The sequence below is a fragment of the Rhizobium lusitanum genome (assembly GCF_014189535.1).
GTDB lineage: Bacteria > Pseudomonadota > Alphaproteobacteria > Rhizobiales > Rhizobiaceae > Rhizobium > Rhizobium lusitanum_C.
Window position 1 is genome coordinate 172,048 of record NZ_CP050307.1, and the last position, 230,686, is coordinate 402,733.

The following is a 230,686-nucleotide window of genomic DNA, read 5'->3' on the forward strand; positions in this document are numbered from 1 at the left end:
GGGTGGCGTCGGCTGGCTCTTTGCGCTCGCGGACCGGCAGATGGCGGCGGCGATCACCGCGATGCATGAGGATCCGGCGCATCGCTGGACACTGGCGTCACTGGCCGAGCGCGCCGGCATGTCGCGAACGACCTTCACCCTGAAATTCAAGCAGACGGTCGGGACCTCGCCGATGGACTATCTAACGCGCTGGCGCATGATGGTGGCCGGCGAAAAGCTGACGCATTCCAGCGATTCCATCTCCGTCATCGCGCTCTCGCTCGGCTACGAATCCGAGAGTGCCTTTAGCACGGCTTTCAAGCGGATGATGGGCTGTTCGCCGCGCCAATATGGCATCTTGTGGCCTCCTTGCGTGATCGGAGCGAGACCGTCCGTGCCGATCGCCGTGAAGTCATGGCGAGCTAGAGGAACTACAGCGTAAGCTTGTAGCCGATATGGCTGCCGACAAATCCTAATTTCTCATAGAAGCGATGGGCATCCGGCCGTTCCTTGTCCGTCGTCAATTGGACAAGAGTGCAGCCTCTGGCCCTGCATTGACCGATGGCCCACTCGAACATCTGCTGCCCCACGCCAGATCCCCGGTGCGCTGCCGAAACTCTCACTCCCTCGATTTGTCCGCGCCGGGCACCTTTACGCGCCAATCCGGGGATGAAGGTGAGCTGGAGAGTGCCGATCACCTCTTCGCGCAGGATAGCAACGGCCTGAAGCTGGTTGGGGTCGGCAAGAATGGCCTGGAAGGCGTCGACATAGTGCGAGTTCGGTGGCGAACTGGGATCTTCCCGCTGCTGCCCCAGGACGTCGTCGGAAAGGAGAGCAATGATCGCCGGAAGATCGGCAATTTGCGCAGGGCGAAAAGTAGCGTCTGTCATCGAGATCATCTCCACATGGGGATGGTCGCAGATATCATATCTTGAGCGCATCGCGCCAATGGTGGAAGCCGGATAGCTCGATTCGCAGGTTGGCCGGCGACGAGATCGGGTAGGCTGCCATCTGGCACCTTTAGACGATCATGATCGCGCGGATATCGTTGACATTGGTGAGCGTCGGGCCGGTTTTGACGAGATCGCCGAGTTCCGCGAAATAGCGGTAGGTGTCATGAGCGGCAAGGTAAGCGCGCGCATCCAGGCCAAGCAGCCGGGCACGGGTGAGCGTATCGGGCGTGACGATCGCGCCGGCGGCGTCCTCGGTGCCGTCAATGCCGTCGCTGTCGCCGGCAATTGCGAAGATGCCGTCCGCACCGGCAAGCCCGACCGCAAGCCCGAGCAGGAATTCCGTATTGCGCCCGCCGGCCCCGGCCGGCCCTTTGCCAATCGACACCGTCGTCTCTCCACCCGAAAGCAGCACCGCCGGAGTACGGATCGGGAGTCCCTTTGTTTTCGCGGAGCGGGCGATGCCGGCCATGACAATGCCGGCCTCCCTGGCTTCACCTTCTATGGCGTCGCCAAGGATGAGTGGGATAAGCCCGTTTCGCCTGGCCTCTTCGGCGGCGGCGGCAAGAGCGAGGGAAGGGGCTGCAATGATCGTAACCTCGCCCGACAAGGCCTCGGGTTTCGGTGTCTCTTTACCCTCGTCGAGCACCGCGCGCGCCGCTGGCGGCAGATCGAGACCATAGCGGCGGATGATATCGCGCGCATCGGCCATGGTGCTGGCATCGCCGATCGTCGGGCCTGAGGCGATGGCGGCGGGGTCGTCGCCCGGCACATCGGAGATCACCAGCGTCACGACGCGGGCGGGCTGCGCGGCTTGGGCCAATCGTCCGCCCTTGATCGCGGATAGATGCTTTCGCACGATGTTCATTTCGCTGATAGTCGCGCCACTCGCCAGCAGGGCGCGATTGACGGTCTGCTTGTCGGCAAGCGTCATGTCGCCCGCTGGAGCGACCATAAGCGCCGAGCCGCCGCCGGAGATCAGCGCGACCACGAGGTCATCCGGCGTCAGGCCTTTGACCGCCGCGAGAATGTCACGGGCGGCTGTCTCGCTCATCGCGTCCGGCACCGGATGCGACGCTTCCAGGATGCGGATGCGCCCGGTCGGAACGGCATGGCCGTAACGGGTGACGACGACGCCCGAAACATCGACATCAGGCCAAGCCGCGTCAAGCGCCGCCGCCATGGCGGCGGACGCTTTTCCCGCTCCGACGACCACGCAGCGCCCCCTCGGCTTCTCCGGCAGGTGCCGTAGTACCGCGGCGGCGGGATCGGCACTTGCCACGGCGGCATCGAAGAGGCGGCGCAGGACCGCGCGGCTCTGTGCATCTGTCCAGCGCATGTTTCCGCCCGCTAGACGTTCGAGGAATGGATCGCGTCCACCACCGCGTCGGTGACGTCCTTGGTGGTCGCGGTCCCGCCGACATCAGGGGTGAGGATGCCCGCGCCGGTGACACGCTCGACGGCGCGCATCAGGCGGGCAGAGGCCTCCTGTTCGCCGAGATGATCGAGCATCTGTGCGGCGGTCCAGAAGGTTGCGACCGGATTGGCAATGCCCTTGCCGGTGATGTCGAAGGCGGAGCCGTGGATCGGTTCGAACATGGAAGGGAAGCGGCGCTCCGGATCGATATTGGCAGTCGGCGCGACGCCGAGCGATCCGGCAAGCGCACCGGCGAGATCCGAGAGGATATCGGCATGGAGGTTGGTGGCGACGATGGTGTCGAGGCTCTGCGGCTTCAGCGACATGCGAACGGTCATGGCGTCGACCAGCATCTTGTCCCAGGTGACGTCGGGGAATTCCTCGGCCACTTCGGCGGCAATCTCGTCCCACATGACCATGCCGTGTCGTTGGGCATTGGATTTGGTGACGACGGTCAAGAACTTGCGCGGGCGTGATTGGGCGAGCTTGAAGGCATAGCGCATGATGCGCGTGACGCCGACGCGAGTGAAGATGGCGACTTCCGTGCCGACCTCTTCGGGCAGGCCCCTGTGAGCGCGGCCGCCATGGCCGGAATATTCGCCTTCCGAATTCTCCCGCACGATGACCCAATCAAGATCGCCGGGGCCGCAATTGCGCAGCGGCGGCGTTATGCCGGGCAGGATCTTCGTCGGACGGACATTGGCATACTGATCGAAGCCCTGGCAGATCGGCAGGCGCAGGCCCCAGAGCGTGATGTGATCGGGGACATCAGGCGCCCCGACCGCACCGAAGTAGATGGCGTCGAACTTTTTCAGCTGGGAAAGGCCGTCCGCGGGCATCATCACGCCATGCTTCTTGTAGTAGTCCGATCCCCAATCGAAATTCTCGACGTTGAACCTGATGCCACCGTCACGCTTTTCGAGCGCAGCAAGAACGGTGGTGCCGGCGGCGATGACTTCCGGGCCGATACCGTCGGCGGGGATGGCTGCAATTGCATATTCGCGCATTTTTCTCTCCGTAAAATGTAAGGGTTAGGACCGCTGGCCGGATGCGTCGATTGCCGACGCCTTGGCGCCGCCGTGGGACAGGATGAGCGTCAGAGCCGCCGACAGAACCAGGAGACCCGCGACGAAGCAGAGCCCGCCCGCAAAGCTGCCGGTCAGATCCTTGATCCATCCGATCATCGAGGGGCCGACGAAGCCGCCGAGATTGCCGATGGAGTTGATTGTAGCGATGCCTGCTGCCGCCGCCGGTCCGGACAGGAACAGCGTCGGCATGCTCCATAGCGGCGGTTTCGAGCAGCTGATGCCGATATTGACGAGGGTGAGCGCGATGAGGACCGCAAGCACGCCCGTCGCCCCGGCGGCAAAGACAAGTCCTGCTGCCGCCAGCAGGCAGGCGAGCACCACATGCCATGTGCGCTCGCCAGTCCTGTCGGAATGCCGTGCCCAGAGGACCATGGCGACGACCGCAAAGGTCGCGGGGATGGCATTCAGGAAACCAACCTCGAGCGAGGAAAGGCCGAACTCCTTGATGATCTGCGGCGCCCAGATGCCGAGCGTGTAGAGACCGGCCGACGTGCCGAAATAGACCATGGCAAGCGCGAGGACGCGCACGTCGACGAGGCCTGCCCAAATGCTGTGGCTTGCTTTGGCGCCTCTGGTCTTCTGCTCGTCTTCCATCGTCTTCATCAGCCAGTTGCGCTCCTCGTCGGACAGCCATTTTGCCTTGGCTGGGCGGTCGGTCAGGTAGAACAGTACGACGATGCCGAAAATGAGGGCCGGAACCGCCTCGATCAGGAACATCCACTGCCAGCCGGCAAGGCCCATCAACCCGTGCATCTGCATCAGCGCGCCGGAGATCGGTGAGCCCAGCACCGTCGAAAGCGGAGCCGCGGCCATGAACAGTGCCGTGACCGCAGCGCGGCGGCGAGCTGGGAACCAGAAGCTGAGATAGAGGATGATGCCCGGAAAGAAACCGGCTTCGGCGACGCCGAGCAGGAAGCGCAGGACATAGAAGCTGGTTGCTCCCTGAACGAAGGCCATCAGGCCCGAAACGATACCCCAGGTGATCATCACTCGGGCTATCCAGATGCGGGCGCCGACCTTGTTGAGAATGAGATTGGAGGGCACTTCGAACAGGAAATAGCCGAGGAAGAAGATGCCGGCGCCGAAGCCGAAGACGGTCGACGAGAAGCCGAGATCCTTGTTCATCTCCAGCGCCGCAAAACCGATGTTCACGCGGTCGAGGAACGCGATGAGATAGAGCAGCATGATGAAGGGAACGATGCGAATTGTTATCTTGCGCAGAACGCGCGTCTCCAGCTCATGGGCCACGGCTATTTCCTCCCAGAATGATGATGTTGGCGCACCTCCTGCGCCGTCACCCAAACGATGGGGGAGAAACCGCTCATGGACAACGAAACCAAAATTATATAAATTTTCGATATAATAAGAGGGCAAATCTTTGGAATTGCAGCAGTTACGTTGTTTCGTTGCGGTAGCTCAGGAACTGCATTTCGGTCGGGCAGCGCGCACGCTGGGCATCCTGCCGGCATCGCTTGGGCGGCAGATCCGGCTGCTAGAGGATTTTCTCGGCACGCGTCTCATGGAGCGAACGACCCGCAACGTCATGCTCACGCGGGACGGAACGGAGCTCTTGAAGGAGGCGAAGCAGGTTCTTGCACAGACCGATGCGATGACCGAGCGTTTCCGTCATCGCCGTCATCTTCCGCGCACGGGGATCAGGATCGGCGCGATCGACAGTGCGGCGGCCGGGCTCGTCCCGCAGCTGCTTCATGATCTGAAGCTGGAACGCCCGGAAATCTCCGTGCAGATTTCGGAGGAAAAGACCGTTCGCCTGCTCCCGAAACTGATATCGGGCCGGCTCGACCTCGTATTCATCAGACCCCCCGAAATCGCGGACCGGAAGATAAAGCTGCTTCGGCTTTTCAACGAAACGGCCGTTGTCGCGATCTCCGAGCATCATAGGCTTGCCGATCGCACGAGCATCGCTGTCGAGGAACTGGAGGATGAACCGCTCATCGTTCCCGATCGCCGTTCGAGACCGCATAGCCATGACATGACGATCAAGCTCTTCACCGAGGCTGGATTGACGGTCAGGATCGCACAGATGGCCGACGAGAAGCAGACGATCGTCAATCTGGTGGCCGCCGAGATCGGTCTGGCGATCGTCCCCCAATGGACATCGCGGCTTGCGGTCTCCGGTGTCCGGTACATTCCGCTTCGTCCTGGGCGGGAACGGACGACGGGACAACTTCCCCTCTATGCGGCCTGGCTGAAGGGCGTGCGCGATCCTCTCCGCGATACCCTGATCGGTATTCTCATGAAGCATCTGGCGGTCTATTCGGAAAACGCCTGATAGGCGCTGCATCGTCCCGTGCCCTTCGTAACGCTCGTCTGAACCGCTTCGCCGCCGATGGGCTGCTGCCGCGCGAGCAGCATCTTGTCGTTGCCTTCTGGCGGCGGGGTTTTGCGGAGGCGAAGCAAGCCTGATCGGGGAGCATCGCTGTGATCAGAGCTCTATCTCAGGAGTCCAGATGACGGCGCCTTACGCTACGCACGAAAAACCAGACGCTGACGACGATGATCGGCACGGAGATGCCCAGCGCGATCGAAAGCGTCGGTTCCACGATATCGTGGCCTAGTCCTTTTGCTGCGTAGTTGACGAGCCCAACGATGTAATAGGAGATCGCAGCCACCGACAGACTTTCGACTGTTTGCTGCAGCCGGAGCTGAAGTTTCACTCTTCGATCCATCGATGTCAGCAGTGCGGTATTCTGCCGAGCGAGTCCCACATCCACCCAGGTCCTTAAGAGCTCCGTGGTTCTCGAAAGCTTGATCGACAAGCTTTCCTGGCGCTCCTCAACAGATTTGCAAGTCCGCATCGCCGGCGCCAGCCGACGCTCCAGGAAGGAGCCGAGGGTCTCGCCCGCAATCGGTTCCTCCCCTAAAGTGGTGATCCGTTCGCTCACAATGGAATCATATGCTGTGCTCGCTCCGAAACGATAAAGCGATTGAGCGGCATTTGCCTGCAGTTCGGATGCGAGACGGGTGATCTCGGCGAGCATCTCATCCGCACTCTCCCATACCTGGCCTTTCATTCGCTGGGTGACGGCCCCGAGAGCTTCCTCGATCGCGCGTATTTCGGGCGACAATGATTGCGCAAGCGGCAATGCCAGCATTGCCAGGGTGCGGTAGGTCTCGATGTCGAGAAGACACTGGACCGTTGCGCCGCGACCAAGATCGGTTAAGCCCCGATCTATGAGCAGCATGCGGGTGAGGCCATCGCCGTCTTGGCGGAAGTCGGTGGCGACTTCGGCCAATCCATCGCGAATCCGGCTGCGGCAGAGGCTGGCGCTGTCGAATGAGGTGAGCGCCGCTTCCGCCTGCGCGCCCTCCGGCCATATCTCCAGCCGGATACCGGAAATGAAGCTTCCAGGAGCGCGGAAGCTGCCGCCGAAGGGGTGCAGCGCGATCACGGTCCAAGGATCCGCCATGGCTGGCCCGTCCCAAAACCAAGTCGAAAATTCCGTGTGCCGCTCCCAGCGCAAGGTCCCTTGGCCCCATTGCACGGTGCAATGCCTTGATGTTCGATCCGGCACGGACACACCTTGAGAGCGGGCCATGGTCTCAATGGCCTCATGATGACTTGTCTGGCCGGTTTCCATCAGGAACGCCAATTGGAGGATCACGCGCGGAGATGTTACGGCAACAAAAGGGCGCGCATGTATTTCACCAAGCGCCTGGGCGCGATTTTCCGCCGGTGGGAACGATAGAGAGGTGGGGGACTGCTTCTTGCTCGCGGCCTTCTGCTCTTTCGCCATCTATCTGCGACCTCCGAGCTCATCGATACGATACAGCAAGTCAGCGGGGACTTTCGTAATCCCAGGTGGCATCGGCGTCCCCTCCCGCTCAAAGAGGGATACATGTTCGATGAGCATATATTCACCTTCCTTTTCGACGTTGGAGACTGGTCGAGATTTAACAAGGGGAACTTTACATAAGAGGGGCAGGGCGAGCCACAGGCAATCGGCAATGTTTTTCGGGGTGAACCAGCGTGTCTCGTTGCGCAAATAATCTACTATTTTTATAGACTACTCATGCATTCGATGTTTAAGTAGCGGTCGCCGGTCGTTCCGATCCGGCGCCTGTTTCCCCATTCCGAGATGCTCCCATGACCCAATCGAACACTACCGCCAACGACGCTCCCGCTCCGAAGGTCATCGACCGCATCGCGTCCTATGTCCCTGAACTCGTTGCGATTCGTCGTGACCTTCATGCGCATCCGGAGATTGGATTCGAGGAGATCAGGACCTCCGGCATCGTCGCCGACAAGCTGGCGTCCTGGGGCATCGAGGTTCATCGCGGTATCGGCAAGACCGGCGTTGTCGGGCGGCTGGTCGGGCGGCATCCGGGCAATCGGTCGGTCGGGCTTAGAGCCGACATGGATGCGCTGCCGATGCCGGAAGAAACCGGTCTGCCCTATGCTTCCATCTATCCGAACCGCTTCCACGGCTGCGGTCACGACGCGCATACCGCCATTCTTCTGGGCACAGCACGCTACCTTGCCGAGACCCGCGATTTCGCCGGCACCGTCACCTTCATCTTTCAGCCGGCGGAGGAGGGCTTGGGTGGTGCCCGTGCGATGATCGCCGACGGGCTGTTCGATCGCTTTCCCGTCGATGAGATCTATGGGCTCCACAACGCGACCTTTCTGGCGCCGGATCATCTGCATGTGACGGCTGGAACGGTGCTTGCCGGTGCCGACTTCTTCGACGTGACGTTCAAGGGCAAGGGTGCGCATGGGGCTCATCCGGATGCCGGGCGCGATCCGATCCCGGCAATCACCGAACTTGTCCAGGCGCTTCAGACCATCGTCAGCCGAAACGTCCCGCCGACCGAGCCTGCCGTTCTCTCGGTCACCAAGATAGGGGCTGGTTCGGCCTACAACGTGATCCCGGAGACGGCGAGCATCGGCGGGACGATCCGCGCGTTTTCCGATGAGGTCAGGGAGCTGATCCGCACCCGGCTCACCACCATCGCCCGGAATGTCGCGGCCGCCCATGATCTGACCGCCGAGATCGATATCCGCGACATCTTTTCGGTCCTGACCAATGATGCGGAACATGTCGATATCGTTGCTGATATCGGGCGCGAGGTCCTGGGACAGACACGGGTTTCCACGGCACCGAAGCGGGCGATGGGCAGCGAGGATTTTGCGGACTTTCTGTTGCATGCGCCCGGAGCTTTCTTCACGCTCGGCCATGCAGGCACCGTTCCGGCGCACAATCCCGGCTTCATCGTCGATGACGCCATCCTGCCGGTCGGCGCGACATTGTTCGCCCGCCTAGTGGAGAGCAGGCTCAAGGCTGCGTGAAACGTCCGAGCGCACCAACGATGAGGGCTGCGAAAAACCATCTCCCGTTGCCGTGGACGGGAATTGCCTGAGGCCGGTGCAGGTTGAAGGTTCATTCTCCGTAGTAATCCAAATATAGCATAGTAATTCTATAAACAATATTGAATGAACTGGCGGGTACGATACCCTCTGGATGCATTCCAGTTCGAGGCATCAGATGACAATCGCACGCAATTTGAAGACATTGACGCTCTTGGGGTTTATCTCTTTAGCGCTTCCCCAGGCAGCTTTCTCGGCCGAGGACAATAAGCCGGTGCAGGGTGGGACGCTGATCTATCTGGAGCAGCAAGCCCACACCAACCTTTATCCGCCGGCTGGAGGCTTCTATCCGAACGGTGGGATTCTGAACCAGATCACCGACAAATTGACCTATCAGAACCCGAAGACGTTGCAGGTCGAACCGTGGATCGCCGAGTCCTGGACCGTCAATGACAGCGCGACGGAATATACCTTCAAGATCCGCAAGGGTGTCACCTTTTCCGATGGCACGCCGCTTGACGCCAGCGCTGTCGCCAAGAACTACGATACCTTTGGCCTCGGCAACAAGGAGTTGAAGCAACCGGCCTCGGAGGTCATCAATAACTATGATCACAGCGAAGTCGTCGATCCCTACACGGTGAAATTCTATTTCAAGAAGTCGTCGCCCGGCTTCCTGCAGGGCACGTCGGTGATCGGTTCCGGCATTGTTTCTCTGAAGACGCTGGCATTGCCGTTCGATCAGTTCGGCGACGCGACGAAGATCATCGGCTCAGGCCCCTTCGTCGTCGAAAGCGAGACGCTCGGCAAGCAGCTCGCGCTGAAGGCTCGCACGGATTACAATTGGGGTCCGGCCAAGCTCGAACATCAGGGCAGGGCCTATCTCGACGGTATCAAATACATCATCACCGGCGAGGACAGCGTCCGCATCGGCGCGCTGCTGTCCGGCCAGGCCGATTTCATCCGTCAGCTCCAAGCCTATGACGAAAAGCAGGTAAGCGACCAGAGTTTCGCGATCTATGCTGCGCCGACGCGCGGCGTGAACGACAGTGTCGCCTTCCGGCCGGACAATCCGCTCGTCGCCGATATCAAGGTTCGTCAGGCACTGCTGCATGCCACGGATAACAAGGAGATCGTCGATACCCTGTTTTCGGCGAATTATCCGCAGGCAAAGTCGATCATTTCGTCGGCCGCCGCCGGCTATGAGGACCTGTCCACGAAACTCACCTATGACCCCGCGCTCGCCGAAAAACTTCTCGACGAAGCTGGCTGGGCCAAGGGGTCGGGCGGCGTGCGGCAGAAGGACGGTAAGCCACTGGCACTCGCCGTCTACGAATCCTTGCCGCAGCCGCAGAACAAGGCTGTGCTGCAACTCGTCGCCCAGCAATGGGCCAAGATCGGCGTCAAGCTACAGGTGCTTGCCGGCACCTCCGGCAATGTGGTGACGGACATTGTCGATCCGGCAAAGACGCCGCTTGTCGTCGCCGAAGTCGGCCGCGCCGATCCGGATGTCATCAAGAGCCAGTTCTATCCGAAGAACCGCGATGCGCTGTTGCAGAAGGGCGGGCTCAATCCAAAGGCCATCTTCTTCGACGAAAAGCTGAACGGCATCCTCGAGACCGTCGCCTCCGAGACAGACCGCGGCAAGCGACTGGCGGCAGCGAAGGCAGCACAGGAGTATCTGCTGGATCAGGCCTATGTCATTCCTTTCTTCGAGGAGCCACAGGTGTTTGCCGGTGCGCCCTATGTGAAGGGGATCGCTTTCGAGGCCGTCGGCCGGCCGGCGTTCTACAGCACATGGCTCGCCGAACATTGATGATGGCGCTCGGTCCGGCATTTCGCCGGACCGATGCTTCTTGAAGACATGGTAATCGGCATGACGAAATACATATTATCGCGGATCGGACAGTCGCTGCTCGTTCTCTGGGCGGCGTTCACCATATCCTTCGTGTTGCTGCAATCGATGCCGGGCGATGCGATACTCATCAAATTCCAGAGTCCGGACTATGGGCTGAGCCCCGAACAGCTTGCCGATATCAGGGCCGCCTATGGCGCCGATGGATCGATCCTGCAGCAATATGTCCATACGATCTGGAATTTCCTCACCGGTCATTTCGGCTATTCATTGCAGGCAGGCGTTGCCGTGAGCACTCTGATCGCCACCAATCTGCCGTCGACGCTGTTGCTTGCAGGCTTCGGCTTTCTGGTTGCCGCCATTCTCGCAGTCCTTATCGCCGTATTGTCCAATCTCCCAGGGCTTGTCTGGCTGCGCGGCGTCATCCAGTCGTTGCCTTCGCTTTTCATTTCCGTGCCGACCTTCTGGCTCGGTATTATGCTCATCCAGATATTTTCGTTTCGGCTCCGCCTCGTCCCGGTGATCAATCCCGGTCCCTGGGAAGGACTGATCCTGCCGATCCTCACGGTGGCCGTACCGATTTCCGCGCCGCTTGCGCAAATCTTGCTGAAGAATATCGACGAGGTCCTGACGCGCCCCTTCGTGCCGGTGGCACGCGCCAAGGGTCTTTCGCATGTGCAGGTCCTCTGGCGGCATGTCGCCAAGAACACGCTCCTGCCGGTTCTGACCGTTGCGGGATTGTTGCTAGGGCAGTTGATCGCAAGCGCGGTCGTCACCGAGACGGTCTTCGGCCTGAACGGCATCGGCGGGCTCACCAAGCAGGCGGTGGATAGCCAGGACGTTGCCGTGCTGCAAGCGATCGTCGTCATCGCGGCGACGGCCTTCGTCACCATCAATCTCGTCGTCGATCTGCTCTATCCGATCCTCGATCCGCGCCTCAAGGCGAAGCTGGGAGCGACGCGATGACGATCCTCGAAACCGCTGACCGTCATCGCGATACAGATGCCCCCGATCCGGTCGGCGGAGCGCCCGTAGTGCCGCTTGACGGCGGTGAAGGGCAGGCCGAGACACGCCGCATCTCGCTGCGCATTCAGCCGGGCCTCGTTCTTGCTTGCCTGGTGCTGGCGCTGGCCGTGTTATGGGCGCTCCTACCCGGTATTTTCACGACCTATGATCCGGTGCAGGGGCTACCCGGGCAGCATCTGCGGCCGCCGAGTGCTGCACATCTCCTTGGCACGGATTCGCTGGGCCGTGACCTCTATGCCCGTATCGTTTATGGTTCTGTACATTCACTGTCAGGGGCGCTTGCCGCCGTCGGCATTGCTCTTGTCGTCGGAACGACGCTGGGTGTTCTCGCCGGCTCGCTTGGCGGAAGGCTGGAGACGGCCATCATGCGGCTGGTGGACGTCATGCTGTCGATTCCGGACCTGCTGTTGTCGCTCAGCATCATCGTCCTGCTCGGCTTCGGCACGGTCAATGCGGCAATCGCCGTCGGCATCACCCTGATTGCGAAGTTCGCGCGGCTTGTGCGCTCGGAGGTCGTGACCGTGCGGCGAAGCGACTATGTCGAAGCTGCGTTCGGCAGCGGCGGCACGTTCTTCAAGGTGCTGTGGCGCCATATCCTGCCGAACTCGCTGACTTCGGTCATCGCTTTTGCCGCGCTTCAGGCAGGCTGGGCCATTCTTCAGCTCTCGACACTCGGTTTCCTCGGCTATGGCGCACCGCCGCCGACACCGGAATGGAGTCTGTTGATTGCGGAGGGGCGCAATTACATCGCGACCGCCTGGTGGCTGACGGCTGCCCCTGGCGTCATTGTCGTCCTAGTCGTCGTCTCTATCAACCGCATCAGCCGGGCAATCGGGAGTGTCAATCGATGACGATTTCCCCAGCGAGTATATCAAGTGAAACGGTCGCATCCGTCCTGGAGGTCTCCGGCCTGACGATCGCCTATCGTGACCGGAGCGGGTTACGCCCGGCCGTTCATGGCATTAATTTCACGGTGAATGCCGGGGAGGTTGTGGCGCTGGTGGGCGAATCCGGTTCCGGTAAGAGCTCGACGGCTCAGGCACTGATCGGATTGCTTCCCGAGGGCGGGCTTCTGCAGCAGGGCATAATCCGATTGAACGGCCAGGATATTGCCGGCTGGCCGCAGAAGCGGCTGGACGGCATCCGTGGGTCGGTCATCAGCCTCGTTCCGCAGGATCCGGGCAGTTCCCTCAATCCGGTGAGGACGATCGGCGATCAGGTTGCCGAGATCCTCGTCATTCATGGCAGGGCATCGGGAGCTGCCGCCTATCTGCAGGCAATCGAGCTTTTGGAGCGCGTCGGCCTCAGCCAGCCGCAGCTTCGCGCGAAACAATATCCGCACGAGTTGTCCGGCGGCATGCGGCAGCGGGTGCTGATCGCCATCGCCATCGCGCTGAAGCCCTCCCTCATCATTGCCGACGAGCCGACGAGCGCGCTTGATGTCACCGTGCAGAAGCACATCCTCGATCTCATCGATGACCTGCGCCGGGAATATGGCACGGCCATCCTGCTGGTGACGCACGATCTCGGCGTTGCCGCCGACCGATCGGACAGGCTTATCGTGTTGCAACATGGCCGCATTCAGGAGCAAGGTCGCACCGCCGATATCGTTCGAAACCCGCAGAGCGCCTATACGCGCCGGCTGCTTGCCGATGCGCCGTCCCTGAACGCGCGGGTGCCGCGCGCCGCGCGTCCGGACAGCGCGGCATCCAAGCCGGCTGACGACATTATCGTTGTCGACGGGCTAGTGCAGGATTTCGGCCCCGGCGGCAAGAAGGATAGCTTCAGGGCCGTGGACGATCTGTCCTTTCGAGTCAGACGCGGCACCACGCACGCGATCGTCGGCGAGTCCGGGTCCGGCAAGACGACGGCCATACGGATCGTCTCCGCCTTTCAGCGGCCAACAGCCGGCAAGGTCTTCATCGACGGGCTAGAGTTGTCATCGCTGCGCGGCGAGACGCTGCGGCTTTTCCGCAAGAAGATCCAGCTGGTTTACCAGAACCCCTTCAGCTCGCTTGATCCGCGCCAGACGATCGCGAGGATCGTCGAGGAGCCGTTGTTGAATTTCGAGCGGCTGCCACGGGCCGATCGGTTGGCAAGGGTGACAGCGACGATCGAAAAGGTTGGCCTTCCCGCCGACGTCCTGCAACGGCGGCCGCATGCGCTTTCGGGCGGACAGCGCCAACGCGTCGCGATCGCCCGCGCGCTGGTGCTCGACCCGGAAATTCTCGTTCTGGACGAAGCCGTCTCCGCGCTCGATGTGACCGTTCAGGCGCAGATCCTGGCGCTTCTGGATGAGCTTCAGCGCGAGCTGGGCCTGACCTACCTGTTTGTCTCGCATGATCTCGCCGTGGTCAGGCAGATCTCCGACACTGTCTCTGTCCTCAATGACGGCAAGCTGGTCGAGGGTGGCTCGATTGACGATGTCTTCGACAATCCGCAGAGCGCTTATACGCGCGAGCTGATCGATGCCGTTCCGGGCAAAAGATTTCCGCGGATTCTCGAGCCCACCCCCGGCAACGCAGGATGATCCTATGAACACGCCAGCATCAACGAAAAGATTGGGTTTTTTCAGCCGGGTCCTCGACCACGTGGATGTGGCGACCCGCTACAGGCTTGTCAGCGAGCAGATCATTCATGCCGAGGCGCAGGGCTTCGACAGCGCCTGGGTGGCGCAACACCATTTCAATGGCGAGGAGGGCGGCTTGCCGTCGCCGCTGGTTTTTCTGGCGGGCCTTGCCTCGCGAACCTCGCGTATCCGTCTCGGAACCGGCGTCATCACTTTGCCGATGGAAGACGCAGTGCGTGTCGCCGAGGATACCGCCGTGCTCGATATTCTGCTTGATGGACGGCTGGAAGTCGGTGTCGGCACTGGCGGCACGCCGCAAGCCTTCCTGCCATTCGGTCTTGAGAGCGCCGATCGCGGGCTGGTCTACGGCAAGCATCTGGCATTGCTTCGCGAAGCATGGGCCGGTCACGAACTTGCCGGTGGCAATCGCCTTTATCCCACGGCACCACATCTGCGCGACCGGGTCTGGCAGGCGACATTCTCCGTCGGTGGGGGCGAGCGCGCCGGCCTTGCGGGTGACGGGCTGATGCTGTCGCGCACGCAACCGCGACCACCGGAGGCGCCGGGTGCCGAACTCTGGGATCTGCAAAACCCGATCATCGACGCCTACCTCGCCGTCCTGCCGGACGGGCGTGCCCCGCGCATTCTCGGCTCCCGCAGCCTCTTCGTGGCCGACAGCCGGAAGGAGGCCCTGCATTTCGCCGAAATCGGCTTGAGGCGCAGTGTCGAGCGCTTTACCGCGAGCGGCTTCACGATCCGGGGAGAGACCACGGCTGACCTGATCAAGGCCTTCGATGTCCATGTCGGCACGCCGGAGGATGTCATCGCATCGCTTCAGGCCGACACCGCGCTCGCGCGGGTCACGGACCTCGTCTTCCAGGTGCATTCCGTCGATCCGCCGCACGAGCATATTCTCCGATCCCTGGAGCTTACCGCCGCGCATGTGGCGCCTGCCCTTGGCTGGACCCCGCAGACGCCGGCCTTAAGCGAACGCCGTTTCGCGACCAAAGCCTGAAAACCGACACTTGAAGAGAAGGCCTCGACCATGACTTCACCGACCACAGACGTCATCGATCTTCTGGTGGGAATTGCCGCCGGATCCCCGCTGGATCGCCTCCGTGCCGAAAGGCCGGAAACGCGCCTCAACGCGCAGAAGAGCTATCAGGCACTGTTTGAACCGGCCCATCAAGGCGATGTTACGCAAGATGAGCGGCTTGCGGTTGCCGTCTTCGTCGCGGGCCTGCACGCGACGGCTGATATCAGCGAATTCTATGCCTCCGGGCTGGCGGATAAGACGCTGGCCACAGCCGTTGGAGCTGAAGTGGAAAAAGGCCGCACGCATGGGCCATACGGTCGCTACCCGGCCGGCCCGCTTTCCGGCGAGGATCGCTCCGGCCTCGTCTACGAGGTGTCCGGCGATAGCCGCAATGCTCTCGGATCGAAACTCGCCGCCGCGCTGGAGCACAGCCATCTTCTCGTTTTCCGCCCGCGCGAGTCCAATGTCGGAGCTCTGCAGAAACTGTTGGATGAAGGCTGGACAACGACGGGCGTCGTTACCCTCTCGCAGATCGTCGCCTTTCTGGCGTTCCAAATCAGGGTTGTCACGGGATTGAAGGCTTTGGCAGCCGATACCGCGCAGTCCGCGTCAGCTTAGCCGAATAAAAGGTATTTCCGATATGACCGAAACCGTCATTCATCCCGAGATCGAAAACCGTCCGAATGTGTTTACCCAGGCCGAAATCGGCTGGACGCCTTGGCTGGAGCCGCTCACTGAAGCGGAGCTGACAGAGCGCCATTGGGCGGGGCTGGTCGACGCATCCCGTTCAAAATCGCCCTATTTCATGCTGCTCGCACGCGATCCCGAGATCCTGCAGGCACGCACGAAAACGGACAAGGATATTTTCTACAATGTCACGGCTGGCTTGCCGCGCGCCGATCGCGAGCTTGCCGCAACGGCGGCCTCGCGCACCAATGGCTGCATCTTCTGCGCCTCCGTGCATTCCCGCTTTGCTTCCCATCATTCGAAGCGAACGGAGGACGTCCAGCGCCTGCTGGATGAGGGAACGCAAGCCGATCTCGGCAGTCGCTGGAATGCGCTTGTCTCCGTTTCGTCGGCCCTGACCGAAACCCCCGTGGAATTCGGTACACCAGACATCGGCAAACTGCGGGAGGAAGGCTTGAGCGATCTCGAAATCGCCGATCTCATTCACGCGGCCGCCTTCTTTAATTGGGCAAATCGGCTGATGCTGTCGCTTGGTGAACCGACGCCTGCGAAGTGATCGTCCGCCAGGTTTTTCCGCCTGCAACGAGGGTTGGTGCAAGTCTGGCATTCCGGATATAGGCGAGGCGGCTGGGGAGCCGCCGATCCGGGGCGGTACGCTTAATTGGGCATACTATCCTGACCCGACATCGCTGATTGCCATCAATACGTCGTCCGGCACTGGGCAGGCGATCGGGCCAAAGATCAGCGAGGGCCTGTTCGATTTCGACTATGATCTCAATCCGATACCTCTGCTGGCGACCGAATGGTCGGTGAGCGGGGCTGGCCTGCGCTCCTGCCAGATAAGCCGAAAGACATTCTTCGCCACCCGCTCATATTGGAATTTCGTTCCTCGGCAATTTAGACCATTAAACATATAGATTAAATAGATAATCGAAAATGTTTGATGGCGGATTAGATGGGTTACGCGTTGAGTTTGCTCGACAAAAGTCCGATTGATGGAGCGGAGGAGGCGAGTGCGGCATTGGCCAGGACGCTTGTCCTGGCGCAACGGGCCGAACGTTGGGGTTTCCACCGCTTCTGGGTCGCCGAACATCACAACAACGCGCGCCTCGCAAGCTCTTCCCCGGAAGTGCTGATCGCCTTCCTGCTCGCCCATACATCCCGCATCAGGATAGGCTCCGGCGGTGTGATGTTGCAGCACTACAGTGCCTACAAGGTTGCCGAGAACTTCAATCTCCTGGCGACGCTGGCGCCTGGCCGTGTCGACCTTGGCGTCGGGAAGGCGCCCGGCGGGCTTCCGCTGTCGACGCGGGCACTGCAGGGCGCCTACGATCCGGCCCGCAAGCCGACATTCGCCAAGCAATTGGCCGAGCTCGGTTCCTACCTTGGTGACAAGGCGGCCGACAGCGATCCGGAGGCCGACCTTCGGGCCTATCCGGTGCCGGCCACTCCCGTGAAGCGGTTCCTGCTGGGCGCGAGCATCGAGAGCGCGGAACTGTCTGCCACCCACGGCTGGGGTTTCGTTTATGCGGGCCATCTCAACGGCGACGAAGCCTTGCTCGACGAAGTGCTTGCGACCTATCGCAACTTGAGCAGCGGGAAGGTTCCCTTGCTAGCCATCGGTGTGATCGCTGCGGAGACGGATGCGGCGGCAGAGCGTCTCGCCGGCGACCTCAGGCGTTTCAAGGTGGAGGTGAAGGACGGCCAGAGCGTCACCGTTGGCAGCCTTGTCCAGGCGGAAGAATATGTCCGTCAGGCCGGCGTCACCGACTACCGGATCGAGGAGAAGATGCCCGGTGTCATCCGCGGCACGGCCGCGCGTATCCATGGCGAACTCGATCGGCTTCACCAGCGCTACGGAGTCGGTGAATTTATCCTCGATTGTCCTGTCGCCGAGGCGCAAGCGCGTCTCGCCTCCATCGATCTTCTGGCGACGGCGCATTTAGCCGTCGCGGCATGACGTATCTCTTTCAGCAGCAAGTCAAGTTTTGGGGTGGCTATACCAGCTCCACTGGTCGTTTGACCAAGGATGGTAACGGCGCAATTCACACGGCACAGGAGGCCGTTTAACGATGAGTGACAGCATCCGCATCGCCACGGTCGACGACGCACCGGTCTTGCATCGCCTGTTGCAGCTGGCCTATCAGCCATTGCGCGAGATGAACATCCAGTTCACCGCCACCACGGCCGACGTCGATCTGGTTCGTGAGAAGATCCGCCGGCATACGACATTCGTTGTTGAGCGCGATGCGGCGATCATCGCCACGGTCTCCGTCCGCTTTCCCTGGCCGATGGGCGAAACGCATCTGACGAGCTACCCGTTCATCCACTGGTTTGCCGTCTCTCCGGACTTCAAGCAGCAATCGATCGGCAGCGCTTTGCTCGATCATGTGGAGCTGACCTTCCTACGCGACCAGATCAAGGCGCCTGCCGTCTATCTTGCGACCGCCACCCGGCATCCATGGCTCGCCGGCATCTATGAGCGCCGGGGCTATGAGGGTTTCTACAAGCACACCAAGAACGACGAAGAGATCGTCCTTCTGCGCAAGATCCTCAATCCGGATATCTACGAGACGCTGGAGGTTGCCGAATACAAGCGCTTCGAGCCGCAACTGTTGGCGCAGGCGCAATAGCGGCCGAGCGATAGTCAAGGGCATTGAGGGGACTGGGGCATGACAGTAACGAGAAGAGGCTTCATGGGGACGGTGGGCGGTGTCGCTTTGACGGCTGCCATCGGTCAGCGGGCGGCGTGGGCGGGGAGCAACGTGGTGCCGGTCAAAGGTGGTTCGCTCGTCTACGGCGTCGAAACCGAGCCGAATACGCTGAACCCGCATCTCAACGGCCAGGCCAAGGCCAAGCTCGTGCTGCGCAATGCCTATGAATCCCTGCTGGCACGCACCGCCGACGGCGGATATGTCCCCTGGCTTGCGTCCGGCTACGAGATTTCCGCCGACGGCAAGACCTATACGTTCAAACTGCGCGACGACGTCACCTTCAGCGACGGCGAGACGTTCGATGCCGCCGCCGTGGTGCTGAATTTCGCCAAGCTGAAGGAGCCGCTCTATTCGGGCAGCATCAGCGCAGGCTACTTGTCCTATGTCGTTGAGGCCAAGGCGGCGGGTCAGCACACTGTCGTCTTGAAGCTCGATCGGGTCTACGCGCCGTTTCTCGATGGCGTCGCCAGCATCGATATCCTGTCGCCGCGCGCCTTTGCCTCCGCGCAGATCAAGTCTGGCGGTCCGGAGATCGCCGGCACCGGACCTTTCATCCTCGACCGTTATGTCAGGGGCCAGGAGATCCATTTCGTTCGAAATCCGGATTACAAATGGGCGCCGGCAAGTGCTGGGCATCAGGGGCCGGCCTATCTCGACGAGGTGACCTATCGTTTCCTGTCGGAATCCTCGGTTCGCACCGGCGCGCTCATCTCCGGACAGGTCGATGTCATCGAGGGGATTTCCGGCAATGACGCTGCTCTCTTCAAGGACAATTCCGATTTCACCTACCAGAGCGCGCTCAATCCCGGCACGCCCTACACGCTCTATCTCAACACCACCTTTGGCCCAACCAAGGATGTGAGGGTGCGCAAGGCGGTGATCGCCGCCGTCGATGTCGGCCAGATTGTCGACTCCGTCTATCGCCGCGAGCGCACACGCGCCTGGGGCGTCCTGACGCCGGCGGACAAGGATTTCTACGACGCGAGCATCGAGGGCAGCTATGGCTTCGATCCGAAGCGTGCCAATCAATTGCTGGACAAGGCGGGCTGGACTACGCGCGATGCCGACGGCTTCCGCATCAAGGACGGTGCGCGTCTGTCGATCGAGATCGTACAGGCGCAGGTGACGCTGCGCGATCAGCGCGATGTACTGTTGCAGGCATTCCAGGCTCAGGTGCGGCAAAGCGCGGGCATCGAACTCATCCTGAACAATGTCGATTCCGGCATCTATAGCGAGCGGCAGAAGAGCGGAAAATACGGCGCCATCCCCAATTCGACGACCAACCAGGGGAATGCCGTCACCATCTATTTCCACTACCTGCCGCCGGACCAGGGCGGCTCGATCAACTATAGCCGGACCGAGGCGCCGGAAGTTCTGGGCTGGCTGAACAAGGCTGCCTCGACGCTGGATGCCAAGGAGCGCTTCACCATTTACGCCGACCTCCAGCGCTTCGCTATCGTCGAGCAGGCCTATGGCCTGCCACTCTACGTCCCCGAAGACCAGATCGCCGCATCGACAAGGGTGCGTGGGGTCGGGTTCCGCCCCTTCAAGCAACTGCCCGAAAATGCCTACGACATCTGGCTGGAAGGCTAACGGGAGACGTGAGCCGCATCCGGCTTTCTTTTTTATCATGGAGATAATGTTCAATATGTTTTCCCGACGATCTTTCCTGAACGTTACAGCGGCCACGCTTGCATCAGTTCTGCTGCCCATCACCGCGCATGCGCAGGACGGCAACCCTGTCAGCGGCGGCAAGCTCGTCTGGGGCGTGGAGACGGATCCAGCAACGCTCAATCCGCAGCTCAACGGGCAGGACAAGACCAAGCTCCTACTGCGCAACGTCTATGAGTCCTTGCTGGCCCGCACGGCGGACGGCGGGTACGTCTCCTGGCTTGCCACCGGGTACAAGATCTCCGACGACGGGAAGACCTATACGTTCACGCTGCGCGACGGTGTCACCTTCAGCGATGGCGAGAAGCTGGATGCCGCCGCCGTCGTCACCAACTTCACTAAGCTCAAGGATCTCTCTTATTCCGCCGGCACCTCCAGCGCCGCACAGGCCGCCAGGGTGGTCGATGTCAGGGCCGTGGATGCCCATACCGTGGTGCTGACGCTGGGCGAGGTCTATGCACCGTTCCTCGATTTTGCTGCCAGCCTCGAGATCCTGTCGCCCAAGGCCTTCGCATCCTCGCAGCTGAAGTCCGGCGGAACGGAGATTGCCGGCACCGGCCCGTTCATCCTTGAGCGCTACGTCAAGGGCCAGGATATCCACTTCGTCAAGAACAAGGCCTATAACCGGCCGCCTAAGACCGCGTCCCATCAGGGGCCGGCCTATCTTGACGAGATCACCTACCGCTTCCTACCGGAATCCTCCGTGCGGACAGGTGCGCTGACCTCCGGCCAGGTTGACGTCATCGAGGGCATTTCCGGCAATGATGCCGGGCTGTTCAAGGACAATCCGGATTTCAGCTATCAGACTGCCTTGAATACCGGCACGCCCTATTCGCTGTTCCTGAACGTCACCCATGGGCCGACGCAGGATATCAAGGTGCGCAAGGCGCTGGCTGCTGCCATCGATGTCGATGCCGTGCTCAAATCCGTCTATCGCGGCGAGCGCACCCGGGCCTGGGGCATTACCTCGCCGACCGACACGCAATTCTATGACAAGACCATCGAAGGCGCCTATGGCAGCGATCCGAAACTTGCCAACAGCCTCCTCGATGAGGCGGGATGGACGGCCCGCGACGCTGACGGCTTCCGCACCAAGGATGGCAAGCGTCTAACGATCGAAGTGGTGCAGGCACAGGCGACGGTGCGCGACCAGCGCGATGTGCTGCTGCAGGCTCTTCAGGCCCAGGCGCGGCAGAATGCCGGGATCGACCTTCTGATCAACTATGTCGACGCCGGCACTTATACCGATAGGCGCAAGACCGGCATCTTCGGCTCGATCGCCAATTCCAACACGCCGACGAACGCAATCGATATCGAGTATCACTATCTGCCGCTCGATAAAGGCGGCTCGATCAACTACAGCCGCGCATCGGCGCCGGAGCTTCTTTCCTGGCTGCAAGCCGCCGCCTCGACGCTCGACGATAAGGAGCGCTTCGCTCTCTATGCCAAGCTGCAGCGCTTCGCGATCGTCGATCAGGCCTATGCGCTTCCGCTTTACGAACCGGAAGACCAGGTCGCCGCCGCTTCCTACGTGAAGGGCATCAACTTCCGTCCGTTCAAGCAACTGCCCGAGAGCGCTTACGACATCTGGCGTAGCGAATGAAGGTCTGAACCCGAGCCGCCTTCCGCATTGTTGCGGAAGGCCAAGGAGCAAGAGATATGGACGTTGATAATGTGACAGCCATTCGCCAGGCGCCGGTTTCCCGGGTGTCCCGACGGCTTTTCCCGGTACGCGGTACGCTGCTATCGCAGATCCTTGGGCGCGTTGGCTCCGGCATTGTTGTGCTTTGGGCGGCTGTGACGCTCAGCTTCGTCAGCCTGCATATCGCGCCCGGCGATATCGTCGACCTCCTGATCGGCGAGCAGCTTCGCACACCGGCAGTGGAGGCGGCGATCCGTACCGAATGGGGCCTCGATCAACCACTCTATTCGCAATATCTGTCCTATCTCGGGCGTATCCTGCATGGCGATTTCGGGCGCTCTTATATTCTCCAGACCGATGTTTCGGCCCTGGTCCTTTCACAGCTGTTGCCGACATTGAAATTAACGGCCGCCGCCCTCGTTGTTGCCGTCGTTTTCGCCGTGGTGAGCGCGGTCGCCACAGCCGGGAGGCGCTGGCCCCGGCGCATCGCCGGCGGTACGGAACTCGTGCTGATTTCGACGCCATCCTTCTGGCTCGGCATTATCCTGCTCTTCGTCTTCTCCTTCACGCTCAAGCTCTTTCCAGTCGCCGGAGACCGGACATTCTCGGCGCTCGTCCTGCCGGCTCTCGCCTTGGGCCTGTCGCTCGGTGCGGTGATCGGCCAGGTGTTGCGCGAAGGGCTTGAGCGGGCGCTCGGGGAGCCCTTTGCACTCACGGTGCGCAGTTGGGGAGCAAGTAGTCTGACCCTGCGGTTGCGTCACGGGTTGCGCCATGCTGCCCTGCCGGCAGTGACGCTGACGGGCTGGCTCGTTGGCGGCCTTTTGTCCGGCGCCGTCATCACTGAGCAGGTTTTTGGACGCCCCGGTCTCGGTAAGGTCACCGTCGACGCCGTGCTTGGCAAGGATCTGCCGGTGGTGCTGGCGGTCGCGATCCTGTCCGCCTTCATCTACGTCGTGCTCAGCACGCTGGTCGATGTACTTTACCTGTTTCTCGACCCGCGTCTGCGGTCGCGTGCGTGAGGAATCCGACATGAGCCTCTCGACAACAATCTCGCCCGCCGCTGGTCCCAATCTCCGGCGCATCCTTGTGGCCGCTGTTGCCCGACCCGGCCTGCTGGCCGCGGTAGCTTTCCTCCTGCTGGTGGCTGTGGGAGCGACCTGGCCGTATCTCCTGAGCTCCTATAATCCGATTGCGGCCGATCCGCTGCAGGCGCAATTGCCGCCGGACGGCGCCCACTGGTTCGGCACGGATCAGCTTGGCCGCGATGTTTTTTCCCGCGTCGTTCATGGTGCGCGCTACTCAATCCTGATCGGCGTTAGCGCCGTGGTCATCGCGGCGACCGTGGGATCGATTCTTGGGCTGGCCGCCGGGCTGACGAGAGGGCTTGTAGACGAGGTGATTACGCGCTTTCTCGACGTCGTCTCCGCCTTTCCCGATCTGCTGCTGGCGCTGGTCCTGATTTCCTTTACCGGACCCGGTACCTACAACCTCATCTTCGCCCTCGGCGTCGCCTCTATCCCACGCTTTGCCAGAGTGGTACGCGCCCAAACCTTCGTCATTGCTGAATCCGGCTATGTCGAGCAGGCGCGGACATTCGGCCTTGCCCCGGCTGTGCTCGTCCTGCGGCATGTCCTGCCGCATGCGATCGCTCAGGTGCCTATCCTCGCAACGATTGGCCTCGGCACCGCGATCATCAGCGCCGCCGGCCTGAGTTTCCTCGGCATGGGCCCGCAACCGCCGACGCCTGAATGGGGCGCCATGCTGGCGGAGGGGCGCAATTATCTACGCGTCGCCTGGTGGATCGGTGTTTGGCCGGGCGTCGTCATCACCCTCACGGTGATCTCCGTCAGCGTCCTCGGACGTCAATGGCAGGCGGCCTTCGAAGGCAGGAGGCGCGCATGACCCCGCTCGTTCATGTCCGCAACCTGAGCATCGCCTTCCCGGGGGCAGGGGAGGAGAACGTCGTCGTCCAAGGTCTCGACTTGACCATCCATCGCGGGGAATCTGTGGCCCTGGTGGGTGAATCCGGTTCCGGTAAGTCCGTGACCGCCCGCTCGCTGGTCGGATTGAGCGGTCCCGGGGCGACGGTGAGCGCCGATGTCTTCGATGTAGATGGCGAGAGCGTGCTTGAGTTTCGCGAACGAGACTGGCGGCGGCTGAGAGGTCACAGGGTCGGCTTCGTGCTGCAGGATGCACTGGTGTCGCTCGATCCGCTGCGCCGTATCTCGCAGCAATTGTCGGACGCCATCGGGAACCGTAGCTTACTGCGCCGCCGCGAACTGCGGGACGACAGCCTGGCGCTGTTGCGCTCCGTCGGTATTGGCGACCCAGAACGGCGCCTGCCGCAATATCCACATCAGCTTTCCGGCGGGCTGCGTCAGCGCGCCTTGATCGCGACCGCGATTGCCCGGCAGCCGGCCCTCGTCATCGCCGATGAGCCGACAACGGCGCTTGACGCGACCGTGCAGAAGCAGATCCTCGACCTCCTGGCGGAGCGCCGGCGTGTCGGCAACACACTGCTGCTGATCAGCCATGACCTGGCCGTGGTCTCCCGGCTGGCGGACCGGGTGCTGGTCATGCGCAATGGCGAAGTCGTGGAGGAAGGACGCACTCAGGAGATCCTCTCTGCACCGCGCCACCCCTATACGCGCCAGTTGCTCGATGCGATCCCTTCGGCGCACTCTCGTGGCTACCGGCTGGCGCCAGTGAGCGACGATACCAGCAAGCCGCAAGCAGAGGGGCAGCCAAAAGTGCCAGCACAGGCAAAGAGTGCCGAGCGGCTGAGAATCCCTCTGCCGGTGAAACAGATCGATGCCCGGCGAAGCATGCTGGTCGCCGAACACCTGTCGAAACGCTATGGCAGCGGTGCTTCGGCATCCCACGTCGTCAACGATGTTTCCTTCCGACTAGCGGCTGGCGAAGCCCTCGGCATCGTCGGCGAATCCGGCTCGGGAAAGACGACCGTCGCGCGGATCATCCTCGGCCTCGTTGCCGCCGATGCCGGAAGGGTGCTGATCGACGGGCGCCCCTGGAGCGGACTGACCGAGGCACAGCGCCGGGCTCAGCGCGCTGGTATTCAACTGATCGCGCAGGACGCCCTAAGTTCTTTTGATCCGCGATATACGGTCGAGAAGATCGTCGGCGAAAGCCTGGATTCCGTCGGCGTTTTCGGTGTCGCGCGCAAGGAGAGGGTCATCGAGATTCTCGACGCGGTACGGCTGGGAACCAGCTTTCTTAGTCGCTACCCGCGCGAGCTTTCTGGCGGGCAACGGCAGAGGGTAGCGATTGCCCGCGCCTTCGCTCCGCGCCCGAAATTGCTGGTCGCTGATGAGCCGGTCAGCGCGCTTGATGTTTCCATCCAGGCGCAGATCCTCGATCTGCTCGCCGAGCTTCAGGCCGCCTCCGGCACCTCGTTGTTGTTCATCTCGCACGATCTCGGCGTCGTCCATCATCTCACCGACCGTGTGGTCGTGATGAAGGAAGGGCGGATTGTCGAGACAGGCGATGTTGGCACGGTCTTTTCCGCGCCGCGGCATAGCTACACCCAGGCCCTCTTGGAGGCCATTCCCACCCTGGCGTGAACTGCCCGGCCGCAACAGTGCGGCGTGCAGCTTGCGACATTGACGACGATCAAGGAACGTGACGATGAGTGACAAGACGAACAAGCGGCAGATCAGGCTCGGGGCCATCATCCAGGGCGCGTCCGGCAATATGTCCGCCTGGCGCCACAAGGATGCGATCGCCGATGCCAGCATTAATTTCGACTATTGCAAGGCGCTCGCCAAAAAGGCGGAAGAGGGCAAGATCGATTTCCTGTTCATCGCCGACGGGCTCTACATCAATCACAAGTCCATTCCGCATTTCCTCAACCGTTTCGAGCCGATCACCCTGTTGTCGAGCCTCGCCTCGACTACATCGCGCATCGGTCTCGTCGGCACGCTTTCGACCTCCTATAGCGATCCCTTCACGGTCGCGCGTCAATTCTCCAGTCTGGATCATCTGAGCGCCGGCCGTGCCGGATGGAATGTAGTCACATCACCGCTCGAAGGCTCGGCCAAGAATTTCTCCCGTGCCGAGCATCCGGAGCACGGCAAGCGCTATCATATAGCGACGGAATTCCTGCAGGTGACCAAGGGTCTGTGGGATTCGTGGGAGGACGATGCCTTCGTGCGCGACAAGGAAACCGGCGTCTTTTTCGATCCCGACAAGCTCCATACCCTTCATCACAAGGGCGAATATTTCTCGGTCGAAGGCCCTTTGAACGTAGGTCGATCGCGGCAGGGCCGTCCGATCCTGTTCCAGGCCGGCGCTTCGGAGGACGGCAAGAAGCTGGCCGCCGGCGAGGCCGATGCGATCTATACGCGGCAGGAGACGATCGAGCTGGCCCGCGAGTTCTATCTGGACGTCAAGCGCCAGCTTGTCGAAAACGGTCGCGGCGAGGACGAGTTGGTGCTCTTCCAGGGCATCAGCATCATCGTCGGCGACAGCGCCGAGGATGCCGAGCGCAAATATTGGGAAACGGCCGAACTGGTGACGATTGAAAGTGCCCTCGATTATCTCGGGCGCTATTTCGAGCATCACGATTTCTCGCAATATCCGCTGGACGCGCCGTTCCCGGATATCGGCGATCTCGGTCAGAACAGTTTCCGCAGCACGACCGACACGATTAAGAGCAATGCGCGCGAACGCGGTCTCACCTTGCGCCAGGTTGCACTACAGGCAGCAACGCCGCTTCCGAGCTTCATTGGTACCGCTGAGACCGTCGCCGACGGATTACAGCAATGGTTCGAGGCGGGCGCTACCGATGGCTTCATTGTCAGGGGCGGAACGCCGACCGCCTTCGACGATTTCGTCGATCAGGTGATCCCGATCCTGCAGGCTCGCGGCTTGTTCCGTCATGATTACGAAGGGGAAACCCTGCGCGACCATCTCGGCTTGCCATTCCCGGTCAATCGTTATGCCGCGACCTCGAAAGAAGAGCTCGCGCGCGCCAGCTAGGCGCCGGCGAGACCCGCACTGTTATTGAGAATCCAGGAGTGCCCACATGACTATCGCCCGTCCCCGCCGCCTGAAGACATTGGTTGGCGCCGGCAATTTCGCCTTCGCGTCCAATGATGAGAGCCCGGTGGCCGGTCCGCGCCGGTCTGTTGAGCTTGCGCGCAAGGCCGAAGCGGGGAAGATAACCGGACTGTTTACGGCCGATCTTCTCCATGCCGATCCGGATGGTCTTTCCGGTACCACGGGAACACAGGAGCCGATCGTCGCGTTGGCCGCACTCAGCCAGGTGACATCGCATATCGGCCTGATCGCAACGGTGTCGACCACCTATCATCACCCCTACAATCTCGCCCGCCTGATCGGAACGCTGGATCACGCAAGCGGCGGCCGCGCGGCATGGAACGCGGTGACATCTTCCGTCGGCGAGGAGAACTTCGGAGGCGATACTTTGCCGGATCCGGCAAAGCGCTACGCGCGCGCCACCGAATTCATCGAAGTCGTCAATGCGCTTTTCGATGCCAACGATCCCGGCGCAACGCGGCGCGACGTCAGCGGTTCCATTAACGTCGACCCTGGCAAGCTGCATCGCATCGACTATCGCGGCGAGCATTTTCAGGTGCAGGGTCCGCTGAACGTTCCGCCTCCGCCGCAAGGCCGGCCCGTACTGTTTCAAGCGGGCCAGTCCGCCGAAGGCGTGACGCTGGGCGCCCGCTATGCCGAGGTGGTCTATACCTCGCAGCCGACGCTTGAGGTCGCCACCGCTTTCGTCGCGGAACTAAGACGACAGGCGCGGGGCTTTGGTCGCGGCGGCGATCTGCCGTTGGTCATGAACTCGTTCCACTCCGTCATCGGCGACAGCGAGGCCGACGTCGCGCGCCGGCTTCGGGAGAAGCACGAAAAGATCGACTATCAAAAAGGTCGCCTGAAGCTGGCCGACATGCTGGGGGAGAGATCGACCTGTCGGACCTGCCGCTCGATCAGCCGTTGCCCCAAAACCTGCTGCCGGAGATCGACAGCGTCAACCGCAGGCGCGGCCGGGTCGAGATTTTCCTGCGTTATGTGCAACAGGGGCTCAGCCTTCGCGAGCTGATTATCCAGGCCCAGGAAACGGGTCATTGGTCGGTTGCCGGCACGCCGGAGCAGCTTGCCGACGCCCTCGAAGAGCGTTTTCGGGCAGGCGTGCTCGACGTCATTTCGCTGCACGGGCTCGGCAACCCGGATCAGGAGGATCTGCTGCTGAACGGTCTCCTTCCGGAACTGCGCAAGCGCTCGCTGCTGGACACCGATTATCTTGGCGGCGATTTCCGCGCCAATCTTGAGTTGCCGAAACCGTGGGCCACTCATCGCGGGGAGGCGATCGCTCGCCAGGTAAGCGGGCGATAAGCCGTTTCGACGCTGCGAAATCGACTTCGATCAATAGGTCAGTGTCACGACCACCGTGTCTGTATAGGTTCCAGGCGTTGGAGTGGTCTGCGGAGGCACGCGACCGTAGACAGTCAAGACCTGGCCGGTGCCGGTTCCTGTGCCGGCCACCGTGCTGCCTGCCGTGGTCGCGTCGCCCCAGGGCTGCGATCGGTTCGTATCCTTATAGAGCCCATAGGTCACGGTTTCCGCTCCCTTCGCCATCTTGCGCGCCGTCGGTGCGGCGTTCGCGACGCCGCCGCTCAAGGAAATCGCATAGGTCGTTCCGGCCGTGCAGGTCGCTGTTACCGAGCCTGTGGCGTCGACATTGGCGCTCAGAACGCCCCTGGTGCCGAAGTCGACATTCGCCACGCTGACCAGACAATTGGCGGCAACGTTGGCGTTAACGGCGAAGGACACGCCGGCCAACGTTCCCGAGGGCGTGGCGCAACTGGTATCGCTGCTGTAGCGATAAATGAAATAGGTGTCGGCAGTGGTGAAATTCGAGACAAAAGATCCGGGCGCTGCCGCACCTTGACCGCCGAACACCGAGCCGTAGAGGGTGGTGGAGGTATTGACGAACCCAAGTATGTTCAGGTTTGTGGCGAAAACCGGCGGCAGTGCAGGGTAGGGCCAGTTATTCGAACCCCAGATCAAGCTGTGACCGGAATCGGCATAGAGTTGGTAGTTCAGGGAGTTGGTTCCATTCTTCATCTGACGCGCCGCCGCCGAAGACGCGCCGCCGCTGCCAGCGCCAATGCCTGGGCAAATCAGGATGCGTGGCGACGTGAGAAGAGCTCCGGTGCAGTTGATGCTTATTGTTGCCGTGGAACTAACCGGACTGCCGCCCAGAGTATCGACCGCACCAAAACTCATATTCGTGGCGGTGAAGCTGCAGCTTTGCGCTAGGCAGAGTGAAGGCAGCAGCGAGAAAAGCAGGAAACCGATTGCGCGTAGCATTCCTTGATCCTTGGCTCACAAACATTTCACGTCACTGATGACGACTTGTTTGCCCGGTTGAGGCTTGTAGGGAAATTCGGCGTGACATGTGCTGCCGTCCTGGAGCGAGATGTCGATTGCATTTTGTGCGCCCAGGCCGAGGAGATAGACTTGGCCGTCATAGCCGATGACGAACTCTTCGCTCGTCCCTTGCAATTTGCCGTTGAGACCGGCTTGAAGCGGTGTTCCGTTTTTGTCGGTGATGGTGATCAGCGCAGCTTTCGGAGTTTCCGAGACGCCGAATTTCACGACGACGCCGCTGCGGTCGGCGGGGACAACGACCTCCTTTGTCGCCGGCACATCGGCATCGACGGGAAGGTTTTTCGGATCGATGGACACGGTATTCGGTTCATAGGAATTGAGGTTCGGCACGAGGATGCGGCCGTTGCTGTTGGTTTTGCCGACCGGCCGATTTTGTTGCTGGACCTCGACCCCGGGTGTGCCGACATCGACAACGGCAAAAGCGTCATCGATACGGTTCGAGGCAAAGATGTCACCGCCGGCGACAGCAATGGCGCCGTCCATCTGGCCTGTGGCGCGGACATTCTTGTCATACTGCTGAACGCCGGCCTCGAAGCGCGCGAAAGGCGCGCGGTAACTGATCGCCGCTTGTCGGTTCGCGTCGTTTCCTTCGGAGGTCCGCGCGCGCCAGCCAATACTACCGTCTTGCGGCTGCTCCGACTTGGAAACGTCGGCAACGACATTGAAACCGTTCGGGCCACTTTCGATGCCTGTGCTGGCGGAGATATTGTTTCCGAACGGTATCGAAAGGCCGGCGAAAATCCCGAAACTCTTGTGGTCGTCGAGATCGGCAAAGGCAGTGGCGTAAAAACTCGCCCGTTTGAAGGTCTGGCTATAGGAGAGGCCGGCGATCTGGCTCTTCCGGCCATCGGCATTTTCAAATCTTGTGTAAGAAAGGTTGAGGCTGGATAGATCCAGCGGCGCGGGAACACTTAAAGTGACTTGGTCGATAGCCCGGGGCACGCCGGCGCTGAACACGGTAAACTGCCCGGAGCCGTTGTACGTCGGCTCGGCCGTAACGGATGCTATATCGTCGTAATTGCCGAAGGTGCGCTGCATTCGGGTGTAGATCGACCAGTCGTTGTAGCTCATTTCCAGCGTGCCGTTGAATAATGCGCCTGAGCGGCTGCCGCTCGAACTCCCGGCCGTGGCGACGGATGCGACACCCCAGGCACCGATGGGAAAGGCGGCGCCGATGCCGCCATTGAGCAGGTTGGCACCGCCCTCGAAGTGGCTTTCCAGGGTCAGCCAATCGGTCAATCCGTAGCGCGCCGTGGCGACACCCATGATGCGGCCATCGTAGTCGCTGGATTCAATCCCGAAATTGCGGCGCGGAGAGCCGATCTCGGCCGAGAAATCGTACAAGCCTTGGCGCAAGAGCCGGTTTGACGAATAGAACGGCAGCGTCGCGGTCGTCTCGCGCCCGAGACTGTCGCGCAGGACGACGCGAGCCTCTCCGGCGCCGGAAAATACCGGCAGATTGGTGACCTGGTATGGGCCGGCCGGAACGTCGCCGGAATAGGACCTGACGTTCTGGGTGTAAATCTCGAGCGTGGAGGGAACGGCCGCCGTTCCCTCGAATGCGGGCAGGGGTTCGGTGACCAGGTCGGACCGCAGCGCGAAGTTGCGTTGCGCCTGGATGCCGCCGAAATAGACCGGGCGGGTCCAAGAAAGACCGCCGGTGGTGAAGTCGCCCGCCCGATAGGTTATTAGGTTCTTGGGGTCGGAGTAGCTCCAGGTGGTGTTGAGCCGGGTTATGCCGTCGAGGCTGCCATCGGAATAGCCGGCTATGAACGACTGGCTCAGTGTGCCATGGGGGCTGAAGATCCGGGCATCGAATGAGCCGGAAATGCCCTGAAACATGCCGACATCCCTGTCGGTCAAGCTGTTGGAGCTGGCAAAAAGGGAATAGTTGAGCACACCGCCATAGCCGGACTGCACGTCCGGGATATCAGCTTTTTGTTTTCTCCCGACATTGATGACGCGCGCCGCGCGGCCGTTATTCGTCGTTGTCACGTAGATCTGCTGGCTTTGCGTATCGATGCGGTAGGACAGGCCAGGCAGATCGCCGAGCTCAATCAATTCGTCGTCGGCAGCCCCCGCTGGCGGCTTTATGCCGACTTCGCGAAGCTCTCCGGCGCTTGCCTTGAGCGAGCCGTCAGGTTGCTGCTTGAAATTGCCAATCATCTTCATCGAAGCATCGTTGATGAACACTTCAAGAAAAAGCTCCTGCGTATCGGCAGGCATGTCACCGGTATTGGCCGTCGCCGGCTCGTTAGGCACTTCTTGCGCGTGCAGCGCGGAAACGCAGAAAATGGAGCATGCAATGGCGATCCAGAGGCTAGCGCTTCGTGATTGCGATATTGGCATTGAACGGCCCAAGATCACTCTGGCCTTGCAAGGTTACCGAGCCGCCGGAAAGGGATTTTGCGCTCCCGATCGGCCATTGCATTGTTGTGCCGCCAAGGACGTACCCGACGAGGCCGTTGCGACCGCCGATTTTCGTGGCTCCTTGCTTGAGGACGACGTTCGACAGACGAAAACGACTGCCGCCGTTGTTCTTGCCGGTCAGGAAAAGGCTGTCGCCCTGCCGGCTCAGATTCCAGGAGACATCGGCCGCCTTGGCGTCGGCATTCCTGAAAAAGACGGGGATGGAGTGGCGCACGATCAGGGTCACGGTGCCGGCTTTCGCGCGGGAAGGATCCGGTAGCTCATCGACGATGACGCGATAGGTCTCCTCGGTCCGCACCGGTGCCTTGGTCGTTCTGATCACCCTGACCGTATAGCCCGCGTTCGGCGCCATCTTGGTCGCCGGCGGGCTGGCCACGACGTTTGTCGTCGGTTCCAGCTTTTCGACGCCGCCTGTCTGGCTCCACTTGAAGACACGCACCTGCACATTGATGGGATGGTCGCCGTCATTGGTCAGGTTGAGCACACCGGTGCTGTCAGGCGCGATGAGTTCGAGATTAGTGGGCGCCGCGCGCAAGGAGGCGGCGTTCGCAAGGCAAGCATTCAAGAGAACAAGCGCCGTCGTGGCAAGGCATGTAAACATGCGTTGCATAGCAGCCTCCTAGCAATAAATTCAGTAGGTGACGGTGATCGCCACTGTGTCGGTGTAGGTGCCGGCAGCCGGTGTCGTTTGCGCCGGAACTCGGCCATAGACCGGGATGTTCTGCACGTTGCCATTACCCGTGCCTGCTACCGTATCCGTCGGGACCGTCACGCCCCAAAGCAGCGTGCGCCCGCTGTCACGGTAGATGGAGTAATTGACCGTCGCCGCCCCGGGGCCGGTCATTTGGCGAACGGAGGTTGTCGCGGCTGCGCCCGCACCGGCACTCAAGCCGACATTGTAGGTCTGTCCCGTCGTGCATTGAACACCGATGGAACTGGCTTGATCGGTCACGGCATCGAGAACGCCCTTGGTGCCGAAATCGAGATCGCTGGCACTTTGGACCTTGCATTCTGCCTGGATGACAATGCGGACCGTCATATTACCGGTCGCCGTGGCAGCCATGACGGGTGCCTCTGTGATGAAGATTGCAGCACCGACGAGTAAGGCACCGCGTAGCGCTTTCAACATGTTGTATTCCCCTCCGCAGCTTCCTCACGAACCTGCTAATATCCTAAATTAATCATATATGGATCATGATGGCAACAAGGCAAAAAGATATTGAGTTCTTTTCTTTGAATATCGGCGCTTCTCTGTAGTAAAATAATACTTACCGTAGAATTACCGGAATATATGGGCGCCGTTCGAGCCAAAAAATTAACAGAATATAAACTATATTAGCGACGGCAGGTCAGAGCGGTTCTTCCTTGGCCAATCGCGGATCTGCTTCTTCGTTTGGCACCCTGATTCGTATCGGTCGAAATTGATTCCCGTGTTTGGATCGTTTGCCACAGCTCGATGCATATTTCTGAGCTTGAAAATCTTTTGCCGCCATATACCCGTGGGCTGGTCGTGATGCATTTTGATAATGTCGCAGAAAAGCACCGATGACGTCGCCGCTCGCGCTAAGGTCTCGGCAAATCCAAAGTTCGGAGTCGCAAGCAATGGCAGAGTTTCCCCAGAAGGCTAAGGTCGTCATCATTGGCCTGGGCGGTATCGTTGGCGCGTCGATCGCGCATCATCTGATCGAGCGCGGTTGGGAAGATATTGTCGGTATCGACAAATCCGGTATCCCGACCGATATCGGCTCGACGGCGCATGCTTCCGATTTCTGTTACACCACCAGCCACGATTATCTCTCGGTCTGGACCACGCAATATTCGATCGATTTTTTCGAGAAGATGGGACACTACGCCCGCATTGGCGGCCTTGAGGTTGCCCGCACGGGTGACGACACCTGGATGGAAGAGATCCGGCGCAAGGCTTCCTCAGGCAAGGCCTTCGGTACCAATGTTCGTCTCGTCACCCCCTCCGAGATCAAGGAAATGTTCCCGCTGATCGAGGAAGATCAGGTGCAGGGTGGTATGTTCGATCCGGATGCCGGTCTCGTCGTCCCACGCTCGCAGACGGTTGCCGGCAAGCTGGTGGATGCGGCTGAGAAATCTGGCAAGCTGAAGGTATTCGGCAATACGCCCGCACAGTCGTTGATCGTCGAGGGTGGCCGCATCAAGGGTGTGGTCACGCATCGCGGCACGATCATGGCTGACCATGTCATCGTCTGCGCCGGCATTTGGGGTCGCCTGATTGCCGAGATGGTCGGCGAGGACCTGCCAGTCATGCCGGTCGATCATCCGCTCACCTTCTTCGGGCCCTATAATGAGTTCGAAGGTACGGGCAAGGATATCGGCTTTCCGCTGCTCAGAGACCAGGGCAATTCCGCCTATATGCGCGACACCGGCGATCCGAAGACGACGGAAGGCGGCCAGATCGAGTGGGGCTATTACGAGACCACCAATCCTCGCCTCTGCCACCCGCGCGACATCCTTGAAAAGCACGAGGCCCGCCTGTCGCCTTCGCAACGCGACCTCGAAATGGAACAGATCATCGAGCCGCTCGAGCGCGCCATGGAACTGACGCCAATCCTCGGCGAGCTCGGCTACAATGAGAGCCACTCCTTCAACGGCCTGCTGCAGGTTTCCGCTGCCGGTGGTCCGTCCTGCGGCGAAAGCCAAAAGGTGCGCGGCCTCTGGTACTGCGTCGCCATCTGGGTGAAGGACGGTCCGGGCTACGGCAAGCTCATCGCCGATTGGATGACCGACGGTCGTACCGAGATCGACCACAACAGCATCGACTATGCGCGCTTCTATCCGCACCAGCTGACGGAAGAGTTCATCGAGAGCCGCAGCTATGAAGCCGCGCAGAAGATCTACTTCCCGGCCGTGCATACGCGCGAACCCTACGCCTCGAGTCGTAACGTCAAGCGTTCGCCTTTCTACGAGCGTGAAAAGGAGCTGGGCGCTCACTTCATGGAGCTCGGGGGCTGGGAGCGTGCGCATGGTTATGCCGCAAACGAGCATCTGCTGGAGAAGTATGGCGATCGCGTGCCGGTGCGTCAGAATGAGTGGGACAGCCGCCACTTCTGGCGCGTCTCCAATGCCGAGCATCTCGCGATGAGCGAGGATTGTGGTATCGTCAATCTCTCGCATTTCCACATGGTCGACATCGAGGGGCCTGACCATGTCGAGCTACTCGAGTGGCTGTGCGCCGCAAAGATCGGCGGCGACGGAAATATCGGCAAGGGTATCTACACGCACTTCCTCGACGACGAGGGCATGGTGCGCGCCGACTTTACCGTCATCCGCATGACCGACCGTTGCCGGCTGATCAACGGTGCCGATGCCGGCCCGCGCGACTTCCACTATATGCGCCGCGTCGCCGAGGATCGGGGCCTCGACGTCACGATCACCGACGTGACCGAGAAGTTTATCACCATCGGCATCTGGGGCCCGAACGCCCGTGAGACGCTGAAGAAGGTTGTTGCCGATCCGGCCGGGCTTGATGCGGAAAACTTCCCCTTCGCCGCGATCAAGCAGATCCAGATTGGCGGCAAGCCTGTTACCGCCTTCCGCATCTCCTACGTCGGTGAGCAGGGCTGGGAACTGCACATGAAATACGAGGACGGCCTTGCCGTCTGGGATGCACTGCGCTCCACCGGCGTGATGGCCTTCGGCGTCGAGACCTATGCGAACTCACGTCGTATGGAAAAGAGCCTGCGCCTGCAGAATGCGGACCTTCTGACCCAGTACAATCTGATCGAGGCAGATCTTGCCCGTCCGAAAGTCAAGGAAGCCGACTTCCGTGGCAAGGCAAAGCATCTGGAGTACAAAGCCCGCGAACATCAGCCGGCCATGCTTTGCACGCTGATCATGACGGATAACACCGACAGACAAGGTATCAAGCGCTACCCGCTCGGCAATCTGCCGGTCATGGACCCGGAAACCGGCAAGGTGCTGATTGATGAGCTCGGCCGCCGTTCCTACACGACCTCCATCGCCTTCGGTCCGACAATCGGCAAGAACATCGCGCTTGCCTATCTGCCCTGGGCCTATTGCCAGGAAGGCCGCAAGCTGAATGTCGAATATTTCGCCGAGACCTATCCGGTCGAGGTTGTCAGCATCGGCTACAAGCCGCTGTATGACCCTGAAAATCTGAAGCCGAGAAGCTAAGCTGAGCTCAAGGCCGATGCATAAATCAACGCCGCCTGGATGAGGTGATCTCCAGGCGGCGTTGATTTTTCCAGTCGTGGCGGCATCGATGTCAGTCGGACTCCGACACTTCGCTCGGATTTGCAAGCGGCAGCATGCCGCGATAGATGCCGGGGACGGAACCTTCGATCGGGATCGCACCGACGCTCCGGCGATAGAACTCCATCGGCCCGGCTCCGCCGATCACGCCGTAAGCGTAACCCTGGGCATACATGTCCAGAAGCGTCGTCAGCAGCAGGGCCTGTCCGACACCCTTGCCGCGCATCGACGGATCGACGCCGGTCGGCCCGAAGAAGCCCTTCGCGGTTGCCTCATGGCAGGCAAAGCCAACCAGCACGTCATCCTTGACCGCGATAAAGCAGGTCGGCGGCTGGCGCATGGTGGCGGCCGTCGCCTCCGCCGCCCAGCCCGCGCCGAACAGCGGCTGGATCCAGGAGGTCAGCGCGCTGAGTTCGGGCGCCAGCACTCGGCGAATGACGATCCCCTCGCTGTCCATGCGCTTCTCCAACGCCGGGTCCGGCTTCAATTCGTAGAGCTTAACAAGCATGTCCATCGGTCTATCCTTTGCCGCTCAGCCTTTCACCGCGCCTGCCGTCAAGCCGGCGACGATCCGCCTCTGGAAGAGAAGGACCACGATGATGAGGGGTAGCGTCACGGTGACGGAGGCTGCCATGATCTGCCCGAAAGGATATTCGAAGCGGCTGGTGCCGGCAATCAGGCCGATGGCGACCGGCACGGTGCGGTTCTCGTCGGTGAGGGTGAAAGTGAGCGCGAAGAGGAACTCGTTCCAGGCGAGGATGAAGGCAAGAATGCCCGTGCTTGCAAGCGACGGCCCCATCAGGGGCAGGAGGATCTTCATGAGAATCCGGAAATGCGAACAGCCGTCGATGATCGCCGCCTCTTCGAGTTCGCGCGGGAACTCGCGGATGAAGGTCGTCAGGATCCAGGTGGTGAACGGCACCGTCGAGAGCAGATAGGTCAGCACCAGCGCGCTTGGGCGGTTGAAGAGCCCCAGCCAGTTGATCAGCTCGAACATGCCCGACAGCACCACCACCTGTGGGAAGATCGAGACCATCAGCACGATCATCAGCATCGCGCGACGCTGCGGAAAGTCGATGCGGCCGAGCGCATAGGCGGCGCTTAGCCCGATGATAAGCGACAGAAAGGTCGTTGTCGTCGCGACATAGACGGAGTTCAAAAGGGACCGCATGAACACCGGATTGTCGATCAGCTGCCGATAGTAGGTAAAATCGAAGGCCGGCAGAAGCGCCGAATGGTAAAGCGCCCCACCCTGCTTGGTCGAGGAGACGAAAGCCCAGTAGTAGGGAAAGAGCGTGTAGAAGAGCACGAACAGGAGTGCCACGATCTGCAGGCCCCTGACGCACCGCCGCCTCATGCGATAATAGGAGGAAGACTTGCGCTGGGGTCTCTGGATGCCGGATCCTTGCATGGTTGCGTCTGTCATCTGCGTCAGTGCCCCGCTGCCCGGTCGAGGCGAAGCACCCCGATGATGATGATTGCGACAAGTGCGACGAGCAGAAAAACCCAGGTCGATGCGGCCGAGCCGACGCCGAGTTCCTGAAAGCTGATCAGCCTGTCGCGGGCGTAGATCGACACAGTCATGACATTCTCGTTGCTGGCGGCCATGACATAGGCAAGGTCGAACATTCTGAGCGCGTCCAGCACGCGGAATAGTACCGCCACGCCGATGGCCGGCCGCAGCATGGGCAGGGTGATCGACCAGAAGCGTTTCCAGGCGGGGATACCATCCACTTCCGCTGCCTCGAAGATCTCCGGCGAGATCAGCTGCAGGCCGGCGAGGATGAGCAGCACCATGAAGGGCGTGGTCATCCACACGTCGACGAAGATGACGGTGCCCATGATGAGCGAGCTGTTGGCCGTCCAGGCAATGCCATGGTCGACGAGGCCGAGTTCGATGAGGAGTTTGTTGATCACGCCGAACTGGTCGTTGAGCATCCATTCCCATATCTTGGTAGAAACAACGACGGGTATCGCCCAAGGAACGAGAATGGCCGCGCGAGCAAGCCCGCGGCCGGGGATCGCCTCATTGACGAGAAGTGCTATGGCGATCCCGAGAACTGTTTCGATGGCGACGGAGATCACGGTGAAGACGAGGGTATTCTTAACGGCGACCCACCAGTTATGATCCTGAATGACCTCGATGAAATTATCGAAGCCGATCATGGAATAGGCTGAGGGATTGTCGAGATAGGCGTCGGTGAAGGCGAAGAAGAAGGTGCGAGCTAACGGCCAAAGGGCGACGAGCAGCATCACCAAGATGATGGGAACGAGAAACAGCCATGCGGCCCGGTGATCCCGGCGGGCGAGTCGAGCGCTCATCGATCGGTTGCCTCCCCCGCGTCCTGGGTGGGGTCATCAAGTATCAGGCGCTTGCCGCCGGCATCGAAGACAAACATCGCCCCGTCGGCAAAATCCAACCCGACTGGCTTGCCGATGAGATGCTGTCCGGGCGCTGTCGCAAGGCGGATCACCCAGATGGTGTCATCTGCGATGCGGCAATAGCCGAAATGCTCGTGCCCCAGATCCTCGACGCGCTCCAGCGTACCGACGATGCGGCCCTCGAGCGCGTCGACGAGGCGCAGCGCCTCCGGCCTGATGCCGATTGCGGCGGCGGGTTCGGCTGATGCTTGCACCGCCGCGCCGATGGAAAGGCCACCAGCGCCTTCGATCCGGCTGGCGCCGGCCGCTTGTCGCATCGCAACGGGCAGGAAATTCATGCGCGGACTGCCGATAAAACCCGCCACGAAGCGATTGTCGGGCGCATGATAGAGCTCTTGCGGCGTTCCGATCTGCTCGATGCGGCCATGGTTGAGAACGACGATCCTGTCGGCGAGCGTCATGGCTTCCGATTGATCGTGCGTAACATAGATCATCGTCGTCTTGAGATCGTCATGAAGCTTGGCGATCTCCATGCGCATTTCCATCCGCAAGTCGGAATCGAGGTTGGAAAGCGGTTCGTCGAAAAGGAATATTTCTGGCTGGCGCACCAGTGCCCGGCCGATCGCCACGCGCTGGCGCTGCCCGCCGGACAATTCCCGCGGCCGGCGCTCGAGCAGATGATCGACCTTGAGCATGCGGGCAACCGAGGAGACCTTCTGCCGGACTGCCTCGCGACCCATGCCCAGCGTTTCCAGGGCAAACCCGATGTTGCGCGCGACGCTCATATGCGGATAGAGCGCGTAGGACTGAAAGACGAAGGCTACGCCGCGCTTGGATGCGGGCACGTCGCTGACATCGTCGCCCCCGATACTGACCACGCCTTTCGATGCGGAAATGAGCCCGGCGACGATGCGCAGAAGCGTTGACTTGCCGCAGCCAGAAGGGCCGACGAAGACGACGAACTCACCGTCGTTGATCTGGAGGTTGACGTCTTGAATGACGCTATGCGTACCAAAGTTCTTTGAAACGGATTCAAGCGAAACCGATGCCATTTTACACCCGGGCCTTGAGATCATGAAGGCTCGCCACCACTAGGCGGCGGCGAGACAGCGGCGCGTTTGGCGGGCGGGAAGACAGGTTCTCCCCGCCGATGCCCAAGTTGGCGTCAGCGGCTTTCCTTGAGTTTCTCAAGCCGGCCTGCAAGCGACGTCAGGCCCGATTTGACGTCGGTGCCCCCGGACAGCATGTCGTGGACCGTACGATAGAAGGCCTGCGACACCCGGTTGTAGCTGGTGCCGGTATAGCCGGATGGGCGAACGGCGCTGTCGGCAAAGGCCTGCTGGTTGTCCTTGAGGAAGGGGATCTTGGCCAGGATTTCGGGATCGCTATAGAGCGCCGGGATGGACGGATTGACCGCGTCCTTGAGCGCACGCACTTTCTGCATGTCAGGGCCGGTGATGAAGTTGACGAAGTCGGCTGCGATGTTCGGCTTGGCCGAGTATTTCGACACGCCGTAATACATCGGCCCAAGGCAACCGCTGGACTTTTGCCCCTCTTTACCGACCGGAAGCGGCATCACGCCGACCTTGTCGATGATGGAGCTTCCTGCCTGGTGCGACGTCCCCCAAACATAGGGCCAGTTGCGGTGGAAGACCGCGTTGCCGGATTCGAAGATTGCGCGCGATGCTTCCTCGTCATAGTTCAGCACGCCCTCGGGGCTGATCGAGCCGATCCAGCCTTTGGCCTTGCCGATTGCCTCTGCGGCTTGCGGGTTGTCGATCGTCACCTTGCCGTCGTCGGATATGATCGTGCCGCCGCCGTTCGACGCGATGAGTTCGATGGCATCGCAGGTCAGCCCTTCATAGCTCTTTGCCTGCCAGGCATATCCCCACATGTCGGGGTGGCCGGCGGCACGTTCCTTGTCCTGGATTTCCTTGGCGGTCGTCGCCAGTTCATCCCAGGTCTTGGGTGGTTGCTTGCCGTATTTCTCCAGAAGATCCTTGCGGTAGAACATCAGCCCGACATCCATGTAGGCGGGCATGGCGACAAGATTGCCACTCAGTTTTGCGGCATTGAGCGTCGAGGCAAAATGCTTGTCCTGATCGGCCTGCGGGATCAGCGTCTTCAGGTCGAGCAGGTTGCTCTTGAACATGCCGAGCCAGATGACGTCGAGAAACAGGACATCGACATCGGTTGATTTTGCCGCAAGCAGCTGCTGATAGAGCGGGATCGCATCATCCAGCAGCGCGGGCATCTTGTTGATCTTTGCCTCATTGCCTGTCTTCTCCTTCCAGGCATTGGCGACGGTCGTGCACAACTCAAATTCTGTCGGCGCGCAGAAGACGGAGATTGTTTCGGCATGGGCCGAGACCGTCCAGAGGCCAGCGCAGAGAGAGAGGGCAGCAAGGCTTTTCCTAAACATGAACTGTTCCCTTGATTGTGATAACGCTTTGGCATCGTGCGGAACTCTACGGCTCCTTGACGTTAATAGGACTGGTTATGACCAGTCATGTCAATATGGACTTTCAAGAGATTTGCGTCAAAGATGGCGAAGGCCTGAATGAGGTCGCGAGGGAAACGGCATTTGAATACGCGCCAGAACAAGGGAACGTTGATTGAAACACAAGACATGGTTGACCGAGGCGATCCACGCCCGCTGCACAAGCAAGTCTATGAAGCGTTGCTGGCGTCCATCCGCGACGGCAAGCTTCCCTTGCGTGGCAAGCTGCCGTCCGAGCGCGAACTCGTCGATCTCTACAATGTCAGCCGCATTACGGTCCGCCATGCTATCCGCGAGTTAACCCAGCAGGGCGTGGTCCAAAGCCAGCCCGGCAAGGGGCTCTACGTCACCGAGCATGGCGGCGGATTCGAGCTGCAGGTTTTGAAGAGTTTCACCAGCACTGCACTGGCCAACGGTCGCAATCCCGGCCATCGCCTGATCGAAGCCAGCATCGTCCGCGCGCCGCTCGACATAAGCCGACCGCTGTTCCTCGCGCCCGGCGCGGAGGTGGTCGTGCTGACCAGATTGCGTCTGATCGACAATATACCGGCGGTCATCCAGACCGACTGGATTCCCGCCGGCCGCGTCGCCGGCCTTCTGGATCTCGACTGGGGCGTTGCCAACCGTTCTCTCTATGCGGAATTGCGCGAACGCTACCGGATTTATCCGAAGCGTGGACAGACGACCTTGAGTGCGCGCATCGCCACCGATGAAGAAACGGCCATATTGGAGCTTACGCCGCCGGCTGCCGTTCTGACGGTCGACCAGATTGCCTTCGACGATCGCAACCGGCCGGTGAACATGACGGCGCTTGTGCATCATCCAGCCCGCTATCCGTTGACGCTGCTACAGTCGGAAACCGGTGATTTCACGCAATATTGAAGTGGTTGGCTCGACTGTAGTCCGTCGCTACCGGACGCTTTCCAGGCTCAGTTCGTCGCCACCCATTTGTGCCATTCGTCCTCGCTGCCATGGAAGGCATTGAGGTCGATCCGACCTTCGACGCCATGCGACAGACCGGAACCCGAATATTGCCAGAACAGCCACTTGCGGCCCGGATAGACTTTTGATGGATGCTCAGCCACCGCACGCAGCCAGAAGGGGTGTTCGAGGAACGCGCCCCTCAGATTATCGCGATAGAAATCCGGTGCGGTGTAGATGATCGGACGCTGGCCGTAATACCGCTCCAGCTTGTCCATGAAGGTCTGCATTTTTTCGAGGACCCGCTCGCGAGAGACGCGCTGCTTGCAGCTCGATTCGCCGTTCCACTCGACATCGATCACCGGCGGTAGGGCCCCTGCTTCCTTCGGAACGTTGCGAATGAACCAGTCGGCCTGTTCGGCGCCCGTCCGGCACCAGTAGAAGAAGTGATAGGCGCCGCGCTTCAGCCCGGCTTCCTTGGCCTTGCGCCAGTTCTGCTTGAACATCGGGTCGAGGTGATCGCCGCCATCGGTCGCTTTGATGTAGACGAAGTTTGCGCCGCCCTGCGTTTGCAGCGTCTGCCAGTCGATGTCGCCCTGCCAGCGCGAAACGTCGACACCGTGCACGGCAAGCTTTCTCGGCGAGGATAGGCCGAAATTGATCGGCTTGGCGTCGCGAAAACGGCGGGCGTAGATCGGTGAGCGCGACTGCGGCGCTATGCTGCTAATCCTGGGGTTGGCCGGCATCAGCATCGCAACGGGCCTTTCCGATGGAAGCGGCGTGCCCTCCGTCTTGGTGACCGACAGAAATGCCTGTGGGCGCGGGCCGGGCGCTGGCGAAGCGTATAGGCCCTGCTGCCGTTCCGACTGTGCAATCACCTCGCCGACACTGACCGAAGGGACAGGACCGCTTGTCTGAGTGATGGAATTTGTCGTTTCGGGCGATGGAAGCCCGGCCGCGAGGTCGCCCGCACCGGAACTGGTGGAGCAACCTGACAATACCAGGGAGGCAAGAAGGATTGCTGATATAGCCGTTAGACGCATAGGAGCCCGCACGCAAAACAAGGATCGACAGCACAATCGATGCCGTCGGGAGTTCACCAGCACGTATTGCTAACGGACAATTACCAAAAAAGACTGAATCCAATCTTTACAGGCTCACGGTAATCGCGAGCCGGGTCGGCATGACGGCCATTGAAGCGGCATGCCGACCCAGTGGGTCACTCAGGCGAAGGCATAGGAACCGTCGGGGCGTTTCGGAACGCGGCGCTGCCAATGGATGTAGCCTTCTTCGACCATCGCTTTTTCGTCCATCTCGACGCCCCAGCCGGGCCTGTCGGGCCTGAGCTCCAGATAACCATCCTTCGGCAGGTAGGGGTCGACGACATAACGTGTCTCGCCCTGCCGCTTTTCGATATCCTTGCCGCCATAAACATAGGCCTGGCCCTTGGGCAGCCGATATTCGAGGATGCGGAAGTTCTGGGTGGCGGCCGAGAAGTGAACGTTGACGGCGGTCGCCAGCGGACCCATCGGATTGTGAGGCGCCACGCCGACGAAATAGGCTTCGGCAAGCGTCGCGATGCGCCGCATTTCGCTGATGCCGCCGACGACGCAGATGTCGGGCTGGATCAGGTCGGCGCCCTTGACCTGAAGCAAGCGCAGGAATTCATTGCGATTGTAGAGCGACTCCCCGGTCGCCAGCACGCAATTCAGCCCCTGCTTGAGGTCGCCCCACATGTCGATGTTTTCCGGACGCAGCGGCTCCTCGTAAAATAGCGGATCGTAGGGTGCCAGCGCGTTGCCGAGCTGCCTTGCCGCGATCGGCTCGAAAATCTGCGCATGCGCATCGAAGGCGATCTCATAATCGTCGCGCACGGTTTCGCGCAATGAGCGGAAGTAATCCGCCGACGCCTTGACGACATTGCCCCAGCGATGGGCGTGGATGTCGACGCGCCAGGGGCTGAGCTTGAAGGCGGTGAAGCCCCATTCGGCGTTCAGGCGATCGAATTCGTCGCGGGCGGCGGGCGCATCCGGCGCGGTGTAAACGCCGGCATAGACCTTGACGCGATCGCGCACGGCACCACCGAGCAGCTTGTAGACCGGAACATTCGCGGCCTTGGCCGAGAGATCCCACAGGCAATGATCGAGCGCCGAGATGGCAGAAAGCCCGAGCGCACCCGGCGGAAAGCGGCTTTGCTGGATCAGCAGGTTCACCAGATAGTCGATGCGCGTCGGGTCCTGGCCGGACAGAAATCCGTAGAGATAATCGAGAATGGGTGGGAGCGCCTTGTCGGGACCGTGATTGTAGCATTCGCCCCAGCCCGTCAGGCCGTCATCCGTGTCGAGTGCGACGATAACGCGGGGGCGGTCCTTGTCCCGGGTCATGAAAACCCGCATGCGGTCGATCTTCATCTATCTGTCCTTCTATCGATTGCAATAGTCATGGTGCGGAAGGGAGCTCCGCACATGAGGGGGTATCGGCACGATCGTCATCACGCGGCGTTGCCGTTTTTCAGCGCATCCGGCTCGACGTAGCGGAAACGGCGCGAGTGGTCCCGATCACGCGGATCTGGGCGGGGAATGGCGGAGATGAGCGCTTGCGTATAGGCGTGCTCGGGTGTGTTGCAGACCTTGTCCGCATCGCCGACTTCGACAAGCCGGCCTTTGTACATCACGCCGACACGGTCGCACATGTAACGGATGACGCCGATATCGTGGCTGATGAAGATATAGGCGAGGCCGAGCTTGTCCTGCAGCCGCATCAACAGGTCGAGCACCTGAGAGCGGACGGATACGTCGAGCGCCGAGGTTGCCTCGTCGGCGACGATGATGCGCGGGTTGAGGGTGATGGCGCGGGCAATGCCGATGCGTTGGCGCTGGCCTCCGGAAAAAGCGTGCGGATATCGTTCGCGCGTCTTCGGGTCGAGGCCCACCTGTTCCATCAGGTCGCAAACGCGCTCGTCCAGCGCCCGGCCCCTGGCGATACCATTGACGAGCAGCGGCTCGCCGATGATCTGGGAGACAGTCATGCGGGGATTGAGGGAACCGAAAGGATCCTGGAAGACCATGCGCAATTCGCGCCGTGCGGCCGCGAGACTCTCTCCCTTCGCGGTCGCCAGATCGATGACGCCACCATCAGCGCGGCGATAGAGGATCTCGCCGGCGCTCGGATCGAGGAGACGCATGATCGAGCGGCCCATGGTGGTCTTGCCCGAGCCGCTTTCGCCAACGATGCCGAGCGTTTCACCCGGAAGCAGCGATATCGAGATGTCATCGAGCGCTCTCACTTCACCGAAGGTCATCGACACGTTGCGCAGTTCGAGAATGGGCGCCGCCGTCCTGTCGAGTGGCGGCCGTGCCAGCCTGATCTCGGCCTTCTCCTCAAGCTTCAGGACGGAGCCGATCAGCATCCGCGTATAGTCGTCCTTCGGTGCGTGAAAGATCTGTTCAACCGGCGCATATTCCTTGGCGACGCCATTGTGCATGACCAGCACATCATCGGCGATCTGCGCCACGACGCCCATGTCATGGGTGATGAACAGCACTGCCATGCCATAGGCTTTTTGCAGCCGGGCGATCAGGTCGAGGATTTCGGCCTGCGTGGTCACATCGAGCGCCGTGGTCGGCTCGTCGGCGATCAGAAGCTGCGGCTTGCAGGCGAGCGCCATGGCGATCATGGCGCGCTGGCGCATGCCGCCGGAATATTGAAATGTGTATCGGTCCACCGCTTTGTCCGGAGAAGGAATCTCCACTTGTTTGAGCAGTGATATGGCTTCAGTGCGGGCTTCCGCCTTGCTCATCCTGGTGTGAAGGCGCAGCGCCTCCATGATCTGGTCGCCGACCGTGTGCACCGGCGAGAGCGAGGCCATCGGCTCCTGGAAGATCATGGCGATGTCACGCCCGCGGATGGCGCGGATCTGGCGTCCGCGCGGATTGAGGTTGACGATGTCGATGGAGCTTCCGTCTGAACCGTTCAGGATGATGGAGCCGCTAGCGATGCGGCCGGGCGCATCGACGATCTGCAGGATCGAGCGTGCCGTCACCGACTTGCCGGATCCGCTCTCGCCGACGACGCAGAGCGTTTTTCCCGGCTCGATCGAAAAGGAGAGGTTGTCGACCGCGCGGAAATTGCCGGTACGCAATGGAAAGTCGACGCTCAGGTTCTTCACCTGCAGCAGCGGCCGCCCGCCCGTCATGGAAACGATATCGGTCATGCCGGCCTCATTTGTTATAGGGATCGGCCGCATCGCGCAGGCCGTCGCCGAGAAGATTGAGCGCCATGACGGCGATGACGACAGCAAGGCCCGGCATGAAGAGCCATGGCGCCGTGGCGATCGAGCGGATGTTCTGCGCCTCGCGCAGCAGCACGCCCCAGGAGATGGTGGGCGGTTGCAGGCCAAGCCCCAGGAAGGAGAGCGACGTCTCCGCAAGGATCATCGCCGGCACGGCAAGCGTGATCGAAGCGATGATATGGCTGGCGAAGCTTGGCAGCATGTGACGAAAGATGATCCGGCTCTCGCGGGCGCCGTCGAGCCTTGCGGCGGCCACGAATTCTTCCGTGCGCAGAGACAGGAAGCGGCCCCGGACGACACGGGCGAGCTGCGCCCAGCCGGTCAATGACAGGATGATGGTGATCATCATGTATTGCAGGGCGGCCGGCCAGCCCTGCGGCAGCGCCGCGGCCATGGCGAGCCAGATCGGGATCGTCGGCAGCGACAGCACGAAATCGATCAATCGCTGGATGAAGAAATCGAGACGGCCGCCGTAATAGCCGGAGATACCGCCGAGCACGATGCCGAGCAGCAGCGAGAAGAAGACGCCGACAAGACCGATCGATAGCGAAATCTGCGCGCCCTGCACCGTCCGGCTGAACACATCGCGACCAAGCCGGTCCGCTCCGAAGAGGAGGAGGGGAGTAGTCTTGTCGGAGGAGGCGAGCAGATGGATGTTGGAGTTGAAAAGACCCAGCACCGAATATTCGTAGCCACGGCCGAACAGGCTGATGTCGACCCGCTTCGTCCTGTCCTCCTTGAAGATGGCCGCCAGCGTTTCCGGGTCGCGGCTAAGCTTCAACGGATAATAGTGCAGGCCCAAGGAAAGACCGTTGTCGGTATCGATGAAATGCACGCTCTGCGGCGGATGAAACGTCGCCCGTGCATTCTGCAGGTAGGGGTCGTTGATGGCGAAGAAGCCCGGAACGATGGCGACGATATACATCGCCACGGTGACGAAGAGGGCCACCATGGCAAGCTTGTGCCGGCGGAAGGCCCACCAGATCAGCTGCCATTGCGAGGCGACGGCGGCACGATCCGGCTGAATGTTTGTGACGGCGATGTCGGCCATGGGCGGCTCCTATTCCAACCGAATGCGGGGATCGACCAGCGCGAGCAGGATGTCGCTGATCAACGAGCCGATCAGCGTCAGTGCGCAGATCAAAAGTACGAAGGCGCCGGCGAGATACATGTCCTGCGCCATCAGCGATTGCAGCAGGAGCGGTCCCGCCGTCGGCAGATTGAGGACGATCGCCACCACGACGGAACCGGAAATAAGGTTTGGCAGCAGCCAGGCGATCGTCGAGATGAAGGGATTGAGGGCGATCCGCAAAGGATATTTCACCAAGAGCCTGAATTCGGAGAGACCCTTAGCCCGCGCGGTCGTCACATAGGGCTTGGGCAGTTCATCGAGCATGTTGGCGCGCATCACGCGGATGAGGCTCGCGGTCGAAGATACGGCAAGGATGATGACCGGCAGCCATATATGCTTGAGAAGGTCGAGCATCTTGGCGATGCTCCAGTAGGCTGTCTCGTACTCGGACGAAAACAGGCCGCCGACATCCTGGCCGAACTCGACGGCCGCGACATACATCAGCACCAGCGCCAGCAGGAAGGATGGAATGGCAAGCCCCAGGAACGTGAAGGCGGTGAAGAGATAGTCGCCGATCGAGTATTTCTTGACGGCGGAGTAGACGCCGATCGGCAGTGCGATCGCCCAGGTGGCGATCAGTGTCGCCAGCGCAAGAACCAGCGTCAGCGCCATCCGTTCCCAGATGAGGCCGGAGACCGGCTGCTGCCATTCGAAGGAGATGCCGAAATCGCCGCGGGACAGAATGCCCCATATCCATTTGAGATATTGCACGATCATCGGCTGATCGAGGCCGAAGCGCTCGCGCAATTGCGCCGCCGTATTCTGATCGACGATTTCATTCGAGGAGGCGAGTGTGGCGATATAGGTCGTCACATAATCGCCCGGCGGCAACTGGATCAGCACGAAGGCGAGGAAGCTGATCGCAAAAAGCGAGGGGATCATCCATAAAAGGCGTTTGGTGATGAAGACCAGCATGAAGCGTCCCTAACCCTGCATTAAACGCCGCTCTTCGAAACTGGCAGGCCCAGGAAGGCCCATCATTCGCGTCGAGCGGCGCGCTTGAAAATAGCGCCGCCCGCCGGGGCGGCGCCGGGTCTGCAAAATCAGCTTGTGAACGTAAACTGCTGCGGCAGTGCCGGGCCTGGATTGGGCCAGGACCAGCTGTCGGGCTGCTTTTCCGGTACATTGCGCAGATTGTTGCGGATGATGCCGAAACCGCCGACGGCAAGGCAGAGACCGACGGTCTCGAATTCGTCGGCGGCGATATCGAAGATCTGCTTCATCGCCGCGCCGCGCTTGTCGAGATCGGCGGTCGAACGTGCTTCGTCGAAGAGTTTCATGCGCTTTTTCTGGCTCTCCGGCGGCTCCTCGCCCTTCTTGCCGTTCGAGGTGTACCAGACCGACCATGGAATGGCGTAACGCGAGCCTTGTGGGTGGAACGCAAAGAAATCGCGCGGGTCGAGCATGGGATCGAGGCCGCCAGGTCCCGGCCAGACCTGCGCATCATGGGCGTTGTCGTCGCCGCGCGTATAGTAGAGCGCCCGCTCGATCGTGTTGACCTTCATGTCGATGCCGATCTGCGCCCAGTGCGCCTTGACCAGTTCCAACGCATCGACGAGATCCGGATAGAGCGTCGGGATGACGTCGATGGCAAAGAAGACCTTCTCGCCGTCCGGCCTTAGACGGAAGCCGTTACCGTCCTTCTTGTCGTAGCCTGCCTTGTCCAGCATCGCGCCCGCCTTGTCGGCATCGTATTCGGTGAACTGGCGCGCGAGTTTTTCGTGATACCACGGATGCTCCGGGCGTGGTCCGGCCTGATAGCCTTCGCTCTGACCGAAATAGACGATGTCGATCACCTCCGGCCGGTTGATGCCAAGTGACAACGCCTGCCGGAACGACTTGTCCGCAAACATCTTGCGCATGGCCGGATCTTTGTGGGTGATGTTGAAGTAGATCTGGCATTGCTGTGAGGTGGAGGGCACGAGCGTCAGAAGGCGATAATCGCCCTTCTTCATGTTCTGCGAGAGCGTCGGCTTGTTGGCGAGCACGCTGATATGGCGCTCCTGGATGTCGATCTTTCCGGAGATGACGTTCAGCATCAGGGATTCGACGTCCTGCGAAATGCCGAAGTTGATTTCGTCGATATAGGGAAGCTGGTTACCCTCGGTGTCGACCTGCCAGAAATAGGGGTTGCGGGTCATGACGACGCGCGTGGCGCCACCGGTATAAGGCTCTTTCACGACCCAGGGATCGAGTGTCGGCTTGTCGACATTGCCCCAGCGCGATGGGATCTCGATATCGCCGCAGCGCGCCCGGAAAAGCTCGGGCCAACTGCTGACGCCCGCCTTCTTGGCGTCCTCGGCGACGTTCGCATTGTACTTCGGCAGGAACTGGCTGCAGTAATGTTTCGGAAACAGCGTCGGATGCTGGCCGAGCGGCGTTGCGAGATTTTCCAAATAGAGCGCATTCGGTGCCGCGAAGGTGAATTTCACCGTGAAGTCGTCGATCTTCTCGACATTGACCACCTTGCCCGCGACCGACAACTGCGCAGGTGCCGCGCTATAAAGGTCGGTATTCTTCACGCAGTCTTCGATCGCGAAGACGACGTCGTCGGCGGTAAAGGGATGGCCGTCCGACCAGCGCGCGCCTTCGATCAGATGGAATGTGAATTGCGACGCGTCGTCATTGACTTCCCAGCGCTCGGCAAGATTGGGCAGAACCTTGGTGAATTCCATGTTCCAGCGCACGAGACTCTGATTGCCCACCATGCGCAGGATGCCGTTATGGTCCGACGAGCCTCTCAGACCGCGACGAAGGGTTCCGCCATAGGTGCCGATCTTCTCGAAAGGCGGCACGACCATCGGCTTTTTCGGCAGCCGGTCGGCGAGTGGCGGCAGCTTTCCGCCCTTGACGAGTTCAGCCAATGCGGGGGCTTCGCCGCCCGCGGCAGCGGCACGACCGGCAAGGGACAAGGCCGCAACGCCCGCCATGCCCCCGAGAACGGCGCGACGAGTCACGCCGCGAGACTGTATTTTATCGCGCATCCATATCCCTCCCGTTTGACGCCGGCATGACTTTGTCTGAACCGGCGCGACAAGCTCCCAACTCGTCGCAAGGCGTCCTCTTGGCGCCGCGAGCAGACGATAGATACGTTCGCAAATAATTACAAGAGTTGACAGATATTAACAGATTTAGTAGCCCTGCCGCCCAGGAATAGGCTGAAACTCGTCGCTTGGCGGCAAAACAAAGGATGATGATGACATTGTCGACCGTCGTTCAATCGGACGGAGGCGCAACGCGCTTCGGCGACATCATCTACGAGAAGATCGTGGGCATGATCGCGGACGGAAACTTCCCGGTGAATGAAAGATTGCCGTCGGAGGAAAAGCTTGCCGTCATGTTCGGGGCATCGAGGCCGGTCATTCGCGAAGCGCTGGAGCACCTGAGAGGCGATGGCCTGATTGTCTCGCGCAAGGGGTCGGGCTCCTATGTGCGACAACGACCGGATTCGTCCGTGCTGAAGATGGTGCCGGTTGGCTCCCTTGCCGATGTGCAGCGTTTTTTCGAATTTCGCGCCGGCCTCGAGGCGGAAGCGGCCGAACTTGCCGCGCGCAACTGGCAGCAGGCGGACAAGGAGCGGATCACCGCCGCCCTTCTCAATATCGAGCAATGTCTAAGCGACGGCAAGCTCGGCGCCGAGGAGGATCAGGTGCTGCACGACGCGATCGCCATGGCAACCGGAAACCAGTTTCACATCACGATCCGTGAATGGTTCAGGCCGCATTTCGCCATCGGGCATTCCGTCACCCGAAGCCTGAGCCTCAAGCGGACGGCCGAGCAGATACGTAGCGTCCAGGACGAGCATGCGGTGATCGTAAAGGCGATCTTCGCGCGACAGGAGACCGAGGCACATGACGCGATGAAGCGGCACATACTGAACGCCCGCGCCCGCATGTTCCAGGGTGTCTGAGCGGCAATGGGTGGAAGGGACGATGCAACGACCGGCTTTGACTGGTGCTGCCACCCTTCCGTTTCGATCATCGGTGGAGAGTTAACGGGGGTAAGAAGATGAGCATCGCAACCATACGCCAGGCGCTGAAAGGCGTGTCAGGTGTTCCCGTGACGGCTTATGACGATAGGGGCGAGGTCGAGCCCCGGATCACGGCAAAGGTCTATCATCGGGTCGCCGCTGCCGGCATCCACAATATCGTCGCGGCTGGAAATACCGGTGAGTTCTATGCCCTGACGCCCGAGGAGATCCGCCATGTCCACGAGGCGGCGGTTGCGGGCGTCGACGGCAAGGCGCCGGTGACGGCGGCGATCGGCAGATCTTTGCGCGAGGCGATCCGCATGGCAAAAGATGCCGCTGCGATCGGCGCGTCTGCGGTCATGTCGCATCAACCCGTCGATCCCTTTGCTGCACCCGCAGCGCAGATCGACTATTTCTGCAATCTTGCTGAGGCGTCGCCTTTGCCACTGGTGGCTTATGTGCGCGCCGACGGCTTCAGCGTCGACGACATGGTTCGCCTTGCCGGCCACGCCAACATTGCCGGTATCAAGTTCGCGACGACGGATCTGATGCTGCTCTCCAGGGCCATCGCAGCCTCGGACCCGGCCGGTGCGCTCTTCGTCTGCGGTCTCGCCGAGAGCTGGGCGCCGACCTTCACCGCTGCCGGCGCGCGGGGTTTTACCTCCGGCCTGGTCAATGTCGCGCCGCAATTGTCGCTCGCCGTTCTCGACGCACTGGACAGGGGCGATTTCGCCGCGGCGCGCGCGATCGTCAACAAGCTCGAGCCGTTCGAACGCATGCGCACGAAGTTCCGAAACGGTGCCAACGTCACGGTGGTGAAGGAGGCGGTGACCTATTCCGGCCTCGATGTCGGTCCGGTGCGCGTGCCGGGATTGCCGCAGCTCGATCAGAAAGACCGGGAGGAATTGCATCGTCTGCTGAAGGACTGGGAGGGGTAGGCGCACTGAGCCTGTCCATTGCTGCAGACTGCAAAAGACGTTGGCACTGCCCGCGTGAAAAGATTGGGAGGTCTTGAAATGTTGAAGAACTTGCTGACATCCGTCGCAATCGCCGCTGCCTTGATTGCCGCACAGCCGTCTTGGGCGGCCTCGCCGCCGAACATGCTGGTGATCGGCACCAATCTGACCGGTATCCGCACACTCGACCCGGCGCAGAACAATGCGCGCACGGTGTCCGAGCTGATTTCCAACCTCTACGACAATCTGGTGCAGCTCTCTCCCGACGATCTCCAGACGCTGAAGCCGATGCTGGCGACAAAGTGGAGTGTTTCGCCCGATGGCAAGATTGTCACGCTCACCCTGCGCGACGATGCCGTCTTCCAGAGCGGCAATCCGGTCACGGCGGAAGACGCCGCATGGTCCATTCAGCGCGTCATCAAGATGGGGCAGGTCGGCTCGACCGATATCGCGCCCTGGGGCTTCACGGCCGAGAACGTCGACAAGCTGATCCGCGCCAAGGACGCCCACACGCTGGAGATCGAGCTGCCGCAGGTCGTCAATACCGATCTCGTGCTCTATTCCCTCGCCGGCTCGTCGATCGGTATCATCGACAAGAAGACGGCTCTGTCGCACGAGGCCAATGGCGACTTCGGCGGCACATGGCTTTCGGCCAATTCTGCCGGCAGCGGGCCGTTCGCGTTGGCGCAGTGGCGGCCGAACGATGTCGCGATCTTCAATGCGCGCAAGAATTATTGGGGTGGCGCGCCGGCCATGACGCGCGTTGTTGCCCGCCATATCCCGGAATCGGGCAATCTGCGACTGCAGCTGGAGGCCGGTGACGTCGATATCGGGCAATATGTTTCAAGCGGCGATCTCGATGCGCTGGCCACCAACAAGGCCATGGTGATCGACAATGTTCCGGGCCTCGGTTTCTACTATATCGCGCTCAACCAGAAGGATCCGGATCTCCAAAAGCCCAAGGTTCGCGAGGCGTTTCAGCATGCCTTCGACTGGAAGGCTATTTCCGGCAACATCATGCGCTACACCGGCTTTCCCTGGCAGTCGATGATCCCACGCGGGATGATCGGCGCGCCGGAGAACCCGACATCGCGCTATGATTACGATCCGGCCAAGGCCAAGCAATTGCTGGCCGAGGCAGGCTATCCGAATGGTCTGAAGAAGGTGCTCAATCCCTCGGGTGCGGCGGCCTTGCCCTTCACCGAGGCACTGCAGGCCAGCGCCCGTGTCGCCGGTATCGATCTCGATCTGGTGCCGGGCGAATTCATTCCCGCGTTTCGCGAGCGCAAATACCAGGTCCTGTTCGGCAATTCCGGTGCCCGGCTTCCGGATCCTTTCGCCGTTGCCACGCAATATGCCTACAATCCCGACAACAGCGATGAGGCGCGTCTCGGCAGCTACTATCTCTGGCGGGCCGGCATGAAGGTGGATGATCTCAACACGCTCGTCGATCAGTCGATGAAAGAACGCGACACGGCCAAGCGCACCGACATCTTCAAGAAGATGGACGGCATCTATAGCGGCATGGATTCCCCGTTGATCATCTTTTTCCAGCGCACTGATCCCTATGTCATGCGCGCCAATGTCAAGGGCTACCATGGGCATACGACCTGGTCGACGCGCTGGCACGACGTGACGAAGGAGTAATTGCCCGTGACGAGTGTCGAGCTGACATCGAAACGCGATTCCCGCGGCAGCATGGATCGGGATGCGTTCGCGGATACGCCGCCGCATCCGCTGATCGCCCTCCTGCGGCGATTGGCGGGCCGCGCCGTGGCGATCGTCACCACGCTGCTCGGCCTGCTGTTCCTTACCTTTTCGATGGGACGCTTGCTTCCCGCCGACCCGGTGCTTGCCATCACTGGCTCGGAGGTCAGCAAGGCGGTCTATGATCGCGTCTATAACGAGCTGGGGCTCGGCCAGCCGATCTGGATGCAATTTCTGTCCTATGTGGGGAAGATCGGGACCGGCGATCTCGGCACCTCGGCCACGACCGGCCAGCCCATCCTGACCGATCTCATGAGCATTTTCCCGGCGACCATCGAGCTTGCCATCATCGCGATGATCATCGGCATTGTTGTCGGCGTCCCGCTTGGCATTACCGCAGCCGTCAGGCGCGGCACGGTCATCGACCACATCGCGCGCATCGTCGCCCTTGCCGGCCATTCCATTCCGATCTTCTGGATGGGGCTGATGGCGCTGTTTATCTTCTACGCAAAGCTCCAGCTCGTTGGTGCGTCGGGCCGGGTCGACGTCCTGTATGAAGGGCTTGTGACGCCCGTCACCGGCTTTCTGCTGATCGATTCCGCCATGGAAGGCCAGTGGGACGTGTTTCAAAGCGCGCTCAATCACATCATCCTGCCGGGGACGATCCTCGGCTATTATTCCGTGGCCTCTATCTGCCGCATGTCGCGCAGCTTCATGCTGGAACAGCTCGGCCAGGAATATATCGTCACGGCAAGGGCAAAGGGGCTTGGACGGCGCAAGGTCGTCTGGCGCCATGCCTTCCGCAATATTCGGGTGCAATTGCTGACGATCATGGCGCTGACCTTCGGTGGCCTGCTGGAGGGCGCGGTGCTGATCGAGACGGTTTTCGGCTGGCCCGGCCTCGGCCAGTACCTCACCCGCGGGCTACAGATGAACGACATGAACGTCGTTATGGGCGCTGTGCTGACGATTGGCGCTGTCTTCCTGACCATCAACATCATTTCGGATGTGCTTTATCGCATTCTTGATCCAAGGACACGGTGACGCCGATGACGATCTCCGCCGAACACACAGATCGCGCCAGCGGCAACGGCTTTCGCAAATGGCTGCTCGCGCCCGAGCCCCAGGGCTGGTTCCAGTCGTCCGCGCAGCAATTCCATCAGGGCTGGTTGAAGTTCCGCCTGCATCCGCTCGGTCTTGTCGGGCTTGCCATCATCGTCCTACTGATTCTCGTCGCCATCGCTGCGCCCTTGCTGACGCGGTACGATCCGATCGTGCAGGACATGGCGGGACGGCTCGCGCCGCCATCGGTGGAGCATTGGCTCGGCACCGACAATTTCGGCCGCGATGTCTTTGCCCGCATTGTCTATGGCGGGCGCACGACGCTCTATATCATCATGCTCGTCTCGGTCATCGTAGCGCCCTTGGGTCTGCTGATCGGCACCTGTTCCGGCTATTTCGGCGGCATTGTCGATGAAGTCCTGATGCGGATCACCGACATCTTTCTGTCCTTTCCCGGGCTGGTGCTGGCGCTGGGGTTTGCGGCGGCGCTCGGCCCCGGCATCACCAATGCGATCATCGCGATTTCGCTGACGGCCTGGCCCCCGATTGCCCGGCTTGCGCGCGCCGAAACGCTCAGCCTGCGCAAGGCGGATTTCATTGCCGCCGTGCGTCTGCAGGGCGCGTCGTCGCTTGCGATCATCACCCGCCAAATCCTGCCGATGTGCATCCCCTCGGTCATCGTGCGCGTGACCCTCAACATGGCCGGTATCATCATCACCGCCGCCGGCCTTGGCTTTCTCGGCCTCGGCGCGCAGCCGCCCTGGCCGGAATGGGGGTCGATGGCAGCCACCGGTCGCGAATTCATGCTCGACAGTCCCTGGGTCATTGCCGCACCCGGCATCGCCATTGCGCTGGTGAGCCTTGCCTTCAACCTCGTCGGCGATGCGCTGCGAGATGTCCTTGATCCGAGAGGCGCGGAATGAGCTCTTCCCTCATCGACATCAACAATCTCGAAATTGCTTTTGGTGGCGGCTCCGTGCGGGCCGTGTGCGGCGTCAGTTTTTCGCTGGGGCAGGAAAAGCTCGGGATTGTCGGTGAATCCGGCTCCGGTAAATCGACGGTCGGTCGTGCCATCATGCGGCTGCTGCCGCCGACGGCAATGGTCAGTGCCGAGCGGATGAGTTTTCGGGACGTGGATCTGCTGAAAGTGGACGAGCGCAAGATGATGACGATCCGCGGGCGGCGGATCGGGCTCATCCTGCAGGACCCGAAGTATTCGCTCAATCCGGTCATGCGCGTTGGAGAGCAGATCGCCGAGACCTATCGCCTGCACTATCCCAAGGCGAGCGCGAAGCAGGCCTATCGACAAACGCTCGAGATGCTCGACGCGGTCAAAATCCGTGACGTTGAAAGCGTGGCCCGGCTCTATCCGCACGAGATATCGGGCGGCATGGGCCAGCGCGTGATGATCGCCATGATGCTGATTGCCGAGCCCGAGGTTCTGATCGCCGACGAGCCGACGTCCGCGCTCGATGTCACGGTGCGGCTGGAAATTCTTGCCTTGCTGGATGAGCTCGTCGCTCGTCGCAATCTCGGCCTGATCTTCATCAGCCACGACCTGAACCTCGTGCGCAACTTCTGCGACCGCGTGCTGATCATGTATGCCGGACGGGTCGTCGAGGTTCTTGAAGCGCGAGACCTCGACAAGGCGAGGCATCCCTATACGCAGGGCCTGCTTGCTTCGCTGCCGTCGATCGACGATCCGCCAGCCCGGCTGCCGATCTTGAAGCGCGATCCGTCCTGGCTCGATAGCAAAGTTTTGGAGACGTCGCGGTGATCGAAATCGACAATCTCACCATCCGCTTCGCCGCCGGCCAGAGGCCGGTCGTGAGGAATGTCAGCTTCGGTGTCGAGAAGGGCATGGCCTTCGGTCTGGTCGGTGAATCCGGTTGCGGAAAATCCACGGTGCTGCGCGCCATCTCCGGTCTCAATCCGAATTACCAAGGCAGCATCGAGCTGGACGGCGACATTCTGGACCGGCGGCGCGACCGGCCCTTCTTCCGCCGGGTGCAGATGGTGTTTCAGGACCCTTACGGGTCGCTCCATCCCCGCAAGACCATCCGCTCTCAGCTTAAAGAGCCGCTTCGCAACCAGGGGATCGCGACCGGTTCGTTGGACGTCGATGCCCTGCTGCGTTCCGTCGGGCTCGATCCAGCGCTCAGTTTCCGGTTCCCACATCAGCTTTCCGGCGGACAACGCCAGCGCGTCGCCATCGCCCGCGCCCTGGTTCTCAACCCGGCCGTCCTGCTGCTCGACGAGCCGACATCCGCGCTCGATGTCTCTGTCCAGGCCGAAATCCTCAACCTGTTGGACGACCTGCGCCGGGAACGCGGCCTGACCTATCTGCTCGTCAGCCACGACCTCGCCGTCGTCTCCCACATGTGCAGCCGCGTCGCCATCATGGAAGCGGGGGAGATCGTCGAACAGGTGGATATCGAAAGGCTGCGAAAGGGAGAGGTGGAGCACCCCTATTCGCAGCGCCTGCTGCGGGCGAGCAGGATGTATGGTAGGCAGCATGAGGTTATTGCTTAAGAGGCAAGACGTTGTTCTTGCCAATTTTTGCCAAGCTCGCTATTGTATTGATATGAGCACGATGAATATTTCCCTGCCAGAAAGCCTCAAGAGTTTCGTCGACGAACAGGTCTCGGGGCGCGGGTACGGCACGAGCAGTGAATATGTCCGGGAATTGATCCGCAAGGATCAAGATCGTCTAAGCCTACGCAAACTGCTGTTGGACGGAGCGTCATCTGCGGCGGCAGAACCGGTCGACGCGAATTATTTTGACAGCTTGCGTGATCGAGCGCGTGGCCTGCGAAGCAAGTGAGCAGCAAGGCAATTATCCCACGGGAATTGGCTCGCCGCGATGTTGAGGCAGCCGTAGACTATTATTCACGCGAAGCCGGAACAGAGGTCGCGCTGGGCTTCGTCGATGCTCTACAGGCGGTTTATGATCAAATCGCCGATCATGCCGGTTCCGGATCTCTACGATATGCTTATGAACTAGGGATAGCCGACCTCCGGAGCATTCCGCTGCAACGATATCCATACCTGGTTTTCTATCGCGACCAGTCAACGCATATCGACGTTTGGCGCGTGCTTCACGCCAAACGCGACATTCCACAATGGATGCAGGAACAGCACCATTCCTAGTCGTTCGGATAGTCCATCGTGATCTCCAGCCAGAGCGGCTCAGTCGCCGCCAGCAAGGCCGGTGTCCCGGCCGCGATCCAGGGTATGCGGCTTGCGGGGTCTTCACCGATCCGCACCTCAAGCCCGGCCTCGCGGGCAAGTACGGCGCCGCCGGCTATGTCCCACATCGTCGTCACCTTTTGCAGGTGTCCGTCGAAAATGCCGCGTGCGGCAAAAACGAGGGAGATGGATGTCGAATGGAAGGCTTCGACGACCCAGCCGGCGCGTCTTAGTCCGGTTTGAAACCTGGCGGCATCGTCCAGATCGTCGGCGGGGTTGTCGCCAAGCGACATGACGCGGACGTCCTCCAACGGGGTGGTGCGGGCAAGCGGCTTGCCGTTCATCAGCAGACCAGTGCCATCGGCGGCCGCATATATTTCACCCATAACCGGCATGGCAACAATGCCGAGTTCAGGGCGGCCACTACGCACGAAGCCGAGCGAAATTCCCCAAAGCGGCGAGCCCCGGAGAAAGTTCGATGTGCCGTCGATCGGGTCGATAATCCAATACGAGCCTTCGGATTGCCCGCCGAATTCCTCACCGACGATCGCTTCGCCGGGAAAGGTGGTAGCAAGCCGTTCGCGGATGAAGTTTTCGACGGTCGTGTCGGCTTCGGAGACGAAATCCTGCACACCCTTGGCATGGGTGGGGACAGACTGGTGCGCTGCAAAGAAATGCAGCGCCTTGTCAGCGGCTTCCTCGATGATCGCGCTCGCCTGCGACAGGCGCTGGTTGGCGATGGGCATCATGAATTCCTCTTCTCATGGCCGGCGAGCCATTGCTTGAATGGCGCAATCGTATCCGTCTGGACGGCGCCGGTGCCTACCTCGGCCAAGGTGCCCCAGACGCCCTGGGGGTCCACGAGCGCCCGGCTGTCGTTGAAATCGAGGTTATGGGAGACATCGAGCGTGTTGATCCACAGACGGATGTTCTGGCGTTCCAGTTCCGCGCGCCCGGCGGCGAGGTCGGCTATATCGGAAAACTTGACCTCCACCATCGGTGCGCGCAATGGCTCGATCAGCTTCAGGTCTTCCGCGAACTGTCCGGGCCTGACGCGAAACATCGGCATATGCGGGATGGAGCCGAACCAGTCGGCGTCGATCACCGGAAAATGGCCGGATGCCGGCTCGATATCGGTCTTGATGATGATCTGATCCTGCATCTCTAGGCGCTTGATCGTGGCGATCACCAGCGGCAAGTCACGCGGATATTTCGTGTCGATGTTCACGAAGATCCGTCCGCGGGCCTCTTCCAGCGCTTCTTCCAGCGTCGGAATACGCTCGTCGGTCACTGCCGCCGTCTGTCCGCCACCACCGGCGCGAAGGCGAGCGTTGCGGACCGTGGCGAGATCGCAGGCGCTGACGACGCCTGTGCCGGTCGATGTCCGGTCAAGCGTTGCGTCGTGAATGACGACAAGCTTTCCATCGGCCGTTGCCTGCGTGTCGATCTCGACGATTTCCACATTGAGCGCTGCCGCGTCGCGGATCGATGTCAGCGAGTTTTCCGGCGCTGCCGTCCACAGGCCGCGATGCGCGATAGTGAGAATATCCGGGTTGCTGCGTGACATGAGGGAGAAGACGTCAGCGAAACGTGCGGAGCGGGAGGCAGCAGTCTGGTCGGGCATGGGGAGAACTTTCGGGTGGTTGGGGTTTGGGAGGAGGATCAGATCTTGCCCATTCCGGCCGCCATCAGGTCGTCGCGCAGGATACGTCCGGCAAGAACGAAGATGATCAGGGCAGGAAGGAGCAGGATGAAGGCGATGATCGATGCCAATGGCAATTGCATCGAATAGGGGTCGAGGAACATGTAGAGCTTGATCGGCAATGTCTGAATGACAGGCGAGCCAACGATGAAGGACTTGTCGAACTCTTCGAAGCTGCCGATGAAGGAAAGCAGCCCGCCGGCGAGCAATCCGGGTACGGCGAGCGGCAGGATGACATGCGTCAGAACGCCGATACTTCCCGCGCCAAGCGACCGCGCGGCGTGAATGAGGTCGTCCGGAATGGTTTCGAGCGATGCGGTCATCAGCCGGATCATCAACGGCAGTGTGCCGACGATCTGGACGAGGATGACGCCGGCCATCGAATAGGAGAGACCAAGTAGCAGGAAGATCTGGCCGATGCCGACGGCAACGACGAGGCCGGGAATGATGATGGGTGCGAGGATGAAGATTTCCACGACGCGTTTCAGCCGGAACGGAAAGCGCGCCATGGCCCAGGCCGTCGGCAGGGCGATGATTGCGGTCGCCAGGGTCACGACGATGGCGATGACGAGGCTGTTCAGCGTGGCGCTCAACAGATTGGCATCGGCGAGAACATCCAGCCAGCGGCTGATCGTGTAGTTTTGCGGCACGATATGTGGCGGGGCCCAGCCGTCGGCGACACTCCAGAGGAACATCAGCGCCAACGGCAAGGCGATGACCAGCGCCAGCATGAGGTATAGCCCCGCCGAGACGATGATGCGATCGTCCTCGGTGAAGGTGCGGCGTCGGGGCAGGGCGGGGGAGGTATCGGCAAGCGTGCTCATCAGGTGTCTTTCTTCGCGGAGCCGAGGCCGATCCTGGCGGTCAGCGTGTAGTAGGCAATCAGCACGGCAATGGCGAAGAGGCTGAGAACCATCCCCATCGCATAGACCTGCGGAAACCTGCCCTGGCTGAATTCGGCGACCATCAGCACAGACAGCGGTCGTGCGACCGGCGGGCCGACGATGTCGGGAATGGCGTAGGAGCCCATCGAACCGATGAAGGTCAACAGGATCGCTGCGGTGATGCCCGGCATGGCGAGCGGCACCTCGACGAAGAGGAATGTGTTCAGCCGTGAGGCGCCGAGCGAGCGTGCCGCCAGGCGGATATCTTCCGGAACGGCGGCAAAGGCGCTGGTGATGATCAGCGTCATGAAGGGGATCTGTTTCCACACCGTCGAAAGGATGACGCCGACGCCCCAATCGTCACGCACGAGCTTCGGCAGGCCGAGACCCAAGGGCGCGAGCAGCCGGTCGAGAAAACCGCCGCGTTCGGCGACGATGATCACCATCAGTGCGACGATGATGCTGGGGACGGCCATCGGCAGCTTATAGAGCCCGTTGAACAGCTTACGTCCGAGGAAGCTCCGGCGAAGCAGCAGCGCCAGCGGAATAGAGGCCAGGAGCGAGACGACCACCGGGGCGACGCCGTAATAGATCGAAACCGACAGTCCGCGCAGCATCGATGGCCGGGTGAAGATGCGCGTATACCATTGCAGCGTGAAGGAGCCGTCATCAAGGTGAAAGCTGCCGATCAGCGCTGAGAGCAGCGGCCAGCCGAAGAAGAGGAGAAGGTAGCCGACACCGGGTGCCAGCAGCAGAAGAAGCCTTGCGCGGTCGCTACCGAGGACAGGGCGCATCAGGCAGCTCCCGCGAATTCCCGCTCGTCGAGCAGATGTGCAGCACCTTGGAAACCGATCGCGACATGGGTGCCGGGGGCGAGCAGTGCATCGCCACCCGCCTGGGCGACCTTGAGCGTCACGTCACCAACGGCGACCTTATAGAGAACATTGGCGCCCATGAAGGAGACCGAAGTGACGACGCCGGAACCGAGGTTGTTCGGCGAAACCGACATGGCTTCCGGGCGGACGGAAACGCGGGCAGGCCCGGTGGCAGTTGCGTCGAGCGCGATAGTCTCGCCCCAGGGCAGGCGTGCTCTGACGCCTTCGGCGGTAACGGACAAAAGGTTTGTCTGGCCGAGGAAGCTTGCGGTGAAGGCTTTTTTCGGAGCGCGGTAGAGTTGCTGTGGCGTGCCGGTCTCGACGACGCGGCCCGCATTCATGACGACGATGCGGTCGGACATCGCCATGGCTTCCGACTGGTCGTGTGTCACATAGATGCTGGTCGCGCCGATACGGCGATGCAGCTCGACGAGTTCGTGGCGCAGCGTATCGCGGAGTTTGGCGTCGAGATTGGAGAGCGGCTCGTCGAAGAGCAGTAGGGACGGCTGCATGACGATCGCACGGGCAAGCGCCACGCGCTGCTGCTGTCCGCCCGACAATTGCCGCGGCATGCGCTCGGTAAGGCCCGTCAGATTGCAGATGTCGATCGCGTGTTCGATACGCTGTGCCCGCTCAGGCTTGGCAACGCGTTTCATCCGCAGGCCGAAGGCAAGGTTCTTGCCGACCGACATATGCGGGAAGAGCGCATAGGACTGGAAGACCATCGCAATGTCGCGAGCCTCCGGAGGCAGGGCATCGATCCTTTGTCCGGCTAGATGGATTTCGCCGGCGCTTGGCCGGCTGATCCCCATCAGGATACGCAGAAGCGTGGACTTGCCGCAGCCGGATGGGCCGAGGATGGTGACGAACTCGCCGCGCTCGACATCGATCGACACGGGATGGAGCGCGCGGCTTGTGGCGTAGTCCTTGGTAATATCTCTGATTTCAAGCGCGGTCATCATGGCGTTCCGTCATTCTGGGAAGAGGGGTGGACCGGACGCCCCACGTCCGGTCCGGCAGCGGTCCGGCTTCCGCTACTGATTGAGCACTTTTTCATTGAGTGCTTCGGAAAGCGCCGTCGCCATATCCCAGAAGGCGGTCACCGACAGTCGCGGATAGACGCTGTCCGGCAGGACATGGGCCCGGGTCTCAGCCGAAATCAGATTGTCGCTGATATCCGTGCGCGGCGAGCGGGAGGCCTTGTGCTCGAGTTTCCAGGTCTGGAAATCCTTGCTGAAGGCCATGTCGATCAAAAGCAGGGCGGCGGCGACATGCTTGGCATTGGCGGGCACGAAGATCGCGTCGCCCGATCCGACCTGGCCGCCCTTGAGCAGCGTCAGGCGGAAGCTGTCGGGAAGCTGCTTGTTGCCGAGGAACGTCATGACCTGATCTTCCCAGACCGTGCCCATGTAGAGCTGCTGATTGTTGATGAGGTTCAGCGTGTCGGCATTGCCGTTTGTCAGTTCCGATACCTTGAGAAGCTTGCGGTAGTAATCCCAGACCGGCTCGAGGCACTCCGACGTCATCGCCCAGTCCTCGGCCTGCTCGAGGCTTTGCGAATAGTCCGTCAGCTTGGCGCGGCAATCACCCTTGAGATAGTTGAGCGCGACCGAGTAGATGAAGCCGCTGCCCGAGCCGCCCTTGGACGGCAAGGTTACGCCCAGCCGTTTCGGGTTCTTCTCGGCCCAGGCCAGCAGATCGTCGAAATTCCTTGGCAGATCGGCCTCCTTGACGAAGGCGGAATCGTAGCCGATCGCCGTCTGGTTCATGTGGACCAGCGGAAAGGCGCCGCCATGCGGCTTGCCGAAGACGGTCTCGGCCAGAACGGGATCGTAGTGATCCATATTCGGCAGGATCTTCGTCAGTGCGATCTTACCGACGACGCCGGTGGACGACAGCAGCGGATAACCGCCGCCGCCGGCGAAATAGACATCGACCGGGGCATCCTGACCTGCCTTCTGCACGGCAATCAGCTGTTGGTTTGCCTGATCGCCGACAACGTCGGTGTAGTTGACCTTGATGCCGTATTTCGCCTCGAAACGAGTGGTCAGCTCTTTCCATGTATCGCTGAAACTGCCGGCGAAATTGTACATGGTGACGGTGCCCTCGGCTTTGGCGAGGGGAACGACGACGTCATAGAAATTGTCACGGCTGACCTTGGAGAGATCGAAATCCAGGTTCTTCAAGTTCGTGTCGGCCGCATGCGCCGGCAGCGTGGCGGTCGCCAGGATCAGCGCACCGATGGCGAGACATTTCATGATCATCGAGATCTCCAACGAGAGGGAATGTTGCTCTCGTTGCTATTAATACACTTTAAGTGTAATATTTGTGACAAGTCCAGCAAAAAAGCTCCTCTGGGCAAGGTGTGGTGGATTGCGAGCCTTCGTCCGAGCGGCTAAGCCAGAGGCATGACCACGCAAACTGCTTCCCCGCCCAGGTTCGACATGTCGCCACTGGCCAGCGACAATGAACGGATGATCCTCGATATCGTGCGCCGTCACGAGCCGATCGCGCGCTCCACGATCACGGCGCATACCAATCTGACCCAGCAGTCCGTGCACCGCCTTGTGGAAACGCTCATGGAGCGCGGTCTTCTTCGCACAGGCGCGCCGCTCAAGGGGACGCGCGGCCAGCCAAGCCCGACGATCGAGCTGGTGAAAGAGGCCGTCTATTCCCTCGGCATCTCGATCAATACCGATTCAGCCATCCTGTATCTGGCTGATTTCGGCTGCAATGTGGTTGCGGAAGAAACCCTGCGGATGGTGCCGAGCGATCGGCAGGCAACCATCGCCACGCTTTTGGACGTTCTTCAAACTATCCTGAAGAAGCACGGCATATCGCGTGACCGCCTTCTGGGGCTTGGCTTTTCGGTGTCCGGCTTCTTTGTCACGGACAATCGCGAATTCAACGCGCCCGAGCCGTTGCGGGACTGGTCGCTCATCGATCTGCGCACGGATCTTGAGAGCGCCTTCGAGCTTCCCGTGTGGCTGGAGAATAACGCGACGACGGGTGCCATCGGCGAGAGCCTGCGTGGCGCCGGTCTCTGGTGTTCCACCTTCGCCTATCTTTCCTTCAACTACGGTTTCGGCGGCGGCCTCATCCTGGACGGCAAGCCCTTTTACGGCTTTCACGGCAATGCCGGCGAATTCAGCGGCATCTACAATTCGGATGAATCGCCAAAGCGGCCTGCCTTGCAATATCTGATCCAGACGTTGCAGGAGAATGGTATCGACATTCGTTCGATCGATGAATTGCGCCAGCGCTTCGATCCATCCTGGCCCGGCGTGGAGGAATGGCTGGAGCAGACGATGCCGATGCTGGACCGGTTGATCGTGACTCTGATCGCCGTGCTTGATCCGCAGGCGATCGTGTTCGGAGGGCAATTGCCGCAGGAGCTCGGACGCATGATGATCGCGCGGGCGCATATGTCGTTCACGCGCGTTCACCGATATGGTGTCGGACCGCGGGAAGCCAAACTCGTGCTCAGCGAGACGCGAGGGGATGCCGGCGCGATCGGCGCTGCCCTGCTGCCGTTGAAACTCCGGTATTTCCTGTAGCGGCTCAGCCGCACGCGTCGTCGACTTGTTTCAAGCGATCGAGCGGCGGCTGATGCGGACAAGCGGGATGCGGCCGGAAAACGATACCGGAAACTCAGCGTCGATGCTTTCTTCAGGCAGAAATATCTGCCCGACGGGCTTGGGCCGTCCGAGGAAAAAGCCCTGGGCTTCGTCGCAGCCTTCGACCCGCAGAATTTCGAGCTGGTGGTTCGTTTCGACACCTTCGGCAAGAACCGGGATTTCCAGGCTCCGGCCAAGCGTCAGGACTGCCCGCACGATGGCTTTCGCCTGGATGCTGCCCTCCACCTCGCTCATGAAGGAACGATCGAGCTTGATCTTGTCGAAGGGGAACGAGCGCAGCGTATCGAGCGACGAATAGCCCGTTCCGAAATCGTCTATGGCAATGGTCACGCCCAGCGCCTTGATCTGGCGCAGCACATGGAGTGTGCGGGTCTTGTCGGCGATGATGGTGGACTCGGTGATTTCGAGCTCCAGCCGGCTTGGCGACAAGCCCGTTTCGAGCAGGACTTCGTGGACAAGGCGAGCCAGATCGGCGTGGGCGAACTGGACAGGCGAGAGATTGACGGCGATCTTGTAGCGCTTGTCCCAGGAGGCAGCCTGCTTGCAAGCCGTGCGCAGCACCCATTCGCCGATTGCGAGGATAATGCCGCTTTCCTCCGCGATCGGAATGAATTCCGCCGGCGGCACCTTGCCGCGTTCGGGATGGTTCCAGCGCGCCAGCACCTCATATCCGCAGACCTCGCCCGTGCGAACCGAAGTCTGTACCTGATAATGCAGCTCGAGCTGGTCCAGTTCGACGGCGCGGCGCAGATCCTGGGCGAGGGTGTGACGTTCGCGGGCGGCTTCATCCATCTTGGATTCGTAGAAGCAGACGACGCGCCCGATATCCGCCTTGGCGCGGTACATCGCCAGGTCGGCATTGCTGACAAGACGCTCCTGATCGCGTCCGTCATCCGGATAGACAGCGACGCCGATACTGGCGCCGGTCACCGTCTCGAAATCGTCGATCCGTATCGGTTCGAACATGGTCTTCTCCAGCCGCGCCACGAAGTCCAGAAGTTCGTTTTGCCCGTTGAACCGCTTGACGGCCGCGAATTCGTCGCCGCCGACGCGGGCGACGAATTCGCCGTCCTTCACCAGACGCGCGAGCCGGCGTCCGATCGCCTTCAGGGCCTGGTCGCCGGCCTTGTGTCCACGAAGATCGTTGATTTCCTTGAAGCGGTCGAGGTCGAGGCCGATGACGGCAAGCTTTGCGTTCTCCCGTTCCGCCTGTTCCATCTCATGGTTGAGATGGTCGGCAAAACTGCCGCGGTTGGGGAGACCCGTCAGCAAGTCGTTGAGCGCCATGTGCTGGAGCTTCTGAATGGATTCTTGTGTAGCACGCTCGTCGATCATGTAGCTGGCGACGCCTGTGCCGACGATGAGCAGGCCGACGCCCGCGACCGCAATCGCTATGGCCTGTAATACGTGGGGGTCGGTACCCGTGGCACCTGTCGCCAGTGGGGTGAGCGATACGGCGGCCATTGCGGTGAAATGGAGCACCACGACGGCCAGGACAAAGAGAGCGAGCGCGAGGAGAGGCGAATGGCGCCAGGGCCGACGGATGGCCTGGCTGAAGGCAAATGCCGCGATGACCATGGACAGCATGATCGAGCTGATCACGTAATCGACGTTCCACTCGATAATGCCATCGACGTGATAGGCCATCATACCGGTGTAGTGCATGGCCGAGATCGCCAGACCGATGACCACGCCACCTACTTCTGGTGCGATTTTGAAACCACGCAGCGAGGCGGTCGTAAAGCCGAAGGCGCAGCCCGCCACGGCCACCAGCAACGACACCATGGTCAGGATCGGATCGAAGGTGATCGCCGCTTTGGCCTCATAGGCGAGCATAGCGATAAAATGGGTGCACCAGACCGAGGAGCCGGCCGCCATGGACGTCAGGAACAACCATCCGCCACGCTGAAGTCCCTGTGTCGTCTCCGACCGCCGCAGCAGGTTAAGAGCTATCCACCCGCCGCTGATACAGACAAACGCCGCGAGAAGAACGAGCCACAGATTATGCTCTGTGGCGATACATGAAATGACGCGCACTCGAAAATCCCAAGCCTATGAATGGCAGCAAGCGCCTTCTTGATAGTCGCTCGCCACGCCGATAACCGACGGGCCAAATCTTTCGACGGCAAACGATAAAGATCGGGTAAAGATGGCCTGTCCGGCCTGGGGAAAAGGGCGAGTTTACGCGTAAATTCATCGTTTCGTCACAGAGCGGGTCTTCCATCAAGCACATCGAGAGACCTGGCTGTGAGAACCCGCAGAATGCCTGTTGAAAAATATAATGGCACCCAGCGGATCATCCTTGATAAACGCCGCTCCCATGGCGCGGCAAAGCGCGAAACCATGCCATCTTCGGTCGTTGATGAAACAACGTGATATCCCCATGCGGCGTCAACGCGTTTCGAGCATCCGCATCAACCGGCCCCGATAGCTGTCGAGAATAACGGCCAGCACGATTACGGCGCCGATTACGATCGGCTTGATGTTGTCATCGGCGCCCAAAAGCTGCAGACCCGTAGACAGCACCTGTAGAATGCAGGCGCCAACGAGTGTTCCGACAATCGAGCCCTTGCCACCTGAGAGGCTGGTTCCCCCGATAATGACAGCGGCTATGGCGTTCAATTCATAACCGATGCCAGCGACTGGGCTGCCGACATTCAGCCGGAGCAGATACACCATGGCCGCGATGCCCGCCGTCAGCCCGGAAATCGTGAAGACCGCAACCTTGTATCTTTTCGGCTCATGCCCGGACAGCCGGACTGCTTCCTCGTTGGTGCCGATTGCGAACACGAAGCGCCCGAAAACCGTATAGCGCAGAACGAACCAGCCGATGAGGACGACGACAATCGCGATCAAAAAGATCGAAGGAAATACGCCCCAGAAGATCAGATTACCAAAATCGACGAAGGGTTGCGGCAGTCCGGTGATGGTGGAATTGTCACTGACAACGCGCGCTAGGCCGCTTGCGACATTGAGCATGCCGAGCGTGACGATGAAGGAAGGAAGTTTCCACTTTTCGCATACCCAGCCGTTGACCGCGCCAAGGATGGCGCCTGTTCCCATCGATGCGAGCGATGCCAGAACAATCGCCTGCCATGGAGAAAGGCGTGGGTCGACCATGATGGTCGCACCGATGACTGTGCAAAGGGCAAGCAGCGAACCGACGGAAAGATCAATCCCACCGACGAGGATGACGAAGGTCATGCCGGACGCCAGCACCGTGTTGATGGCGATCTGGACGAAGATCTTGAGGAAGTTCTCCGGCGTCGCGAAATAGGGTGCGGCCGCCGAGAAAAACGCAAGGATCAGAATGAGGGCGATGGCAACGCCCGCTTCCTTCATCGAGATCCGGATAAGCTTGTCCCAGAAGCGGCTCTCTTTCGGCTCGGTCTTGTTTTCAACGTTCCCGGACACGACTGTACTCCTTGTAAGCAAGTGAGAGGATCTTGCTCTCTTCAAATTGTTCCCGCGATATTTCGCCGGCTATCTTGCCGTCCGATAAAACGATGATGCGATGGCAAATGGCGATGAGCTCAGGCAGATCGGACGACACGACCAGAACGCCTTTGCCTTCAGCGGCAAACGTCGACAAAAGCTCGTAGATTTCGGCCTTCGCACCGACATCGATCCCACGGGTCGGTTCATCGAAAATCAGCACCTTGGGGCCACGGAATAGCCACTTGGCAATCACCACTTTTTGCTGATTGCCACCGGAGAAGGTTCTAACCACCTGACGGATCGAAGGGGTCTTGATACGGAGCTCGCGCACAAGGCGCTCCGAATGAGCGTCCTCCGCCTTTCGGATGATCAAGCCGTTGCGCGAGACTTTGCGAAGGTCCGTTATGGTGGTGTTTTGCGCGCAGCTCATGTCGAGCATCAAGCCCTGCATCTTGCGGTCTTCGGTTGCCAGGCATAGGCCCGCGGCAACCGCGTCTTTGGGCGACTTGATCTCTACCGGCTCGCCATTTATGCGAATTTCGCCGGCCGCCTTGACGTCGGCGCCGAATATCGCGCGAACGGCTTCCGTCCGACCGCTCCCCACAAGACCGGCGATGCCGACGATTTCTCCCTTGGAGACGGAAAAAGACAATTCTGGGCTATTGCGTGTCACCTTCAAGCCGGAAACGCCAAGTGCCTCGCCATGCACCGCGCTATCACTGCGAAAAACACCATGATCCGAGAGTTTCCTCCCGACCATGAGTTTGACGATTTCCGGGATGCCCAATCCTGTAAGCGGACGAGTGATCACATGTTGGCCGTCGCGCAGGATCGTCACATCGTCGCCGACCTCAAAGATCTCCTCTAGTCTATGCGATATGTAAAGGGTCGTAACGCCGCGGCCCTTCAGTCGCTTCAGAATTTCAAACAGTCGGTCGACTTCCTTGGACGTCAAGGTTGCTGTCGGTTCGTCCAGAACCAACAGCTTGCTTTCGTAGCAAAGTGCCTTGGCGATCTCGAGCAGCTGGAGCTGCGCGACACTGAGCCGGCTGGCGAGTGTCGTCGGAGCAACATCGAGGCCAACCTCAGCCAGGAGTTCGGCCGCCCTGTGATTCAATTCCTTGTAGTTCACGAGGCCATATCGGCGAGGAAGATGCTCAAAGAGCAGGTTTTCGGCAACCGAGAGGTTGGAAAGAGGGTGCAGTTCCTGGTGAATGACACGGATGCCTGCCTTGAAGGCCTCCAGCGGGGAGGTTGGATCGTAGCGCTTGCCGTCGAACACGATGTGACCATCATCCGGCCTGAACAAGCCCCCGAGCAGATTGATCAGGGTGGATTTGCCAGCGCCGTTTTCGCCAAGCAGGATGTGACCCTTGCCCCGGCCAATCTTTATGGAGACATCCCTGAGGGCAACGACGCCGGGGAAGCGCTTGCCTATTCCTTCCAGCGTCAAGATGACGTCATCTGGTGTGCCTGACACGTCCACCTCATGCCTGTTTCAGTTCGAATTGGAGACGGCAACCCGTCCGCGCAGCAGGCGCCGGCTCGGATGCGGTCTCATGCGAAGCGATCGACGAGAAAATCGGTTGTAAAGCGGACAGCGCCGGTCAGTAGCCGGCGCTTCCCTTGGCCTTGCAGTCGGTAATCTCGACTACTTGAGGTCCTTGGCGGTGACGAGCGTGACGTCCGTCTTGACCCAGCCAGTGAACTTTTCGCCGGCCAACTCACGCAGGCCATACTTGATGCCCAGGGCCGCCATTTCCGCGCCATACTGTTCGACGGTGGCAAGCATCTTGCCATCCTTGATCAACGGTTTGACGGACGGAATATTATCGAAGCCGACGACCTTGATCTTGCCGCTCTGGCCGGAGGCATCGAGAGCCTTGACGACGCCGAGGGCCATGGAATCGTTGGCGACCATAACGCCTTGAATATCCTTATATTTGGTCAGGAAATTCGTCATGACGGTATTGGCTTCTTCCGTCTCCCAATGCGCCGTCTTGCTGTCTAGAAGATCGAGCTTACCGCTCTTGATGGAGTCCATGAAGCCTACCTTGCGTTCCTTGGCGTTGTCGGCCTCAGGATTGCCTTCCAGGATCACGACCTTTCCGCCCGGCCCCAGATCCTTTGCAAGCGCATCGCCGGCAAGCTTGGCGCCCTCAGTGTTGTCAGGTCCGAAGAAAGCGAGATCGATACCGGCTGCCTTCTTCGCATCGGCATCGAGCGGCACGTCGATATTGATGACCTTGACGCCGGCCTTCACTGCCTTTGCAAGAGGAGTGGCCATGGCTTTTGAATCAGCCGGTGCGACAACGATGATGTCATATTTCTGCGTCACGAAGTTTTCGACTGCATCGACCTGCGAGGCGAAGTCACGCTCGTCCTTCATGCCGACGGCCTTGAAGTCGAACTTGTCCTTGTTCTCCGCTGCGTATTTGTCAGCACCTGCCTTCATCTGCTTGAAGAACTCATTGGACAGAGACTTCATGATCAGGCCGACTTTGGGCTTGCTGGCCGCGAAGGCGGGCGAAGCGACACAGGACAGTGCAAGCATCAACGTGCCCGCGAGTCCGATCTTCAGCGCCGCGCGTCGCGGCACATTGTTCAAGACAGAATTACGCTCTTTGGAATTGGACATTTCTCTCTCCCTATGACGGCTCAAGCTCAGCTCCACCTGAGTTGTCAGCGACAATGAACCGTTTCCACGGCTATTGGGTATCAACGCCCCAAAAAATTGTCAAGTCGCGTTTGGATGCCAAAATAGCAACCGGGATTGCTGCTTTGCAGCATGGCCATCCCTTTCGGTGATGAACCGTTTCCATTGAAAACTCCACTGCTTTCAGGCTATGAAGCATCAGCGATCACATTTGAGTGCGCCCCTTTGACTAAGGCGATAGAGACAGTTAGCTGAAATCGGATCAGTGCCTTTGGTTTGTCGGGGAAGGCGGAAATGAAGGGACATAAGTTTTCGTTATGCCAAAGGTCGGAATTCGAGACGTTGCCAAGCTCGCAGACGTTTCCACCGGGACCGTCTCAAGGGTTCTGAATGACCATCCCTCGGTAACGACGGAATTGAGGGAGCGAGTCCGAGGGATCATAAAGGAACTCGGCTATACACCGGACCCGTCTGCAAGAAGCATGCGCAGCAAGGTCAGCCGCCTCATAGGCATCGTCATTCCGGATCTGACCAATCCCTTCTTCGCGGAACTCGTCCAGTCCGCCGAGCAGGCGGCAGCAAATCACGGGTACAACATCATCGTTATGACCTCCTTTGATCATGCGGCAAAGGAGGTGAACCGGATTGGGCAGCTGACGAGCCGAAAGGTGGATGGCATTATTCTCGTTCCCAGCAACGATTTTCATACGATAACGCCACCAAAGGGAGTGCCGATCGTCGTTGTCGACCGTCTCATGCCAGGATATTCCGGGATCGCGGCCGACCACCGCAATGGTGCCAGGGTTGGTGTCGAATATCTTTTGAAGCTCGGGCATCGTCGCATCGGCTTCATCTCAGGCCCCAAGCAGTCGGTTCCCGCCAATGATCGCCTCAGGGGCTACCTGGATGCGATGGAGCATGTTGGCGGCAACCAACAAATTGTAGGATCGCCGCTGATTGCCGAGGCGGCTTTCGACTATGAGAGCGGTCGATCCGCAGGAAACTATCTTCTGGCGCGTGCACGCAATGAGCGGCCTACCGCCATTTTTACCAGCTCGGATCAGCAAGCGATCGGCTGCATGAGAGCAGCGCATGATCTCGGAATCCCGATACCCGCAGCCCTTTCCATTGTGGGCTTTGACGGTATCCCGCTTTCAAGCATGACGACACCGCGCCTCACGACGGTGAAGCAGCCGATTCAAAAGATCGCCGCGGCGGCGGTGGCGGCTTTGCTAAATAGACAGCCCACACCTGGCGCTGACAGCCCGGTCTTGTTCGATTGCGAACTTTCGGAGGGCGAAACAACCTCTCCCCCCCAACCCGACTAGGGCGGTCCTAAGCTACAAGTTTGGCAAGACTATAGTTCCTCGAATGCTCGCTATGAATCCTGAAAGAAATTCAGGGGTCTAATGTCCTAATCCGTTCAAGAGCAACTATCTCAGAACGAGTGCGGCCGGGAGATTTTGGAACCGAGGCGACGGCAGGCTTGGGGGCTTAGGCCCCAACACCTCTTGCCCAAGCCGCCGTCGCTTTCACGTGGTCAGAAACGAAGGATTGCTGCCGCCAACCATCAGAGGGCGAGCAATTCGCTTGTCGTATCGGCCTGCTCGCTCGAGGCATATAGGCTGCCGAAATCTGACAGCGGGGGTGGTTGTTGCGCCTTCATGGCTGTCTCGAACTGACTTTGCGTCAGCGACCCGGAACTGGACGTATCGAGGCTCTCGAACAGCGACGTTGCCTGATCTTCGCTTACGTCAGACGGGCGTGCGGCGACGAATTCCGCTTCGCTGATGCTACCGTCGCCATCCGTATCCATGTCGGAGAACATGCTGGACAGCTGGTCGTCGCTCGGCGGTCCGCCAGCCGGAGGTGGTGGTGGCTGCTGGCCGGACTGCATGGCGCTTGCCAGCTGCGATTCCGTGAGCGATCCGGTGTTCTCGCTATCGAAGCTTGCGAACAGATTCGTTGCCTGTTCCTCGCTCACGTCGGATGGACGAGCCGCGACAAACTCCGCTTCGCTGATGCTGCCATCGCCATTCGTATCCATCGCCTTGATCATATTGGTCTGATCGCTGGTGCTGGAGGCAGCTTGTGTGCTCGATGTGCTGCTGCTGGTGGATGCGCTATCTGAGCTTGAGTTTGAATCATCATCGTCGCTGCTGCCGGACTGCAGATTGAGCATCATCGACATCAGCTGCGCGGCCAACTGCTGTGCCGTCGTCGCCAGAGACTGATCGTCGGATGAGGAAGACGAGTTCTTGCTGGACGATCCGCCATCCAGGAGAGAAGAAAGGGCATCGTCCGTTGACGATGATGCCGAGCGGGATCGCAAAGATTGATAATAACCATTTGAACTAATGGACGTAATGCTCGTCATGGGGGCCTCCGGATGCGAGCGTTGAAATGACTCCAGTTTCTTACGCGTACTCGTTATAAACATATTGCCAGCGCACCGGATCGCATGATCTTTGATGCCGATATGAGCGGATGGACTTGCCGAATGCTGTAAACCCAGCATTCTTCGCGCTCTTGCCTTGATGCTCACGCGTGCCCCCGCAACGCATGAGTTCAAGATTGAACGCAACAGACTAACGCCATCATGGCGCTATCGGCTTCCGCACATTCTCGATCTGGCAATTCCCAACGAGTGACTGATGCACAAGCAAACTTGTGCGTAGCTTATAGAGGTCGGGCGGGCGGTCTCGGGTGCAATTTCTTCTGTGGATCTTTTCATCGGCTCCAAGCTATTGGGAGGCGACAACAGCCGGCGCGGGATTCCGCAGCTCTGGCAGGTATCGATATGTCTATCGATGGCAGTTTAAAGGGGCGCTGATTACCTTCGGCGCATCATATCAGCTCGGCGGGCGACAGGTCGCCCGCCGAGGTTTGTCGGATCAAAGACTTGCGTTCAGCGATACGAAGTAGCCGGGGCGATATTCGACCGGCAGGAAGCGCTCATGCATTTCCCTGAAGGTCGCTTCCGGATCAAGATCCTTGAACAGGTCCGGATGCAGCCACTTGGCGATCTGCTGGATGGCGACGAACTGGTAGGGATTGTTGTAGAACTGATGCCAGATAGCGTGGACGTTGCCGGTCTTGACCGCCGCAATGTCGGTAAAGGCTGGGCGATGCATCAGCTTTTCCAGCTTCGACGTGGCCAGGGCCTTGTCCGCGCCGGGACCGACGCCGACCCAGTCGCCGCCGGGAACGTAAAGTTCCCAGTTCGCACCGGTAACGATCACCTGGTCCGGATTGGACGCAATGATCTGCTCCGGATTGACCGTGCCGAACGTGCCGGGAATGATATCCTTGGCAAGATTGATGCCGCCGGCAATTTCGACCATCCGGCCGAAATTCTCGTTGCCGAAGGACATGCAGCAATCGTCGCTGTAACCGCCGGCGCGCTCGATGAAGACCATCGGCTTCTTGACGTCGCCGGCCTTGGCAAGCACGTCGGTGACGCGAGCGAGTTGCTCGTCACGGAATTTCACGAATTCCTCGGCACGCTTCTCCTTGCCGAACAACTTGCCGATCAGCAGCATGGACGGCGTGGTGTTCTCCATCGCCTTTTCGCGGAAGTCGACATAGACGAGCGGAATGCCAACCTTGGCGAGCTTCTCGATATAGCCGCTTTCTTCTGTTGCCGACTTGGCGTCGATGTTCATGATGATGACGTCGGGCTTCAGCGTTACCGCTTGTTCGATGTCGAAGGTGCCGTCCTTCATGCCGCCGAAGGTCGGGATCTTTTCCATCTCCGGATATTTTTCCAGATAAGCGTTGTAGCCGTCGAGATCGGCCTTCTTGAAGTCGTCCCGCCAGCCGATGATACGCTTGAACGGTGCCTCGGTATCGAGGGCTGCGGTGAAGTAGATCTGACGGCCTTCGCCAAGAATGACGCGCTCCACCGGAACGCTGACCTGGACGTCGCGGCCGGTAATATCCTTGACCGTGACCTTTTCACCGGCGATAGCCATGCCGGAAAAAAGGGCAAGTACGAGCGTGGTGACCGAAGCCACCTTTTTGAAGTTGAACACTAGCCTCTCCTGAGCGATAAATTCGGACGCGATTTATGTTTTTATGACTTTTACAGTCAAGAATTATCTTTTAGAAGCTTTCTACGCTTGGTTGTCCTCATGGAAAGAAACAGGAAATGCAGACGCTTAACCTGCGCTCCAATCACGATTTGCGCGATGAGATAAAGGCCTATTGGTCGATCCGGGCCGAGACTTTCGACAGCCAGCCGGGTCATGAGATCTTTTCGGAAGACGAGCGGGCGGCATGGCATGCGCTACTGCGGCGCCACCTTGACGAGGGCGCGGGTCACGCAGCCCTTGATCTTGCCTGCGGCACGGCCGTCGTATCCCACCTACTCGACGACCTCGGCTACAGGGTGACGGGCATGGACTGGGCGGAACCGATGCTGGAGCGGGCGCGCGCCAAGGCGAAGGCCCGTGGCCGGTCGATCCGTTTCCTGATGGGAGATGCCGAAAACACCATGGAGCCGGATGGGGCCTATGATGTCATCATCAACCGCCATCTGGTCTGGACCCTTGTCGATCCGCTGGCCGCCTTTAAGGAATGGCATCGCCTGCTGAAGCCGGGCGGTAAGCTGCTGGTCATAGACGGCGACTTCGTCAATCCGACTCTCGTTGCGAAGATCGCCAGCAAGATTTCGGCGCTTCTCGCGCGCGTCGGCGGTCGAAATGCCCGGCCGCAGAACGGGCCAGGCGCAGCACTCGCCGAAACCCATCGCAGCATTCTTTCCCGTGTCTATTTTTCGGATGGCGCCCGCGCCGAAGCGGTGGCCGATCTCCTGAAGGCCGCAGGCTTCTCATCCGTTGTTATCGACACCGACATGAGCACCATACACCGGACGCAACGCAAAAATTTCGATTTCCTGAAAGGGCTGGAGCGCGCAGCGCAGCACCGCTACGCCATTTGTGCCAGCAAATAGCACCGGCTCGAGCCGAGATAGAGGTTCGGAACTCGGCCGCCCGAATGCTGGGTCGTTTTTATACCGTCGATCGATATCTCAGTTGGCGGATGGGACCGGGCAGCTCATGTCGCCTTCGGTGCACTTCAGATACCCTTTGAGATCTTCGATGCGGGTTTTCGTCATGCCATCGAGGCAGGTGCTGGAGATGAATGGATAGACAGTACCGCCAGTAACCGTGGAGCTTGAGAAATTGCATTCGGCGTCGCGGTAGCCGATCCATGCTTTCTGTGCGGATACCAGCAGCTTCTTGGTATCGGCATCATCTTTCAACCGCGCCTCAATCTGTTTGTAGAGGACATTCAGTTCGGCGTCCGATTTTGCATAGGCTTTACCGGCACAAATATTCATGTCGGTTTGGTTTGTCAGGTCGCCGCAATTTTGCTCGGCAAGAACAAAATTGGGCATTGCCAAAATCAGCGCGGTAGCAAAGGCTGTAACTCTCATTCGTACTCTCCCCCAATTAGGCCGATAGCAAACGATATTTTACACGCGCCGAATATATGGCACCATCTTGCGGTAGCAAGGCTTATTGCCTCTTTCGCCTATAGGGTTGAACCCAAGGCCGGCGCATCCGCCGCGACAGAGGGAATGCCGCGGCGGATGTTGTTCAATTTTTACCGTTTGCGGTAGCCGTCATCGCCGCTTCCGCTTCGTTGAGCGCCTGAGCGCATTCCTCGCAGCAGACCTCGACGGTCTTGCCGCCGAGCTTGACCTTGATCGCTTCGGCATCGAGTTCGCAGTCGCAGGCAGCACAGGTACGTTGAGACATGTCAGTTCCTCCGTTTGATGTCCCCGGTTTGGGGATGCTGTGAGGAAACCATTTTGCCGGCGCTGCCGCTGTCGGATTCTTTAGCGATCTATCTCGCCCGCAAATGGGCAAGCCGCTGGAATTCGGCGGGGGTGCGGTCATAGGCCTGCTTGAAAGCGGCGCTGAAATGGCTGTGGCTCGAAAAGCCCAGATCCAGGCCAAGGGCGGTCAGATCGTCATATTCGCCGAGCAGGTCGAGCGCCCGCGCCAGCCTCAGACGCAGCTGGTAGCGATAGAGCGGAATGCCTTCGACTTGCTGGAAGACCTGGGTGAGATAAACCGGGGAGACGCCGACGTCATTGGCGACGTCAGCAAGCGTCCATCGGCGGGCGAGGTCGGAAGACAGCACGAGTTTCGCACGATCGACCAGCTTTTGCCGACCTATCGTTGCGCCGGCGGCATGTGAGGTGCGCTCGCCGAGCGAGCGTCGCACCAAGGTCAAAGCGAGCGTTTCCGCCTCGAGTGTTTCGGCAGCTCCGCGCTTGAGGCTGTGCCGCAAAAGGGCGACCAGGGCCTGCGCGCGCGGATCGATCCGTCGACGCTGGCGGCGGAAGATCAGCGCCTCCGCAGTCTGTGCCTGATCTTTCGGTGCCAGTTCGTCGAGTAATGTCTCGTCAATGGCGACATCAATACAGGCATCGCCACCCTCGATCGGATGGCTGATCCTGTATTCCTGCTCCCGGTTGAAAAACAGAACCTGGTTCGCCTCGGCTACGACATCCTTGCGCCCGACATGGCGCATAAAGACGCCTCGATAGGGATAAACGAGACTGGTCGAATGCGCGCATTCCTCGGCACTCTTATGCCGGCAAGCGCCATCGCAGATGACATCCCTTATCGTGACGGTCTTCGTCTGGAGCAGAAGGTCGATTGAAAAACCTGACATGGCATAGTCCGATATCAGCCGCGCGCGAGCCTCTCAGCTCGCCACGTTCTAGCATAATTATCTGTAGCGTGTGTAGATGTGCTCATGGCTATAGGCTTGGCCGCGTGACAGACCTATGTCCTTTAACTGGTCGTCGGACAGTTCAAGCAGGGCATTGCGATTGCTTCGCGCCGTTAGTTTCGCGGCAATCTGCATCGGTATGGCTAACAGCCATCGCAATGCCGGGTAGATTTTTCGTTCAGTTCGGCGGAAGGATACACGGATAGCAGTCGTGGTCATTGTCGTCTCCATCGAGCTTGTTTCGATGAGACGAGTTGACCATTTGCTGGAAATTTCCGCTGTCGGATTCTTTAGCGACCGTTCAGGCGAAATCCCGGCTGCGACGATCAGGCCGCCCGTCTTGGCCGCCGGTCATCCTTCGCCGCGCCTTCGATGCGGAACTGTTGCAGCAGGTTCATCAGCGTATCGGCCTCTTCGGCCAATCCGCGGCTGGCCTGTGTCGCCTCCTCGACCATCGCAGCGTTCTTCTGGGTCATCTGATCCATCGCATTGACGGTGCCGTTGACTTCCTGCAGGGCCGTTGCCTGGTCCCGGCTGCCCGTCGCGATGGTCTCGACATGCTTGCTGATTGCGACGATCTCCTGGCTGATGGAGGCGAGCATGCCGCCGGTTTTCTGCACCAGTTCGGAGCCGGCGGTGACTTCCCGGGTCGACTTTTCAATGAGGCCCTTGATTTCGCGCGCGGCCACGGCGGAGCGCTGCGCCAATTCACGCACTTCCTGCGCAACGACGGCAAACCCTTTACCTGCATCTCCGGCACGGGCAGCCTCGATGCCTGCATTCAGCGCCAGCAGGTTGGTCTGGAACGCGATATCGTCGATCACTTCGATGATCTGTTCGATCTGCCGGGACGCCTGTTCGATGCGGTTCATGGCGGCAACGGCATCGCCCACGACTGTGTCCGAGCTGTCGGCTGTCTTCTTGGTGAGCGCCACGGCATTGTTCGCCTCGCGGGCGCGTTCGGCCGAAGAGCGGACTGTGACTGTGATTTCCTCCACGGCGGCGGCAGTCTCTTCCAGATTGGCCGCCTGCGCCTCCGTGCGTTTGGAGAGCTCGCCGGCCGAGGAGCGCATTGCATTGCTGTTGTGCTGGATTGCTGTCGCGCTGTCGCGAATGCGGGACAGAGTATCCTGCAGGCGAACAAGCGAGGCGTTGAAATCGATGCGGAGCTGCTCGAGGCGACCGACGAACGGGGTGTCGATCGTCTGGGAAACATCGCCTTGCGCCAGACGACCGAGGCCGACTGCGATCTGGTTGACCGCAAATTCGATCTGGTCGTCGAGCGTGCGTTTCTCCGTATCGTTCCGGCTGCGTTCGGTCTCGGCAAGGGTACGTTGCTCGGCTGCCTGCGTTTCCAGATCGCGGCGCGCGCGGGCGCTGTCGCGGAAGGCCTCCAGTGCCCGGCCGATCTCGCCGAATTCATTCCTCTTTTCGACGCAGGGAATGCTGCCAGCAAGATTGCCGGCGGAGATCGTGTGAACCGTCGTCGTCAAGGCTTGCAGCGGCTTTATCGAACTGCGGATTGCAAAGAAGGCAAACAGGCCGACGAGCACCATTACTGCGCCCCCGGCTGTGAGCACGAGAAGCTGCAGATGGTTCAGCCGCGCGAAATAAACCTCCATCGGAATGCCGATGAACAGAATGCCGACATTGGCGCCCGTGGCGTTCTTGACCGGGAAGTAGCCGGTCATGAAATTGCGGCCGAAAAGCTGGGCCGGACCGTAATAGGCTTCGCCCCTGGCAAGCACGGGCTGGGCGGGATGATCGGCGGCCAGCTTTGTGCCAACGGCGCGGCTGCCATCCTGCTTCTTCACGTTGGTGGAGACGCGAACATAGTCGCTGTCCTGCTTCTCGAAGATCGTCGCCACGCCTGCAATCGACTGTGCGACCCGGTCGACAAGGCCATGATCGCTGAAGGCCGGAATTTTCTCCTCGGTGACGGAGGCTAGCTCCGTGTCCTTGAGCGCGATTTTCGCGCCGTCGTCGCCAGTTGCATAGAGGATCGCCATCGCGCGACTTGCATCCCTGGCATCGGCCACCGCGTTGTCCATCACGTCACGGCTGAGATTGTAGTAGGTCACAGCAACGATCGCGGCCGTACTGACGGCAAGCAGACCGAGGGTGATCGCAACGATCTGGCGCACGATGGATGTCGATAGAAAACGCAGCATGAATGTCTCCGGTGATACAGCCGGAACCAGACTAGCCAGAAGTCATTAAGATTCTGGCCAAGGTCCTGAGTTTTGGGCATGTTCGCACGGTTCGGCGGTGCCGCCTGCTCACGCCCCGCCGGCCTTTCTGTTGACGAAGCTGAAGGCGAGGACGGCGAAGATCAGAACGCCGGTGCCAACCTGCTGCCAGTAGAAATTCAGGCCCGTCAGAAGCAGGCCGTTGGCGACGATGCTGAGCAGAAGCACACCGAGCACGGTTCCCGCGACATTCGGCCGGCCAAGTGGCGAAAGCGTCGTGCCGATGAAGGTCGCTCCGATTGCGTTCAGAAGAAAGGCGTTGCCCGAGAAGGGGATATAGACCGTGACCGTTGCGGTTAGGATCAGGCCGGCAATGGCGGCGATGAAACCGACGAGAATCAAGGTTATGGCAACGTGGCTGCGAAGCCTGATGCCGGAATAACGCACGACGCTTGGCTGGATGCCGATCGACAGCACGACGCGGCCGAAGCGGGTGCGGGCAAAGAGCGTGGCGGCCGCCGCGATGATGACGATCGCGATGATCAGCGGCACGGGAACGCCCGCAATTGCGCCATGACCCAGAAACCGGAAGGCTTCCGGCACGCCGGTTGGCGGTAGGTAGACTGGATTACCGCCATTCGTCAGCAATTGCTGGAGGCTGCGGCCGATGAAAAGCGTGCCGAGGGTCGCGAGGAACGGTGACACGCCGATCCCCGAGATCAGGACGGCGTTGAACGCGCCGACCGCGGCGCCGGCCGCCAGTCCCGCCAGCACGGCAAGTGCCACCGGCTGGCCGGCAAGCACCAACGAGACGAAGGCGAAGCTTGCAAAATCGACCGCCGTTCCGACCGAAAGATCGATCCCACCGGAGGAGACCGCAAAGGTCATGGCGATCGAGACGATGGCAAGCAGCGTGAAGTTGTTGACGAGGATGCTTTGCAGATTGCCCGGTGTCAGGAAGGTCGGCGTCGCGACCGAGAAGATTGCGAAGACGAACAGGAGCGCCAGGATCAGGCCATATCGCGCCAGAACGGCGATCGCGCGACGCGGCCATGCCTGAGATGGGGTAGCAGAATTCGAAAGCGACATGGTCAGATCTCCCGTTTGCGCAACAAGGTCGTTGCCGAAACGACGCTCAGGATGAGAAGGCCCTGAATGCCGTTGACCAGCGTGCTTGGCAGATTGAGAAGCTGGAAGCCGTTGACGAGGAAGCCGACGAGCAGGGTGGAAAGCAGCGCGCCGGCAATCGTCGGAACAAGCCGTCGTGAAAAGACTGACCCGAGCAGGGCGGCGGCCACGACCGGCAGCAGCATTTCGCCGGAGCCGGTGGTGCTGCCGCTGAGATAGGACACGGAAAGAATGCCGGCGATGCCACCGCAAAGGCCGCTGGCAAGGAAGGCGCCGGCAAGCAGGCGCTTGAGGGGCAGGCCGGCGGCACGCGCTGCATCCGGAAACTCTCCCACGGCATAGAGCCTCAGGCCGAGCGGCGTATATTGCACGATCGCTGTCACGATCGCGGTAAAGCCGAGGAGCACATAGGCAAGGACCGGAATGCCGAAACTGTCGGAGGCCGACAGCAGCGTCAGCAAATCGGTAGACGCCGGCAGTACAGTGTTCTGCGTCAGCACCAGTTCCAGTCCGGCAACGATATTCATGACGGCAAGCGTGGCGAGCAGCGGCACGATGCCGGCGAGCACGACGGCTGCGGCATTGACTGCGCCGATTGCAAGGCCGGTCAACAATGTACCGGCAATCGCCACGGCATCGCCATAGCCGAGTTGCGTCAGCGTCGCATAGACGGCGGCGCTAAGGCCCATATTGGCGGCTAGGGATAGATCGATGCCACCGGTGACGACATTCGCGCCGCCGGCGATCAGCACGATGGTCAGTCCGATCGCCAGCACGCCCGAAATGGCGGACTGGCCAAGCACATTGCCGATATTGCCGATGCTGAGGAAATAGGGTGCCGTCAGCGAGAAGACGATGAGGATCAGGGCAAAGGTGATCAGCGAGCCGAAGCGCAGGGCCGTCGCCGCAAGATTACCACCTGTCCGACCCGCCGCTTTCTCGGGCTCAAAGCCGGTGACGGGAGCGTATTGAATGTCAGCCGACATGGCGCAATCCTCCCGAGGCGCCGGACGATTCCGCCAGTACCTCATTCGTTGTGGTTTCCGACGAGACGAATTCGCGGGTCACGCGGCCGCGGAAGAGCACGAGAATACGATCGGTAATGCCGATCAGTTCGGGCAGGTCCGAGGAGAGTACGATGATGCCCGCGCCGCGGGCAGCGAGTTCGCCGATCAGTGTGTAGATTTCCACCTTGGAGCCGATGTCGACGCCGACGGTCGGCTCATCGAGCAGATAGATCTCCGAATGGCGGCTCAGCCATTTGGCGATCGCCACCTTCTGCTGGTTGCCGCCGGAGAGCGTGCGTACCAGCGCTTCGCGTCCGGGTGCCTTGATTTGAAGGCGTTTGATGAGGTCGTCTGTGTCGCGGCGTTCGCGCTTGCGATCGAGGAAGCCGAAGCGCGTGTAGCGGGCAAGGCTTGATAGCGTGATGTTTTCAGCCACGCTGAGATCGAGTGCGACGCCCTGGCCGCGCCGGTCCTCCGGCACCAGGGCAATCTGCCGGTCGACCGCTTCTGTCGGGCTGACGGACCGCGCCGGTTTGCCGGCGACTTCGATATGGCCGGAGGAAGCTTTCTCCAGACCGAAGAGCGTGCGGACGAGGTCCTTGGCGCCGGAGCCGAGCAGGCCGGTGATGCCGAGTATCTCGCCGCGACGAAGGGTGAAATTGATATCGGTGAAGCGGTTCGTCGCCGTCAGCCCCTCGACCTTGAGGATCTCCTCGCCGAGTTCGATCTGGCGTTTCGGGAACATGTCGGCGATATCGCGCTCGACCATCAATCGGGCGATGGCCCCGGCCGAGGTCTCGGCAATCGGCAGCGAGGCAACGTCGAGGCCGTTGCGCATGACGGTCACATGGTCGCACAGCTCTTCGATCTCGTTGAGATAATGCGAGATATAGATGATGGTCACGCCTTCGTCGCGCAGGCGCCGGATCAGCCGGAAAAGAATATCGGCCTCGCGCCGGATCAGCGCCGCTGTCGGCTCGTCGAAGACCAGCACCTTCGGCTGGTTAAGAAGGGCACGGGTGATCTGCACGATCTGCTTTTCGGCGGTGGAAAGCTCGCTGATCAGGGCCTTGTTCGGCAGGGTGACGCCGAAGTAGTTGGCAAGCAGGTCGCCCGCGCGCCGCTGCATGTGACGACGGTCGAGAAAGGGCGTTCGGCCGATACGCGGTTCACGGCCGAGGAAGAGTGCTTCTCCGACGGTGAAAGTCGGCACCAGCAACCGGTCCTGATGGATGAAATGGATGCCGAGCGCTTCGGCGAGGTGTGGTGTCAGCTGATCGAAGGATTGCCCTTCGACATCGATCCGGCCTTCGTCGGGCCTATGCAGGCCGGCGAGCAGCTTGATCAGCGTCGACTTGCCGGCGCCGTTCTGGCCGACGAGACCGTGGACCGTGCCACGGCGTACGGCAAGCGAGGCGCCGGCCAGCGCTTGCGCGCCGCCGAAATGTTTGACGACCCGGTCAAAGCGAATGACATGGTCATCCGACTGTGCGGGCGCCGAAGGCGAAGATGCCGTCATTGGGAGGCTCCGATGGAATCATGGCGATGCGGCCACCGACGGCCGCATCGCCAAGGGAAAGATCAACCGATGCCGAGTTTCTTGACGACTTCGGCGACGTTGGCCTTGTTGGCCAGAAGCGCCGGCACATAGGTCTCGCGCGGCAAGGTCTGGCCAGCCAGAAGCTTGGCGACATTGCGGATCGCGGTGCGGCCGATTTCGGCCGGCTGCTGTGCCGCGTCTGCGCCCGCCGGTGAATTGGGATCGGCGACCAGTTGCAGGACTTCGGGGCTTCCATCGACACCATAGGTGCGGATTTCGGTGCGGCCGGCGGCGGCGATCGCCTGCGTTGCGCCAAGCTGCGGGATGTCCCAGGCGGACCAGATCGCCTTGATCGAACCCTTCTCCGGATATTTGTTCAGGAGTGCCGTGACCTGGGTGAAGGCATCCTGGACGGTGTTCGGGATCACGTCGCGCAGTTCCGGCTGGATGATCTTGACCTTCGGGAAATACTTGATGACGTTGACGAGCTGGTCATAACGGATGGCGCAAGGCGTGACGCCGTAAAAGCCGTTGAAGACGAGGATATTGCCTTCGCCGCCGATATCGGAAACCAGCTGCAGGGCGAGATCCTTGCCGATGCCCCAATTGTCGGAGGTCGTGTTGTTGATCGAGTTGGTCGAACCGACATCCACCGTCAGCACCGGAATACCGGCATCGCGGGCCTTCTTGAGCCAGGGATCAATGACGCTCAGCGTGCCAAGGATCTGCACAATGGCATCGGGCTTCTGGGCGATGAGTGTCTGCAACTGCGAAACCAGCTTGCCGTCGTTACGACCGGCATCGACAGCGATCGGTTCGCCGCCGAGGCGTTTGACCTCCGCGATCTGGGAGTTGTAGGCCTGCAGATCGAAATAGTGATCGGTGCCGGTCGCGCTGATGGCGATACGCTTGCCCTTCAGCGACAGGCCATCGTCGGCTGCCGCAACCTGGCTGGCGAAAAGGCCAGCGCCGGCAAAGGTCGCGCCCGTAACGGCTGCGAGCTTCAGGATTTCCCGGCGGCCAAAGCCGGACCTGTCTTGTTCTGTCATGGAATATCCTCTTCATGTTTATACCCCACAAAATATATGGATTTATGGGGTTTGAGAGGAACAGCATTCCAAAAGAGTGCGTTCGAAAGAAAAGTTCTCTGATCAAAGGCTATGTCGCTGCAATGACAAAATTCCTCGCCGCCAATTTCTCTAGAGAGGCGGCTGTGCGGCAGCTATTTCGTATAAGCCGACGCAACAACCGAAATATGCGAGATTCTCTCTTCATTGGCGGCACGGATAAGCGCTTCCCTGACCGCTTCGGGAGGGACAACATTATGTAGGGCATCCAGGCAGGTTCTGACTGCCACGACGTATTCTTCACCATCATCGCTCGGCCAATCCGAAATCAGCGTCACTGCCGCATCTCGAACCGATTTGATGACCCTGTACTTTTCTCTGCCACGCACGATAAGCCTTAGTGCGGGAAACTGATGCGAAGTGTGCCATTTCATAACGTATGGTCTCCGAATCGTTAGGACATTGGTAACTAAGCAAGAACTGTTCCAAACAAGTCGCTGCTCAAGAACGGTTTGGCAGCCGAAGTTTAATGACGAAAAATGGTCAAACGCATTGCTGATGATCGGCGGGGAACGGGGCCTCACGCACAAAAGCGGAGGCCGAGGTCCGACATCTTTGCCGAAGTGCAGACGCCGATCTGCATCCTATGGTCAATATTTTTAATTCATATACTACACTTCTAGATGCAAACAAAGCCCTATTCAACGGACCGGTCACAACACCGATGAACGGTCGCAAAATGAGAGTTTACAATACGAACTAGTTCGTACATTATTCCAAGGGGAGCTTGGGAGGAGCGATGCTTGGCCGGTCGTGCGTTGGAGGGCCGGCGTCACAATCAATCCTTCCATTTACCGTCGGCTAGCTTGGCGCGACGGTTTATCCAATAGTCCATTGGGAGGAGACGTCATGCAGACATCAACGGGAATAAGGACACCGAAGCGCGCAGCGCTTGCAAGCTGGTTGGGCAGCGCGGTGGAATATTACGACTTTTTTATTTACGGCACCGCGGCGGCCCTGATCTTTCCGAAGATCTTCTTTTCGTCCGCGGATCCGCAAGCAGCCGCTATGGCGTCGTTCGCGACTTTCGGGGTCGCCTATATCACGCGCCCGCTCGGCGCGGTTGTCCTGGGTCACGTCGGTGACAAGTTCGGCCGTAAGAAGGTTTTGACCTTCACTTTGCTGCTGATGGGCTTTTCGACCTTCATCATCGGTTGTTTGCCGACCTACGATCATGTCGGCGTCCTCGCTCCGATCCTCCTTGTTCTCGCACGATTGCTGCAGGGGATTTCGGCTGCTGGAGAGCAGGCCGGCGCGAACTCGATGACGCTCGAACACGCGCCTGAGCATCGACGAGCATTTTTCACCAGTTTCACACTCAGCGGCACGCAGACCGGCCTCATCCTTGCGACCTTGGTGTTCATACCGATCTCCAGGTTGTCGGAAGAAGACCTTCTGGCCTGGGGGTGGCGCATCCCGTTCTTCTTGAGCGTCGTCGTCGTTTTTGTCGGATTCTGGGTGCGCCGGACGCTTGCAGAAACGCCGGCCTTCGTTGATGAGGCCAAGAAGGGCGAAGTGGAAGGCTTGCCGCTGATAACGCTGTTCAGCAATTACTGGGTGGACGTTGTTCGTATCGTCTTCGCCGCGCTGATCTCCGTTGTCAGCACGATCTTCAGTGTTTTCACACTGTCTTATGCCGTTAATACCATGCACATTGATCGATCGCTGATGCTGACGGTGCTCGTTCTTGCGAACATTGCCGCGCTGGTGGCGATTCCTCTCTGGGCGCTGCTGGCGGACCGGATCGGCCGCAAGCCGGTCTTCATTTTCGGTGCCCTGGGTTGTGCCATTTTGATCTGGCCGTATATCTGGGCGATCAGCCAGGGTGACCTGACGCTGATATTTGTCCTCGGCATCCTGCTGTCAGGCATCATCTATAGCGCCTCGAACGGCGTATGGCCGGCGCTTTACGGCGAAATGTTCGATACGCGCGTGCGCCTGTCAGGCATGGCGATTGGCACGCAGATCGGCTTTGCTCTTGGTGGTTTCGCACCGACCATCAGTGCTGCCCTGCTGGGCACGGGTCCGACCGGCTGGATGCCGGTTGCAGCCTTCACCTCGATCACAGCGGTGATCGCGGCGATTGCCGCCGCGACAGCATCGGAGACCTTCAATATCCCGATGGCGCAGCTTGGTAGGCAGAAAAAGCAGGGATTGACAGCGTCGGCGGGCAAGCAGTCCGTCTGATGACAGAACTGTCGGCGCCGTTCTCATCGCGATGACGGCGCCGACACCGATGTAGAGGCGGTGGCATGCCTTATTTGACTGGTCGCCAATGGTGGGGATACTCGTGTGAACGGTTCGATTCCACCCCTTGAGGCGAGTTCAGCATGCGCAAGACCCAATCGGTGAAAATTGAAAGCCGATCGAGAAAGAACGATCCTGATGCCACCAAGGAAAATATTCTTCGCATAGCCTCGGAAGAGTTCGTTGCCTCGGGATTTGCGGGTGCACGCGTCGATGAGATCGCCGAGCGCACGAAGACCTCGAAACGAATGATCTACTATTATTTCGGCGGCAAGGAAGGCCTCTATCTTGCCGTGCTGGAGCGGGCCTATACCAAGATCCGCAGCCTGGAAGGTGCGCTTGATCTGCAAAGCATGCCGCCCGTGCAGGCGATGCGGAAATTGATCGAAAGCACCTTCGACCATGACGATCAGAACCCTGATTTCGTCAGGCTCGTCAGCGTCGAAAACATCCACCGCGCCGAGAATATGAAGCGCTCGAGTGTTCTGTCCGAGATGAATATCGTCGTCATCGACATCATCTCCGATATCTTGCGGCGCGGCTACGAGGACGGCAGTTTCCTGCGGAAGGTCGATCCTATCGATCTGCATATGATGATTAGCGCCCAATGCTTCTTTCGTGTTTCGAACCGCTATACGTTCGGCGCCATCTTTAATCGCGACCTCACCGAAGAGGGCACAAAAACGCGCCATAAATCCATGATTTGCGACGCCATCATCGCCTTTCTGAAAACGCCTGGAACCGGCGAGTAGGACTTCCTTTCTCCTGGGTAGTGCGCTCACTTTGGCGTGTCTCGCATTGACAATACGAACTAGTTCGTACATTTTTCTGTCGTCGTCATTTTGTTGATGATGCCTGGGAGAGAGCTGGAGGATAGTCGTGTCGGAAGTACTGATCGCACCGCAGGTGCTGCATGTTGGCCTCATTGGATCGGGTATCGGCGCGTCGCTTTCGCCGGCCATGCATATGCAGGAAGGCGCACGTCTCGGGCTGGACTATACCTACGACATCATCGACCTGCAGGAACTCGGCTGCACCGTGTCGGATCTCCCCAAGCTCATCGAAAATGCCGAGAAGAACGGCTTTGCCGGGCTCAACATCACGCATCCCTGCAAGCAGGCCGCGGTGACGCTTGTGGATGAACTCTCGGCAGATGCCGCCGTGCTTCGCTCGATCAATACGATCGTCTTTCGCAATGAGCGGCGGTTCGGACACAATACTGACTGGTGGGGCTTTGCCGAGAGTTTCCGTCGTGGTCTGCCGGGCGCTTCTCTTGAACACGTCGTCCAGCTCGGAGCGGGCGGAGCGGGCGTTGCCGTCGCGCATGCTGTTGCCGGCATGGGCGCAAAGTCTATCGAGATCTATGATCTCGATCCGGCGAAGGCCAGCGCGCTGATCTCGCAAATTCAATCGGCGCACCCGCATTGCATCTTTGTCGCCGGCAGGGATCTGCCCGCCGCGCTACAGGAGGCGACCGGGCTGATTCACGCTACTCCGACCGGCATGCTGGGCCATCCCGGATTGCCGCTCGACGAAGCGCTGCTTGATGCGCGCTTCTGGGTCGCCGACATCGTCTATTTCCCGCTTGAGACCGAGCTTGTCAAAGCTGCCAAAAGCAAGGGGTGTCGAGTGCTGGACGGCGGCGGAATGGCTGTTTTCCAGGCTGTTGGCGCTTTCGAGCTGTTCACGGGTAGCCAGGCGGATTCGAGCCGCATGATCGCGCATTTCAAGTTGCTGCAAGCGCGATAGACTGTCGGCACTTAACTCGCACCTTGCACTCGGCAGCTCATTGCGAAGGCTCCTACTGCGCGAAAACGCTGTCGAAGTCCTTAAAGCCCTTGACCTCGATCGGATTTCCGCTCGGATCGAAAAAGAACATGGTCCGCTGCTCGCCGGGCTGCCCTTCGAAGCGGACGACCGGTGGTATGTCGAAGGCAACGCCAGCTTCTTCCAGCCGATCGGCCAGCGCGAACCAGTCTTCCAGCGGAAGAACGACGCCGAGATGCGGCATCATCACCATATGATTGCCGACCTTTCCGGTCCGCGTGACGTCAAATGGCTTTCCGAGATGCAGCGAGACTTGATGACCGACGAAATCGAAATCTACCCAGGTATCGGTGCTGCGACCCTCCTTGTTGCCGAGAACGCCGCCGTAAAAGGCCCGCGCCTCATTAAGGTCGGTCACATGATAGGCAAGGTGGAAAAGGGACTTCATAAGGCGCTCCTTACGTCTGGCCCCTCAATAAGACGGTCGTTCAGTTTAACTGTCTTGGTTGTGGGTGGGGAGAGCAATCACGGCCGCGATTCTCAGTTAGTTTCACTGGATCCAATTGAACGCAATTACCACGGGCATTGTCGATGCCCTTCCAAGGAAAGATGATCCCAGATTACGGCGCATTTTCTGTCCCTTACCAAGATATCTCATAAAGCGCTTGCGCAAGTGCGAGGCAGCCGATATTTCATGACGACTTTGAAATACACGTTGGGGTTAAACGGGCATGCTATGCACGAAGCAGTGACGGTAGACTAATTTACGATGCGGTGTAATGGTTATGTGAGGCATATAGGTATTATCTTAATATAATACTTCCATTTGAAGGTGGTACGCCGACGTCAGATAGTTTATCACGTCTTACGTGCCGTAGCTGGATAATAAGTCATGATGATCTTTGCTGATAAAAATGTACGCTGGCAAGCAAATTTAATTAAAGTTTCTCCTTTTTTTGATGATGGTTTCTGGATAAAATCCACGACGGGGGAGATTAAAGGTGACTATGCCATCCACTATATAAAAAATTGGGATAAGGTTGGAGGCGAGCCATCAAGATTTTTTGATTCAAAATTCTATTTAGGCATGTATGAGGACGTGAGAGTCAAGGGAACCAACCCCCTTCTCCATTATGTCTTGTATGGGTGGAGTGAGGGGCGGGCGCCATCGCCGTTGTTTGATAGGGCAGGTTTTTTGGCCGCGCATCCGAACATTGATCCTGCAAAATCGGATCCTGCAGCGTGCTGCCTCATGCTCTATGGCAGTTATCAATGGAACACTAACACATTAGTACTTTCTTCAGGCGGGCCCCCTAGTTCCAGCGCTGTGTTAGCGGAGAAAATGGCGCCTGAAGTGGAGGCGAGGTGCCTTGAGTATTTTGATGCCAGCTTTTATTTGTCGATGTATCCGGATGTGGGTAGAGCCAGCGCTGACCCGTATTGGCACTATATGAATTTTGGACATCGCGAAAATCGCAACCCGTCGGCAAGCTTTGATACTTTTTTCTATAAGAAAACTTACTTGTCTGAGAGCCCGCATGTAAATCCGCTCGCGCATTTCGTATCGACTATCGGCGAGGGTGAGCGAAGAGTGCAGCCTGAAAGCGCGCTGATATTGTCTCCAGTATTATCCGGATCCCCCAGGCACCAAGCGTTTGTATTCACGTTCATTGCTATTATCCGGAGCAACTTGGAGAGATATGCAAAGGAATACTAAATTTCCCTGCGGGCGTCCATGTCGTTTTCACTGTTTGTGGTGAAGCGGATAGAGTTTTTGTTTCGAATTATGTTGCGAGATATCTAGGTGAAATAGGCGTAGATATTGTAATTGTTCCGAACAGAGGTCGGGATATTGCTCCGTTTCTTATTGGGTCGGCTTCGATATGGAGAAAATTCGACCTAGTTCTACATCTCCATACAAAAGACAGCCGACACATCAGTTGGGGATCAATCTGGCGGAGATATCTGTTTGATCAACTTATGGGGAGCGAGGAGGTCGTTAACGCTGTTATCGAGCATTTTGCTACCGATAAGAAATTGGGCGCGCTATATCCAGAAAATTATTACGAGATAAAGAAATTTACTCTTTCCAATCCAAATATCGAAAACGTCACTAATACTTTGAAATTTCTTGGGTTGGATGTTGCTCAAGCAAAAATTGCAGAGTTTGCGGCTGGATCGATGTGCTGGTTTCGCTCTGAAGCGTTAATGTTATTGCTTGAATCAATAAAAAGCTTGGATCTTTTTGAATTGGAGGAGGGGCAGGTTGACAATACATTCGCCCATGCGTTGGAGCGCGTTATACCGGTAGCAGTAAAATTCGCCGGTTTCGATGTGAAATCTTATTCAACTCCCGTCAGAGCCTCTCTTGGTTCCCCCTTGCCTGCCCCAACTCGCGATCAAAGTGTCACTGCTGCGGCGGATAAGTGGCCGCGAGATACGCCTCGGGCAGCTCTGCGTCCGGCTCTTCCTTTAGGGCCTAAGGGCAGCGTGTATAATGGCAATGCGTTGGATATCCATTGGGTCATTCCGAGTTTTGGAAAGGGAGCGGGCGGGCATATGACGATTTTTCGAATCGTCAAGTTCCTTGAGCAGTTTGGCCATCAGCAAACAATTTGGCTGCAAGGTGCAACCAACATGCCAAGCGAGGAGTCCGCGCGTCAGAGAATCAGTGATTGGTATCTGCCTATCGGTCCTCGCGTTAACGTTCTTTTTCTACCAGCTGACGTTCGTCAGCTCTCGGGTGATGTTCTTATCGCTACAGATTGCTGGACTGCATTCCCTGTGAGCCAAGCGGCCTCTTTCAAAGAGAGATTTTATTTTGTTCAGGATTATGAACCTGACTTTCATGCCGCCGGTGCAAATCAGCTTGTGGCGGAAAGCACATATAATTTTGGTTTCTCAGCTCTTTGCGCGGGGGCGTGGCTGGATAACATAATGAAAAGTAAGGGTGTGTGGTCGCGCCCATGGGATCTATCTGTCGACCACGATATCTATTTTCCTACGACAAGATCACTGAGTTCTGATAAGAAGCATCGCCGCGAAATACAAATTGCGTTTTACGCGCGGCCATATACGCCCCGGCGCGCCGTTGAGTTGGGTTTTGCAGCGCTTGAACAATTGCATGCCTCTGGGAGACATTTTAAAGTTCATCTCTTTGGTGAAGCGAATGTCGATGTTCCCTACAATTTTCCATATGAGCAACATGGGATTCTCAATCACGACCAACTGGCCGAGCTATATCGGCGCTCGGATCTTGGCCTAGTATTCTCCGCCACAAACTATTCTCTTATACCGCTCGAAATGATGGCTTGTGGTCTTCCTGTTGTAGAGCTTGATGTCCCCAGTACACGAGTTATTTTTCATAATGGTGAGGTTAAATTCGCTTTACCTACCCCCTACGATATAGCTGCAGCGGTGGCGGATTTGATTGATAATCCAGACAAAATTGATGCTCAGTTGGAAAGAGGACTGGAGTTTGTTAAGGGGGCCTCTTGGGAACAGAGTGCACGCAAGATTGAGGCGGCTTTGAAGGAGAGGCTCGATGAATTGAGTTTTGTTGACATAAGTGAGGAGCTGTTGGCGTCGCCGGCAGTGATAGAAAAGCCGCGGGTGTCCGTCATAATCCCTACGTACAATGCAGGATTCTCTTTTAACGATGTGCTGTCTGCGCTATCCCGCCAAAAGTGTGATTTCAAATTTGATGTATTAGTTATCGATAGCGAATCTGCGGATAATACGCTGGAGATAGCGGATCAGTTTCGTCATAAGAATGTGAGGCTCGCTCAGATTCCAAAGGCCGAGTTCCAGCATGGCCGAACAAGGAATCTTGGAATATCCATGACCGAGGGTGACTACGTTGCGATTCTGACGCAAGATGCGTTGCCAAAAAATGACACTTGGCTGGCTTCTCTCATTCATGGCTTTAGTTTCGGTCCCAGGATTGCTGGTGTAACGGGGAGGCACGAAGCCTATCCACAACATGGCCCATTTGTAGCACGTGATATCAAAGAACATTTTGATAGTCTGGCGCTTTTACCAAGGGCAATCGACTCCAAACTGGGACTTCCGAGCTTCTACTATCCGGGAAGTATTACATGGCGGATGCTTGCCTATTTTTATTCAGATAACAATTCGGCCATGTCCAGAGCTATTTGGAAACACCTTCCCTATCCGGAAATTGAGTGGGGCGAAGACTATGTATGGGCATCGCTTGCTCTCAAGGCCGGATTCCAAAAGGGATACGTTGACGACGCAGTTGTTTATCATTCACATGATTTTCCGGGTGCAGTCCTCTTGAAGACTGCCATCACGGAGGGAAAATTCTGGGCACAGGAGTTTGGTATTTGTCTTTATGGCGACGTGACGGCGGCTATAACCCAAGCGAATGAAAGAGACCGATCGTTTGCAAGAGAGAAAGGTATTAGCACGTCGGCGCTGAAGCAACGTCTCAAGGCGAACGAACTGTTGATCAAAGGGAGAGTCCAAGGTTGGACGGAAAATATTCCTTGAGTCGCTGGATATGCTGTGATTCATAAAAATAGACCGAGACGTGAATTTTCACGTTGGTAGAAAAAGTTTTGTGTGGTGTGTCATGTTCAAATCGCCAATAGTTCTGGGTATTTTTTCTCAGAAAAACATTAGTAATATTAGTCTCGAGCAGGCGTTCTCCAATTCAGGGAAGAACACTGGAAATCTTTTTTTAGTGAAAGTTTATATCGTAACTTGAATGGTGCTTCGATGGGGCATCTTGGTTTTACAGAGGCAAACGTAGAAGACAAAGATTGCATTGTCCTCGCTGCAGCGAACTGGCTGGATTCGACCACAGATTTCAGTGCGCTTTATGAAAGGCTGAGGAAAACTAACAAGCCCATTGTTATTGTTGGATTGGGCGCGCAGTCTTCACTGAATTCTGAAATTCCTATCTTGAAGGAAGGAACGGTAAACCTCCTAAAATTGATTGCGGAAAGGTCGGCCTTAGTTTCCGTGCGAGGGGAATTTTCAGCCACTGTGCTCGAGAAATATGGGATTCGGAATATAGCAGTTACCGGATGCCCATCATTGTTGCTTTCGGGTTCGGAGGCGCCCGTTCTGAGGCCATTTAAAAGGGAATTGGGTGGTCAAATCGTGATAGGTGCAACACGTCACGGATTTGAGAGCACTGATTTACTTCAGCTCCATTTGTATCGTCAGGCTTTAAAGTTCGGTTTGGATCAAATCCTGCAGTCTGAACTCGCTGATATGTATTTTTCATTGGGTAGGTTGAACAATCGAGATATTTTAACTCGGTCTTCCACCGTCGTGCGGGCATTGTATGGCGATAGTGAAAGACGCGTCGCTCAGTATCTTTCTCAGAAGGCTCATGTTTTCTTTGACGTGTCGGAGTGGCTGGCATTTATGAGCACTCGATCGATGTATGTTGGTACAAGATTGCATGGGGCGGTTGCGTCATTGCTCGCAGGAGCGCCGGCGACACTTATTGTTCACGATTCCCGAACTCTTGAATCAGCACGTGTGCTCAACATCCCCTTTGTTCGAGGCGATGAGATCGATCTCCGAAAGGACATTGCGTTTTCAGATTTTTACAACGAAAAGAAATTAAAAGCTTTTTCAAATGGTTATAGAATATATAGAGAGAGATTTGAGGATTTCTTCAAAAGAAATTCCCTGTCGTTTTAGGGTGCATTGGGCAGCTTAATTACCCAATGGATCTTAAATTAATACTGATGCTATCGTGGACAGATTAGATGGTGCTGCGTCCTGCGAGCCAAATTGTAGCAATGATAAACGCATAGAACCGATGAAGGGTGGTGATAGCTGTTCTCTCGTGAGATAAGTGACGGGAATGTATCGGCATCTGTCATCTATTGAGGATTTGTTGCCAGATGGCTCTATCTGTATCCGTTCCAAAGCGTCATCCGCTCATTAATGCTTTAGTTACCAAACGAGATGTGATGAACGCTGTGATTTTGCGCGACATGCGGACACGGTTTTTTGGTCACGGCTTAGGCTTCCTTGTAGTGCCCCTTTGGCCCTTTGTGCATATGTCTATACTTATTATCATTCATTCCGTAACAGGAAGGGTTCCCCCATACGGAGATAGTACTCCCGTTTTTTTTGCCACGGGTCTTATCCCTACGCTACTCTTCGTATATGTCTCCCGATTTATGGTCTTTTCGCTCATGCAGAATCGACCAATGCTGGCATTTCCAGTTGTGCAGGTCTCCGACATTGTTATGGGCCGTGCATTTCTTGAGATTATAGCGGCGTTTGCTACACTTTTATTAGTACTCGTTGTATTATGGGCTATGGGGCAGAACCCTTTTCCAAATGATATGGAATGGGCAGTTTGTGGTTATCTGTCTACCTTGTGGCTGGCCTTTGGCGTTGGATATTGTGTTGGCATTATGTCGATGTTTTTTCCAATGATAGTTACTGCATATAACTTGACCGTTATAATTATATATATCACATCCGGCTCGTTATTTGTTGCTTCAGACTTGCCAGGGAGCTTTTCATACTATCTATCATTTAATCCCGTTCTGGAGTGCGTCGAATGGATGCGCTCTGCGTTTTACGAAAACTACAGCGATAAATTAGTTAGCCCCTTATATATACTTTCATTTGCTACAATTTCTCTTTTGTTAGGTTTAAGCTTGGAACGCGGCTTTAGAAGAACAATGCTTGAGGGGAAGTGATTTAGGAGTGGCATGGACGGGTTCCTGTTTGGGCGAACGCTTTACAGCCAGCGCGAGTTGATGACGTGATTATTCCTAACGTTTGAACTTAGTAGGCGTGATTGTTACTCGTGTAGCTGGCATGCCCCCGCAGGATGATCCGGGTTTAATGTTAGTGCATACTGGGCTTGAAGCGCTTGGGGTTGGTGGTCCAGCTTGGAGCGTTAGCCTCCGACGCTGGTGAGGCTGTTTTGGCCCACCGAAGTAACTGCGCCGCCAGCATATTCCGACGGCGTCAAATAGCCAAGAGCCGCGTGAGGACGGCTCTCATTGTATTCCCTACGCCAGGCTTCGATCTGCCTCCTGGCCTCGGATAGGGTTTCGAACCAATGCACGTTCAGGCACTCGTCGCGCAACGACCCGTTGAAGCTTTCGATGAAGGCATTGTCCGTGGGTCTTCCCGGTCGAGAGAACTCGATGCGGACTTTGTGGTGATACGCCCAGAGATCGACCATGTGACCGGTAAATTCGCTGCCGTTGTCGGCAAACAGCCGGTTCGGAGCATTGCGTCGCCGGACCAACCGATTGAGAACATCAACGACATGCTCTCCACGCAATCGCTGGCCGACCTCGATAGCCAGTGCTTCACGCGTATAGACATCGACCACCGTCAATGCCCGGAACTTCTGCCCGTTCATCGTAAGCGCTGTTCTGAGGCCATGGCGGCTGAAGTTGATGCTTCCTGCTATTTCGTGAGCTGGTGGGCAGCTAGGCTCTCTGCTTCTGCCAACGCGGCAGTTTTGGTTTTGAAGGGGCCGACATCGTTTTCTGCCGTGTCAGGCAACCACTTTGGAAGGAACCACCAGCCTCCAGGGCGATAGCTGAAACTGCTTCTCACTGAGCCGACGTTCTTGGCGAAGAACCAGCCCGAGTCGATTCCATCCTGCTCCCATGAGATGCTCTGCTCTGTCACGGCACACTCCACGCCTATTCTATTGTCGGGAGAAGCTTATCGACCCTGTACGACCAGGGCAATAACTCGTCGATCTGACTGTTGGGGTGGCCATTGGCGATCCTGGTAAGCACGTCGGTGAGATAGCCAAGCGGTTCGACATCATTGAGTTTGGCGGTCTCGATGAGCGATGCGATGGTCGCCCAGTGCTCGGCCCCGGCGTCGGAGCCCGCGAAGAGTGCATTTTTCCGATTGAGGGCAATTGGCCTGATGGATCGCTCGACTGTGTTGGAGTCGATCTCGATACGGCCGTCGTCGATGAACCTGGTCAGCCCATCCCAGCGCGACAGGGTGTACCGGATCGCTTCGGCCAGCTTTGTCTTCTGGCTGATGAGGCCGAGCTGTTCGGTGAACCAGGGTGCAAGGCTGTCGGTGATCGGACGGCTCTTCTCCTGTCTGATGGCACGACGGTCATCTTGCGTCCGGCCGCGTATCTCGTCTTCGTTTCTGTAGAGTTCGGCAATGCGGCGCAGCGCCTCGGTGGCAATGGGTGCGGGTCCGGCTGCGGCCAGCTCGTAAAAGCGCCGACGAACATGCGACCAGCAGAAAGCCAGAGAGACGGTGTTCTTAGCAGCCAACGGGCGATAGCCGCTGTACCCGTCGACCTGGAGAATGCCGACGAAGCCTTCGAGGTGCGCCATCGGGCGCTCGGCCTTGCGATCCGGTGCGTAGACATAGACGACACCTGGCGGATCGTCTCCCTGCCAAGGCCGGTCATCGCGAGCATAGGCCCAGAGTTGCCCGGTCTTGGTCTTGCCGCGTCCCGGATCGAGCACGGGGGCTGTTGTCTCATCGGCAAAGAGCTTGGAAGATGTCTTCAACACGTCGAGCAGCCGTTGATGAACGGGCCGCAGATGCCAGGCGGCGCGTCCGACCCAATCAGCGAGCGTCGAGCGATCAAGGTCTATGCCTTGCCGCTTGTAGATTTGCGCTTGGCGATATAGCGGCAAATGATCGGCGTACTTGGAGACCAGAACCTGAGCGACGGTTGCTTCGGTCGGAATGCCGCCTTCGATCAGCCGGGCGGGAGCCGGAGCCTGGACGACAACATCCTCGCAGGCCCGGCAGGCATACTTCGGGCGGCGAACAACCAGCACCCGGAACTGGGCCGGAATGATGTCGAGCTTCTCGCTGACGTCTTCGCCGATCCGATGTAGGTCATGGCGGCAGCCTGGGCAGGCATGATCATCGATATCGACGATCATCTCTATGCGCGGCAAGTGGGCTGGTAACGAACCCCGGTTCGTTCGGCGTTTAGCAATGCGTACCTGACGCACAGCGGCCGAGGCTTCTTCCTTCGCTTCCAGACCATCCGCCTCGACCTGTTCGGCCTCTTCCAAGCCCAAGAGAAGCTGATCCTCGGGAAGCGTTTCGGCGCGGCGACCAAAGCGGTGGCGCTGCAATTCCTTGATGATCTGGCGTAGGCGGGCATTCTCTGCCTCGCGCGAAAGCACCATCGCTTTCAGCGCGTTCAGGTCATCCGGAAGCTCGTCCGCCCTTATCGTCATAGATCGACAACAGCATATTTTGCCGCCCAAAACGAGATGTTCGATACAGCTGATTCAATTGGTCGCGGCGGCTATCCGGCCTGAACAGGTGTGCGCGTTTCGCTTGGCGCATGCACGCGTTTCCAGTTCAGCCCCTCGAATAAAGCCGAGAATTGTGCGGATGTCAGATGTATCGCGCCGTCTTGCATTCGCGGCCAATGGAACTCGCCATCCTCAAGACGCTTGGCGACCAGGCACACGCCGCTGCCATCCCAGAAGATCAGTTTGATGCGGTCGGTTCGCTTCGCCCTGAACACATAGATCGTTCCGGAGAACGGGTCGGCTCCCATCTCGGCCTTAACCAGTGCAGCCAACCCCTCCGCACCTTTGCGGAAGTCGACAGGCTTGGTGGCGATCATGACTTTCACCGCGCCGGACGGACCAATCACGATGAGGCCTTCATGGCCGCAATGACGGCTGCAATCGTCGAGGCGTCAGCGCCAGACGCAATCCTGATTGTCGCACCACCGATCTCCAGCTCAATCACCGCGTCGCCATGAGCCTTCCTCGGTGAACGCGCTTGCCGTACCTTCTTCGGCGCGGGCATGTCCTGCGCGACGATAACCGCAGGCGCAAACATTGGTGCTTCGTCCGGCAATGTATCGAGCGGCCTGCGGGCAAGCCGTCGCCACGTGAACAATTGTTGCGATGCCAGCCCATGAAGCCGAGCCACCGAGCACACCGTCACGCCGGGCTCATAGCTTTCCGCAATGATCTGCGCCTTCTGCTCGTCGCTCCATTCACGACGACGACCACTACCAGTAAAAACCTCGAACCGACGAACCGGCTCATCATCCTTGGTTTTAAGCGTAAGCTCTGAAATCGGCATATGTCCAAACCCTCTTTCCAGGCTCAACATCGTCAATCACAAGCTGATCCGGAAGGTGGGGTCAAAACACCGCTTACCGTTCATCAGTTGGTCGTGGATGAAGTCGAGGGCCCAGGCTTGATTGGGGCCGGTTGGCAGAACCTTGTTCTCCCGGTGGCTCGCCATCCTGCGACGGCGTGGCCGTTTCGCTTTCAAAGCAAGGCCTTCCTCGCGATAGAGCCGATAGACGAGGTTGCGGCCGGCAGACCAGCCCTCACGCTTCAGCATGATATGAACCCTTCGATAGCCATAGCGGATGCGGGTGCGGACAATCTCATGCATCCGCTGGCGAAGCTCCGTGCGGGGATCCCGTCGCATCGGCTTGCGCTGGGTTGAACGATGTTGGCGTGTCAGGGCACAGGCCGACGCTCGCTGTAGCCGTGACACGCCGTCACATAGGCAACAACCTGTTTCATGAGCGCTGGCCGGGAAACTTTTTTGACAGCACATCCTGCAACACAGCCTTATCCAGGCTCAGTTCCGCCACCAGCTTCTTCAGCCGCGTGTTCTCCTCAAGCACTTGTTTCAGTTCCCGGACCTGATCGGACTGAGGTCCCCCGTATTGCTTCTTCCAACGATAAAATGTCTGTTCCGATGTTCCAACCTGACGGATCAGGTCGGCGCCCGGCAAGCCAAGCTCAGCCTGCTTCAACATGGCGACAATCTGCTCGACCGAAAAACGCTTCTTCTTCATGACAAATTCTCCATTCGCTCAACAGGAAAATCCGCCGAAAAACTAACAGAAAAACTGGACCACGTTCACCATGTCACCTCAAAAGATGCCGAGGCTCTAATCGCAGCCGGATGAAATTTCAGTGGCAGGTCACAGTTTGAAGGATTTAGATCAAACCAATATGCGGCGTGGGATTGATGGTCTGTCGGCGCTGGTCGAAGCGGTGATAAAGGAGGCGCCTGAGTCTGGCGCGATCTTCGACGTCCGCGGCAAACGCTCCGATCGGATCAAGCTTCTATGGTGGGCTACAACGGCATCCATCGTCTGAAAGTATTGATCTAAGATTGCATTCGGATAGTCGACGCGGCGGGATCCGGTCTTCCCGAGTTCTTTTCTAGGGAGGCACTTTCAGAAGATCCTTGTAAGGGTGGAATTTCCAAAGATACCTCTAGTAACTGCATGAGGCCGCTTTTCCGATATTCCTTGGAATCGACTCTGCCTCTTTGAAGGATCGCGAGGAGAAGGTCGTTCGCCACGGTTCCATCCGACAAGCGGTCGTCGCCCGTCACTTCCAACCTTATAAATATCTTAGGCATAAAAATCGCCACCATTAATTGCCGTAGTATCAATTCGTAATTGCTTACGAACGCGCGCCAGGTTGAGTTTACATCATGCAAAAGAGATTTCCAATGTCCATTAATATTCAATTGTTATAATAGTTCCGTTGGTTGTGATGTGTGAATATTTAAATCGCGTCGAGGATGAGAATAGGTATTGCGGAGTTATTTGGAGAAAGTTTTTTAAGTACTTCTTAGAAATTGGTATCTGGTTGAAAGGTGCGCTGAGGTTGATGGCAAGAAATTGCCTAGGGGTTACGGATGCCTGCCGTTTGGCACCAACCGTATTGTAAGAAGAGCTGGTCATGGCGCTGTACAATCAGCTCACTCACATTCCGAATACCCTTTGATAACCCAGCATTGAAATAGTAGTGATGGCCAAGATGTGCTTCCCGATAAGCTGCCCTACATGCTTAACCTTCGGCAAGTCGCACAAGGGTGGTTTCAATGAAACGTAGAGTTTTCGTTCAGGGCCTGCCCTCCCCACAAGACATGATCGCCTGTTATGGGTAGTTGAGTTTGGTTTGTCCAGAAGCTCGCGGCGGTCGAAATAGTTTTCTGAATTTTTCCTAATGATGCTCAATCGGTGAGGGACATATAATTTCCGATAAGTTGCCCTAGATGCATAACCTGACCTTTGGTTTGGCCGCATAAGGATAGTGGCGATGAAGCGGAGAATGTTCGTTCAGGGCTTAGCGCTCTCGGTGGTGGCATCGCGGGCCTTTGGCCAAGATAACTCATTGGGAGCCCCTCCCGTTCGCACCGACCAGAAAACAAGCTGGTCGGTGCTGGATTTTCAGGGGCAGTCATTCAGAGCCAAGCTTGAAAATGCCGTTAGGGAAGCGGCTGGATCGGGGATCAACATCCAATTGCCGGGAGGAGCGCCCCACGACCTCGACGCACCCATAGATGTCTTATCTCAGGATATCGTCCGGGTCGCTATATCGGGCGAGGGAATGGCCTCTACCGTTATTCGGTGTGATGGCGTTGGGATCTCGCTGAACGGCGCGCCTGGCTCTCAGTATTCCTTCAAGGGGATATCGTTCCTGCCGCAGCGGGAGAACCAGGGGACCGCTCTCAAGCTGGAATGGGCAAAGGCTGTCGTCGGGAAAGGATTCGCCATCGACGATGTCGGGTTTGGCTCTAATTCTCTAGGTGATAAGAATTTCTTCGCTCGCGGACTTGAGATCCGGAACAAAGGGACTGGACAGATCATTGGGTGCTGGTTCAATGGCCTCTCGGACACAGATCCGCAAGGTGACGGGCTGGTGTTGGCATCGTCGAACGATGTCGTGATGACCGATACTCATATGTACAATCTTGCCTACGCGTGCCGGTCAGACGGCGCGACCAGCTTGGAAGGGTTCAAGGTCCACGGCTGTTATATGGTACGCGTTGGGCATGGCGTCTTCTTCGAGGCGAAGCCAGTTGGCCTGCCGTACATCGAAGTGGCGTTGAGCCACATAAACGCTTGCTATGAGGCCATCCACGTCAAGGGCTATAGCCAGGTCAATGTTGTCGACAACCTGATCTATGGCCGGAATGATATAAAAGCTGACGCAGAACAGACCGACATTTTTCTCGATACGTGCCCTTCAGCAACCATCGCCCGCAACAAATTCTATAGCGGCACGGATAAAGCGAAAGTGACCAAGACCGCGATTAAGGCGGTTGGTTCGATCCGCAACGGCAACATCTCAGACAATCTCGCGAGCGAAAGGACGATCTTCCTCGATATCGCCGACAATGGGGTCAATGGAGCTGAGGATATCGTGATCTCGAAGAACCGCCCAGAGCGGGACTTGAAGGGCAAATCGACCGTTTCGCAGATGTACCGCTTCACCAATAGCCCTTTGCACAAGCGGATCACCTGGGAGGCTTTCGACACCGAGCTTTCCACGATCGGCTCTGTCGATGGACAGACACAAGCCGGCGCCGGCAAGTGGCAAGTCGTGCCGTTCGTGCCTGATCAGAACGCCGCAGGTTTAGGGATCGATTTCAAACCGTCCGATCAGCCAGGAGAATTCACTGTCCCGGCCGGCGTGACCGAGGTCGATATCGAGAGCCGCGTTCATCTCAAGGGCTCGCAGCAAGGCGGCTGTGACCTGAGGATCATGGTCGACGGCGGTGGCGGCTTCAAGGAAGTCGCGTTTGGCTCCACGTTCGGCGACGAGGTGAGTGTGAGCGCTGAAACCAATGTTCTGCCTGTTGCTATCGGAAGCCGTATTCGCGTTGAAATGAAGGCTGGGGCCGGTGGCATTGTGGATGCATCGCCGCAGATGACGAGAGTGATATTCACTCCGAAATGATGCCAAAACCCGATGCTGAATGTCGGAAGGGTGCTTCAGTCTCGGCCAAACCGCCGGCTCACAGGAAAATTTCAGGCCAGTCGAGCTTGGGAGATGAATTTGTGGACATCGTTGTTCAGGATTAACGGTAGGAACCTGTCGATTTTTTCATCGGTCCAGTTCCACCAGGCGATCTTCTGAAGAGCGGCGGCGATATCCTGGGGATGTCGCCGTTTGATTATTTTCGCGGGGTTTCCGCCGTGGATCTCATAGGGAGGCACATCCCGAGTGACGACCGATCCGGCTGCGATGATAGCGCCGTCACCAATTGTTACTCCAGATAAGATTATTGATCGGGTGCCAATCCAGACGTCACTACCGATCACCACGGCTCCTTTCGCGGTATGATCTTCAGCGTCTCGTGGCGCCCCTGGCCAATAGGGGGATAAGTAGGCAAAGGGGTAGGTGGTGGCCGAATTGTAGGAATGGTTCGCCAGAATAATCGTCACGTCGGGACCGATCGAAGTGAACCTACCGATCTCCAGCGGGGCATAACCTTGCTCAAGCACGGTGGGTTCGCCATAGGTGTGATCGCCGATTGACCAGCTAAAGTGTTCAATTTGCCTCGCAAAATGTTGGCTCGTACCAGGCCGAATTGCGATTATCGGTCCGGTTCCTTTTGCTTGAAAGCGCAATCGGATACTGGGTCGTGGAATGAATGTGCCTTCAAAGACGACTTCCGGCTCTACATTTCGGTTTAGGCGCGCGGTTAGTGTGCCCTCGCTATCGTACAATCGAATTTCAGCATTCTCACAGCCCCAGGCAGACAGGTTAATACTTTGATAGCCATATATATTTCCGTCTGGCATCAGCTTCAGATTTTCCGCGTAGACGTTTCCCGCAACATGTGAGTAAGTCCAGATGTAATCGCTAATCTGCTCTTTACTAAGGTCTTCCATATATTCCTCCGGGATCGCGCCACGTTGAGTGCGGAACCTCTGTCTTGCTTTCGCAATTTCGGATTCCCAAAATGCCAGCAATGCAAGACCGCCGCCAGAGCAACGAAAAATCTCCACAAAGACACTTCATTGCGTCTGAATGAAATCACCTAGGCTCTAGGGTAGTTTATCGGAGATTATATGTCCGCTATGACTTAAAGCCACAAGAGCGTTGATGATGCCTCCTATACCAATTGAAGTTGAAGTTAATCTCAATGCGGGTATGAGAAGCGTTGTTCCTACTTGCTGCTGTCTGGTTACCAATTTCCCTCTCACACATTGCGTAGAGTGCTGTGTTAGTGCGCTTGGGCCACTGTTCCACCCCTTAAAAATTCACGGCATACGTCACGTCAACCCCCATTCTAGACACCCCAGCTTACTTTCCGGTACTCTCCCGCCCGACCACAATCATCTCGGACATACAAACACCCCAATGAAAATCGACATCCAGCCAAGCCAGCCAGGCACCGATGATCGTCCTTTAGCCACTAATCATGGTCGCCTCGGCACGCGGTTGCGGCTTGCCAGGCAGACGCTTGGGATGACGTTGAAGGCGCTGGCGACGGCTGCGGACTGTTCGGAGAGTTTGCTTTCGAAGATTGAAAACGGCAAGGCGTCGCCCTCGTTGCCGATGCTGCATCGGCTGGTGGAGGTGCTGGGCACGAATATCGGCTGGATGTTCGAAGAGGCGGATGGCGAGGAGGGGATCGTCTTTCGCGCTGGAACGCGCCCGTTGATCGGGCTTGATCCTCTGCGGCGCGGCGAGGGCATCTCGCTTGAGCGCATTATCCCTTATTCGCCAGGTCATCTGCTTCAGTGCAACATTCACCACATCGAACCGGGCGGGGAGAGTGCCGGGCCGATTCAGCATGCCGGCGAGGAAGTCGGCTATCTGCTTGCGGGCTCGATCGAACTGATGGTCGGTGAGAAGACCTTCAAGCTTTCGATCGGCGATTCCTTCGTGTTCAGGTCCGAACTGCCACATTGGTACAGAAACGTCGGAACGACGCGCGCCAGCATATTTTGGGTCAATACGCCGGCGACATTCTGATCGTCCGATAGGATAGATGCGGAGCCTCTACGCCTTTCCGGCATGCGCTACACGAAGTCAAATTCAAGAGACTTGACAATCATTCAAGTCTCTTGAATTATGCCCCCGCTGATAATGCCAATGAGCCCGGTCACGGGCCTTTCCGCAAGGGGAACACATATGCGCCTTTCTAGATATGCAGCCGGTTGCGCTGCAGCCGCAGCTTTGACGCTTGCTTTCGGCTCTGCATCCGCTTCCGCCGAAACCTTCGCGCTGGTGACCATCAACCAGCAAGCCCTCTTCTTCAATCAGATCAATGACGGGGCGAAGGCCGCAGCCAAGGCTGTCGGAGCCGATCTCGTCATTTTCAACGCCAATAACGTGCCCAGCGCGCAGAACGACGCCATCGAGAATTACATCACCCAGAAGGTCGACGGCATTATTCTGGTCGCTATCGACGTCAACGGCGTGAAGCCGGCGATCACGGCGGCCAAGAAGGCCGGCATCCCGGTCATCGCCATCGATGCGCAGATCCCAGATGGCGATAACATCGCCTTCGTCGGTGTCGACAACACCAAGGCTGGTGGCGACATCGGCAAGTTTTACGCCGATTACGTCAAGAGCAAGATGAGCGGCTCGGCCAAGATCGGCGTCGTCGGCGCGCTCAATTCTTTCATCCAAAACCAGCGTCTCGACGGCTTCAAGAAGGCAGTCGCAGACAGCGGCGAGAAGGTGATCTTTCTCGACACGGTCGACGGCCAGAACGTCCAGGACGTGGCGCTCAGCGCCGCCGAAAACCTGATGACGGCCAATCCCGACATGACGACGCTCTATGCGACCGGCGAGCCGGCACTTCTTGGCGCGGTTTCGGCCGTCACAAGCCAGGGCCGGACCGGCGACATCAAGGTATTCGGCTGGGATCTGACCAAGCAGGCGATCGAAGGCATCGAGCAGGGCTGGGTCACCGCTGTCATCCAACAGGATCCGGCCGGCGAAGGCAAGGCTGCCGTCGAAGCGCTTGACAAGGTCAAAAAGGGTGGGACGATCGACAAGATCATCAATGTTCCGGTGACCATCGTCACCAAGGACAATGTCGATAAGTTCAAGGACATGTTCAAGTAAGCAGCCCGAATGTGCGACCGTGGCCATTGAGCGGCCACGGTTTTCGCCACATCCGCATAGCAGAGACTTTTTCTCAGGTGGAAACGCCATGAACGACGACATCTACCGCGTCAAGATGACCGGTATCTCCAAACGCTACCAGACGATCCAGACACTCGATAATGTATCGCTGACCTTGAAGCCCGGTGAAGTTCTCGGCCTCGTCGGTGATAATGGTGCCGGTAAGTCGACCTTGAGCAAGGTCCTCTCCGGAGCGGTCATTCCCGATTCCGGATCCATCGAAATCGATGGAAAGACCGTAAGCTTTGCATCTCCCGCGGATTCACGCGCAGCTCGTATCGAAATGGTCTACCAGGACCTCTCGCTCTGCGACAGCGTCGATGTGGCCGGTAATATCTTTCTCGGTCGCGAGCCCCGGCGCCGCCTGCTCGGCCTTCCGTTTCTCGACAACAGGAAGATGCATGACGAGGCGCGTGACATGCTCGACCGGCTCGGCATCGTCATTGCCGATACGCGGCTGAAGGTGGAAAACTTGTCTGGAGGCCAGCGTCAATCGATCGCGATCGGGCGGGCGGCCTCGTTCAATCCCTCCGTGCTGATCATGGACGAGCCGACGGCGGCGCTTGCCGTCGCAGAAGTCGAGGCGGTGCTCGATCTCATCAAGACGGTCAGTGCCCGTGGCGTCAGCGTCATTCTCATTACCCATCGCCTCCAGGATCTATTCCTTGTCTGCGACCGCATCCAGGTCATGTACGAAGGGCGCAATGTCGCAGAACGCAGGATTGAAGACACCAGCATCGAGGAGGTCGTCAATCTGATCGTCGGCCGCAAATTCCAGGCACGCTCGGCCGGCCATCGCAAAGACCAGGGAGCTCAGGCATGACGACGTCCTCTTCTACGGCACATGCGCCCGTTGCGGCGGCACCGCACTCGCGCATCCATAAAAGCAGATGGCGCGACAAGGTCATGAGCAATGGCAGCATCATTTCGATCGCCCTGTTCTTCCTTGTCGTCTGCGTGTTCTTTTCCATCTATACCAGCGCCTTCCTGACGACGCCCAATCTGTTGAATGTCGTTCGACAGTCGGCACCATTGCTGATCGTTGCCGCCGCCATGACATTCGTCATCACCACGGGCGGAATAGACCTTTCCGTTGGGTCGGTGCTTGCCTTGGCCGCCACTCTTTCTGCGGCGGCGCTGCAGGCGGGCATCGCCTGGCCGCTTGTCGTCGTGCTGATGCTGCTTCTCGGCGCAGCCGTTGGTGCCTTGCAGGGCTTCTTCATCGCTTATGAGCGCATTCCGGCATTTATCGTTACGCTTGCGGGGCTCTCGGTCGTGCGCGGTCTGGCATTGCTGATCACTGCCGGCTATTCCATCCCCGTGGACGCGGAGAGCCCGTTTACGGCAATTGGCAGGGCCTGGTTTCTAGGCGTGCCTGTTCCGGCGTTGATCGCGCTCCTTGTCTTGGTTCTCGCCTATATCGTGTTCAATCAGACGCCGTTCGGCCGTTATGTGACCGGCGTCGGTGCCAATGCCGAGGCGGTGCGCCGCGCCGGCGTCAACACCCGCTTCGTCCCCCTCTGCGTCTATATGCTGTCCGGTACGGCGGCGGCCCTTGCGGGCATCATTCTCGCAGCCCGGCTCGGCTCGGGATCCTCCAACTCCGGACAGGGTTTCGAGCTCGACGTCATCGCTGCGGTGGTTCTCGGTGGCACGAGCCTGTTCGGCGGGCGTGGCACGATCCTGGGCACGGTTCTTGGCGCGCTGACTGTCGCCGTCATCGCCAACGGGCTGATCCTTGCGCATATGTCGCCGTTTCTCACGCCGATCGTTACCGGTGCCATCATCCTGATTGCGATCTGGCTGAACTTCCGGATCTTCAAGGGTGCCGTCAGGAGCCGATGAAGCATGGATCATTTGTTTGAAACTTCACCGCCGGAGCGGGCGCCGATCGGCATTGCATCCGGTACCGCCATGACGGTTCTGGGGCCGGTCTCGGTCGACGATCTCGGCATCACGCTCATGCACGAGCATATCCTGCTTGACGGTGCGCGGACCTGGAAATGCCCCTGCCATCCTGATGAAAGGCTGATTGCCGAGCAGAAGGTCAATATCGAGATCGTCGGCGAGTTGCGGATGAATCCCTATATGAACCGCGACAATGTCTCGCTGGACGATAGTGATCTGGCGCTGGCCGAGCTGAAGAAATTCCAGGCGCTCGGCGGCCATACGGTCATAGAAGCGACCAATATCGGCATCGGGCGCGACCCGGAAAAGCTCGCGCGCATCTCACGCATGTCCGGCATGAAGATCATCATGGGCACGGGGTTCTATCTGGAACATACCCATCCGGAATGGTTGAAGGGTATGGACCTCGACGCCGTCACGGAGTTCATCGTCAATGATGTTGGCGGCGGCGCCGAACAGCCCGATATCATGGCCGGTATCATCGGCGAGGTCGGTGTCAGCAAGGATTTTACTGCCGAGGAGCTGAAGTCACTCCGCGCCTCTGCCCGTGCTTCTCGTATCACCCGCTTGCCGCTTACGATCCATCTTCCCGGCTGGGAGAGGTTGGCGCATAAGGTGCTCGATGTCGTCGAGGAGGAGGGGGCCGATCTCAGGCACACCGTCCTTTGCCACATGAACCCGAGCCACAACGACCTCGCCTATCAGAAGAGCCTGGCCGAGCGCGGCGCGTTTCTTGAATACGACATGATCGGCATGGATTATTATTATGCCGATCAGGACGCGCAATCACCGTCGGACGAGGAAAATGCCCGTGCCATCCGGTCGTTGGTCGATATGGGCTTTGTCGACCGGTTGCTGTTGTCGCAGGACGTGTTCCTGAAGATCATGCTGACGCGCTATGGCGGCTTTGGCTACGGCTACATCCTCAAGCATTTCGTGCCACGGCTGCTGCGCCATGGTGTCGAGCAGGCGGCCATCGACCGCATGCTCACCGACAATCCGAAATCCGTTTTTTCCGCCGCTTGACCGGCCAAGAAATCTGCATTGCAAGGAGCATACATGTCCAAGAAGAAGATCCTTCTCGCCGGGGAATCCTGGGTATCCACGGCAACCCACATCAAGGGTTTCGATCAGTTTCCAACCGTGACTTATCACACCGGCGCCGACGAACTGCTGGCCGCACTGAAGAACAGCGACTTCGACGTCACCTTCATGCCGGCGCATGAGGCGCAGCGCGATTTCCCGCAGACTATCGAGGCGCTGTCCGCCTATGATGCGGTTGTCCTGTCGGATATCGGCGCGAACACGCTGCTGCTGCATCCCGATACCTGGATCCATTCCAAGACGACGCCGAACCGCCTGCGTCTGCTGCGCGACTATGTACGGGGTGGCGGCGGCCTGTTGATGTTCGGTGGCTACTACAGCTTCCAGGGCATCAATGGCGGTGCGCGTTACCGCAAGACGCCGGTCGAGGATGTCCTGCCGGTAGAATGCCTTCCCGTCGATGACCGGGTCGAGGTGCCGGAAGGGTTTACGCCCGTCGTTACGGGCGACGAGAGCCATCCGATCTTGGCAGGGCTCGGCAAGGACTGGCCGATTCTGCTCGGTTTCAACGAGGTTGTCGTCAAGGACGACGCGGAAGTCCTGGCGACTGTTTCCTCCGATTACGGCTCCCTGCCGCTGCTGGTCACGGGGCGCTATGGCAAGGGGCGCACGATTGCCTGGACATCGGACGTCGGGCCGCACTGGCTGCCGCAAGGCTTCATTGCCTGGAGTGGCTATAAGACGCTGTTTGAACAAATGCTCGCCTTCGCCACCGCCAAGGATTGATGCGCCATGCCGGTCCATGTCGTCGGCAATGTCTGTATCGATACCACGTTTCGGGTCGATCGCTTTCCGCTGCCAGGTGAGACGCTCAATGCGAGAGATCATTCGGACGGTGTCGGTGGCAAGGGCGTGAACCAGGCCGTTGCGGCCGCAAGGACCGGTGCTGATGTCCGGTTTTTTGCAGCACTCGGAACCGATCTCGCCGCCGCTTTCATCAGGGAGCGGTTGAAAGGCGAGTTTGATCTGGGCGGGTTGTCGGAAAAGCCCTTGCCGAGCGACAGGTCGACGATCGTCGTCAACCGGGATGGCGAAAACCTAATCGTCAGCGGCGTTGCCTGCGCCGCTGATTTCGACCCCTTGCGGGAGACCGGTTTTGCTGCGTTGCTCACCAGCGGCGATAGTTTGGTCATGCAGGGTAATCTCAGGGCAACGGTCACCGATGCGTGCCTTCGGGCTGCGAAGGTTACGGGCGCGACGACCATCCTCAATCCGAGCCCCTTGTCGGGTGAAGTGCCTGATCTCACGGCGGTCGATATCGTCGTCGTCAATCAGGGTGAGGCATTCGAGATCACCGGTGACCCTGATCCCGAGCGGGCTGCGCGAGATCTTCTTCGGCGCGGCGCAAAGGCTGCGATCGTCACGCTGGGTGCCGAAGGATGTCTGCTTCTGGAAGGCGACACCGTCGATCTGATCCCCGCGATCAAGATGGCCGCGGTCGATACCAGCGGTGCCGGCGACGTCTTTTGCGGGTGTCTCGCCGGATGCCTGATGAAGGGGTGGACGCTCGCGCAATCGGCGCGGCTGGCGGTCGCCGCTGCCGCTCTGGCGGTTGGCCGCCCCGGAACCTTGGAAGCCTGCCCGAGCCGGGCGAAGCTGTTGAAACTTATGAACATAATGGAGGCGGAAAGCCTATGACACCCTCCCAGAAGCCTGTCGGTCAAGCAGCTGGCGATGCACTTACCTCGCTCTTCGGCCGGACGAAGGTCGTGATCGGCGTCGTCCATCTGGCACCTTTGCCCGGCGCGCCGCGCTATGACGGCGAGGCGGTGGAAGCGATCTATCAACGCGGCCTCGACGACGCCAAAGCCTATCTGCATGGCGGCTGCGACAGCGTCATCGTCGAAAATCACGGCGATATCCCTTTCTCGAAGCCCGACGATATCGGGCCGGAGACCGCAGCCTATATGTCGGTCGTGTCCGATCGCATCCGCCGTGAGCTCGGTCGCCCGATCGGCATTAACGTGCTGGCCAATGCCGCTATTCCTGCCTTGTCCATCGCCAGTGCATCGGGCGCGGGCTTCGTGCGGGTCAATCAATGGGCCAATGCCTATGTCGCCAATGAAGGTTTCATCGAAGGCGAGGCAGCGCGCGCGATGCGCTTTCGCGCCAGACTGCGGGCGAACGGCATCAAGATTTTCGCCGATGCGCATGTGAAGCACGGGGCGCATGCCATCGTTGCCGATAGGCCAGTCGAAGAACAGGTGAAGGACCTGGTCTTCTTCGATGCCGACGCCGTGATTGCAACCGGCCAGCGCACCGGCCATGCCGCCGATCTCGGCTATATCCGCATGATCAAGGAAGCGGCGGGCTTGCCGACGCTTGTCGGAAGTGGTGTCACGCCGGAGAATGCCAATGACATTCTCGACATCGTCGATGGCGTCATCGTTGCAAGCTCGCTCAAACATGATGGTGTCTGGTGGAATGCCGTCGATCTGAAAAGGGTCGAGGCCTTCATCGCCGGATTGCGCCGATGAAAGGCAGGCCTAAGGTCAACGGCGAGCGCTTGCTTCGCCGGTTGAGCGAGTTCGCAGAAATCGGCAAGACAAATGCCGGTGGAGTCAACCGGCAGGCTTTGAGCAATGAAGACCGGGCTGCGCGGCGTCTTCTCGCCGATCTTGCGACAGCACGCGGCTTCAAGATCTTTCAGGATGCGATCGCCAATCTCTTCATCCGCCGCGAGGGCCGCAATGCGGCGCTGCCACCGATGCTGATCGGCAGCCATCTCGACAGTCAACCGACAGGCGGGCGCTTCGATGGCGCGCTTGGCACGCTTGCCGCTTTCGAGGTGCTGGAGGCTTTGGAGGATGCGGGCCATGAGACGGAGGCCGCCATCGAAGTCGTTGCCTGGACGAATGAAGAGGGCAGCCGCTTTGCGCCCGGTGTCATGGGGTCGATGGCCTTTGTCGGCGCGGCGCATCCTGATGATTTTCAGTCCGTGATCGCAAGCGATGGCGCAAATTTCCGGGAAGAACTGGCAGCGACGCTCGCGGCCTTACCGGAGGCCGAGATGCGCCCGCTCGGCACGCTTATCTCCGCCTATCTCGAACTGCATATCGAGCAGGGGCCTTCACTTGAGCGCGAAGGTCTGGCCGCCGGCGTCGTCACCGCCGTTCAGGGCACGCGATGGCTGACCGTGACGTTCTCGGGAAGTGCTGGCCATGCCGGCACGACCTCGCTTGCCTATCGGCGCGATCCGATGGTGGCGGCAACTGCGGCGCTGAACCAGTTGCAAATCTCGGTTATGCCGCAGGACGAAGATGCACGGCTGACGGTCGGACGGTTTTCAGTCCATCCGGGTTCGATCAATGCCATTCCGGATCGGGTGACCTTTACCGTCGATATCCGGCATCCGGATGCGGCAAGCTTGACGGCCATCGAAGCAAGGGTTCGCGCAGCCTGCGAAGAGGCGGCGCTGTCACAGCGATGCAGCGTCGAGATATCAACATCCTTTGACATGCCGCCCGGCTCGTTCTCAAAGGTCATGACGGACCGGATCGAGGCGGCGGCCCGGGCGCTTGAATTACCCTATAAGCGCATGATTTCTGGTGCGTTCCACGATGCCCTTTTCGTCGCCCGGGTGGTGCCCGCGGCGATGATCTTCGTGCCTTGTCGCGACGGCATCAGTCACAATGAGGCCGAATATGTCGAGCCGGTAGACGTCATCAATGGCGCCCGGCTGCTACTGGAGGCCACCATGGAAAGCGTCAGCTAGCCGTTCGACTGATGACCTGCTCGAGCAATAACCTGCGATCGTGTCGGTGCGCCTGAACGACCGCCGAACACTTCGCATTTGAGCGCGGCGGCGACAGAGGAAAGGCGGATCGCGTCCTTCGGCGCCTTGCCCTCCGCGATGGCAAGGGCGAAGGCACCGTGGAAGATATCGCCGGCCGCAAGCGTATCGACGGCCTTGATGGCGAGGGCAGGCCAGTGCTCGACCTGGCTACCCTCATCGTCGAACCAGTAGCTGCCGGCAGCACCGGCGGTCACGCTGATGAAGGCATGGCTAAACCTTTGTTTCAGACGCAGGACCATCTCCGCGACATCGGTGGTGCCTGTGAGCCGCTGTGCCGCCGGCTCTGAAAACACGATATGGCTCGCCGCGGGCGCCAGTCGTTCGACAATGCCGTCGGGCGCGACATCGCCGTCGAGAATGGCGGGCTTGCCGGCATTCCTTGCCGCTTGCAGGACCTTCAGTGCAAGCGCCGGCCAGCGGACATCGACCAGCACGGCGTCAACGCTCGCGATATCGTCCGCAGTTACCGCTTTCACCGTCTCATGCAGTTTGGGATCGTAAAAGGGCACGATCAGCCGTTCGCCGTCGTCATCGACCAGGATCGTCGAGAGCGCCGAGCGCGCGCCCTGAACGCGCAGCATGCCATCGGTGACGATACCGGCTTCTCCGAGGTCGCGGACAATCCGCTCGCCGGTCTCGTCGTCTCCCACTGCGCCCCACAGGCTTGCCTTACCGCCAAGGCGGGCGACAGCAAAGGCAGCACTTGAGGCCATACCCTCAGCGATCTGCAGCATCTCGTAGGGCAGGACTTTTCCCTGGCCTGACGGCAGTGTGTGGACGCGAAACAGCGTGTCGAGAACGGCGGCACCGACGCAGAGGACGTGTCTTGGCGCGCCTGCCGGCGGATCGAAAATCGAAGAAGACATCAGAGCCGCTTGCCGCTTACCTTGTCGAACAGATGCACACTGCTTGCATCGATCGCGATACCGACCGTGTCGCCGAAGCGGATGTCGAGCCGTTCGCGGAAGAGGCAGGATATTTCCTGGCCGCTGCAATCGAGCTTGGCGTAAATTTCCGAGCCAGTGCCCTCGACAATCTCGACCCGTCCCGAAATGCCGCCAGTTGCCGCGCGGATATGTTCCGGCCGGATGCCGTAGACCAGCGGTTGCCCGCCATATTGCGAAATCGGCAATCCCTCCGGCAGAGGCAGGATAAGTCCCTTTTCGCTGCGGAATACGCCCTCTTCGATCTTCCCGTCGATAAAGTTCATCGATGGCGAGCCGATGAAGCCGGCAACGAAGAGATTGGCGGGTCGATCATAAAGGTCGAGCGGGGCGCCGATCTGCTCGATCAGGCCACCGTGAAGCACGACGATCTTGTCGGCCATCGTCATCGCCTCGACCTGGTCATGCGTTACATAGATCGTCGTCGTGCCGACGCGCTGATGCATGGATTTGATCTCGGCGCGCATCTGGACGCGAAGCTTGGCATCAAGGTTGGAGAGCGGCTCGTCGAACAGGAAGACCTGCGGATCGCGCACCAGCGCGCGGCCCATCGCGACACGCTGGCGCTGTCCGCCGGAGAGCTGGCGCGGAAAGCGGTCGAGCAGCGTCTCGAGACCGAGAATGCCGGCCGCCTTCTCCACTTTCGCTGAGATCTCCGAAGGGCTGGCTTTTCTCAGCTTCAGCGCGAAGCCGAGGTTTTCGGCAACGGTCATATGTGGATAGAGGGCATAGTTTTGGAAGACCATGGCGATGTCACGATCGCGTGCGGGCAGATTGCTCACCTCGCGTGCGCCGATACGGATCTCGCCGTCGCTGACCTCCTCCAGGCCGGCGATCATGCGCAGCAAGGTGGATTTGCCGCAGCCCGACGGGCCGACGAGAACCACGAATTCGCCATCGGCGATATCGACGCTGATATCATGGATGACCTTGACCTGGCCGAAGCGCTTCTGAATGTTTTGTATGTTCACGGGTGCCATGATTGGATCCTGTTCGAAAGGGAGTTCAGCCGCCCTTGACGGCGCCGGCGGTCAGGCCGGCAACGATCTGTTTCTGGGCAAATATGGTGAGAACCAGCACCGGCAGCGTCACGATCAGCGCTGCCGCCGCCAGCGGCCCCCAGCTCACCTGTTCGAAGGACAGCATGTTGTAGACGGCAACCGGCAGGGTGCGCGTCTCGCGGCTGGCAAGCACGATGCCGAAGACGAAATTGTTCCAGGAGAAGATGACCGAGAGGATGAAGGCGACGACGATCCCCGGCTTGGCGATCGGCAGGGCCACCAGCCGGAAGACCTGCCACGGCGTCGCGCCGTCGATGCTGGCGGCCTCTTCCAGTTCCATCGGCGTCGTCTCGAAATAGCCGATCATGATCCACACGACGATCGGGACCGTCACGACGAGATGGATAATGATCTGCGGCCAGAGCGTGCCCAAAAGGTTCAGCCATTGGAAGAGCAGGAACAGCGGAATGAGGAAGGAGAGGCCGGGCGTCATGCGGGCAATCATGATGACGACCGCCGACTTCTCCGCCTTCAGCCGCGCGATGCCGTAGCCGGCGGGAACGCCGATCAGCAGGGCGAGTAATGTCGCGGCCCCGGTCACAAGAATGGAATTCCAGAAATAGAGGAAGAAATTATTCTCCTCGAAAACCTTGACGTAGTTCGACCAGGCGAACCGTTCGGGAATGAAGATCGGCGGATAGGCGCCGTTATCGATCTCGTATTTCAGCGAAAGCGAGATCATCCACAGGAAGAACAGGACCACCGGCGAAATCATCACCAGCGCCACGAAGAAGAGACCGATTTTGTCGAGCGTCTTGCGTTTCATCATCGTGTCTCCGTGTCCGACCAGTTCGCGCGCTGTCTCGCCATCAAGAGGACGAAGGAGAGCGCGACGATGAGGATGAAGAAGACGACCGCCATGGCCGAACCGTAGCCTATGTCGTAGTAGGAAAAAGCGGTGTTATAGAGGTAGATATTGATCGTTTCGGAGGCCGTTCCCGGCCCGCCCTGCGTCATCGCATAGATGATGTCGAAGCTCTTGACCGCATCGATGCTGCGAATGATGACGGCGATCATCAGGAAGGGCGCGATCATCGGCAGGGTGAGATAGCGGAACTTCTGCCACACATTGGCGCCGTCAATCTCGGCGCTTTCATAAGGTTCGCGCGGGACGGCGGCGAGACCGCCGAGCACGATCAGCATGACGAGCGGCGTCCATTGCCATGTTTCCACCAGCACCAGCGACGGGATGACACTGATCTGGTTATAGATCCATTCCTGCGGGCCGATGCCGATGAAGGACAGGAGATAGTTGAGCACGCCGAGCTGCGGATGAAACATCATCGTCCAGACGAGTGCGATCGCCACAGGCGTCGCCATCATCGGCATGACGAAAATTCCGCGCAGCAAGCCACGCAACGGGAATTGCGCATCGAATATCAAGGCAGCGAGCATGCCCAGGAAGACCGGGGCGATGACGGAGAGGCCGGTATAGAACACCGTATGCCACAGCGCCTCCCAGAAGCGGAGGTCGGTCGCCAGACGGGCGTAGTTGGCAAAGCCCGCGAAGCTCTGGGATTGTCCGAGCGTCCAGCTATTCACGCTCATCCATAGGGTGAAGACCCACGGAAAAACGATGACTGCGGCGATGACCACCAGTGCCGGGATGACGAAGGGCCAATAGTTGGGAACAAGCCCTCTTCTGGGCTTACTCCTCTTCTTGACGTCGGTCGTCGTGGTATTTTCGATGCTCACGGACGCCATCACCCCTCGCTTCGTGCCAGCACCGGCTCAAACTGCGCGGTTGCGTTCTTCAGTTCGCTCGCCGGATCGGCGCCGCCGATCATGTTGGTGAGACCGACGCCGTAGATGTCGCGGAACTCGGTGACCGGAATGATGACGGGCAATGCCAGCTGCGACACCTTGCCGGAGCCGACCACGGCATCGAGCCAGGCGCTTGGCATGGTAACGCCCGCCCGAACCTTCTGATCTTCAAGAATGGATTGGCGGAAGGGCACGCCTGCGCCGGCCTGCAACAGTCGAGCACCCATGTCATGGGATATGACCCATTGGCAGAAGAGGTATGCCGCTTCCTTCTTGTTGCTGGCGGCCACCACGCCGATACCGTCGCCGGTGGTTGCGGCGGCTTGCGCTTTCGGGCCTTTTGGCATGACACCGTAGCCGACCTGGCCGACGACGCGGGATTTTTCAGGATTTTCAATGGGCGGCGCAAAGCCTACGCCATCGAGCCACATGCCGATCTTGCCTTGAAGGAAGGCGGACTGGGATTCGGCCCAGTTGAAACCGGAGATGCCGGGAGGTGCCGACTTGGTCATCAGCCGCTGATAGAGCTTGGCTGCCGCAATTGCGTCGTCGGACGTCGTGCGCAATTTCCCATCGGGCCCAAGCGGCGTCGTGCCATGCCCCAGCATCAGTGTCGTCCACACCGGCGTATTGGCATTCTTCAGGCCGCGGGCGACGAAGCCATAGGTCTTGGTCGACGGATCGGTCAGAGCTTCGGCGGCATTGGCCATGTCGTCAAAGGTCTGCGGATAGGCGAGCCCCTTCTTCTCGAAGAGCGCCTTGTTCCAATAGACGATCCAATAATCGACCGAGAACGGCAGCGAACGAAGAACGCCGTTGGAATCCTTGGCGAAGGTCAATCCAGCTTCCGCAAAGTCGCTCTCCGTCAGCGATGGGTCGGTCAGGGAAGGATCTTTCAGGAACCCGCTGATGTCAGCGAGCCAGCCGCCCTTTTCGAACTGCCGCTTCTGAACGTGATAGCTCAGATGCACCACGTCGAAGCTCGGCTTTCCGGAGCTGAGCTCGATTGTCGTCTTCTGGCGCTGTTGCTGTTCCGGCGTGGCTTCGGCATTCACCTTGATGCCGGTCAGCGCCTCGAATTCGGCAAGGTTCTTGAGGATGATTTCGCTGCGCGGGCTCTTGACCAGGTTGACCTCCAGCGTGGTCCCTGAAAAGCGCTTCCAATCGACGGCTGCGGATGCGGTACGCACGCCGAGAAGGCCCGCTGCCCCCAAGGCTGCGGTGCCCGCCATGAAATGGCGGCGTGTGGGATTGATGAATGACGATGACATGTTGTTCCTCCTCCTTTGGCCGAAAATCTCCTCATTCGCGGCCTGTTTCATTCAAATCTTCAATGCGCGGTCTCTTGCCCCGTTGATGTGCAAAACGAGAGATGCGACGGCATCTTCCGCAGACCGTCTTTGGATCGCCTCAAGCACCTGCAGGTGCTCGTTCATGACGGGGCCTACATGTCCGTTGATCCGGAATCTATCCTGGCTGATCAGCCGCATCTTGATAGAATTGACGCGGTAGGCGTTCGAAATAATGGTGTTGCCGAGCGCGTCGATGAAGGCATCGTGCATGCCCCAATCCACCGATTGCGCATGGACTTCGAGTTCCGGCGACGTATCGCCGGCCTGGATGGCATCGGCGATATCGCGGTGCTGTTTCAAGAGCCCGGCAACCGTTTCGTCAGAAGCCGAATGGGTGAAGAGAGCGACGGCTTCTTTTTCGAAAAAAATGCGGAGCTGGAACGCCTCGCGGATCAGATTGAGATCGATATGGGCGATCTGCAGACCGCGCTGCGGCACGGTCTTGATCAGGCCCTCGGCTTCCAGCCGCGGAATAAGCTCACGGATGGCGCCGAGCGGCAGGCCGGTCAGCTCCACAAGCCTGCGCTGCGAGACGAATTCACCGGGCCTTACATCACGGGCAAGCAGATGGTGGGTAAAGCTTGCATAGGCTTTTTCCCGCAACGTCGGCTGCTCGTTCACGCCGTCCATTCGTCCCCCTCCCTGTCCGGTTCGATTAGGCTGCCTTGGATCTGAAAAGCGCATTGAACGCGCCGGCAAGGTGATTCCGTCCTTCGCCGGATATTGAAACCAGCGGCGGGCGAACTGCAAGCCAGATTTCATCTCCAGAGCGTTGCGCCACCATGACCTTGACGGCCGCCGTCACCGGAAACTTCAGCAATTCCAGGACAAAATCCTCGACGCGAGGATCATCCTTGCCTTCTTCGGCCATGAGCCGGACTTCACTAGGCAAGAAATTCGCCATGCCTGAAATCGCGCCCTGGCCACCCAGCCGAACGCCCCGAGCCAAATGGCGCTCGTCGCCTATCAGGATGATGAGATCGCTATGTTCCTTCAGCAGGGCCTCCGTGTAAGGCCAATCGCCGGAGGAATCCTTGACGCCGGTGACAACGCCGGGAAAGGCGCTGCGCAACCTGCCGATCAACGCCACGGAGAGCGGCACCATGGTGACGGAGGGAATATTGTAGACGATGATGTCACGCGCCTTGTCCGCGAGCCGCGCAAAGACTGCCGAGAACCAGCGAAACAGGCCCTCGTCGCTGACGTTCTTGAAGTAAAAGGGCGGTGCCAGCAGAATATTCCGCACGCCCTTGGAAAGGGCCGATCCGGCATGTGCGGCGGCATCTTCGACAGAATCCGCCATAACCCCGACGATGATGCGGTTCGCAGCTATCCCTGCGCCCAAGAAGGCGTTGAGCACCTGTTCGCGCTCCTGCGTTCCGATGGAGGATCCTTCGCCAGTGGTGCCGAACAGGGTGACGCTGGAGCATCCCGAGGCAAGGCTCAATTCGGCCTGCTTGATCATCGGGCCAATGGCGATATCGCCGTTGCTGTCGAAGGGCGTTGTGAGCGCGACCGAAAGGCCAAATTTCTGCGACAAGTTCCATTCCTCCCAAATGTGTGGTTAGTACATACAGACTAACATGTTAGTTGTATAGCCTGAATCTTGTGCCCGTGCCAAAGCGTGAAAAATGTCGCGGAGAAAGCCCACCCAAGACAGGTCTGATGTCATCGTGCACCTTGATGACAGGCGGGTTGATGTTACGATGCCGGGAAATCGCAGCCGGCGGCGACATCCTTTCAAACCCTGCAAATGCCGCTCTTCCCACAGCCAGGAATGCCCAAATGCCCAAGCCAACGAACGATCAGATCGACGCCGTGCTTTCTCACGTCGATCAGACGATAGACCAGAGCCTGCAACGGCTTTTCGATCTCATCCGCATCCCCAGCGTCTCCACTGACCCCGCTTACCGTGATCATTGCCGCCGGGCGGCCGAGTGGCTTTCGAGCGATCTGGCCAGCATCGGCTTCGATGCATCGGTGCGCGACACCACCGGCCATCCAATGGTTGTCGGCCATGAGAAACGGGCTGTTGGGCCGCATGTTCTTTTTATGGCCATTACGACGTCCAGCCGGTCGATCCGCTGCCGCTTTGGAAGACCGATCCTTTCGAACCGGTCCTGCAGCCATTGGAAAATGGAGATACGGCAATCGTCGCGCGCGGCGCCTCCGACGACAAGGGACAGCTGATGACCTTTGTCGAGGCTTGCCGGGCATGGAAATCCGTGACCGGAACACTGCCGATCAAGGTCAGCATCCTCTTCGAAGGGGAAGAAGAGGCCGGCAGCCCCAGCCTTGCTCCCTTCCTCGACAAGACCGCATCCGAGCTTGCCGCGGATACGGTGCTGGTCTGCGACACCGATATGTGGGACCACGACACGCCGGCGGTGACGACCATGCTGCGCGGCCTTGTCAGTCAGGAAATCGAAATCACCTGCGCCGATCGCGACCTCCATTCCGGCATGTTCGGTAATGCCGCGCGCAATGCGCTGCAGGTGCTGTCGGATATCGTTGCCAGCCTGCGCACGCGGGACGGCGGCGTGGCGGTCGCCGGTTTTTATGATGGCGTCAAGGAGTTGCCCGAGGCCGTCAAGGCGCAGTGGAAAAGCCTGCCTTTCGATGAGGATGGATTTCTTCGCGACATCGGCCTGTCGATCCCCGCGGGCGAGAAGGACCGCTCCATCCTCGAACAGGTCTGGGCCCGGCCAAGTTGCGAGATCAACGGCATGAGCGGCGGTTATACCGGCGAGGGCTTCAAGACGGTCATCCCGGCGAAGGCGAGTGCCAAGATCTCTTTCCGCCTAGTCGAGGGCCAGGATCCGCTTGCCATCCGCGATGCATTCCAGGCGCATGTGCGGGCGCGCATTCCGTCCGATTGCTCGGTCAGCTTCAAGGAGTATGGTCTGGGGCCGGCTACCACCATGCCGCTCGATAGCCCGTTTCTGCGCAAGACGTTGGAAGCGTTGACCGTCGAATGGCAGCGCGAGGCCGCTCTTGCCGGCACCGGCGGTTCCATCCCGATCATCGGTGAGTTCAAGCGCCGGCTTGGCTGCGATGCCCTGCTGGTCGGCTTTGCCCGTTTCGACAATCGCATCCACAGCCCGAACGAGAAATACGACCTTTCGAGCTTTCATAAAGGCATTCGCTCCTGGGTCCGCATCCTCGCGTCCTTTTGTGAGATCGAGCAAGCGGCGTCTTGATACCGGTGAGCGGTTCGTAAACGCGGCGCCACTTTCCTGAAAATCGACAGGGAGCGACCGACGGATTTCCGTCGGTCGGCCGTTAGAGTCGAAATGCGTCCATTCGCTTTTGAAGGAAAAGACAGACCTATTGGATATATCGCAAGCATATGGCCAGAGGTCTCCGGGTTTGATCGACAGGCTCGAAGTCCTTGTCATCGGCAGGGAACAGGCGAGTTGTATGGCCGTTGCAAGAAACCCGGATGGCGGCGATTGGCAATGATTGGGGATCGCTCACCCAAAAACGGTGATCCGGACGAGGATCTGCTCGGCCGCGTCGCGGCCGGCGATGTCAAGGCAACCCGCGCCCTGATATCACGGCAGTTGCCACGCATTCTGGCCGTCGCAACGCGCATGCTTGGCGATGCGAGCGAAGCCGAGGATGTGGCGCAGGAGACATTCCTGCGGGTCTGGCGCAACGCCGGCGGCTGGCAGCAGCGTAATGCACGCTTCAGCACCTGGATCCATCGCGTCGCGATCAATCTTTGCTATGACCGCTTACGCCGCCGCAAGCATGTGCTCGCCGAGGATCCGCCTGATGTTCCCTATGAAGGTCCCGCGCCGGATGCCGGCCTGTTAAGCGAAGACGATCCGAACAGGCGCGTGGAGCGGGCCATGCAGATGATCGCGCCGCGCCAGCGGGAGGCGATCATTCTGGTTTACTATCAGGCGATGTCGAACGCGGAGGCGGCCGCGATCATGGAGATCAGTGTGGACGCATTGGAAAGCCTGCTCGCGCGCGGAAGGCGCTCGCTGCAAACGCTTTTGTTGAAGGAGCGGATCGATGACTGAACCTGTCGAGACGGCCATGAGTGCCGAGCGATTTGCCGCCCTGGCTGCGGCATATGGCGGCGTGATCGATCGGTGGCCCGAAGGGGAGCGCGCCTCGGCCGAGATCTTCGCAAAGGCTCCGGCGGGAGCATCCGCACTCGCGGCCGCCAGCGACCTGGATCATCTGCTCGATGCCTATGCGCTGAAGGCGAGGAATGACGGTCTCGGAGATCGGATTCTCACTCGGCTTACCCGGAGGTCCCGGATGCGCAAATGGTTTCGCTTCTCCTCCGCCGGTCTCGGCCTCGTTGGCGTGGGCATTGCCGGCGCTTTGGCGGGAAGCATTGCAATCGCCGTTCTGGCGCCAAACGTAACATCCGACACGACCGTCGCCACGGACCGGACCGCTACGGTTTTCGGCGATATCGGAACAGACGAGAACGCGACACAGGACACCCAATGACAGAACGCGGCTTTCGGATATTCGTCCTATCTCTATTGGTGCTGAACACCTTCCTGATCGGTGCGCTGGCGGGTGGTGGGCTCACCTGGATCAGCAGCACGGAGACCCGGGTCGAGACGCTGCCGTTGGCCGGCGAACAGCTTCCCGCCGGACAGAAAAAGCCTTCCGTCAGGCGCTGAGCGACGCGCGCAAGGCTGAGCGGTCAAGTGTGTTGGAATCTCAGCAGGCGAAAATAGATGCGGCCTCGCTTCTGGGGCAGCCGACCCTGGATACGGAGGCGCTGTCCGCGGCACTGGCGAGAGCCCGCAACGCCGATATGGGCTTGCGTGCGAAGCTCGAGCAACGGGCCGTCGATTTTGCCGCCACGCTATCCTATGACGAGCGCCGTGCGCTCGCGGAAAGCCTCATCCGCCGCAGCGTCCCGAAACCCGCTGCCGCAAAATGATCACACTTGCCGGCCGACGGATCGGCCGGTTGCCTGCGTTTAAACGGATAGTTGACGCAGGAGTTGGCAAGGACATGACGCAACCGTCAAATGACGTTTATGCCGCAATCGCCCTTTCGCGGTTTGGGCTAGGTGCCGACAGTAATGGCATTGCCGCCATAGGATCGGACCCACGCGGCGCATTGCGGGAAGAGATCACCGAACGTTTTGCGCCCGTGCCTGTGGGTGTGGAACTGAAGCCCACTTCCGATCTTCTCGTGGCTCTCTATGATTTTCAGGAGCAGCGCAAAGAATTAAGAGCGCAGCCGGTCGCAGTTGCTGCACCTCCGGTGACGGCCAACCCGGGTCTGCAACCGGCGATGTCGGGTGGCGACATGAAAGCCGGCCAACCGTCGGCAGTGCCAAAAACCATGGCAAGCCCGCCGCCAGCTGCCGCGCCCTATCTTCCGCAACAGGTTTTCCTGGCCGAGGTCGACGCACGCTTCAACGGCACCATCCACCAGCCGTTGATCGGTTTCGGCGAACGACTGGCGATGTTCTGGGCGAACCATTTCGCGGTTTCGACATCGAGCGGGGAGGAGGTTCATATCCTGGCCGGGGCATTCGAGCGGGAAGCCATTAGGCCCCATGTCTTCGGGCGGTTTTCAGACATGCTACTGGCCGTCGAGACCCATCCGGCCATGCTGACCTTCCTTGATAACCGACAGTCGATTGGGCCGGATTCCAAGGCGAATGCGAAGGGAAAGCGCGGGCTGAACGAAAATCTCGCCCGCGAGACGCTCGAACTCCACACGCTCGGCGTGGACGGCGGTTATACACAGGCCGACGTGACCACGCTTGCAAGGATCATCACCGGCTGGACGGTCGTACGTGATCAGTCGCCACTTGGTGCCTCCGGCACCTTCGCCTTCAATGCCAATGCCCACGAGCCGGGTGACCAGACACTCCTGGGCCTTACCTACGCCGATAATGGCTTCGGGCAGGGCAGGGAGGCGTTGCACGACCTCTCGCACCATCCGGCGACGGCCAGACATATCGCCACGAAACTCGTCCGGCATTTCGTTTCCGACATGCCGCCGCCGGCGCTCGTTCAAAAGCTTTCCGCGACATTCACCAAGACCGATGGCGATCTCTCGGCGGTCTATCTGGCGCTGCTTGGGTCCGACGAAGCCTGGGACACGAAACTGGTCAAGATCCGGTCGCCGCTCGAATTCGTCATCGCGCTTTTGCGCGCCAGCGGCGAGAAGCCGAAACCCAATGTCATCGTCAGTGCCTTGGCCGCGATGGGACAGCCGTTCTGGGCGCCGTCCGGACCGAACGGATTTCCCGACACGGTCGATGCCTGGGCGTCCGGGCAGGGCCTTAGCACACGGATGGATGTCGCCAATATGATCGCCAACGCGGTGCCGTCGCAGGTCGATCCCCGTCGCTTCGTCTCCGATAGCCTCGGACCGCTGCTTTCCGAAGAAACCTTGCAGGCTGTTTCGCGCGCGGAAACCCGTAGCCAGGGTCTTGCGATTGCCTATCTCTCCCCCGAATTTCAGAGGCGCTGATCATGACCTGTGAACTCGTAACTCCCACCCGCCGTGCCGTCCTCGGAGCTTCGGGCGCCTTGTTCGCCTGGGCATTTATCCCGCGCTTTGCCCATGCGGCCGGCGGTCGCGATCCACGCTTCATCACCATCATCCTGCGCGGAGCTCTTGATGGTTTGACCGCGGTCCCGCCGGTCGGCGATCCGGATTATGAATCCCTGCGTCAGTCGATCGCGATGACGACCAACGGGCCTAATGCGGCCCTTCCGCTGGACGGTTTCTTTGCCCTGCATCCCTCCATGCCCAATTTCAACCGGCTTTATCGGGCGGGACAGGCAGCCGTCGTCCATGCCAATGCCACGTCCTATCGCGACCGCTCGCACTTCGACGGCCAGGATGTGCTGGAATCCGGCTACGAAGCGCCGGGCCGCGTGGATTCCGGCTGGCTGAACCGCATGCTCGAAGGTCTTCCGCAAGGCGACAAGGTTGCGTCCGGCGGCAGCAATCTTCGCGGGCTTGCCGTCGGGGCGAACGCTCCGCTGGTCATTCGCGGCAAGGCGCCAGTTCTCGGATGGTCGCCGTCGAGCCTGCAGCCCGTCAGCGCCGATCTTCCGCCCCGGCTGATGGATCTCTACACCCATACCGATCCTCTTTTTGCAAACATACTGGCCGAGGGCATTGCCACCGGCAAGATCGCGGCGGGGGTTGATGTCAAAGCTCGCGGCGGCCCGGGCGATCCCGCCGGGATGGAGCAGATGGCAAGAGGGGCTGCACGCCTGCTCGCGCAGGACGACGGACCGCGTGTCGCCGCACTCGCCTTCGAAGGATGGGATACGCATGCCGGAGAGATCGGCCGCCTGACGCGGCTTCTGACCGGGCTCGACAATTCGCTGGCGGCATTCGAACAGGAACTCGGGCCAAGTTGGAAGGACACCGCAATCGTCGTCGCAACGGAATTCGGGCGTACCGCGCGGATCAACGGCACTGATGGTACCGATCATGGCACTGGCACGGCGGCCTTTCTCGCGGGCGGTGCGATCAAGGGTGGACGAGTCATCGCCGATTGGCCGGGGCTTAAGCAGCCGCAGCTGCGCGACGGCCGCGATCTTGCCGCCACGACAGATCTGCGAGCTGTGATAAAGGGCATCGCCGTCGACTTGCTTGGCGCTTCCCCTGCCACATTGGCCCGCGACGTCTTTCCGGGATCGGGCTTCGTGGCCCCAATGAAGGGGCTGATTGCTTGATTATCCAGTAAGCCGTCGCGCCATCATGATGTCGTCAATTTCCCTGCCATCATGCACGACCCCGCCGGGAATTCTGCCGAATTCCGAGAAGCCTTCCCGGCGATAGAAGCCGATTGCCTTCGGATTTTCCGCGCTGACGACCAGTTCGAGCTGCACAATGCCCTCGCTCAGCGCGTAGGCAATCACGGTATCCAAGAGACCTTTCGCAAGGCCCATGCCCCTGAGATCTTTGCGCACATACACCATAATCAGCGTGGCGCGATGCGCCATCTTGCTTGATCGTTGACGTAGCAAGCCCATCACCCCGACGGGCTCATCGTCTCGAAACGCCACGAAAACGGGATCAGTCAGTCGCTGGCGCCATTCCTTGTCGGACAGAACCTCCCAGTCCTCCGCGCTGCTCGCAAAGGAAGACGGCTCGACACGAAGGGCTTCCAGGCGAATGCGCCGGAAAATGTCGAACTCGTCGGCGCCGATATGCCTGATCGTTATCCCGTTTCCACTCAATTTTGCCTCCCCCGATGCCGATTTCATCACTATAGACGGCTGAAATGAAAGCAAGACTGTCAACATTCCCCAGGCCGTAAAAGCGATGCCATCAGCCAGGCGGATGGTTGCGAATGCAGGCTTTGAAATGGTTGGGAGAGACTTCCCTTGGGCGCGCTCGATCTAGACCTGCCTTGCAGGTGAGGCCTGGAGGTCCAGTATCAAGCGCTCGATATAGCCGGCGATAACGCCGACCATGTCGAAGGAGGTTGGTTCGCGCAGCCACAGCATCTGCAAGCCGTCCATCATGGCGATCACCTCGGTAGCGATCGCCGAACAGTCGACATCTCGCTTCACGTCGCCCTGCAGAACGCCGGCCTGGAGCTTTGCCGCGATATTCGCTTGCAGCTGTTGCGCGCGAATGCCGAACCAGGCCTTTGCAGGATGGTTCTGTGTCAGGCTTTCGGCATTAAGGATCGCAAAGGCACGCACGACCTCCGGAATGCCGGTGTTGTATTTCGCGACCTGGATCAGGCCGAGCAGGAAGGTACGCCAAGTTGCCTGATCGATGTCGATCGCGGCGGTGCTCTCAAGATCCCGCTTGTCGAGGATCGCCAACAGTAGGTCCACCTTGGTCGGAAAGTGATGCAACAGGCCGGGAAGGGACAGGCCGACATCCTTGGCGACGTCGGCGATGGCGGCGCTCTGGTAACCTTCCCGGGAAAAGCGGTGCATGGCGGCGGCGAGGATCGCCTCACGTCGCGAAGCGCCCTTGGCGGAGTTGCGCCGCCGTACGCCTTCGCTTTGAATTTCGGTGCCCGGCCTGATGGTCATTCTCTCTTCCCTGGATTTCGTTCTGTTCTAGCGCAATTTGTATGTGCCGGCCAACCTGCAGGTACATGTCTCTTGACTCTTTAAATAGACTGAGCAATCGGTAGGTTTAAGAGTGGAGGATATCTCATGACCATTGCACATGCCAGTTTCGGCAATGCGGATGCCCATCAATCGGGCGCCCCGACCAAGTTTGTCAGCATTCCGTTTATCGTCGGCTTTGCGCTTGCCAATCTCGGTTTCTTCATCGCCGTGATGACGCCGATTGCCGTCACGCTTGCCATTCGCGTGAGCGCGCTCGATCCGGTCGGCAAGGGCGCCAGCCTCGGCGCGATTCTCGGTAGTGGCGCACTGTTTGCTCTGTTCGCCAATCCGATATTCGGCCAGCTTTCAGATCGCACACGCTCCCGCTTCGGACGCCGCAGGCCATGGCTCATCGGCGGCGTTATCATGGGCAGTTTCGCCCAACTCGTCATTGCCTATTCGTCGAACCTTCTGATGATCGGCATTGCCTGGTGCGCTGTGCAAGTCGCCTACAATGCGATGCTTGCGGCTCTGGTTGCCATCGTGCCAGATCAGGTGCCGGAACAGCAGCGGGGCATCATATCGGCACTGGCCGGCATGTCGGTCTATGTCGCCTTGCTCATCGGTAGCGCGGTCGTTTCGCTGACGGGGACGGGCAGCAACGCCATGTTTCTGGTGCCGACCGCGATCGGCCTCGTCACCATCCTGGGCTTTGCTCTGCTACTGGACGATCGCCCCACCCATAGCGAGCCTGCACCCGGCGGCAACCTGCTGGGCGAGCTGGCTGCAAGCTTCTGGGTCAATCCGGTCAAGTATCGTGACTTTGGTTATGCTTGGCTCAGCCGCTTCCTGGTGTTCTTCGGCTTTGCAGTGCTGACCTCCTATCAGGTTTATTATCTCACGGACCAGCTCGGGGTGGCAGAGGCTGGCATCGGCCAGACCATGTTCTTCTCGATCTTGATCACGACCTGCTGCGTCGTCGCCTCCTCGATCATCTCCGGCTATCTTTCCGACAGGACAGGCCGCCGCAAGCCCTTCGTGTTCGCCGCTGCCGCCACCTATGCGCTCGGTATTGCCGTGATCATGATGGCGCCCGACCTCAACATGTTTTTCGTCGGCGTCGCCATCTCCTCGGTCGGTTTCGGCGTCTATTATGCCGTCGACCAGGCGCTCGTCGTGGATATCCTGCCGGATCGCGAGACGAACGCGGCAAAGAACCTGGGCGTGCTCAATATCGCCAATGCTGTTCCGCAATCGATCGCGCCGGCCATCGCGCCGATCGTGCTCGCTATTGGCTCGGGATCGGGACAGAATTACACGTTGCTCTATGCCTTGGCGGCGGTCAGCGCCTTCTTCGGCGCGCTGGCGATCGTGCCGGTTCGTGGCGCGCGTTGATAAGATCAATATTTCGGGCGGCAACGCCTGCCTGATGGTCCCGATCGGACCGTTTAACATGGGAGGATCCCCTATGATTGACGATATTCTCGACAAGATGACACTCGAGGAGCAGGTGTCGCTGCTCTCGGGCGCGGATTTTTGGACGACTGTTGCGATTGAGCGGCTGGGCGTGCCGAAGATCAAGGTGACTGACGGACCCAATGGTGCACGCGGCGGCGGGTCGCTTGTCGGCGGTGTCAAATCCGCCTGTTTTCCGGTGGCGATCGCGCTCGGAGCGACATGGGATCCGGCGCTCATCGAGCGTGCCGCCGTGGCGCTCGGCGGACAAGCCAAGAGCAAGGGCGCGTCGGTGCTTCTGGCCCCGACCGTCAACATTCACCGCTCTGGCCTCAATGGCCGTAACTTCGAATGCTATTCGGAAGACCCGGCGCTGACGGCCGCTTGCGCCGTCGCCTATATCAATGGCGTGCAGAGCCAGGGCGTGGCGGCCACGATCAAGCACTTTGTCGCCAACGAGTCCGAGATCGAGCGGCAGACGATGTCGTCCGATGTCGACGAGCGGACGCTGCGCGAAATCTATCTGCCGCCTTTCGAGGAGGCGGTGAAGAAGGCCAGTGTGAAAGCTGTCATGTCTTCCTACAACAGACTGAACGGCACCTATACGAGCGAAAACCCCTGGCTGCTGACGAAAGTCCTGCGCGAGGAATGGGGCTTCGACGGCATCGTCATGTCCGACTGGTTCGGTTCGCACTCGACGGCCGAGACCATCAATGCCGGGCTTGATCTGGAAATGCCGGGGCCTGCGCGGGATCGCGGCGAAAAGCTGGTCGCTGCAGTCAGGGAAGGCAAGGTAAAGGCGGAGACGGTGCGCGCTTCGGCACGCCGCATTCTCCTCCTTCTCGAACGCGTCGGGGCCTTCGAAGAAGCACCTGATCTCACCGAACATGCGCTCGACCTGCCGGAAGATCGCGCGCTGATCCGTCAACTCGGTGCGGAAGGCGCGGTGCTTCTGAAGAATGACGGTGTACTGCCGCTTGCCAAATCCTCGTTCGACCAGATCGCCGTCATCGGCCCCAATGCGGCTTCTGCACGCGTGATGGGCGGGGGAAGCGCGCGGATTGCCGCGCATTATACGGTGAGCCCGCTTGAGGGCATTCGTACAGCGCTGTCCAACGCCAACAGCCTCCGCCATGCGGCTGGCTGCAACAATAACCGCTTGATCGACGTCTTCAGTGGCGAGATGACGGTGGAATATTTCAAGGGACGCGGATTCGAGGGCAGTCCGGTCCATGTCGAGACCGTCGAAAAGGGTGAATTCTTCTGGTTCGATCTTCCGTCCAGCGACCTTGATATCGCCGATTTCTCGGCCCGCATGACTGCGACATTCGTGCCGCAGGAGACCGGTGAGCACGTCTTCGGGATGACCAATGCCGGGCTGGCCCGGCTGTTGGTGGACGGCGAACTGGCGGTCGACGGCTATGACGGCTGGACGAAGGGCGAGAACTTTTTTGGCACCGCGAACAACGAGCAGCGTCGGGCGGTAACACTTGAGGCGGGGCGCCGCTATAGGGTCGTGGTCGAGTACGAGGCGCCGAAGGCAAGTCTGGACGGTATCAACATATGCGCGCTCCGTTTCGGTGTCGAAAAGCCGCTCGGGGATGCCGGGATCGCGGAGGCGGTGGAAACCGCCCGCAAGTCCGACGTCGTGCTGCTTCTCGTCGGTCGCGAAGGCGAGTGGGACACCGAAGGTCTTGATCTACCGGACATGCGTCTGCCGGGTCGCCAGGAAGAGCTGATTGAGATGGTCGCCGAGGCCAATCCCAACGTGGTCGTGGTATTGCAGACAGGTGGCCCCATCGAAATGCCATGGCTTGGCAAGGTGCGTGCGGTGCTGCAGATGTGGTATCCCGGTCAGGAGCTTGGCAACGCGCTCGCGGATGTTCTCTTTGGTGACGTCGAACCTGCTGGCCGCTTGCCGCAGACTTTCCCGAAGGCGCTCGCTGATAATTCCGCCATCACCGGAGATCCGTCGATCTATCCCGGCCGGGACGGCCATGTACGATACGCAGAAGGGATTTTCGTCGGCTATCGTCATCACGATACAAGAGAGATAGAACCACTCTTCCCCTTCGGCTTCGGTCTTGGCTACACCCGCTTTGCCTGGGATGCCCCGCAGCTATCGGCAGCTGAAATGGGGCCGGACGGTCTCACATTGACGGTCGATGTCACCAATATCGGTGACAGGGCGGGGTCAGACGTGGTGCAGCTCTATGTTCGTTCTCCCAATTCCAGGGTCGAACGGCCATTCAAAGAGCTGCGTGCCTTTGCGAAGCTGAAGCTGGAGCCGGGTGCGACCGGTACGGCGGAGCTGAAGGTCATTCCCCGCGATCTGGCTTATTTCGATGTCGATTTGGGGCGTTTCCGAGCCGATGCGGGCGAATACAAGCTGATCATCGCCGCCAGTGCGACGGACATCCGGGCAAAGGTGAGCATTCATCTACCGGTCGATCATACGATGGAGCCATAGGCTCGACTGTATAATAAGTTTGCGCCGCCGCGGATTTATCCGGGCGGCGCAAACTGCAAATAACGTTGAACGAAAGCTCCGAGGCAGATCGCCTAGAACAGGCGATCCAGCCAGCCATGCTGGTCGGGCGCCCGTCCGTTTTGAATGTCGAGTAGCGCCGATTTCAGGCGCGTCGTTACCGGGCCGGCGCCGCCGTCGCCAATCGTGAAGCTGTGCTTGCTGCCCTTGAGCTTGCCGATCGGTGTCACCACCGCAGCCGTGCCGCAGGCAAAGGCTTCGCGTAGCCGGCCGCTGGCGGCATCTGCCTGCCATTGGTCGATCGCATAGGGCTCCTCGCGCACGGTGAGACCGAGCTCGCGCGCCAGTATGATCAGGGAATCGCGGGTGATGCCCGGCAGGATTGTGCCGGTCAGCGGCGGCGTCTGGAGCGAGCCGTCATCGAAGACGAAGAAGACGTTCATGCCACCGAGTTCCTCGACGAAACGACGTTCCACCGCATCGAGGAAGACGACCTGATCGCAGCCTTCGCGGGTTGCTTCGGCCTGCGCCGAAAGGCTTGCCGCATAGTTACCGCCGCATTTGGCTTCGCCGGTGCCGCCGGGCGCGGCGCGGGTATAATTCTCGGACAGCCAGATCGTCACGGCCGAGGCGCCGCCCTTGAAGTAGGCACCGACGGAGGAGGCGATGACGCAATAGAGATAGTCGGCCGACGGCTTTACGCCGAGTAGGCTTTCGGTCGCGATCATGAAGGGCCGGAGATAGAGCGCTGCTCCGTCGGCTGTCGGTATCCAGTCGCGATCGACCTTGACCAGCGCGCGTACGGACTCGACAAAGAGTTCCTCCGGCAGCGGCGCCATTGCCAGCCGCGTGGCGGAATTACGAAACCGCCGCGCATTGGCGTCAGGACGGAAGAGCGTGGCGCCGCCATCGGGCAGACGATAGGCCTTCATGCCCTCGAAGATCTCCTGGGCATAGTGAAGCACAAGCGTTGCCGGGTCGAGATTGAACGGCTTGCGTGCCTCGATCTTCCCGTCATACCAGCCGCGCCCCTCGGAATAGCGGATAGTCGCCATGTGATCGGTGAAGACACGACCGAAACCGGGGTTCTGAAGCAGCGCTTCGCGCTCGCTGGCTGGAACGGGGTTCGAATTTCTCTCAAATACCAGGGTCTGCGGGCCGCTGTCACTCATCGTCTATTCCTGTCTATTCCTCTTTCGTGGCGGGCCGATTCCCCGCTCGCTCCTGAAGGCTGGTTTAGCCTAAATCGAGTGGCATTTGTTTGCTTTTATATTTGCTCAGCTGAAAGTTTTGGCGTTCTTCCTCTCATTTTTCGACATTTCTAGTATTTTCTGCTCGTGACGGCTACCGATTGGGCTGCCAGCAGGGAAGGAGACGCCATCGATCGTCGAGTTCCACGGGCGCTTCAAGAGGTCGGACGCACACAGGAAACGGGGTCACCCCGCCGGTCTAATGGACTTTATTCTCGTTTCCAGTGAGACCGGGCTGTGCATCCACACCGATCCGCTGAGGCATGATGCCGGCAATCTCCAGCATGAGCTTCCGGCGGATCGCGACTGCATAGTCCTCGATACTGTCTGGTGCGATCACGAAGGATCTGGGGCCGCCCATGACCTGTTGCCGAAAATAGCCGGGGAGATCCGCAGTAATTCCCGGTTCACTGCCAGCAACGGCGATGACATTGATCACATGGCCCTTTTTCATGGCCTCGTCGCGGCTTCGTTCGACCGGCAGGCCGTCATTGTTGGTGCCGTTCGAGGATATGTCGATGATCTTCCGTGTGGCGTGACCCGGCCAGCGCTCGAGCAGGAAGCTGCTGATGTCGATGGCAAAGGACAGCGAGGTCCCGCCACGGCCTCGGCGTTCGAAGCCGGTATTGCCGTGATGGAGGATAGCCTCCGCTGCAGCCTCCAGATCCTGGCGGCTACATAGTTTCGTCCATGGCAGCACCGTATCCAGGTCACCGACGCTTGCCCATTCGACATAGGTGACCGCTATACAACCCGTCATCCCGCCCTCGATCGCGGACAGGACCTCCTTGGAGCGAAGGGCGGCGGCATGGCCGTTGCGCTGAAAATCGGCGGTGACCGGATCGATCGAGGAGGACTTGTCGACGGCAAGCACGATGGCCGCATCGACTGTTTCCGGATCAGGACTGGTGGCGAAAGAGGATGCGGTGGGAATAAGCAGAGCCAATGTGCCGGCAAGAGCCGACAGTCGCCGTCGCCGGCGGTTGTGTCTTGCATCAATGGCGGGCGAGCTTGTGGTCCCCGACCGGAAAAAGTCTTGCCATCGGGTCATGACCCTTCCTCCTTGTTGTTGATTAGCCATGCTGCTGCACGAGCGTGACGCCGAGGATGAGGAAGGCGAACGAAGTCCAGTGTTCCAATGAAAGCATGGCGTATCCTCCGTTTTTTGAAGACCGCTCTCCTCACATGGAACGGTTCGAAGCGGACAGACCCGTATGGGTTGCCGCTCGCCGGAAGACGTACGCCTTGTGCGTGCCGGGACATATACGACGCCTGTCGTATTTCAGCGCAGCTGGGGGCTGATTGTGGTGGGCTGGTCAAGGGAACGATATTCAGGCGCGAGCCGTCCAGGGAGGCACGCATGCATGCTCTAACCAGCGGGCAATCCAAGGCGGACGGCATAGGCCGTGACCTCGGCCGTGCTGTGAAGATTGAGCTTGCGCATCAGGTTTTCCCGGTGCTTGCGGGCCGTCAGCGGGCTGATGCCGAGCCGTTCCGCCATCTGCCGAGCAGTCTGCCCCTGGGCGGACAGAAGCAGGATCTGGCGCTCCCGCAATGTCAGTGGAATGGGCGAAACGATTTCTCCCGTTACGGGCGTCTTGCCCTGCCGTTCGGGATCGGCGATTGCGAACCTGATCGATTTCGCCAGATAGGTCTTGCCGCTCTTCACCGCCTCAATGGCCGCATCGAGTTCCTCGGGATCGCCGTCTTTGGTCAGGTAGCCATCGGCGCCGGCCTCAAGTGCTGCCCGCACCGTTCTCGGTTCGATATTCGCCGTCAGCACGAGGATCCGCATGCGCGGCGCCAGCGCCCGTATGTCGGAGATGAACTGGATCCCGGCTACGCCCGGCATGCCAAGGTCGAGGATCAGCAGGTCGGCGCGGGTGCTGCGCACGAGATCGAGCAACGTGTCGCCATTGGCCGCCTCGGCAATGATCGACACGTTCGTCATGGCCGAGATCAGCAGCTTCAACCCTTCGCGCACGATGGCGTGGTCGTCGGCTATGATGGCGGTATAGGGGCGATTCATCTGGTTACCACTTATGGATGTGCGGCTTAAATTCTTTAATCGCTAATTTATTTGAAACAGGTTACCGATAAATCAACCCTGCCGGGAAAGGTCGTTTTTGAGACTTCGTTCGGCAAACTGGAGGGATCGCATGCAGGACGGCAAGATACGCCAGGCTTTGGTCGAGCTCCTGTATCGCAACTCCTATGGCGTGGTCGTCTCCAACATCGCCATCTCGCTTGCGGCGGCCTATATTCTGAGGGCCGCCGTTTCCTCGAATTGGCTTCTCGGCTGGCTTGGTGGCCTGTATCTGCTGACCGCGATACGCGTGCTTGCCTCCCGCCGCTTCTTCAGCCGTAAGCGAGAGCCGGGGTCGATCGCGCGGTGGGCTTGGCTCGCGGCGACGTTTTCCTGGATCTCGGCTCTCTTGTGGGGCGCGATGGGTTGGGTCGGCTTCCTTCCCGAAGAGCCCGTCGTGCTTTCCTTTACCGTCATCGTGCTGACGGGGCTGGTTTGCGGCACGGTGCCGTCGCTTTCGGCCTTTCCGCCGGCGTTGATTGGCTCGATCATCATCACGGTGATACCGATCGGCCTGCGTTGCATCCTCAGTGGTAGCGACATGTCCGGCGCCTTCCTGTTTCTGCTCGTCTCCATGGTGGCCATCAACATCTATTATTGCCGCATCACCTACCGCATGCTCCGCGAGACCGTGGCGCTGCGGCTTGAAAACGAGGAACTGGTCGTAAGCCTGCAGGAGGAACGCGACCGCGCGCAGACGGCCGATCGGTCGAAAACCCGCTTCCTGGCGGCGGCCAGCCACGATCTGCGCCAGCCGACCCATGCCTTGAGCCTGCTGGTGTCGACGCTGGCGATCCTCGGGCAGCGTGGCGATGTGGCCTCTCGCACCGCTCGTGAACTGGCGGCCAAGGCGAAAGCCATCGTCGGCAACCTCAGCGGCCTGCTGAATGCCCTGCTCGATATTTCCCGCCTCGATGCCGGCGTCGTCACGGTGACGAAAGAGCCGGTCTCGCTGAAGAGACTCTTCGCCGAACTCCACGATGAATTTGCAAGCGCCGCCGGCGAGCGCGGCCTTGGATGGCGAGTGGTGGACAGCGCGCTCTGGGTCGACAGCGACCCTATCATGCTCAAGCGTATCCTCGACAACCTGGTTTCGAACGCATTTCGATACAGCACAAAGGGGCGGGTTCTGCTCGGCGGCCGCCGCCGTGGCGCTTCGATCGAAATCCAGGTCTGGGATACCGGCGCCGGCATCCCAACGGATCAGCAGAAGGCGATCTTCGAGGAGTTCGTGCAGTTGCACAATCCGGCGCGCGACCGCACGCAGGGCCTTGGGCTAGGTCTGGCGATCGTGCGGCGAACCGCCCAGCTTCTCGGTCATCCATTGCGTCTGGTCTCGAAGGAAGGGCGTGGCTCCATGTTCGCCCTCACCGTACCCATGGCCACTTCCGCTGCCCCTGAGGCAAGGACCGAGAGCAGCAAGATTGTAACCGAGGGCACGCTTGCGATCGCGGTGATCGACGACGAACGCGATGTGCTCGATGCGATCACCCTGCTGCTGGAAACCCTCGGTTATCGGGTCTATGCCGGGCGTTCGGCGGCGGAGGCATGCCATGCTCATGCCGAGGCGTCGCTGGATGGCACAGCCCCTATCGATCTCGTCATCACCGATTATCGGCTGGAAGCCGGCACGACCGGCCTGGAGGCGATCGAAGAGGTGCGCACCCATGCCGGGCGCAGCTTGCCGGCGATCATCTTGACCGGGGATACATCGCCGGCTCGCCTGCGGCAGGTCACAGAAAGCGGCCACCTGCTGCTGCACAAGCCAGTCGATGCCGAACAGATGCAGCAGGCAATCACAGAATTATGTTCACCGCGACCGGCGGACGGTCGCGAAGGGTTGAGCAAAGGCTGAGCCATCTCATATCCCTATTGCCGACGCTTCGGCGGCGACAATAGCGCCTGCGCATTCCCTCCGAATGATCGATCTGCTTGCCTCGTGGGGATTCTGCTGGTAGTGAGCGCTCCCGCAGCTTTTGAATAGCTCAGGTATCCGGTCGCAGCCCACCCGGTCAAAACAAGGGATCATAGATTATGAAGACCATCGTCGTCTGCTCCGGCGGATTGGACTCCGTTTCGCTCGCCCACAAGGTCGCCGCGGAACAACAGCTTATCGGCCTCGTCTCTTTCGACTACGGCCAACGGCACCGTAAGGAGCTGGATTTCGCCGCCGCCTGTGCCAAGCGCCTTGGCGTGCCGCATGAGATCATCGATATCACCACCATCGGCAAGCATCTGACCGGATCGGCGCTCACCGACGACATTGATGTGCCCGATGGACACTATGCCGAGGACACGATGAAGGCGACGGTTGTTCCCAACCGCAACGCCATCATGCTGGCGATCGCCTTCGGTCTGGCTGCGGCGCAGAAGGCCGATGCGGTCGCGGTTGCCGTTCATGGCGGCGACCATTTCATCTATCCGGATTGCCGGCCCGGTTTTATCGACGCCTTTCAGCAAATGCAGAACCAGGCGCTCGACGGCTATGCCAGCGTTTCGCTCTACGCGCCCTTTGTTATGACCTCCAAGGCTGACATCGTAACGGATGGCGCTCGCCACAAGACGCCTTTTGCCGAGACATGGTCCTGCTACAAGGGTGGAGAGCGCCATTGCGGCCGCTGCGGCACCTGTGTCGAACGGCGCGAGGCCTTCCATCTCGCCGGCGTCGAGGATCCGACGGACTACGAGGATCCGGATTTCTGGGTGACGGCGACGTCGGGCTTTTCGGCCCAAGAGGTGAAGTGATGTTCCGCATCACCAAGGAATTCCACTTCTCCGCCTCGCATCAGCTCACCCATCTGGCCGACGACCATCAATGTGCCCGGATGCATGGGCACAATTATATCGTCGAGGTCGAGCTTTCTGCCGCCGAGCTCGATGCCAATGGTTTCGTCCGCGACTATCATGAGCTTGGCCCCCTGAAACGCTATATCGATGACAATTTCGATCATCGCCATCTCAATGAAGTTCTCGGACACGGCCGGGTCACCTCTGAATGTCTTGCCAAGCATTTCTACGACTGGTGCAAAGCGCTTCTGCCCGAGACATCCGCGGTCCGTGTCAGCGAGACGCCGAAGACCTGGGCGGAATACCGGCCATGAGCGAGGTACGCGAGGCCCGGATCCGCATCAGCGAGATATTCGGGCCGACGATCCAGGGCGAGGGCATATTGATCGGCCTGCCGACCATCTTCGTGCGCACCGGTGGCTGTGACTACCGCTGTTCCTGGTGCGATACGCTGCATGCGGTAGATAGCGACTACCGCGATCAATGGCGGCCGATGTCGGTCGATGAGATCTGGCAGGATGTAACGAAGCTTTCCGGCGGCAAGCCGCTGACGGTCTCGCTGTCTGGCGGAAACCCGGCGATCCAGCCGCTTGGGCTGTTGATCGCTCGTGGTCATGGAGAGGGCTACAGCTTCGCACTGGAGACACAGGGGAGCGTCGCCAAGGACTGGTTCGCCGATCTCGATACTCTCGTGCTGAGCCCAAAACCGCCGTCGAGCGGTATGGTGACGGATTGGGCCGCGTTCGACGACTGTCTGCGCTTGGCGGCGGACAAGCCGCAGATCGCGCTGAAGATCGTCGTCTTCGACGACCGCGACTATGCCTATGCGCGCGAAGCCGCCGCCCGTTATCCGCATCTGCCGGTCTATCTTCAGCCCGGCAACCATACGCCGCCGCCGCCCGATGCGGACGACGCGACAATCGACATTGACGGGATCATGGACAGGATGCTTTGGCTCGTGGACAAGGTCATGGCCGACGGATGGTTCGAAGCGCGTGTTCTGCCACAGTTGCACGTCCTGCTCTGGGGCAACAAGCGTGGCGTCTAGCACCGATGTCCCGCTTGCAGTGTCACCGATCGCGTCGGCGAGGGCCGCAGTTGCATTGGCGGCATCTCACGGCTAAGTATCTTGGTACGCCATAATACGGCTTGCGAACGATGGTCTGAGAAAAACGGCCGATGTTCGTGACAAAAGGTGATGTCTTCGAGACCGGGGTGCAGGGATGAATGATGATTTGCGGGGCGCGGCAATTCGGGTGGAGCGTCCGGCGAAAACCTTGCGCGAGCTGGCGCTCGACAAGGTGCGCGAAGCAATAGTCAACGGGTATTTTCGCCCCGGCCATCGTCTGGTGGAGCGTGATCTCTGTGCTCAGCTGGGCGTCAGCCGTACGATCGTGCGCGAAGTTCTGCGTCATCTCGAGTCGGAAGGTCTGGTTGCCAATCTGCCGAACAAGGGGCCGATTGTCGCGTTGCTCGACCATGGCGAGGCGAAGCAGATCTATGAGATTCGCGGTGCGCTTGAAGGCATGGCCGCGCGCCTTTGCGCCGAACAAGGCAATCCCGCGATCGCCGATGCCCTGGACAAATCGTTGCAGGACATCCGCAACAGCTATCGGGACAAGGATATGCCGGGCGTGCTCGCGCATACTTCCTCCTTCTACCAGACGCTGTTCAGCATGGTCGATCGCCACGTCGCCTGGGGGATCGTCAACCTTTTGACCGTCCGCATCAATCATCTGCGCTCGATGACGATCAAGACGGAGAACCGCGGCGTCCAGGGTCCGGCGCAAATGGCCCGTATCGTCGATGCCATCCGGCGCGGTGATGGGCCAGGGGCCTATCAGGCGGCAATGGATCATGTCGCCAGCGCCAGCGCGATCGCCGAGGCGGTTTTGTCCGGGCAGCAATCGGTCGGCTGACCTGTCGCGGGCTGTTCCCGCAAGACACTTCCTTTGAATCCGGAAAGTAGGCGGGCTCAGCGAGCCGACTCGCCACGCGAAATTGCGTCCGAAAACGCGCTGCCAGCTTGACACCGTACTTTGATCAATGTGACGGTATGCCATAATCAAGAATACCAAAATGGAACGTCAATGAACTGGGATGTCGCTGTGAGGTTGCGCCCTCGCTCTTGAGCGATCGGCGGGTCTATTTTAGCGTCAACGCATTGCTATTGTTACCTTTATTGAAAGGAAATCGCGGACTTTTCGCGATCCTCAGAAACCAGCTTGACAGTTTTGTATGATGGCATACCATAATATGTAATCTTAAAAGCGAGATGGCCGATGACCCTTCAAATCCGAAAGACCCTGCTGCAGATTGAAACGACGCTGATTGAGGGCGGCAAAGCGGCGGCCGTTCCGCTGAAGCTGTTTTCCGCATTGGCGGTCGTCAAGAATCCCTGGGCAGGGCGTGGTTTTGTCGAGGATCTGAAGCCCGAGATCCATGCGGTCGCTCCGGTTCTTGGCGAACTGCTGACCAAGATGATCATTGAAGCGGTCGGTTCTGGCGAGGCGGTCGAAGCTTATGGCAAGGCGGCGGTCGTCGGTGTTGACGGCGAGATTGAGCATGCCTCGGCGCTCATCCATACGCTCCGCTTCGGCAATCATTATCGCCAGGCGGTCGGCGCCAAGTCATACCTCGCCTTCAGTAACACTCGCGGCCCGGCCAGTGCGCCGATCATGATCCCGCTGATGGACAAGAATGATGAGGGTCGTCGCTCGCATTACCTGACGATCCAGACGTCCATTCCAGATGCTCCGGCTGCCGACGAGATCGTCGTGGCGCTTGGCGCCTCCGTCGGAGGCCGGCCGCATCACCGCATCGGCGACCGTTACCAGGATCTGAGGGATCTGGGGCAGGACGTCGCCAATCCCGCCGGCGTTTGACGGGGTCGGGATGTCGACAGTGGAAACCATAGCGCAACACAATGCCAATGAAGCCACAGTGAAGGGCTTGCCCCGTCTTAGGACGGCAGGTGGCACGGCCTATCATGAGGCCGGCAGCGGCGAGCCGTTGGTCCTCATCCACGGCGTTGGCATGCGGCTTGAAGCCTGGGCGCCGCAGATATCAGCCTTTGCGCGGACGCATCGCGTTATCGCCGTCGATATGCCCGGCCATGGCGAAAGCAGCAAGCTGCCGGCCGCCAGCCCCCTCGAGGCGTTTGTCGATTGGTTTGGCGGGTTTCTGGATGAAATGGCGCTCGACGGCGCAAATGTCGCCGGGCATTCGATGGGCGCGCTGGTGGCCGGCGGCAGTGCTGCCTCCTTCGGTCGTCGGATCAAGCGTGTTGCCTATCTGAACGGCGTCTACCGCCGCGACCCTGATGCGAAGGCGGCGGTTCTTGCGCGTGCGGCGGCAATCCCGCTTGACGGCGTCGACAAGGAGGGGCCGCTCTTGAGGTGGTTCGGCGATGACAGGCAAAGTGTGGTCGCGCGCGACTTGACGCGCAACTGGCTGAGCCTCGTCGATCCGCAAGGCTATGCAACGGCCTATGCCGCCTTTGCCGGTGGCGACGAGACCTATGCGGATCGCTGGCCGGATGTGCATGTGCCGTCGCTGTTCCTGACCGGCTCGGATGATCCCAACTCGACACCGCAAATGGCCGAGCAGATGGCTTCCATTACGCCGAAAGGCTGGGCCAGGATCGTCGAGGGCCATCGCCATATGGTGAATTTGACGGCGCCGGAGATCGTCAACGGATTGCTCGCCGAGTGGCTGCTAAGCGGGGAGGATGCAGGATGACGACGGAGCAGTTGGATCCCAGGGCGCTGCGCGATGCCTTCGGTGCCTTTCCGACAGGGGTCACGGTGGTGACCACGCGCGATCAGGCCGGAATGCCGATCGGCTTCACGGCGAACTCATTTACCTCGGTGTCGCTCGATCCGCCGCTTCTGCTGGTGTGCCTGGCAAAGACATCGCGCAACTTCACGGCGATGACGAGTGCGACCTCCTTTGCGATCAATGTGCTGTCCGAGACGCAGAAGCATATATCTAACACTTTTGCGCGGCCGGTCGAAGACAGGTTCGCCACTGTGGAATGGGCATCGAGCACTGCCGGCTGTCCGATCCTGGCCGATGTCGCGGCCTGGTTCGAATGCAGCCTCGAGCAGGTCATCGAAGCCGGCGACCATGTCATCCTGATGGGCCGGATTATGTCTTTCGAGAACAGCGGCCGCAATGGATTGGGCTATGCCCGCGGCGGCTATTTCACGCCGATCCTCGCCAGCAAGGCCGTTTCAGCGGCGGCGGAGGGCAATATCGAGCTCGGAGCCGTTCTGGAACGCCATGGCGAAGTGCTTCTCCTCGGCGATGATGTTCTTTCGCTGCCGGGCTGTGACGGCAAGGATGGCAGCGCGGCCGACCTACTGCGAGATTATCTGGAAGAGCTCACCGGTCTCTCAGTGACGATCGGCTTTCTCTATTCGGTCTATGAGGGCAAGAGCGACGGGAGACAGCACATCGTCTATCGTGCCTTCGCTTCGGATGGCACACCACGCAATGGCCAATTCCTGAAGCCAGACACCTTGACCAAGGCCCGTTTCAAGACGAGTTCGACAGCCGATATCGTCTCGCGTTTCGCGGTCGAGAGCCAGATCGGCAATTTCGGCGTTTATTTCGGCGACGAGACCGTCGGCACGGTCCGCCCGGTTCCAGCAAAGGCGGCACGCGCATGAAATTCTCTCTCTTCGTTCATATGGAACGCCTTGACGCCAGCCAGAGCCACAAGAGCCTCTATGAGGAGTTCGTCGCGCTGTGTGAGATTGCCGACAAGGGCGGCATGCACGCCATCTGGACGGGCGAACATCACGGTATGGATTTCACCATCGCCCCCAATCCCTTCGTGACCATCGCCGATCTGGCGCGCCGGACATCGCGGGCAAGGCTCGGGACGGGGACGGTAATCGCGCCCTTCTGGCATCCGATCAAGCTCGCCGGCGAGGCGGCCATAGCCGATATCATCTGCGACGGCAGGCTTGATATCGGCATTGCGCGCGGCGCCTATTCCTTCGAGTATGAGCGCCTGCTGCCGGGACTCGACGCTTGGGGCGCCGGCCAGCGGATGCGCGAGCTTATCCCGGCGATCAAGGGTATCTGGAAGGGCGACTACGCCCATGACGGCGAGTTCTTCAAGTTCCCCTCGACCACCTCGGCACCGAAGCCGCTGCAGGAGCCGAACCCGCCGATCTGGGTGGCCGCCCGCGACCCGAACTCGCATGAGTTCGCCGTCGCCAATGGCTGCAATGTTCAGGTGACGCCGCTCTGGCAGGGCGATGACGAGGTCGAAGGGCTGATGGGGCGCTTCAACGATGCCTGCGCCAAGCATCCGCAGATCGAGCGTCCGAAAATCATGCTGCTGCGTCACACCTATGTCGGCTCAACGGAAGCAGACATCGCGCAGGCCGCGCATGAGCTGAGCGTCTACTACAATTACTTCTTCGCCTGGTTCAAAAACGAGAAGCCGGTCAAGCAGGGCCTGATCGAGCGGATACCCGAGGAGGAGATCAACGCAAACGCGATGCTTTCCGACGCGGTTATGCGCAGCAATAACGTCGTCGGCAATGCCGAGACCGTCATTGCCCGCCTCAAGACCTATGAAGCCCTGGGGTATGACGAATATTCCTTCTGGATCGATACGGGCATGTCCTTCGAACGAAAGAAAGCCTCGCTCGAGCGCTTTATCGCCGAGGTCATGCCGGCATTTGCGGAGTGAAGCCCATGCAGCGTTTCCAGTCTTACATCGACGGCGAATTTGTGGACGGAGAGGCACGGTTCCCGAGCGTCGATCCGGCCACGGGCAAGGTCTGGGCCGAGATGCCGGAAGCGCGCGAGAGCGATGTCGATCGCGCGGTTAGCGCGGCTGAAACAGCGCTGTATGACGGTCTCTGGTCGAAGTTGACGGCCACGCAGCGCGGCAAACTGCTTTATAAGCTTGCCGATCTGGTTGCGGCCAATGCGCAAAAGCTTGCCGAGCTTGAAACCCGTGATACCGGCAAGATCATCCGCGAGACGTCAGCGCAGATCGCCTATGTCGCCGACTATTATCGTTATTACGCTGGTCTCGCCGACAAGATCGAAGGAGCTTACCTCCCGATCGACAAGCCGGACATGGATGTCTGGCTGCGGCGCGAACCGATCGGCGTCGTTGCCATGGTCGTGCCCTGGAACAGCCAGTTGTTTCTCTCCGCCGTCAAGATCGGTCCGGCGCTGGCGGCGGGCTGCACGATGGTCGTCAAGGCTTCCGAGGATGGGCCTGCGCCGCTTCTGGAATTCGCCCGCCTCATTCACGAGGCAGGCTTTCCCGCCGGCGTCGTTAACATCATCACCGGCTTTGGTCCTTCCTGCGGTTCGGCCCTCAGCCGGCATCCGAAGGTTGCACATATCGCCTTCACCGGTGGGCCGGAAACGGCGCGTCATGTTGTGCGCAATTCCGCAGAAAATCTTGCCTCCACCTCGCTCGAACTCGGCGGCAAGTCGCCCTTCATCGTCTTTGCCGATGCCGATCTCGAAAGTGCCGCCAATGCGCAGGTTGCTGGCATCTTTGCCGCCACCGGCCAAAGCTGTGTCGCCGGCTCGCGGCTGATTGTCGAGCGGAGCGTCAAGGACAAGTTTTTAGCCATGCTGAAGGCAAAGGCCGAGGCGATCCGTGTCGGCATTCCCTCGGACATGGCGACCGAAGTTGGTCCGCTCGCAACGAAGCGGCAGCAGGACCACGTCGCGGCCCTCATCGACAGGTCCGTTGAGAGCGGCGCCCGTCTTGTGACGGGTGGACGAAGACCGGATGGCGACGGCTTCTACTTCCCGCCGACAATTCTTGACTGCGACGGTGTTGCCTCGCCGTCGCTCGCCGAAGAGTTTTTCGGCCCGGTCCTGTCGGTCGTTTCGTTCGAAACCGAAGCCGAAGCGTTGCAGCTTGCCAATGATACTCAGTACGGCCTTGCATCCGGTGTCTTCACCCAGAATCTAACACGCGCCCACCGCCTGATGAAGGGTCTGCGCGCCGGTGTCGTCTGGGTCAATACCTATCGCGCCGTGTCGCCGATCGCGCCCTTTGGCGGCTTCGGGCTCTCCGGCCATGGCCGGGAAGGTGGGCTGGCGGCGGCCCTCGACTATACCCGCACAAAGACGATCTGGCTCAGGACATCGGACGATCCGATCCCCGATCCGTTCGTGATGAGGTGACGCCGATGTTCTACGAAATCCGGACCTATCGGCTGAAGAACGGGACGATCCCGCAATATCTGAAGGTCGTCGAGGAGGAGGGGATCGCCATCCAGAAAGCCCATCTCGGCAATCTGGTCGGTTATTTCTTTTCCGAGATCGGGACCATCAACGAGATCGTTCATATCTGGGCCTTTACGAGCCTCGACGATCGCGAGGCGCGGCGGCAGAGACTGGCTGCCGATCCGCAATGGCAGGCCTTCCTGCCCAGGATTCGCGACCTGATCGACGTGGCCGAGAACAAGATTATGAAGCCGGCGAGCTTCTCTCCTCAAGGGGTAAGCCTGCCCGCCGCATAAGGCATGCCTGTAAGACATCAAAAAATAAGGACAAGGGAACATGAAAGCAAGAATTGCACTCGCGGCCTTTGCCGCAATAATGGCAGTGTCCGGGGCGGCCAAGGCCGACACGCTCGTCTTCACGAGCTGGGGAGGAACGACACAGGACGCGCAGAAGGCCGCCTGGGTGAACCCGTTCACCGACAAAACCGGTGTTGCCGTTGCGCAGGATGGTCCGACCGACTACGGCAAGCTGAAAGCCATGGTCGAGGCAGGTCAGGTGACCTGGGACGTTGTCGACGTTGAGGGTGACTATGCCGCGCAGGCGGGCAAGACCGGGCTGCTGGAGAAGCTCGATTTCTCCGTCATCGACAAGTCCAAGCTCGATCCGCGTTTCGTGACGGACTATTCGGTCGGCAGCTTCTATTATTCCTTCGTGATCGGTTGCAATGCGGATGCGGTCAGCGCCTGCCCGAAAAGCTGGGCGGATCTGTTCGACACGGCAAAATTTCCCGGCAAGCGCACCTTCTATAAATGGTCCGCGCCGGGCGTGATCGAGGCGGCTTTGCTGGCCGACGGCGTCCCTGCCGACAAGCTTTATCCGCTCGATCTCGAGCGGGCATTCAAGAAGCTGGATACGATCAAGTCGGACATCGTCTGGTGGTCGAGCGGTGCGCAGTCGCAGCAGCTTCTCGCATCCGCCGAAGCCCCGTTCGGCAGCATCTGGAACGGCCGCATGACCGCGCTTGCCGCCAGCGGCGTCAAGACGGACACGTCCTGGAACCAGAACATCACCGCCGCCGATTCCCTCGTCGTGCCCAAGGGCGCGCCGAACCTGGAAGCGGCGATGAAGTTCATCGCTCTGGCAGCATCAGCCCAGCCACAAGCCGATCTGGCGAAGGCGACCGGCTATGCGCCCATCAACATCGAGTCGGCAAAGCTGATGGATCCGGCAACGGCCAAGACCCTGCCGGACCAGCAGACCGCCAGCCAGGTCAATGCCGACATGTCATATTGGGCCGAGAACCGTGATGCCATCGGCAAGCGGTGGTATGCCTGGCAGGCCCAATAGGCTGAAGAATACCGAAAGGAGCGCCGCGGGCATCTTGCCCGCGGAGCAGGAGAGCGGGTCTGGCGCCTGCATGGGAGCCGGCCGTTCATCTGCGCCCAAGGCGGGAAAGGCCCAAGGCGGGAAAGGAATGCCATGTCGACATATACTGACGTCGCCAGCGAGACTGCGCCCACGTCGAGGGCGGCTAGACCCAATGGCTTCGGCGGGGTCATGCCGGCGCTGATCTTCGTTGCTATTTTCTTCGTGGTTCCCGTCATCGCCCTTCTGCTGCGCAGCGTGATGGAGCCAACTCCGGGCTTCGGCAATTATGCCGAACTGCTGGGCTCGACGACCTATCTCAAGATATTCGCCAATACCTTCATCGTCTCCGGCCTCGTCACTGTGATTTCGCTGCTGATCGGCTTTCCCGTCGCCTGGACGCTGGCGATCATGCCGACGAAACTGGCCTCGCTGATTTTCGCGGTCCTGCTTCTGTCGATGTGGACCAATCTGCTCGCCCGGACCTATGCCTGGATGGTGCTGCTTCAGCGCACCGGGCTGATCAACAAGATGCTGATGGCAACCGGGCTGATCGACAAGCCGCTGGCGCTGGTCAACAACCTGACCGGTGTGACGATCGGCATGACCTACATCATGCTGCCCTTCATCATCCTGCCGCTCTTTGGCGTCATCCGCAAGATCGATCCGGCCATCCTGCAGGCCGCTGCCCTTTGCGGCGCAAGCCGCTGGCAATGCCTGACCCGTGTTCTCCTGCCGTTGGCCGCGCCAGGCATGGTGGCGGGCGCGCTGATGGTCTTCGTCATGTCGCTTGGCTATTACGTCACCCCGTCTCTTCTCGGCGGCACGGCGAATATGATGCTGGCGGAACTGATCGCCCAGTTCGTGCAGTCCCTCGTCAATTGGGGTATGGGAGGGGCCGCGGCCCTTGTTCTCCTCGTCGTCACGCTTTCGCTCTATGCGGTGCAGTTGCGGCTGTTCGGTACCCAGAATACGGGAGGGCGCTAACATGTTGCTCAATTTCGACCGTCTCGGCTGGTGGAAATATGCACTTCTGGCGATAACCCTCCTGACGGCGGCCTTTCTGCTGCTGCCCATTCTCTTCATTGCAGCGCTTTCCTTCGGATCGTCGCAATGGCTGATCTTTCCGCCGCCCGGCTGGACGTTGAAATGGTATGGCGAGCTCTTTTCCGATCCCCAGTGGCTGGCATCGGCCTGGACAAGCTTCAAGATCGCCTCGATCGTCACGGTTCTCTCGGTACTGCTCGGGCTCGTGACCTCCTTCGGGCTGGTGCGTGGCACCTTCCTGTTTCGCAATACGCTAAAAGCGCTTTTCCTGACGCCGATGATCCTGCCCGTCGTTGTTCTCGCGGTGGCGCTTTACGCCTTTTTCCTGAGAATTGGGCTCGGCGGAACCCTGGTGGGGTTCGTTATCTCGCATCTGGTTCTGGCGCTGCCCTTTTCCATCCTTTCTATTTCCAATGCGCTCGAAGGCTTCGATAAATCCATCGAGGATGCGGCGGTGTTGTGCGGTGCTTCACCGCTTGAGGCGAAGATCAGGGTAACACTACCGGCGATCAGCCATGGGCTGTTTTCGGCCGCGGTCTTCTCGTTCCTGACCTCCTGGGACGAGGTGGTGGTGGCGATCTTCATGGCGAGCCCGACGCTGCAGACGCTGCCGGTGAAAGTCTGGGCCACTCTGCGGCAGGATCTGACGCCGGTCGTGGCTGCGGCTTCGTCCCTTCTCATCCTTTTGACGATCACGTTGATGGCGCTTGTCGCAGTCGCACGCAAGGTACTGAAATCATGAGTGAACCCTTCCTGAAGATCAAAGGCATCCGCAAGGAATACGGTCCTGTCGTCGCCGTGCACGATGTCAATCTCGAGGTTCGGCGCGGCGAGTTCCTGACCTTTCTCGGGCCATCCGGCTCGGGCAAGAGCACGACGCTATATATATTGGCGGGCTTCGAAAACCCGACCAAGGGTGACATCACCCTCGACGGGCAGACGCTGCTGTCGACCCCGTCGCACAAGCGCAACATCGGCATGGTCTTTCAGCGCTACACCCTGTTTCCGCATCTGACTGTCGGCGAGAACATTGCCTTTCCCCTGAAGGTGAGGCGCAAGTCCAAGGCTGAAGTCGATGCCAAGGTGAAGGAGATGCTCCGGCTCGTCAGGCTCGAAGGCTTCGAGGATCGCAAGCCTTCGCAGATGTCGGGCGGCCAGCAGCAGCGCGTCGCGCTCGCCAGGGCACTGTCCTACGATCCGCCGGTGCTTCTGATGGACGAGCCGCTGTCGGCGCTCGACAAGAAGCTGCGCGAGGAAATCCAGCACGAGATACGGCGCATCCACCAGCAGACCGAGGTGACGATCCTCTATGTGACGCATGACCAGGAAGAGGCGCTGCGGCTTTCCGATCGCATCGCCGTTTTCTCCAAGGGCATCATCGACCAGATCGGCACCGGGCCGGAGCTCTATGCCAATCCGCGCACCCGTTTCGTTGCCGAGTTTATCGGTGACAGCGATTTCATTTCCTGCGATCTCCTGTCGTCCGACAATGGTCAGGCGACGATCTCGCTCGGCGGTAAGACGGTCTTTGAGCGGATCCCCGTCCATGGCAAGGCACCCGCCGCCGGCAAGGCGGCCCTGATGCTGCGGCCGGAACGCATCCGGCTGGGGCGTGGGAACGACACGAGCGATGGGTTTAGCGCAACGGTCAGCGATATCACCTTCCTTGGCAACAATGTCCATGTGGCAACGCAAACGGCGGCTGGTGAAGCCTTGTCGGTGCGATTGCCGTTCGGCCATGAAGCAATCTCGGGCCTGAGCCGGGGTGACCGTGTGCATCTCGAATTTGATCCCGACGCCGCACATGTGTTCTGCTGACGGTCGCGATTGAGGCGTGGCGGCGGCTATCCTTTCGCGGGAGATGAGGTGATGGTGTCACGCCATCCATCTTGCTATTCTGCGCCTGTGTCCAATGAGTTCCATATCGGCCAATGCCCACAATGCCGGCAAGGGCGCCTCTTCCTGTTTCGGAATGTCGAGACGGGGGATATCTATGGCCACTGTGAAGAATGTGAGCAGGGATACCTTTCACCAGATGATCTTGTGGCGGAGCAAGGAGGGTTTCTGACCTTGCTTGATGATGCGGACGCCGAATGGGCGACGCAAGAAGAGGTCGCCCGCAGCGTTTGGGCAAATTATAAACTCTGGGTTATCGAAAAGCAGGCCACATAACCCGGACGGCCATCGCTCCATTGCCATCGGTGTGGACGTAGATTCCGGTATCGCCAGGAAGACGCTACGTGTCGTTTTCGTATATTACCATACGCTGCGACGTGTCTTCGACGAGTAAATTCTTCCGCCGAAACTGACTTTAAAGCGTTCGATCGATCTCTAGCGGCCCCAACATTAGGACGTCTTTGCCTTTCAAAAGACCATTAAATCTATAGGGTATTGGAATAATTTGAGGAGAGAGACCGACATGACATTGTCCAACACCACAAACGAAGCGCTCAAATTCGCCTATTGGGTGCCGAATGTTTCGGGCGGCCTGGTGATCTCGAACATCGAGCAGCGCACGAGCTGGACGATCGAGTATAACAGAAAACTCGCGCAGATCGCGGAAGCCAGCGGTTTCGAATATGCCCTGAGCCAGATCCGCTTCACCGCCGGCTACGGCGCGGAATTCCAGCATGAATCCGTTGCCTTTAGCCATGCATTGCTTGAATCGACGACCACACTCAAAGTTATCGCGGCGCTCCTTCCCGGACCGTGGAACCCGGCCCTTGCGGCAAAGCAGATCGCGACCATCAATCACCTGACCAATGGGCGTGTTGCCGTCAACATCGTCAGCGGCTGGTTCCGCGGCGAGTTCGCGGCAATCGGCGAGCACTGGCTCGATCATGATGAGCGCTATCGCCGGTCGGAAGAATTCATCCGGGCGCTGCGCGGTATCTGGACCGAAGAGAGCTTCACCTTCCGTGGCGACTTCTATCGCTTCAACGAATATTCGCTGAAGCCGAAGCCGATCGACCCGCAGCCGGAAATCTTCCAGGGCGGCTCTTCACGGGCGGCCCGCGACATGGCGGCGCGCGTGTCCGACTGGTATTTCACCAACGGCAATACACCGGCCGAGATCCGCAAGCAGGTCGATGACCTCAAGTCGAAGGCGCGCGAGAACGGCCATTCCGTTCGCGTCGGCGTCAATGCCTTTGCGATCGTCCGCGAGACGGAGGAGGAAGCCAAGGCCGTTCTTGCCGAGATCATCGAGAAAGCCAATCCGGAAGCGGTGAAGGCCTTCGGGCATGAGGTGAAGAATGCCGGCAAGTCATCGCCGGAAGGCGAAGGCAATTGGGCAAAATCCTCCTTCGAGGATCTCGTTCAGTACAATGATGGTTTCCGTTCGAACCTCATCGGCACGCCGCAACAGGTCGCGGAGCGGGTCGTCGAGCTGAAGCGGGCGGGAGCAGACCTGATCCTGCTCGGCTTCCTGCACTTTCAGGAAGAGGTCGAATATTTCGGCAAGCATGTGATCCCGCTGGTTCGCGAACTCGAAGAGGCCGCTAGCGCGCAGGCCGTCGCGGCCGAATAAGGCCGGTTAGACCCTCATATCTCGCAAGAGACCGATCACTAGAGCGTGGACCGGAAGCGGTCCACGCAACGGGGAAAGTGCGCGCCGCATTCGCGCCGACCCGGACGCTGTATGGAGGACAGCAAATGCCCGCCGCAAGTTATTCCTTCGACGCACTGGCAACCGGTGCGTTACTACAGGATGCCATAGAACAGGTTGGCCGCAGCTCTTCATCGCCCGTGGACGAAAAGAGCGTGCCGGATGCGTCCGAGGATGTGAATGGTCTCGCATTGCACGGGATCAGCCTGTCGTTTGGTGGTGTTGCGGCTCTCGTTGACGTTGATCTCTCGGTCAAACCCGGTGAAATCCGCGCGATCATCGGGCCAAATGGGGCCGGCAAGAGCTCGCTGATCAACGTTATCAGCGGTGTCTATCGTTCGGACCGTGGTCATGTGCGTATCGGCTCCACCTCGTATCGGCATGTGCCGACCGAAAGACTGGCATCCCTCGGCGTGAGCCGAACCTTCCAGAACCTGGCCTTGTTCAAAGGCTTGAGCGTCATCGACAATGTTGTCGCCGGTCTGGCGCATCGGGTGCGCTCGACCTTTGCCGAACAGGTTCTGGGTCTTCCCCGCGCGCGACGGGAAGAGGCGGATACGCGTGAGCGTGCAGTTCGCATCCTTGAATTCCTCCATCTCAACCATGTCGGCAACCGCTTGGCGGGGACGCTGCCCTATGGCCTGCAAAAACGCGTCGAGCTTGCCCGCGCCCTGGTGGCCGAGCCGAAGATCTTGCTTCTGGACGAGCCCATGGCGGGCATGACGGCGACGGAAAAGAACGACATGGCGGATTTTATCCGGGCCGCCCGCGATCAATACGAAACGACGGTGATCCTCATCGAGCACGATATCGGCGTGGTCATGCAGCTATCCGACCGGATCGCCGTGCTGGATTACGGTCGCAAGATTGCCGACGGGACGCCGGACGAGATCCGTACCGACCAGAGCGTCATCGATGCCTATCTCGGCGTTGCGCCGGAAAATGAAGACGGGGAGGGCATCTGATGGCGGATTTCGACTGGTCGTTTTTCATCGAGGTGCTGGTTGGCGGCTTGCTGTCGGGCGTCATGTATTCGCTTGTCGCGATCGGCTTCGTGCTGATCTACAAGACTTCGGGCGTACTCAATTTCGCTCAAGGGTCGATGCTGCTGTTTGCGGCGCTGACCTTCGTCAGCCTTGTCGAACGAGGCGTACCCTTCGCATTGGCCTTCGCCCTCACCTTCGCGGTCATGGTGCTGATCGGCATTGCCATCGAACGCACAGTACTGCGCCCGCTGACCAACAAGCCGCCGATCACCCTGTTCATGGCAACACTCGGGCTTTCCTACATCATCGAGGGCGCTGCCCAATTGATCTGGGGCACGCAGGTCCACGGGCTTGACCTCGGGATCGAGGATCTTCCTCTCGATTTTGGCGGTGTGCTTGTCAGCCAGTTCGACATCTTTGCCGCCGCCGTTGCTGCGGGAATGGTGGCGCTGCTATCGATCTTCTTCCGCTACACGCGGGTCGGTCTGGCATTCAGGGCCGTGGCGGATGATCAGTTCGCAGCCCTTGCCGTAGGGCTGAAATTGCCCTGGATCTGGGCGACGGTCTGGGCCGCCGCCGGTGTGGTGGCGCTCGTTGCGGGTCTGCTGTGGGGCGCGCGGCTCGGCGTGCAGTTCTCGCTGTCGCTGGTGGTGCTGAAGGCGCTACCCGTCCTCGTGCTCGGCGGCTTCGATTCCATTTTGGGCGCAATCGTCGGCGGCCTGCTGATCGGGGCGACCGAGAAGCTCGCGGAAGTCTATATCGGCGAATATTTCGGCGGCGGCATCGAAAGCTGGTTTGCCTATGTTGTGGCGCTCGCCTTTCTGCTCATCCGCCCCTCCGGTCTTTTCGGGCAAAAGCTCGTGGAAAGGGTCTGATCATGGCCGTCGTCACCGCCGATCTTCACTCCACGCAGCCATCCTATCGCTGGTTGGCTCCGGCAGCCCTGTTAGCTGTTGCCTATCTCGTCGTCCCGTTCATCGGCTCGACCTATCTCTACGAGGCGATCCTCGTGCCGTTCCTGGCGCTCAGCCTGGCGGGCGTCGGCTTGAACCTGCTCACCGGCTATGCCGGTCAGGTCTCGCTCGGAAGTGCCGCCTTCATGGCCGTCGGCGCTTTCGCCGCTTATAATTTCAATCTGCGCGTCGATGGCCTGCCGCTGATCGTTAGCATTCTGTTGGCTGGTCTCTGCGCTGCGGCGGTCGGCATCGTCTTCGGCCTGCCAAGCCTCCGGTTGAGAGGCTTCTATCTCGCCGTCTCGACGCTCGCCGCGCAGTTCTTCGTGCAATGGGCGCTGACCAAGTTCAGCTGGTTTTCCAACGACTCGGCCTCCGGTGTCATCGACGCGCCACCGCTGACGCTGGTGGGCGTGGAGTTCACCGGTCCGGTCGGTCGCTATCTCTTTTCGCTCACGGTCGTTGTCGTGTTGACCTTCTTTGCCCACCGGCTGGCGACCTCGCAGACCGGCCGCAACTTCATTGCGGTCAGAGACAATGAGACGGCGGCGCGGATCATCGGCGTACCCGTGCTGAAGACCAAGCTGCTGGCCTTTGCCATTTCCTCCTTCATCATTGCTGTCGCGGGCGTTCTCTGGGCCTTCGCCTATCTGAGGACCGTGGAGCCGGCCGGTTTCAATCTCGACCGGTCTTTCCAGATCCTTTTCATCATCATCATCGGCGGGCTCGCCTCGACGCGGGGCGCCTTTTTCGGGGCAGCGCTGATTGTCGTCTTCCCGCTTGTCCTGTCGCGCCTCGGTTCATTCCTGCTTGGCGACCTGTTCGATTCCGGTGTGCTCGATATGAGCCAGCGCATCGTGCTCGGCGCCCTGATCATCCTGTTTCTGATCCTCGAACCGGACGGGCTTTCCTCGCTCTGGGGCAAGATCCGAAGGCGGCTCGGCTCGGCTGTCGCCGGGCGAACCTGAACAAGGCGGAGCGCAAGCTCCGAAGACCAGCAATCGCATCATTCATTCAAACCAGATCCGGTCTTGGCGCCGGACAACACCCGGAGTGTATCCAGATATGACCATGCTTACGAAACTGAAAGCCGCAGTCATTGCGGCCGGTCTGGCCGTCTCGGCCGCCATACCGGCGGCACATGCGGACGAACAATATTTCCCGCTGCAGAGCTACCGCGTCGGACCCTATGCGGCTGGCGGCACCGGCTTCTTCGGCGGCTTCATCGACTATCTCAACCTCATCAACACGCGTGACGGCGGCGTCAACGGCGTCAAGCTCACCTGGTCGGAAGCGGAAACCCAGTATGAGGTCGAGCGTGGCGTCGAGGCCTATGAACGCTTGAAGAGCAACCCGAACATCGCCGCCTGGAACCCGCTTTCCGTCGGCATCGCCTATGCGATGATCGACCGCATCACCCAGGACAAGGTGCCGCTGATCACCATCAACCACGGCCGCACGGACTCCACCGACGGCCGCGTCTTCCCCTATGTCTTTCCGCTGCTCCTCAATCCTTATAGCGAGACCTCGGGCATCGTGAACTACATCGCCTCGAAGCTCGGCGGCGTCGATAAGCTGAAGGGCAAGAAGATCGTCGTGCTCTATCACGGTTCGCCTTACGGCAAGGAAACCATTCCGATCTACGAACTGCTGTCGCAAAAATACGGCTTCGACCTGCAGCAGATTGAAGTGCCGCATCCCGGCAACGAGCAGCAGGCGCAATGGCTGACGATCCGCCGCGCCAAGCCGGATTACGTGGTGCTGCGCGGCTGGGGTGTCATGAACCCGGTCGCCCTGAAGACGGCGGCCAAGACCGGATTCCCCGTCGACCATATCATCGGCAACGTCTGGTCGAACTCCGAGGAAGACGCGATCCCGGCGGGCGATGCGGCCAAGGGATACACCGCCATCACCACACAGGCGTCCGGCACGGAATATCCGATCGTCCAGGAAATCGTGAAGACGCTCTATGACAACGGCAAGGGTAATCTCGAGGACAAGAAGCGCATCGGCTCGGTCTACCACAATCTCGGTATCGTCAACGGCATCCTGAACGTCGAGGCGATCCGTATTGCTCAGGAGAAATTCGGACATCGCACGCTGACCGGCGACGAGGTTCGTTGGGGCTTCGAGCATCTGCAGCTTGATCCTGCTCGCGTCGAGGCGCTGGGCGCCAAGGGCCTCTTTCACTCGATCAACGTCACCTGGGACAATCACGAGGGCAATGGCTACGTGACCTTCCAGCAGTGGGACGGCAAGAAATGGAACGTCGTCTCCGATTGGATCGCGCCGGATTGGGCATTGCTGCGTCCGATCATCGAAAAGTCCTCCGAGGCCTATGCCAAGGAAAAGGGCATCAAGTTGCGCACCTCTGAAGACGCGCAGGCCGTGACGAACTGAGTCCGGTGACCGGGCCTCGGCAGGTGGTGGGTTCTCTCGCTCCCTGTCCCGGCCCGGCTACCTCTCCCGCAAAACCACACTGAGATCGGGTGGACCATGGCTGGAAAAGACGTCCTTTTGAGCGTTGATGGTATCAAGGCGACCTATAATGGAGCGATCACCGCGCTCCACGGCGTCAGCTTCACGCTGCATCGCGGCGAGATCCTTGCCCTGCTCGGCGCCAACGGTGCCGGCAAGACGACGACGCTGAAAGCCATTTCGAACCTGCTTCCAGCCGAACGTGGCGAAATCACCGCCGGCAGCATCCTTTACGAAGGCCGGGATGTCACGACGGCAACACCTGCCCAGCTCGTGCGTGCCGGCCTGGTGCAAGTGCTGGAAGGCCGGCATTGCTTTCGCAATCTGACCATCGAGGAAAACCTCGTTTCCGGCGGCCTCGGCCGCAGCGGTTCGCGTGCGGAGATCGCCTTCGATCTGGAGAAAGTCTACGCGCTTTTCCCTCGGCTGAAGGAGAAGCGCCGCGCTCTGGCTGGCCTCACCTCCGGCGGCGAACAGCAAATGACGGCGATCGGCCGCGCGCTGATGTCACGCCCGGCCCTGCTGGTCCTCGACGAGCCTTCCATGGGGCTCGCGCCGATCGTCGTGCAGGACATTTTCAAGACGCTGCGGCGGTTAAACGTTGAAACCGGCCTTTCCATTCTGGTCGCGGAACAGAATTCTGCGATCGCGCTACGCTATGCCGACCGGGCGACCGTCCTTGAAAACGGCGTCGCCGTGCTTTCCGGAGAGGCAGCCGAACTGCGCCAGCGCGATGATGTCAAGGCGTTCTATCTGGGCCAGAAATCCGCTCCGGTACCTGCCGTCGCGACAGTAAGTCCTCCACTAGCCTGACCGACCATCTTCAACGAGGAGAAATCAGCATGACGCTTTCACAGGTTAATACAGAAAACGCCGTCCAAGCCGTGCCGGCCATACCCCGCCCGACCGCGCCCGCCCATGTCATCAAGGATGATGCCGAAGCGATCGCGGTCGCCAGGGGGCTCGCCACCGAGTTCGTCAAGGAGTCGGCCAAGCGCGACCGCGAGCGGATCTGGCCGGTTGCCGAGCTGGATGCCTTCTCTCAAAGCGGCCTCTGGTCCATCAATGTGCCGAAGGCGTTCGGTGGCCCGGAGGTCTCCTACGCAACACTCGCCAAGGTGATCGAGATCATATCGGCGGCGGATTCCTCGATCGGCCAGATCGCCCAGAACCATCTGGGCGTGGTCGCTGCGATACGGACCGTGTCGGATCCCGAGCAGCAGAAGCTTCTTTTCGCCGAGGTTCTGAAGGGCACGCGCTTCGGCAATGCCTTCTCGGAGTTCGGCTCAAAGCGGGCGGTGGATTTCGAGACCCGCTTCACCGATGCCGGCGATCATGTCGTCGTCAACGGGCGCAAGTTCTATTCCTCCGGCGCACTGCTTGCCCATCTCGTGCCGATCGTGGCGCTCGATGACGAGGGGCGGGCCTGGTATGCGATTGCGCAGCGCGATGCGCCGGGCCTCACCGTCATCGACGACTGGTCCTCCTTCGGTCAGCGCACGACGCTCTCCGGTACGGTTCTGCTCGACAACGTCAAGGTGCCGAAGACGCATCTCGTGCCGGGATACAAGGGATACGAGGTGCCGACGGCCGATGGCGCGATCTTCCAGATCATTCAGGTCGCGGTCGATACCGGCATCGCGCAGGCAGCTATCGACGAGACTGTCGACTTCGTGCGCACCAAGAGCCGCGCCTGGGTGGATAGCGGCGTCGAGAACGCCTGGGACGACCCCTATACGATCCAGGCCGTTGGTGACCTGACGCTGCGCCTGCATGCCGCACAAGCTCTTCTGGAAAAAGCAGGCTATGCGATCGACCGGGCAGTGCTGAACCCGACGGCCGATACCGTCGCCGAAGCGCAGATCGCGACGGCGGAAGCCAAGGTGCTCTCGACCGAAATCGCAATCGCGGCCACCAACAAGCTGTTCGAGCTGGCGGGCACCCGCTCGACGCTTGCCGAACACAATCTCGACCGCCATTGGCGCAACGCACGTACCCACACGCTGCACGATCCGGTGCGGTGGAAATATTCGATCCTCGGAAAATTCTTCCTGAATGGTGAGAAACCGCCGCTCCACGCCTGGAGCTGATGCGGGACGGCCACTCCGTCTCGTCGTGAGGCGGAGTGGCCGGGATCATCGCTATGCTCGCAGCCGGATCGCCCGGTTGCGATTTTTGCTTGTCGTCAGGGCAGGGTGACGATTTCGACCCAGTTCGCGCCGGCACTGACCGGATAGCGGTCGATCGGTGTGAGCGCGCCGTTGACCTGATCGATGACATAGACGGCGATCTTGTCGGATTTTTCGCCGGTCGCGACCAGGAAGCGGCCCGACGGATCGATGCGGATGCCGCGCGGCTGCTTTTCGGTCGGATAATTGGTGACATAGCGTAGGTTTCCGCTGCCATCCGCGACATGGAAGAGGGCGATCTTGCTGGTGGTTCGCTCGGTCGTGTAGAGGAACTTGCCGTTCGGGGTGATGCCGATATCGGCGGCCCAGACTTTCGGCTTGCCATCATCGACAGGTGCGGCCGCCGGCGTCGTGGCATTGAATGCCGGCGGGGCCGGCGGGGCAATGCCCGGAGACAATCCCGCATCGTCGGGAACCGAGGCGACGCTTTCGACTTCGCTCAGCGTCCCCTTGGCGGGGTCGAGCGCATAGTGGATGACATGGCCGGTCAGTTCGGTGAGGACATAGACCATTTTTCCGTCCGGCGAGAAAATGATGTGGCGCGGCCCGAAGCCCGGCTTGGTGGCGACCTGCGCGGGATTGTTCGGCTCCAGCATGCCGGTCTCGGGATTGAGCACGAACTGAAGCACGACATCGGAGCCGAGATTGGTCGCGAAGACATATTTGCCGGAGGGGTCGCTGACGATCGAGTGAGCGTTGCGTCCGGTCAGGATCATCTGGCGGGCGCCGTCCGTCACGCGGCCATCCGTGCCGATCGGCAGTACGGCGATCTTGTTTCCGCCATAGGCCGAGGTGAAGAGCAGACGTCCGGATGGATCGGTCGACACATAGGGCATGCTGTCGGGCAGGGCTGCGACCGCTTCTTGCGTCAGCTTGCCGGTCGCAGGATCGATCGCCAGCGTCAACACCCGGTAGGGCTGCGAGCGAACGACCGCGTAGAGATGCTTTTTATCGGGGCTGACCGTCATCGGCATGACCATCTTGCCCGCATCGACCGTTTCGATCGGGGTAAGGGTGCCGGCTTTTTCGTCCATGCTGTAGCCGTCGATCTTTCCGTCGGTCGCGGCAGAAACGTAGACGAATGTCCGGGCAAGTGCGCTGTCGGTCGCCGTCAGTATCGCTGAAGCGGCAATGACCGAGGCAAAAATTCCAGATGATAACCTAACCACGAGTGTTCCTCCTCCTACCAAAGGGTGATCGCCGGCTTCGCCGACGATCATTTCCTACGCGACTATGATTTACGCGGCCTTGGCTGTCTCGATGATCTTTGCGAGTGCAGCCAGTTCCTCAGGCGTCAGGTCGGTCAATGGCGGGCGCACGGGGCCGGGATCCTGTCCGAGCACGCGCAGGCCAGCCTTGATGATCGAGACCGCATAGCCCTTCTTCCGATTGCGCAGGGCCACGAACGGGAAGAAGAAGCCCTTGAGGATTTCATTGACGGTTGCTTGGTCTCCAGTCCGCAGTGCGCCATAGAAGCGCTGGGCAAGCGCGGGCACGAAGTTGAAGACGGCGGAGGAGTAGGTCGTGACGCCGGCGGCGAAATAGGCTTGGGCGTAGACCTCATGCGTCGGCATGCCGCCGACATAGACCAGACGATCCTGGAGCTTGGTGGTGATCTCGATCACCTTGTCGACATCGCCAACGCCGTCCTTGAAGCCGATGAGGTTCGGGCATGCGTCGGCGAGCCGCGCGATGCTGTCGGCGTTCAAGACGGCATTGTCGCGATTGTAGACGATGACGCCGATGCCGACGGACTGGCAGACCGCCTTGACGTGGGCGATCAGGCCTTCCTGTTCTGCAAACATCAGGTAAGGCGGCAGGAGGAGCAGGCCGTCAGCGCCTGCTTTCTCGGCTGCCTTGGCGATCTCGACGGCGATCGAGGTACCATATCCGGTTCCCGAAATGATCGGCGTATTGCCGGCGACCGCTTTTGCAGCGTGGACGACCTGCGGGACTTCGGCGGGACTAAGGGAGAAGAACTCCCCGGTGCCGCCGGCGGCGAACAGGGCGGCGGCATCATAGCCGGACAGCCATTCGACATGGCGGCGATATTTGGCCTCGTCGAATTTCAGGTCGTTGTCAAAATGGGTGACAGGGAAGGACAGCAGACCGCTGCCGACAGCCTTTTTCAGTTCAAGCGGGTTCATCTTGGAATCCTGTTATCGATTGGTATGGCAATGGTTCTCAGGCGTTTTGAAGCGACTGAACGAGGGCGGCGATGTAGCCGTAGCAGTAGGCGAAGGCGACGCCGGTCGGGTCGCGGCCGCTGATCGTCGGTACGTGATCGGGCATCAGCATGTATTGATAGCCGACCTCCTTGTAGATCCGGGTGGAGCGGACCATGTCCATGTCGCCCTCGTCCGGGAAGGTCTCCATGAAGGACAGCTTGCCGCCACGGATATTGCGGAAGTGGACGTTGAAGATCTTGCCGCGCGTTCCGAACCAGCGGATGATGTCGTCGATCTCTTCGCGCGGATTGTCGAGCATCTCGCCGATCGAGCCTTGGCAGAAGTTCAGGCCGTGATAGGGGCTTTCGCGCATCAGCACGAATTTCTTCAGGCCTTCCACCGTGCCGAGGACACGCGTCACGCCGCGGTAACCCGGCGGCGTATAAGGGTCATGCGGATGGCAGGCGAGGCGGACGCGATTGCTTTCTGCGACGGGAACGACGCGCTCAAGGAAATAGTCGATCCGCTCCCAGTTCTCGTCTTCCGATAGGACACCGGCAAGGCCGGGCGCTGCCTGATGATCGGCCTTGTCCCAGCGAAAGCTGGCATTGTGCGAGCCGCCGCGTCCCAGTTCCTCCGGTGTGCGGGGGATACCGATTAGGTTGAGATTGTATTTCGCAGCAGGGATGCCGGCGGTGGCAACATCCTCGATCAGCTTGCAGACAGCGTCGATCTGCCGGTCGCGATTAGGACCTGCCAGAAGGATGTCGGGATAGGAGGCCTGCTCGATCGGGTTGGAAGGCAGGGGTAGCTGGATCATATCCAGGATGAGCCCATAGCTTTCGACCTTGTCGCGGAGACGTTCCAGATCGGAGAGCGTCCAGCTCTCGGGCTTTCCGGGCGGGTCAGCACAAATGTGCTTCAGCCCCAATTGCGCGAAAATGCGGTAGTCATCATCGTCCCGCGCGCCGACCTGTGTTCCTACATACACCGAGCGTCTCTCCCATGAGATTGATAGATGTCATATGACATAATATGAATTTCATGGGGTGTCGAGAGCTATTGCTGTTCGGCAAGCATCCGATAGCGTCTTTGGCTCGCGAGCATATGCGCCCGCATTGCCTGTCGCGCGCGTTCCGGATCCTGTTCGGCGATCGCCGCCAGGATCTCGCCGTGCTCGGCGTGGACCTTGGCGAGATAGGCGGGATCATTGGCCTCCGGCAGGTTTGGGAACTGCCTGCGCGGAATGGTTCGCGCGCCGAAATGCCTGAGAACGTCGACGTAGAACCGGTTGTTCGTGGCCGCTGCGATTGCCATATGGAATTCGTAATCCGCCTCCACGGTCGGCTGGCCCAATTCGATCAGAGTGGCCATTTTCCGGTTGGCGGTGCGAATCGCTGCCTCCTGCTCGGCGGTGCGGCGATAGGCGGCGATTGCGGCCGCTTCGCCTTCGGCGGCCATGCGAAACTCCAGCAATTCCAGGGTTTCCGGGATGCTCTTGATTTCGACCGGGGTCAGCGATAATCCGGGGCGTTCAGCGAGATCTGCGACAAACACGCCCTTGCCCTGGATCGGCTTGACGAGGCCGGCGGCGCGAAGATCGGCGATCGCCTCGCGCACGACTGTGCGGCTGACGCCGAATGTCGCCTCGAGCTGCGGCTCGGTCGGCAGTTGATCGCCCGTGCGAAGCTTGCCGGTCTCGATCTGATCGCGCAGCTGATCGATGACCTGTTGTGCCAGCCTTTGCCGGCCCCGGCTGAGTATCGTCATTCTTGTTCCCCCGGTTCATTTGCATCAGGCCGTCCGTGCGGTCTTGCAAACCCTGTCGATCTTCGTTAAATCATCATACGACATACGGACGACATCATACGTATTCTATACTAATCGAGGGAGGAGGTATAATGAAGCACTTTTCGAAGGCTATGTTTATTGGCGCTGCAATCGGCATGCTGACGCTGACGGCGCCGCAGCTTCAGGCTGCCACGCCTAAAGATCAATTGGTGATCGGAACGTCGCTCGCGCAGGTGCTTTCCCTCGATCCGCAGCAGGCGACCGAGCCCAAGGCGCTCGAAATCCTCGCCAACCTCTACGATCGCCTTGTCGCGACGACGGCGGACGGCAAGATCGTGCCGCAGCTGGCGGAAGGCTGGACGGATGACGGCAAGTCGCTGACCCTTAAATTGCGCGATGCCTCCTTCGTATCCGGCAATCCGGTCACCGCCAACGATGTCGTCTTCTCGCTCACCCGGCTGCTGAAGCTCAATCAGTCCGGCTCCTCCTACTTCAAGCGTATCGGCTATTCCACCGAGACGATCGCCGATCAAATCCATGTGGTCGACCCAAAGACGGTGCGCATCGATCTGACGGACAAGGTGACGACCGAAGGGCTCCTCTATCGGCTGGCGCTGGGCGTTTCGAGCATCGTCGATAGCGTCGAGGTGCAGAAGCATATTGTAGACGGTGATTCCGGAAACGCCTGGCTGCGCACTCATTCGGCCGGTTCCGGACCATTTACGTTGAACAAGTGGACCCCGAACGAGATCGTCCTCCTGGATGCCAACAAGGCCTATGTCGGCGGAGCGCCGAAGATGCGCCGTGTCATCATCCGCCATGTGCCGGAAAGCCAGGTCGAACGGTTGATGCTGGACCGAGGCGATATCGATATCGGCAATGCGCTCTCGAAATCCGACCTCGAAACCTTCGAGACCAAGAGCAATTTCGTCATCCAGCGCGTGCCGACGGGCGGCTTCTATGTGTTGGCGATGAATGCCGGCAATCAGTATCTCGCCAACCCGAAGGTTCGCGAAGCCATTGCCTATGGCATTGACTACAAGGGCATCGAAAAGACTATCATGGGGCCTTACGGGCGGGCTAGAAACATTCCCGTTCCGGAAAACTTCGAATACGCACTACCGAACCCGGATTGGCACCTCGATGTCGAGAAGGCGAAGCAATTGCTCGCCGAAGCGGGTTTCAAGGACGGCTTTTCGCTGACGCTGAAGACGATCTCGCAGACGCCGCGCATCGATCTGGCGACCGCCATTCAGGCATCGCTCGGCCAGATCGGCATCAAGGTCGAAATCCAGCAGGGCAATGGTTCCGAAATCATTGCCGCCCACCGCTCGCGCAACTTCGACCTGTTGCTGCCGCAGACGAGCGCGCTGATGCCGAACGTTCTCGGCTCCATGGATGATTTTGCCAATAATCCGGACAACAGGCTCGAGGCCAACAATGCCGGTAATTTCGCCTGGCGCTCGGCTTGGGACATCCCGGGGCTCACGGCACTGGCTCAGAAAACCTCCGTTGAGCCCGATGCCAAGAAGCGCGCGGAACTCTATGCGCAGATGCAGCAGATGTTCGTCGACCTGAAGCCGGCTCTGCTGCCGCTCTTCGAGCGGTTCGAGCCGCTCGTTCTCTCCGGCAGGGTCAAAGGCTATCTCGGCCATCCCAACCAGATGACCCGTCTTGAAAATGTGACCAAGGCTGAGGCCGAATAAGCAATCGAAAGCAGCCGAACATGAAGGAACTATCCGTAGCCGAATTCGGCCGCCGCATCGCGCATCTGATCGTCAGCCTGTTCATCCTCCTATGTGTCACCTTCGTGATCGGTCGCGTCCTGCCAGCCGATCCGGTGGGGGCGATTGTCGGCGAACTGGCCGATCCCGCCGCCTATGCGGCGATGCGCCAGCGGCTTGGACTGGATCTTCCCCTTTACGAGCAATTCTTCATCTACCTGAAGGGCTTCGTCCACGGCGATTTTGGCACGGCGATCCTGACGGGAAATCCGGTCTCCGCGGATCTCGCGCAAGCCTTTCCCGCGACATTCGAGCTTGCAACCTTCGCCGTCATTATCTCGACCTTCGTTGGCGTGCCGCTCGGCCTGGTCGCGGCGCTGTTCCGGGACCGGCTGATCGACAAGATCGCTCGTGTCGTCGCCCTCGTCGGTCACTCCATTCCGGTCTTCTGGTTCGGGATCGTCGGGCTTGTCGTTTTCTATGCGGGCTTGAACTGGGTCGGCGGCCCTGGCCGGGTCGACGTTTATTATGAGGGCATCGTGACGCCGCGAACCGGCCTGTTGCTGGTGGACAGCCTCCTGCAGGGCGAGACGGATATTTTCTGGAACGCGCTCAGCCACATCATCCTGCCGGCCTTCATCCTGGCCTATGCGGCGGTCGCCTATATCACCCGCATGACCCGCAGCTTCACCCTGGAGCAGCTCAGCCAGGACTATGTGATTGCGGCCCGCGCCAAGGGCGTCAGCCCGGCTGGGACAATCATCGGCCATGTTCTGCCGAATATCGCTGTGCAGCTGATCACCATTCTCGCGATCTCCTATGGTGGGCTCCTTGAGGGGGCGGTGGTCACGGAAATCGTCTTCTCGTGGCCGGGTATCGGCCAGTACATGACCAATGCGCTGATGATCGGCGACATGAACGCCATCCTTGCCGCGACCATCATTGTTGGATTCTTCTTCATGTTCCTGAATTTCCTAGCGGATATCGCCTATGCGGTCTTCGATCCGCGCACCAGGGAGGCCGCTCGATGAGTGATGCGATCCATGTGGACGTAACTGTCCGTCCGCCAAATTTGATGAGCCGTGTGGCAACGTCGCTGAAAAGCGCCGGAGGCAAGCTGACGCACGAGCCGCTCGGTCTTGTGGGCTTCATCATCCTTGGCCTTTTATGCGTGATCGCGATCTTCGCACCGCTCCTGGCACCCTATGATCCAAACGTGCAGGTGCTCGCCAACGCTTTGCAGCCGCCGAACCTTGCGCATCCGGCCGGCACAGACGAATTCGGCCGCGATATCCTCAGCCGGCTGATCTTCGGCACGCGCATCACCATCCAGACGGTGCTATCGATTTCCGTGATCGTCGGGCCGATCGGCCTTGCGATCGGCGTGGTCGCTGGCTTCTTCGGCGGTCGCATCGACGCGCTCCTGATGCGCGCCACCGATATCGTACTGTCCTTTCCGTCGCTGATCTTGGCGCTGGCCTTTGCCGCGGCGCTTGGTGCTGGCCTCACGACTGCGATCATCGCCATCTCGCTGACGGCTTGGCCGCCGATTGCAAGATTGGCGCGCGCCGAGGCGCTGGTCGTCAGGAACACCGACTATGTCGCCGCCGCTAGACTCTATGGCGCCTCCCGGCTGCGTATCCTGTTCTTCTATATCGCGCCGATGTGCATCCCCTCGGTCATCGTGCGCCTGACGCTCAACATGGCAGGCATCATCCTGACGGCGGCGTCGCTCGGCTTCCTCGGGCTCGGTGCCCAGCCGCCCGCGCCGGAATGGGGTGCGATGATTTCCAACGGGCGCAAATACATGCTCGATTTCTGGTGGGTCGCCGTCATGCCCGGCGTCGCGATCCTTCTGGCAAGCCTCGCCTTCAACATCGTCGGTGACACCCTGCGTGATATTCTGGATCCCCGCCATGCAAGATCGTGATCTCCATCCCGTCCTCTCGGTCAAAGGGCTGAACGTCCGGTTCGGACGCAATTCCCTGGCGGCCGTCTCCAATGTCAGCTTCGATGTCGGGCGCGAACGCGTCGGGATCGTCGGCGAATCCGGTTCCGGCAAATCGACGACGGGCCGCGCAATCATGCGCCTGCTGCCGCCGATCGCGAGCGTTGCGGCCGAGCGCATGGATTTGGACGGCGTCTCCCTGCTTGACAGGACGGAGCGCCAGATGGGCGCCCTGCGCGGCAAGGATATTGCGCTGATCATGCAGGACCCGCGCTATTCCCTCAATCCGGTGCTGACCGTCGGCAAACAGATCGCCGAGGCGGCGCGGCTGCACATGGGATTGCGCGGCAGCAAGGCGAAGGATGCGGCGCGGGCCATGCTCGAACGCGTCCGCATCAGTGATCCGGAGCGCGTCATGGCGCTTTACCCGCATCAGGTCTCGGGCGGCATGGGCCAGCGCGTCATGATCGCGATGATGCTCCTGGCAAAGCCGAAGCTGGTAATCGCCGACGAACCGACGTCCGCGCTCGATGTCAGCGTCCGCAGGGACGTGCTCACCCTGCTCGACGAACTTGTCCGTGAGAACAATTCCGGACTGCTGCTCATCAGCCATGACATCCGCATGGTCGCAGCCTTCTGCGAACGCATCATCGTCATGTATTCCGGCCGGATCGTCGAAACTCTGACACGCCTGGAAGATGCGCAGCATCCCTATACGCGCGGCCTTATGGCGGCACTGCCGGACCCGCACAAGCCGGTGCGGCGCCTCGCGGTGCTCGACAGGGCGAAGCTCGATCTGGAGACCAACCGATGATTAGCGTGCGTGATCTTGACGTCGTCTTTACCTCCGGCAAGACGGAGAACCATGTCGTCCGGCGGGTGAGCTTCGACGTTGGCAAGGGTGAGACCCTCGGCATTGTTGGCGAGTCCGGGTGCGGCAAGTCGACGGTGCTGCGCTGCCTCTCCGGCATGGAAAAAGGCTGGTCCGGTGAAATAAAGCTCGCCGGAAAACCTGTCGGGAAAGTCCGGTCGCGTGATGAGCTACGACATGCCCAGATGGTGTTTCAGGATCCCTACGGCTCGCTGCATCCCCGGCATCGCATTGGTACCGCTCTCTCTGAGCCATTGCGGGCCATGGGGCATGACGATATCTGGACGAAGGTGGACAAGGCATTGCGCCAGGTCGGCCTGCCGCCGGCCTTCGCCAACCGCTATCCGCACGAACTTTCCGGCGGCCAGCGTCAGCGCGTGGCGATCGCTCGCGCGCTGATCCTCTCACCGCCGATTCTGCTGCTCGACGAACCGACTTCGGCGCTTGATGTGTCGATCCAGGCCGAAATCCTCAATCTCCTTGCCGACCAGCGCGACGAGCGCTCCCTGACCTATGTCCTCGTCAGCCACGATCTCGCTGTCATCGCGCATATGTGCGACCGGGTGCTGATCATGAAGGGCGGCACCTTCGTGGACGAGCTGACCAAGGCCGATCTGCGAGCAGGGATAGCGCACGACGCCTATACGCGCGAGCTGTTCGAGGCGAGCTTCCTGTAAGGCGACCTAGGAGGCAGCAGGCATATCGGCCAGCTACTTGTCGGCGCCGTTATAGTACTGGATTTCCAGGGCGCCCAAGTCGAGAGCCGGGACGCAGCGCAGGTTTACAGCCCGCGTGGGTGTGCCGTCGGGGTTGGTGGCCATTGAGAACGGCTGCGTGCCGCAATCAGCACAAAATTGATGATCGATCCGGTGAGTGTTGAATTTGTAGCTGCGTAGTGAATCCGCGCCGTTGTCCAGCGTGAATTTCTCCGTCGGAAAGAAGGCAAGCAACATGCCCTTGCGCCGGCAATATGAGCAATTGCAGCTAAGCGCCTGGCTCGGCAGTTCGGCGTCGACGGTGAACGCCACCTTCCCACAGTGACAACTTCCCTGGAATGCCATTTTCTGTCCTCCCCATTCTCTAATCATCGCGCGGATATTCTATAATCCCATCGCAACATATCTCAACATTATCGAACACAGCATTACAGGTGCGCTTGTTATTCTAGGGGAGCCTCAATCTCTGGAAGACGACTGTGTCACAAAAATCCGATGGCAGGACCTGGCTCCTGCTCAGCCTGCCCGGTATCGACGCAGGCTCCACCTTCAATGCTGCTCTCGAATTCTATCGCTTCGCGGCAACGGCTTTTCGATCGGTACAGATTACGGAAGCATCAGCGTGACATATCAGTATCCAGGTGAGATAATTTCGCGCGCGATAGACCGTGCGATGGGCACTCAAACGAAGGCAATGGCCTCCGAAATGGCAATGTTCGACCAACCCCACATTCTGATTGTCGAAGACGATACCGACATAGCGCATATGCTGGTCGAACTGGTGAAGAGCAATGGTTTCGAGGCGACGTCGGCGGCAAGCGGCGGCGAGATGGATCGCCTGCTGGCGCGCCACAAGTTTGATCTGATCGTTCTGGACGGAATGCTTCCGGGCGAGGACGGCTTCAGCATCTGCCGGCGGCTGCGCTCGTCCCGATCGATTCCGATTCTGATGCTGACCGCGTTGCGGGAAGATATCGACCGCATCCTGGGCCTTGAGCTCGGGGCCGACGATTATGTTACCAAGCCGTTCAACTCCCGTGAACTGATGGCCCGCATCAAGAGCATTCTGCGCCGAGCGTCGTTTTCCCAGCAGCCGGAAGAGGACGTCGCGCCGATGATGTTCGCGGGCTGGCGCATCGATCCGAAAAGTCGGCAGCTCTTCGACGCCGAAGGCGCCGAGGTTTCCATGACGACGGCGGAATTCGACCTGCTTTGGGCGTTTTGCAGCAATCCGAACAAGGTGCTGACGCGCGAGCAGCTTCTGTCCATGACGCATGCCGGATCGGCAGGGCCGGTCGAGCGCAGCATCGACGCCCATATCAGCCGCGTCCGGCAGAAGATCGAGCCCAATCTCAAGGATCCGACCTTCATCAAGACCGTGCGTCTGGGAGGCTATCTGTTTGCCTCCAAGGTGGAGCGCCTGCCGTGAAGGGGCTTCGCACCGCCTCCATACGGATACAGATACTCGTATTGGCGACGCTGCTCATCATCCTCGTTTCTGTCGTGGCGACGCTTTCCGAGCCTTTTATCTATGGTCGGCACGACAAGGGCGTTGCGATCGGCCTGCTGGCGGGACGAATCGAGAGGGTGTTGGACCAGTATCGACAGGCGCACTCGCCTGTCGAGGAAGAGGCCGCTTTAAAATTTGCCGCAACACTCGGGATCTCAGCGGACAAAATGTCGGCAAATCAGATCCCACCGCAAGATCAAGCTGATCCTGCGTCGAATGACATCGTCGAGCGGGTAAGAGCCGTGCTCGAAATCGGTGTTTTCAAGGCAATTGAGAACGTCTTTGCCGATCGGTCGGCGGGGAATATTCTGATCGTCAAAGTCGATGCCGATCGTGCGCTTGTTTTTCACTTGCCTGTCTTCCCCAACTATCTGTGGCTTTTCCCGGCCATGGCGAGCGGGATTTTGAAGATCGTCATTCCACTGGCGCTCATGGCCTATTTCAGTAGCTGGCTCATTACTCGGCCGGTGGTGCGGTTCGCGGCGGCGGCCGAGCGCGCGAGCATGGATGACAGCCTGGAAAAGCCGTTTGTGGCTGACGGCGCCTCGGAAATCAGAAGCCTGGCCGCCTCGCTCAACGTAATGCGAAGCCGAATATTGGAGATGGTCGACAGTCGCACGCGCATGCTCAGTTCCATCAGCCATGATCTGAGAACGCCGCTGACCCGTTTGCGGATGCGCGCCGAGCGCTGCGAGCAGCCGGAGCTTCAACGGCAGATGCTCGCCGATATCGCCACCCTAGGTTCGATGATCGACGAGAGCCTGACGTTCCTCACGGACGCCTCTCATAGCGTGCCTTCCCGGAAGGTGGATATTTCAAGCCTGCTTCAGACGATCGCGACCGACTTTTCGGACACCGGCATCGAGGTGGGCTTCAGGGGCCCACGCCGGCTGACCTGCATTTGCAAGCCGCAAGCCATCACCAGGGCAATTACCAATGTCGTCGAGAACGCCTCCCGCTATGCGACCGAGATTGAGATCGAGTTGCAAAGCGCCAGCAATGGCGGGGTTTTGATCAGGGTGAGCGATAATGGCCCCGGCTTGACGGATGCGCTCAAAGTACGGGCTCTGGAACCCTTCTTCAAAGCGGACAAAGCCCGGACGACGGGCATGGGCGGCGGCTTCGGCCTTGGCCTTCCGACCGCCGAGGGTATCGTCAGAAAAGGGCATGGCGGGACGCTCAAGCTGCTAGACCTCAAGCCCAACGGTCTGATCGTCGAGATCGCTCTGCCGCCAACCCAGCACGAGGCGATGGGGCGTCTTGCGGGTGATCCGAAGAAGATTCCGTCGGCAAGCTGAGCTTCCACTCTTTGCGAGCCGTCGAAGGCTACCGAATGTCCGGATTGGCCGTTGCGGCTCTTTATGCTCTTCATCTGGCGGTGACAGACCCTTTAAGTCCCGCCACCATCTTCGCGAACATTTCCATATATTAAAGAAAACACCGCAACACACCGTTTCACTAGAACTGGCTCCGGCAACACTCTGCCATATTTTCCAGGAGCCAAATCTTTGCTGAGAACACCCACCATCAGTGTCGCGCTGATCGCCCTGTGCGCGACCGTCGCGGGATGCACCACTGCCGATCCCACCGTCTACGCGGGTCTGGCTTCGGCACCGCAGCTTCAACCGAATCCGGACGATAAAGGCGGCCGCGTACCCTATCGGTACAAGGGCAATGTCGACTGGAGGCAGTACAACAAGATCATCGTCGATCCCGTCACTGTCTATAACGGTCCGGACAACCAGTTCGTGAAGATCGCCGACGAAGACAAATCGGTCCTTGCCAGCTACATGCAGGACCAATTCACGCAAAAGCTGCGGACGCGCTTTGCCGTCGTCAATAATCCCGGCCCCGGCCCCGGCCCCGGCACGCTCCGGCTCCATCTGACGCTGACAGGTGCCAAGGATACCACTCCGGTCCTCGGACCCTTCTCGCATCTTGATGTTGGTGGCAACGCTATCAATGCCGTTCAGGCCGTTCGCGGTCGCGAAGGGACGATGGCGGGCTCGGTGAACTATGCCGTCGAAATCTACGATGCGCCGAGCAATCGCCTGCTCTCCGCCTATGTGGCCAAGCAATATCCGAATGCAATGAACGCTGGTGCGACCTTCTCCCGCTTGAAGGGCTCCAAGATCGGGATCGAGAAGGGCGCGAACGCACTTCTTGAACAGCTGCAGTGGAAAGCACATCGGCTGGCCCTGATGCAGGCAAACGCACTACCGATATGTGTCGGGGAACGCATTGCTTTGCGTTTCCCGACACATATCGGGTGACCCTTGTCGTTCAATCGATGTCGGACATTGTCGAGATTGACCGGGCGCCTTTAACTGCGCGTGGCGTGATCTCAATCGGCGTCAAAAATCTCCGTCAAAACCTTGAGAAGCCGAAGCACGTCCGGATGATCGCAAGAATAATATCTGAATTGCGCCTCGCTGCGAAATTTTATGATTCCCGATCGATGAAGACGTGCGAGATGCCGGCTCAAGGCCGGCTGAGATATGCCGATTTTTCTGGCGAGGCCGTTTACGTCCTGTTCGTGGTCCGACAGGAAAACGCAAACTTGTAGCCTGCTCGGGTTGGCTAGCTGGCTGAGAAGATCTGCATGCCATGATAGGCGTTGATCTCGTGTTGCGTGATCTGAATACATAAAATGATCGATTGTTAATAACGAATCGGAGGGGCTGGTGGAAAGTCCATTGTTCTCCGACGATACACGCACCGGCTGCAAAGTTTTGTTCTGATTTGTTGCGATATGTTGCGTCTTGCGGGGCGGTTCGTCAGCTTGAGCAGCTCCGACGAAGGATGCACGCTAAACCGTCGACTGAATGTATCGATGTATCACCAAGACGGCCGCTCGCGACAAACTGTAACAAAAACGAACCGATTGCCTTGTTTTGGTCCGGCTTTTGACATCACGCCGCTAACTAGTCCGGTTATCTCTGTCTCTAGCGAACAGGAGGTAGCCATGACCTATAAAGAATTGACGATAGCCGATGTTCTCAACGATCCGTTGATCCGGCAGGTAATGCGCGCGGATCAGGTATCCCTGAGCGGGATGACGAACCTGCTGCAAGATGCAGCGCATAGACTTAATAGCGTGAAGACATTGCGCGGCAAGGCGGAGATCGGCTTGCCGGGTGGCGTGAACGCGATCGTGGCCAGCGCTGCCGGCAATGAGACGTGGTGGCCACATCAATTATGCGGCCGCTGATGATCGCTTTCGCCGAAGCCTGCTTCCAAAAACTGACGGCGCGCGTATTCGCGCGTGAGAGGCCGATATCCCTACGCCAATAGGTCCTGAGAGCCCGCGCCTTCATTAGGAGGGGCGTCAAGCATCCTTGGGGGTCAGTGCATTGATGGCCCGGCTTTGCTGGTGTGCGACACTCTTGAGCCGGTGCTGATCGCTTTTTGCGAGTGAACGCTGCGAAAAAAGTGGGGAATGCGCGAAGATCCGGGTGCCTTGACCTTGCGGGTTCCTCGGATGATGGGAATTGACGGACCAAGGCTTGGAAATGTTGCTCTCCAAGCCGCTCAACGCTAATCATTGAGTACTCAGTTTCCGTCAGGCCGCTTGCCGCACCGAATGAAGGCAAAGCGTTCTTCTCCACAGGCTCTCCGGGATACCAGCAAGATGAATTCGCACGTCAATGATCTCAACGCGCTCGTACAGCAGCTTTCATCGCAGCAAGAGGAGCATTTGATCGAGGTCCGCCGTGATATCCACGCCCATCCCGAGACCGGTTTCGATGTCGTCAGAACAAGCGGCGTGGTCGCGCGCGAGCTCGCGAGCCTTGGGATCGAACATCAGACCGGCATCGGCCGCACCGGCGTGGTCGGCTTCATCAAAGGTGGGCGCCCCGGCCCAACGCTTCTCATTCGCGCGGACATGGACGCGCTGCCGATCCAGGAGCAGACCGGCCTGCCGTTTGCCAGCCGGATTGAGGGCAAGATGCATGCTTGCGGCCACGATCTGCATACGGCGACGTTGATCGGCGTCGGCGCGGTTCTCAAGGACATCGCGCCGCGGCTCAGCGGCAACATCAAGCTGATGTTCCAGCCGGCCGAGGAAACCCAGGAGAGTGGTGCTGCGGCGATGATCGTCGACGGCGTGCTGGATGGCGTCGATTATGCGCTTGGCTTTCATAATCACCCGGACGAGCCGCTTGGGACCTTCAGTTTCGTCGGTGGCATATCGACGGGCTCGTCGGACGAGTTCGACATCACCATCCATGCCAAATCCGGCCATGCCGCGCGACCGCATATGGCCGTCGATCCAGTCGTTGCGACAGCGCATCTCATTACGCAGTTGCAGGCGATCGTTTCACGCGAGGTCGATCCGATGCGTCCGGCCGTGCTGACGATAGGCTCCATCCACGGCGGCAACACCCACAACATCATTCCGGACTCCGTTGTCCTTATGGGAACGGTTCGCTGCCAGGACGCGCAATCGCGCGATGCAATCGAAGCTGCCATCCGGCGTATCTGCGACGGGCTGGAAGCATCCATGCGCGTTCGCTGCGAGATCAACTACGTGCGCGGCGTGCCGTCGCTGATCAATGACGAGCATCTTTTGACGACGACCATGGCGGCGATCCGGGAGCATTACGGCGACGTCATTGTGGAACGCGAGGCCGGTCTCGGGGCGGAGGATTTCGCCCTGGTTGGTGCCAAGGTCCCGGCTTTCCAGCTTGGGGTCGGCGCGTCCCAGGAAGGCCGCGATGATCGCCTCCACAATTCCGATTATCAGCCCGATGAGCGCTGCATTGCAAACGGTGTGGTGGCGCTGTCGCTGGCGGCCGTAAAGCTCCTGGCTTAGCCGGGAGGGCTTCCTTTTGCGACACGGGACCGGCCACTAAGCCGGTTTTGCATTTTGTTTCTTCCGGATCATCGATTTTTAGGAGGAAATTGCGCGCTTGATGTTAGCCGATACCATAGGAAATGTGCCACGCGGCTGCTGCAACGCGGAGCCGGAAGCGACAAGATGAAGAGGGACAGATTTTAATGCCGGGCGAAAAGACGATTTCGAACATCCTGCAGCCGACACGGCGCCGGTTCCTGCAAACCGCGGGCGCCTTGTCGGCGACGCTTTCGGCAGGCGGGCTTTTACTTCCCGGCAGCGCTGCGGCGCAGGCGGAAACGCCGGTCCGGGGCGGGCATCTCGTGCTCGGGCTGGACACGGCCTCGAGCTCGGACAGGCTCGATCCTGCCTTCTATACCGAAGCCTATATGTACACGGTCGGCTTCCAGCTCTTCAACACCGTCGTCGAACTCGGCCCGGACGGTAAGCTGATCGGCGCGCTCGCCGAAAGCTGGGAACCGGCAACGCCCGATGGCAGCAAGTGGGTCTTCAAGCTGAAGAAGGGCATCCAGTTCCATAATGGCAAGGAACTGACCGCGCAGGACGTTGTCTACTCGCTCAATCATCACCGCGGCGAAAAGAGCAATTCCGGCGGCAAGGGCCAGCTTCTGTCGGTCACCGACATCAGCGCCAGCGACACGCATGAAGTCACCGTCACGCTGAACTCCGGCAATGCCGATTTCCCGGCCGCTCTCGTCGACTACCACCTCGGCATCGGCCCCGACGGCGGCGATTTCGACAAGGGTGTCGGCACCGGCGCCTTCATTCTCGAAGACTTCCAGCCTGGCGTTCGCGCGCTGACCAAGCGCAACCCGAATTACTGGGCATCGGACCGCGCCTTCGTCGATTCCGTCGAAACTATCGCCATGAGCGATGCGACGGCCCGCATGGCGGCGCTTCTGAGCGGACAGGTTCACATCATCAACCGCGTCGAGCCGCGTGCCGTCAGCCGGCTCACGGCACGGCCGGGCGTGCAGATCCTGCGCTCTCAGGAAAACACGATGTACTGCTTCCCGATGCGGGTCGACACTGCTCCCTACAACAATCTCGACCTGCGGCTGGCGCTGAAATATGCGATCGACCGCGAGGAGTTGCAGAAGAGCCTGCTCGTTGGTACGGGCGCCATCGGCAACGATAATCCAATCGCTTCCTGGAACCCCTATTTCGCCAAGGACATTCCGCAGCGCGCCTATGACCCCGAGAAGGCGGCCTTCCACTTCAAGAAGGCGGGTTCGCCGAGCGGTATCCAGATCAGCGCCTCCGACAACGGCTTCCCCGGCTCGGTCGACGCGGCACAGCTCTATCAGGCGTCCGCCGCCAAGGCCGGCATCACCATCGATGTCGACCGCGTGCCCTCCGACGGATATTGGGACGAGGTCTGGCTGAAGAAGCCGTTCGTCGCCTCCAACTGGTCGGTACGCCCGACGGCCGACGCCATGCTGTCGCTGATCCTCCAGTCCGACGCGCCTTGGAACGAAACCGCCTGGCGCGACGAGTCCTTCGACAAGCTGCTGGCAGCGGCGCGTGTCGAGCTGGACGAGACCAAGCGCAAGCAGATCTATCATGACCTGCAGCTCAAGCTGGTGAACGAAGGCGGCGAGATCATCCCGCTCTTCGTCGACAATCTGGCGGCTGCCAGCGACAAGGTCGGCGGCTATGTTCCTGTGCCGGGCGGCGGCGATCTCAGCGGCTACCGCATCGCCGAGCGTGCCTGGCTCAAGGCCTAAAACATCTCGCAACAGAACGCCTATCGGTCCCCGGATTGTTATCCGGGGGCTCTTTTTTCCAGATAGGGCCGCTAAACCGTTGCGCTAGGCTGTCATTCGCGATAGCGGCCATGCGTGGAATTTTTCGGAACAGACAGATGAACAACCAGCCTCTGGCTGAGGAGATCCAGCTCGAAACGCAGGCATTGGCGCCACCGGCACGCAAATCGGCCGGCGGTCATCTCTTGCGCCTGCTTATCAAGCGTCTGGCTCTCGGTCTCGTGCTGTTATGGGCGGTCTCGCTGGTCATCTTTGCCGGCACCCAGATTCTCCCCGGCGATGTCGCAACCGCGATGCTCGGCCAGCAGGCAACGCCGGAGGCGGTCGCCAGCATCCGCAAGGAACTCGGGCTCGAAAAGCCCGCGCCACAACGTTACGTCGAATGGCTAGGCGGCGCCGTGCGCGGCGATTTTGGGCGCAGCTCCAGTAACCGCCAGGATATCGCCAAAAGTATCGCGCCACGCCTGAAGAACACGCTTTATCTGGCGGCGATGGCGGCGATCATTGCTGTGCCTTTGTCCATCCTGCTTGGAATCCTCTGCGTGCTTTACGTTGGGACCTGGGTCGACCGGACCATCGGCATCGTCACGCTCAGCGCCATATCGCTACCGGAGTTTTTCGCGGGCTACCTGCTGATCGCCTATTTTTCCGTGAGCCATTTCTGGCTTCCAAGCAGCGCCACGGTCTCCGACGCCATGCCCCTGGGGCAACGCCTCATCACCATGCTGCTTCCCTGCCTGACGCTGGTTCTGGCCGTCGTCGGACACATGATGCGGATGACGCGGGTAGCGCTTCTGAACGTCATGGCGTCTCCTTATATCGAGACGGCGTTCCTGAAGGGGCTGCCGGGCTGGCGTATCATCTGGAAACATGCGCTGCCGAATGCGGTGTCGCCGATCGTCAATGTCGTGGCCCTCAATCTCGCCTATCTCATCGTCGGCGTCGTCGTGGTCGAGGTGATCTTCGTCTATCCCGGCATGGGGCAGTATCTCGTTGACCACGTAGCCAAGCGTGACGTGCCGGTCGTGCAGGCCGCCGGCCTGATATTCGCCGCCGTCTATATCCTGCTCAATATCGTCGCCGACATGGTCGCCATTCTTGCCAATCCCCGATTGAGGCATCCGCGATGAGAAATCTGCCGCGTTTGACGCCCCTGGCGGTGCTCGGTCTTGCGGGCCTGGTGATTTTTCTCGTTATGGCGCTGCTGGCGCCATGGATCGCACCGCATCCGGTATCGCAAGTGGTCGGCGGCGTTTGGGACATGCCATCCGCCAACGCGCTGCTCGGCACGGATAATATCGGCCGCGATCTCTTTTCGCGGCTGCTCTGGGGCGCGCGCATCACTTTCGTCATTGCGGCACTTGCGACCATCCTTGCTTTCGTCATTGGCGTCTCGCTCGGTTTATACGCTGCCGTCCGGCGCGGGATCATCGATCAGGTGCTGTCGCGGTTGAACGATCTGGCGATGGCGATCCCGACGCTGATCCTGGCGCTGGTCGTGCTCGCCGTTCTGCCGAAAACCATGATCGTGCTCATTCTCGTCATGGCCGGGCTTGATGCGACGCGGGTCTTCCGCGTCAGTCGGGCGCTTGCCAGCGATCTGGTCACCCTGGATTATGTCGAAGTGGCGCGCCTTCGCGGCGAGGGCTGGGGCTGGATCATCTTCAAGGAAATCCTGCCGAACGCACTGTCACCGCTGCTCGCCGAATTCGGCTTGCGCTTCGCCTTTGCCATTCTCTTCTTGTCGACGCTCTCCTTCCTCGGCCTCGGCGTCCAGCCGCCGATTGCCGATTGGGGCAGCCTGGTGAAGGAGAACAAGGACGGGCTGGTGTTCGGTGTCTTCGCCGCCCTCATTCCGGGCGCTGCGATCGCGATCCTCGTCATCTGCGTCAATCTCGTCGTGGACTGGATGCTCCAGAAGACGACCAGCCTGAAAGGCGTTCGCCGCCATGGCTGAGACCTTGCTCAAAGTTACCGATCTGGAGATCAAGGCCGGCGATCAGATCATCGTCGACAAGGTGTCGTTCACGCTGGAAAAGGGACGTGTTCTCGGCCTGATCGGTGAATCCGGAGCGGGAAAATCCACGATCGGGCTTGCCTCGCTCGGCTATAGCCGCGACGGGTTGCGCATCACCGGTGGTCGCGCGGATCTGAACGGCACTGACATCCTAGCCCTGCGCGGTCGCGATTCCAGGCGCCTGCGCGGCGCGGCGGTCACCTATGTCGCGCAGTCGGCCGCTGCAGCCTTCAATCCGGCCTATCCGCTCATCGAACAGGTGATCGAAGCCACGCTCTGGCACGGTCTCATGAACCGCAGCGACGCCATAGCCCGGGCAAAGGAACTCTTTGCCCTACTCGGTCTTCCCGATCCCCAGAATTTCGGCGATCGCTATCCGCATCAGGCGTCCGGCGGCCAGTTGCAGCGTGCCATGACGGCGATGGCGCTGTGCCCGCATCCCGAACTGATCGTCTTTGACGAGCCGACGACCGCGCTCGACGTGACCACCCAGATCGAAGTCCTCGCCGCCATCAAGCAGGCGATCGAGAAGACCGGGACCTCCGCGCTCTACATCTCCCACGATCTTGCCGTGGTGGCGCAGGTGGCCGACGAAATTCTCGTGTTGCGCCATGGTCGGATGGTCGAGCAGGGGCCGGTCGATCGTATCTTCAATGCGCCGCAGGAAGATTATACCAAGCAACTCGTCTCCATGCGTCAGTCCGAAAAACTGGCCAAGCCGGTGGCGGATGCAGATGCCCTTCTCAGCATCAAGGACATAGAGGCGGGGTACACGCCAGGGACGACCGTGCTCAAAGGCATCAGCCTTGAGATTGGTCGCGGCGAAACGTTGGCGGTTGTGGGCGAATCCGGTTCGGGCAAATCGACGCTGGCGCGTGTCGTCACCGGCCTGCTGCCGGCCGACAAGGGCAGCCTGCGCTTCAACGGACAGACCTTGCCGACCGATCTTGCCTCACGCGGACGCGAGATCCTGCGTGATATACAGATCATCAACCAGATCCCTGATCTTGCGCTCAACCCGCGCCAGACCGTCGAGGCGATCCTCGCCCGACCGCTTGCCTTCTATTTCGGTCTTGGCGGTGCGGAACTCGACCGGCGCGTGACAGCGCTGCTCGATCAGGTCGAACTTGCGCAGACCATGCGCGGGCGCTATCCCTCGGAACTCTCCGGCGGCCAGAAGCAGCGCATCTGCATTGCGCGTGCGCTGGCTGCCGCGCCTAAGTTGATCATTTGCGACGAGCCGACATCGGCGCTCGATCCGCTGGTGGCCGAAGGCATTCTTGGTCTTCTGACACGGCTACAAAACGAGAGCGGCACATCCTATCTGTTCATCACGCACGATCTCGCCATCGTGCGTGCCATAGCTGATACGGTTGCGGTCATGCTGGATGGTAAAATAGTGCGCTATGGCCGCAAGAGCGACGTGCTGGCACCGCCCTTCGACCCTTATACGGAAAAGCTGATCGCATCGGTCCCGGAAATGCGCCCTGGCTGGCTGGACGAGGCCATCGCCCGGCGCACGCCCGGAAAAAGCCGCCCGCTGACTGCTGCCGAAATTACGATTTAGTAGAAACAAGGAATGACACGATGACAAAGCGCGGACTTATTCTGGATGGTGGCACCGGCCGCGAACTCGAACGTATCGGCGCGCCTTTCCGTCAGCCGGAATGGTCGGCGCTGGCCTTGATGGAAGCGCCTGAATTCGTCCGCAAGGTCCATGACAATTACATCGAGGCCGGCACCGACGTCATCACGACCAATAGCTACGCCGTGGTACCGTTCCATATCGGTGACGAGCGTTTTGAAGCTGATGGCGCCATGTTGGCCGCACGCGCCGGGCGCATTGCGCGCGAGGCGGCGGATGCATCGACGGATCGCAAGATCCTCGTTGCCGGTTCGCTGCCGCCGGTCTTCGGTTCCTACCAGCCGGATCTTTTCGACCCCAAGCGGGCAGGGCACTATCTCGATACGTTGGTCGGCGGCATGACACCCTACGTGGATTTGTGGCTCGCCGAAACCCAGAGCAGCCTGGCTGAGGCGCGCGCCGCCCGTGAGGCGACGCTTTCGACCGGCAAGCCCCTCTGGGTCTCCTTCACCTTGCGCGACGATCTCGCTCCCTCGGACATGCCGGAACCGCTGCTGCGCTCGAACGAGACCGTCAAGGCCGCCGCCGAACTCGTTGCTTCCTTCGGCGGCGAGGCCATGCTGTTCAATTGCAGCATGCCGGAAGTCATGGAAGCGGCGATCGAAACGGCGCGCGCCACCTTCGCTGCCCTCGGCGCAGACATTCAGGTCGGAGTCTATGCCAACGCGTTTGGCTCGCAGCAGGGCGATGAGGAGGCGAATGCCACACTGAGCGAAATCCGCAACGATCTCGATCCCGACAGCTACGGCCAGTGGGCCGGGCGCTGGGCCGCCTCCGGCGCCAGCATCATCGGCGGCTGCTGCGGTATCGGCGTGGATCACATCCACGCGCTGTCGGGCCGCTATCGCTGCATCTGAGCAGTCGATCTTCCATGCGGGCGTGATGAGGCAAGCCCGGTCCGACCGGCCAAGTCTTAAAGCGCGCCGCTTCTGTTGAGCGAGATCGCGTAGACGCTGGTGGTCGCGGTGATGAAGAGCTTGTGCTTGCCGCGTCCGCCGAAGCAGAGGTTGGACACGGTCTCGGGAACCAGCAGCTTACCCATGAGGTGACCATCCGGCGCGATACAATGGACCCCGTCGCGCGCGGAGGACCAGAGATTGCCGTCGCTATCCAGCCGCATTCCGTCGGCACAGCCCGGCGAGATCACATGAAAGACCTCGCCGCCGGTCAGTCGCCAGTTTTCGCCGACATTGAAGACGCGGATATGTTGTGGATCGTTGCTGTGCATGCGGCCGGTATCGGCGACATACAGCTTCTTCTCGTCGGGGCTGAAGGCAAGTCCGTTCGGGCAATTGAAGTCGGTGAGCACGGCCGACATCGAACCTGAGGCATCGACACGATAGACGTTGCAGGGCGATTCCTGCTCGCTTTTATAGCCTTCGTAATCGGTGGCGATGCCGTAATGCGGGTCGGTGAACCAGATGGCACCATCTGAGGCGACGATGACATCGTTGGGCGAATTCAGTCGCTTGCCCTGATAGCTGTCGGCAATGACCGTGATCGAACCATCATATTCCGTCCGGGTCACGCGCCGGCCACCATGCTCGCAGCTCACAAGACGACCCTGCCGGTCGCGGGTGTGGCCGTTGGAGAAGTTCGACGGTTCGCGATAAATGCTCGTGCCGAGGCCGGGTATCCAGCGCATGATGCGGTTGTTGGGGATGTCAGAAAACAGAAGGCAGTTCTGATCGCCGAACCAGACGGGTCCCTCAACCCAATCGAAGCCGGTGGCAATCTGCTTCACGGGTGCGTTGCCGAGGACGAAGCGACCGAAGACCGGATCCACGATTTCGAAGAACGACATTTTGACATTACCTCCCATAATGCTGCATCCTGTTATCGATAACATAATCGGATGCGTCCGCAAGCGGGAGGATAATGCATGAGCCATATTGTGGCGTCGAGTGTCTTGAGCGACGAGGGAGTGATCAAGCTGTTGACAGCGGCGATCGGCGAGGCCGCCGCGATGGGGCAGCCGCAATGCATCGCCATTGTTGATGCAAGCGGCGTGTTGCTTGCCTCTTTCCGCATGCGCGGATCGCGTTTCCTGTCGTTGAAAAGTGCGCTCGCCAAGGCTCGCACGGCAGCATCCATTGGAGCGCCGAGCCATTCCGTTCCCGAACATGCAAAGCTCCTGCTGGCGGCTGCCACGCAAGGTGAGGCAACGGGTCTCAGGGGCGGTCTTCCCATCCGCATCGCCGGCGTGCTTGTCGGCGGGATCGGCGTTGGGTCCGGCTCGGGAGAACAGGACGAGGCGGTTGCCCTTGTTGCGCTGAAGGCTATTGGGGCGGATCTGGACTGAAAGGCCTGATCACTCGCGAACAGGACCTGCCGGTAAATCATCCTTGCCGGCAGGCCCTGTTTTTTTGATGCGTCAGGCGAAGACGATCTGAGCCTTCATGGCGCGGCTGCGATCCGAGGCGATCTCGAAGGCGCTGATGGCGTCAATCAGCGGCACGGAATGGGTGATCAACGGCTTTACGTCGATCAGGCCCTTGCGCATCAGGTCGACGCCGAAGGCGGAATTCCTCGTGGAAGCGGAACGAGCCGCGCAGATCCAGTTCCTTCGCCGTAATCGCCATCATCGGCAGCGTCATGTCGCCGCCAAGGCCCAATTGCACGATGATACCGCGCGGTCGGAGCGCGGCGATGCCGCCGACGAGGGCAGGGGCAGCGCCGGAGCATTCATAGAGCACATCGAAGGTGCCCTTGTCGGCCGAATAGGCGGCGAGTGCCTCGGGGTCTTCCTTGGTGTTGATGACCCTGTCCGCGCCAGCCTGTTTTGCAACGGAAAGCGTGAAATCCGACAGATCGGTCGCGACGATTTCCACGGCACCGGCGCGGCGTGCGGCCAGAATCGACAGCACGCCGATCGGTCCGCACCCGGTGACGAGAACGCGCTTGCCGAGCAGCTCGCCAGCGCGCTTTGTCGCGTGCAGGGTCACGGCCAGTGGTTCGGCCATCGCGGCTTCACCGGACGTCAGGCCGTCGGCGGGAACGCATTGAATGGCATCGGCGACCAGCGTTTCGCGGAACGCGCCCTGAATATGCGGGAAGGGCATGGCGCTGCCATAGAAGCGCATGTTCAGGCACTGATTGTGCAGGCCTTGCTGGCAATAGCGGCACGTCCGGCAGGGACGTGATGGGGAAACGGCGACGAGCTGGCCGACCTCGAGCCCTTGGACACCAGGCCCAAGGGCCGTAACCGTTGCGCTGACTTCGTGTCCGAGGATCATCGGCTGCTTCAGGCGGACCGCGCCGAAGCCGCCGTGATTGTAATAATGCAGGTCGCTGCCGCAGACCCCGCCAGTGGCGAGCTTCAGCTTGACCTCACCCGCACCCGGCTCTTCCTCCGGATAGTCCTCGATCCGCAAATCCTTGGCGGCGTGAGCGACGATGGCTTTCATGTCTTTCTCCTTACAGAACGGGTGTCAGCAACGGCTGGCCGGCAAAATGGGCGGCGAGATTGTCGCGGACGAGCTGTCCCATGGCCTTGCGGGTCTCAATAGTACCCGAGGCGTGGTGGGGCTGCAAAAGAACATTGTCCAGCGCCAGAAAGCGCGGATTGAGCTTCGGCTCGCCTTCGAAGACATCGAGCGCCGCCGATCCGAGCTCAGCCGTTTCAAGAGCTTCCAGCAGCGCATCCTCGTCGATGTTGGAGGCGCGCGATATGTTGATCAGCATGCCATCCGGACCGAGCGCCTGGATCACTTCTTTCCCGACGATGTGGCGGGTTGCGGCAGAGGCGGCGAGTGTCACGAACAGAAAATCGGATTGCTCGGCCAGCGCCACGGGATCGGCCACGAATTCCATATCGGTCGCGTAGCTCTTTGCCTCGACGTCGGAATAGGCGATCTTCATGTCGAAGCCCTTCAGCCGCTTGGCAACCTCGAAGCCGATGCGGCCAAGGCCAAGCACGCCGGCGCGACGTCCCCAGATGCGGCGCTTCAGCGGATAGAGGCCCTTTTCCGCCCAGCTTCCGTCGCGCACCCATGTTTCGGCGCCGAGCATGCCACGCGACTGGCAGAGCATCATGGCGATACCCAGATCGGCGACATCATTGGTGAGCACGTCTGGCGTATTCGTCACGCGGATACCGCGTTCGCGGCAGGCCTGGAGATCGACCGCATCGAAGCCGACACCGTAGACCGAGATCACTTCCAGCTTGGGGCAGGCCTCGATCATGGCGCGATTGGCCCCGAGTTCGCCGCGTGTGGCGATCGCCTTCACCGAGGGGCCGACATCTGCCAAAAGAGCCGTCTTATCCTCGGACTCGAAATAACGATGAACGCGAAACGCCGCGTCCAAAGGCTCCTGATCCCATTGCGGATAGGGTCCAACTTGTAGAATTATCGGCTTGTCCATCTTTTTACATCCTCCCTTGACATCGAATGTTATCGATAACATAAACAAGGGCAACAGCATTTGTCGAGATAAAAAACGGAGGAAACGATGTCTCTTGGCCTCTTCGATCTGAAAGGGCGGCGTGCTCTTGTAACGGGTTCGTCCCAAGGCATCGGGCTTGCTCTCGCCAAGGGATTGGCGGCAGCAGGCGCCGAACTGGTGCTCAACGGTCGCGACGCGGAAAAACTTGCCAGGACTGCGGCCCTGTTCGAGGGCAAGGTTCACACATTGCCTTTCGACGCGACCGATCATGAGGCTGTCCGCAGCGCGGTAGACGCGTTCGAAGCCGGGACCGGCGCCATCGACATTCTCGTCAACAATGCCGGCATGCAATTCCGCTCGCCGCTGGAAGAGTTTCCCGCGGATGCGTTCGAGCGGCTTCTTCGCACCAACATATCGAGCGTTTTCAACGTTGGTCAGGCTGCTGCCCGCCATATGATCAAGCGCGGTGCCGGCAAGATCATCAACATCGCCAGCGTCCAGACCGCACTGGCACGCCCCTCGATTGCTCCCTACACCGCGACCAAGGGCGCCGTCGGCAATCTCACCAAGGGCATGGCGACGGATTGGGCCAAGTATGGGCTACAGTGCAATGCCATCGCGCCGGGCTATTTCGATACACCGCTGAATGCCGCGCTGGTTGCTGATGCCGATTTCTCCGCATGGCTTGAGAAGCGCACTCCGGCTGGTCGTTGGGGACGTGTCGAGGAACTGGTCGGCGCCTGCATCTTCCTGGCCTCCGATGCTTCCTCCTTCGTCAACGGGCATGTGCTTTACGTAGATGGCGGGATCACGGCGTCGCTTTAAGGGGATGCCGCAGGCGGTTGCGGCTGCGGCAAGTTTTTTTGTCGGCGCGATGAGGACGCGCAGGCCATGATAGCGGATATGGATCACCGTTCGAAACGGACGTCGCGATGATCCCTCGCGACATTGGAGGAGGAACAGCCATGAGCAACAAGGTGGCGCTGATCGGCGCGGGCGCAATGGGCGGAGCCATCGGCACGCGCCTGGCCGAGACCGGCAACAGCCTGACAGTCTTCGACCTCGACAAGGAGAAGGTGGCGGTGCTGACGGCCAAGGGCGCGAGTGCAGCACCCAGCGCCGCGCAGGCGGCTGCCGTGTCCGACTATGTCATTCTCAGCCTGAATTCTCCGAACATCGTGCGTGCCGCTGTGTTCGGCGCCGGCGGTGTCGCGGAAGGCGCCAGACCCGGCACATTGATCATCGATATGTCCTCGATCGATCCGGACGCCACCAAGGCACTTGCCTCCGACGCCGCGGCAAAGGGGCTGCGCTGGGTGGACAGCCCGCTGTCTGGTGGCGCTCCCAAGGCGCTGATCGGCCAGTTGACGTTGATGGCTGGCGGCAGCGAGCAGGATGTCGCGGATGCGCATCAGGTGCTCAAGCATGTCGCCTCGAATTATACCCATATGGGGCCATCGGGCGCCGGGCAGACCACGAAGCTGATCAATCAGGTGCTATGCGCACTGAACTTCCTTGCCGTTGCGGAAGCGACCCAACTGGCGCTCGACGCCGGCGTGGATGCGGCCAAGATCCCGCAGGCGCTGAAGGGCGGGCGGGCTGATAGCGCGCTCCTGCAGGAATACATGCCGCGCTACGTGACCAAGGATTATCGCCGTACCGGCCGGATCGACAACATGGTCAAGGACCTGAACGGCGCGCAGGACCTTGCCCGACGCACCAACACCGCCATGCCGCTGACTGCCGTCTGCGCCGAAGTGCATCGCATGCTGACGGCTGCGGGCCTTGGCGGCGAGGACCAGGCGGCGCTGATGGAATTCTTCAAGGGACCGAACAAGGAGATCGCCGAATGATTACCCGCTACGCACTATTCGAAGGCAAGGTCAGGGAAGGTGAGACGGAGGCGTTTCGCGCCGCGGTCATAGAGACCATTTTGCCGAAATGGAAGCAATTCCCCGGTGCTCTCGATGTTCGCGTATCCTTCGCGGAGGCCCGGGACGAAGGCGCTCCGGAATATCCGATGATCCTTGCCATCAATTATCCAGATACCGCCGCAGTCGAGGCTGCTCTTGCAAGCCCGGTGCGAACCGAAGCGCGAGCTGCGACGGAAGCGGTGCTCTCGAGGTTCTTCGAAGGCCGCATCCATCATCATGTAACGCTGGCCAATGAATTCGTGCTTTGAATCTGTTCTGCCATGACGGCTGCACGATGCGGAGCGGAAGACCCGGTCTTCTCGTCTCAGGATGAGCAAAGGGTGCGCACTTGCTATTTTAAGGCGATGTATATTACTGTCATGGTAACGATAACATAGGCAGTTGATGAGCAATATACGCAAGCCACCGACCATGGCTGACATCGCCCGGGTCATGGGGGTTTCCCCCATGACCGTGTCGCGTGCATTCAAGGCGGACAGTCTGGTCAGCACGGAGACCAGGGAGGCCATTCTCAAGGCCGCCGAGGATCTGGGCTATGTCTTCGACAGCACGGCGTCCAATCTGCGCTCACAGAAGTCCGATTTCGTCGCTGTCACCATTCCCTCCATCAACAACGCCAATTTCGCGGATACCGTCGGCGGGCTCGCCGATACGCTTGCCACCCGCAACATGCAGATCCTGCTGGGTTACACCAATTACGACATGCAGGAGGAGGAGCGGCTGATCGAGCAGCTTCTGCGCCGCAAGCCGCAGGCGATCGTCGTGACCGGCGGCAGGCATACGCCGCGCGCGCGCCGTCTGCTGGAGACGGTCAATATCCCGGTGATCGAGACCTGGGACATTCCGACCGAGCCGATCGGGCACTATGTTGGCTTTTCCAATGCCGGCGCCGTTCGCCAGATGGTGGATCACTTCGTCAGCGCCGGCCATCGCCGCATTGCCTTCATCGGCGGCGATGTCGGGCGCGATACGCGTGGCAGCGAGCGCCGGACTGGCTTCATTGCCGCAATGGAGGCGCATGGGCTGGATGCCTCACGGCTGATCGCGGCCGGAGCGCCGCCCATTTCGATGCGCGAAGGCGCCAATGCGATGGCAAGGCTGATCGAAATCTATCCGGATACACAGGCAGTTGTCTGCGTATCGGATCTCGCGGCCTATGGCGCGCTGACGGAATGTCGCCGGTTGAACGTTGCCGTACCAGAGCGTTTTGCGATTGGTGGTTTCGGCAACTATGAAATCGGCGAGGTCTGCGTGCCGACGCTGACAACGATCAACGCTTTTGCGCGCGAGATCGGCGAAAAGACCGCCAGGCTAATCCTCGATATCCTGGATGATGGACTGCCGGTCGAGGATGTCAGAATCACCCCCGAACTGATCGTGCGCGACAGCAGCCGCTAGGCTTTGCCTGTCGCCCGAATGCAAAAGCGCGGCCTGAAGGCCGCGCCATTGTCATATTCGAGGCGGGATCACTTGCCCCAGATCTTCTGGTACTGATCCTTGTAGCCATTGCCGGGATCGAATGTGTTTTTCGGGCCTCCGTCCGTTTCCACATTGTCTGCCGTCACGACATGTAACGGCGACAGGTAGCCGGACCATTTCTCTCCCGAAAAAGCTCGGTTGAGCTCGTCGACCAGCTGCCAGCCCTGCAGGTTGAGAGGCTCGGCGACCGTCACCTTCTGATACTGGCCGGCGCGGATTCGCGCGTATGCGGATTCCGAACCATCACCGGCGGCCACATTGATCGGCGCGTCCGTGCCGCCCTTGCCGGCGGATGCAAGCGACGGTCCCATGAAGTCGAAATAGAGGTCGTTGATAGCCAGCGAATGGGTCCAGCTATCGCCGTACTTCTGCAGCAGCGAGGTGGTGAGCTGCGGCATACGCTGCGAGGTCTCGGCAATGGGGGTGTCGACATATTCCAGCACCTTGCCGCCAAGACGCTCGATCTCGGCCTTCATCTTGTCGGCCTTGGCAATGGCGATCGCATAGGTCGAGTCGGTGAAGATGATGACGCCGGGCTTGCCCTTGGCATCGACGAAGGCCCAGTCGGCGGCGGCCGTCGACACTTCCATCGCATCGGTGCTGACATTAGCGAACAGCCCGCTCTTCTCATCCGGGCCTATGACGGGTCCGGCATGCCAGGCGACCAGCGGGATCTTTGCAGCCTGCGCCTGCTCCAACGCCGGTGCCTGTTCGATCGCATCGAAGCCGTCGATGATGATGCCGTCTGGCTTCAAAGCCATGGCCTGGCCAAAGGCTGCGGTTCGTCCCCCGATCGAGCCCGCGCCATCCAGAACCTTGACCTGCCAGCCAATCGCCTTGGCTGCTTCCTCAACCCCGTTGCTGACGCCGAGAATGCCGCCATTCTTCAGGTCGCCGGCCAGCACGACGATTGTCTTGCCGGGTTGCGCCTTGGGACCGGTGGTGGGGCCATCCCATTTGGTGACCGGCGAGGCATATTTATCGACGACGGCCTTCGCGTCGGCCAGTGGATCCGCATAGGCGTGGCTTGCGCATAGCATCAACAGGCCCGTGGTTGCCTGCAGGAAATATCTGCGTTTCATTGTCTGTCTCCTCCCTTTGGTAATTAAAACAATATGATCTTCACTAATCGGCTGCCTTGGCGGGCAGTTGCGGCTTTTGCGCCGGCGCCATTCGGCCGGCAAGGCTGCGTCGGCGCTGGGCATAGCCAGCAATTCCGATGGCGACGAGCAGGGTCACGCCGTTGAACAGCGGTTCCACATAGAAGGAGCCGCCGATCTGCTGGATGCCGGCAATGCCGACGGCCAGAATGATGACGCCGATCATGGTTCCCCAGACATTGACGCGGCCGGGCTTGATGGTGGTGGAGCCGAGGAAGGCTCCGACGAGCGCCGGCAGTAGATATTCCAGGCCGACGCTGGCCTGGCCGATCCTGAGTTTCGAGGCGAGCAATACACCAGCCACGGCGGCAAGCGTACCTGATGTCACGAAGGCGCCGATGACAAAACGACGGACGGGGATGCCGTTGAGGGCAGCAGCCTTCGGATTGGCGCCGATGGCATAGACGTAGCGGCCCATCGGTGTGTATTCGAGCACGATCCACATCACGAAAGCCAGAACCAGGACATAGAGCCCGGTAATCGGCAGCCCGAAGATCATCGTTCCGTTGAGCGCATAGAAGCCCTGCGGCAACATGCCGACCACTTGTCGTCCGCCGGTGTGCCAAAGGGCGATGGCGTAAAGGACTGTGCCGGTGCCGAGCGTCGCGATGAAGCTGTCGATCTTTGCGATCTCGACCAGCAGCCCGTTGAGGAAGCCGGTGAACGCACCAAGCAGGAGGACGATCAGGACGGCGACTGGCCATGGCAGGCCGAACATCGTCTGCAGGCTGATCGCCAGCACATGCCAGAGCACGATGCCATAGCCGATCGTCAAGTCGATACGCCCAGCCGCCATCGGGATCATCGCCGCGAGCGACAGGATGGCGATGATGGTCTTGTCCGAGATGATCGAACGCAGGTTCAGCAGCGTCGGAAAGGTCTGCGGCAGCAGGATGGAAAACAGCAGGATCAGGAAAGCGGTCAGGATGACGAGGCCGTAGACCGGCAGCAGCCTTTGGATTTTCTGGCCGAAGCTCATTCCCGCCAGTTCGGCCCGGGTTGGTTCGAGCGCATTGGATTCGATCGATTGCATGGGGGTTCCTCTCCGATCTAGGCGGCTTCGGATGCAGATGCGGCGGCGATAACCGCCGGGGTTGTCAGTTCCGCGCCGCTCAGTTCACGCACGATTTGACCGCGTGAAAATACCAGGGCGCGATGGCAGATATGGGCGATTTCCTCGAAATCGGTGGAGACGACGAGCACGGCGAGCCCGTCCTCCACTGCCTCGGCGATCAGCTTGTAGATGTCCGCCTTGGCGCCGACATCGACGCCGGCTGTCGGATCCTCTGCGATCAGCAGTTTGCGGCCCGTGGCAAGCCACCGGCCGACCACGACCTTCTGCTGATTGCCGCCGGACAAGGCTTCGATTGCAAGGCTTTGGTCATTGGGTCTGAGGCCAACCCGGCTGCCGAGCGAATAGGCCATTTCGGCCTCGCGCTGCGGCCGCAGGAAGGACATCAATCCCCGCCCAGACGCGCCGGGATTGAGGAATGTGTTTTCCCGTAGACTGAGCGACATGGCGACCGACTCCTCGGTCCGGTCCCTTGCGATCAGGCCGATGCCCGCAGCCATGGCGGAGACGGGGCTCGAAAGATCGGGCTCCGCACCATTTAGCCGGACGGTTCCGCTCGATGGCTCGCAACCGAACAGTGCGCGCCCGATTAATTCCTGGCCGGCGCCTCGGAGCCCGACGAGGCCGAGCAGCTCTCCTTGCCTGATGTCGAAGGATACGGGACCGGCGCCACGGCAGGCGAGATCTTTGACGGAGACGATGGCCGGACCGGCGGTCTGCTCGGCCTTGACGAAGAGCTGGTCGGCCTTGCGCCCGACGATCATGCGGATCAGCTCGTCCGGCGTCGTGTCGGAAACCGGCTTCTGTCCCACGAGCATTCCGTCGCGCAGCACGGCGACACGGTCGGCGATCCTGAAGATCTCATCCAACCGGTGCGAAACGTAGATCATCGCCACACCACGCTCCTTGAGCGGGCGGATGGCGGCAAACAGCTTCTCAACCTCATCGGCAGGCAAACTCGCTGTGGGTTCGTCGAGAACGAGAACGTCGGCTTCAACGGCGAGCGCACGGGCAATCGCCACGAGAGATTTTTCGGTTCGTGTCAGCTCCTGGACCCGCGTCGACGGATCGAAATCACATCCAACGAGCTTCAGGGCCTCCGCCGTGCGGCGCTCGGTAGCCCGCCAGTCGATCAGCTTGCCGCGCAGCGAATAGCCCTGCGCCAAACCGACATTCTCGCCCACGGTCATCCATTCGATCAGCCCGAGATCCTGATGGATGAAGGCGACCGGCTGGCGCTGGTTGGGCTTCGGCGGGCGGTGTTGATATGGCTTGCCACGAAACAGGATCTGTCCGCCATCCGGCTTGTAGATACCCGCGAGTGTCTTGATGAGGGTCGATTTGCCCGCGCCGTTCTCGCCGAGAAGCGCCAGGATTTCTCCGGGCTTGAGATCCAGCGAGACGTTCGACAGGGCGCGCGTTCCACCAAATTCCTTGGTGATGTCGCAAAACTCGAGCAGCTTTCCGTCGTCCATTCTGCTCCTCCCAAAGCTTCGATGAAAGGAAGCTATGTTATCGATAACATTCCGTCAAGAGGCTCCGATAGACAACGGAGTTTCATCGACGGGATGGCTTCAACTTTGCCGCCGAGGCGATTGTTCGCCGTTCTTTGCTGCGTATGGAGGCTATAGAATTCGTATATCGGATAAATAATATCCGCTGAAGGATATACTTTCGTCTTAAAGCATTGATGGAGCTTAAATACATATTTCTTACATACTATGAATGAAATCATGGAGATGCCATCGTCTTACGATGAAATTGGCAAGAACCGCCCGGAAAATGATTGGGCCGATCGACTAAATTTTCTGAATGATTTTTAGGGGGTAGCGCCTCATTGTTGCCAATACTGCGATAGATTGGATGATGTTTAAATCGATCGTGCATTCACGCTGTCTATGGTTTAGTACTATTTATTGGGAAGCCGCGATTTGCGGTCTATTTTTTCGTCGTTTGGTGGCCCTTCGGGTCCGCTCTAGAGAATTGCCGGTCCAGGAGCTTTGATGAGGTACGCTACTCAATCCGTTTTCAAGATTGTGAAAGCCGATGCCGATGAAATGTCGGAGCACTATGCCAGGACCTTGTCGCCCGCAAAGGTGGAGCCCCTTCGGCAACATTCGCTGATCTCGGTGGAGGACCGCCATTTTTCTGTCGGGCGCTACAGCATCTGGAACGGAACATGCCAATCCGGAATGCAGGTGACGCTTTCGCGGGCGCCAGATGCCTATGCTCTTTACCTGCCGTTCTCCGGGTTGATGGAGATAGACACGGGTAGCAAGCGGCTCATTTCCAAGCCGACGACCGCTCTTCTCGGTGACATGTCGTGTTTTGAGAAGCTGACGCTCCATGAGGGACGCAGCCATATGGGCGTGGCCTTCGAAAAGTCCGCAATGATCCAGCAATTGAGCGAATTGCTGGATGCCCCCGTCATTGGCGGCGTCGATTTTGCCGACACGATCGACCTGGCGACGGCAAAAGGCGCGCGGATAGCGGCGATCAGCCATCTTGTCTGGAACTGTCTGAACGTCGAAGAGGCAGACCAGCCCTCGTCGGCATTCGTCGAGCGCCTTTTGCAGGCGATGATGATTGCGCTGTTGGAGACCGTCCCCAACAATTATTCCGCGCGGCTGACCAAGCCGATCTCTCCAGCGATCCCCAAGCGCCTGAAGAGAGCGATCGAATACATGCACAACAATATCTCGTCGCCGATGGGTGTCGCCGATATCGCACGGGAAGCCGGCACAAGCGTGCGCGCATTGCAGGCCGCCTTCCAGCAGTTCAAGGACACTACGCCCCTGAATTATCTGCGAACGATCCGCTTGGAAGGCGCTCGCAAGGTCCTGACGGATCCGGCCATATCCCTGTCGGTCGCTGAAGTGGCTCGGAACTGGGGGTTTTCCCATATGGGACGTTTCGCTGCGCTATATCACCAATCCTTCGGTGAAATGCCGTCGAACACGGCGAAGATGGGAAGAAGCGGCGGCAAGTAGCGAGTTGCGATGCCGGAGCCTGGAAAACCTGCGGGTTTTGGCGCTCTAGGCAGCTCTGCCATGTATCAAGAATAACATTCCCGATTGCCTTACAATCATTCGGCTTAAGCCCATGCCGTTCGCGTCGCGATCGCCCTACCGAAGCGGTGCGGCGAGGATTTGATCATCGGCTCGAATTCCGAGGCAATATTCAACAAACGCAAATTTTATACCGAACACGCAGGAAAGAGGACTGCGCGTAGTTGCGATCCCATGATTGCATTGAAGTTTGCCGCGCGGTGCGCATTCTATGCAGTGGATGCTGTGGTCGGTAGCTACTGCTCCCAACGACAGCATCACCCGCCCGTCGGCACCCCAACTTCGATGGGCGGGATTTGCTTATCAGGCTGTCGTCTTCCGCGCTCAGCGACCGTTGCTGGTTTGCAAAGCTCGAGCCTTAAGACATACCTCCCAGACTTTACAAAGCAGCCTTTGCAAGGCGCTAGCGCTCTTCCCCACCCTCGATTTTGCGAGGCAGGGAGGGAGGGTCAAGCTGCCATCGTGCGGTCACCCTATCCATATGGCGCTATCTACATCCTAAACGCGAATGCAAATTCGCGTTCCTGGAGCGGCGGAATGCGTCTTAAATAATCCTTAGCCATATCGCCGCTGATTGTTCAGTCAATCCAGCGAGTTATTGTTCTGGCTGCAATTTCATAAAGGTATTTTTCCGATGCGACTTACGATTAAAGCTACCCTTCTTAGTCTGTTTGGAGTGCTTGCTACTATTTCTGTTGTGCAGGGCCTCGTCTCCGTGAACCGGTTGTCTCTGATCAGCGAAGCAACACGCTCGATCGCCGATAATACAGTCCCCTCCGTGCTGGTGCTTGGCCAGTTGAATACGGACTACGGCGATTTACGCGTCGCCCATGAGGGTTATCTGCTCGCGCGCGCTGATGACCGGCAGTCCGTTCTCGCGGCGATGGCGGAGACGAAGGCGGAAATTGCCAAGGACATGAAGGTTTATCTGCCCATGATTGCGGGTGACAAAGAGCGCGCCATCTATCAGAAGTTCCTGGATGCGGATACGGAGTATCAGCGGATCTGGGAGCAAGCCAAGGCCCTGAAGGACAGCGGAAATGACGACGGAGCCAGTGCTCTGCTGCTGGGTGAAGGCAAGAAGGCGTATGACAAGGCTGGCGATACGATCCAGGAGGACGTGGACCAGAACGTCGCAGACAATAACGGTAATCTTGACACGACGAATGCTGCTGTCGCATCAAGCCTGAGTGCTGCCTATATCGCCCTTTGCATTGCCATTGTCGGTGCTGCCGGTGCCATGATCCTGACATTACGGCGCGTGATTTCTCCTCTTGCCCGGATCACCGGCTATATGAACCGGCTTAGCAACGGCAATACGGCGGATGCCGTGCCGGATCGTGACCGACTGGACGAGATCGGCGAGATGGCCGGTGCCATAGAGGTGTTTCGTCAGGCGGCAATCGAAAACAAGCGGCTTGAAGAAGAGGCCGAGGCAAACCGTCGCCGGGCTGAACAGGATCGAATTTCCGCGCAGGAGATGGCAGAGGCGGACGCCGCCGCGCGGCTCAAAGTTGCAACGTCCGGTCTCGCCGCGGGGCTAAAGCGTCTTGCAGCCGGTGACCTCGCCTTCCAGCTTACCGATGCGTTTGCGACCGATTTCGAGGCGCTGCGGCATGACTTCAATGCGTCGGTTCGGCAGTTGAACGAGACACTCACAGCTATTTCGCAGACGACGGCAACGATCGACGGCAATTCGCTCGAAATCAGCCAGGGAGCGAGCGATCTCTCCCGACGCACGGAGCAACAGGCCGCCTCGCTCGAAGAAACGGCGGCGGCGCTTGACCAGATCACAAACAATGTCGGCAACTCCGCCCATCGGGCCGACGAGGCGCGCGCCGTCGCCAACGAAGCCAATGTCAGTGCGAAGCGGTCCGGAGAGGTAGTGGCGAACGCCGTTGACGCCATGAGCCGCATTGAGCAATCGTCAAACCAGATCTCCAACATCATCGGTGTTATCGACGAGATCGCCTTCCAGACCAATCTCCTGGCGCTCAATGCCGGCGTCGAAGCAGCGCGTGCCGGTGATGCCGGCAAGGGCTTTGCGGTTGTCGCCCAGGAAGTGCGTGAACTGGCGCAACGCTCGGCTCAGGCGGCCAAGGAGATCAAGGCTCTGATCCGCTCGTCCTCGGTCGAGGTTGCAGGCGGCGTTCGCCTCGTCAGCGAGACCGGCGACGCGCTCCGGATCATCGAGGCGCATGTCGAGACCATTAACCGCCATATGGAAGCGATCGCCCTTTCCGCCAAGGAACAGTCGATCGGACTTTCGGAGGTCAATATCGCCGTCAACCAGATGGATCAGGTGACGCAGCAGAATGCGGCGATGGTCGAAGAGACGACCGCCGCCAGCGCCACCCTCGCTGCGGAAGCGGTTAATCTGCGTAGTCTCGTGGCCCAGTTCATGCTGGAAAGCGGCACGGCACATCAGAACCAGGTGGCCGCGCTGCGGGCGACGGAAAACCGATTGGCAGCTCCGGATCGTTCGGTCAAGGCGAGTTACGGAACTACCCGGCTATACGGATAAGACTGTAAACGATCTGGACAAAGCCTCCATATCATCCTTTGATATGGAGGCTGTGACCCCAAAAGTCCCTTCGGATGTCAAAAAAGTATCAGTTCTTGGTGCAGGGCGTAGTAGCGGTTTGTGACTTCCACGCGTAACTTCTGATTATCAGATCAAGCAGCGTCTCTGGGAGGAGGTGCGACGAGACAATGATCGAAGGCGAAGGGAGGTGTGCAGGATGAACCCCGATTTGGAAGTGGTCGCCATCGGCAGCGGCGAATCCTTCAAGGCCTGGGAGCATGGCTATCCCTACCGCACCGTCCGCTGGCATTTTCATCCCGAATACGAGATCCATCATGTGGTCGCCACCACGGGGAAATATTTTGTCGGTGATTTTATTGGTGAGTTCGAGCCCGGCAATCTGATCCTGACGGGACCGAACCTGCCGCACAATTGGGTCAGCGACGTGCCGCCCGGCACCTGCCTGCCGTTGCGTTGCCGTGTGCTGCAGTTTTCCGAATTCTTCCTGGCGGATGCGACCAAGATCTTTCCGGAGCTTTCCGCTTGCGCCGGCATTCTGGAGATGAGCCGCCGCGGCGCGCTCTTCACCCCCGAGACCGCCGCTATAGTTGGCCCGATCCTGGGTGATTTGGTCGGGGCGCAGGGTATCCGCCGCATCGAGCTTTTCATGAATGTGCTGGATGCGCTGAGCTCGGCACAAGGCACCCGGACACTCGCGAGCGCGCTTTATCATCCCGATCCATCCGGCTTCATGTCGGCGGGCGTCAACAAGGCGCTTTCCTATATCAACACGCATCTGACTGAGCCGTTTAGCGAAAGCGATCTTGCCGAGCTTACCGGGCAGAGCCCGAGTTCGTTTTCCCGCAGCTTCCGCCGGCATACCGGTATGGCGCTGGTGCAATATGTCAATCGCCTGCGCGTCAACTTTGCCAGCCATCTGCTGATGAGCCAGTCGGACATGTCGATCACCGACATCTGCTTTGCGACCGGCTTCAACAATATCTCGAATTTCAATCGCCGTTTTCTGGAGCAGAAGGGCATGGCGCCCTCGCGGTTCAGAGCTTTGCTGGCGCAGAACATAGGAGCGGTGGAGGCCGCTTAAAAAAGGGGAGGACAGGGAGGAGAAACCAAAAATCCGGGCAGGATGAGACGGGCGACCAGCAAGGCGCCTGAAGGAGAAATCTTGTCTGAAAATTAGCCCTTGGGCGCCGGCCGCAGAGCCCGCCTCGGGCCAGGACACTCACAAGGCCCCGGGCTCGACCGACGAGCGCGAGGCTTCATTGAAAACGTTACCAATAGGGATGGAGATATCTAATGACCAAGTTCGCATGGAGACTAACAGGTGCTGCGGTGCTTGCTGCTGGCCTTCTGAGCGGCACGTCCGCCTTCGCGCAATCGGCAAAAGCGACGGACGCGACCGTTGCTTTCCTGATGCCCGACCAGAGCTCGACCCGTTACGAAGAGCACGACTATCCGGGCTTTCAGGCCGAGATGAAGAAACTCTGCGCCGGCTGCAAGGTGATCTACCAGAACGCCAATGGCGATGCCTCGCGCCAGCAGCAGCAATTCAACTCGGTGATCTCGCAGGGCGCCAAGGCGATCGTCCTCGATCCGGTCGATTCCACGGCGGCAGCATCGCTGGTCAAGCTCGCGCAGAGCCAGGGTGTCAAGGTCATCGCCTACGACCGGCCGATCCCCTCGGTCCCTGCTGACTACTATGTGTCTTTCAACAATGAGGAAATCGGCAAGGCGATCGCCAAGTCGCTCGTCGATCACCTGAAATCGAAAGGCGTGAAGGCAGGTGATGGCGGTTTGCTCGAAATCAACGGCTCTCCGACCGATGCTGCCGCGGGTCTCATCAAGAAGGGCATCCATGCCGGTCTCGCCGAGGGCGGCTATCCGGTGCTGGCCGAATTCGACACGCCGGATTGGGCGCCGCCGAAGGCACAGCAATGGGCAAGCGGCCAGATCACCCGCTTCGGCAAGAAGATCCTCGGCGTCGTCGCGGCCAATGACGGTACGGGTGGTGCTGCCGTCGCAGCCTTCAAGGCGGCCGGCGTGGATCCGGTTCCGCCGGTGACCGGCAATGACGCGACGATTGCTGGCCTGCAATTGATCATCGCCGGCGATCAGTACAACACCATTTCCAAGCCGAGCGAGATCGTGGCGGCGGCAGCGGCCAACATCGCTATCCAGCTGCTCTCCGGCCAAACGCCGAAGGCTGACACCAAGCTCTTCGATACGCCGACGCAGCTCTTCACCCCAGCGCTGGTAACGGCGGAAAATCTGAAGGTTGAGATCATCGACAAGCAGGTCAACGGCAAGCCGATCCAGACGCCAGAGCAACTGTGCGGCGATCGTTACGCCGAAGGCTGCAAGACGCTCGGGATCATCAAGTAACACCCTCCCAAGCCAAACCCCGGCCGTCCAGCGCGGCGGCCGGGGACCATGCGGGAACAGACCCAATCAAGGAAAGGCTCGCGACACATGACTGGCGCTAGCGATCAGATAACCCCGACCGGCGAGCTCATTCTCAGCCTCAAGGGCATCTCCAAACATTTCGGCGCGGTTTCCGCGCTCACCGACATCGATCTCGACGTCCATGCGGGCGAAGTGGTCGCCCTGGTCGGCGACAACGGCGCCGGTAAGTCGACGCTCGTCAAGGTTCTGGCCGGTGTGCACCAGCCGAGCGCGGGCACGATCACCTTCGGCGGCAAGACGGTCACGCTCGACGATCCGAGCGCAGCCCTGTCGCTGGGGATTGCGACCGTCTTCCAGGACCTGGCGCTTTGCGAGAACCTCGATGTCGTCGCCAATATCTTTCTCGGCCGCGAGCTTGCTCCGCTGAAGCTCGACGAGACGGCGATGGAAGTCCGCGCCTGGACGCTGCTGAACGAGCTTTCGGCCCGCATTCCAAGCGTGCGCATCCCGATCGCCTCGCTTTCGGGCGGACAGCGCCAGACGGTGGCAATCGCGCGCTCGTTGCTTCTGGAACCGAAGATCATCCTGCTCGACGAGCCGACGGCCGCGCTCGGCGTCGCTCAGACGGCGGAGGTGCTGAACCTCATCGAGCGCGTGCGCGATCGCGGCCTCGGCGTCGTGATGATCAGTCACAACATGGAGGACGTTCGCGCGGTCGCCGATCGTATCGTCGTGCTCCGGCTCGGACGCAACAATGGGGTCTTCTACCCCGACACGTCGAACCAGGAACTCGTCAGCGCCATTACCGGCGCGACGGAGAATGCCGTTTCGCGCCGCGCCAGCCGCCGCCAGGCGCAGCAAGACATCAGCCAGGAGGGTCAGATATGACCGGTAATGCAAAACAGACTGCGACGCTGCTCGACCGCAGCGATATCCGCGTCAATCATGATGCCGGGCTGGCGGCAACAATCCGTTCGTCGATCGACAAGGTACGCTCCGGCGACCTCGGATCACTGCCGGTCGTTGTCGGCCTCGTCATCATCTGGACAGTCTTCGGCACGCTCAACCCGACGTTCCTTTCCAGCAGCAACCTCGCCAATCTGCTGTTCGACGCTTCGACCGTGGGCGTGATTTCGCTTGGCATCGTCTGCGTGCTGATGGTCGGCGAGATCGATCTTTCCGTCGGCTCGATCAGCGGCTTCGCCTCTGCCATGGTCGGTATGCTCTGGGTCAACGAAGGCTGGCCGGTGGCCGCCGCCATCCTCGCTGCCCTGGTCGTCGGCGGCGTCATCGGATCGCTGTACGCCTTGCTCTTCAACCGGCTGGGCATGCCGAGCTTCGTCTCGACCCTCGCAGGGTTGCTCGCCGTACTCGGCATGCAGCTCTATCTGCTCGGCAATACCGGCTCCATCAACCTGCCCTACGGCTCGGCGGTTGTGAACTTCGGTCAGTTACTGGTCATTCCGAAACCGTTGGCTTACTTGCTTGCGCTGCTTCCGGGCATTGCGATGCTGTGGACGGGCTATCGTGTTGCGGAGCGCCGCCGCAAAGCCAATCTGTCGGCGCGCTCCATCGGCGGCCTGGTGGCGCGATCGGTCGCGCTGACGGCGGCCCTCGAATTCGTCGCCTTCTACCTCAACCAGGAACGCGGCATTCCCTGGATGTTCGCATTCTTCGTCGCACTCGCCATGATCATGAACTATGCGTTGACCCGCACCCAATGGGGCCGGTCAATGGCCGCGGTTGGCGGCAATCGCGAGGCGGCGCGGCGCGCGGGTATCAACGTCCGGCGCATCTATGCGAGCGCCTTCGTCCTCTGCGCGATGTTTGCCGCACTTGGGGGCGTGATGGCCGCCGCGCGTCTTGCCGCGGCAAGCCAGCAGGCGGGCACCGGCGACGTCAACCTGAATGCGATCGCGGCTGCCGTGATTGGCGGAACCAGCCTCTTCGGCGGACGCGGCAGCGCCTATTCCTCGCTGCTGGGTATCATCGTCATCCAGTCGATCGCCAGCGGGTTGACCATGTTGGATCTGTCATCCGCACTTCGCTACATGATCACCGGCGCGGTTCTCGCCATCGCCGTCATCGTCGATTCCGTCGCTCGCCGCTCCCGCGCCTCGCACGGGCGAGCCTGATACATCAAGAAAAGTAGGACCATCATGAGACAGGATCTTTCCGGTAAAGTCGCAGCGATCACCGGCGCCGCCTCCGGCATCGGCCTCGAATGCGCCAAAGCACTGCTGAGCGAGGGCGCAAGCGTCGCCCTTGTCGATAGGGCCGAAGACAGGCTGAAGGAGCTTTGCGCCGAATTGGGGCCGCGCGCCTTTCCCGTCGTCATTGACGTCACCGATCCGGCAAGTGTTGCAACGATGCTGCCGCAGATCCTCGACAAGTTCGGCAAGCTGGATATTTTCCATGCCAATGCCGGCTCCTATATCGGCGGCGAAGTGGTGGACGGCGATCCGGATGCCTGGGACCGGATGCTCAACCTCAACATCAACGCCGCCTTCCGCTCGGTGCAAGCCGTGCTGCCGCATATGGTGGAGCGGCAGACGGGGGATATCATCATGACCAGCTCCATCGCCGGGCTGGTTCCGGTGGTGTGGGAGCCGATCTACACCGCCTCGAAACATGCCGTGCAGGCATTCACCCATACGGTGCGCCGGCAGGTCGCCAAGCATGGCATCCGCGTTGGCGCCGTGGCGCCGGGGCCGGTCGTCACCGCACTGATCAGCGATTGGCCGCAGGCGAAGCTTGACGAAGCCATTGCGGCTGGTGGATTGATGGAGGCAACCGAGGTTGCCGAAGCGGTGATCTTCATGCTGTCGAGGCCGCGCAACATCGTCATTCGCGACCTCGTCATCCTGCCGCTCAGCACGGATCTTTGACAATGACATCGTATTTTATCGGCATCGACGTGGGCACCGGCAGCGCAAGGGCAGGGGTCTTCGATGGCAGCGGTAAGCTGTTCGGCTCCGCGAAACGGCAAATCACCATCTGGCACGAGGCCGGCCATATCGTCGAGCAATCAAGCGAACAGATCTGGCAAGCCATCTGCGGCAGCGTTCGCGATGCCGTCGCTGAAGCCGGGATCGTGGTCTCCCACGTGGCGGGCATCGGCTTCGATGCGACCTGCTCGCTGGTCGCCGTCAAGGCCGATGGGTCGCCGGTCGCGGTCGGTCCTTCTGGTGATCCCGCCCGCAACATCATCGTCTGGATGGATCACCGCGCCGCCGGTGAGGCGGCGGAGATCAATGCTGGAGATCATGAGGTGCTGCGCTATGTCGGCGGCCGTATCTCGCCGGAGATGGAGACGCCAAAACTCCTGTGGCTGAAGCGGAACCTGCCGCAATCCTTCGCTGCCACTGACCATTTCTTCGATCTTGCCGACTATCTGACATGGCGCTCCACGGGCTCTCTCAGCCGCTCGGTCTGCACCGTCACCTGCAAATGGACCTATCTCGCGCATGAGAAGCGTTGGGACGCGACCTATTTCAGGGATATCGGCCTCTCCGAGCTTGCCGACGAAGGATTCTCAAGGATCGGTACGGACATTGTCGATCCGGGCTCTGCCCTTGGCGGTGGCCTCATCGAAAGTGCCGCCCGCGACCTCGGCCTTGTGGCCGGCACGCCGGTTGCTGCCTCGCTGATCGATGCCCATGCCGGCGGGATCGGGACGCTTGGCGCGCGGGGCGCGGACGGTAAAGTCAATCTTGAAAGCCGTCTTGCCTACATCTTTGGAACGTCGGCCTGCTCAATGGCTTCGAACCAGACCCCGATCTTCGTCGATGGTGTCTGGGGGCCTTATTACTCGGCCATGGTGCCGGGCTTGTGGCTCACCGAGGGTGGCCAATCGGCAGCGGGTGCCGCCATCGATCATCTCGTCACCATGCACCCGGCTTCCGCCGAGGCGCAGTCCAAGGCTGAGGCCGCCGGCCTGTCGCTGGTCGCCTGGCTCGACCGTCGGGCAAGCGAAGCCTGCCCGGATGCAAAAGAGGCGGTGACGCTTGCGAAATCGATCCATGTCGTTCCGGAGTTTCTGGGCAACCGGTCTCCCCATGCCGATCCCGATGCGCGTGCCGTCATCGCCGGGCTTGGGCTGGAGGACGATATTTCTGACCTCGTCTCGCTCTATATCGCCGGCCTTTGCGGCATTGGTTACGGACTCAGGCAGCTTATCGAAACGCTTGCCGCCAACGGCATCCGCATCGACACCATCGTCGCCAGCGGCGGGGCGGCGCAAAGCAATCTGGTGCGCCAGCTTCTCGCCGACACGACACATATCCCCGTTGCCGTGACCGATACGGACGAGCCGGTGCTTCTCGGCGCGGCAATGCTGGGCGCTCTTGCCTCCGGGCAATACCAGTCGCTGGATGCTGCCATGCAGGCGATGTCGCGATTTTCGCAGGTTTTCGAGCCTGCCGGAGGTGCGGCGGCTTCTCTTCATGGGAAGCGCTACAAGGCGTTCGAACGATTGCAGCGCGCCGAGAGAGAGGTGCGGGCGCTCTTCGCCGAGACTGCATCCGCTGGATAATGCGAATGTTCCGGGTCAGGCATGCGGCGGCAAAGCCGCGCCGGCAAGCTTCGTCCTGACCCAGTCGGCAACGCGGTAGTAGCGCAGCGTCATCTGCGGCGCGAAACCCATGTAAAAGGGTGCCGCCGAGAGCGGCTCGATCTTCAGCGCGAGATCCTTGTCGGGAACACCCTTGGCCCATTCGGCAAGAATGCCGCCCAGCATGCTGCCGGTCGGGACGCCACGGCCCGAAAGACCGGTCAAGGCAACGACGCCCGGTGCGAGGTCGTAAAGTCGCGGCACGGTCCTGTATTGCATGTCCAGCTCGCCGTACCAGAGATAGTCCCAGCGGATATCCCGCTTGATCTGCGGATGCAGCCATCGCAGCCGGTCCGACATCACCTGATGGGTATAGGCGAGGTCGCGTCCGCGCCGGCCCATCGGGAACATCGAGGCGACGATCCGGCCTTCGGCATTGTATTTGTAGACATAGATATCGCCGCGCCCGTCATGGATCGTGGTGTTTTTCGGCAGGACGCTCAGCCGCTCGTCCTCGGAAAGCGGCTGGGTCGCCGCGACGAAAACCCGCTGGATCTTGAAGGTGCGGTCGAGCCTGGGCCAGCCGCCGACAGTGTAGGCTCCGGTGGCGAAGATGACCTTGTCCGCAAGCACGGAGCCTTTTTCGGTTTTCACCGCCCAGCCAGCACCTTCGCGTTCGCAGCCGGTGACCGGCGAGCGCGTGTAGACGTGGCCGCCTTCCTGAATGACGGCGCGCGCCAGGCCGCGCGCATAACCGAGCGGATTGAGATGGCCACCCTCTTCGTGCAGCCAACCGCCGTAAAAGCGCGGACTGCCTGTGATCGCCTCTGTCTCGGCCTTGTCGATAACCCGCGTGCGGGCGCCGACAGAATTGTAGTCGCGGGCTTTTGCTTCGAGCGTTTTCACAGCCCTGGGCGTATGGGCGCCCATGACGTAGCCGTTCTGCTGCCACTCGCATTCGATCTGGTAGCGCTGGATCATGTCGGAGACCTGATCGTTGGCTCTCGTCTGGCGGGCGATCAGTCGCTCGGCCCAGGGCTCGCCCAGCATGCGGCGAAGCTCCGGCAGGCTGTAATGGGTGAAGGTCGGCGTGCAGTGGCCGGCATTGCGGCCCGAACCACCGAAGCCGATCTCCTGCGCCTCGAGCAGCACAACACGTACGCCGTCCTTGGCCAGGGCGAGCGCGGTGGTGAGGCCGGTATAGCCGCCGCCCACCACGCAGACATCGGCCTCCACGCGGCCTTCGAGCGGCGTCGTTGTCGGAGCTGCGGTCGCGGTCGCATACCAGAGCGACGTTGCGAAAGGAGAGAAGACCGTCACCGCTATCGCCTTTCTCAGTTGAGGTCGCTGCGCGCGTCCAGCGCGTCGCGCAGGCCGTCGCCGATGAAGTTGAAGCTAGTAACCGCAAGCGTGATGGCGACGCCGGGGACGATGGCGAGCCAGGGCGCGCTTGCGAGATATTGCTGGGCGCCGTTCAGCATGTTGCCCCAGCTCGGCAGCGGCGGCTGGATGCCATAGCCGAGGAAGCTGACATAGGCTTCCAGCAGGATGGCGCGCGCAACCGTCAGCGTGGCGGCGACGATGATCGGGCCGCTGGCGTTCGGCAAGAGCTCGCGGAACATGATCCATCTGTTGGTGAGGCCGAGCATGCGCGCGGCAAGCACGAAGTCGCGTTCCCGCAGCGAGCGCACCTCCGCCTCGACGATGCGCGCGGTTTCCATCCAGCTCGTCACCGCGATGATGACGGTGATCATGAAGGGGCTCGGCTTGATGAAGGCGGCGAGCGCCAGCAGCAGGAAGATGCCGGGAAACGACAGGAAGGCATCGACGAAGCGCATCAGAAGCATGCCGACGCGGCCGCCATAATAGCCCGCGACCACGCCGATCGTGGTGCCGATCAGGGTGCTGAGCACCATGGCGAAGAAGCCGACCAGAAGCGAGATGCGGCCCGCCATGAAAAGGCGCACCGCAACGTCGCGTCCAAGCGGATCTGTCCCGAAAATATGGTAACCGGCCGTGAAGGGTGGTGCGAAACGGGCGCGCAGGTCGATGAAGAGTTCATCATAGGGAAGCAGCGATGGCCCGATCAGGCAGGCAAGTATGATGGCCGTGATCATGGCGACGCCAAGGAGGGCGAGCTTGTGGCGGACAAAGCGACGCAGCGTGCGGTTTTGCCACCAGCGGGTATGCGCGAACAGCGGCGGGGCGAGACTTGTGGGGGGAGAGGAAGACATGGTGTTTCTCCTAACCGAGCCGGACGCGCGGATCGACGAAGGCGACCAGCAGATCCGCGAGCAGATTGCCGATCAGCACGAAGATCGCCGAGAACATCAAAAGGCCCATGACCACAGGGTAGTCGCTGTAGCCGAGGCTATCGAGAAAGAGCCGCCCCATTCCCGGCCAGGTGAAGACCGTTTCGGCGACCAGCGCGCCCCCGAGGACAGTCGGCAATTGCACGCCGGCAAGCGTGATCATCGGTAGCAGCGCGTTGCCGACGACATGGCGCATCAGGACGCGCCGGGGCGACAGGCCCTTGGCCTTGGCGGTGCGCACGAAATCCTGGTTGATGACATCGAGCGTGGCAGTGCGCATGTACCGGCTCCACACGGCGATGTTGACGAGAGCAAGCACCAGGCTCGGCATGATCAGATGGATCGCATAGTCGCCGAACGAGCCGTTGCCGACCGTGTACATATTGCCGGCTGGCAGCCATTTCAGCTTCAGCGAGAAGATATAGATGGCGATAAGGCCGAACCAGAAGGTCGGGATCGACAGCGCCACCATGGCGCCGATGGTGGCGCTGTAGTCGAAGATCGAATAGCGCTTGGTCGCGCCTCTGATACCGATCCAGGTGCCGAGCACGATCGAGATCACCATAGAGGTGCCCATCAGGAGCAGCGTCGCGAATAGGTGACCGAGAATGATCGACAGCACCGGCTGGTTATCGCGATAGGAGTGACCCCAGTCGCCCATCAGCATGTGCCGCAGCCAGTCGAGATACTGGATGGGCAACGGCCGGTCGAGGCCCATCTGCGCGGCGATCCGGTCGAGCGCCTCCTTGGTCATGCCCGGCGTCAGGGTGAATTGCGACAGCGGACCGCCGGGTGCGAGAGTGAGAACGGCAAAGCCGATCATCGATACGAGCAGCAGCAGTATCAGGCTCTGCCACAGTCGACTGAGGAGATAGCGCAGCATGGCTTTCGTCTCCGATGGTTGCGAGATGGGAAGCAGCCAGCCCTCCGGCTCACTATAGGCCGGAGGGCTGGAACTGGACGATCAGGCCTTCGCCCAGTACCAGGTGCCGACGTTCCATGTGTCGATGCGCACGTTGATGTTGGGGGTGACGTTCTCGACTCCCACCTTGTGGCCGCGCACGGTCGCATACTGGAACAGCGGCAGGAAGGGCAGGTCGTGGCGCATGACCTCCTGGATCTTCTGGTAGACCTTCTTACGTTCCTCCGGCACGAAGATCTGGCCGCCTTCAGCCAGGAGTTTGTCGACTTCCGGATTGGCATATTGCCAGGAGTTCTGACCCGCGCCACCCTTGGCGGTAATCGCGGTGGAGCGGAAGTAATCCGATGTGTCGGGATCGGAACCGGTCTGGAAGTTGATGCCGACGACCACGGAATCGAACTTCGACATTGTCCAATAATCGCCCCACATCACCGCCGGCGGCAGGTTGGAGATGGTGAGCTCCACGCCGATATCCTTGAAGGTCTGCTGCATGAACTGCTGCACCTGCTCGCGAATATGGTTGCCGGCGGTGGTGGAGTTTGTGAAGGCAAGCCTGACGCCGTCCTTCGCGCGAATGCCGTCGGCACCGGGCTTCCAACCGGCATCGTCGAGGATCTTCTTGGCCTTGTCGGGGCTGAACTCCTGCTTCGGCAGGTCCGGATTATAGTAGAAGGACTGCTGCGGTATGTAGCTCTCGGTCGGCGTCGGCAGGCCGTAATAGAGCGCGTCGATAATCGTCTGCTTGTCGATCGCGTGGTAGAGCGCCTCGCGCACCGCCGGATCCTTGAACTGCGGCCGCTCCATGTTGAAGCCAATGGATTCGACGGTGGCGGCCGGAACGACGGCGACGACCTTGCCATCCAGCGCCTTGGCCTCCTCATAGTGGTCCGGCGTGATCCATTGCAGGCCGACGACATCGATATCACCGGTCTTGAACTGCGTGTAGAGCACCGTCAGGTCGGGAACATATTTGTAGACCAAGGTTTCGAGATAGGGGCCATCGCCGAAATAGTCGGTGTTGGCCGCAAGCGTGATGTGATCGCCAGGGATGCGCTCGACCCATTTGAACGGGCCGGTGCCGACCGGCGCATTGTTGAAGGGGGCGGTATTCTTGTCCTTCTCCGCGCCGAGGATATGCTTTGGCACGATGAAGGTCATGGCGAGGATCGACGGGTAGGGCGCAAACGGCTTTTCCATCCTCCAGGTAATTTCCGTCGGCGAGACCACGGTCAGATCGCGCACCAGTTCGTGGCCGGTCTTGCGCCAGCTGCGGAAATCCGGATCGACCATGAGTTCGAGCGTGAACTTGACGTCTTCGGCGGTAAACGGCTTGCCGTCATGCCACTTCACACCATCGCGCAGCTTGATCTTCCAGTTAAGGCCGTCGGCCGAGATGCCGCCGTTTTCGACGCTCGGGACTTCTGTCGCAAGCGAAGGGGAGAATTTGCCCTCCGGGGTGACGATGAAGAGCGGGTCGAAAACGCTGAAATGGATGCCTTCATCGACTTCGATGTGGATCAGATGCGGATTGAAGACGGTCGGCTCCTGCGAAAAGCCGATGACGAGCTGGCCGGTCGGCTTGGCGGGCGGTGCCGCGAACGCTTCGCTGCGACCGAGAATGTTGGGCATGATCAGCCCGGAGGCGCCGAGCGCCATCATGGTCAGTGCCTGGCGGCGGGTGGGTTTCAGGAGGATAGTGTCGTTTGCGTCGGACATGTTGGTTCCCCTTTTTGTTGGTAGGACGTTGGCTGTTCTTCTCTCTTGTTGTTTTTACTGCCTTCTTTTGGCGGGCAGGTCAGAAACCGCTGATCAGTTCGATCTTTGAACCGTCGTGGAAGCGGGAGAAACGGAAATTCTTGCGATCGACGATCGGCGGCTTGCCGGTGACGATATCGGCCATCAATCGCCCGGCGGCCGGGCCGATGCCGAAGCCGTGGCCGGAAAAGCCGGTGGCGATGTGGAAGCCGGGAATGCTGTCGATCGCGTCGATCACCGGCACGGCATCCGGGGTGACGTCGATATAGCCGGCCCAGCGCTGGGCGATCTCGGCCTTTTCGAATGCCGGGAAGGCTTTCTTGAGATTGGCAAGTGCGGTGTTTGAAAGCTTGGTCGAAGGCTTCGGATCGAGGACGCGGCAATATTCGAAGGGACTAGCCTCATCCATCGCCCAGTGGTCGGGAATGCGGGCCTCGTCGAGAAAGCGACCGGAGAGGCGGAAGTTCAACGAGCGCCATTCCTTGGACAGCGCCGGGAAGAACTTGCTGGCATAGCGGAAGGATTTCGGCACGATGTCGACTATGTTCTCGTGACCCGAGGCAATCGTGTAGCCACCGTCCTGGCGCTTGCGCAGGGCAAAGCCGTTGGCCCAGATCGCCTGCTCGGGGCCGCCTTCCAGCGGCTTGGTGCGTAGCACGGAGTTCATCACCTTCAATTGCGGCAGATCGAGCCCGAACATGCCGGCAAACAGGCTCGACCAGGCGCCGCCGGCGAGAACGACGGCCTTGCAGGCGATCGGGCCGCGCTCGGTGATCACGCCGGAGATCCGGCCAGCCGCCGTCTCGATGCCGCGCACGGCGCATTCGGTGAGGATGGAGGCGCCCTTGTCGCGGGCGGCTTCGGCAATCGCCGGTGCTGCCCGTTGCGGCTCGGCACGGCCATCGGCGGCGGTGTAGAGCGCGCCCTTGATGTCCATCTGTGAGCCGGGAACGAGGTTCCTGAACTCGGCGCCGCTGACCATGCGGCTTTCGAACTGATAGCCCTCGAGATTGCGGTTCCAGCGTTCGTGGTCGGCATATTCCTTGTCGTTGGCGCAGGTGAAGATGATGCCGGCGCGCTTGTATCCAGTGTCGCGGCCGATGCGGGTGTCGAGCGTGCTCCAGATGCGCAGGGCTTCCGCCATCAGCGGCACTTCGCGCGGATCGCGTCGTGATATGCGGACCCAACCCCAGTTGCGGCTCGATTGCTCCTGGCCGATGCCGCCTTTCTCGCACAATGCGACGCGCAGGCCTTGCTCGGCCAGTTCCAGGGCGGTCGACGTGCCGATGATACCGCCGCCGATAACGACGACGTCGACTTCCTTGGGCAGTTCAGCGTCCCCGTGAACGGGGACCACATAGGGGCCGGGCATGGTCAGAAAGACTCCTCTAGCTGGCAATTGATAGAAAATTCCGCAACGCTCGCCTCGTTCGGGAGCTCGATCAGCATGGAAATGACGCGGGCAAGATCGCGCGGATCGGTCATTTCGCTGTCTGCCTTGCTCGAGACGCCGCGCGCCATGTCCGTCGCCACGAAACCGGGGCAGATAGCTGTGGCGCGGATGCCGAGATCGAAGCCGGTGTGGCGTATGGCATGGGTAAGCGCGACGGCCGCAAATTTGGAAACGGCATAGAGCCCGGAGTTCGCTGACTTCACCCGCTTTCCCGAAAGCGAAGCGACGATGATGACCCGGCCGCGACCGCTTGAAGCAAGCGCGCTCCACGCGGCTTTTGCAAGCCTTCTCGGCGCCTTGACGTTCACCTCGAGCAGATCGTCCAGATCCGCATCGTCGGCCTCGATCACGTTTTTCGCGATGATGATGCCGGCATTGGCGACGACCGCGTCGATGCGGCCAAAGGCGCGCAGCGTCTCTTCGGTCCATGATGACGACGCATCGGGATCGACGGCATCATAGGCAAAGACGGCGACGCGGGCGGGGTCGGCCCAGGCGGGCATGACTGGTTGGCGCATGCCGAGCGACAACCGCCAGCCTTTGGCTGCAAGCTCCTCGGCAAGTGCCGCGCCGATCCCTCGGCTGGCTCCCGATATCATTGCAACTCGTTCTTCATTCATGCCGTTCTCCATGGCCTGGCCGTTCATGCCTGGCCGTTCATGATTGAGCAGCGACACGCCGATAGGTGCGGCGCAGGATGTCGATGAGGAGCTTGTGTTCCTCGTCGCTGATGTCGGAAAAAAACTCGCGCGATTGCCGGGTGACGATGCCGCGCACGCGCTCGGCCAGTTCGTGTCCTTTTTCGGTGATGTAGAGTTCCTGCGCTCGGCTGTCGTCCGCTGACGTCTCGCGGAAAAGAAGCTCGTGCTCCTCCATCTGGTCGATCAGCCGGCCGGTCGCGGAGCGGTCCTTGATGATGAGCTTCGCGATGATGGAGGGCCGGATGCCGGGGTTGCCGTCAACGAGTAGAAGGGTGGTGATTTTCCCCGTTCCACGGGCAACGTCCAGGCCTTCGAGCTTTTCGTCCAGGTCGCGCGAAACCGCTAGGTTGATGCTGCGGATGTAAAAGCTCAGCGTATCCTCAAGGACGTCGATATCGATGTCCTTTACGGAAGCCGGTGGGACTTTGGTCGGCGGCATGGCTTGGAACCTTCAGAAGGCAACAAAACACCGTTCCCGCAGGCCCGTCAGGGCAGCAGGCTCATCATTGTCGGCGGCGGATCGTCGCAGGAACTTATGATCGTATGAAAGGACGGATAGTGGACAAATGCAACTATTTTCTTTCGTGACGCGACAAGTTTTTAGGCAGGAAGAAAAGGTGCCTATTTCTAAGACAAGCAGCTCTCTCGACGCAGGCATTGGCGACAGTAATTGTGCATCATCCACATAGCCGGTGGCGGATTTTGCGGGTTAGCCCGTCGCTTCCCAATCACTGCCGGGAATGGCGGCGAGCAGGCGTTGCGTATAGGCGTGCTCCGGCGCGCGGAAGATTTGCGAGGGTGGGCCGCATTCGACGATCTCGCCCTTGTACATGACGGCGACCTCGTCGCAGATCTGGCTTGCAACGCGCAGGTCGTGGGTGATGAAGATCATCGCCACTTTCGTGTCCTGCTGGATCTCCGCGAGAAGCTTGAGGATCTGCGCCTGGATCGAAACGTCGAGCGCGGAAACCGCCTCATCCGCCACCAGCAACACGGGATCGAACATCAAGGCCCGGGCGATGCCGACACGCTGGCGCTGGCCTCCTGAGAACTCATGCGGGAAACGGTCGAACGCGCCTTCGTCAAGCCCGACGCGCTTGAGAAGCCGGAGCGCCTTTGCCTTTGCCTCGTGCATCGGCAAGCCATGCGCGATCGGCCCAACTGTCAAGATGCGGCCGATCGTGTGACGCGGATTGAGCGAGGCGAACGGGTCCTGAAAGATCATCTGGATATAAGGGCGCAGCGGCCGAAACTGCTCGTCCGTTAGCGCTGCGATGTCGCGGCCATCGAACAGGATCCTGCCGCTGTCAGACTTTAGAAGTTTCAGCAGCACCCGGCCGAGGGATGATTTGCCGGAACCGGATTCGCCGACGACGCCGAGCGTGCGTCCCTTGCGGATCGAAAAGCTGACATCGTTCACCGCTTGAACCGTCCGCCCCTTGGACAGGAAGCCGCCACCGGAGCGGTAGGTCTTGTTGAGCTTCTCCACTTCCAGCACGACGGGCGTATCGGTCATGGCTTTGCGGTCCATCGTCGTCATACGTGGAACGGCGGCAATCAGGCGCTGCGTATAGGGATGGACGGGCGCGTTCAGCACCTGTGCTGCCGTTCCCTGCTCGACGAGATGGCCCTTCTCCATGACTATCACCCGGTCGGCAATCTCCGCCACCACCCCGAAATCATGGGTGATGAACATCACGCTCATCTTCTTGCGCCGCTGGATCTTGCGGATCAGTTCTAGAATCTGGGCCTGCGTGGTGACGTCCAGGGCGGTGGTCGGCTCGTCGGCGATCAGCACGTCAGGATCGAGCGCCAAGGCCATGGCAATCATCACGCGCTGTCGCTGCCCGCCGGACAACCGGAAGGGATATTGATACTGCAGGAGATCGGGATCCGGCAGGCCGACTTCGTTAAGCAATTCCTTCACCTTCTGCCGCCGGCTCTCGGACGTGCCGACTTTATGGGCATCCAGAACCTCGATAATCTGGTCTCCGATCGTCATCAGTGGGTTCAGTGCCGATAGCGGGTCTTGAAAGATGATCGAGACGGCCCGGCCTCTCAGTCCTTGGAGCGTCACGTCGTCCGCGCTCACCAGATCCACGCCTCTGAACCAGATCGAGCCCGCCGTCACCTGGATAATCGACGGCAGCAGGCCCATGACCGCGCTGGCGGTCACCGATTTCCCCGAGCCCGATTCCCCGATGATGCAAAGGATTTCGCCATCCATCAGATCGAAGGAGACATCATTCACCGCATGCGCGCGCTCCATGGCTCTCGGCAGGCTGATCGTCAGGTTCTTGACCGAGAGAACGGCCTCGACATTTGCGGGTTGAACGGCATCGATCTGCGTCATGGGGAGCCTTCCTTTGCATGGAATGTCTGCCTGTGCTCCAGATCGGCCTGAGCGGCCGATTGCGGGCGCGAACTAAAACGCAAGAAGCGTGCCGGTCCGTGCCCGCATACAATTCACCGTTCAGTTCAGCCTGGCAAGCGTTCTTCCCTCTTGGTCGAAGAGATGACAGGCGGCCGGGTCGATCTGGAGGGAGATCTGCGTGTGCAGCGGGGTCGTGTCGGTGCCTTCCGTCTGCACGACGAGGGATTGGTCGGAGGCAATGTCGATGTGAAGAACCGTCAGGCCACCGAGCCGTTCGGCAAGGATCGCTTCCCCAGTGAACTGGCCGCCCTGGCCGATGCGGATATGTTCGGGGCGTACGCCCAGTGTCAGCTTAGATCCGGCTTTCACCGTTCCATCGGCGACCGGAACGGTGATCGAGCTGCCACCGGGAAGTGCGACGGATATGCCGCTCGGGCCGGTACTCTCGACGGTTATCGGTAGAAGATTCATTTTCGGCGAACCGATGAAACCGGCGACGAAGATGTTTGCGGGGCGATTGTAAAGCTCGAGCGGCGAGCCGACCTGCTCGATGCGACCGCTGTTGAGGACGACGATCTTGTCGGCCATGGTCATGGCTTCGATCTGGTCATGGGTGACGTAGATCATCGTCGCGGCCAGTCTTTCGTGCAGGCGCATCAGTTCCAGCCGCATGTTGACGCGTAGCGCCGCGTCGAGATTGGAAAGCGGTTCGTCGAACAGGAAGATTTTCGGATTGCGCACGATTGCCCGGCCAATGGCGACGCGCTGGCGCTGGCCGCCCGACAGATCCTTCGGCCGGCGGTCGAGCAGATGCGACAGTTCCAGAATCTGGGCCGCGTCTTTAACCTTTTGGTCGCGCTCGGCCAATGGAATGCCGGCAATTCTGAGCGCGAAACCCATATTCTCGGCGACCGTCATATGCGGATAGAGCGCGTAGGATTGAAACACCATCGCCAGGCCGCGCTGCGACGGATCGATGTCGTTGGAGCGAGTGCCGTCGATCACCAGATCGCCGCTGTTGATTTTCTCCAGACCGGCGATCATGCGCAGAAGCGTGGACTTGCCGCAGCCGGAAGGGCCAACAAAGACAACGAATTCGCGGTCCTCCACATCCAGATCGATGCCCTTGATGACTTCGAGGACGCCGTAGGTCTTACGGGCGTCGCGGAGTGTGAGATTAGCCATTGCTGGCCTCCTTTGTGCCGGCGGAGGTATCCGCGCCAAGATTGTTCGAGCCCGGAAGGTTCGATGGCTCGGGGCCGGCTTGCGCCTCGCTTCCGAGAATGAGGCTGGCTGCGCCGATCAGGCCCGCATGTCGTCCGAGCTGTGCGGCAACGATCGGAACGTCGCGATAGGCCGGCATGGCGCGGTCGTGAATTGTCGCCATCATGGTGTCGTAGAGAAGATCGAACCCATGGGATATGCCGCCGCCCATCACCAGAACATCGGGGGAGTAGAGGTGAAGCAGGTTGGTGAAGCCGATCCCCAGCCATCGCGCCTCGGCATTCAGCAACTCCAGCGCCAGGGCATCGCCGTTTCGTGCCGCGTCGACGACGTGGCGTCCGGTCACATCGGCGTCGGCCGATAGTGCGCGCAGCATCGAGCCGTCGGATCGCCGGGTGCGCGCCGTTGCTCGCCTGCCAAGCGCCGTGCCGGAGGCGACGGCTTCGAAGCAGCCGACTGCGCCGCAAAAGCATCGCTCGCCCTCGTTGGTAATCGTCATGTGGCCGATTTCCGCTGCCAAGCCACGCCTGCCATGCAGGATTCGGCCATCGGCGACTACGCCGCCGCCGATGCCGGTCGAGACGGTTACGAACACGATCGATCTTGCACCACGGCCGGCGCCATATCGCCATTCGCCCACTGCCGCCGCGTTCGCATCGTTTTCCAGCCGCACCGGCAATTGGAAACGGCTGGAAAGAATGTCGGCCAGCGGAACCTCGTGCCATCCGGTCAGGGTCGGCGCCGCAATGACGACGCCGGCTTCCGGATCGAGAGGGCCGGGGGCGCCGATCCCGATGCCGACGGGGACAAGATCAGGCGTTTCCGCCAGCACCGCCGCCGCCAGCAACTCGATCTGCCGGATCACCGCATCCGGCCCTCCGGCCGCCTGCGTCGGCACGGCGGAAAACGACAGAAGGGTTCCCTCCTCGTCCACCAGTGCGGCGCGAAGCTCGGTTCCGCCGAGATCGAAGGCAAGAGCGACCTTTTTCACGGAAGCCGGCTCTCCAGTCCATGCAGCCATTCTATCCGCTTGCCCAGGTCCTTGTCGCCGAAGGCGAGCGACCCGAGAACGACCGTCTGCGCCCCGGCTGCACGCAGTTCCGGCACCGTCTGCTCGCGAATGCCGCCATCGGCGGCCAGGATCACCTGATCCTCCCGGCCTGCCTCTCTCAACAGGGCACGCGCTTCGATCAGCCGGTCACATGCCTTTTCGGAAAGGCTTTGTCCTTTGACACCGATCGAGGTGCCGAGCAGGGTTACGAACGCAACATGGTCGATGAACGGCTTGATCGCTGAGACGGGTGTTTCCAGCCGCAGCACGACGCCGGCTTCGGCGCCGAGTTCCTTGGCAAGTGCTGCCGCGCGCAAACCGGCCTCGCCGTTTTCGGCATGGACGCTGATCAGATCGGCGCCCGCTTCGATGAACTGACGCGTCTGCTCTTCGACGATCTCCGCTTCGACCATCAGATGAACATGGATCGGCTTGGTGGTCGATTTGGCGATGCGCGCGACAAAATCCGGAAAGAACAGGAAGCCAGGCGTAAAGCGCGCATCGGCGACGTCGATGTGATGCAGGTCGACATAGGGCTCAATGCGCTTCAGATCGGTTTCCATATTGGCCAGATCAGCCGACCAGAGCGAGAATTCGCCCAGCAGCCGGTTGTGGGGCAGAGCGGCGATGGCCGCCAGGCCTGAAAGGGTTTTGGACGTCATGATGGGACGAGGCTCCGGATTGTCTTGGATGCGAGGAAACGAGTGATGGCGTCTTGGACTTCGGCGAAATGCTGTAGCTTGTCGGTGGCCTTGGGGGTGACTTCGACGAAGCTTGCGCCGGGAATGGTGTCGGCGAGCGTCTGCGCATGGGAGAGCGGATGGATCGCGTCCTGCTGGTTGCCGACGATCATGGTGGGAATGGCAATAGCCGTTGCAGCCGTCTGCGACACGTCCGGCCCGTCAGCCGCGATGTCGGCCAGCACGTCCGCGAAAGCGACAGCATCCGGCCGGTCGAAATAGCCGAGCAGGGAGGTGAAATTATCGGGCGCATCCGCCTTTATCCGCAGGCCGATTTCGGAGCCTGCAAACAGTGCCCGTGCCTCATCGATCGGATGTGAGCGGAGCAAAGCCGCAACGGCGCGGATCGGCTCGAGATTGTCGGGCGATGTGGCAAAGGTCCAGGCGGGGCGGACAAGAACGAGCGCGGCGACGCGCTTCGGGTGGTAATGGGCGAGATGCAGGGCAAGCGCCGCGCCCATGGAAATGCCGCCGACGACAAAGCGATCAAGCCCGCGCACGGTCGCCGCAGCCAGCACATCCTCGGCAAACATCTGGAGTGAGAAGGGGCGCGCTGAACCAAGCGACGACCCGCCATGTCCACGGCATTCCACCGTGATCCGCCGGAAGTCTCCACCTGGCGGAAAGGTTTGTGCGACTTGCGCCTCATCCCCGCCCAAGCCATGCTGAAAGACGACTGGCAGCCCTTGGCCGCCATCGAAGACGGCCAGGCTGGCATCGCCACGGATGAGAGTTGCCGTTCCGCCCATCAAACCAAGTCCTTGAGAAAGGCGGCGACCTGAGGCGCTTCCGATGCGGACAGGCCGTGGGTGACGAGCGGACCGTCGAAGCCAACGGCTTTCAGTCGTGCGATGAAATCGGGAAAATCCACGACGCCCTGGCCGGCAGTTGCCAAACGCCCATCGGCATAGCGATCCTTGGCATGGGCCATGGCGATATGCCCGGCGGCGGTTTCAATCGCACGCTCGACGATATCTCGGGCTTCCGGCGGTGTGGCGCTTTCGAAAAGATTGGCCGGGTCGAGGACAATCCGCAATCTTTTCGATCCCATCTCGACGATCAGCCGCTTGGCGTCCTCGGCTGAGGTCACGATGTTGGCCTGTTCCGGTTCAATACCGAGATCGACACCATGCTTTTCCGCCAGTGCCAAGGCTTTCGCCATTTCCGTCGCCATGTCAGCCCAGGCCGAGGGATCGGTATTGTCTGGGTGATGCGCCCATTGGTCTTGTGGGTTGCGCGTACCGGTGCAGAGCGTGACGAGCGGAATAGAAAGGGCGGCCGCCGTCTCAATCACGACGGCAAGCTGGCGGAGCCCTGCTTGCCGCACCGAGATATCCGGATGAGCCATATTGTAGGTTCCGGACAGGGCGACCAGCGAAATGCCTGTCGTTTCAGCTGCTGCTTCGATCGCTTTTATGACGGAGCCCGGCACGGCGTCGGGCATGGATGGCAGTCCGCAGCATGCGAGGTTAAACTGGGTGGCCGCGTAGCCGCTGTCGCGCACTGCCGACAGGACGCTTAGGGGATCGGTTCCCGGAAAGGTCTTGGCGAAGATCCCGAGCTGCATCAGACAGCCCCCGTCACGGATGTCAGCTCGACCCGCTCGCCGGTCTCCACCGACCGGGCGATTGCGACCATGGCACGGATGGAAGCAATGCCGTCCTCGACATTGGCGCCGCGCATCGGAGCGCCGTTCAATGCGGTATCGGCGAGACCCTCGAGCTGGCGGCGGAAGAAGTGCCCGTCCGCGCCAAGCGGCTTCCGGCTCGTCGCATCCTTCTCATGGAAGATCTCGACTTCGCTGGATCGGAAATACCAGGGATTGAAGGTCTTCGCGAGCACGGAGCCATTCTCGCCATAAAGCTGGAAGCCCTCGTGCCAATCCATGCGGACGGCGACTGTCAGGTCTAGATGGCCGAGGGCACCATTGGTAAATTCAGTTTCCACGAACCAGCAATAGGCCCCGGCACGCTCCAGCAGGCGCGCGCGGACGGCAACGATATCGCCGCAGAAGAAGCGGGCGGTGTCGACCAGATGCGAACCATGCGCCAGCATGAAATATTGCCTGAGATCGGCCTTCGGATTGCCGCCCGGCTTGCGCGCAAGCTTGCTGGTTACTGGCAGCGGCTGTACTGCGTCGGTGTTGGTGTAGCGGTGTGTGGAGTCGCAATACCATGCCTTCAGCGCGAAAATCTCACCGATATCGTCGCGCACGAAGTCGCGCGCGGCCTCCAGCGCCGGATCGAAACGCTTCATATGCCCGACCTGCAGGATCTTGCCGGAGCGCTTGACGGCATCGGCAAGCTGTTGCCCTTCCTCAACGGACACGCCGATCGGCTTTTCGCAGAGCACATGCTTGCCAGCCTCAAGCGCCTTGATGGACATCGGCACATGATAGGCGTCGGAAGTGGCGACGATCACGGCCTCCAGCTCTGGGTCGGCGAGCATGGCGTCGTAGTCGCTGAACATCTTCTGCGGCTCGTAGGTAGCGCCCATGCGTGCCAGCAGATCGGGCGCTGCGTCGCAGATCGCATAGAGATCCGCATTCCTGGCCTTCACGCAGGATTCCAGATGCGCGAATTGGGCAATCGGCCCGCAGCCGAGCACACCCACGCGGAGACGGCGATTTTCCTTCTGGATCATGTCAAGCTCCGTAGCTGCGCATGGTGTCGCGGTTGGTCTTCACTGCGGTGACGGGATCGGCGCCAGCCGCATCGGATTCCTCTTCCAGCACCAGCCAGCCGTTGAAGCGTGGCGCCTTCGCCACGAGATCGATCACCGACGGCGTATCGAGGACGCCCTTGCCGAGCATCGCCCAGCGGTCATTGGCATCGACATCCTTGAGGTGCAGATAGCGGATGCGATCCTGATAGGTGCGCATCGTATCTAGGATGTCCTCGTGCCCGCGCAGGATATGGCCGGTATCGGGAACCCAGCCGACCAGAGCGGGATCGAGAAGCGCGAAGATCCGGTCGTAGTCGGCGCGGTCGAAGAGCAGGGTATTGTGGTGCGAACTTGGATGGACGGCGATATCGACGCCGGATGCCTTTCCGAGCGCGCCGGCGCGGTTGTAGAATTCGGCAGCAATGGCAAACTTGTCGTCACGCGGTCCTTCCGAGACAACCGTTGCCGATCCGATCGACACGAGCGCGCTGGGAAACTGTGCGGCATAGTCGATCCAGCGCTGCGTCGTCGCCAGATCATCGTTGATTGCCTCGGCAACCGTGAAGCCGCTTTTGGAACCGAAGGCGAAGGAGACCAGCTGCAAGCCGCTATCCTTCAGGGCTCGGGCGAAGTCGCCCGGCTTTGCAGCATAGTGGCCGATCATCGTGTCGGTGATTTCGATGCCCGAATAACCGCCGGCGGAAATTGCCGAAAGCAGGTCGTCGGGTGTTCCGGTCCAGGCCTTGCCGAGCATCTCCCATGTAAACGTCTGGCAGCCGACCTTCAGATCGCTAGTCATGTCACTATTCCTTGATTCCGCCCTGTGTCAGGCCTTCGATAATGTGTCGTTGGAAGAAGAGGACCAACACGATCAGCGGCACGGTGACGACCGCCGAAGCTGCGGCGATGTCTCCCCAGGGCACGTAGTATTGGTTGGTGAAATTGGCGATGCCCACAGGTATGGTCTGGGTGCCGCTATCCGATGTGAAGGCGAGCGCGAACAGAAACTCGTTCCAGGCGGTGATGAAGGCGAGCAGGCCCGTCGTCACCAGGCTCGGCAGCGACATCGGCAGGATGATATGCCAGAGCAGGCCGATAACGCCGACGCCATCCATGCGCGCGGCCTCGTCGATCTCGCGCGGCAGCGTCTCGAAATAGCCGAACAGGACCCAGGTCACCAGCGGCAGCCCGAGTGCCAGATAGGTGATGATGAGCGCAGTGTAGGTGTCCAGTAGCCCGAGGTCGGAGGCGAGCAGGTAGAGCGGGCCGACGAGCGCGATCTGCGGGAACATCGAGACCGAGAGGATCACTGTCAGGATCCCGAAGCGTCCCTTCACATCGAGACGCGACAGCGCAAAAGCGGCGAGCGAACCGACAATCAGGCAGAGGGCCGTGGTCGCCAGCGAGACGACCAGCGAATTCCATAGGTAATGATGCAGGCCCTTTTCCACGAAGGCATTGTAGTAATGCTCCAGCGTGAACGGGCTCGGGATCAGAGACGGCGTTCCCTCAGTCAGTGCCCTGTCAAGCTGGAACGATGTCGAGAACTGCCACAGGAACGGGCCGGCGGACCAAATGAGAATGAGGAGCGCGCCGAGATAGATCATCACGCTTTGAAAAGGGGAGCGGGTGTCGTTCATGTCGTCTTCCTGATCTGCCGGACGAGGAAGAGGCAGAACACCACGGCGATCAGCCCTTCGGTGATGAACATTGCGGTCGAGACGGCCGAGCCGTAGCCGAACTGCAGCGTCGAGAAGAGAACCTTGTAGGACAGTGTCGACAGCGTTTCAGTGGAATCTGCCGGGCCGCCGCCGGTCAGTACATAGACCAGATCGAAGACGCGGAATGCGTCCAGGGCCCGGAAGAGGCCGGCGATCAGCAGTGTCGGCAGCAGCAGCGGCAGGCGGATGTTCCAGAAGATCGTCCAGGCCCTGGCGCCATCCATGCGCGCTGCCTCGATCAGTGATTTCGGTACGGTCTGAAGGCCTGTCAGCAGAAGCAGCGCCATGAAGGGCGTGGTCTTCCAGACATCGGCGAGAATGATCGTCGTCAGCGCGGTATCGGGCGAGCCATACCAGTTCACATTCTGATCAATCAGCCCGAGATGGAGGAGGATGAAGTTGATGATGCCGTGCTGCCCGTCGAACAGCCATCCGAACATTTTCGAGGTGACCACCGTCGGCATTGCCCAGGGAACCAGCATCGCCGCGCGGATCACACCGCGGCCGGCGAAGGCTTCGCAAAGGATCAAAGCCATGGCGAGACCGATCAGGGTTTCGAGCGTAGTCGAGGCGATGGTGAACCAGATCGTATGCCACCACGCATTCCAGAACGGCGGATCGGCCAGCAGTTGCACATAGTTGGCAATACCGACGAAATCATTGTCCTGCGTGATCAGGGAGCGATTGGTGAAGGAGAGATAGACGCCATTGACGATCGGATAGAAGGACACAGATGCCAGCGACAGGAAGGCCGGCAATAGCAGGAGCCAGGGCCAGAGGGCGCTTGGGAGCGCCCTCCTCGTTTTCGGGGTTCGGTCGGATACCGGGACCGTGACTGCCATATCAGGCAACGATCTTGTTGATCTGGTCGGCGGCGGCCTTCAGCTCGGCCTGAACATTGCCGCTGACCAGTGCCTTGGAAATGCTCGACTGTAGCGCCAGCGTCACCTTGGCATATTGCGGCGTGATCGGCCGGGGCGTGGCGCCGGTGAAGACGCTTTGCAGGCTCGCCATGAACGGCTGTTCGGCCTTCAGTTTTGCGTCCTGGAAGATCGCCGGACGCGAGGGCGCAAGGCCGAAATTCAGGGCGAGGCGGGTCTGCGTTTCCGGAGACGACATCCAGGTCAGGAACTCAATCGCCGCTTCGCGCTTCTTCGAGTTGGCATTGACGCCAAGCTGGTAGCCGCCGAGACAGGCAGCGCTCTTCCCGCCGGCAAAATGCGGCAGCGGCGCAACGGCGACCTTATCGACCACATGCGAGGCTTTAGGGTCTTGCGCGATCGGATAGACATAGGACCAGTTGCGCATGAACATCGCTTCGCCGGAGGTGAAGGGCTGGCGCGACGGCTCTTCATCCCATGAGAGAACGTTCTGTGGGCTGATCTTCGTCTTGTTGATCGTATCGTAGAGGAACTGGATCGCTTCGACTGCCGCCTTGTCGCCGATGACGGAGGATTTGCCGTCGGGCGCGAGGATAGAGCCGCCATTCGAGGTGATAATTTCCACGGCATCGCAGATCAGGACTTCGGCCTGCTTACCCTGCCAGAGATAGCCGAACTTGGCGTCACCGGCCTTCTGCGCGGCTGCTGCCATGGTCGCCATGTCTTCCCAGGTCTCTGGAACCTTGCCGCCGTGCTTTTCCACCAGATCCTTGCGGTAGTAAAACATGCCGGAATCGACGAACCACGGAAGCGCAGTCAGCTTTTCATTGTAGGTGCAGGCAGCGACCGTTCCAGGGAAATAATCGGCGCGCTTTTCTTTCGGGAAATATTCGTCGAGCGGCAAGGCCCAGCCTGCCGCCGCGAATCCGGCGATCCAGACCACGTCCTGGGTGAAGACGTCGGGGGTTCCGTTGCGGCGCGCCAGTTGCTGGACAAGGCCCTGATAGACCTCGGTCGACGAGCTCGGTGGCGGCAGTTCGATGAACTTGACCGTGATCCGGTCCTGCGATTCGTTATAGGCCTTGACGAGATCGCCGAGGCCTTCCTTGCCAAAGAAACTGGCGCTGGCAAAGCTGATTTCGGTGCGATCGGCAGCGCGCGCGGGGCGCATGCCAAGTCCCGTTGTGGCGGCAAGGGTCGCCGCGCCGACTGCGGCGCTTGCGGCACCCATAAGCATCTGGCGGCGGTCGAGCATTGTGGCAAATCCGGCCAGGTTTGAGCCGGCCGGCGTCTTCTTGACATCAGACATGATTTCCCTCCCAGGAAAACTGGCGACCTCAAAAATCTCCGCGCCAGTATTGTCGTATGTTTCATAAAAAATTGTCGCGCGTCAAGAAATAAGATGCTTTAACTCACTTTAAAGCGCGTCGGGCTGATATGGCTATCGGTGACGTGCGGGTTATCGGGTCCAGGGAGGATTGAGGAATATGACTGGGAACACCAAGGCAAAGCTGGGCATTGGCATCGTCGGCTGCGGCAACATTTCAATGACTTATCTGCGCAATGCCGCGCTATTTTCCGGGGTCGAGTTGCGTGCTTGCGCCGATATTTCCGCCGACGCTGCGGCTCTTCGCGCCCGCGAATATGGTATTCGGCCGCTGAGCGTCGATCAACTGCTCGTAGATCCCGAAGTCGACCTTGTTCTCAACCTCACCATTCCGGCGGTGCACTTCGATGTCACCATGTCGGCGCTATCTGCGGGCAAGCACGTCTTCACGGAGAAGCCGCTTGCGACTTCAGCCGCCGAAGGACGGATCCTTGTGGCCGAGGCGAAGGCACGCGGCCTGCTTTTGGGCTCGGCACCCGACACGTTCCTCGGTGCGGCCGGCAGGCGCGCCCGTCGTCTGATGGAGGAAGGCGCAATCGGCCGTCCGGTCAGCGGCACCGCCTTCATGATGGGACGCGGCATGGAGCATTGGCACCCCAATCCGCAATTCTATTATCAACCGGGCGGCGGCCCGGTTTTCGATATGGGGCCTTATTACCTGACCATGATGGTGAACCTGCTCGGTCCGGTGGTGCGCGTCATGGCGATGGCGACGAAGGGCCAGGAGGAGCGCCTGATCACTGCGGACGGCCCGTTCAAGAACACGACCTTCAAGGTCGGTACGCCGACCAACGTGCTGTCGCTCCTGGAATTCCAGTCCGGCGCGACCGTCAATTTCGGCGCGTCCTGGGATGTCTTCCGCCACTCCAACCATCCGATCGAACTGCACGGCACCGAAGGCTCCCTGCGCCTGCCGGATCCCGATACGTTCGGCGGAACTGTCTCGCTGTCAGAGCGCGGCGCCGACTGGCGCGATTTCGACAGCGACGGCGAGCTTTACGGCAAAAGGAACTGGCCGTTCGCAGCCCCGGATCGGGCGAATTACCGCATGCTTGGCGTCGCCGATCTTGCACGGTCGCTGGAGGAGAAGAGACCACCGCGTGCATCCGGGGAGCTCGCCCTGCATGTACTTGAGATCATGGAGGCTATTCTCGCCTCCGGCGAAAGCGGGCAGTCTGTCAAGATTGGCGGAGATCTGGTGCGGCCGCCGCTTCTTGGCGAAGACGAAGCGCGCAGCCTGCTTGCCTGATTGCCGAAGGGAGAGCCGACATGACAGAACAACTCGATGAGAGTGCTCGACGCCTTCTCGATATGAGCAATCGGTCGAAGCCTCGGCCGTTTGAAACCGGCACGCCTCTGGAGGCTCGCATTGACTATAATGCGGGCTGCCCGACAGTTCAGGGCACCCGCGAGACGGTCGCTTCGGTGGAGGATCGTCAGATCGACGGTCCGAACGGCCCGATCACCTTGCGCATCTATCGCGGCATCGGTGCACGATTGAAGAATGGTCCCAGTCTCCTTTATTTTCACGGCGGCGGCTGGGTGATCGGCAATCTCGATTCTCACGATGAGATCTGCCGCTGGTTCGCCAATCTCGCGCAATGCACCGTGGTCTGCCCGGACTACCGACTGGCGCCGGAACACAAGTTTCCGGCCGGGCTGACGGATTGTGCCGCTACGCTCGCCTTCATGGTGGATTCCGCCGCCGATCTCTGCATCGATCCCAGGCGGATCGCTGTTGCCGGCGATAGCGCTGGCGGCAATCTTGCTGCCGTGCTGGCACTGATGGCGCGCTCCGGTGACGCCCCCCGGCTTGTGGCCCAATTGCTTATCTATCCGAACACGGACGCCGCGCAGACGTCCGATAGTTATCGTCGCTATGGCGAAGGTTATGGCTTGACCACATCGGTGATGAAGTGGTTTCGCGATCACTATATCCGCACCGATGCCGATATCTCCGACTGGCGGGTTTCGCCGTTGCGGGTTGAAAGCGTCGCGGGAGTGGCGCCGGCCTTCGTGATCACCGCTGGGTACGATATCCTCGCCGATGAAGGCATGGCCTATGCCGAGCGGCTGCAAGAGGATGGGGTTCGCGTGGTACCCCGCCACTGGCCGGGGCAGATCCACGGTTTTGTGTCGATGGGACGATACATACACGTCGCACGGCAGGCAGTGGAGGAAGCCGTGGAGGCATGGCGAGACTTTGAAGGCGCTCCGGATTGAGTTGAGCGCGACGCCGTCTTATGCCGACTGCCGCATGACCAGCGTGCCATCGAGTCTGACTTTGTGGGCAATCTTCTGAACCGGCGCGTCGGTGTCGCCGAGCAGCGTCAAAAGCGTGTCCACGCTATTTGCCGTCATCGCGGCGAAATCCTGCGCCATCGTCGTCAGCGGCGGGCAGGTGTAGCGGCTGAGCGGATGGTCGTCATGGGCGGCCACACGCAGGTCACCCTTCTTGCGCCCGACCTTCAGCCCATGCGCAAAGGCCGCCGCCATAACGCCGAAGGCGAGGCGGTCGTTGGCGCAGAGTATGGTCTTGCCTGGAAGTGCCTTTGCGTTGAGCATCTCGTCCATCTGCTGATATCCGATGTGCTCGAATTCCCAAGTATAGGCTGCATTTGTCTTGATCACTACCGGCTCGCAACCCGAAGCCTCCATCGTAGCGATATAGCTTGCCAGTCGCTCCGGCGAGTTGTGGTTGACATGTGGAATGTCGAGATAGACCGGCGCCTCTCCGGATCGGCAGAGATATTCGACGATGGTCGCGATGCTCTGGTAGTTGTTGTTGCCAATGAACGGCGTGTTTCCCTCGATGAAGGTATCGAAATAGACGACAGGCGCGTTCTGCGCGAGTTTTTCGAATGCGCGCGGATCGGACTTCTGCCCCAGTGGCGCTGCGATCGCGCCCGCCACCTTTAGCGACAGCATCGTGTTGACGGCTTCGATTTCCAGCTCCGTTAGCCCGTGCGAGGAAAATACGATCGGCCAATAGCCTTCGTAGCGCAGCCGCAATTCCAGGCGGTTGACCATTTCTGCGTAGAAAGGGTCGGTCAGGGCCGGAACCAGGATGCCGATATTGCGGGTTCTCTTGCGATTGAGGTTTCGCGCATAGATATTGGGCTGATAGTCGGACGAGCGCAAAGCGGCCTCGATCAGCGCGCGCGTCACCGGCTTTACGCTCGTCGGGTCATCGAAATATTTCGAGAGGGTCGGGCGGGAGACGCCGCAGGACTTCGCGAAATCCTCCATTGTCTTATGCGTCATTTTTTCCATCAAAAGTCGACCATCTCTCGAGCCGATCCGCCCACCTGCGATTGTTATGCGTCCACAGGACGTGAAGCACAACCGGCGAAGTTCTTCCGCACCTCATGTTACGAAAAAATATTACATGCGCAAATTTATTAATTAGCGCATAAAATTATACGCCATAGTCCAACGGCTGGAAATATGCTTGATGAGGCTGGAGCGTGGACTTTAGCCTTGCTTGGCGGATATCCGAAGGGATCCGGCGGGCGTGATATTCACGACGAGATCGTCATAGCTCGCAACGCTCGCATGCCGTGTCGGCAGCACGGTCTTGTGGGTCGCACTGATCACGGCTACCGCGGCGCCTGCTGCTTCAGCCGCTTCTATCCCGGCCGGAGCGTCTTCGAAGACCAGGCATTCCTCTATGGGCTGGCCCAGGGTTTTCGCGGCCAGCAGAAAGCAGTCCGGCGCGGGTTTGCCGTTTTGCACATCCTCGCCGGTGATCAGCAGCGGCGGCCAGGGAATGCCGGCGGCCCTGAGGCGGACAGCCGCCAGATCCCGTGGCGCGGAAGTGACGATCGCCCAGCGATCCCTTGGCAGGGCATTCAGGAAATCGACTGCGCCCGGGATCGGTACGACACCAGCAACATCGGCGATCTCCGCGAGTGTCAGAAGTCGGGCCTCTTCGGCCGGATCTATTCCGGAAAGGCCAAGCCGTGTGATCGTTTCGATTGCCTTGCGTCCATGCACAATCGCCAGAAGGCTCTCGACATCGACATTGTGCTGCAAGGCCCAGGCCGTCCAGACCCTCTCGCCGACTGCAATGGAGTTCAGCACGGTTCCATCCATATCGAACAGGAAGGCGCCGAAGAAGCGGTCGGGGTGCAAGGGCAGGGCCATCTCTAGAATTTCTTCCTTAGCTTTTCTGGGCGGCGGCGGACAGGCGATCGAGGATCGCCTGCGCCGTATTGGCGTCCGTCACGAGGGCATTGATCATGCCCGACTGCGCCGCGCCGATGATGCCGGGCGCCTTGGCTGGTGTTGCGGCAACCGCGATACACAGGGGAACCCGTTGGAGCTGCTCGGGAGAGGCGGCGATCATGCGCTCTTCGCCGTCCCAATGCAGGATCTCGCCGGCTTCGGTGACGTAGTGTCGCAGCACGTCACCCGCCGCTTGGCTGAGGGCTTTCTCTCCCGGAAGCGCCGCCGTCGCTTCGGAGGGATTGGCTGCGTGTGTCAGGCCGACGCCGACGATCGCGGCATCGAGCTTGTTCCAGAGCGAGCTGACCTGCTGGACCGTGGGATCGGCGAGGAAGGCGTCGCGCAGCTCGGAGGACGAGATGTATGGCGCGTGCAGGAAATGCGGCAATCCGCCCATTTGCTCTGCTGCCTGGCGCACGAATTCGTTGGTCTGGAAGTGCGCCGCCGCCTGCTGCATGCCGCCGTTGAGCGCAATGGTGACGATGCCGGGTAGTTGCGGCAGGCCGGCAAGCGTAACCTCCCGGACGGCGCGTCCCCAGCCTATGCCAAGCGTCGAGCCGGAGTGCAGGCCCGCCTGCTGCAGCATGGAGCCGACCGGAGGGGCAAGTGCGCTGAGAACGTTGGAGGACGGCGTATCGATCACGGCGGCGTTGCGCAGTTTCAAACCGTCGATCAATGCCGCACTCAGGTCTTCCGACGGGGAAAGATCAATCACCTCAATTCGCACGATGCCGGCCAGCCGAGCCTTCTGGAGCAGGCGTGAAACCGTAGCCGTTGATAATCCTAGCTTTTTAGCGATGTCGACCTGCGACATATCGGATTGGTAGTGCAACTTTGCAACCATATGCAGCAATGCACGGTTTGTTGCAGGCTCCTGCGGCTGTGACGAATTCAGGTTGAAATTCCTTTCTGCAATGTGTTACATGTTCGAACGCTGAGGGAGTTATCGCTCAAAATAGCCGATTTCGCAACGGTTATGCGGCGGAGGAGAACTCTCAACATTCATTGGCATCCCTTCCAAACCTTGGAGCGGGATGCGCTTTCAGCAACCCGTTTCGGGCACGCTATAGGGAGGAGCATATATGTCCAGATTAACCACAGCCGAAATGCGCGGCTACCAGCAGATTTGCGGGAGCGATGGCGCCATGATGGTGATCGCCTGCGATCAGCGCGGCGGCATGCGCAGCTTGCTTGCCAAGGAACCGGAGGCGCAGGCAGCGATCTCCGACAAGACCCTCGGCGACACCAAGGCCGATATTGCCCGGTTTCTTGCCAGCAAGGCATCCTGCGTGCTGGTCGATCCGATCTGCGCCGTTCCGGCTCTGGTCGACGACCGTATCATTCAGCGCGATACGGCACTTCTGATCGGCCTCGATGCATCCGGCTGGGATACATCGCCGGAAGGATATCGCCTGTCCAAGCTGGTTCCCGGCATCACGGCTCGTCGCGTGCGCCAGCTCGGGGCGACCGGCGGCAAGATCATGGTCTATCTGCGCTCGGACCGGGATCAAGCCAATGTTCATAACATCAAGATCCTGCACCAATGCATCGAGGATTTCGCCCGCGAGGACCTGCTGCTTGTCGTTGAGTTCCTGACATACAGGTTCGATGACGAGGATGAAGCCGAGTACAAGGCGAAGATCCCGTCCCTGATCGTCGGCGGAAGCCGGATTTGCCTGGATTACGGAGCAAAGGTTCTGAAGATTCCGTACCCGGGAAGCCCGCAGGCCTGTGCAGAAGTCACCAAGCTTGCGGGAGACGTTCCCTGGGCGGTCCTGTCCGCCGGCGTCGACCATTCGACCTTCCTGACGCAGGTCGAAGATGCCATGCGCAATGGAGCTTCCGGCGTCATCGCCGGCCGTTCGCTGTGGAAAGATTGCATTTCGCTCGACCGCGCCGTCACGAAAGATAGACTGGAAACCGTCGCGGTTCCGCGTCTTCGCGAAATTCAGGCTGTGATCGCCACCCATTTCAAGGGTAGCAGGTCTGAGACCGTCGGCCGGGGACAGAAAGAACATGCCTGAGACAGCTATCGGCGTGGACATTGGCGGCACGAATATTCGTGCCGCTCTCGTCTCCGATCGAGGCGAGATTCTGAAGAAGCTATCGGATCGGACACCCACCGAGCCCTTGCAGGTGGTCGAACGCGTCGTGGCGATGGTCGAAGCGCTTGATGTGACGGGAGCAGCCGGTATCGGTGTTGGCATTCCCGGTCGTGTCGATGCGGCCAGCCGCACGATCCTTTCGGGCGGTATCCTCAATCTGGCCGGCATCGACTTTGCCGATCGACTGGAGACGCGCCTCGGCAAGCGGGTCGTCATCGAGAATGATTGCAACATGGCGCTCATCGCCGAAATGCGCGTCGGCGGCGCCAAGGGATACCAGAGCGTCGCGATGCTGACGATCGGAACGGGTATCGGCGGCGCCGTCGCCCATAATGGCAGCATCTATCACGGCCATATGACGGCCGGGCAGCTGGGCCATATCTCCGTGCTGCAGGATGGTCCGCTTTGTGCATGCGGGCGGCGCGGCTGCGTGGAGACCTTTAGCTCGGGAACGGCACTGCGTCGTCACATGAACGAGGCCGGCCTCTCGGCCACGTCCATCAGCGAGATTTTCGAAATGGCCGCCGAGGGAAATGGCACGGCGATGGCGGTCTTGCGCGCATGGGCATCCCCCTGCGCACGGCGCTCGACAATATCGCGGCCACGATGGATCCGGACGTCATCTTGTTGGGAGGGGGGCTCGGCTGCGACGCGGCGCGCGCCCTTGCCGATCTTCCGGCGGTGGCGCCATGGTTCCGGCCGACGATCCTGCCCGCGAAACTCGGGGACGACGCCGGCGTCATCGGCGCGGCCTTGTCGACTTTCGATGTGGGCGCGGCCGCAGAAAAACGTGTCGTGCTCGTCAACGGCGTTCCGGCTTCGGGAAAGAGCCGGCTCGCAAAATCGCTGTCGCAACGCACCGGTTGGCCGATCCTTTCCCTCGACGGCATCAAGAATCCTTTCCTAGAGCACATCGGCCCCGTCGACCGGGATTTCAACCGGACCTTGGGAAAGGCGAGCTACCAGGCGATCTGGTCGTTCATCCGCGAGGCACCGGCCGGGTCCACTTTTATCGTCGACGCATGGTTCGGCTTTCAGCCAAAGGCGTTGCTTGAAACCTATATCCGAGACGCCGGTGTCGATCGTGTCGTGGAGCTTTGGTGCAAGGTGCCCGGCGCGGTTGCCGCGGAACGCTACGCCAGCCGGCTCAAAGACAGGCTGCCGGGTCATCCGGGAGCCGAATATGTCGCGGAGTTGGCGGTGCTTGCCGATCGCGCCGAGCCTATGGCGTGCGGCGCGCTGAGGACGGTCGACCAGACAAAGGAACCGGACATGGACAGCATAATGGCCTGGATTTCAGAGGTGTTTGGCCAGGCATGAAAGTAGCCGCCGCCCCGGCGGCAGATGAAAGCTTGATATGACTTCAAACCGTCGCCCAACGCAGTGTTGGCGGCGAAGTGTATCGCTTTGCCGATCCTCCAGATTGGTAAAGTATTTCAAATAGATGACGGAAATTCGTTGCAGAAAAATATTACTTGACGGCCCGCTATAAGCCACTGATTATCCATTCCGCCGGACAAGGGAGATGTTCGGCTTTCAAGGGAGGAAATTATGGAACGACGTTCATTTCTAAAGGCGAGTGCCGTGGCGACGCTTGCCACCGGCGTTGCAGCCGTTGCCGGCGGCGCCAAGGCGCAGGACAAGAAGTTTACCATCGCCCTCATTCCGGGTCTGACGACGGATGCTTTCTACATCACCATGCGCAAGGGCGCCGAGGCTGCGGCCAAGGCTGTGGGCGCGACGCTGGTGTTTCAGGGCGCACCGGATTTCAATCCGGTCACGCAGGTTCCGGTTCTCGACGCGATCATTGCCAAGAAGCCTGACGCGATCCTGATTGCGCCGACCGACAAGGATCAATTGGTCCAGCCGCTGAAGAAGGCGGCGGATGCGGGTATCCCGGTCATCACCGTCGATACATTCATCGGAAGCGGCGTCTACCAGACCGGCAGCGGCGATGCCGATTTTCCGCTTTCCTACATCGCCTCGGATAACCTGCTCGGTGGCGCAATTGCCGCTCGCGCGCTGGCCAAGGCCGTCGGCGAAAAGGGCAAGGTTTACGTTTCGAACGTCAAGCCCGGCATCTCGACCACCGACCAGCGCGAGCAGGGTTTCAAGGAAGAGATGAAGAAATTTCCGAACATCACCGTTCTCGACACGCAGTATAATGACGACGATGCCAACAAGGCGGCGTCGCAGCTGCAGGCTGTCTTTGCCCGCAACTCGGACCTCGACGGCGTTTTCGGCGCCAACCTGTTTTCCGCTCTCGGTGCCGCGAACGGCGTCCAGCAAGCGGGCCAGACGGGGAAGATCCGCGTCGTCGCCTTCGATGCGCCGACCACGATCGTCGACAACATCAATTCCGGACTCGTTGATCTGGCGATTGCCCAGCACCCGGCCGAAATCGGTTATTTCGGCGTGATGGCGGCCTATGCCCATCTGACTGGCAACTCGATCCCGACTGCGATCGGCACCGGCTTTACGGTCATCGACAAATCGAACGTCGCCGACAAGAACGTCGCAAAGTTCATCTACTCCGACTAATCGGATGAAGTCCGTGCCTCGTCCAAGGGACGGGGCACGTCTCTGATCATAATGGAGGGAATGGCGTGACGACTTCTGTACGTCCTCGCTCGGGTTTGGATTCATCCATGGCTATCGAAGATACCGAGGTCCGCAAGGCGGACCAGCATGTGGCGCCACAGGCGGACCACGGCGATCAGGCAAAAACCATCGTCAACTATATCGCACAATTGCGCGCGTGGCTGTTCCTTGCCGCGCTGATCGTGACGTTCGAGATCTGGGCGCGCATCGATTTCGGTGGCACCTTTATCGGCTCATCCTTCAACTGGCAGTCGGTCGCGGTCTTTGCCGTGGCGCCGCTTTTGCTGGCGATCGGCCAGACCTTCGTCATCATATCCGGCGGCATCGACCTTTCGACCGGCTTCATCATGGGTCTTGCGGCGGTCGTCGCGGCCCATATCACCAATATCGCCGGTCTCTACATGCCGCTGCCGATGGCGATGGTGCTCGGCATTCTCGTCGCGATGCTTGCCGCCACCGTGCCCGGCTTCATCAACGGCCTCTTGATTTCCCGCCTCAAGGTTCCGCCCTTCATCGGTACGCTCGGCATGTTCGGCGTCGCCCGTGGCACGGCCTTTCTGCTTGCGGGAGGCACCACCGTTCCGGTCAAGAATTCCTATTTCGCGGAGCTTGGCAATGGCCGCTTTTATGGCGTGCCCTATCTCGTCATTGTCGCCTTTATCTTCGTGCTGATCATGCACTACCTGCTGAGCCAGACACGCTTCGGTCAGCACAATTATGCAATCGGCGCCAATGCACAGGCGGCGCGCCGCGCCGGCATCAACATCAAGTCCCATCTGCTGCGGCTCTACATGCTCTCGGCGGTCTGCGCCGGTCTCGGCGGCGCGCTCTATGCCGCCCGCTTCACGGCCGGTGCTGCCCAGGCGGGTGAGCCGTTGCTGCTCGATAGCGTCGCTGCGGTGGTCATCGGCGGCGCCAGCCTGTTCGGCGGTTCGGGAACGATCATCGGCACGGTCGCCGGGGCGCTCGTCATTGCCGTCATCCAGTACGGTTTGGTTTTCATGAATGTCGAGCCCTTCTGGCAGTTCATTGCCGTCGGCGTCGTCATCATCATTTCGGTGCTTATCGATCAGGCGCAGCGCCGGTTCAGCGGAGCAAAACAGGATGAATAGCGCAACGCCCCTTCTCGAAGTCCGCAACCTCTCGCGCTATTTCGGTGCCGTCCATGCCCTGGACAATTGCTCCCTGGTCGTCCATCCCGGCGAAGTCGTCGCGCTGGCCGGAGACAATGGCGCGGGCAAGACGACGATGATCAAGGCGATCTCGGGCGTCTATCCGCCGACATCAGGCGAAATCTTGATCGAAGGAAAGCCCGTTACCTTCTCCTCGCCGCAGGATGCGCGGGAAAAGGGGATCGAGACGATCTATCAGGATCTGGCGCTTGCCGACAATCTGACGATCGGCGCCAATATCTTCCTTGGCCGCGAGCCGATGAAGAAGCTCTTCGGCTTTTTGCCGGTCATCGACCGGAAGGCGATGGCGGAGGCTGCGCGGGCGACGATGGCGCAGCTCGATTTCCATGTGAAAAGGCTCGACGCGCCGGTCAGCAACTTCTCCGGCGGCCAGCGTCAGGCGGTGGCGATCGGACGCGCGGTTTATTGGAACGCCCGTATCCTGATCATGGACGAGCCGACCGCAGCCCTTGGCGTTCCGGAGCAGCGCAAGGTCGTGGCGCTGATCAAGTCGCTGAAAGCACAGGGACGCGGGGTGGTCTTCATCTCGCATAATCTGCAGGACATCTTCGCCGTCTCCGACCGCATCGTCGTCCTTCGCCGAGGCATCGTTGCGGGAGAGCGTAAGATCAGCGAAACCACGCATGAGGAAGTCGTCAAGCTGATGATCGGCGGCTAGGCACGTCGATCATCACCACGCTCAGGCGACGCCCAGATGTTGGCGGGTGAAGGCGATCAGGCTTTCTATATGCAGAGCGACGGCGTCGCGGGTCTGCCCCGCGTCGGCGCGTTCCACGGCCTCGATGATGACAAGATGCTCGGTGGAATCGGGTTTCAGGCGGTCCTTCAGGCGGTCGATCTCGAACAGGCGCGTGGTGGCGCGCAGCT

At 60.0% G+C, this 230,686-nt stretch carries 207 protein-coding genes and 8 pseudogenes (2 of these 215 running past the window's edge); 119 read left to right on the forward strand and 96 right to left on the reverse strand.

Annotation, left to right across the window (positions count from 1 at the left end; genetic code table 11):
* Positions 1–421, forward strand: the 3' portion of a protein-coding gene (locus HB780_RS03785; protein WP_183688730.1) for an AraC family transcriptional regulator. The gene continues 560 nt to the left of window position 1, outside the view; 421 of the gene's 981 nt are visible here — the last part of the coding sequence; its start codon lies off the left edge, out of view; the stop codon is at positions 419–421.
* On the opposite strand, the gene HB780_RS03790 is transcribed toward HB780_RS03785, so the two are convergent.
* The 4 genes from HB780_RS03790 to HB780_RS03805 form a co-directional block, all read right to left on the reverse strand.
* Positions 411–869, reverse strand: coding sequence for a GNAT family N-acetyltransferase (locus HB780_RS03790; RefSeq protein ID WP_183688731.1), 459 nt, complete (start codon positions 867–869; stop codon positions 411–413). The two genes, HB780_RS03785 and HB780_RS03790, sit on opposite strands and share 11 nt — an antisense overlap.
* A gap of 130 nt (positions 870–999) precedes the next feature.
* Positions 1,000–2,268, reverse strand: coding sequence for a glycerate kinase type-2 family protein (locus tag HB780_RS03795; protein WP_183688732.1), 1,269 nt, complete (start codon positions 2,266–2,268; stop codon positions 1,000–1,002).
* Between the two features lie 11 nt (positions 2,269–2,279).
* The gene (locus HB780_RS03800) at positions 2,280–3,353 is read right to left on the reverse strand and encodes a tartrate dehydrogenase (protein WP_183688733.1); all 1,074 of its coding nucleotides are present in this window, start codon (positions 3,351–3,353) and stop codon (positions 2,280–2,282) included.
* Positions 3,354–3,377: 24 nt separating this feature from the next.
* Positions 3,378–4,682, reverse strand: a complete 1,305-nt coding sequence (locus HB780_RS03805) for an MFS transporter (RefSeq protein ID WP_183688734.1) — start codon at positions 4,680–4,682, stop codon at positions 3,378–3,380.
* A gap of 130 nt (positions 4,683–4,812) precedes the next feature.
* Between HB780_RS03805 and HB780_RS03810 the strand changes: the two genes are divergently transcribed.
* Complete coding sequence (locus HB780_RS03810; RefSeq protein ID WP_183688735.1) at positions 4,813–5,727, forward strand: LysR family transcriptional regulator; 915 nt, start codon at positions 4,813–4,815, stop codon at positions 5,725–5,727.
* 166 nt (positions 5,728–5,893) lie between these two features.
* Here HB780_RS03810 and HB780_RS03815 read toward each other — a convergent pair whose 3' ends face one another.
* Complete coding sequence (locus HB780_RS03815) at positions 5,894–7,192, reverse strand: DUF3422 domain-containing protein (RefSeq protein ID WP_183688736.1); 1,299 nt, start codon at positions 7,190–7,192, stop codon at positions 5,894–5,896.
* Between the two features lie 350 nt (positions 7,193–7,542).
* Between HB780_RS03815 and HB780_RS03820 the strand changes: the two genes are divergently transcribed.
* The 18 genes and pseudogenes from HB780_RS03820 (at position 7,543) to HB780_RS03900 (ending at position 28,341) form a co-directional block, all read left to right on the forward strand.
* Positions 7,543–8,745, forward strand: a complete 1,203-nt coding sequence (locus tag HB780_RS03820) for a M20 aminoacylase family protein (protein ID WP_183688737.1) — start codon at positions 7,543–7,545, stop codon at positions 8,743–8,745.
* Between the two features lie 196 nt (positions 8,746–8,941).
* A complete protein-coding gene (locus HB780_RS03825; RefSeq protein WP_183688738.1) occupies positions 8,942–10,576 on the forward strand; it encodes a TIGR04028 family ABC transporter substrate-binding protein in 1,635 nt (544 codons plus the stop codon).
* A 60-nt stretch (positions 10,577–10,636) separates the two neighbouring features.
* Complete coding sequence (locus HB780_RS03830) at positions 10,637–11,581, forward strand: ABC transporter permease (RefSeq protein ID WP_183688739.1); 945 nt, start codon at positions 10,637–10,639, stop codon at positions 11,579–11,581.
* The gene (locus HB780_RS03835; RefSeq protein WP_183688740.1) at positions 11,578–12,492 is read left to right on the forward strand and encodes an ABC transporter permease; all 915 of its coding nucleotides are present in this window, start codon (positions 11,578–11,580) and stop codon (positions 12,490–12,492) included. The genes HB780_RS03830 and HB780_RS03835 overlap by 4 nt, the downstream gene beginning before the upstream one ends.
* The gene (locus tag HB780_RS03840) at positions 12,489–14,171 is read left to right on the forward strand and encodes a dipeptide ABC transporter ATP-binding protein (protein ID WP_183688741.1); all 1,683 of its coding nucleotides are present in this window, start codon (positions 12,489–12,491) and stop codon (positions 14,169–14,171) included. The genes HB780_RS03835 and HB780_RS03840 overlap by 4 nt, the downstream gene beginning before the upstream one ends.
* Before the next feature lie 4 nt (positions 14,172–14,175).
* Positions 14,176–15,225, forward strand: a complete 1,050-nt coding sequence (locus HB780_RS03845; RefSeq protein ID WP_183688742.1) for a putative FMN-dependent luciferase-like monooxygenase — start codon at positions 14,176–14,178, stop codon at positions 15,223–15,225.
* Positions 15,226–15,255: 30 nt separating this feature from the next.
* Positions 15,256–15,864, forward strand: a complete 609-nt coding sequence (locus tag HB780_RS03850) for a CMD domain protein (protein WP_183688743.1) — start codon at positions 15,256–15,258, stop codon at positions 15,862–15,864.
* A 22-nt stretch (positions 15,865–15,886) separates the two neighbouring features.
* A complete protein-coding gene (locus tag HB780_RS03855; RefSeq protein ID WP_183688744.1) occupies positions 15,887–16,489 on the forward strand; it encodes an alkylhydroperoxidase domain protein in 603 nt (200 codons plus the stop codon).
* Positions 16,490–16,538: 49 nt separating this feature from the next.
* A pseudogene (locus HB780_RS32895) lies at positions 16,539–16,763 on the forward strand (ABC transporter substrate-binding protein); the annotation flags it as partial.
* A gap of 125 nt (positions 16,764–16,888) precedes the next feature.
* Positions 16,889–17,893: an LLM class flavin-dependent oxidoreductase gene (locus HB780_RS03860; RefSeq protein ID WP_183688745.1), complete on the forward strand. Its 1,005-nt coding sequence runs from the start codon at positions 16,889–16,891 to the stop codon at positions 17,891–17,893.
* Positions 17,894–18,005: 112 nt separating this feature from the next.
* Entirely contained in the window at positions 18,006–18,566 is a 561-nt protein-coding gene (locus HB780_RS03865) for a GNAT family N-acetyltransferase (protein WP_183688746.1), read from the forward strand.
* 39 nt (positions 18,567–18,605) lie between these two features.
* On the forward strand, positions 18,606–20,240 hold the full coding sequence (locus tag HB780_RS03870) for an ABC transporter substrate-binding protein (RefSeq protein WP_183688747.1): 1,635 nt from the start codon (positions 18,606–18,608) through the stop codon (positions 20,238–20,240).
* A 55-nt stretch (positions 20,241–20,295) separates the two neighbouring features.
* The gene (locus HB780_RS03875; RefSeq protein WP_183689597.1) at positions 20,296–21,921 is read left to right on the forward strand and encodes an ABC transporter substrate-binding protein; all 1,626 of its coding nucleotides are present in this window, start codon (positions 20,296–20,298) and stop codon (positions 21,919–21,921) included.
* A 56-nt stretch (positions 21,922–21,977) separates the two neighbouring features.
* Entirely contained in the window at positions 21,978–22,979 is a 1,002-nt protein-coding gene (locus HB780_RS03880) for an ABC transporter permease (protein WP_183688748.1), read from the forward strand.
* A gap of 10 nt (positions 22,980–22,989) precedes the next feature.
* Positions 22,990–23,862 (forward strand): ABC transporter permease, encoded by an 873-nt coding sequence (locus HB780_RS03885; RefSeq protein ID WP_183688749.1) that lies wholly within the window; start codon positions 22,990–22,992, stop codon positions 23,860–23,862.
* The gene (locus HB780_RS03890) at positions 23,859–25,541 is read left to right on the forward strand and encodes a dipeptide ABC transporter ATP-binding protein (protein ID WP_183688750.1); all 1,683 of its coding nucleotides are present in this window, start codon (positions 23,859–23,861) and stop codon (positions 25,539–25,541) included. Before HB780_RS03885 ends, HB780_RS03890 begins: the two co-directional genes overlap by 4 nt.
* A 64-nt stretch (positions 25,542–25,605) precedes the next feature.
* On the forward strand, positions 25,606–26,958 hold the full coding sequence (locus HB780_RS03895) for an LLM class flavin-dependent oxidoreductase (RefSeq protein ID WP_183688751.1): 1,353 nt from the start codon (positions 25,606–25,608) through the stop codon (positions 26,956–26,958).
* Positions 26,959–27,004: 46 nt separating this feature from the next.
* A pseudogene (locus tag HB780_RS03900) lies at positions 27,005–28,341 on the forward strand (NtaA/DmoA family FMN-dependent monooxygenase).
* Positions 28,342–28,371: 30 nt separating this feature from the next.
* On the opposite strand, the gene HB780_RS03905 reads toward HB780_RS03900, so the two are convergent.
* Genes HB780_RS03905 through HB780_RS03920 form a run of 4 tightly spaced genes read right to left on the reverse strand, consistent with a single transcriptional unit; the run spans position 28,372 to position 32,959 of the window.
* The gene (locus tag HB780_RS03905) at positions 28,372–29,319 is read right to left on the reverse strand and encodes a Csu type fimbrial protein (protein WP_183688752.1); all 948 of its coding nucleotides are present in this window, start codon (positions 29,317–29,319) and stop codon (positions 28,372–28,374) included.
* 15 nt (positions 29,320–29,334) lie between these two features.
* Positions 29,335–31,749, reverse strand: a complete 2,415-nt coding sequence (locus tag HB780_RS03910) for a fimbria/pilus outer membrane usher protein (protein WP_183688753.1) — start codon at positions 31,747–31,749, stop codon at positions 29,335–29,337.
* A complete protein-coding gene (locus HB780_RS03915) occupies positions 31,721–32,440 on the reverse strand; it encodes a fimbrial biogenesis chaperone (protein WP_183688754.1) in 720 nt (239 codons plus the stop codon). Before HB780_RS03915 ends, HB780_RS03910 begins: the two co-directional genes overlap by 29 nt.
* Positions 32,441–32,461: 21 nt before the next feature.
* A complete protein-coding gene (locus HB780_RS03920; RefSeq protein WP_183688755.1) occupies positions 32,462–32,959 on the reverse strand; it encodes a Csu type fimbrial protein in 498 nt (165 codons plus the stop codon).
* Between the two features lie 473 nt (positions 32,960–33,432).
* On the opposite strand from HB780_RS03920, the gene HB780_RS03925 reads away from it, so the two are divergent.
* Positions 33,433–35,994, forward strand: a complete 2,562-nt coding sequence (locus HB780_RS03925) for a GcvT family protein (protein ID WP_183688756.1) — start codon at positions 33,433–33,435, stop codon at positions 35,992–35,994.
* 91 nt (positions 35,995–36,085) lie between these two features.
* Here HB780_RS03925 and HB780_RS03930 read toward each other — a convergent pair whose 3' ends face one another.
* The 5 genes from HB780_RS03930 to HB780_RS03950 all read right to left on the reverse strand — a co-directional run bounded on the left by HB780_RS03930 (position 36,086) and on the right by HB780_RS03950 (position 40,876).
* Positions 36,086–36,586, reverse strand: a complete 501-nt coding sequence (locus tag HB780_RS03930; protein ID WP_183688757.1) for a GNAT family N-acetyltransferase — start codon at positions 36,584–36,586, stop codon at positions 36,086–36,088.
* An 18-nt stretch (positions 36,587–36,604) separates the two neighbouring features.
* The gene (locus HB780_RS03935; protein WP_183688758.1) at positions 36,605–37,498 is read right to left on the reverse strand and encodes a carbohydrate ABC transporter permease; all 894 of its coding nucleotides are present in this window, start codon (positions 37,496–37,498) and stop codon (positions 36,605–36,607) included.
* A 5-nt stretch (positions 37,499–37,503) separates the two neighbouring features.
* On the reverse strand, positions 37,504–38,394 hold the full coding sequence (locus HB780_RS03940; protein WP_183688759.1) for a carbohydrate ABC transporter permease: 891 nt from the start codon (positions 38,392–38,394) through the stop codon (positions 37,504–37,506).
* Entirely contained in the window at positions 38,391–39,506 is a 1,116-nt protein-coding gene (locus HB780_RS03945; RefSeq protein WP_183688760.1) for an ABC transporter ATP-binding protein, read from the reverse strand. The genes HB780_RS03940 and HB780_RS03945 overlap by 4 nt, the downstream gene beginning before the upstream one ends.
* 113 nt (positions 39,507–39,619) lie before the next feature.
* Positions 39,620–40,876: an ABC transporter substrate-binding protein gene (locus HB780_RS03950; RefSeq protein WP_183688761.1), complete on the reverse strand. Its 1,257-nt coding sequence runs from the start codon at positions 40,874–40,876 to the stop codon at positions 39,620–39,622.
* 207 nt (positions 40,877–41,083) lie between these two features.
* On the opposite strand from HB780_RS03950, the gene HB780_RS03955 reads away from it, so the two are divergent.
* On the forward strand, positions 41,084–41,836 hold the full coding sequence (locus HB780_RS03955; protein ID WP_183688762.1) for a GntR family transcriptional regulator: 753 nt from the start codon (positions 41,084–41,086) through the stop codon (positions 41,834–41,836).
* A gap of 47 nt (positions 41,837–41,883) precedes the next feature.
* On the opposite strand, the gene HB780_RS03960 is transcribed toward HB780_RS03955, so the two are convergent.
* The 6 genes from HB780_RS03960 to HB780_RS03985 form a co-directional block, all read right to left on the reverse strand.
* Positions 41,884–42,918 carry a glycoside hydrolase family 25 protein gene (locus HB780_RS03960; protein ID WP_183688763.1) on the reverse strand — a complete coding sequence of 345 codons (1,035 nt, stop codon included), beginning with the start codon at positions 42,916–42,918 and terminating at the stop codon, positions 41,884–41,886.
* Between the two features lie 180 nt (positions 42,919–43,098).
* Complete coding sequence (locus HB780_RS03965) at positions 43,099–44,286, reverse strand: galactarate dehydratase (protein WP_183688764.1); 1,188 nt, start codon at positions 44,284–44,286, stop codon at positions 43,099–43,101.
* Positions 44,287–44,366: 80 nt separating this feature from the next.
* The gene (locus HB780_RS03970; protein WP_183688765.1) at positions 44,367–46,088 is read right to left on the reverse strand and encodes an ABC transporter ATP-binding protein; all 1,722 of its coding nucleotides are present in this window, start codon (positions 46,086–46,088) and stop codon (positions 44,367–44,369) included.
* Between the two features lie 7 nt (positions 46,089–46,095).
* Positions 46,096–47,217 carry an ABC transporter permease gene (locus HB780_RS03975; protein ID WP_183688766.1) on the reverse strand — a complete coding sequence of 374 codons (1,122 nt, stop codon included), beginning with the start codon at positions 47,215–47,217 and terminating at the stop codon, positions 46,096–46,098.
* A 9-nt stretch (positions 47,218–47,226) separates the two neighbouring features.
* Positions 47,227–48,213, reverse strand: coding sequence for an ABC transporter permease (locus HB780_RS03980; RefSeq protein ID WP_183688767.1), 987 nt, complete (start codon positions 48,211–48,213; stop codon positions 47,227–47,229).
* Between the two features lie 128 nt (positions 48,214–48,341).
* Positions 48,342–50,282, reverse strand: coding sequence for an ABC transporter substrate-binding protein (locus tag HB780_RS03985; protein WP_183688768.1), 1,941 nt, complete (start codon positions 50,280–50,282; stop codon positions 48,342–48,344).
* A gap of 212 nt (positions 50,283–50,494) precedes the next feature.
* Between HB780_RS03985 and HB780_RS03990 the strand changes: the two genes are divergently transcribed.
* The 9 genes from HB780_RS03990 to HB780_RS04030 all read left to right on the forward strand — a co-directional run bounded on the left by HB780_RS03990 (position 50,495) and on the right by HB780_RS04030 (position 58,143).
* Positions 50,495–51,208: a FadR/GntR family transcriptional regulator gene (locus HB780_RS03990; protein ID WP_183689598.1), complete on the forward strand. Its 714-nt coding sequence runs from the start codon at positions 50,495–50,497 to the stop codon at positions 51,206–51,208.
* 98 nt (positions 51,209–51,306) lie between these two features.
* Entirely contained in the window at positions 51,307–52,206 is a 900-nt protein-coding gene (locus HB780_RS03995) for a dihydrodipicolinate synthase family protein (protein ID WP_183688769.1), read from the forward strand.
* A 78-nt stretch (positions 52,207–52,284) separates the two neighbouring features.
* Positions 52,285–53,871 carry an ABC transporter substrate-binding protein gene (locus tag HB780_RS04000; RefSeq protein ID WP_183688770.1) on the forward strand — a complete coding sequence of 529 codons (1,587 nt, stop codon included), beginning with the start codon at positions 52,285–52,287 and terminating at the stop codon, positions 53,869–53,871.
* A gap of 51 nt (positions 53,872–53,922) precedes the next feature.
* Entirely contained in the window at positions 53,923–54,975 is a 1,053-nt protein-coding gene (locus HB780_RS04005) for an ABC transporter permease (RefSeq protein ID WP_183689599.1), read from the forward strand.
* A 5-nt stretch (positions 54,976–54,980) separates the two neighbouring features.
* A complete protein-coding gene (locus HB780_RS04010) occupies positions 54,981–55,916 on the forward strand; it encodes an ABC transporter permease (protein WP_183688771.1) in 936 nt (311 codons plus the stop codon).
* Positions 55,913–56,770, forward strand: a complete 858-nt coding sequence (locus HB780_RS04015; RefSeq protein WP_183688772.1) for an ABC transporter ATP-binding protein — start codon at positions 55,913–55,915, stop codon at positions 56,768–56,770. The genes HB780_RS04010 and HB780_RS04015 overlap by 4 nt, the downstream gene beginning before the upstream one ends.
* The gene (locus HB780_RS04020) at positions 56,767–57,525 is read left to right on the forward strand and encodes an ABC transporter ATP-binding protein (protein WP_183688773.1); all 759 of its coding nucleotides are present in this window, start codon (positions 56,767–56,769) and stop codon (positions 57,523–57,525) included. Before HB780_RS04015 ends, HB780_RS04020 begins: the two co-directional genes overlap by 4 nt.
* Positions 57,526–57,577: 52 nt before the next feature.
* The gene (locus HB780_RS04025) at positions 57,578–57,817 is read left to right on the forward strand and encodes a type II toxin-antitoxin system ParD family antitoxin (RefSeq protein ID WP_183688774.1); all 240 of its coding nucleotides are present in this window, start codon (positions 57,578–57,580) and stop codon (positions 57,815–57,817) included.
* Positions 57,814–58,143: a type II toxin-antitoxin system RelE/ParE family toxin gene (locus HB780_RS04030; RefSeq protein WP_183688775.1), complete on the forward strand. Its 330-nt coding sequence runs from the start codon at positions 57,814–57,816 to the stop codon at positions 58,141–58,143. The genes HB780_RS04025 and HB780_RS04030 overlap by 4 nt, the downstream gene beginning before the upstream one ends.
* Here HB780_RS04030 and HB780_RS04035 read toward each other — a convergent pair.
* The 6 genes from HB780_RS04035 to HB780_RS04060 all read right to left on the reverse strand — a co-directional run bounded on the left by HB780_RS04035 (position 58,140) and on the right by HB780_RS04060 (position 63,907).
* Complete coding sequence (locus tag HB780_RS04035; RefSeq protein WP_183689600.1) at positions 58,140–58,928, reverse strand: inositol monophosphatase family protein; 789 nt, start codon at positions 58,926–58,928, stop codon at positions 58,140–58,142. The two genes, HB780_RS04030 and HB780_RS04035, sit on opposite strands and share 4 nt — an antisense overlap.
* Positions 58,928–59,806, reverse strand: a complete 879-nt coding sequence (locus HB780_RS04040) for a glycerophosphodiester phosphodiesterase family protein (protein ID WP_183688776.1) — start codon at positions 59,804–59,806, stop codon at positions 58,928–58,930. Before HB780_RS04040 ends, HB780_RS04035 begins: the two co-directional genes overlap by 1 nt.
* Before the next feature lie 38 nt (positions 59,807–59,844).
* Positions 59,845–60,708, reverse strand: a complete 864-nt coding sequence (locus tag HB780_RS04045) for an ABC transporter permease (RefSeq protein WP_183688777.1) — start codon at positions 60,706–60,708, stop codon at positions 59,845–59,847.
* Positions 60,708–61,562, reverse strand: coding sequence for an ABC transporter permease (locus tag HB780_RS04050; RefSeq protein WP_183688778.1), 855 nt, complete (start codon positions 61,560–61,562; stop codon positions 60,708–60,710). The genes HB780_RS04045 and HB780_RS04050 overlap by 1 nt, the downstream gene beginning before the upstream one ends.
* The gene (locus tag HB780_RS04055) at positions 61,562–62,605 is read right to left on the reverse strand and encodes an ABC transporter ATP-binding protein (RefSeq protein ID WP_286202963.1); all 1,044 of its coding nucleotides are present in this window, start codon (positions 62,603–62,605) and stop codon (positions 61,562–61,564) included. The genes HB780_RS04050 and HB780_RS04055 overlap by 1 nt, the downstream gene beginning before the upstream one ends.
* A 72-nt stretch (positions 62,606–62,677) precedes the next feature.
* Entirely contained in the window at positions 62,678–63,907 is a 1,230-nt protein-coding gene (locus tag HB780_RS04060) for an extracellular solute-binding protein (RefSeq protein ID WP_183688779.1), read from the reverse strand.
* Positions 63,908–64,051: 144 nt separating this feature from the next.
* Here HB780_RS04060 and HB780_RS04065 point away from each other — a divergent pair, with 144 nt between their 5' ends.
* Positions 64,052–65,200, forward strand: a complete 1,149-nt coding sequence (locus HB780_RS04065) for an ROK family transcriptional regulator (RefSeq protein ID WP_183688780.1) — start codon at positions 64,052–64,054, stop codon at positions 65,198–65,200.
* A gap of 30 nt (positions 65,201–65,230) precedes the next feature.
* On the opposite strand, the gene HB780_RS04070 is transcribed toward HB780_RS04065, so the two are convergent.
* From HB780_RS04070 to HB780_RS04085, 4 genes are all read right to left on the reverse strand, one after another.
* Entirely contained in the window at positions 65,231–67,318 is a 2,088-nt protein-coding gene (locus HB780_RS04070; protein ID WP_183688781.1) for a putative bifunctional diguanylate cyclase/phosphodiesterase, read from the reverse strand.
* Between the two features lie 354 nt (positions 67,319–67,672).
* Positions 67,673–68,695: an ABC transporter permease gene (locus HB780_RS04075; protein WP_183688782.1), complete on the reverse strand. Its 1,023-nt coding sequence runs from the start codon at positions 68,693–68,695 to the stop codon at positions 67,673–67,675.
* Complete coding sequence (locus tag HB780_RS04080) at positions 68,679–70,199, reverse strand: sugar ABC transporter ATP-binding protein (RefSeq protein WP_183688783.1); 1,521 nt, start codon at positions 70,197–70,199, stop codon at positions 68,679–68,681. The genes HB780_RS04075 and HB780_RS04080 overlap by 17 nt, the downstream gene beginning before the upstream one ends.
* A gap of 171 nt (positions 70,200–70,370) precedes the next feature.
* A complete protein-coding gene (locus HB780_RS04085; RefSeq protein WP_183688784.1) occupies positions 70,371–71,357 on the reverse strand; it encodes a sugar ABC transporter substrate-binding protein in 987 nt (328 codons plus the stop codon).
* A gap of 335 nt (positions 71,358–71,692) precedes the next feature.
* Here HB780_RS04085 and HB780_RS04090 point away from each other — a divergent pair, with 335 nt between their 5' ends.
* Complete coding sequence (locus HB780_RS04090) at positions 71,693–72,703, forward strand: LacI family DNA-binding transcriptional regulator (protein ID WP_183688785.1); 1,011 nt, start codon at positions 71,693–71,695, stop codon at positions 72,701–72,703.
* A gap of 242 nt (positions 72,704–72,945) precedes the next feature.
* On the opposite strand, the gene HB780_RS04095 is transcribed toward HB780_RS04090, so the two are convergent.
* On the reverse strand, positions 72,946–73,752 hold the full coding sequence (locus HB780_RS04095) for an EF-hand domain-containing protein (RefSeq protein ID WP_183689602.1): 807 nt from the start codon (positions 73,750–73,752) through the stop codon (positions 72,946–72,948).
* Between the two features lie 517 nt (positions 73,753–74,269).
* Positions 74,270–75,349: an ABC transporter substrate-binding protein gene (locus tag HB780_RS04100; RefSeq protein ID WP_183689603.1), complete on the reverse strand. Its 1,080-nt coding sequence runs from the start codon at positions 75,347–75,349 to the stop codon at positions 74,270–74,272.
* A 176-nt stretch (positions 75,350–75,525) separates the two neighbouring features.
* Here HB780_RS04100 and HB780_RS04105 point away from each other — a divergent pair, with 176 nt between their 5' ends.
* A complete protein-coding gene (locus HB780_RS04105) occupies positions 75,526–76,329 on the forward strand; it encodes a class I SAM-dependent methyltransferase (RefSeq protein ID WP_183688786.1) in 804 nt (267 codons plus the stop codon).
* Between the two features lie 78 nt (positions 76,330–76,407).
* On the opposite strand, the gene HB780_RS04110 is transcribed toward HB780_RS04105, so the two are convergent.
* The 10 genes from HB780_RS04110 to HB780_RS04155 form a co-directional block, all read right to left on the reverse strand.
* Complete coding sequence (locus tag HB780_RS04110; RefSeq protein ID WP_183688787.1) at positions 76,408–76,815, reverse strand: lysozyme inhibitor LprI family protein; 408 nt, start codon at positions 76,813–76,815, stop codon at positions 76,408–76,410.
* Between the two features lie 163 nt (positions 76,816–76,978).
* Positions 76,979–77,140 (reverse strand): hypothetical protein, encoded by a 162-nt coding sequence (locus tag HB780_RS04115; RefSeq protein ID WP_183688788.1) that lies wholly within the window; start codon positions 77,138–77,140, stop codon positions 76,979–76,981.
* A gap of 88 nt (positions 77,141–77,228) precedes the next feature.
* Positions 77,229–78,065, reverse strand: coding sequence for a helix-turn-helix transcriptional regulator (locus HB780_RS04120; protein WP_183688789.1), 837 nt, complete (start codon positions 78,063–78,065; stop codon positions 77,229–77,231).
* A 57-nt stretch (positions 78,066–78,122) separates the two neighbouring features.
* Positions 78,123–78,344 carry a DUF1127 domain-containing protein gene (locus HB780_RS04125; protein WP_007691453.1) on the reverse strand — a complete coding sequence of 74 codons (222 nt, stop codon included), beginning with the start codon at positions 78,342–78,344 and terminating at the stop codon, positions 78,123–78,125.
* A gap of 107 nt (positions 78,345–78,451) precedes the next feature.
* The gene (locus tag HB780_RS04130) at positions 78,452–80,296 is read right to left on the reverse strand and encodes a methyl-accepting chemotaxis protein (protein ID WP_183688790.1); all 1,845 of its coding nucleotides are present in this window, start codon (positions 80,294–80,296) and stop codon (positions 78,452–78,454) included.
* 108 nt (positions 80,297–80,404) lie between these two features.
* Positions 80,405–81,403, reverse strand: coding sequence for an ABC transporter permease (locus HB780_RS04135; RefSeq protein WP_183688791.1), 999 nt, complete (start codon positions 81,401–81,403; stop codon positions 80,405–80,407).
* Positions 81,404–81,405: 2 nt separating this feature from the next.
* A complete protein-coding gene (locus HB780_RS04140) occupies positions 81,406–82,428 on the reverse strand; it encodes an ABC transporter permease (protein ID WP_183688792.1) in 1,023 nt (340 codons plus the stop codon).
* Positions 82,418–83,968 (reverse strand): sugar ABC transporter ATP-binding protein, encoded by a 1,551-nt coding sequence (locus HB780_RS04145; RefSeq protein ID WP_183688793.1) that lies wholly within the window; start codon positions 83,966–83,968, stop codon positions 82,418–82,420. The genes HB780_RS04140 and HB780_RS04145 overlap by 11 nt, the downstream gene beginning before the upstream one ends.
* A gap of 62 nt (positions 83,969–84,030) precedes the next feature.
* Positions 84,031–85,038: a sugar ABC transporter substrate-binding protein gene (locus HB780_RS04150; RefSeq protein WP_183688794.1), complete on the reverse strand. Its 1,008-nt coding sequence runs from the start codon at positions 85,036–85,038 to the stop codon at positions 84,031–84,033.
* 173 nt (positions 85,039–85,211) lie between these two features.
* On the reverse strand, positions 85,212–85,490 hold the full coding sequence (locus HB780_RS04155) for a DUF982 domain-containing protein (protein ID WP_183688795.1): 279 nt from the start codon (positions 85,488–85,490) through the stop codon (positions 85,212–85,214).
* A 475-nt stretch (positions 85,491–85,965) separates the two neighbouring features.
* Here HB780_RS04155 and HB780_RS04160 point away from each other — a divergent pair, with 475 nt between their 5' ends.
* The 3 genes from HB780_RS04160 to HB780_RS04170 all read left to right on the forward strand — a co-directional run bounded on the left by HB780_RS04160 (position 85,966) and on the right by HB780_RS04170 (position 89,112).
* Entirely contained in the window at positions 85,966–87,303 is a 1,338-nt protein-coding gene (locus HB780_RS04160) for an MFS transporter (RefSeq protein ID WP_183688796.1), read from the forward strand.
* Positions 87,304–87,446: 143 nt separating this feature from the next.
* The gene (locus HB780_RS04165; RefSeq protein WP_183688797.1) at positions 87,447–88,115 is read left to right on the forward strand and encodes a TetR/AcrR family transcriptional regulator; all 669 of its coding nucleotides are present in this window, start codon (positions 87,447–87,449) and stop codon (positions 88,113–88,115) included.
* 127 nt (positions 88,116–88,242) lie between these two features.
* Positions 88,243–89,112: a shikimate dehydrogenase gene (locus HB780_RS04170; protein WP_183688798.1), complete on the forward strand. Its 870-nt coding sequence runs from the start codon at positions 88,243–88,245 to the stop codon at positions 89,110–89,112.
* Positions 89,113–89,164: 52 nt separating this feature from the next.
* On the opposite strand, the gene HB780_RS04175 is transcribed toward HB780_RS04170, so the two are convergent.
* The gene (locus tag HB780_RS04175) at positions 89,165–89,578 is read right to left on the reverse strand and encodes a VOC family protein (protein ID WP_183688799.1); all 414 of its coding nucleotides are present in this window, start codon (positions 89,576–89,578) and stop codon (positions 89,165–89,167) included.
* A gap of 444 nt (positions 89,579–90,022) precedes the next feature.
* Between HB780_RS04175 and HB780_RS04180 the strand changes: the two genes are divergently transcribed.
* From HB780_RS04180 to HB780_RS04195, 4 genes and pseudogenes are all read left to right on the forward strand, one after another.
* Positions 90,023–90,847 carry a hypothetical protein gene (locus tag HB780_RS04180; protein WP_183688800.1) on the forward strand — a complete coding sequence of 275 codons (825 nt, stop codon included), beginning with the start codon at positions 90,023–90,025 and terminating at the stop codon, positions 90,845–90,847.
* On the forward strand, positions 90,829–93,642 hold the full coding sequence (locus HB780_RS04185) for a rhamnosyltransferase WsaF family glycosyltransferase (protein ID WP_286203022.1): 2,814 nt from the start codon (positions 90,829–90,831) through the stop codon (positions 93,640–93,642). The genes HB780_RS04180 and HB780_RS04185 overlap by 19 nt, the downstream gene beginning before the upstream one ends.
* A 189-nt stretch (positions 93,643–93,831) precedes the next feature.
* Positions 93,832–94,809: pseudogene (locus HB780_RS04190) on the forward strand (polysaccharide pyruvyl transferase family protein); the annotation flags it as partial.
* A 206-nt stretch (positions 94,810–95,015) separates the two neighbouring features.
* Positions 95,016–95,828 (forward strand): ABC transporter permease, encoded by an 813-nt coding sequence (locus tag HB780_RS04195; protein WP_286202965.1) that lies wholly within the window; start codon positions 95,016–95,018, stop codon positions 95,826–95,828.
* A gap of 203 nt (positions 95,829–96,031) precedes the next feature.
* Here HB780_RS04195 and HB780_RS04200 read toward each other — a convergent pair.
* The 6 genes and pseudogenes from HB780_RS04200 to HB780_RS32900 form a co-directional block, all read right to left on the reverse strand.
* Positions 96,032–96,490, reverse strand: a pseudogene (locus HB780_RS04200) (integrase core domain-containing protein); the annotation flags it as partial.
* A 62-nt stretch (positions 96,491–96,552) separates the two neighbouring features.
* Positions 96,553–96,780 carry a hypothetical protein gene (locus tag HB780_RS04205; RefSeq protein WP_183686457.1) on the reverse strand — a complete coding sequence of 76 codons (228 nt, stop codon included), beginning with the start codon at positions 96,778–96,780 and terminating at the stop codon, positions 96,553–96,555.
* Positions 96,781–96,794: 14 nt separating this feature from the next.
* Positions 96,795–98,327 carry an IS66 family transposase gene (tnpC, locus tag HB780_RS04210; protein ID WP_183686455.1) on the reverse strand — a complete coding sequence of 511 codons (1,533 nt, stop codon included), beginning with the start codon at positions 98,325–98,327 and terminating at the stop codon, positions 96,795–96,797.
* A 71-nt stretch (positions 98,328–98,398) separates the two neighbouring features.
* Positions 98,399–98,755: an IS66 family insertion sequence element accessory protein TnpB gene (tnpB, locus tag HB780_RS04215; protein WP_435693849.1), complete on the reverse strand. Its 357-nt coding sequence runs from the start codon at positions 98,753–98,755 to the stop codon at positions 98,399–98,401.
* Complete coding sequence (gene tnpA / locus HB780_RS04220) at positions 98,752–99,225, reverse strand: IS66-like element accessory protein TnpA (protein ID WP_286202845.1); 474 nt, start codon at positions 99,223–99,225, stop codon at positions 98,752–98,754. Before tnpA ends, tnpB (HB780_RS04215) begins: the two co-directional genes overlap by 4 nt.
* Before the next feature lie 39 nt (positions 99,226–99,264).
* Positions 99,265–99,928 (reverse strand): annotated as a pseudogene (locus tag HB780_RS32900) (transposase); the annotation flags it as partial.
* A gap of 136 nt (positions 99,929–100,064) precedes the next feature.
* Between HB780_RS32900 and tnpB (HB780_RS04235) the strand changes: the two are divergent.
* Complete coding sequence (gene tnpB / locus HB780_RS04235; RefSeq protein WP_183688805.1) at positions 100,065–100,235, forward strand: IS66 family insertion sequence element accessory protein TnpB; 171 nt, start codon at positions 100,065–100,067, stop codon at positions 100,233–100,235.
* Between the two features lie 954 nt (positions 100,236–101,189).
* Positions 101,190–102,833 carry a hypothetical protein gene (locus HB780_RS04240; RefSeq protein WP_183688806.1) on the forward strand — a complete coding sequence of 548 codons (1,644 nt, stop codon included), beginning with the start codon at positions 101,190–101,192 and terminating at the stop codon, positions 102,831–102,833.
* Positions 102,834–102,904: 71 nt separating this feature from the next.
* Here the strand turns inward: HB780_RS04240 and HB780_RS04245 are convergent, their stop codons facing one another.
* Positions 102,905–103,888 carry a CatB-related O-acetyltransferase gene (locus tag HB780_RS04245; RefSeq protein ID WP_286202966.1) on the reverse strand — a complete coding sequence of 328 codons (984 nt, stop codon included), beginning with the start codon at positions 103,886–103,888 and terminating at the stop codon, positions 102,905–102,907.
* Between the two features lie 355 nt (positions 103,889–104,243).
* On the opposite strand from HB780_RS04245, the gene HB780_RS04250 reads away from it, so the two are divergent.
* From HB780_RS04250 to HB780_RS04290, 9 genes are all read left to right on the forward strand, one after another.
* Positions 104,244–104,861: a cupin domain-containing protein gene (locus tag HB780_RS04250; RefSeq protein WP_183688807.1), complete on the forward strand. Its 618-nt coding sequence runs from the start codon at positions 104,244–104,246 to the stop codon at positions 104,859–104,861.
* Positions 104,862–105,020: 159 nt separating this feature from the next.
* Positions 105,021–105,962: an ABC transporter substrate-binding protein gene (locus HB780_RS04255; RefSeq protein ID WP_183688808.1), complete on the forward strand. Its 942-nt coding sequence runs from the start codon at positions 105,021–105,023 to the stop codon at positions 105,960–105,962.
* An 88-nt stretch (positions 105,963–106,050) separates the two neighbouring features.
* Positions 106,051–106,845, forward strand: coding sequence for an ATP-binding cassette domain-containing protein (locus HB780_RS04260; RefSeq protein ID WP_183688809.1), 795 nt, complete (start codon positions 106,051–106,053; stop codon positions 106,843–106,845).
* Entirely contained in the window at positions 106,842–107,867 is a 1,026-nt protein-coding gene (locus HB780_RS04265) for an ABC transporter permease (protein ID WP_183688810.1), read from the forward strand. Before HB780_RS04260 ends, HB780_RS04265 begins: the two co-directional genes overlap by 4 nt.
* 3 nt (positions 107,868–107,870) lie before the next feature.
* Entirely contained in the window at positions 107,871–108,956 is a 1,086-nt protein-coding gene (locus HB780_RS04270; protein ID WP_183688811.1) for a phosphotriesterase family protein, read from the forward strand.
* Between the two features lie 33 nt (positions 108,957–108,989).
* Complete coding sequence (locus HB780_RS04275; protein ID WP_183688812.1) at positions 108,990–109,760, forward strand: glutamine amidotransferase; 771 nt, start codon at positions 108,990–108,992, stop codon at positions 109,758–109,760.
* A 6-nt stretch (positions 109,761–109,766) separates the two neighbouring features.
* A complete protein-coding gene (locus HB780_RS04280; RefSeq protein ID WP_183688813.1) occupies positions 109,767–110,672 on the forward strand; it encodes a ribokinase in 906 nt (301 codons plus the stop codon).
* On the forward strand, positions 110,669–111,511 hold the full coding sequence (locus HB780_RS04285) for a BtpA/SgcQ family protein (protein WP_183688814.1): 843 nt from the start codon (positions 110,669–110,671) through the stop codon (positions 111,509–111,511). The genes HB780_RS04280 and HB780_RS04285 overlap by 4 nt, the downstream gene beginning before the upstream one ends.
* Positions 111,508–112,749 (forward strand): Zn-dependent hydrolase, encoded by a 1,242-nt coding sequence (locus HB780_RS04290; protein ID WP_183688815.1) that lies wholly within the window; start codon positions 111,508–111,510, stop codon positions 112,747–112,749. The genes HB780_RS04285 and HB780_RS04290 overlap by 4 nt, the downstream gene beginning before the upstream one ends.
* On the opposite strand, the gene HB780_RS04295 is transcribed toward HB780_RS04290, so the two are convergent.
* Genes HB780_RS04295 through HB780_RS04325 form a run of 7 tightly spaced genes read right to left on the reverse strand, consistent with a single transcriptional unit; the run spans position 112,746 to position 119,491 of the window.
* Positions 112,746–113,696, reverse strand: a complete 951-nt coding sequence (locus HB780_RS04295; protein WP_183688816.1) for a sugar kinase — start codon at positions 113,694–113,696, stop codon at positions 112,746–112,748. The two genes, HB780_RS04290 and HB780_RS04295, sit on opposite strands and share 4 nt — an antisense overlap.
* Positions 113,696–114,754: an ABC transporter ATP-binding protein gene (locus HB780_RS04300; protein ID WP_183688817.1), complete on the reverse strand. Its 1,059-nt coding sequence runs from the start codon at positions 114,752–114,754 to the stop codon at positions 113,696–113,698. Before HB780_RS04300 ends, HB780_RS04295 begins: the two co-directional genes overlap by 1 nt.
* A 25-nt stretch (positions 114,755–114,779) precedes the next feature.
* Positions 114,780–115,601, reverse strand: a complete 822-nt coding sequence (locus tag HB780_RS04305; protein ID WP_047458914.1) for a carbohydrate ABC transporter permease — start codon at positions 115,599–115,601, stop codon at positions 114,780–114,782.
* Positions 115,601–116,539 (reverse strand): carbohydrate ABC transporter permease, encoded by a 939-nt coding sequence (locus tag HB780_RS04310; RefSeq protein ID WP_183688818.1) that lies wholly within the window; start codon positions 116,537–116,539, stop codon positions 115,601–115,603. The genes HB780_RS04305 and HB780_RS04310 overlap by 1 nt, the downstream gene beginning before the upstream one ends.
* A complete protein-coding gene (locus HB780_RS04315; protein ID WP_183688819.1) occupies positions 116,539–117,870 on the reverse strand; it encodes an ABC transporter substrate-binding protein in 1,332 nt (443 codons plus the stop codon). The genes HB780_RS04310 and HB780_RS04315 overlap by 1 nt, the downstream gene beginning before the upstream one ends.
* Positions 117,871–117,921: 51 nt before the next feature.
* Positions 117,922–118,581, reverse strand: coding sequence for a GntR family transcriptional regulator (locus HB780_RS04320; RefSeq protein WP_183688820.1), 660 nt, complete (start codon positions 118,579–118,581; stop codon positions 117,922–117,924).
* Between the two features lie 25 nt (positions 118,582–118,606).
* A complete protein-coding gene (locus HB780_RS04325; RefSeq protein ID WP_183688821.1) occupies positions 118,607–119,491 on the reverse strand; it encodes a dihydrodipicolinate synthase family protein in 885 nt (294 codons plus the stop codon).
* A 245-nt stretch (positions 119,492–119,736) separates the two neighbouring features.
* Between HB780_RS04325 and HB780_RS04330 the strand changes: the two are divergent.
* The 6 genes and pseudogenes from HB780_RS04330 (at position 119,737) to HB780_RS04355 (ending at position 125,645) form a co-directional block, all read left to right on the forward strand.
* Positions 119,737–121,151, forward strand: a pseudogene (locus HB780_RS04330) (M20/M25/M40 family metallo-hydrolase).
* 258 nt (positions 121,152–121,409) lie between these two features.
* Positions 121,410–121,982, forward strand: coding sequence for an RNA polymerase sigma factor (locus tag HB780_RS04335; RefSeq protein WP_183688822.1), 573 nt, complete (start codon positions 121,410–121,412; stop codon positions 121,980–121,982).
* Positions 121,975–122,424, forward strand: a complete 450-nt coding sequence (locus HB780_RS04340) for a hypothetical protein (protein ID WP_183688823.1) — start codon at positions 121,975–121,977, stop codon at positions 122,422–122,424. The genes HB780_RS04335 and HB780_RS04340 overlap by 8 nt, the downstream gene beginning before the upstream one ends.
* A gap of 85 nt (positions 122,425–122,509) precedes the next feature.
* Entirely contained in the window at positions 122,510–122,869 is a 360-nt protein-coding gene (locus HB780_RS04345) for a periplasmic heavy metal sensor (protein ID WP_286203024.1), read from the forward strand.
* A 74-nt stretch (positions 122,870–122,943) separates the two neighbouring features.
* Complete coding sequence (locus HB780_RS04350) at positions 122,944–124,422, forward strand: DUF1800 domain-containing protein (protein ID WP_183688824.1); 1,479 nt, start codon at positions 122,944–122,946, stop codon at positions 124,420–124,422.
* Positions 124,423–124,424: 2 nt separating this feature from the next.
* Positions 124,425–125,645 carry a DUF1501 domain-containing protein gene (locus HB780_RS04355; RefSeq protein ID WP_183688825.1) on the forward strand — a complete coding sequence of 407 codons (1,221 nt, stop codon included), beginning with the start codon at positions 124,425–124,427 and terminating at the stop codon, positions 125,643–125,645.
* Here the strand turns inward: HB780_RS04355 and HB780_RS04360 are convergent, their stop codons facing one another.
* Both HB780_RS04360 and HB780_RS04365 read right to left on the reverse strand, forming a co-directional pair.
* Positions 125,646–126,152, reverse strand: a complete 507-nt coding sequence (locus HB780_RS04360; protein WP_183688826.1) for a GNAT family N-acetyltransferase — start codon at positions 126,150–126,152, stop codon at positions 125,646–125,648. It lies immediately after the preceding gene.
* Between the two features lie 162 nt (positions 126,153–126,314).
* Positions 126,315–126,965, reverse strand: a complete 651-nt coding sequence (locus HB780_RS04365) for a TetR/AcrR family transcriptional regulator (protein ID WP_183688827.1) — start codon at positions 126,963–126,965, stop codon at positions 126,315–126,317.
* 126 nt (positions 126,966–127,091) lie between these two features.
* On the opposite strand from HB780_RS04365, the gene HB780_RS04370 reads away from it, so the two are divergent.
* Complete coding sequence (locus HB780_RS04370) at positions 127,092–128,381, forward strand: MFS transporter (protein WP_183688828.1); 1,290 nt, start codon at positions 127,092–127,094, stop codon at positions 128,379–128,381.
* Between the two features lie 73 nt (positions 128,382–128,454).
* Entirely contained in the window at positions 128,455–130,911 is a 2,457-nt protein-coding gene (locus tag HB780_RS04375) for a beta-glucosidase (protein WP_183688829.1), read from the forward strand.
* Between the two features lie 92 nt (positions 130,912–131,003).
* Here the strand turns inward: HB780_RS04375 and HB780_RS04380 are convergent, their stop codons facing one another.
* The 3 genes from HB780_RS04380 to HB780_RS04390 form a co-directional block, all read right to left on the reverse strand.
* The gene (locus tag HB780_RS04380) at positions 131,004–132,101 is read right to left on the reverse strand and encodes a branched-chain amino acid aminotransferase (protein ID WP_183688830.1); all 1,098 of its coding nucleotides are present in this window, start codon (positions 132,099–132,101) and stop codon (positions 131,004–131,006) included.
* Positions 132,102–132,378: 277 nt separating this feature from the next.
* Positions 132,379–133,230, reverse strand: coding sequence for a DUF1194 domain-containing protein (locus tag HB780_RS04385; RefSeq protein WP_183688831.1), 852 nt, complete (start codon positions 133,228–133,230; stop codon positions 132,379–132,381).
* A 318-nt stretch (positions 133,231–133,548) separates the two neighbouring features.
* A complete protein-coding gene (locus HB780_RS04390) occupies positions 133,549–134,208 on the reverse strand; it encodes a response regulator (protein WP_183688832.1) in 660 nt (219 codons plus the stop codon).
* A gap of 130 nt (positions 134,209–134,338) precedes the next feature.
* Between HB780_RS04390 and HB780_RS04395 the strand changes: the two genes are divergently transcribed.
* From HB780_RS04395 to HB780_RS04505, 23 genes are all read left to right on the forward strand, one after another.
* Entirely contained in the window at positions 134,339–136,120 is a 1,782-nt protein-coding gene (locus tag HB780_RS04395; RefSeq protein WP_183688833.1) for a hybrid sensor histidine kinase/response regulator, read from the forward strand.
* Between the two features lie 179 nt (positions 136,121–136,299).
* The gene (gene queC, locus HB780_RS04400; protein WP_183688834.1) at positions 136,300–137,010 is read left to right on the forward strand and encodes a 7-cyano-7-deazaguanine synthase QueC; all 711 of its coding nucleotides are present in this window, start codon (positions 136,300–136,302) and stop codon (positions 137,008–137,010) included.
* The gene (gene queD, locus HB780_RS04405; protein ID WP_183688835.1) at positions 137,010–137,366 is read left to right on the forward strand and encodes a 6-carboxytetrahydropterin synthase QueD; all 357 of its coding nucleotides are present in this window, start codon (positions 137,010–137,012) and stop codon (positions 137,364–137,366) included. Before queC ends, queD begins: the two co-directional genes overlap by 1 nt.
* Positions 137,363–138,100, forward strand: coding sequence for a 7-carboxy-7-deazaguanine synthase QueE (gene queE, locus HB780_RS04410; RefSeq protein ID WP_183688836.1), 738 nt, complete (start codon positions 137,363–137,365; stop codon positions 138,098–138,100). Before queD ends, queE begins: the two co-directional genes overlap by 4 nt.
* Positions 138,101–138,275: 175 nt before the next feature.
* Positions 138,276–138,971 carry a GntR family transcriptional regulator gene (locus HB780_RS04415; protein ID WP_183688837.1) on the forward strand — a complete coding sequence of 232 codons (696 nt, stop codon included), beginning with the start codon at positions 138,276–138,278 and terminating at the stop codon, positions 138,969–138,971.
* A 363-nt stretch (positions 138,972–139,334) separates the two neighbouring features.
* Positions 139,335–139,937, forward strand: a complete 603-nt coding sequence (locus tag HB780_RS04420; RefSeq protein ID WP_183688838.1) for an amino acid synthesis family protein — start codon at positions 139,335–139,337, stop codon at positions 139,935–139,937.
* 10 nt (positions 139,938–139,947) lie between these two features.
* Positions 139,948–140,793, forward strand: coding sequence for an alpha/beta fold hydrolase (locus tag HB780_RS04425; RefSeq protein ID WP_183688839.1), 846 nt, complete (start codon positions 139,948–139,950; stop codon positions 140,791–140,793).
* Positions 140,790–141,725: a flavin reductase gene (locus HB780_RS04430; protein ID WP_183688840.1), complete on the forward strand. Its 936-nt coding sequence runs from the start codon at positions 140,790–140,792 to the stop codon at positions 141,723–141,725. Before HB780_RS04425 ends, HB780_RS04430 begins: the two co-directional genes overlap by 4 nt.
* The gene (locus HB780_RS04435) at positions 141,722–142,762 is read left to right on the forward strand and encodes an LLM class flavin-dependent oxidoreductase (protein ID WP_183688841.1); all 1,041 of its coding nucleotides are present in this window, start codon (positions 141,722–141,724) and stop codon (positions 142,760–142,762) included. The genes HB780_RS04430 and HB780_RS04435 overlap by 4 nt, the downstream gene beginning before the upstream one ends.
* Positions 142,763–142,767: 5 nt before the next feature.
* Positions 142,768–144,231, forward strand: coding sequence for an aldehyde dehydrogenase (locus HB780_RS04440; protein ID WP_183688842.1), 1,464 nt, complete (start codon positions 142,768–142,770; stop codon positions 144,229–144,231).
* 5 nt (positions 144,232–144,236) lie between these two features.
* On the forward strand, positions 144,237–144,569 hold the full coding sequence (locus HB780_RS04445; protein WP_183688843.1) for an NIPSNAP family protein: 333 nt from the start codon (positions 144,237–144,239) through the stop codon (positions 144,567–144,569).
* A 40-nt stretch (positions 144,570–144,609) separates the two neighbouring features.
* Positions 144,610–145,620, forward strand: a complete 1,011-nt coding sequence (locus HB780_RS04450; protein ID WP_183688844.1) for an ABC transporter substrate-binding protein — start codon at positions 144,610–144,612, stop codon at positions 145,618–145,620.
* A gap of 132 nt (positions 145,621–145,752) precedes the next feature.
* Positions 145,753–146,625: an ABC transporter permease gene (locus HB780_RS04455; RefSeq protein ID WP_183688845.1), complete on the forward strand. Its 873-nt coding sequence runs from the start codon at positions 145,753–145,755 to the stop codon at positions 146,623–146,625.
* Between the two features lies 1 nt (position 146,626).
* Positions 146,627–147,427, forward strand: coding sequence for an ABC transporter permease (locus HB780_RS04460; protein WP_183688846.1), 801 nt, complete (start codon positions 146,627–146,629; stop codon positions 147,425–147,427).
* Positions 147,424–148,503 (forward strand): ABC transporter ATP-binding protein, encoded by a 1,080-nt coding sequence (locus HB780_RS04465; RefSeq protein WP_183688847.1) that lies wholly within the window; start codon positions 147,424–147,426, stop codon positions 148,501–148,503. Before HB780_RS04460 ends, HB780_RS04465 begins: the two co-directional genes overlap by 4 nt.
* A gap of 51 nt (positions 148,504–148,554) precedes the next feature.
* The gene (locus HB780_RS04470) at positions 148,555–148,857 is read left to right on the forward strand and encodes a hypothetical protein (RefSeq protein WP_183688848.1); all 303 of its coding nucleotides are present in this window, start codon (positions 148,555–148,557) and stop codon (positions 148,855–148,857) included.
* A gap of 247 nt (positions 148,858–149,104) precedes the next feature.
* Positions 149,105–150,214 carry a dimethylsulfone monooxygenase SfnG gene (gene sfnG / locus HB780_RS04475; protein ID WP_183688849.1) on the forward strand — a complete coding sequence of 370 codons (1,110 nt, stop codon included), beginning with the start codon at positions 149,105–149,107 and terminating at the stop codon, positions 150,212–150,214.
* A 125-nt stretch (positions 150,215–150,339) separates the two neighbouring features.
* A complete protein-coding gene (locus HB780_RS04480) occupies positions 150,340–151,257 on the forward strand; it encodes an ABC transporter ATP-binding protein (protein WP_183688850.1) in 918 nt (305 codons plus the stop codon).
* Entirely contained in the window at positions 151,257–152,153 is an 897-nt protein-coding gene (locus HB780_RS04485; RefSeq protein ID WP_183688851.1) for a branched-chain amino acid ABC transporter permease, read from the forward strand. Before HB780_RS04480 ends, HB780_RS04485 begins: the two co-directional genes overlap by 1 nt.
* 2 nt (positions 152,154–152,155) lie before the next feature.
* On the forward strand, positions 152,156–153,199 hold the full coding sequence (locus HB780_RS04490; RefSeq protein ID WP_183688852.1) for a branched-chain amino acid ABC transporter permease: 1,044 nt from the start codon (positions 152,156–152,158) through the stop codon (positions 153,197–153,199).
* Positions 153,200–153,296: 97 nt separating this feature from the next.
* Positions 153,297–154,631, forward strand: coding sequence for an ABC transporter substrate-binding protein (locus HB780_RS04495; RefSeq protein WP_183688853.1), 1,335 nt, complete (start codon positions 153,297–153,299; stop codon positions 154,629–154,631).
* A gap of 96 nt (positions 154,632–154,727) precedes the next feature.
* Positions 154,728–155,522: an ABC transporter ATP-binding protein gene (locus tag HB780_RS04500; protein ID WP_183688854.1), complete on the forward strand. Its 795-nt coding sequence runs from the start codon at positions 154,728–154,730 to the stop codon at positions 155,520–155,522.
* Between the two features lie 29 nt (positions 155,523–155,551).
* Positions 155,552–156,799: an SfnB family sulfur acquisition oxidoreductase gene (locus HB780_RS04505; protein WP_183688855.1), complete on the forward strand. Its 1,248-nt coding sequence runs from the start codon at positions 155,552–155,554 to the stop codon at positions 156,797–156,799.
* A gap of 95 nt (positions 156,800–156,894) precedes the next feature.
* On the opposite strand, the gene HB780_RS04510 is transcribed toward HB780_RS04505, so the two are convergent.
* From HB780_RS04510 to HB780_RS04525, 4 genes are all read right to left on the reverse strand, one after another.
* Positions 156,895–158,067: a lactonase family protein gene (locus HB780_RS04510; protein ID WP_183688856.1), complete on the reverse strand. Its 1,173-nt coding sequence runs from the start codon at positions 158,065–158,067 to the stop codon at positions 156,895–156,897.
* 69 nt (positions 158,068–158,136) lie between these two features.
* Positions 158,137–159,045, reverse strand: a complete 909-nt coding sequence (gene kdgD, locus HB780_RS04515) for a 5-dehydro-4-deoxyglucarate dehydratase (protein WP_183688857.1) — start codon at positions 159,043–159,045, stop codon at positions 158,137–158,139.
* 37 nt (positions 159,046–159,082) lie between these two features.
* On the reverse strand, positions 159,083–160,057 hold the full coding sequence (locus HB780_RS04520; RefSeq protein ID WP_183688858.1) for a mannonate dehydratase: 975 nt from the start codon (positions 160,055–160,057) through the stop codon (positions 159,083–159,085).
* A gap of 68 nt (positions 160,058–160,125) precedes the next feature.
* On the reverse strand, positions 160,126–160,836 hold the full coding sequence (locus HB780_RS04525) for a FadR/GntR family transcriptional regulator (protein WP_183688859.1): 711 nt from the start codon (positions 160,834–160,836) through the stop codon (positions 160,126–160,128).
* Positions 160,837–160,967: 131 nt separating this feature from the next.
* On the opposite strand from HB780_RS04525, the gene HB780_RS04530 reads away from it, so the two are divergent.
* The 5 genes from HB780_RS04530 to HB780_RS04550 are packed head-to-tail and all read left to right on the forward strand — an operon-like array spanning position 160,968 to position 166,077.
* Entirely contained in the window at positions 160,968–162,563 is a 1,596-nt protein-coding gene (locus tag HB780_RS04530; protein ID WP_183688860.1) for an ABC transporter substrate-binding protein, read from the forward strand.
* Positions 162,564–162,583: 20 nt separating this feature from the next.
* On the forward strand, positions 162,584–163,612 hold the full coding sequence (locus tag HB780_RS04535) for an ABC transporter permease (protein ID WP_183688861.1): 1,029 nt from the start codon (positions 162,584–162,586) through the stop codon (positions 163,610–163,612).
* Positions 163,609–164,511 carry an ABC transporter permease gene (locus HB780_RS04540; protein WP_183688862.1) on the forward strand — a complete coding sequence of 301 codons (903 nt, stop codon included), beginning with the start codon at positions 163,609–163,611 and terminating at the stop codon, positions 164,509–164,511. Before HB780_RS04535 ends, HB780_RS04540 begins: the two co-directional genes overlap by 4 nt.
* The gene (locus tag HB780_RS04545; protein ID WP_183688863.1) at positions 164,498–165,343 is read left to right on the forward strand and encodes an ABC transporter ATP-binding protein; all 846 of its coding nucleotides are present in this window, start codon (positions 164,498–164,500) and stop codon (positions 165,341–165,343) included. The genes HB780_RS04540 and HB780_RS04545 overlap by 14 nt, the downstream gene beginning before the upstream one ends.
* Complete coding sequence (locus HB780_RS04550; protein ID WP_183688864.1) at positions 165,340–166,077, forward strand: ABC transporter ATP-binding protein; 738 nt, start codon at positions 165,340–165,342, stop codon at positions 166,075–166,077. The genes HB780_RS04545 and HB780_RS04550 overlap by 4 nt, the downstream gene beginning before the upstream one ends.
* A gap of 33 nt (positions 166,078–166,110) precedes the next feature.
* Here the strand turns inward: HB780_RS04550 and HB780_RS04555 are convergent, their stop codons facing one another.
* On the reverse strand, positions 166,111–166,461 hold the full coding sequence (locus HB780_RS04555; RefSeq protein ID WP_183688865.1) for a GFA family protein: 351 nt from the start codon (positions 166,459–166,461) through the stop codon (positions 166,111–166,113).
* A 134-nt stretch (positions 166,462–166,595) separates the two neighbouring features.
* On the opposite strand from HB780_RS04555, the gene HB780_RS04560 reads away from it, so the two are divergent.
* The 4 genes from HB780_RS04560 to HB780_RS04575 all read left to right on the forward strand — a co-directional run bounded on the left by HB780_RS04560 (position 166,596) and on the right by HB780_RS04575 (position 169,899).
* Positions 166,596–166,742 (forward strand): hypothetical protein, encoded by a 147-nt coding sequence (locus tag HB780_RS04560; protein ID WP_183688866.1) that lies wholly within the window; start codon positions 166,596–166,598, stop codon positions 166,740–166,742.
* 80 nt (positions 166,743–166,822) lie between these two features.
* Positions 166,823–167,545 (forward strand): response regulator, encoded by a 723-nt coding sequence (locus HB780_RS04565; RefSeq protein WP_183689607.1) that lies wholly within the window; start codon positions 166,823–166,825, stop codon positions 167,543–167,545.
* Positions 167,542–168,924, forward strand: coding sequence for an ATP-binding protein (locus tag HB780_RS04570; RefSeq protein WP_183688867.1), 1,383 nt, complete (start codon positions 167,542–167,544; stop codon positions 168,922–168,924). The genes HB780_RS04565 and HB780_RS04570 overlap by 4 nt, the downstream gene beginning before the upstream one ends.
* Before the next feature lie 210 nt (positions 168,925–169,134).
* Positions 169,135–169,899, forward strand: a complete 765-nt coding sequence (locus tag HB780_RS04575) for a DUF3313 domain-containing protein (RefSeq protein WP_286202967.1) — start codon at positions 169,135–169,137, stop codon at positions 169,897–169,899.
* 71 nt (positions 169,900–169,970) lie between these two features.
* On the opposite strand, the gene HB780_RS04580 is transcribed toward HB780_RS04575, so the two are convergent.
* Positions 169,971–170,273: an ArsR/SmtB family transcription factor gene (locus tag HB780_RS04580; protein WP_183689608.1), complete on the reverse strand. Its 303-nt coding sequence runs from the start codon at positions 170,271–170,273 to the stop codon at positions 169,971–169,973.
* Positions 170,274–170,591: 318 nt separating this feature from the next.
* Between HB780_RS04580 and HB780_RS04585 the strand changes: the two genes are divergently transcribed.
* The 7 genes from HB780_RS04585 (at position 170,592) to HB780_RS04615 (ending at position 178,769) form a co-directional block, all read left to right on the forward strand.
* The gene (locus HB780_RS04585; protein ID WP_183688868.1) at positions 170,592–170,837 is read left to right on the forward strand and encodes a hypothetical protein; all 246 of its coding nucleotides are present in this window, start codon (positions 170,592–170,594) and stop codon (positions 170,835–170,837) included.
* Positions 170,838–171,257: 420 nt separating this feature from the next.
* Entirely contained in the window at positions 171,258–172,442 is a 1,185-nt protein-coding gene (locus HB780_RS04590) for a M20 metallopeptidase family protein (protein ID WP_183688869.1), read from the forward strand.
* A 185-nt stretch (positions 172,443–172,627) separates the two neighbouring features.
* Positions 172,628–174,211 carry an ABC transporter substrate-binding protein gene (locus HB780_RS04595; RefSeq protein WP_183688870.1) on the forward strand — a complete coding sequence of 528 codons (1,584 nt, stop codon included), beginning with the start codon at positions 172,628–172,630 and terminating at the stop codon, positions 174,209–174,211.
* A gap of 137 nt (positions 174,212–174,348) precedes the next feature.
* Positions 174,349–175,380 carry an ABC transporter permease gene (locus tag HB780_RS04600; protein WP_286202968.1) on the forward strand — a complete coding sequence of 344 codons (1,032 nt, stop codon included), beginning with the start codon at positions 174,349–174,351 and terminating at the stop codon, positions 175,378–175,380.
* Entirely contained in the window at positions 175,377–176,207 is an 831-nt protein-coding gene (locus tag HB780_RS04605; RefSeq protein ID WP_183688871.1) for an ABC transporter permease, read from the forward strand. Before HB780_RS04600 ends, HB780_RS04605 begins: the two co-directional genes overlap by 4 nt.
* Positions 176,200–177,834, forward strand: a complete 1,635-nt coding sequence (locus tag HB780_RS04610; RefSeq protein ID WP_183688872.1) for an ABC transporter ATP-binding protein — start codon at positions 176,200–176,202, stop codon at positions 177,832–177,834. The genes HB780_RS04605 and HB780_RS04610 overlap by 8 nt, the downstream gene beginning before the upstream one ends.
* A gap of 20 nt (positions 177,835–177,854) precedes the next feature.
* Positions 177,855–178,769, forward strand: coding sequence for a homocysteine S-methyltransferase family protein (locus HB780_RS04615; RefSeq protein WP_183688873.1), 915 nt, complete (start codon positions 177,855–177,857; stop codon positions 178,767–178,769).
* 56 nt (positions 178,770–178,825) lie between these two features.
* Here HB780_RS04615 and HB780_RS04620 read toward each other — a convergent pair whose 3' ends face one another.
* The gene (locus HB780_RS04620) at positions 178,826–179,716 is read right to left on the reverse strand and encodes an SMP-30/gluconolactonase/LRE family protein (protein WP_183688874.1); all 891 of its coding nucleotides are present in this window, start codon (positions 179,714–179,716) and stop codon (positions 178,826–178,828) included.
* A gap of 78 nt (positions 179,717–179,794) precedes the next feature.
* Here HB780_RS04620 and HB780_RS04625 point away from each other — a divergent pair, with 78 nt between their 5' ends.
* Entirely contained in the window at positions 179,795–180,214 is a 420-nt protein-coding gene (locus HB780_RS04625; RefSeq protein WP_183688875.1) for a GlcG/HbpS family heme-binding protein, read from the forward strand.
* Between the two features lie 72 nt (positions 180,215–180,286).
* Here HB780_RS04625 and HB780_RS04630 read toward each other — a convergent pair.
* Positions 180,287–181,319 (reverse strand): annotated as a pseudogene (locus HB780_RS04630) (L-idonate 5-dehydrogenase).
* Between the two features lie 10 nt (positions 181,320–181,329).
* The gene (locus tag HB780_RS04635) at positions 181,330–182,277 is read right to left on the reverse strand and encodes a 2-hydroxyacid dehydrogenase (protein ID WP_183688876.1); all 948 of its coding nucleotides are present in this window, start codon (positions 182,275–182,277) and stop codon (positions 181,330–181,332) included.
* A gap of 87 nt (positions 182,278–182,364) precedes the next feature.
* Here HB780_RS04635 and HB780_RS04640 point away from each other — a divergent pair, with 87 nt between their 5' ends.
* From HB780_RS04640 to HB780_RS04655, 4 genes are all read left to right on the forward strand, one after another.
* Positions 182,365–183,123 (forward strand): SDR family oxidoreductase, encoded by a 759-nt coding sequence (locus HB780_RS04640; protein WP_183688877.1) that lies wholly within the window; start codon positions 182,365–182,367, stop codon positions 183,121–183,123.
* A 140-nt stretch (positions 183,124–183,263) separates the two neighbouring features.
* Positions 183,264–184,151: an NAD(P)-dependent oxidoreductase gene (locus HB780_RS04645; RefSeq protein WP_183688878.1), complete on the forward strand. Its 888-nt coding sequence runs from the start codon at positions 183,264–183,266 to the stop codon at positions 184,149–184,151.
* Entirely contained in the window at positions 184,148–184,480 is a 333-nt protein-coding gene (locus HB780_RS04650; RefSeq protein ID WP_183688879.1) for a hypothetical protein, read from the forward strand. Before HB780_RS04645 ends, HB780_RS04650 begins: the two co-directional genes overlap by 4 nt.
* 136 nt (positions 184,481–184,616) lie before the next feature.
* Positions 184,617–185,630, forward strand: coding sequence for a LacI family DNA-binding transcriptional regulator (locus HB780_RS04655; RefSeq protein ID WP_183688880.1), 1,014 nt, complete (start codon positions 184,617–184,619; stop codon positions 185,628–185,630).
* A 68-nt stretch (positions 185,631–185,698) separates the two neighbouring features.
* Here HB780_RS04655 and HB780_RS04660 read toward each other — a convergent pair whose 3' ends face one another.
* From HB780_RS04660 to HB780_RS04670, 3 genes are read right to left on the reverse strand one after another with little or no spacing between them, the layout of a single operon-like run.
* Positions 185,699–186,793: an ABC transporter substrate-binding protein gene (locus HB780_RS04660; RefSeq protein ID WP_183688881.1), complete on the reverse strand. Its 1,095-nt coding sequence runs from the start codon at positions 186,791–186,793 to the stop codon at positions 185,699–185,701.
* A 43-nt stretch (positions 186,794–186,836) separates the two neighbouring features.
* On the reverse strand, positions 186,837–187,904 hold the full coding sequence (locus HB780_RS04665; protein WP_183688882.1) for an ABC transporter permease: 1,068 nt from the start codon (positions 187,902–187,904) through the stop codon (positions 186,837–186,839).
* A 17-nt stretch (positions 187,905–187,921) separates the two neighbouring features.
* Complete coding sequence (locus HB780_RS04670; RefSeq protein WP_183688883.1) at positions 187,922–189,418, reverse strand: sugar ABC transporter ATP-binding protein; 1,497 nt, start codon at positions 189,416–189,418, stop codon at positions 187,922–187,924.
* Positions 189,419–189,946: 528 nt separating this feature from the next.
* On the opposite strand from HB780_RS04670, the gene HB780_RS04675 reads away from it, so the two are divergent.
* The 8 genes from HB780_RS04675 (at position 189,947) to HB780_RS04710 (ending at position 200,490) form a co-directional block, all read left to right on the forward strand.
* Positions 189,947–190,933 carry an AraC family transcriptional regulator gene (locus tag HB780_RS04675; RefSeq protein WP_183688884.1) on the forward strand — a complete coding sequence of 329 codons (987 nt, stop codon included), beginning with the start codon at positions 189,947–189,949 and terminating at the stop codon, positions 190,931–190,933.
* A 712-nt stretch (positions 190,934–191,645) separates the two neighbouring features.
* Positions 191,646–193,535, forward strand: a complete 1,890-nt coding sequence (locus HB780_RS04680; RefSeq protein WP_183688885.1) for a methyl-accepting chemotaxis protein — start codon at positions 191,646–191,648, stop codon at positions 193,533–193,535.
* Positions 193,536–193,752: 217 nt separating this feature from the next.
* Positions 193,753–194,637 (forward strand): AraC family transcriptional regulator, encoded by an 885-nt coding sequence (locus tag HB780_RS04685; RefSeq protein ID WP_183688886.1) that lies wholly within the window; start codon positions 193,753–193,755, stop codon positions 194,635–194,637.
* Positions 194,638–194,849: 212 nt separating this feature from the next.
* A complete protein-coding gene (locus tag HB780_RS04690; protein WP_183688887.1) occupies positions 194,850–195,935 on the forward strand; it encodes an ABC transporter substrate-binding protein in 1,086 nt (361 codons plus the stop codon).
* A gap of 87 nt (positions 195,936–196,022) precedes the next feature.
* On the forward strand, positions 196,023–196,844 hold the full coding sequence (locus HB780_RS04695) for an ATP-binding cassette domain-containing protein (protein WP_183688888.1): 822 nt from the start codon (positions 196,023–196,025) through the stop codon (positions 196,842–196,844).
* Positions 196,841–198,091, forward strand: a complete 1,251-nt coding sequence (locus tag HB780_RS04700; protein ID WP_183688889.1) for a sugar ABC transporter permease — start codon at positions 196,841–196,843, stop codon at positions 198,089–198,091. Before HB780_RS04695 ends, HB780_RS04700 begins: the two co-directional genes overlap by 4 nt.
* 24 nt (positions 198,092–198,115) lie before the next feature.
* Complete coding sequence (locus HB780_RS04705; RefSeq protein WP_183688890.1) at positions 198,116–198,844, forward strand: SDR family oxidoreductase; 729 nt, start codon at positions 198,116–198,118, stop codon at positions 198,842–198,844.
* Positions 198,845–198,846: 2 nt separating this feature from the next.
* Entirely contained in the window at positions 198,847–200,490 is a 1,644-nt protein-coding gene (locus HB780_RS04710; RefSeq protein WP_183688891.1) for an FGGY-family carbohydrate kinase, read from the forward strand.
* A 15-nt stretch (positions 200,491–200,505) separates the two neighbouring features.
* Here the strand turns inward: HB780_RS04710 and HB780_RS04715 are convergent, their stop codons facing one another.
* The 18 genes from HB780_RS04715 to HB780_RS04800 form a co-directional block, all read right to left on the reverse strand.
* A complete protein-coding gene (locus HB780_RS04715; protein ID WP_183688892.1) occupies positions 200,506–201,828 on the reverse strand; it encodes an NAD(P)/FAD-dependent oxidoreductase in 1,323 nt (440 codons plus the stop codon).
* 14 nt (positions 201,829–201,842) lie between these two features.
* Positions 201,843–202,742 carry an ABC transporter permease gene (locus HB780_RS04720; protein WP_183688893.1) on the reverse strand — a complete coding sequence of 300 codons (900 nt, stop codon included), beginning with the start codon at positions 202,740–202,742 and terminating at the stop codon, positions 201,843–201,845.
* A gap of 10 nt (positions 202,743–202,752) precedes the next feature.
* Positions 202,753–203,703, reverse strand: coding sequence for an ABC transporter permease (locus tag HB780_RS04725; protein ID WP_183688894.1), 951 nt, complete (start codon positions 203,701–203,703; stop codon positions 202,753–202,755).
* Positions 203,704–203,784: 81 nt separating this feature from the next.
* Positions 203,785–205,458 (reverse strand): peptide ABC transporter substrate-binding protein, encoded by a 1,674-nt coding sequence (locus HB780_RS04730; protein WP_183688895.1) that lies wholly within the window; start codon positions 205,456–205,458, stop codon positions 203,785–203,787.
* 79 nt (positions 205,459–205,537) lie between these two features.
* On the reverse strand, positions 205,538–206,869 hold the full coding sequence (locus HB780_RS04735; RefSeq protein WP_183688896.1) for an NAD(P)/FAD-dependent oxidoreductase: 1,332 nt from the start codon (positions 206,867–206,869) through the stop codon (positions 205,538–205,540).
* A gap of 2 nt (positions 206,870–206,871) precedes the next feature.
* Entirely contained in the window at positions 206,872–207,570 is a 699-nt protein-coding gene (locus tag HB780_RS04740) for an SDR family NAD(P)-dependent oxidoreductase (protein ID WP_183688897.1), read from the reverse strand.
* 37 nt (positions 207,571–207,607) lie between these two features.
* A complete protein-coding gene (locus HB780_RS04745; RefSeq protein ID WP_183688898.1) occupies positions 207,608–208,090 on the reverse strand; it encodes a MarR family winged helix-turn-helix transcriptional regulator in 483 nt (160 codons plus the stop codon).
* A gap of 270 nt (positions 208,091–208,360) precedes the next feature.
* Positions 208,361–210,004, reverse strand: coding sequence for an ABC transporter ATP-binding protein (locus HB780_RS04750; RefSeq protein WP_183688899.1), 1,644 nt, complete (start codon positions 210,002–210,004; stop codon positions 208,361–208,363).
* 120 nt (positions 210,005–210,124) lie between these two features.
* Complete coding sequence (locus tag HB780_RS04755) at positions 210,125–211,210, reverse strand: ABC transporter ATP-binding protein (protein ID WP_183688900.1); 1,086 nt, start codon at positions 211,208–211,210, stop codon at positions 210,125–210,127.
* Positions 211,203–212,240, reverse strand: coding sequence for an ROK family protein (locus HB780_RS04760; RefSeq protein WP_183688901.1), 1,038 nt, complete (start codon positions 212,238–212,240; stop codon positions 211,203–211,205). The genes HB780_RS04755 and HB780_RS04760 overlap by 8 nt, the downstream gene beginning before the upstream one ends.
* Positions 212,237–212,962 (reverse strand): ribulose-phosphate 3-epimerase, encoded by a 726-nt coding sequence (locus HB780_RS04765; protein ID WP_183688902.1) that lies wholly within the window; start codon positions 212,960–212,962, stop codon positions 212,237–212,239. The genes HB780_RS04760 and HB780_RS04765 overlap by 4 nt, the downstream gene beginning before the upstream one ends.
* Positions 212,959–213,789: an alpha/beta fold hydrolase gene (locus HB780_RS04770; protein ID WP_183688903.1), complete on the reverse strand. Its 831-nt coding sequence runs from the start codon at positions 213,787–213,789 to the stop codon at positions 212,959–212,961. Before HB780_RS04770 ends, HB780_RS04765 begins: the two co-directional genes overlap by 4 nt.
* On the reverse strand, positions 213,789–214,607 hold the full coding sequence (locus HB780_RS04775; protein ID WP_183688904.1) for a sugar phosphate isomerase/epimerase family protein: 819 nt from the start codon (positions 214,605–214,607) through the stop codon (positions 213,789–213,791). Before HB780_RS04775 ends, HB780_RS04770 begins: the two co-directional genes overlap by 1 nt.
* Positions 214,607–215,683, reverse strand: coding sequence for a Gfo/Idh/MocA family protein (locus HB780_RS04780; protein WP_183688905.1), 1,077 nt, complete (start codon positions 215,681–215,683; stop codon positions 214,607–214,609). Before HB780_RS04780 ends, HB780_RS04775 begins: the two co-directional genes overlap by 1 nt.
* A 1-nt stretch (position 215,684) precedes the next feature.
* A complete protein-coding gene (locus HB780_RS04785) occupies positions 215,685–216,503 on the reverse strand; it encodes a sugar phosphate isomerase/epimerase family protein (protein WP_183688906.1) in 819 nt (272 codons plus the stop codon).
* A gap of 4 nt (positions 216,504–216,507) precedes the next feature.
* The gene (locus tag HB780_RS04790) at positions 216,508–217,344 is read right to left on the reverse strand and encodes a carbohydrate ABC transporter permease (RefSeq protein WP_034515937.1); all 837 of its coding nucleotides are present in this window, start codon (positions 217,342–217,344) and stop codon (positions 216,508–216,510) included.
* Complete coding sequence (locus HB780_RS04795) at positions 217,341–218,267, reverse strand: carbohydrate ABC transporter permease (RefSeq protein ID WP_183688907.1); 927 nt, start codon at positions 218,265–218,267, stop codon at positions 217,341–217,343. The genes HB780_RS04790 and HB780_RS04795 overlap by 4 nt, the downstream gene beginning before the upstream one ends.
* Position 218,268: 1 nt before the next feature.
* Complete coding sequence (locus HB780_RS04800) at positions 218,269–219,615, reverse strand: ABC transporter substrate-binding protein (RefSeq protein WP_183688908.1); 1,347 nt, start codon at positions 219,613–219,615, stop codon at positions 218,269–218,271.
* Positions 219,616–219,793: 178 nt separating this feature from the next.
* Here HB780_RS04800 and HB780_RS04805 point away from each other — a divergent pair, with 178 nt between their 5' ends.
* Both HB780_RS04805 and HB780_RS04810 read left to right on the forward strand, forming a co-directional pair.
* Entirely contained in the window at positions 219,794–220,942 is a 1,149-nt protein-coding gene (locus HB780_RS04805; RefSeq protein ID WP_183688909.1) for a Gfo/Idh/MocA family protein, read from the forward strand.
* Between the two features lie 20 nt (positions 220,943–220,962).
* Positions 220,963–221,916 (forward strand): alpha/beta hydrolase, encoded by a 954-nt coding sequence (locus HB780_RS04810; protein WP_183688910.1) that lies wholly within the window; start codon positions 220,963–220,965, stop codon positions 221,914–221,916.
* A gap of 18 nt (positions 221,917–221,934) precedes the next feature.
* On the opposite strand, the gene HB780_RS04815 is transcribed toward HB780_RS04810, so the two are convergent.
* From HB780_RS04815 to HB780_RS04825, 3 genes are all read right to left on the reverse strand, one after another.
* A complete protein-coding gene (locus tag HB780_RS04815) occupies positions 221,935–222,966 on the reverse strand; it encodes a LacI family DNA-binding transcriptional regulator (protein WP_183688911.1) in 1,032 nt (343 codons plus the stop codon).
* A 201-nt stretch (positions 222,967–223,167) separates the two neighbouring features.
* Positions 223,168–223,839, reverse strand: coding sequence for an HAD-IA family hydrolase (locus HB780_RS04820; RefSeq protein ID WP_183688912.1), 672 nt, complete (start codon positions 223,837–223,839; stop codon positions 223,168–223,170).
* A 16-nt stretch (positions 223,840–223,855) separates the two neighbouring features.
* A complete protein-coding gene (locus HB780_RS04825; RefSeq protein WP_183688913.1) occupies positions 223,856–224,764 on the reverse strand; it encodes a sugar-binding transcriptional regulator in 909 nt (302 codons plus the stop codon).
* A gap of 238 nt (positions 224,765–225,002) precedes the next feature.
* Here HB780_RS04825 and HB780_RS04830 point away from each other — a divergent pair, with 238 nt between their 5' ends.
* The 5 genes and pseudogenes from HB780_RS04830 to HB780_RS04850 all read left to right on the forward strand — a co-directional run bounded on the left by HB780_RS04830 (position 225,003) and on the right by HB780_RS04850 (position 230,477).
* Entirely contained in the window at positions 225,003–225,944 is a 942-nt protein-coding gene (locus HB780_RS04830) for a tagatose-bisphosphate aldolase (protein ID WP_183688914.1), read from the forward strand.
* Positions 225,937–227,345, forward strand: a pseudogene (locus HB780_RS33460) (ROK family protein). Before HB780_RS04830 ends, HB780_RS33460 begins: the two are co-directional and overlap by 8 nt.
* Before the next feature lie 231 nt (positions 227,346–227,576).
* On the forward strand, positions 227,577–228,566 hold the full coding sequence (locus HB780_RS04840) for an ABC transporter substrate-binding protein (RefSeq protein ID WP_183688915.1): 990 nt from the start codon (positions 227,577–227,579) through the stop codon (positions 228,564–228,566).
* Between the two features lie 107 nt (positions 228,567–228,673).
* Positions 228,674–229,738, forward strand: coding sequence for an ABC transporter permease subunit (locus tag HB780_RS04845; protein ID WP_183688916.1), 1,065 nt, complete (start codon positions 228,674–228,676; stop codon positions 229,736–229,738).
* Complete coding sequence (locus HB780_RS04850) at positions 229,731–230,477, forward strand: ATP-binding cassette domain-containing protein (protein WP_183688917.1); 747 nt, start codon at positions 229,731–229,733, stop codon at positions 230,475–230,477. The genes HB780_RS04845 and HB780_RS04850 overlap by 8 nt, the downstream gene beginning before the upstream one ends.
* Before the next feature lie 21 nt (positions 230,478–230,498).
* Here the strand turns inward: HB780_RS04850 and HB780_RS04855 are convergent, their stop codons facing one another.
* Positions 230,499–230,686 carry the 3' portion of a GntR family transcriptional regulator gene (locus HB780_RS04855; protein ID WP_183689610.1) on the reverse strand. The gene runs 472 nt beyond the window's last position, so the window shows 188 of its 660 coding nt (coding positions 473–660); its start codon lies beyond the right edge, outside the window — the gene reads right to left on this strand; the stop codon is at positions 230,499–230,501.

Excerpts from the sequence above, each read along its gene's own strand:
- HB780_RS04265 (WP_183688810.1), top strand. The coding sequence starts at position 106,842 with ATGACGACGTCCTCTTCTACGGCACATGCGCCCGTTGCGGCGGCACCG.
- HB780_RS04785 (WP_183688906.1), bottom strand. The coding sequence starts at position 216,503 with ATGACTAGCGATCTGAAGGTCGGCTGCCAGACGTTTACATGGGAGATG.
- HB780_RS04240 (WP_183688806.1), top strand. The coding sequence starts at position 101,190 with ATGAAGCGGAGAATGTTCGTTCAGGGCTTAGCGCTCTCGGTGGTGGCA.
- HB780_RS04490 (WP_183688852.1), top strand. The coding sequence starts at position 152,156 with ATGGCCGTCGTCACCGCCGATCTTCACTCCACGCAGCCATCCTATCGC.
- HB780_RS04625 (WP_183688875.1), top strand. The coding sequence starts at position 179,795 with ATGAGCCATATTGTGGCGTCGAGTGTCTTGAGCGACGAGGGAGTGATC.
- HB780_RS04800 (WP_183688908.1), bottom strand. The coding sequence starts at position 219,615 with ATGTCTGATGTCAAGAAGACGCCGGCCGGCTCAAACCTGGCCGGATTT.
- sfnG (WP_183688849.1), top strand. The coding sequence starts at position 149,105 with ATGACATTGTCCAACACCACAAACGAAGCGCTCAAATTCGCCTATTGG.
- HB780_RS04160 (WP_183688796.1), top strand. The coding sequence starts at position 85,966 with ATGCAGACATCAACGGGAATAAGGACACCGAAGCGCGCAGCGCTTGCA.
- HB780_RS04585 (WP_183688868.1), top strand. The coding sequence starts at position 170,592 with ATGACCTATAAAGAATTGACGATAGCCGATGTTCTCAACGATCCGTTG.
- HB780_RS04180 (WP_183688800.1), top strand. The coding sequence starts at position 90,023 with ATGATGATCTTTGCTGATAAAAATGTACGCTGGCAAGCAAATTTAATT.
- HB780_RS04795 (WP_183688907.1), bottom strand. The coding sequence starts at position 218,267 with ATGGCAGTCACGGTCCCGGTATCCGACCGAACCCCGAAAACGAGGAGG.
- HB780_RS04455 (WP_183688845.1), top strand. The coding sequence starts at position 145,753 with ATGTCGACATATACTGACGTCGCCAGCGAGACTGCGCCCACGTCGAGG.
- HB780_RS04805 (WP_183688909.1), top strand. The coding sequence starts at position 219,794 with ATGACTGGGAACACCAAGGCAAAGCTGGGCATTGGCATCGTCGGCTGC.
- HB780_RS03955 (WP_183688762.1), top strand. The coding sequence starts at position 41,084 with ATGGTTGACCGAGGCGATCCACGCCCGCTGCACAAGCAAGTCTATGAA.
- HB780_RS04350 (WP_183688824.1), top strand. The coding sequence starts at position 122,944 with ATGACGCAACCGTCAAATGACGTTTATGCCGCAATCGCCCTTTCGCGG.
- HB780_RS03855 (WP_183688744.1), top strand. The coding sequence starts at position 15,887 with ATGACCGAAACCGTCATTCATCCCGAGATCGAAAACCGTCCGAATGTG.
- HB780_RS04290 (WP_183688815.1), top strand. The coding sequence starts at position 111,508 with ATGAAAGGCAGGCCTAAGGTCAACGGCGAGCGCTTGCTTCGCCGGTTG.
- HB780_RS04850 (WP_183688917.1), top strand. The coding sequence starts at position 229,731 with ATGAATAGCGCAACGCCCCTTCTCGAAGTCCGCAACCTCTCGCGCTAT.
- HB780_RS04175 (WP_183688799.1), bottom strand. The coding sequence starts at position 89,578 with ATGAAGTCCCTTTTCCACCTTGCCTATCATGTGACCGACCTTAATGAG.
- HB780_RS04615 (WP_183688873.1), top strand. The coding sequence starts at position 177,855 with ATGACAAAGCGCGGACTTATTCTGGATGGTGGCACCGGCCGCGAACTC.
- HB780_RS03865 (WP_183688746.1), top strand. The coding sequence starts at position 18,006 with ATGAGTGACAGCATCCGCATCGCCACGGTCGACGACGCACCGGTCTTG.
- HB780_RS03800 (WP_183688733.1), bottom strand. The coding sequence starts at position 3,353 with ATGCGCGAATATGCAATTGCAGCCATCCCCGCCGACGGTATCGGCCCG.
- HB780_RS04095 (WP_183689602.1), bottom strand. The coding sequence starts at position 73,752 with ATGACGAGCATTACGTCCATTAGTTCAAATGGTTATTATCAATCTTTG.
- HB780_RS04145 (WP_183688793.1), bottom strand. The coding sequence starts at position 83,968 with ATGACGGCATCTTCGCCTTCGGCGCCCGCACAGTCGGATGACCATGTC.
- HB780_RS04375 (WP_183688829.1), top strand. The coding sequence starts at position 128,455 with ATGATTGACGATATTCTCGACAAGATGACACTCGAGGAGCAGGTGTCG.
- HB780_RS04545 (WP_183688863.1), top strand. The coding sequence starts at position 164,498 with ATGCAAGATCGTGATCTCCATCCCGTCCTCTCGGTCAAAGGGCTGAAC.
- HB780_RS04365 (WP_183688827.1), bottom strand. The coding sequence starts at position 126,965 with ATGACCATCAGGCCGGGCACCGAAATTCAAAGCGAAGGCGTACGGCGG.
- HB780_RS03875 (WP_183689597.1), top strand. The coding sequence starts at position 20,296 with ATGTTTTCCCGACGATCTTTCCTGAACGTTACAGCGGCCACGCTTGCA.
- HB780_RS03790 (WP_183688731.1), bottom strand. The coding sequence starts at position 869 with ATGACAGACGCTACTTTTCGCCCTGCGCAAATTGCCGATCTTCCGGCG.
- HB780_RS03915 (WP_183688754.1), bottom strand. The coding sequence starts at position 32,440 with ATGCAACGCATGTTTACATGCCTTGCCACGACGGCGCTTGTTCTCTTG.
- HB780_RS04370 (WP_183688828.1), top strand. The coding sequence starts at position 127,092 with ATGACCATTGCACATGCCAGTTTCGGCAATGCGGATGCCCATCAATCG.
- HB780_RS03960 (WP_183688763.1), bottom strand. The coding sequence starts at position 42,918 with ATGCGTCTAACGGCTATATCAGCAATCCTTCTTGCCTCCCTGGTATTG.
- HB780_RS04355 (WP_183688825.1), top strand. The coding sequence starts at position 124,425 with ATGACCTGTGAACTCGTAACTCCCACCCGCCGTGCCGTCCTCGGAGCT.
- HB780_RS04395 (WP_183688833.1), top strand. The coding sequence starts at position 134,339 with ATGCAGGACGGCAAGATACGCCAGGCTTTGGTCGAGCTCCTGTATCGC.
- HB780_RS03945 (WP_183688760.1), bottom strand. The coding sequence starts at position 39,506 with ATGGCATCGGTTTCGCTTGAATCCGTTTCAAAGAACTTTGGTACGCAT.
- HB780_RS03975 (WP_183688766.1), bottom strand. The coding sequence starts at position 47,217 with ATGGCCGACATCGCCGTCACAAACATTCAGCCGGATCGTGCCGCCGTC.
- HB780_RS03795 (WP_183688732.1), bottom strand. The coding sequence starts at position 2,268 with ATGCGCTGGACAGATGCACAGAGCCGCGCGGTCCTGCGCCGCCTCTTC.
- HB780_RS03950 (WP_183688761.1), bottom strand. The coding sequence starts at position 40,876 with ATGTTTAGGAAAAGCCTTGCTGCCCTCTCTCTCTGCGCTGGCCTCTGG.
- HB780_RS04815 (WP_183688911.1), bottom strand. The coding sequence starts at position 222,966 with ATGGAAAAAATGACGCATAAGACAATGGAGGATTTCGCGAAGTCCTGC.
- queC (WP_183688834.1), top strand. The coding sequence starts at position 136,300 with ATGAAGACCATCGTCGTCTGCTCCGGCGGATTGGACTCCGTTTCGCTC.
- HB780_RS04685 (WP_183688886.1), top strand. The coding sequence starts at position 193,753 with ATGAACCCCGATTTGGAAGTGGTCGCCATCGGCAGCGGCGAATCCTTC.
- HB780_RS04120 (WP_183688789.1), bottom strand. The coding sequence starts at position 78,065 with ATGTCAGGTTTTTCAATCGACCTTCTGCTCCAGACGAAGACCGTCACG.
- HB780_RS04035 (WP_183689600.1), bottom strand. The coding sequence starts at position 58,928 with ATGCCCATCGCCAACCAGCGCCTGTCGCAGGCGAGCGCGATCATCGAG.
- HB780_RS04680 (WP_183688885.1), top strand. The coding sequence starts at position 191,646 with ATGCGACTTACGATTAAAGCTACCCTTCTTAGTCTGTTTGGAGTGCTT.
- HB780_RS04050 (WP_183688778.1), bottom strand. The coding sequence starts at position 61,562 with ATGCGCCCTGTCCTCGGTAGCGACCGCGCAAGGCTTCTTCTGCTGCTG.
- HB780_RS03985 (WP_183688768.1), bottom strand. The coding sequence starts at position 50,282 with ATGCGCGATAAAATACAGTCTCGCGGCGTGACTCGTCGCGCCGTTCTC.
- HB780_RS04025 (WP_183688774.1), top strand. The coding sequence starts at position 57,578 with ATGAGCACGATGAATATTTCCCTGCCAGAAAGCCTCAAGAGTTTCGTC.
- HB780_RS04765 (WP_183688902.1), bottom strand. The coding sequence starts at position 212,962 with ATGACGTCCAAAACCCTTTCAGGCCTGGCGGCCATCGCCGCTCTGCCC.
- HB780_RS04010 (WP_183688771.1), top strand. The coding sequence starts at position 54,981 with ATGACGATCTCCGCCGAACACACAGATCGCGCCAGCGGCAACGGCTTT.
- HB780_RS04480 (WP_183688850.1), top strand. The coding sequence starts at position 150,340 with ATGCCCGCCGCAAGTTATTCCTTCGACGCACTGGCAACCGGTGCGTTA.
- HB780_RS04755 (WP_183688900.1), bottom strand. The coding sequence starts at position 211,210 with ATGGCTAATCTCACACTCCGCGACGCCCGTAAGACCTACGGCGTCCTC.
- HB780_RS04675 (WP_183688884.1), top strand. The coding sequence starts at position 189,947 with ATGAGGTACGCTACTCAATCCGTTTTCAAGATTGTGAAAGCCGATGCC.
- HB780_RS04045 (WP_183688777.1), bottom strand. The coding sequence starts at position 60,708 with ATGAGCACGCTTGCCGATACCTCCCCCGCCCTGCCCCGACGCCGCACC.
- HB780_RS04005 (WP_183689599.1), top strand. The coding sequence starts at position 53,923 with ATGGATCGGGATGCGTTCGCGGATACGCCGCCGCATCCGCTGATCGCC.
- tnpC (WP_183686455.1), bottom strand. The coding sequence starts at position 98,327 with ATGACGATAAGGGCGGACGAGCTTCCGGATGACCTGAACGCGCTGAAA.
- HB780_RS04595 (WP_183688870.1), top strand. The coding sequence starts at position 172,628 with ATGCCGGGCGAAAAGACGATTTCGAACATCCTGCAGCCGACACGGCGC.
- HB780_RS04695 (WP_183688888.1), top strand. The coding sequence starts at position 196,023 with ATGACTGGCGCTAGCGATCAGATAACCCCGACCGGCGAGCTCATTCTC.
- HB780_RS04820 (WP_183688912.1), bottom strand. The coding sequence starts at position 223,839 with ATGGCCCTGCCCTTGCACCCCGACCGCTTCTTCGGCGCCTTCCTGTTC.
- HB780_RS04415 (WP_183688837.1), top strand. The coding sequence starts at position 138,276 with ATGAATGATGATTTGCGGGGCGCGGCAATTCGGGTGGAGCGTCCGGCG.
- HB780_RS03965 (WP_183688764.1), bottom strand. The coding sequence starts at position 44,286 with ATGAAGATCGACCGCATGCGGGTTTTCATGACCCGGGACAAGGACCGC.
- HB780_RS04670 (WP_183688883.1), bottom strand. The coding sequence starts at position 189,418 with ATGGACGACGGAAAGCTGCTCGAGTTTTGCGACATCACCAAGGAATTT.
- HB780_RS04150 (WP_183688794.1), bottom strand. The coding sequence starts at position 85,038 with ATGACAGAACAAGACAGGTCCGGCTTTGGCCGCCGGGAAATCCTGAAG.
- HB780_RS04650 (WP_183688879.1), top strand. The coding sequence starts at position 184,148 with ATGATTACCCGCTACGCACTATTCGAAGGCAAGGTCAGGGAAGGTGAG.
- HB780_RS04660 (WP_183688881.1), bottom strand. The coding sequence starts at position 186,793 with ATGAAACGCAGATATTTCCTGCAGGCAACCACGGGCCTGTTGATGCTA.
- HB780_RS04195 (WP_286202965.1), top strand. The coding sequence starts at position 95,016 with ATGGCTCTATCTGTATCCGTTCCAAAGCGTCATCCGCTCATTAATGCT.
- HB780_RS04060 (WP_183688779.1), bottom strand. The coding sequence starts at position 63,907 with ATGATCATGAAATGTCTCGCCATCGGTGCGCTGATCCTGGCGACCGCC.
- HB780_RS04090 (WP_183688785.1), top strand. The coding sequence starts at position 71,693 with ATGCCAAAGGTCGGAATTCGAGACGTTGCCAAGCTCGCAGACGTTTCC.
- HB780_RS03860 (WP_183688745.1), top strand. The coding sequence starts at position 16,889 with ATGGGTTACGCGTTGAGTTTGCTCGACAAAAGTCCGATTGATGGAGCG.
- HB780_RS04130 (WP_183688790.1), bottom strand. The coding sequence starts at position 80,296 with ATGCTGCGTTTTCTATCGACATCCATCGTGCGCCAGATCGTTGCGATC.
- HB780_RS04055 (WP_286202963.1), bottom strand. The coding sequence starts at position 62,605 with ATGATGACCGCGCTTGAAATCAGAGATATTACCAAGGACTACGCCACA.
- HB780_RS04745 (WP_183688898.1), bottom strand. The coding sequence starts at position 208,090 with ATGCCGCCGACCAAAGTCCCACCGGCTTCCGTAAAGGACATCGATATC.
- HB780_RS04115 (WP_183688788.1), bottom strand. The coding sequence starts at position 77,140 with ATGTCTCAACGTACCTGTGCTGCCTGCGACTGCGAACTCGATGCCGAA.
- HB780_RS04165 (WP_183688797.1), top strand. The coding sequence starts at position 87,447 with ATGCGCAAGACCCAATCGGTGAAAATTGAAAGCCGATCGAGAAAGAAC.
- HB780_RS03995 (WP_183688769.1), top strand. The coding sequence starts at position 51,307 with ATGAGCATCGCAACCATACGCCAGGCGCTGAAAGGCGTGTCAGGTGTT.
- HB780_RS03935 (WP_183688758.1), bottom strand. The coding sequence starts at position 37,498 with ATGACAGACGCAACCATGCAAGGATCCGGCATCCAGAGACCCCAGCGC.
- HB780_RS04065 (WP_183688780.1), top strand. The coding sequence starts at position 64,052 with ATGACCACGCAAACTGCTTCCCCGCCCAGGTTCGACATGTCGCCACTG.
- HB780_RS04550 (WP_183688864.1), top strand. The coding sequence starts at position 165,340 with ATGATTAGCGTGCGTGATCTTGACGTCGTCTTTACCTCCGGCAAGACG.
- HB780_RS04555 (WP_183688865.1), bottom strand. The coding sequence starts at position 166,461 with ATGGCATTCCAGGGAAGTTGTCACTGTGGGAAGGTGGCGTTCACCGTC.
- HB780_RS04425 (WP_183688839.1), top strand. The coding sequence starts at position 139,948 with ATGTCGACAGTGGAAACCATAGCGCAACACAATGCCAATGAAGCCACA.
- HB780_RS04730 (WP_183688895.1), bottom strand. The coding sequence starts at position 205,458 with ATGTCCGACGCAAACGACACTATCCTCCTGAAACCCACCCGCCGCCAG.
- HB780_RS04305 (WP_047458914.1), bottom strand. The coding sequence starts at position 115,601 with ATGAAACGCAAGACGCTCGACAAAATCGGTCTCTTCTTCGTGGCGCTG.
- HB780_RS04640 (WP_183688877.1), top strand. The coding sequence starts at position 182,365 with ATGTCTCTTGGCCTCTTCGATCTGAAAGGGCGGCGTGCTCTTGTAACG.
- HB780_RS04535 (WP_183688861.1), top strand. The coding sequence starts at position 162,584 with ATGAAGGAACTATCCGTAGCCGAATTCGGCCGCCGCATCGCGCATCTG.
- HB780_RS04335 (WP_183688822.1), top strand. The coding sequence starts at position 121,410 with ATGATTGGGGATCGCTCACCCAAAAACGGTGATCCGGACGAGGATCTG.
- HB780_RS03870 (WP_183688747.1), top strand. The coding sequence starts at position 18,606 with ATGACAGTAACGAGAAGAGGCTTCATGGGGACGGTGGGCGGTGTCGCT.
- HB780_RS04825 (WP_183688913.1), bottom strand. The coding sequence starts at position 224,764 with ATGGTTGCAAAGTTGCACTACCAATCCGATATGTCGCAGGTCGACATC.
- HB780_RS04780 (WP_183688905.1), bottom strand. The coding sequence starts at position 215,683 with ATGATCCAGAAGGAAAATCGCCGTCTCCGCGTGGGTGTGCTCGGCTGC.
- HB780_RS04380 (WP_183688830.1), bottom strand. The coding sequence starts at position 132,101 with ATGAGTGACAGCGGCCCGCAGACCCTGGTATTTGAGAGAAATTCGAAC.
- HB780_RS04690 (WP_183688887.1), top strand. The coding sequence starts at position 194,850 with ATGACCAAGTTCGCATGGAGACTAACAGGTGCTGCGGTGCTTGCTGCT.
- HB780_RS04635 (WP_183688876.1), bottom strand. The coding sequence starts at position 182,277 with ATGGACAAGCCGATAATTCTACAAGTTGGACCCTATCCGCAATGGGAT.
- HB780_RS04295 (WP_183688816.1), bottom strand. The coding sequence starts at position 113,696 with ATGTCTTCTTCGATTTTCGATCCGCCGGCAGGCGCGCCAAGACACGTC.
- HB780_RS03905 (WP_183688752.1), bottom strand. The coding sequence starts at position 29,319 with ATGCTACGCGCAATCGGTTTCCTGCTTTTCTCGCTGCTGCCTTCACTC.
- tnpA (WP_286202845.1), bottom strand. The coding sequence starts at position 99,225 with ATGTTGAGCCTGGAAAGAGGGTTTGGACATATGCCGATTTCAGAGCTT.
- queD (WP_183688835.1), top strand. The coding sequence starts at position 137,010 with ATGTTCCGCATCACCAAGGAATTCCACTTCTCCGCCTCGCATCAGCTC.
- HB780_RS04420 (WP_183688838.1), top strand. The coding sequence starts at position 139,335 with ATGACCCTTCAAATCCGAAAGACCCTGCTGCAGATTGAAACGACGCTG.
- HB780_RS03925 (WP_183688756.1), top strand. The coding sequence starts at position 33,433 with ATGGCAGAGTTTCCCCAGAAGGCTAAGGTCGTCATCATTGGCCTGGGC.
- HB780_RS04465 (WP_183688847.1), top strand. The coding sequence starts at position 147,424 with ATGAGTGAACCCTTCCTGAAGATCAAAGGCATCCGCAAGGAATACGGT.
- HB780_RS04580 (WP_183689608.1), bottom strand. The coding sequence starts at position 170,273 with ATGTATTCAGATCACGCAACACGAGATCAACGCCTATCATGGCATGCA.
- HB780_RS04495 (WP_183688853.1), top strand. The coding sequence starts at position 153,297 with ATGACCATGCTTACGAAACTGAAAGCCGCAGTCATTGCGGCCGGTCTG.
- HB780_RS04100 (WP_183689603.1), bottom strand. The coding sequence starts at position 75,349 with ATGGCTATCGCCGGTGAAAAGGTCACGGTCAAGGATATTACCGGCCGC.
- HB780_RS04435 (WP_183688841.1), top strand. The coding sequence starts at position 141,722 with ATGAAATTCTCTCTCTTCGTTCATATGGAACGCCTTGACGCCAGCCAG.
- HB780_RS04085 (WP_183688784.1), bottom strand. The coding sequence starts at position 71,357 with ATGTCCAATTCCAAAGAGCGTAATTCTGTCTTGAACAATGTGCCGCGA.
- HB780_RS03910 (WP_183688753.1), bottom strand. The coding sequence starts at position 31,749 with ATGCCAATATCGCAATCACGAAGCGCTAGCCTCTGGATCGCCATTGCA.
- HB780_RS04105 (WP_183688786.1), top strand. The coding sequence starts at position 75,526 with ATGCAGACGCTTAACCTGCGCTCCAATCACGATTTGCGCGATGAGATA.
- HB780_RS04110 (WP_183688787.1), bottom strand. The coding sequence starts at position 76,815 with ATGAGAGTTACAGCCTTTGCTACCGCGCTGATTTTGGCAATGCCCAAT.
- HB780_RS04275 (WP_183688812.1), top strand. The coding sequence starts at position 108,990 with ATGTCCAAGAAGAAGATCCTTCTCGCCGGGGAATCCTGGGTATCCACG.
- HB780_RS04620 (WP_183688874.1), bottom strand. The coding sequence starts at position 179,716 with ATGTCGTTCTTCGAAATCGTGGATCCGGTCTTCGGTCGCTTCGTCCTC.
- HB780_RS04740 (WP_183688897.1), bottom strand. The coding sequence starts at position 207,570 with ATGAATGAAGAACGAGTTGCAATGATATCGGGAGCCAGCCGAGGGATC.
- HB780_RS04140 (WP_183688792.1), bottom strand. The coding sequence starts at position 82,428 with ATGTCGGCTGACATTCAATACGCTCCCGTCACCGGCTTTGAGCCCGAG.
- HB780_RS04015 (WP_183688772.1), top strand. The coding sequence starts at position 55,913 with ATGAGCTCTTCCCTCATCGACATCAACAATCTCGAAATTGCTTTTGGT.
- HB780_RS03835 (WP_183688740.1), top strand. The coding sequence starts at position 11,578 with ATGACGATCCTCGAAACCGCTGACCGTCATCGCGATACAGATGCCCCC.
- HB780_RS04250 (WP_183688807.1), top strand. The coding sequence starts at position 104,244 with ATGAAAATCGACATCCAGCCAAGCCAGCCAGGCACCGATGATCGTCCT.
- HB780_RS03820 (WP_183688737.1), top strand. The coding sequence starts at position 7,543 with ATGACCCAATCGAACACTACCGCCAACGACGCTCCCGCTCCGAAGGTC.
- HB780_RS03920 (WP_183688755.1), bottom strand. The coding sequence starts at position 32,959 with ATGTTGAAAGCGCTACGCGGTGCCTTACTCGTCGGTGCTGCAATCTTC.
- HB780_RS04770 (WP_183688903.1), bottom strand. The coding sequence starts at position 213,789 with ATGGGCGGAACGGCAACTCTCATCCGTGGCGATGCCAGCCTGGCCGTC.
- HB780_RS04505 (WP_183688855.1), top strand. The coding sequence starts at position 155,552 with ATGACGCTTTCACAGGTTAATACAGAAAACGCCGTCCAAGCCGTGCCG.
- HB780_RS03885 (WP_183688749.1), top strand. The coding sequence starts at position 22,990 with ATGAGCCTCTCGACAACAATCTCGCCCGCCGCTGGTCCCAATCTCCGG.
- HB780_RS04440 (WP_183688842.1), top strand. The coding sequence starts at position 142,768 with ATGCAGCGTTTCCAGTCTTACATCGACGGCGAATTTGTGGACGGAGAG.
- HB780_RS04600 (WP_286202968.1), top strand. The coding sequence starts at position 174,349 with ATGAACAACCAGCCTCTGGCTGAGGAGATCCAGCTCGAAACGCAGGCA.
- kdgD (WP_183688857.1), bottom strand. The coding sequence starts at position 159,045 with ATGAACCCGCTTGAACTGAAAAAGGCTGTCGGCAGCGGTCTGCTGTCC.
- HB780_RS04450 (WP_183688844.1), top strand. The coding sequence starts at position 144,610 with ATGAAAGCAAGAATTGCACTCGCGGCCTTTGCCGCAATAATGGCAGTG.
- HB780_RS03830 (WP_183688739.1), top strand. The coding sequence starts at position 10,637 with ATGACGAAATACATATTATCGCGGATCGGACAGTCGCTGCTCGTTCTC.
- HB780_RS04385 (WP_183688831.1), bottom strand. The coding sequence starts at position 133,230 with ATGACCCGATGGCAAGACTTTTTCCGGTCGGGGACCACAAGCTCGCCC.
- HB780_RS04430 (WP_183688840.1), top strand. The coding sequence starts at position 140,790 with ATGACGACGGAGCAGTTGGATCCCAGGGCGCTGCGCGATGCCTTCGGT.
- HB780_RS04280 (WP_183688813.1), top strand. The coding sequence starts at position 109,767 with ATGCCGGTCCATGTCGTCGGCAATGTCTGTATCGATACCACGTTTCGG.
- HB780_RS03840 (WP_183688741.1), top strand. The coding sequence starts at position 12,489 with ATGACGATTTCCCCAGCGAGTATATCAAGTGAAACGGTCGCATCCGTC.
- HB780_RS04840 (WP_183688915.1), top strand. The coding sequence starts at position 227,577 with ATGGAACGACGTTCATTTCTAAAGGCGAGTGCCGTGGCGACGCTTGCC.
- HB780_RS04525 (WP_183688859.1), bottom strand. The coding sequence starts at position 160,836 with ATGACGATACTCAGCCGGGGCCGGCAAAGGCTGGCACAACAGGTCATC.
- HB780_RS04260 (WP_183688809.1), top strand. The coding sequence starts at position 106,051 with ATGAACGACGACATCTACCGCGTCAAGATGACCGGTATCTCCAAACGC.
- HB780_RS03980 (WP_183688767.1), bottom strand. The coding sequence starts at position 48,213 with ATGCTGGTCTTCATCACCAAACGCCTTTTATGGATGATCCCCTCGCTT.
- HB780_RS04310 (WP_183688818.1), bottom strand. The coding sequence starts at position 116,539 with ATGGCGTCCGTGAGCATCGAAAATACCACGACGACCGACGTCAAGAAG.
- HB780_RS04540 (WP_183688862.1), top strand. The coding sequence starts at position 163,609 with ATGAGTGATGCGATCCATGTGGACGTAACTGTCCGTCCGCCAAATTTG.
- HB780_RS03990 (WP_183689598.1), top strand. The coding sequence starts at position 50,495 with ATGACATTGTCGACCGTCGTTCAATCGGACGGAGGCGCAACGCGCTTC.
- HB780_RS04705 (WP_183688890.1), top strand. The coding sequence starts at position 198,116 with ATGAGACAGGATCTTTCCGGTAAAGTCGCAGCGATCACCGGCGCCGCC.
- HB780_RS04610 (WP_183688872.1), top strand. The coding sequence starts at position 176,200 with ATGGCTGAGACCTTGCTCAAAGTTACCGATCTGGAGATCAAGGCCGGC.
- HB780_RS03970 (WP_183688765.1), bottom strand. The coding sequence starts at position 46,088 with ATGACCGATATCGTTTCCATGACGGGCGGGCGGCCGCTGCTGCAGGTG.
- HB780_RS03895 (WP_183688751.1), top strand. The coding sequence starts at position 25,606 with ATGAGTGACAAGACGAACAAGCGGCAGATCAGGCTCGGGGCCATCATC.
- HB780_RS03890 (WP_183688750.1), top strand. The coding sequence starts at position 23,859 with ATGACCCCGCTCGTTCATGTCCGCAACCTGAGCATCGCCTTCCCGGGG.
- HB780_RS04445 (WP_183688843.1), top strand. The coding sequence starts at position 144,237 with ATGTTCTACGAAATCCGGACCTATCGGCTGAAGAACGGGACGATCCCG.
- HB780_RS04125 (WP_007691453.1), bottom strand. The coding sequence starts at position 78,344 with ATGACCACGACTGCTATCCGTGTATCCTTCCGCCGAACTGAACGAAAA.
- HB780_RS04000 (WP_183688770.1), top strand. The coding sequence starts at position 52,285 with ATGTTGAAGAACTTGCTGACATCCGTCGCAATCGCCGCTGCCTTGATT.
- HB780_RS04485 (WP_183688851.1), top strand. The coding sequence starts at position 151,257 with ATGGCGGATTTCGACTGGTCGTTTTTCATCGAGGTGCTGGTTGGCGGC.
- HB780_RS04655 (WP_183688880.1), top strand. The coding sequence starts at position 184,617 with ATGAGCAATATACGCAAGCCACCGACCATGGCTGACATCGCCCGGGTC.
- HB780_RS04750 (WP_183688899.1), bottom strand. The coding sequence starts at position 210,004 with ATGACGCAGATCGATGCCGTTCAACCCGCAAATGTCGAGGCCGTTCTC.
- HB780_RS04830 (WP_183688914.1), top strand. The coding sequence starts at position 225,003 with ATGTCCAGATTAACCACAGCCGAAATGCGCGGCTACCAGCAGATTTGC.
- HB780_RS04460 (WP_183688846.1), top strand. The coding sequence starts at position 146,627 with ATGTTGCTCAATTTCGACCGTCTCGGCTGGTGGAAATATGCACTTCTG.
- HB780_RS03940 (WP_183688759.1), bottom strand. The coding sequence starts at position 38,394 with ATGAGCGCTCGACTCGCCCGCCGGGATCACCGGGCCGCATGGCTGTTT.
- HB780_RS04270 (WP_183688811.1), top strand. The coding sequence starts at position 107,871 with ATGGATCATTTGTTTGAAACTTCACCGCCGGAGCGGGCGCCGATCGGC.
- queE (WP_183688836.1), top strand. The coding sequence starts at position 137,363 with ATGAGCGAGGTACGCGAGGCCCGGATCCGCATCAGCGAGATATTCGGG.
- HB780_RS04725 (WP_183688894.1), bottom strand. The coding sequence starts at position 203,703 with ATGCTGCGCTATCTCCTCAGTCGACTGTGGCAGAGCCTGATACTGCTG.
- HB780_RS04300 (WP_183688817.1), bottom strand. The coding sequence starts at position 114,754 with ATGGCACCCGTGAACATACAAAACATTCAGAAGCGCTTCGGCCAGGTC.
- HB780_RS03825 (WP_183688738.1), top strand. The coding sequence starts at position 8,942 with ATGACAATCGCACGCAATTTGAAGACATTGACGCTCTTGGGGTTTATC.
- HB780_RS04735 (WP_183688896.1), bottom strand. The coding sequence starts at position 206,869 with ATGCCCGGCCCCTATGTGGTCCCCGTTCACGGGGACGCTGAACTGCCC.
- HB780_RS04390 (WP_183688832.1), bottom strand. The coding sequence starts at position 134,208 with ATGAATCGCCCCTATACCGCCATCATAGCCGACGACCACGCCATCGTG.
- HB780_RS04155 (WP_183688795.1), bottom strand. The coding sequence starts at position 85,490 with ATGAAATGGCACACTTCGCATCAGTTTCCCGCACTAAGGCTTATCGTG.
- HB780_RS04340 (WP_183688823.1), top strand. The coding sequence starts at position 121,975 with ATGACTGAACCTGTCGAGACGGCCATGAGTGCCGAGCGATTTGCCGCC.
- HB780_RS04040 (WP_183688776.1), bottom strand. The coding sequence starts at position 59,806 with ATGCCCGACCAGACTGCTGCCTCCCGCTCCGCACGTTTCGCTGACGTC.
- HB780_RS04320 (WP_183688820.1), bottom strand. The coding sequence starts at position 118,581 with ATGGACGGCGTGAACGAGCAGCCGACGTTGCGGGAAAAAGCCTATGCA.
- HB780_RS04665 (WP_183688882.1), bottom strand. The coding sequence starts at position 187,904 with ATGCAATCGATCGAATCCAATGCGCTCGAACCAACCCGGGCCGAACTG.
- HB780_RS04285 (WP_183688814.1), top strand. The coding sequence starts at position 110,669 with ATGACACCCTCCCAGAAGCCTGTCGGTCAAGCAGCTGGCGATGCACTT.
- HB780_RS04500 (WP_183688854.1), top strand. The coding sequence starts at position 154,728 with ATGGCTGGAAAAGACGTCCTTTTGAGCGTTGATGGTATCAAGGCGACC.
- HB780_RS03930 (WP_183688757.1), bottom strand. The coding sequence starts at position 36,586 with ATGGACATGCTTGTTAAGCTCTACGAATTGAAGCCGGACCCGGCGTTG.
- HB780_RS04810 (WP_183688910.1), top strand. The coding sequence starts at position 220,963 with ATGACAGAACAACTCGATGAGAGTGCTCGACGCCTTCTCGATATGAGC.
- HB780_RS04590 (WP_183688869.1), top strand. The coding sequence starts at position 171,258 with ATGAATTCGCACGTCAATGATCTCAACGCGCTCGTACAGCAGCTTTCA.
- HB780_RS04775 (WP_183688904.1), bottom strand. The coding sequence starts at position 214,607 with ATGCAGCTCGGGATCTTCGCCAAGACCTTTCCGGGAACCGATCCCCTA.
- HB780_RS04645 (WP_183688878.1), top strand. The coding sequence starts at position 183,264 with ATGAGCAACAAGGTGGCGCTGATCGGCGCGGGCGCAATGGGCGGAGCC.
- HB780_RS04470 (WP_183688848.1), top strand. The coding sequence starts at position 148,555 with ATGGTGTCACGCCATCCATCTTGCTATTCTGCGCCTGTGTCCAATGAG.
- HB780_RS03845 (WP_183688742.1), top strand. The coding sequence starts at position 14,176 with ATGAACACGCCAGCATCAACGAAAAGATTGGGTTTTTTCAGCCGGGTC.
- HB780_RS03815 (WP_183688736.1), bottom strand. The coding sequence starts at position 7,192 with ATGGCGAAAGAGCAGAAGGCCGCGAGCAAGAAGCAGTCCCCCACCTCT.
- HB780_RS03880 (WP_183688748.1), top strand. The coding sequence starts at position 21,978 with ATGGACGTTGATAATGTGACAGCCATTCGCCAGGCGCCGGTTTCCCGG.
- HB780_RS03850 (WP_183688743.1), top strand. The coding sequence starts at position 15,256 with ATGACTTCACCGACCACAGACGTCATCGATCTTCTGGTGGGAATTGCC.
- HB780_RS04700 (WP_183688889.1), top strand. The coding sequence starts at position 196,841 with ATGACCGGTAATGCAAAACAGACTGCGACGCTGCTCGACCGCAGCGAT.
- HB780_RS04605 (WP_183688871.1), top strand. The coding sequence starts at position 175,377 with ATGAGAAATCTGCCGCGTTTGACGCCCCTGGCGGTGCTCGGTCTTGCG.
- HB780_RS04315 (WP_183688819.1), bottom strand. The coding sequence starts at position 117,870 with ATGTCATCGTCATTCATCAATCCCACACGCCGCCATTTCATGGCGGGC.
- HB780_RS04135 (WP_183688791.1), bottom strand. The coding sequence starts at position 81,403 with ATGTCGCTTTCGAATTCTGCTACCCCATCTCAGGCATGGCCGCGTCGC.
- HB780_RS04255 (WP_183688808.1), top strand. The coding sequence starts at position 105,021 with ATGCGCCTTTCTAGATATGCAGCCGGTTGCGCTGCAGCCGCAGCTTTG.
- HB780_RS04565 (WP_183689607.1), top strand. The coding sequence starts at position 166,823 with ATGGCAATGTTCGACCAACCCCACATTCTGATTGTCGAAGACGATACC.
- HB780_RS04845 (WP_183688916.1), top strand. The coding sequence starts at position 228,674 with ATGGCTATCGAAGATACCGAGGTCCGCAAGGCGGACCAGCATGTGGCG.
- HB780_RS04710 (WP_183688891.1), top strand. The coding sequence starts at position 198,847 with ATGACATCGTATTTTATCGGCATCGACGTGGGCACCGGCAGCGCAAGG.
- HB780_RS04790 (WP_034515937.1), bottom strand. The coding sequence starts at position 217,344 with ATGAACGACACCCGCTCCCCTTTTCAAAGCGTGATGATCTATCTCGGC.
- HB780_RS04720 (WP_183688893.1), bottom strand. The coding sequence starts at position 202,742 with ATGTCTTCCTCTCCCCCCACAAGTCTCGCCCCGCCGCTGTTCGCGCAT.
- HB780_RS04530 (WP_183688860.1), top strand. The coding sequence starts at position 160,968 with ATGAAGCACTTTTCGAAGGCTATGTTTATTGGCGCTGCAATCGGCATG.